The 199115-nt window shown below is 71.5% G+C and carries 175 protein-coding genes, 2 rRNA genes and 3 pseudogenes; 86 read left to right on the top strand and 94 right to left on the bottom strand.

All coding sequences use genetic code 11. The features are described 5' to 3' along the window. Positions 1–102: 102 nt before the first annotated feature. Entirely contained in the window at positions 103–1356 is a 1254-nt protein-coding gene (locus NYZ98_RS08005; protein ID WP_262841909.1) for an ROK family transcriptional regulator, read from the bottom strand. Positions 1357–1769: 413 nt separating this feature from the next. Between NYZ98_RS08005 and NYZ98_RS08000 the strand changes: the two genes are divergently transcribed. From NYZ98_RS08000 to NYZ98_RS07985, 4 genes are all read left to right on the top strand, one after another. Then, positions 1770–2909, top strand: coding sequence for an extracellular solute-binding protein (locus tag NYZ98_RS08000; protein WP_262841908.1), 1140 nt, complete (start codon positions 1770–1772; stop codon positions 2907–2909). Positions 2910–3001: 92 nt separating this feature from the next. Next, entirely contained in the window at positions 3002–3925 is a 924-nt protein-coding gene (locus NYZ98_RS07995) for a carbohydrate ABC transporter permease (protein ID WP_262841907.1), read from the top strand. Further along, positions 3922–4773 carry a carbohydrate ABC transporter permease gene (locus tag NYZ98_RS07990; RefSeq protein WP_262841906.1) on the top strand — a complete coding sequence of 284 codons (852 nt, stop codon included), beginning with the start codon at positions 3922–3924 and terminating at the stop codon, positions 4771–4773. Before NYZ98_RS07995 ends, NYZ98_RS07990 begins: the two co-directional genes overlap by 4 nt. A 45-nt stretch (positions 4774–4818) precedes the next feature. After that, positions 4819–6288 (top strand): glycoside hydrolase family 3 protein, encoded by a 1470-nt coding sequence (locus NYZ98_RS07985; protein ID WP_262841905.1) that lies wholly within the window; start codon positions 4819–4821, stop codon positions 6286–6288. 236 nt (positions 6289–6524) lie between these two features. On the opposite strand, the gene NYZ98_RS07980 is transcribed toward NYZ98_RS07985, so the two are convergent. Beyond that, positions 6525–7703, bottom strand: a complete 1179-nt coding sequence (locus NYZ98_RS07980; RefSeq protein ID WP_262841904.1) for an ROK family transcriptional regulator — start codon at positions 7701–7703, stop codon at positions 6525–6527. A gap of 197 nt (positions 7704–7900) precedes the next feature. Between NYZ98_RS07980 and NYZ98_RS07975 the strand changes: the two genes are divergently transcribed. Genes NYZ98_RS07975 through NYZ98_RS07965 form a run of 3 tightly spaced genes read left to right on the top strand, consistent with a single transcriptional unit; the run spans position 7901 to position 11173 of the window. Then, complete coding sequence (locus tag NYZ98_RS07975) at positions 7901–9907, top strand: endonuclease/exonuclease/phosphatase family protein (RefSeq protein ID WP_262841903.1); 2007 nt, start codon at positions 7901–7903, stop codon at positions 9905–9907. Positions 9908–9927: 20 nt separating this feature from the next. Then, complete coding sequence (locus tag NYZ98_RS07970) at positions 9928–10377, top strand: RrF2 family transcriptional regulator (RefSeq protein ID WP_262841902.1); 450 nt, start codon at positions 9928–9930, stop codon at positions 10375–10377. A 4-nt stretch (positions 10378–10381) separates the two neighbouring features. Beyond that, the gene (locus NYZ98_RS07965; RefSeq protein ID WP_262841901.1) at positions 10382–11173 is read left to right on the top strand and encodes a DNA-formamidopyrimidine glycosylase family protein; all 792 of its coding nucleotides are present in this window, start codon (positions 10382–10384) and stop codon (positions 11171–11173) included. A 95-nt stretch (positions 11174–11268) separates the two neighbouring features. On the opposite strand, the gene NYZ98_RS07960 is transcribed toward NYZ98_RS07965, so the two are convergent. The 6 genes from NYZ98_RS07960 to NYZ98_RS07935 all read right to left on the bottom strand — a co-directional run bounded on the left by NYZ98_RS07960 (position 11269) and on the right by NYZ98_RS07935 (position 17854). Further along, on the bottom strand, positions 11269–11634 hold the full coding sequence (locus NYZ98_RS07960) for a helix-turn-helix domain-containing protein (protein ID WP_262841900.1): 366 nt from the start codon (positions 11632–11634) through the stop codon (positions 11269–11271). A 253-nt stretch (positions 11635–11887) separates the two neighbouring features. Beyond that, complete coding sequence (locus tag NYZ98_RS07955; RefSeq protein ID WP_262841899.1) at positions 11888–12385, bottom strand: CinA family protein; 498 nt, start codon at positions 12383–12385, stop codon at positions 11888–11890. After that, the gene (pgsA, locus tag NYZ98_RS07950; protein WP_262841898.1) at positions 12382–12987 is read right to left on the bottom strand and encodes a CDP-diacylglycerol--glycerol-3-phosphate 3-phosphatidyltransferase; all 606 of its coding nucleotides are present in this window, start codon (positions 12985–12987) and stop codon (positions 12382–12384) included. The genes NYZ98_RS07955 and pgsA overlap by 4 nt, the downstream gene beginning before the upstream one ends. After that, complete coding sequence (gene rimO / locus NYZ98_RS07945) at positions 12984–14396, bottom strand: 30S ribosomal protein S12 methylthiotransferase RimO (RefSeq protein WP_262841897.1); 1413 nt, start codon at positions 14394–14396, stop codon at positions 12984–12986. The genes pgsA and rimO overlap by 4 nt, the downstream gene beginning before the upstream one ends. Before the next feature lie 78 nt (positions 14397–14474). Next, positions 14475–15218: a helix-turn-helix domain-containing protein gene (locus NYZ98_RS07940; RefSeq protein ID WP_262841896.1), complete on the bottom strand. Its 744-nt coding sequence runs from the start codon at positions 15216–15218 to the stop codon at positions 14475–14477. Positions 15219–15319: 101 nt separating this feature from the next. Beyond that, positions 15320–17854 (bottom strand): FtsK/SpoIIIE family DNA translocase, encoded by a 2535-nt coding sequence (locus NYZ98_RS07935; protein WP_262841895.1) that lies wholly within the window; start codon positions 17852–17854, stop codon positions 15320–15322. A 207-nt stretch (positions 17855–18061) separates the two neighbouring features. Between NYZ98_RS07935 and NYZ98_RS07930 the strand changes: the two genes are divergently transcribed. Then, positions 18062–19558: a sodium:solute symporter family protein gene (locus tag NYZ98_RS07930; protein WP_262841894.1), complete on the top strand. Its 1497-nt coding sequence runs from the start codon at positions 18062–18064 to the stop codon at positions 19556–19558. Positions 19559–19634: 76 nt separating this feature from the next. Here the strand turns inward: NYZ98_RS07930 and NYZ98_RS07925 are convergent, their stop codons facing one another. Further along, on the bottom strand, positions 19635–19820 hold the full coding sequence (locus tag NYZ98_RS07925) for a tautomerase family protein (protein WP_262841893.1): 186 nt from the start codon (positions 19818–19820) through the stop codon (positions 19635–19637). A gap of 83 nt (positions 19821–19903) precedes the next feature. Here NYZ98_RS07925 and NYZ98_RS07920 point away from each other — a divergent pair, with 83 nt between their 5' ends. Beyond that, a complete protein-coding gene (locus NYZ98_RS07920) occupies positions 19904–20851 on the top strand; it encodes a sugar kinase (RefSeq protein ID WP_262841920.1) in 948 nt (315 codons plus the stop codon). A 76-nt stretch (positions 20852–20927) separates the two neighbouring features. Here the strand turns inward: NYZ98_RS07920 and NYZ98_RS07915 are convergent, their stop codons facing one another. The 9 genes from NYZ98_RS07915 to NYZ98_RS07875 form a co-directional block, all read right to left on the bottom strand. Next, on the bottom strand, positions 20928–21689 hold the full coding sequence (locus NYZ98_RS07915) for an IclR family transcriptional regulator (RefSeq protein WP_262841892.1): 762 nt from the start codon (positions 21687–21689) through the stop codon (positions 20928–20930). Between the two features lie 106 nt (positions 21690–21795). Then, entirely contained in the window at positions 21796–22542 is a 747-nt protein-coding gene (locus NYZ98_RS07910; RefSeq protein WP_262841891.1) for an SDR family oxidoreductase, read from the bottom strand. Continuing rightward, positions 22542–23357, bottom strand: coding sequence for a 5-dehydro-4-deoxy-D-glucuronate isomerase (gene kduI, locus NYZ98_RS07905; RefSeq protein ID WP_262841890.1), 816 nt, complete (start codon positions 23355–23357; stop codon positions 22542–22544). The genes NYZ98_RS07910 and kduI overlap by 1 nt, the downstream gene beginning before the upstream one ends. Positions 23358–23457: 100 nt before the next feature. Further along, positions 23458–24240: an IclR family transcriptional regulator gene (locus NYZ98_RS07900; protein ID WP_262841889.1), complete on the bottom strand. Its 783-nt coding sequence runs from the start codon at positions 24238–24240 to the stop codon at positions 23458–23460. 44 nt (positions 24241–24284) lie between these two features. Then, the gene (locus NYZ98_RS07895; protein ID WP_262841888.1) at positions 24285–25052 is read right to left on the bottom strand and encodes an NAD-dependent epimerase/dehydratase family protein; all 768 of its coding nucleotides are present in this window, start codon (positions 25050–25052) and stop codon (positions 24285–24287) included. After that, positions 25046–26197, bottom strand: a complete 1152-nt coding sequence (locus NYZ98_RS07890; protein ID WP_262841887.1) for an enolase C-terminal domain-like protein — start codon at positions 26195–26197, stop codon at positions 25046–25048. Before NYZ98_RS07890 ends, NYZ98_RS07895 begins: the two co-directional genes overlap by 7 nt. 105 nt (positions 26198–26302) lie before the next feature. Then, positions 26303–27619, bottom strand: coding sequence for an ABC transporter substrate-binding protein (locus NYZ98_RS07885; protein WP_262841886.1), 1317 nt, complete (start codon positions 27617–27619; stop codon positions 26303–26305). Positions 27620–27645: 26 nt separating this feature from the next. Then, the gene (locus NYZ98_RS07880) at positions 27646–28524 is read right to left on the bottom strand and encodes a carbohydrate ABC transporter permease (protein ID WP_262841885.1); all 879 of its coding nucleotides are present in this window, start codon (positions 28522–28524) and stop codon (positions 27646–27648) included. A gap of 11 nt (positions 28525–28535) precedes the next feature. After that, positions 28536–29438: a carbohydrate ABC transporter permease gene (locus tag NYZ98_RS07875; protein ID WP_262841884.1), complete on the bottom strand. Its 903-nt coding sequence runs from the start codon at positions 29436–29438 to the stop codon at positions 28536–28538. 244 nt (positions 29439–29682) lie between these two features. Here NYZ98_RS07875 and NYZ98_RS07870 point away from each other — a divergent pair, with 244 nt between their 5' ends. Together NYZ98_RS07870 and NYZ98_RS07865 are read left to right on the top strand one after the other, a co-directional pair. Then, entirely contained in the window at positions 29683–30618 is a 936-nt protein-coding gene (locus tag NYZ98_RS07870) for a 5-dehydro-4-deoxyglucarate dehydratase (protein ID WP_262841883.1), read from the top strand. A gap of 14 nt (positions 30619–30632) precedes the next feature. After that, positions 30633–31952 carry a pectate lyase family protein gene (locus tag NYZ98_RS07865; RefSeq protein ID WP_262841882.1) on the top strand — a complete coding sequence of 440 codons (1320 nt, stop codon included), beginning with the start codon at positions 30633–30635 and terminating at the stop codon, positions 31950–31952. 60 nt (positions 31953–32012) lie between these two features. On the opposite strand, the gene NYZ98_RS07860 is transcribed toward NYZ98_RS07865, so the two are convergent. From NYZ98_RS07860 to dapA, 3 genes are all read right to left on the bottom strand, one after another. Then, positions 32013–32543, bottom strand: coding sequence for a DUF402 domain-containing protein (locus NYZ98_RS07860; protein WP_262841881.1), 531 nt, complete (start codon positions 32541–32543; stop codon positions 32013–32015). A gap of 79 nt (positions 32544–32622) precedes the next feature. After that, positions 32623–34308 carry a ribonuclease J gene (locus NYZ98_RS07855; protein WP_262841880.1) on the bottom strand — a complete coding sequence of 562 codons (1686 nt, stop codon included), beginning with the start codon at positions 34306–34308 and terminating at the stop codon, positions 32623–32625. 227 nt (positions 34309–34535) lie between these two features. Then, positions 34536–35450: a 4-hydroxy-tetrahydrodipicolinate synthase gene (gene dapA / locus NYZ98_RS07850; RefSeq protein ID WP_262841879.1), complete on the bottom strand. Its 915-nt coding sequence runs from the start codon at positions 35448–35450 to the stop codon at positions 34536–34538. 480 nt (positions 35451–35930) lie between these two features. On the opposite strand from dapA, the gene NYZ98_RS07845 reads away from it, so the two are divergent. Continuing rightward, complete coding sequence (locus NYZ98_RS07845; protein WP_262841878.1) at positions 35931–36671, top strand: GntR family transcriptional regulator; 741 nt, start codon at positions 35931–35933, stop codon at positions 36669–36671. Between the two features lie 15 nt (positions 36672–36686). Here NYZ98_RS07845 and NYZ98_RS07840 read toward each other — a convergent pair whose 3' ends face one another. Beyond that, entirely contained in the window at positions 36687–37556 is an 870-nt protein-coding gene (locus NYZ98_RS07840; protein WP_262841877.1) for a DMT family transporter, read from the bottom strand. 76 nt (positions 37557–37632) lie between these two features. Here NYZ98_RS07840 and NYZ98_RS07835 point away from each other — a divergent pair, with 76 nt between their 5' ends. The 4 genes from NYZ98_RS07835 (at position 37633) to NYZ98_RS07820 (ending at position 41383) form a co-directional block, all read left to right on the top strand. Further along, on the top strand, positions 37633–39045 hold the full coding sequence (locus NYZ98_RS07835; RefSeq protein WP_262841876.1) for an aminotransferase-like domain-containing protein: 1413 nt from the start codon (positions 37633–37635) through the stop codon (positions 39043–39045). Between the two features lie 58 nt (positions 39046–39103). Then, a complete protein-coding gene (locus NYZ98_RS07830) occupies positions 39104–39640 on the top strand; it encodes a CGNR zinc finger domain-containing protein (protein WP_262841875.1) in 537 nt (178 codons plus the stop codon). Positions 39641–39716: 76 nt separating this feature from the next. Beyond that, complete coding sequence (locus tag NYZ98_RS07825) at positions 39717–40301, top strand: GNAT family N-acetyltransferase (protein WP_262841874.1); 585 nt, start codon at positions 39717–39719, stop codon at positions 40299–40301. Positions 40302–40510: 209 nt separating this feature from the next. Further along, entirely contained in the window at positions 40511–41383 is an 873-nt protein-coding gene (locus NYZ98_RS07820) for a 1,4-dihydroxy-2-naphthoate polyprenyltransferase (RefSeq protein ID WP_262841873.1), read from the top strand. Between the two features lie 96 nt (positions 41384–41479). On the opposite strand, the gene dapB is transcribed toward NYZ98_RS07820, so the two are convergent. The 14 genes from dapB to rimP all read right to left on the bottom strand — a co-directional run bounded on the left by dapB (position 41480) and on the right by rimP (position 57516). Beyond that, complete coding sequence (gene dapB, locus NYZ98_RS07815; protein WP_262841872.1) at positions 41480–42217, bottom strand: 4-hydroxy-tetrahydrodipicolinate reductase; 738 nt, start codon at positions 42215–42217, stop codon at positions 41480–41482. A 66-nt stretch (positions 42218–42283) separates the two neighbouring features. Continuing rightward, on the bottom strand, positions 42284–43594 hold the full coding sequence (locus tag NYZ98_RS07810) for a M16 family metallopeptidase (protein ID WP_262841871.1): 1311 nt from the start codon (positions 43592–43594) through the stop codon (positions 42284–42286). Next, on the bottom strand, positions 43591–45921 hold the full coding sequence (locus tag NYZ98_RS07805; protein WP_262841870.1) for a polyribonucleotide nucleotidyltransferase: 2331 nt from the start codon (positions 45919–45921) through the stop codon (positions 43591–43593). The genes NYZ98_RS07810 and NYZ98_RS07805 overlap by 4 nt, the downstream gene beginning before the upstream one ends. Positions 45922–46340: 419 nt before the next feature. After that, positions 46341–46610 (bottom strand): 30S ribosomal protein S15, encoded by a 270-nt coding sequence (gene rpsO, locus NYZ98_RS07800; RefSeq protein WP_262841869.1) that lies wholly within the window; start codon positions 46608–46610, stop codon positions 46341–46343. A gap of 197 nt (positions 46611–46807) precedes the next feature. Beyond that, positions 46808–47803 (bottom strand): bifunctional riboflavin kinase/FAD synthetase, encoded by a 996-nt coding sequence (locus NYZ98_RS07795; protein WP_380706291.1) that lies wholly within the window; start codon positions 47801–47803, stop codon positions 46808–46810. Positions 47804–48032: 229 nt separating this feature from the next. Next, the gene (locus NYZ98_RS07790; RefSeq protein ID WP_262841868.1) at positions 48033–49202 is read right to left on the bottom strand and encodes a pyridoxal-phosphate dependent enzyme; all 1170 of its coding nucleotides are present in this window, start codon (positions 49200–49202) and stop codon (positions 48033–48035) included. Between the two features lie 26 nt (positions 49203–49228). Next, a complete protein-coding gene (gene truB / locus NYZ98_RS07785) occupies positions 49229–50101 on the bottom strand; it encodes a tRNA pseudouridine(55) synthase TruB (RefSeq protein WP_262841918.1) in 873 nt (290 codons plus the stop codon). 139 nt (positions 50102–50240) lie between these two features. Beyond that, positions 50241–51266: a DHH family phosphoesterase gene (locus NYZ98_RS07780; protein WP_262841867.1), complete on the bottom strand. Its 1026-nt coding sequence runs from the start codon at positions 51264–51266 to the stop codon at positions 50241–50243. Then, positions 51266–51763 (bottom strand): 30S ribosome-binding factor RbfA, encoded by a 498-nt coding sequence (rbfA, locus tag NYZ98_RS07775; protein WP_262841917.1) that lies wholly within the window; start codon positions 51761–51763, stop codon positions 51266–51268. Before rbfA ends, NYZ98_RS07780 begins: the two co-directional genes overlap by 1 nt. A 67-nt stretch (positions 51764–51830) precedes the next feature. Further along, positions 51831–52130, bottom strand: coding sequence for a DUF503 domain-containing protein (locus tag NYZ98_RS07770; protein ID WP_262841866.1), 300 nt, complete (start codon positions 52128–52130; stop codon positions 51831–51833). Between the two features lie 91 nt (positions 52131–52221). Continuing rightward, entirely contained in the window at positions 52222–55512 is a 3291-nt protein-coding gene (infB, locus tag NYZ98_RS07765; protein WP_262841865.1) for a translation initiation factor IF-2, read from the bottom strand. Between the two features lie 151 nt (positions 55513–55663). Beyond that, a complete protein-coding gene (locus tag NYZ98_RS07760; RefSeq protein ID WP_262841864.1) occupies positions 55664–55957 on the bottom strand; it encodes a YlxR family protein in 294 nt (97 codons plus the stop codon). Then, entirely contained in the window at positions 55941–56954 is a 1014-nt protein-coding gene (gene nusA, locus NYZ98_RS07755) for a transcription termination factor NusA (RefSeq protein WP_262841863.1), read from the bottom strand. Before nusA ends, NYZ98_RS07760 begins: the two co-directional genes overlap by 17 nt. Positions 56955–56964: 10 nt before the next feature. Further along, positions 56965–57516, bottom strand: a complete 552-nt coding sequence (rimP, locus tag NYZ98_RS07750) for a ribosome maturation factor RimP (RefSeq protein WP_262841862.1) — start codon at positions 57514–57516, stop codon at positions 56965–56967. 185 nt (positions 57517–57701) lie between these two features. On the opposite strand from rimP, the gene NYZ98_RS07745 reads away from it, so the two are divergent. The 3 genes from NYZ98_RS07745 to NYZ98_RS07735 all read left to right on the top strand — a co-directional run bounded on the left by NYZ98_RS07745 (position 57702) and on the right by NYZ98_RS07735 (position 58955). After that, positions 57702–58205, top strand: coding sequence for a twin-arginine translocation signal domain-containing protein (locus NYZ98_RS07745; protein ID WP_262841861.1), 504 nt, complete (start codon positions 57702–57704; stop codon positions 58203–58205). Further along, positions 58202–58678: a ferritin-like domain-containing protein gene (locus NYZ98_RS07740; RefSeq protein WP_262841860.1), complete on the top strand. Its 477-nt coding sequence runs from the start codon at positions 58202–58204 to the stop codon at positions 58676–58678. Before NYZ98_RS07745 ends, NYZ98_RS07740 begins: the two co-directional genes overlap by 4 nt. A 79-nt stretch (positions 58679–58757) precedes the next feature. Further along, positions 58758–58955: a DUF4236 domain-containing protein gene (locus NYZ98_RS07735; protein WP_262841859.1), complete on the top strand. Its 198-nt coding sequence runs from the start codon at positions 58758–58760 to the stop codon at positions 58953–58955. Between the two features lie 188 nt (positions 58956–59143). Here NYZ98_RS07735 and NYZ98_RS07730 read toward each other — a convergent pair whose 3' ends face one another. Beyond that, positions 59144–60907, bottom strand: coding sequence for a proline--tRNA ligase (locus NYZ98_RS07730; RefSeq protein ID WP_262841858.1), 1764 nt, complete (start codon positions 60905–60907; stop codon positions 59144–59146). Positions 60908–61060: 153 nt separating this feature from the next. On the opposite strand from NYZ98_RS07730, the gene NYZ98_RS07725 reads away from it, so the two are divergent. The 6 genes from NYZ98_RS07725 to NYZ98_RS07700 all read left to right on the top strand — a co-directional run bounded on the left by NYZ98_RS07725 (position 61061) and on the right by NYZ98_RS07700 (position 69291). Further along, on the top strand, positions 61061–62056 hold the full coding sequence (locus tag NYZ98_RS07725) for an acyl-CoA dehydrogenase family protein (protein ID WP_262841857.1): 996 nt from the start codon (positions 61061–61063) through the stop codon (positions 62054–62056). Positions 62057–62179: 123 nt separating this feature from the next. Beyond that, complete coding sequence (locus tag NYZ98_RS07720; RefSeq protein ID WP_262841856.1) at positions 62180–63247, top strand: LLM class flavin-dependent oxidoreductase; 1068 nt, start codon at positions 62180–62182, stop codon at positions 63245–63247. After that, positions 63244–64323, top strand: a complete 1080-nt coding sequence (locus NYZ98_RS07715) for a hypothetical protein (RefSeq protein WP_262841855.1) — start codon at positions 63244–63246, stop codon at positions 64321–64323. Before NYZ98_RS07720 ends, NYZ98_RS07715 begins: the two co-directional genes overlap by 4 nt. Positions 64324–64383: 60 nt before the next feature. Next, positions 64384–66120 carry an AMP-binding protein gene (locus tag NYZ98_RS07710; RefSeq protein WP_262841854.1) on the top strand — a complete coding sequence of 579 codons (1737 nt, stop codon included), beginning with the start codon at positions 64384–64386 and terminating at the stop codon, positions 66118–66120. 121 nt (positions 66121–66241) lie between these two features. Further along, the gene (locus tag NYZ98_RS07705; RefSeq protein ID WP_262841853.1) at positions 66242–67558 is read left to right on the top strand and encodes an FAD-dependent oxidoreductase; all 1317 of its coding nucleotides are present in this window, start codon (positions 66242–66244) and stop codon (positions 67556–67558) included. Beyond that, the gene (locus tag NYZ98_RS07700; protein ID WP_262841852.1) at positions 67555–69291 is read left to right on the top strand and encodes a pyruvate dehydrogenase; all 1737 of its coding nucleotides are present in this window, start codon (positions 67555–67557) and stop codon (positions 69289–69291) included. Before NYZ98_RS07705 ends, NYZ98_RS07700 begins: the two co-directional genes overlap by 4 nt. Here the strand turns inward: NYZ98_RS07700 and NYZ98_RS07695 are convergent. The 4 genes from NYZ98_RS07695 to NYZ98_RS07680 form a co-directional block, all read right to left on the bottom strand. After that, positions 69288–70475, bottom strand: coding sequence for a DUF6986 family protein (locus NYZ98_RS07695; RefSeq protein ID WP_262841851.1), 1188 nt, complete (start codon positions 70473–70475; stop codon positions 69288–69290). The two genes, NYZ98_RS07700 and NYZ98_RS07695, sit on opposite strands and share 4 nt — an antisense overlap. Position 70476: 1 nt before the next feature. Further along, positions 70477–71157 (bottom strand): copper homeostasis protein CutC, encoded by a 681-nt coding sequence (locus NYZ98_RS07690; protein WP_262841850.1) that lies wholly within the window; start codon positions 71155–71157, stop codon positions 70477–70479. Between the two features lie 132 nt (positions 71158–71289). Beyond that, positions 71290–71892: a GNAT family N-acetyltransferase gene (locus NYZ98_RS07685; protein ID WP_262841849.1), complete on the bottom strand. Its 603-nt coding sequence runs from the start codon at positions 71890–71892 to the stop codon at positions 71290–71292. Positions 71893–72086: 194 nt separating this feature from the next. After that, positions 72087–72836: a GntR family transcriptional regulator gene (locus NYZ98_RS07680; RefSeq protein WP_262841848.1), complete on the bottom strand. Its 750-nt coding sequence runs from the start codon at positions 72834–72836 to the stop codon at positions 72087–72089. A 149-nt stretch (positions 72837–72985) separates the two neighbouring features. On the opposite strand from NYZ98_RS07680, the gene NYZ98_RS07675 reads away from it, so the two are divergent. Continuing rightward, positions 72986–73327 carry a hypothetical protein gene (locus NYZ98_RS07675; RefSeq protein ID WP_262841847.1) on the top strand — a complete coding sequence of 114 codons (342 nt, stop codon included), beginning with the start codon at positions 72986–72988 and terminating at the stop codon, positions 73325–73327. A gap of 200 nt (positions 73328–73527) precedes the next feature. Here NYZ98_RS07675 and NYZ98_RS07670 read toward each other — a convergent pair whose 3' ends face one another. Beyond that, positions 73528–73914, bottom strand: a complete 387-nt coding sequence (locus NYZ98_RS07670; protein WP_262841846.1) for a Zn-ribbon domain-containing OB-fold protein — start codon at positions 73912–73914, stop codon at positions 73528–73530. A 1-nt stretch (position 73915) separates the two neighbouring features. Next, a complete protein-coding gene (locus NYZ98_RS07665; protein ID WP_262841845.1) occupies positions 73916–75076 on the bottom strand; it encodes a thiolase C-terminal domain-containing protein in 1161 nt (386 codons plus the stop codon). A 361-nt stretch (positions 75077–75437) separates the two neighbouring features. Between NYZ98_RS07665 and NYZ98_RS07660 the strand changes: the two genes are divergently transcribed. From NYZ98_RS07660 to NYZ98_RS07630, 7 genes are all read left to right on the top strand, one after another. Further along, the gene (locus NYZ98_RS07660) at positions 75438–76139 is read left to right on the top strand and encodes a flavin reductase family protein (protein ID WP_380706289.1); all 702 of its coding nucleotides are present in this window, start codon (positions 75438–75440) and stop codon (positions 76137–76139) included. Between the two features lie 16 nt (positions 76140–76155). Then, on the top strand, positions 76156–77346 hold the full coding sequence (locus NYZ98_RS07655; RefSeq protein WP_262841844.1) for an acyl-CoA dehydrogenase family protein: 1191 nt from the start codon (positions 76156–76158) through the stop codon (positions 77344–77346). Next, positions 77343–78116 (top strand): SDR family oxidoreductase, encoded by a 774-nt coding sequence (locus NYZ98_RS07650; protein WP_262841843.1) that lies wholly within the window; start codon positions 77343–77345, stop codon positions 78114–78116. Before NYZ98_RS07655 ends, NYZ98_RS07650 begins: the two co-directional genes overlap by 4 nt. A gap of 81 nt (positions 78117–78197) precedes the next feature. Next, a complete protein-coding gene (locus NYZ98_RS07645; protein ID WP_262841842.1) occupies positions 78198–78956 on the top strand; it encodes an SDR family oxidoreductase in 759 nt (252 codons plus the stop codon). Between the two features lie 96 nt (positions 78957–79052). Further along, positions 79053–81590: a M14 family zinc carboxypeptidase gene (locus NYZ98_RS07640; RefSeq protein ID WP_262841841.1), complete on the top strand. Its 2538-nt coding sequence runs from the start codon at positions 79053–79055 to the stop codon at positions 81588–81590. Between the two features lie 149 nt (positions 81591–81739). After that, positions 81740–81973, top strand: a complete 234-nt coding sequence (locus tag NYZ98_RS07635; RefSeq protein ID WP_262841840.1) for a hypothetical protein — start codon at positions 81740–81742, stop codon at positions 81971–81973. Beyond that, complete coding sequence (locus NYZ98_RS07630) at positions 81970–82368, top strand: type II toxin-antitoxin system VapC family toxin (RefSeq protein WP_262841839.1); 399 nt, start codon at positions 81970–81972, stop codon at positions 82366–82368. Before NYZ98_RS07635 ends, NYZ98_RS07630 begins: the two co-directional genes overlap by 4 nt. Positions 82369–82428: 60 nt before the next feature. On the opposite strand, the gene NYZ98_RS07625 is transcribed toward NYZ98_RS07630, so the two are convergent. Next, on the bottom strand, positions 82429–83259 hold the full coding sequence (locus tag NYZ98_RS07625; RefSeq protein WP_262841838.1) for an ATP-grasp domain-containing protein: 831 nt from the start codon (positions 83257–83259) through the stop codon (positions 82429–82431). A gap of 227 nt (positions 83260–83486) precedes the next feature. Here NYZ98_RS07625 and NYZ98_RS07620 point away from each other — a divergent pair, with 227 nt between their 5' ends. After that, positions 83487–83861 (top strand): hypothetical protein, encoded by a 375-nt coding sequence (locus tag NYZ98_RS07620; RefSeq protein WP_262841837.1) that lies wholly within the window; start codon positions 83487–83489, stop codon positions 83859–83861. A gap of 40 nt (positions 83862–83901) precedes the next feature. On the opposite strand, the gene NYZ98_RS07615 is transcribed toward NYZ98_RS07620, so the two are convergent. Together NYZ98_RS07615 and NYZ98_RS07610 are read right to left on the bottom strand one after the other, a co-directional pair. Continuing rightward, positions 83902–84810, bottom strand: a complete 909-nt coding sequence (locus NYZ98_RS07615) for an SDR family oxidoreductase (protein ID WP_262841836.1) — start codon at positions 84808–84810, stop codon at positions 83902–83904. 64 nt (positions 84811–84874) lie between these two features. Beyond that, complete coding sequence (locus NYZ98_RS07610; protein WP_262841915.1) at positions 84875–85636, bottom strand: SDR family oxidoreductase; 762 nt, start codon at positions 85634–85636, stop codon at positions 84875–84877. Between the two features lie 76 nt (positions 85637–85712). Here NYZ98_RS07610 and NYZ98_RS07605 point away from each other — a divergent pair, with 76 nt between their 5' ends. Genes NYZ98_RS07605 through NYZ98_RS07590 form a run of 4 tightly spaced genes read left to right on the top strand, consistent with a single transcriptional unit; the run spans position 85713 to position 89243 of the window. Then, positions 85713–86492, top strand: a complete 780-nt coding sequence (locus tag NYZ98_RS07605) for an enoyl-CoA hydratase family protein (RefSeq protein WP_262841835.1) — start codon at positions 85713–85715, stop codon at positions 86490–86492. Positions 86493–86503: 11 nt separating this feature from the next. Beyond that, on the top strand, positions 86504–87352 hold the full coding sequence (locus tag NYZ98_RS07600) for a CoA transferase subunit A (protein WP_262841914.1): 849 nt from the start codon (positions 86504–86506) through the stop codon (positions 87350–87352). Then, positions 87349–88179: a CoA-transferase subunit beta gene (locus NYZ98_RS07595; protein ID WP_262841834.1), complete on the top strand. Its 831-nt coding sequence runs from the start codon at positions 87349–87351 to the stop codon at positions 88177–88179. Before NYZ98_RS07600 ends, NYZ98_RS07595 begins: the two co-directional genes overlap by 4 nt. Beyond that, the gene (locus NYZ98_RS07590) at positions 88176–89243 is read left to right on the top strand and encodes an NAD(P)H-dependent flavin oxidoreductase (protein WP_262841833.1); all 1068 of its coding nucleotides are present in this window, start codon (positions 88176–88178) and stop codon (positions 89241–89243) included. The genes NYZ98_RS07595 and NYZ98_RS07590 overlap by 4 nt, the downstream gene beginning before the upstream one ends. A gap of 18 nt (positions 89244–89261) precedes the next feature. Here the strand turns inward: NYZ98_RS07590 and NYZ98_RS07585 are convergent, their stop codons facing one another. The 3 genes from NYZ98_RS07585 to NYZ98_RS07575 form a co-directional block, all read right to left on the bottom strand. After that, positions 89262–89960 carry a pentapeptide repeat-containing protein gene (locus NYZ98_RS07585; RefSeq protein ID WP_262841832.1) on the bottom strand — a complete coding sequence of 233 codons (699 nt, stop codon included), beginning with the start codon at positions 89958–89960 and terminating at the stop codon, positions 89262–89264. Between the two features lie 64 nt (positions 89961–90024). Further along, entirely contained in the window at positions 90025–91584 is a 1560-nt protein-coding gene (locus tag NYZ98_RS07580; protein WP_262841831.1) for a glycoside hydrolase family 3 protein, read from the bottom strand. A 335-nt stretch (positions 91585–91919) separates the two neighbouring features. Beyond that, on the bottom strand, positions 91920–93071 hold the full coding sequence (locus NYZ98_RS07575; RefSeq protein ID WP_262841830.1) for an acetyl-CoA C-acetyltransferase: 1152 nt from the start codon (positions 93069–93071) through the stop codon (positions 91920–91922). A gap of 164 nt (positions 93072–93235) precedes the next feature. On the opposite strand from NYZ98_RS07575, the gene NYZ98_RS07570 reads away from it, so the two are divergent. Both NYZ98_RS07570 and NYZ98_RS07565 read left to right on the top strand, forming a co-directional pair. Beyond that, positions 93236–93967 (top strand): TetR/AcrR family transcriptional regulator, encoded by a 732-nt coding sequence (locus NYZ98_RS07570; protein WP_262841829.1) that lies wholly within the window; start codon positions 93236–93238, stop codon positions 93965–93967. Then, on the top strand, positions 93964–94647 hold the full coding sequence (locus NYZ98_RS07565) for a DNA alkylation repair protein (RefSeq protein ID WP_262841828.1): 684 nt from the start codon (positions 93964–93966) through the stop codon (positions 94645–94647). Before NYZ98_RS07570 ends, NYZ98_RS07565 begins: the two co-directional genes overlap by 4 nt. 32 nt (positions 94648–94679) lie before the next feature. Here the strand turns inward: NYZ98_RS07565 and NYZ98_RS07560 are convergent, their stop codons facing one another. Next, positions 94680–95774 carry a thiolase C-terminal domain-containing protein gene (locus NYZ98_RS07560; RefSeq protein ID WP_262841827.1) on the bottom strand — a complete coding sequence of 365 codons (1095 nt, stop codon included), beginning with the start codon at positions 95772–95774 and terminating at the stop codon, positions 94680–94682. 483 nt (positions 95775–96257) lie between these two features. On the opposite strand from NYZ98_RS07560, the gene NYZ98_RS07555 reads away from it, so the two are divergent. Next, positions 96258–97076, top strand: coding sequence for an SAM-dependent methyltransferase (locus NYZ98_RS07555; protein ID WP_262841826.1), 819 nt, complete (start codon positions 96258–96260; stop codon positions 97074–97076). A 76-nt stretch (positions 97077–97152) separates the two neighbouring features. Then, positions 97153–97788, top strand: a complete 636-nt coding sequence (locus NYZ98_RS07550; RefSeq protein WP_262841825.1) for a MerR family transcriptional regulator — start codon at positions 97153–97155, stop codon at positions 97786–97788. Here the strand turns inward: NYZ98_RS07550 and NYZ98_RS07545 are convergent. Beyond that, entirely contained in the window at positions 97736–99061 is a 1326-nt protein-coding gene (locus tag NYZ98_RS07545) for an amidohydrolase family protein (RefSeq protein ID WP_262841824.1), read from the bottom strand. The genes NYZ98_RS07550 and NYZ98_RS07545 overlap by 53 nt on opposite strands. Positions 99062–99122: 61 nt before the next feature. Here NYZ98_RS07545 and NYZ98_RS07540 point away from each other — a divergent pair, with 61 nt between their 5' ends. From NYZ98_RS07540 to NYZ98_RS07530, 3 genes are all read left to right on the top strand, one after another. After that, positions 99123–99647 carry a MarR family winged helix-turn-helix transcriptional regulator gene (locus NYZ98_RS07540; protein ID WP_262841823.1) on the top strand — a complete coding sequence of 175 codons (525 nt, stop codon included), beginning with the start codon at positions 99123–99125 and terminating at the stop codon, positions 99645–99647. A 131-nt stretch (positions 99648–99778) separates the two neighbouring features. Further along, positions 99779–100864, top strand: coding sequence for an LLM class flavin-dependent oxidoreductase (locus NYZ98_RS07535; protein ID WP_262841822.1), 1086 nt, complete (start codon positions 99779–99781; stop codon positions 100862–100864). Continuing rightward, positions 100861–102357, top strand: a complete 1497-nt coding sequence (locus tag NYZ98_RS07530) for an AMP-binding protein (protein WP_262841821.1) — start codon at positions 100861–100863, stop codon at positions 102355–102357. Before NYZ98_RS07535 ends, NYZ98_RS07530 begins: the two co-directional genes overlap by 4 nt. An 18-nt stretch (positions 102358–102375) precedes the next feature. Here NYZ98_RS07530 and NYZ98_RS07525 read toward each other — a convergent pair whose 3' ends face one another. Continuing rightward, complete coding sequence (locus NYZ98_RS07525; protein ID WP_262841820.1) at positions 102376–103296, bottom strand: cyclase family protein; 921 nt, start codon at positions 103294–103296, stop codon at positions 102376–102378. 31 nt (positions 103297–103327) lie between these two features. On the opposite strand from NYZ98_RS07525, the gene NYZ98_RS07520 reads away from it, so the two are divergent. Next, entirely contained in the window at positions 103328–104596 is a 1269-nt protein-coding gene (locus NYZ98_RS07520) for a serine hydrolase domain-containing protein (protein ID WP_262841819.1), read from the top strand. A 92-nt stretch (positions 104597–104688) separates the two neighbouring features. Here the strand turns inward: NYZ98_RS07520 and NYZ98_RS07515 are convergent, their stop codons facing one another. Next, positions 104689–105531: an SDR family NAD(P)-dependent oxidoreductase gene (locus NYZ98_RS07515; RefSeq protein WP_262841913.1), complete on the bottom strand. Its 843-nt coding sequence runs from the start codon at positions 105529–105531 to the stop codon at positions 104689–104691. Between the two features lie 195 nt (positions 105532–105726). Here NYZ98_RS07515 and NYZ98_RS07510 point away from each other — a divergent pair, with 195 nt between their 5' ends. Next, a complete protein-coding gene (locus NYZ98_RS07510; protein ID WP_262841818.1) occupies positions 105727–106683 on the top strand; it encodes a cyclase family protein in 957 nt (318 codons plus the stop codon). A gap of 651 nt (positions 106684–107334) precedes the next feature. Here NYZ98_RS07510 and NYZ98_RS07505 read toward each other — a convergent pair. The 3 genes from NYZ98_RS07505 to NYZ98_RS07495 form a co-directional block, all read right to left on the bottom strand. Further along, positions 107335–108300: a methyltransferase domain-containing protein gene (locus tag NYZ98_RS07505; RefSeq protein WP_262841817.1), complete on the bottom strand. Its 966-nt coding sequence runs from the start codon at positions 108298–108300 to the stop codon at positions 107335–107337. Between the two features lie 503 nt (positions 108301–108803). Further along, positions 108804–109211, bottom strand: coding sequence for an ATP-binding protein (locus NYZ98_RS07500; RefSeq protein ID WP_323802293.1), 408 nt, complete (start codon positions 109209–109211; stop codon positions 108804–108806). Then, a complete protein-coding gene (locus tag NYZ98_RS07495; RefSeq protein ID WP_262841815.1) occupies positions 109208–109363 on the bottom strand; it encodes a hypothetical protein in 156 nt (51 codons plus the stop codon). The genes NYZ98_RS07500 and NYZ98_RS07495 overlap by 4 nt, the downstream gene beginning before the upstream one ends. Positions 109364–109603: 240 nt before the next feature. On the opposite strand from NYZ98_RS07495, the gene NYZ98_RS07490 reads away from it, so the two are divergent. Together NYZ98_RS07490 and NYZ98_RS07485 are read left to right on the top strand one after the other, a co-directional pair. Continuing rightward, positions 109604–110431, top strand: coding sequence for a helix-turn-helix domain-containing protein (locus NYZ98_RS07490; RefSeq protein ID WP_262841814.1), 828 nt, complete (start codon positions 109604–109606; stop codon positions 110429–110431). Then, positions 110413–110637 carry a DUF397 domain-containing protein gene (locus NYZ98_RS07485; RefSeq protein WP_262841813.1) on the top strand — a complete coding sequence of 75 codons (225 nt, stop codon included), beginning with the start codon at positions 110413–110415 and terminating at the stop codon, positions 110635–110637. The genes NYZ98_RS07490 and NYZ98_RS07485 overlap by 19 nt, the downstream gene beginning before the upstream one ends. Positions 110638–111143: 506 nt before the next feature. Here NYZ98_RS07485 and NYZ98_RS07480 read toward each other — a convergent pair. After that, a complete protein-coding gene (locus NYZ98_RS07480) occupies positions 111144–111767 on the bottom strand; it encodes an isochorismatase family cysteine hydrolase (protein WP_262841812.1) in 624 nt (207 codons plus the stop codon). 186 nt (positions 111768–111953) lie between these two features. On the opposite strand from NYZ98_RS07480, the gene NYZ98_RS07475 reads away from it, so the two are divergent. From NYZ98_RS07475 to NYZ98_RS07450, 6 genes are all read left to right on the top strand, one after another. Beyond that, positions 111954–114347, top strand: coding sequence for a serine/threonine protein kinase (locus tag NYZ98_RS07475; RefSeq protein ID WP_262841811.1), 2394 nt, complete (start codon positions 111954–111956; stop codon positions 114345–114347). Between the two features lie 81 nt (positions 114348–114428). Further along, the gene (locus NYZ98_RS07470; RefSeq protein ID WP_262841810.1) at positions 114429–114794 is read left to right on the top strand and encodes a Zn-ribbon domain-containing OB-fold protein; all 366 of its coding nucleotides are present in this window, start codon (positions 114429–114431) and stop codon (positions 114792–114794) included. Beyond that, positions 114791–115144 carry a VOC family protein gene (locus tag NYZ98_RS07465; RefSeq protein ID WP_262841809.1) on the top strand — a complete coding sequence of 118 codons (354 nt, stop codon included), beginning with the start codon at positions 114791–114793 and terminating at the stop codon, positions 115142–115144. The genes NYZ98_RS07470 and NYZ98_RS07465 overlap by 4 nt, the downstream gene beginning before the upstream one ends. A gap of 35 nt (positions 115145–115179) precedes the next feature. Beyond that, positions 115180–116769, top strand: coding sequence for a class I adenylate-forming enzyme family protein (locus tag NYZ98_RS07460; RefSeq protein ID WP_262841808.1), 1590 nt, complete (start codon positions 115180–115182; stop codon positions 116767–116769). Next, positions 116766–118913, top strand: a complete 2148-nt coding sequence (locus tag NYZ98_RS07455) for an acetate--CoA ligase family protein (RefSeq protein WP_262841807.1) — start codon at positions 116766–116768, stop codon at positions 118911–118913. The genes NYZ98_RS07460 and NYZ98_RS07455 overlap by 4 nt, the downstream gene beginning before the upstream one ends. A gap of 61 nt (positions 118914–118974) precedes the next feature. After that, a complete protein-coding gene (locus NYZ98_RS07450) occupies positions 118975–119724 on the top strand; it encodes a glucose 1-dehydrogenase (protein WP_262841806.1) in 750 nt (249 codons plus the stop codon). Here NYZ98_RS07450 and NYZ98_RS07445 read toward each other — a convergent pair. Beyond that, positions 119718–120137, bottom strand: coding sequence for an ATP-binding protein (locus NYZ98_RS07445; RefSeq protein WP_262841805.1), 420 nt, complete (start codon positions 120135–120137; stop codon positions 119718–119720). The two genes, NYZ98_RS07450 and NYZ98_RS07445, sit on opposite strands and share 7 nt — an antisense overlap. Before the next feature lie 303 nt (positions 120138–120440). On the opposite strand from NYZ98_RS07445, the gene NYZ98_RS07440 reads away from it, so the two are divergent. Beyond that, positions 120441–122036: a hypothetical protein gene (locus NYZ98_RS07440; RefSeq protein WP_262841804.1), complete on the top strand. Its 1596-nt coding sequence runs from the start codon at positions 120441–120443 to the stop codon at positions 122034–122036. Here the strand turns inward: NYZ98_RS07440 and mptB are convergent. After that, positions 122026–123483 (bottom strand): polyprenol phosphomannose-dependent alpha 1,6 mannosyltransferase MptB, encoded by a 1458-nt coding sequence (mptB, locus tag NYZ98_RS07435; protein ID WP_262841803.1) that lies wholly within the window; start codon positions 123481–123483, stop codon positions 122026–122028. The two genes, NYZ98_RS07440 and mptB, sit on opposite strands and share 11 nt — an antisense overlap. Before the next feature lie 438 nt (positions 123484–123921). Further along, the gene (locus NYZ98_RS07430; protein ID WP_262841802.1) at positions 123922–125730 is read right to left on the bottom strand and encodes a phosphatidylglycerol lysyltransferase domain-containing protein; all 1809 of its coding nucleotides are present in this window, start codon (positions 125728–125730) and stop codon (positions 123922–123924) included. Positions 125731–126058: 328 nt separating this feature from the next. Here NYZ98_RS07430 and NYZ98_RS07425 point away from each other — a divergent pair, with 328 nt between their 5' ends. Then, positions 126059–127075 (top strand): alpha/beta hydrolase, encoded by a 1017-nt coding sequence (locus tag NYZ98_RS07425; RefSeq protein ID WP_262841801.1) that lies wholly within the window; start codon positions 126059–126061, stop codon positions 127073–127075. A 34-nt stretch (positions 127076–127109) separates the two neighbouring features. Here the strand turns inward: NYZ98_RS07425 and NYZ98_RS07420 are convergent, their stop codons facing one another. Continuing rightward, positions 127110–127769 (bottom strand): PaaI family thioesterase, encoded by a 660-nt coding sequence (locus NYZ98_RS07420; protein WP_262841800.1) that lies wholly within the window; start codon positions 127767–127769, stop codon positions 127110–127112. A gap of 282 nt (positions 127770–128051) precedes the next feature. Here NYZ98_RS07420 and NYZ98_RS07415 point away from each other — a divergent pair. Continuing rightward, positions 128052–128420, top strand: a pseudogene (locus tag NYZ98_RS07415) (CHAP domain-containing protein); the annotation flags it as partial. A 410-nt stretch (positions 128421–128830) separates the two neighbouring features. On the opposite strand, the gene NYZ98_RS07410 reads toward NYZ98_RS07415, so the two are convergent. The 8 genes and pseudogenes from NYZ98_RS07410 to NYZ98_RS07380 form a co-directional block, all read right to left on the bottom strand. Further along, the gene (locus tag NYZ98_RS07410; protein ID WP_262841799.1) at positions 128831–129688 is read right to left on the bottom strand and encodes a TIGR03619 family F420-dependent LLM class oxidoreductase; all 858 of its coding nucleotides are present in this window, start codon (positions 129686–129688) and stop codon (positions 128831–128833) included. Further along, complete coding sequence (locus tag NYZ98_RS07405) at positions 129685–130695, bottom strand: acyl-CoA dehydrogenase family protein (protein WP_262841798.1); 1011 nt, start codon at positions 130693–130695, stop codon at positions 129685–129687. Before NYZ98_RS07405 ends, NYZ98_RS07410 begins: the two co-directional genes overlap by 4 nt. Continuing rightward, complete coding sequence (locus NYZ98_RS07400) at positions 130692–131837, bottom strand: acyl-CoA dehydrogenase family protein (protein ID WP_262841797.1); 1146 nt, start codon at positions 131835–131837, stop codon at positions 130692–130694. Before NYZ98_RS07400 ends, NYZ98_RS07405 begins: the two co-directional genes overlap by 4 nt. Before the next feature lie 89 nt (positions 131838–131926). After that, positions 131927–132496, bottom strand: coding sequence for a TetR/AcrR family transcriptional regulator (locus tag NYZ98_RS07395; protein ID WP_262841796.1), 570 nt, complete (start codon positions 132494–132496; stop codon positions 131927–131929). A 64-nt stretch (positions 132497–132560) separates the two neighbouring features. Further along, entirely contained in the window at positions 132561–132671 is a 111-nt protein-coding gene (locus NYZ98_RS41495) for an ABC transporter ATP-binding protein C-terminal domain-containing protein (RefSeq protein ID WP_407696419.1), read from the bottom strand. A gap of 105 nt (positions 132672–132776) precedes the next feature. After that, positions 132777–133301 (bottom strand): annotated as a pseudogene (locus NYZ98_RS07390) (ATP-binding cassette domain-containing protein); the annotation flags it as partial. Next, positions 133298–136129 carry an ABC transporter permease subunit gene (locus NYZ98_RS07385; RefSeq protein ID WP_262841794.1) on the bottom strand — a complete coding sequence of 944 codons (2832 nt, stop codon included), beginning with the start codon at positions 136127–136129 and terminating at the stop codon, positions 133298–133300. The gene NYZ98_RS07385 and the pseudogene NYZ98_RS07390, both read right to left, overlap by 4 nt. 105 nt (positions 136130–136234) lie before the next feature. Next, positions 136235–137482, bottom strand: coding sequence for an ABC transporter substrate-binding protein (locus NYZ98_RS07380; protein ID WP_262841793.1), 1248 nt, complete (start codon positions 137480–137482; stop codon positions 136235–136237). A 217-nt stretch (positions 137483–137699) separates the two neighbouring features. On the opposite strand from NYZ98_RS07380, the gene NYZ98_RS07375 reads away from it, so the two are divergent. Both NYZ98_RS07375 and NYZ98_RS07370 read left to right on the top strand, forming a co-directional pair. After that, positions 137700–138803, top strand: a complete 1104-nt coding sequence (locus tag NYZ98_RS07375) for an alcohol dehydrogenase catalytic domain-containing protein (RefSeq protein ID WP_262841792.1) — start codon at positions 137700–137702, stop codon at positions 138801–138803. Positions 138804–139130: 327 nt separating this feature from the next. Further along, the gene (locus NYZ98_RS07370) at positions 139131–139787 is read left to right on the top strand and encodes a hypothetical protein (protein WP_262841791.1); all 657 of its coding nucleotides are present in this window, start codon (positions 139131–139133) and stop codon (positions 139785–139787) included. A gap of 15 nt (positions 139788–139802) precedes the next feature. Here NYZ98_RS07370 and NYZ98_RS07365 read toward each other — a convergent pair whose 3' ends face one another. Next, positions 139803–140714, bottom strand: a complete 912-nt coding sequence (locus NYZ98_RS07365) for an amidohydrolase family protein (RefSeq protein WP_316249539.1) — start codon at positions 140712–140714, stop codon at positions 139803–139805. Positions 140715–140750: 36 nt separating this feature from the next. Further along, positions 140751–141668, bottom strand: coding sequence for a PaaX family transcriptional regulator (locus NYZ98_RS07360; RefSeq protein WP_262841790.1), 918 nt, complete (start codon positions 141666–141668; stop codon positions 140751–140753). A gap of 146 nt (positions 141669–141814) precedes the next feature. Between NYZ98_RS07360 and NYZ98_RS07355 the strand changes: the two genes are divergently transcribed. From NYZ98_RS07355 to NYZ98_RS07335, 5 genes are read left to right on the top strand one after another with little or no spacing between them, the layout of a single operon-like run. Further along, positions 141815–143011: an ABC transporter substrate-binding protein gene (locus NYZ98_RS07355; protein ID WP_262841789.1), complete on the top strand. Its 1197-nt coding sequence runs from the start codon at positions 141815–141817 to the stop codon at positions 143009–143011. 13 nt (positions 143012–143024) lie between these two features. Then, the gene (locus tag NYZ98_RS07350) at positions 143025–143780 is read left to right on the top strand and encodes an ABC transporter ATP-binding protein (protein WP_262841788.1); all 756 of its coding nucleotides are present in this window, start codon (positions 143025–143027) and stop codon (positions 143778–143780) included. Next, the gene (locus NYZ98_RS07345) at positions 143777–144526 is read left to right on the top strand and encodes an ABC transporter ATP-binding protein (protein WP_262841787.1); all 750 of its coding nucleotides are present in this window, start codon (positions 143777–143779) and stop codon (positions 144524–144526) included. The genes NYZ98_RS07350 and NYZ98_RS07345 overlap by 4 nt, the downstream gene beginning before the upstream one ends. A gap of 22 nt (positions 144527–144548) precedes the next feature. Beyond that, the gene (locus NYZ98_RS07340; RefSeq protein WP_262841786.1) at positions 144549–145409 is read left to right on the top strand and encodes a branched-chain amino acid ABC transporter permease; all 861 of its coding nucleotides are present in this window, start codon (positions 144549–144551) and stop codon (positions 145407–145409) included. A 46-nt stretch (positions 145410–145455) separates the two neighbouring features. Then, positions 145456–146472, top strand: a complete 1017-nt coding sequence (locus NYZ98_RS07335) for a branched-chain amino acid ABC transporter permease (RefSeq protein WP_262841785.1) — start codon at positions 145456–145458, stop codon at positions 146470–146472. Between the two features lie 17 nt (positions 146473–146489). Here the strand turns inward: NYZ98_RS07335 and NYZ98_RS07330 are convergent, their stop codons facing one another. Beyond that, the gene (locus NYZ98_RS07330) at positions 146490–148748 is read right to left on the bottom strand and encodes an MMPL family transporter (RefSeq protein ID WP_262841784.1); all 2259 of its coding nucleotides are present in this window, start codon (positions 148746–148748) and stop codon (positions 146490–146492) included. Positions 148749–148883: 135 nt separating this feature from the next. On the opposite strand from NYZ98_RS07330, the gene NYZ98_RS07325 reads away from it, so the two are divergent. Further along, positions 148884–149615, top strand: coding sequence for a TetR/AcrR family transcriptional regulator (locus NYZ98_RS07325; protein WP_262841783.1), 732 nt, complete (start codon positions 148884–148886; stop codon positions 149613–149615). Further along, entirely contained in the window at positions 149612–152392 is a 2781-nt protein-coding gene (locus tag NYZ98_RS07320) for a LuxR C-terminal-related transcriptional regulator (RefSeq protein WP_262841782.1), read from the top strand. Before NYZ98_RS07325 ends, NYZ98_RS07320 begins: the two co-directional genes overlap by 4 nt. A gap of 148 nt (positions 152393–152540) precedes the next feature. Here the strand turns inward: NYZ98_RS07320 and NYZ98_RS07315 are convergent, their stop codons facing one another. Together NYZ98_RS07315 and NYZ98_RS41490 are read right to left on the bottom strand one after the other, a co-directional pair. Then, on the bottom strand, positions 152541–153089 hold the full coding sequence (locus NYZ98_RS07315) for a transposase (protein WP_262841781.1): 549 nt from the start codon (positions 153087–153089) through the stop codon (positions 152541–152543). Continuing rightward, positions 153044–153262 (bottom strand): helix-turn-helix domain-containing protein, encoded by a 219-nt coding sequence (locus NYZ98_RS41490; protein ID WP_456115247.1) that lies wholly within the window; start codon positions 153260–153262, stop codon positions 153044–153046. The genes NYZ98_RS07315 and NYZ98_RS41490 overlap by 46 nt, the downstream gene beginning before the upstream one ends. A gap of 856 nt (positions 153263–154118) precedes the next feature. Here NYZ98_RS41490 and NYZ98_RS07310 point away from each other — a divergent pair. The 4 genes and pseudogenes from NYZ98_RS07310 to NYZ98_RS07290 all read left to right on the top strand — a co-directional run bounded on the left by NYZ98_RS07310 (position 154119) and on the right by NYZ98_RS07290 (position 157276). Continuing rightward, complete coding sequence (locus NYZ98_RS07310) at positions 154119–155366, top strand: hypothetical protein (RefSeq protein ID WP_262841780.1); 1248 nt, start codon at positions 154119–154121, stop codon at positions 155364–155366. A gap of 339 nt (positions 155367–155705) precedes the next feature. Next, a pseudogene (locus NYZ98_RS41485) lies at positions 155706–156679 on the top strand (helix-turn-helix domain-containing protein). Further along, positions 156645–156848, top strand: coding sequence for a DUF397 domain-containing protein (locus tag NYZ98_RS07295; RefSeq protein ID WP_262841777.1), 204 nt, complete (start codon positions 156645–156647; stop codon positions 156846–156848). Before NYZ98_RS41485 ends, NYZ98_RS07295 begins: the two are co-directional and overlap by 35 nt. 224 nt (positions 156849–157072) lie before the next feature. Then, complete coding sequence (locus NYZ98_RS07290) at positions 157073–157276, top strand: DUF397 domain-containing protein (RefSeq protein ID WP_262841776.1); 204 nt, start codon at positions 157073–157075, stop codon at positions 157274–157276. A gap of 701 nt (positions 157277–157977) precedes the next feature. Here the strand turns inward: NYZ98_RS07290 and NYZ98_RS07285 are convergent. Next, positions 157978–158823, bottom strand: coding sequence for a polysaccharide deacetylase family protein (locus NYZ98_RS07285; RefSeq protein ID WP_262841775.1), 846 nt, complete (start codon positions 158821–158823; stop codon positions 157978–157980). A gap of 355 nt (positions 158824–159178) precedes the next feature. Beyond that, positions 159179–159760, bottom strand: a complete 582-nt coding sequence (locus tag NYZ98_RS07280; protein WP_262841774.1) for a TetR/AcrR family transcriptional regulator — start codon at positions 159758–159760, stop codon at positions 159179–159181. A 91-nt stretch (positions 159761–159851) separates the two neighbouring features. On the opposite strand from NYZ98_RS07280, the gene NYZ98_RS07275 reads away from it, so the two are divergent. The 4 genes from NYZ98_RS07275 to NYZ98_RS07260 all read left to right on the top strand — a co-directional run bounded on the left by NYZ98_RS07275 (position 159852) and on the right by NYZ98_RS07260 (position 164210). Beyond that, positions 159852–160865, top strand: coding sequence for an aldo/keto reductase (locus tag NYZ98_RS07275; RefSeq protein ID WP_262841773.1), 1014 nt, complete (start codon positions 159852–159854; stop codon positions 160863–160865). Positions 160866–161167: 302 nt separating this feature from the next. Then, a complete protein-coding gene (locus NYZ98_RS07270; protein ID WP_262841772.1) occupies positions 161168–161635 on the top strand; it encodes a MarR family winged helix-turn-helix transcriptional regulator in 468 nt (155 codons plus the stop codon). Positions 161636–161637: 2 nt separating this feature from the next. After that, positions 161638–162075 carry a hypothetical protein gene (locus NYZ98_RS07265; protein WP_262841771.1) on the top strand — a complete coding sequence of 146 codons (438 nt, stop codon included), beginning with the start codon at positions 161638–161640 and terminating at the stop codon, positions 162073–162075. 626 nt (positions 162076–162701) lie between these two features. Beyond that, positions 162702–164210 (top strand): alkyl sulfatase dimerization domain-containing protein, encoded by a 1509-nt coding sequence (locus tag NYZ98_RS07260; RefSeq protein ID WP_262841770.1) that lies wholly within the window; start codon positions 162702–162704, stop codon positions 164208–164210. On the opposite strand, the gene NYZ98_RS07255 is transcribed toward NYZ98_RS07260, so the two are convergent. Then, positions 164192–165019, bottom strand: coding sequence for an LLM class F420-dependent oxidoreductase (locus tag NYZ98_RS07255; protein ID WP_262841769.1), 828 nt, complete (start codon positions 165017–165019; stop codon positions 164192–164194). The two genes, NYZ98_RS07260 and NYZ98_RS07255, sit on opposite strands and share 19 nt — an antisense overlap. A gap of 107 nt (positions 165020–165126) precedes the next feature. Here NYZ98_RS07255 and NYZ98_RS07250 point away from each other — a divergent pair, with 107 nt between their 5' ends. Genes NYZ98_RS07250 through NYZ98_RS07240 form a run of 3 tightly spaced genes read left to right on the top strand, consistent with a single transcriptional unit; the run spans position 165127 to position 168105 of the window. Beyond that, positions 165127–165951 carry an alpha/beta fold hydrolase gene (locus NYZ98_RS07250; RefSeq protein WP_262841768.1) on the top strand — a complete coding sequence of 275 codons (825 nt, stop codon included), beginning with the start codon at positions 165127–165129 and terminating at the stop codon, positions 165949–165951. A 12-nt stretch (positions 165952–165963) separates the two neighbouring features. Further along, entirely contained in the window at positions 165964–167211 is a 1248-nt protein-coding gene (locus tag NYZ98_RS07245) for an LLM class flavin-dependent oxidoreductase (RefSeq protein ID WP_262841767.1), read from the top strand. Positions 167212–167220: 9 nt separating this feature from the next. Then, positions 167221–168105, top strand: coding sequence for a TIGR03619 family F420-dependent LLM class oxidoreductase (locus tag NYZ98_RS07240; protein WP_262841766.1), 885 nt, complete (start codon positions 167221–167223; stop codon positions 168103–168105). A gap of 45 nt (positions 168106–168150) precedes the next feature. On the opposite strand, the gene NYZ98_RS07235 is transcribed toward NYZ98_RS07240, so the two are convergent. The 7 genes from NYZ98_RS07235 to dxr form a co-directional block, all read right to left on the bottom strand. Next, positions 168151–168546 carry a DUF3037 domain-containing protein gene (locus tag NYZ98_RS07235; protein WP_262841765.1) on the bottom strand — a complete coding sequence of 132 codons (396 nt, stop codon included), beginning with the start codon at positions 168544–168546 and terminating at the stop codon, positions 168151–168153. Then, on the bottom strand, positions 168543–169295 hold the full coding sequence (locus tag NYZ98_RS07230; RefSeq protein WP_262841764.1) for a HipA family kinase: 753 nt from the start codon (positions 169293–169295) through the stop codon (positions 168543–168545). The genes NYZ98_RS07235 and NYZ98_RS07230 overlap by 4 nt, the downstream gene beginning before the upstream one ends. 171 nt (positions 169296–169466) lie before the next feature. Then, positions 169467–170309: a GNAT family N-acetyltransferase gene (locus NYZ98_RS07225; protein ID WP_262841911.1), complete on the bottom strand. Its 843-nt coding sequence runs from the start codon at positions 170307–170309 to the stop codon at positions 169467–169469. A 47-nt stretch (positions 170310–170356) separates the two neighbouring features. Continuing rightward, positions 170357–171937 (bottom strand): alpha/beta hydrolase, encoded by a 1581-nt coding sequence (locus tag NYZ98_RS07220; RefSeq protein WP_262841763.1) that lies wholly within the window; start codon positions 171935–171937, stop codon positions 170357–170359. 131 nt (positions 171938–172068) lie between these two features. After that, entirely contained in the window at positions 172069–173178 is a 1110-nt protein-coding gene (locus NYZ98_RS07215; RefSeq protein WP_262841762.1) for a PP2C family protein-serine/threonine phosphatase, read from the bottom strand. Between the two features lie 163 nt (positions 173179–173341). Then, entirely contained in the window at positions 173342–174511 is a 1170-nt protein-coding gene (ispG, locus tag NYZ98_RS07210) for a flavodoxin-dependent (E)-4-hydroxy-3-methylbut-2-enyl-diphosphate synthase (RefSeq protein ID WP_262841761.1), read from the bottom strand. Positions 174512–174631: 120 nt separating this feature from the next. After that, entirely contained in the window at positions 174632–175822 is a 1191-nt protein-coding gene (gene dxr, locus NYZ98_RS07205; protein ID WP_262841910.1) for a 1-deoxy-D-xylulose-5-phosphate reductoisomerase, read from the bottom strand. A 473-nt stretch (positions 175823–176295) separates the two neighbouring features. On the opposite strand from dxr, the gene NYZ98_RS07200 reads away from it, so the two are divergent. Both NYZ98_RS07200 and NYZ98_RS07195 read left to right on the top strand, forming a co-directional pair. Further along, positions 176296–177402, top strand: a complete 1107-nt coding sequence (locus tag NYZ98_RS07200; protein WP_262841760.1) for a trypsin-like serine peptidase — start codon at positions 176296–176298, stop codon at positions 177400–177402. A 51-nt stretch (positions 177403–177453) separates the two neighbouring features. Then, positions 177454–178488, top strand: coding sequence for a trypsin-like serine peptidase (locus NYZ98_RS07195; RefSeq protein WP_262841759.1), 1035 nt, complete (start codon positions 177454–177456; stop codon positions 178486–178488). Positions 178489–178564: 76 nt separating this feature from the next. Here NYZ98_RS07195 and NYZ98_RS07190 read toward each other — a convergent pair whose 3' ends face one another. Beyond that, on the bottom strand, positions 178565–179992 hold the full coding sequence (locus NYZ98_RS07190; protein WP_262841758.1) for an aldehyde dehydrogenase family protein: 1428 nt from the start codon (positions 179990–179992) through the stop codon (positions 178565–178567). Positions 179993–180221: 229 nt separating this feature from the next. Between NYZ98_RS07190 and NYZ98_RS07185 the strand changes: the two genes are divergently transcribed. Beyond that, positions 180222–180866, top strand: coding sequence for a TetR/AcrR family transcriptional regulator (locus NYZ98_RS07185; RefSeq protein ID WP_262841757.1), 645 nt, complete (start codon positions 180222–180224; stop codon positions 180864–180866). Here NYZ98_RS07185 and NYZ98_RS07180 read toward each other — a convergent pair. Next, entirely contained in the window at positions 180863–182338 is a 1476-nt protein-coding gene (locus NYZ98_RS07180) for a PucR family transcriptional regulator (protein ID WP_262841756.1), read from the bottom strand. The two genes, NYZ98_RS07185 and NYZ98_RS07180, sit on opposite strands and share 4 nt — an antisense overlap. Before the next feature lie 109 nt (positions 182339–182447). Between NYZ98_RS07180 and gabT the strand changes: the two genes are divergently transcribed. Together gabT and NYZ98_RS07170 are read left to right on the top strand one after the other, a co-directional pair. Next, positions 182448–183839 carry a 4-aminobutyrate--2-oxoglutarate transaminase gene (gene gabT, locus NYZ98_RS07175; protein ID WP_262841755.1) on the top strand — a complete coding sequence of 464 codons (1392 nt, stop codon included), beginning with the start codon at positions 182448–182450 and terminating at the stop codon, positions 183837–183839. 168 nt (positions 183840–184007) lie between these two features. Next, the gene (locus NYZ98_RS07170; protein WP_262841754.1) at positions 184008–184256 is read left to right on the top strand and encodes a hypothetical protein; all 249 of its coding nucleotides are present in this window, start codon (positions 184008–184010) and stop codon (positions 184254–184256) included. A gap of 59 nt (positions 184257–184315) precedes the next feature. On the opposite strand, the gene NYZ98_RS07165 is transcribed toward NYZ98_RS07170, so the two are convergent. The 6 genes from NYZ98_RS07165 to NYZ98_RS07140 all read right to left on the bottom strand — a co-directional run bounded on the left by NYZ98_RS07165 (position 184316) and on the right by NYZ98_RS07140 (position 194359). Beyond that, entirely contained in the window at positions 184316–185557 is a 1242-nt protein-coding gene (locus tag NYZ98_RS07165) for a saccharopine dehydrogenase family protein (protein WP_262841753.1), read from the bottom strand. Between the two features lie 262 nt (positions 185558–185819). Then, a complete protein-coding gene (locus NYZ98_RS07160) occupies positions 185820–187064 on the bottom strand; it encodes an extracellular solute-binding protein (RefSeq protein WP_262841752.1) in 1245 nt (414 codons plus the stop codon). A 221-nt stretch (positions 187065–187285) separates the two neighbouring features. Continuing rightward, on the bottom strand, positions 187286–188686 hold the full coding sequence (locus tag NYZ98_RS07155) for a hypothetical protein (protein WP_262841751.1): 1401 nt from the start codon (positions 188684–188686) through the stop codon (positions 187286–187288). Positions 188687–189860: 1174 nt separating this feature from the next. Continuing rightward, positions 189861–191387 carry a CoA-acylating methylmalonate-semialdehyde dehydrogenase gene (locus NYZ98_RS07150; protein WP_262841750.1) on the bottom strand — a complete coding sequence of 509 codons (1527 nt, stop codon included), beginning with the start codon at positions 191385–191387 and terminating at the stop codon, positions 189861–189863. Next, positions 191384–192682 carry an aspartate aminotransferase family protein gene (locus tag NYZ98_RS07145; RefSeq protein ID WP_262841749.1) on the bottom strand — a complete coding sequence of 433 codons (1299 nt, stop codon included), beginning with the start codon at positions 192680–192682 and terminating at the stop codon, positions 191384–191386. Before NYZ98_RS07145 ends, NYZ98_RS07150 begins: the two co-directional genes overlap by 4 nt. Positions 192683–192838: 156 nt before the next feature. Beyond that, positions 192839–194359 (bottom strand): MFS transporter, encoded by a 1521-nt coding sequence (locus tag NYZ98_RS07140; protein ID WP_262841748.1) that lies wholly within the window; start codon positions 194357–194359, stop codon positions 192839–192841. Positions 194360–194431: 72 nt separating this feature from the next. Here NYZ98_RS07140 and NYZ98_RS07135 point away from each other — a divergent pair, with 72 nt between their 5' ends. The 3 genes from NYZ98_RS07135 to NYZ98_RS07125 all read left to right on the top strand — a co-directional run bounded on the left by NYZ98_RS07135 (position 194432) and on the right by NYZ98_RS07125 (position 198539). Beyond that, a complete protein-coding gene (locus NYZ98_RS07135; protein WP_262841747.1) occupies positions 194432–195160 on the top strand; it encodes a TetR/AcrR family transcriptional regulator in 729 nt (242 codons plus the stop codon). 65 nt (positions 195161–195225) lie between these two features. Beyond that, entirely contained in the window at positions 195226–196836 is a 1611-nt protein-coding gene (locus NYZ98_RS07130; protein WP_262841746.1) for a PucR family transcriptional regulator, read from the top strand. Between the two features lie 224 nt (positions 196837–197060). Then, positions 197061–198539: a phosphodiester glycosidase family protein gene (locus NYZ98_RS07125; protein WP_262841745.1), complete on the top strand. Its 1479-nt coding sequence runs from the start codon at positions 197061–197063 to the stop codon at positions 198537–198539. Between the two features lie 137 nt (positions 198540–198676). On the opposite strand, the gene rrf is transcribed toward NYZ98_RS07125, so the two are convergent. Continuing rightward, a 5S ribosomal RNA gene (rrf, locus tag NYZ98_RS07120) occupies positions 198677–198793 on the bottom strand. A gap of 89 nt (positions 198794–198882) precedes the next feature. Continuing rightward, a 23S ribosomal RNA gene (locus NYZ98_RS07115) occupies positions 198883–199115 on the bottom strand; the annotation flags it as partial.

Below are 199115 nucleotides of genomic sequence, written 5' to 3'. Positions count from 1 at the left end.
GGGGTGGGTTGCGGGGGTCGGGGGTGATGGGGGTGGAGAAGGTACCGGCTGTGGGTGGGTCAGTGGTGGGGGGGCTGGTGCGGGGTTGGTTTTTGGTGGGGGTCAGGGGTCGACGGTGGTGGAGAAGACTTCTTCGCGGGCCGGGTGGAGGGCGGCCATTATGGCGCCTCGGAGTACCGGGTTTCCCTGGACCTGGGTGACGGTCACTCTGGGGCGGCTCGGGCAGATGCGGGCGACGGCCTCCTCGACCTTGGCGGCGAGCACGAGCCCGCCGGCCCGGCCCACGTCCCCGCTCAACACGACGAGTCCTGGGTCGATCACCACCGTCACCGCGGCCACCCCGATGGCCAAGCGGCGGGCGACCTCGTCGAGGAAATCGTCCCGCCCCTCGGCCACCGCCATCCGCACGAGATCCGCGGGGGAAAGAGGAGCGTTCGGCGGAGCGGGCAGGAGGGGGGCCGCAGGGGAAAGCGGGTCCGGGGAGGCGGAGGTGAGGGAGGTTGGGGGAGGGGGGAGGAGGGCGTGGGTGGTGGCCAGGGTTGTCAGGGCGGCGGTGCCTACCAGGCGTTGGAAGGAGCCGGACTGGGGTTCGGTGACGTCGACGGGTAGTGGTTCGCCGGGCACAGGTAGCCACCCGATCTCGCCCGCGGCGCCCGTGAACCCCCGGTGCAGCCGCGACCCGAGCATGACGCCGAGCCCCTGCCCCACCCCCGCCCACACCAGGACGAAGTCGTCGACTCCCTGCGCGGCCCCGTAGGCGTGCTCGGCCAGCGCCGCCAGGTTCACGTCGTTCTCTATCGTCACCGAGGACCCGAGGGTGGCCCTGAGGTCGGCGAGGACTCCGGCGTGCCATGACGGCAGGTCGAAGGAGAACCGGACGTCTCCGGTGCCGGGGTCGACCACTCCCCTGGTCCCGATGACCAGAGCGCGCAGCCGCGACATGCTCACGTCGGCGGCGTCACAGGCCCGCCGTACCGCGTTGTGCACGGTTTTCACGGGTTCGCCCGTTTCGCAGGGGTCGACGGTCACCTGGGCGATGAGGGTCCCGGTGATGTCGGCCACGCCCGCGGTGACGCTGTCGGGCAGGACCTCGAGCCCGGCGACGTAGGCGCTGGACGGCACCACGGCGTACAGCGCGGCGTTGGGCCCCCGGCCGCCCGGCCGCTCCCCCGAGACCTCCACCAGGCCGCGTTCCTCCAGCCGGGCCAGGAGCTGGCCGGAGGTGACCTTGGACAGGCCCGTGTGCTCCCCCAGTTCGGCTCGGGTCAGCGGCCCTTCGGAGAGCAGGAGTTCCAGGGCCGCGCGGTCGTTGAGCCGGCGCAGCAGCCGCGGAGTCCCGGGGTGGCGTCTGGGCATCGGATTGGGTCCCTCTCTCGTCACGATCCGCTAACGGGCGTTTCTTTTAAGAAAGTTTCTTGTTAGTTTAACGGCAGTCACCCCGCAGGCAAGAGATCAGCGCCTCGGGATGTCCAGCGCAGAGCACGAGGATGGCGCCTTCGCCAGGTGCACGGCCCTTGACATGCACCTTCCGACGAGCGCGAGCCGACGTGAAGCCGGGAAGGGAGAACCCGAACGTGAAGATCGGAAAGATCGCTGCCGCGACGGCCACGACCGCCGCTCTTGCCATTGGCGTTTCCGCGTGCGGAGGCGGCGAGCCGGCCAAGACCGAGGCGCCTCAGGCGTCCGCCGCCGCATCGGGACCGAAGTTCGCAGGTCAGACGCTGACCGTATGGCGGCTTGGCGCACCGAACGACGTGCAGACCAAATATATGGACGACCTGGACGCCAAGTTCAAGGAGCAGACCGGAGCCGACGTCAAGCTCCAGTGGATCCCCTGGCCGGACGCCCAGAAGAAGTGGACCGCCGCGCTGGCCGGCGGCGAGGGCCCGGACGTGACCGAGTTCGGCAACGACCAGGTCGCCGCCTGGGTCGCGCAGGACGCCCTCACCGACATCACCGAGGTGGTCAAGGCCAGCCCCGACTTCCAGCAGATCCCGCAGAACCTGTGGGGTTACGAGACCATCGACAGCAAGGTCTACGCCGCGCCGTGGGGCGGCGGCACGCGCGCCGTCCTCTACCGCAAGGACTGGTTCGACCAGCTCGGCATCGAGGCGCCCAAGACCTGGGAAGAGCTCGTGGCCGCCGGCAAGAAGATCGTCGCCAAGAAGGGCAAGGACGTCGACGGCTTCGCCTTCAACGGCGGCTCCGACGCCAACATGTCCCTTTCGCCGTTCGTGTGGTCGGCGGGCGGTGACTTCGCCTCGTTCGAGGGCGGCAAGTGGACCGGCAAGCTGACCGACCCGGCCTTCAAGGAGGGCTTCCAGTTCTACACCGACCTGGTGGCCAAGGACGGCGTGTCGGGCAAGGCGCGGCTGAGCCAGAACTCGGTCGACATCAGCCAGCGCTTCGCCGCCGGCAAGGTCGGCATGTACGTGACCGGCGGCTGGGACATCGCCACGATCAAGGAGCAGAGCAAGGGCAAGGTCGGCGAGGACAAGATGGCCTTCTTCTCCCTGCCCAACAAGGAGGGCAGCGGCCCGGCGCCGGCGTTCCAGGGTGGCAACGACATCGCCATCTGGAAGGACAGCAAGAACCCCGAGCTGTCCGCCGAGTACCTCAAGCTGGCCGCCGGCAAGGAGTTCGGCACCCGCTACGCCAAGGAGGGCGGCCTGCTCCCGCTGTACCCCGAGGCGCTGGCCGCGTTCGCGAGTGACCCGGTCCAGGCGCCGTTCGCCGAGACCTTCAAGGTCGCGAAGGGCTTCCCCGCCAGCCCGAACTGGGCCGAGGCCAACGACACCAAGGCCGTGCTGCAGAACGCGGCCCGCTCGGTCATCGAGGGCAAGAAGGACGTCGACACGGCCCTCGCCGACGCCAACAAGGAGCTCGAGACCATCCTGAACCAGCAGTGACGATGGCGCAGACCTCGACGGTCGCCCGGGGCGGAGGCCAGTCCTCCGCCCCGGCGCGGCGCCGGTCCCATCGTCCGCCGCGAAGGTCCGGGATGCCCGCGTGGCTCATCCCGTACACGATGCTCCTGCCGGGGCTTCTGGTGATCGCGGTCCTGCTGCTCTACCCGCTGTACCAGATGGTCGACATGTCCTTCCACAAGGTGGGACTGCGGCAGATCCGGCCGAATCCCCAGCCGGCCGAGTTCCTCGGACTGGACAACTACACCCAGGCCCTGCAGAGCGACCTGTTCTGGATCTCGCTCCGCAACACGGTGACGTTCGCCGTGATCACCGTGGCGCTGACCCTCGTCACGGGCACGCTGGTGGGCCTGCTGATGCACAAGCTCGGCAAGAAGATGTCGACCTTCGTCATCGTCGGCATCATGGCCGCGTGGGCCACCCCGCCCACCGCCACGGCCATCATCTGGAAGTGGATGTTCGACCCCGACGCGGGCGTGGTGAACTGGCTGCTGAACCTGCTTCCGGACGGGCTCTCCACGCTGGTGTTCGGGCGGGCGGACTGGTCGGGGCAGCCCTGGCTCAACGACTCCTCGACGATCTACCTGGTCCTGATCGTGGCGGTGGTCTGGGCGTCGTTCCCGTTCATCGCGGTGTCGGTGCTGGCGGGGCTCAAGAGCATCCCGTCGGAGCTGTACGAGGCGGCCACGGTCGACGGGTCGTCCCCGGTGATGACCTTCAGAAAGATCACCTTCCCGCTGCTGAAGCCGGTGTTCTCCGTCCTGCTGGTGCTGTCCATCATCTGGGACTTCAAGGTCTTCACCCAGCTCTACGTGCTCGCGGGCGGCACCACCAACCGCGACGCCTTCAACCTGTCGCTCTGGGCGTACACCGAGGCGTTCAGCGCGCCGCCCAAGATGGGCTTCGGCGCCGCCATCGCGGTGATCCTCACTGTGATCATGCTGCTGATCACCGCCGTGTACGTACGGCAGATCGTGCGAACGGAGGACGTCCGATGAGGCCGCTGACCGCCACCCGGCTGAAGAAGTCCGGGCTGAACGCGGCCGGCGTGCTGGTCGTCCTGTTCTCGGTGTTCCCCGTCTACTGGATGGTCGCGACGGCGTTCAAGCCCAACGACGAGATCTTCACGACGCGGTTCATCCCCTTCCCGCTTGCGCCCACCATGGACCACGTGCAACGGGTCCTCACCAAGGGCGTGGCCGGGCACTCCGTGTGGCAGTACCTGCTGAACAGCGCGATCGTCGCGGTCGGCACCGTGCTGATCGGCTCGGTCTTCGCGCTGCTCGCGGCCACCGCCGTGTCGCGCTTCCGGTTCCGGTTCCGCACGAGCTTCCTGATCCTGCTGCTGATCGTGCAGATGGTGCCCGCCGAGGCGCTGCTGATCCCGCTCTTCCTGATGGTCAAGCGGCTCGGGCTGTACGACCAGCTCCTCGGCCTGATCGTCGTCAACGTGGGGTTCACCCTGCCGTTCGCGATCTGGATGCTGCGGACCTTCGTGGCCGCCGTCCCCAAGGAGCTGGAAGAGGCCGCCGCCATCGACGGCGCCAGCCGGTTCGTCACCTTCTGGAAGGTCCTGTTCCCTCTGGTGGCGCCGGGGCTGGTGGCGACCAGCATCTTCTCGTTCATCACCGCATGGAACGAGTTCGTCTTCGCGCTGACACTGATCAACGACCAGGGCAAGTACACGATGCCCGTGGCGTTGCAGTTCTTCACCGGACAGCGGTCCACGGACTGGGGCGGCATCATGGCCGCCTCCACGCTGATGACCATCCCGGTCATCGCGTTCTTCCTGCTGGTGCAGCGACGCATGGTGTCGGGCCTGGTGGCGGGCGCCGTGAAAGGCTGAAAACCCCAGCCTTCCCAACTTTGAGCTAAGGAGTCGAGTACATCCATGTCTGAGATCTCCGTGGGCGAGTTCTCCGTGGGCGACCGCGACCGGGGGCTGTACCGTCTCGCGGCGGGCACCCTGCTCGCCGCCTTCCCCGGCACGACCGCTCCCGACTGGATCCTCCGCCACCTGGCGGACGGCCTGGGCGGAGTCACGCTCTTCGGCTTCAACGTCGCCGGAGCCGAGCAGCTCTCGGCCCTCACCGGGCGGCTACGGGACGCGGGCGACCCGGTCATCAGCCTGGACGAGGAGGGCGGGGACGTCACCCGGCTCGCCTACCACGTCGGCAGCCCGTACCCGGGCAACGCGGCGCTCGGCGCCGTGGACGACATCGAGCTGACCCGCAGGGTCTACCGCTCCATCGGCGACGACCTGGCCCGGTGTGGGGTCAACCTCGACATGGCGCCCGACGCGGACGTCAACACCGCCGACGACAACCCCGTGATCGGCACCCGGTCGTTCGGCTCCGACGCGGCCCTGGTGGCCCGGCACACCGTGGCGGCCGTCGCGGGGCTGCAGGAGACCGGGGTGGCCGCGTGCGTCAAGCACTTCCCGGGGCACGGCGCCACCCGGCAGGACTCCCACCTGGAGATCCCCGTCGTCGACGTGTCCCGCGAGGTGCTGTGGGAACGAGAGCTGCTGCCCTTCCGCGCCGCGATCGAGGCGGGCACCCGATCGATCATGACCGCGCACGTCCGGGTCCCGTTCCTGACGGGTACGGCCCCGGCCACGCTGTCGGCGCCGGCGCTGACCGAGCTGCTCAGGGGTGAGCTCGGGTACGACGGCGTGGTGATCTCCGACGCGCTCGACATGCACGCGATCGTCGAGAGCGTGGGGCTGGGCGGGGGCGCCGTGCTCTCGCTCGCGGCCGGTTCCGACCTGCTGTGCCTCGGGCCGCTGCCGACGCGGGAGCAGATCCAGGAGATCATGACCGAGATCGTGGCGGCGGTCCGGGACGGGCGGCTGCCGCTCGCGCGCCTTGAGGAGGCCGCCGAGCGCGTCGCCCGGCTGCGCGGCTGGTTCGGTACGCCGCACGGGGAGGCCAGGGACGGGAACGTGATCGGCCTCACCGCGGCCCGGCGGGCGGTCAGCCTGTCCGGTACGGCGACGCCGCTGGTGAACCCGCTCGTCGTCGAGGTCGACACCCCGCCGACGATCGCGGTCGGCGACGTGCCCTGGGGGTTCGCCCCGTGGCTGCCGGACGCGGAGATCGCCAGGATCAAGCCGGACACCGCCGACGCGGCGGGGCTGCTGGAGCGCGCGCGGGGCCGGTCGCTGGTCATCGTGGTCAAGGACGCCCACCGCCACCTCGCCAGCCAGGACATCGTGTCCGCCCTGCTGGCCGGGCGTCCCGACGCGACCGTCATCGAGATGGGCCTCCCCATCTGGCGCCCCTCCGCGGGCGCCTACATCGCGACCTACGGCGCCGCCCGCGCCAACGCCCAAGCCGCCGCCGAGCTCCTCACCGCCTAACCGGCCCCCCGCCGCACATAGCGCCGGGTACCGCCGCCCCACGACCCGCCGACGCGGCGCCGGGAAAAGCGGCAGTGTGGGCGGAGGGTGGCCATGGGCGGCCCCCGCCCCCGCCCCTGGCAGCAGGCGGCGGAGGGGTGCCATTCGCTTGAGGGCAGGGGCTTGGCGGGAATCTCCGGCGATCGGCCGGTCACCCGCCGCAGGTGGCGGGGGACCGCAGGGGTGCCGGGGGTTGGTCAGGTGGTGAAGATTTCTTCGCGGGCTTGGTCCAGGGCGGCGAGGATGGCGCCGCGGAGGACGGGGCGGCCCTTGACCTCGCTGACCACCACTTCGGGGCGGATCGGGCAGATGCGGGCCACGGCCTCTTCGACGCGGTGGGTCAGGGCGGCGCCGCCCGCCCGGCCGACCTCGCCGTTGAGCACGACGAGGGTCGGGTCAAGGACCACGCACACCGAGGCGACGCCGAGCGCGAGACGGTGGGCCAGTTCGTCCAGGAACGCCGAGCCCGCCTCGCCGCTCTGGACGGCGGCGCGCACGGCGTCGGCCGCGGTCTCGCCGGCGAACCCGTACGGCTCGGCCAGCTCGGCCACGGCCTCGGCGCTGATGAGGGACTGCAGGCCGCCCGCCAGCGACGGCAGCCGTCCAGGGACGGCCTTGACGTCGGCGGCCAGCGGGACGCCGGGCACCGGCAGGTAGCCGATCTCGCCGGCGCTGCCCGAACGGCCGCGATGGAGCCGGCCGCCGAGCACGACGGCGAGGCCGACGCCGCGTTCCACCCACAGCAGGACGAAGTCATCGACGCCCCTGGCCGCGCCCTCGGAGCGTTCGGCGATGGCGGCGAGGTTGACGTCGTTCTCGATGGTGACGGGCCGCCGCAGGTCGTGGGCCAGGGACTGGTGGCTGCCCTCGTGCCATCCGGGCAGGTCGAAGGAGAACTTGACGTCGCCGCTGCGCGGGTCGACCACGCCGGGCGTGCCGATCACGATGCCCTTGAGGCGGGACAGGGCGACCTTGCCCGAGCGGCAGGCCTTCACGACGGCGTTGTGCACCAGCGCGACGGGGTCGTTGTGGCCATTGGTGGAAACCGTCACCTCTGCCACGATTTCCCCGTTGATATCCGCGATGGCGGTCGTGACGGAATCAGGCCCCACGTCCAGGCCCGCCACATAGGCCGAGGAGGGAATCACCCCGTAAAGCGCCGCATTGGGCCCCCGGTTCCCCGCCTGTTCTCCGACCACCTCGACCAGCCCGCGCTCTTCGAGCCGGGAGAGCGTCTGGGACGCGGTGACCTTGGACAGGCCGGTCATGTCACCGATCTGTCCCCTGGTCAGCGGGCCCGAGGCCAGCAACAGCTCCAGCGCGGCCCGGTCGTTGATCTCCCGTAGCAACCTGGGCACGCCAGGACGTCGCTCCATTGCATGCTTTCTTGTCGTCGGTCCCCGTTGGGTTTATCACAAACGCACTACGCGGTGTGACGCAACCATTCATCATTAAAGCTTCCTGCCAGTTTACCGGCTTCCCCGCCGGGTATCGTCGGGTTTCTTCCCCGCGGGTCTTGCCTTCCCCTCCGATTGACACGAGGATCGCTCATGTCTTTGCCGAGGAGATGCACATGGGCGAGCCCGCCGTACGACCCCCGGACAGCGCCGAGCGGCCCCCGCCCCGGCCGATGCCCGGTCCCCTGACCCGCCACCGGCTCGCCGTGCTCGCGCTCGCCGCCGGCGTCCTGCTGCTCACCGACGTGCTGCGGGTGTTCCTGCCGTCGCTCATCACGCTCTTCGGCCGCGCGGGCGACACCCCGCCCGAGCGGATGGGGCTGTACGCGGCCCTGTGGTTCGTCCTGCCGTTCGCGGCCGTCCCCCTGACCCGCCCGCGCGGCCCCCGGCCCGTCGTGCTCGTGAGCGCGGTCCTGCTGGTGGCGGACCGTCTGGCGCTCCAGGCCACCGACGGCGGCGCCCTCCAGCTCTATGTCGCGAGCGCGGGCGTCTCTGTAAGCCTGGTCTTCCTGTACGGCTGCGCGCTGACGACGCCGCGCAGGGCGGTGCCCGCCGGGATGGCCGCCGGGCTCGCGGCCTCGGCGATCGTCCACCTGCTGCTCGACCAGGTCGACCTGGTCTGGCGGGACGGCCCGCTCCCCTGGCTCGCCGCCGCGGCCGTCTGCGCCGCCTTCCTGTGGGCCGTACGGCGCACGAGCCCCCCAGGCGAGCCCGTGCCCGGTGACGTCGCCCCGGCGGGCCTGTGGTTCGTCTTCGGCCCCACCCTGGTCCTGCACGGCATGTACCTGGAGACGGTCGGCCTGGCGGAGGTCTCCCGGGCGGGCGAGCGCGGCTCCTCGGAGACCGTCGTGCGGGTGGTGCTGGCGGTCGTCAGCCAGCTCGTCCTGGTGTCGTTCGCCACCACGCCGGTCGGCAACAAGTGGGTCCCCATCGCCGGCTTCCCGGTGTCGGCGATCCTGATGATCGCGACGTCCTCGTGGACGCCCTCGCCGCTGGTGGCCCTCACGCTGGGAGGCTGCCTGGCCGTGGCCGGACGGCGGCCCGCCTCCTCCCCGGTGCGGAGCGGCCTCGCGCTGCTCGGCGGGGCGCTGGTCTTCCTGGTCGCCGTGTTCGTCTACTACGCCGCCTACGACATCGACCTCGGGTTCCCCAACGCCGTCGTCCCGGTCCTGATGGCCGCGCTGGTCACCGTGGTCGCGGTCCGGGCGGCGGCCGGGGCCGGGCCGATGCTCCTCACCTCCCCGTTCCGCCCCGGCAGGCCCCTGGCGTTCGCGGCGGTGGTGCTGGTGGCCGCCGGCGCCGCGGCCTGGCGTCCCCTCCCGGACGTGCGGGCCACCTCCGGGAACGAGTTCACGCTCGTCGCGTACAACATCCGGATGGGGTTCGGCCTGAAGGGCACCCTGGACCTGGACCGGATCGCCGCGTGGGCCAGAAGCGAGCGTCCCGATGTGGTGCTGCTGAGCGAGGTCGACCGGGGCTGGCTGCTGAACGGCGGCCACGACGGGCTGGCGCGCATCGCCAAGGGGCTCGGCATGCGCTACCGCTTCGCCCCCGCCGCCGACCCCCTGTGGGGCGACGCGATCCTCACCAACCTCCCGATCAGGCAGATCGCCTCGCACCCGCTGGGCGGGCATGACTATCCGACCGGCGCCCAGGCCCAGGCGGTCGTGCTCGAGGTGGGCGGCACCGAGGTGGGGATCGTCGGCACCCACCTGCAGGCGCCTCCCGGCCAGGCGCCCGAGGTCGCCGCCATAGCCAGGGACCTGGCCGCGGGCGCCGGCGCCGAGCGCGCGGGCACCGGCGTCCCGGGCGCCCGCGCGCCGGTGGCCGGGGCCCCGACGACCGGGACGCCGGCCTTGGGCGCGCCCCGGCCGGTGCTGCTCGCGGGGGATCTCAACACCCGGCCCGGCGACCCGGAAATGCGCGTCCTCGCTGCGGCGGGCCTGTCCGACCCCCTGACGGCGTGGGGAAATCCGCCGACCTCCCCGGCGGACGCGCCGGTCGAGCGGATCGATCACGTGCTGGTGAGCCGGGGTCTGACGGTCGTCGGCGCGCACGTGCCCAGGGTCGGTTTCTCAGATCATCTGCCTGTTGTGGTGAGGTTGCGCGTAACCAAGGTTTAGCAGGCGGGATAATCGAGAACATGCGTCTTTCCGCCCGTGTCGACTACGCCCTCCGAGCCGCCGCCGAGCTCGCCGCCTCGGGCAGCGGCCCCACCACGGTGGGCGAGCTCGCCAAGGAACAGGAAATGCCCCCCAAGTACCTGGAGAACATCCTGCTCCAGATGCGCCGGGCGGGCCTGGTCCGCGGCCAGCGGGGCCCCGAGGGCGGCTACGTCCTCGCCCGGCCGGCGACCGAGATCTCCCTCGCGGACGTGATCCGCGCCGTGGACGGCCCGCTGGCCAACGTCCGGGGCGAACGCCCCGAGCACGTCGGCTACCGGGGGGCCGCCCGCGCCCTCCAGCAGGTGTGGATCGCCCTGCGCGCCAGCGAGCGCGCGATCCTGGAAGAGGTGACGCTGGACCAGATCGCCGCCGACGCCCTGCCCGACAGGGTGATGGAGCTCGTCGCCGACCCGGCGGCCTGGGACTGACCGCGTGCCCGAGGGCGACGCGGTCTACCGCGCGGCCGCGAGGCTGAGGGGCGCCCTCGACGGGCAGGTGCTCACCCGGTCGGACTTCCGGGTCCCCAAGTACGCCACCCTGGACCTGACCGGCCGCGCGGTCCTCACCACCGTGTCGCGCGGGAAACACCTGCTGACCAGGGTCGACGGCGGGGTGACGATCCACACGCACCTGCGCATGGACGGGAGCTGGCGGGTCGGCGCCGCGGGCGCGCCCCCCAGGCGGGGCGACATCGTGCGCCTGCTCCTGGCCAACGAACGGTGGCAGGCGGCCGGGATCAGGCTCGGCATGCTCGACGTGGTGGAGACCGGCCGGGAGGACACGCTCGTGGGCCATCTGGGGCCCGACCTGCTCGCCCCGGACTGGGACGCCGGGCAGGAGGCGCTGGCGGCGGCGAACATCGCGCGGGACCCGGACGTGACGATCGCGGAGGCGCTGCTCGATCAGCGCAACGTCGCGGGAATGGGCACGATATGGCGGGCCGAGACGCTGTTCCTGGCGGGGGTGTCGCCGTTCAGGCGCGCCGGCGAGGTGGAGGATCTTCCGAAGATGATGTCACTGGCCCACCGTCTGCTGGACGCCGGCAAGCAGAGGCCCGGCGGTCCGGTCACCACGGGGGACCAGCGCCCGGGAAGACGGCTCTGGGCGTACGGCCGGGCCGGACGGCCCTGTCTGCGCTGCGGCAACGAGATGATCGGCGCTGAGCTCGGGGCGCGGCCATACGAAAGGGTGGTCTTCTACTGCCCCGCCTGCCAGCCCCGCTAGCGGGGCCGTCACCGGACAGCGTGCGATACACAGACCGGCACGAGAGGACTCGTGGCGGTCCGCCAGCTCAGGACGAAAAACCCGGCAACCGCGACCTATGCGGCGACCATGTCCTTGACTTCGGGGAATCCATCGAACTCGGGGCCCGAGATCGTGCTCGACACGGTCTCGGCAATGGGCAGTCGCTCGTGCTCGGGCGCATCGGCCAGCACGGGCGCGTGTTGCAGCTCAGCCAGCGCGAACTGGTCGGAGACCTCACGGAGCACCTGCGAGAGCGGCACGCCCAAGGCACCGCAGATCGAGGCGAGCAGCTCCGAAGAGGCTTCCTTCTGGCCACGCTCAACCTCTGACAGATAGCCAAGGGAGACACGTGCCAAGGTGGACACCTCACGCAGGGTGCGAGCCTGCCGCACCCGCAGCCGCCGCAGCACGTCACCGAGCAGCTGACGCAGCAGGACCATCTGTCGCTCCCTCCCGGGCGCAGGCGCCTTCACAACGCTCCGCGCGGTCGGTTCGTATCGCCCGTTTTTCGAATGCCCTTCGTACATGCTCCTCGCCGTCATCATTGGTTCGCTCGGCCCCTTTGCCGGGCGCACGCCGGACCTGCTCCTCACCGATGGGTCACGAACCTCGCTCACAGCTCCACCGTACCTGCATCGACCAATGGGGCGGCAGACCGTGGGGAGCATGTTCGCTGGTGACGTAACGCGGTAATCATCCTGTATGTTCCCCCATTTGCGCCTCCAGCACACCTCTCAGGAGATCCAAACCCTCCCGGACGGTACTTTTGCGAATCTCTTCCCGCGAGCCCGGCAGAAGCACGTCACGGCGCCGCAGGAGGCCGTCAGGACCGCTGACGGCGATATGGACCGTGCCGACCGCCTTGCCGTCCTGCTCGTCCGGACCGGCCACACCCGTCACTGCCAGGCCGAACGTGGCGCCGGCCAGCAAGCGGACGCCGGAGGCCATGGCGGCGGCCACATCCGGGTGGACCGCGCCCTCCCGGGCGAGCAGCTCCGCGGGGACGCCGAGAAGGCTGGATTTCAGGTCGGTGGCGTACACGATGACCCCACCCCTGAATCCTGCGGAGGCACCACTAGGGGTCGTGAGCGTGGCGCCGATCAGCCCGCCCGTGAGCGACTCGGCCACCGCGACCGTCGCCCCCTCGCGAACCAGGAGGGACAGCACGCCGGCGGCGAGCGCCGCGCTCATCCGCCGCGCGCCTTCTGGGCGACCTTGCGCAGCCGGACGGCGCGGGTGACGTAGTCGAGGCCGGTGAGGACGGTGACGGCCAGGGCCAGCCCCATGGCGACCCACCTGAGCACGTCGGGCATGCCGGGCATGATGTACAGGGCGATCGCCACGATCTGCAGGACGGTCTTGACCTTGCCGCCGTAGCTGGCGGGGATGATGCCGTGGCGGATGACCGCGAACCGCAGGGCGGTGACGCCGACCTCCCTGACCAGGATGGCGACCGTGATCCACCACGGCAGCTCGTCGAGCACCGACAGGGTGACCAGGGCGGCGCCGATCAGGACCTTGTCCGCGAGCGGGTCGGCGATCTTGCCGAAGTCGGTGATCAGGCCGTACCGCCGGGCCAGCCAGCCGTCGAGCTGGTCGGTCAGCGAGGCGAGCAGGAAGACCAGGAGCGCCGTGTACCGCCAGCCGGTGCCCTCGACGAACAGGCACGCGACGAAGAACGGGACGACCACCAGCCGGAGGACGGTCAGCACGTTGGCGATGTTCCACGGGCTGACGCGACGCGCGACCGAATCCACCAGCGATTCGGTGCCGGTCTCCGGCGGGTTGGTCATGGCCCGGCCTTGATGCGGGCGATCAGGTCGACCCCCTCGGCGTCGACGACCGTGGCCCGCACGATCTGCCCGGGGACCAGCCCGATGCCCTGGACGGTGACCGAGCCGTCGACCTCGGGGCCCTGGTGGGCGGCGCGGCCCTCGTAGCCGCCGTCGCCGAGGTCCTCCTCGACGAGCACCTCGATCTCGGTGCCGATGCGTTCCTCGGCGCGCTGGGTGGTCAGCTCCTCGGCCAGCTCGGTCAGCGCGGCCACCCGCTCGTCGATGGTGTCCTGGTCGAGCTTGCCGCCGAACCCGGCGGCCTCGGTGCCGTCCTCGTCGGAGTAGCCGAACACGCCGACGACGTCCAGGCGCGCCTCGTCGAGGAACCCCACCAGCTCGGCGAACTCGGCCTCGGTCTCCCCCGGGAAACCGACGATGAAGTTGGAGCGCACACCGGCCTCCGGGGCGCGGTCGCGGACCGCCGCCAGCAGGTCGAGGAAGCGCCTGGGGTCGCCGAACCGGCGCATCCGGCGCAGCACCGGCCCGCTGGCGTGCTGGAAGGACAGGTCGAAGTAGGGCGCGACGCCTTCGGTGCCGGCGATGACGTCGATCAGCCCGGGGCGCAGCTCGGCCGGCTGGAGGTAGCTGACGCGGACCCGCTCGATGCCGTCGGTGGCGGCGAGCTCGGGCAGGACCTTCTCCAGGGCGCGCAGGTCGCCCAGGTCCTTGCCGTAGGAGGTGGAGTTCTCGCTGACCAGGACGAGCTCCTTGACGCCCTGGCCGGCCAGCCAGGCCGCCTCGGCGAGCAGCTCCTCGGGGCGGCGCGAGACGTACGCGCCGCGGAAGGCGGGGATGGCGCAGAACGTGCACCGGCGGTCGCAGCCGGAGGCCAGTTTCAGCGAGGCCACCGGCCCGCCGGACAGGCGCTTGCGCAGCGTGCGCGGCCCGCTCGCCGGGGCCAGGCCGTCCGGCAGCTCGCCGTGGCCCGGGATGTGGGCGTGGCCCGCGCCGGTGGAACGCTCGACCGGGCTGATGGGCAGCAGGGTGCGCCGGTCGCGCGGGCTGTGCGGCTTGAGGGCGCGGCCGTCGAGTACGTCGTCGAGGCGCGCGCCGATGTCGGTGTAGTCGTCGAAGGAGATGACGGCGGAGGCCTCGGGGAGCGCCTCGGCGAGCTCCTTGCCGTAGCGCTCGGCCATGCAGCCGGCGGCGACGACCTTGGCCCCGGAATCGGACGCGGCGAGCAGCGTGTCGATCGAGTCCTTCTTCGCCGAGTCGATGAAGCCACAGGTGTTGACGACGACGACGTCAGGGTTGTCGTCGTCGAGCCGCCACCCTGCGGCCTCCATGCGCGCGGCGAGCTCCTCGGAGTCGACTTCGTTGCGCGCGCAGCCCAGCGTGATCAGCGATGCGGTTCGGCGGGAAGACATGATGGCTCTACGGTATCGGGAGTTGGCCACCGCCCGGCGCACTCCCCCCTACTTGTGTTCCGCCCAGTGGGCGGGTGATCACCGGGAGCGCGGCGCCTCGGGCTTGAAGGACCGGCGGACGAGCTGCCCGGACTTCCCCGGCGGGCCGAGGTGCCTGCCGTTGACCCACAGGTCGACGCCGCCGGCGTTGCCGAAGGTGACCCGCATCTCCTTGTGCCCCTTCCAGGTGGAGGTGCGGCCGGCGGGCATCGTGCCGCGGAACACCCGCTTGCCCTTGGCGTCGGTGATGTCGACCCACGACGGCCGGTTCGCCTTCACCTGGAGCGTCACCAGGTCGCTCGCCGGTTTGGCCGCCTTGGGGTGGGTGGACGGCTTGGCCGTGACCGGGCTCTTGGGCGAAGGCACCGCCTTGGCGTCGTTGCCGGTGGCGATGGTCTCACCGGACCCGCTCATCACCCGGGTCACCCCGAAGACCGCAACGATGGCGAGGGCGATCGCCATGGCCGTGGACCAGTTGGGGCTCCGGCGTTCGCGGAGCTTGATCGTGCTCTCCGCCTGGAAGACGGCCGCGGCGCGCACCGGCAGGGGCACTCCCCCGTGTTCCTCGTCGTACTGGTGCACGATGACGCCCGGGTCGAGCCCGAGCGTCTTGGCGATGTTCCGGACGTGGCCCCTGGCGTAGAAGTCACCCCCGCAGTGTGAGAAGTCGTCCCGTTCTATGGCGTAGATGACTGTTTCCCTGATGCGCGTGCGGCCGCTCAGTTGGGCGACCGTCATGCCCGCCGCGTTCCGTGCCGCGGCCAGCGTCACTCCAGTGCTCATACGTCCCCCTCGCCGTGCACCTGCCGCTACGCGTCCGTATATCCGACGATGCGTAGTCATTCACATTCAACCAGTTACCGAGGGGATCGGTGGCGGAGGGGTCACTCTCCGCGCAAGTCGGCGAGCAGGCCGGGCAGTTCATCGGGTTTCACCATCACCTCGCGCGCCTTGGAGCCCTCGCTCGGGCCGACCACGCTCCTGCTCTCCAGCAGGTCCATCAGCCGGCCGGCCTTGGCGAATCCGACGCGCAGCTTGCGCTGGAGCATCGAGGTGGAGCCGAACTGGGTGGTGACGATCAGCTCGGCCGCCTGGACGAGCAGGTCGAGGTCGTCGCCGATGTCCTCGTCGATCTCGCGCTTGACCGCCGTCACCGAGACGTCGTCGCGGTACTCCACCTGCATCTGGGCCTTGCAGTGGGCGACGACCTCGTTGATCTCCTTCTCCGACAGGAAGGCGTTCTGCAGGCGCATCGGCTTGCTGGCGCCCATCGGCAGGAACAGGGCGTCGCCCTGGCCGACGAGCTTCTCGGCGCCTGGCTGGTCCAGGATGACCCGGGAGTCGGCGAGCGAGGAGGTGGCGAACGCGAGCCGCGAGGGCACGTTGGCCTTGATGAGCCCGGTCACGACGTCCACCGAGGGCCGCTGGGTGGCGATGACCAGGTGGATGCCGGCGGCGCGGGCGAGCTGGGTGATGCGGACGATGGAGTCCTCGACGTCGCGCGGGGCGACCATCATCAGGTCGGCGAGCTCGTCGATGATCACCAGCAGGTAGGGGTAGGGCTGGTAGACCCGCTCGCTCCCGGGCGGCGGCACGAGCTTGCCCGCGCGCACCGCCTTGTTGAACTCGTCGACGTGCCGGAACCCGCTCGCCGCCAGGTCGTCGTAGCGGCGGTCCATCTCGCCGACCACCCATTCGAGGGCCTCGGCGGCCTTCTTCGGGTTGGTGATGATCGGCGTGATCAGGTGGGGGATGCCCTCGTAGGTGTTGAGCTCGACCCGCTTGGGGTCCACGAGCACCATGCGCACCTCGTCGGGGGTGGCGCGCATCAGGATCGAGGAGATCAGGCCGTTGACGCACACCGACTTGCCGGCGCCGGTGGCGCCCGCGATGAGCAGGTGGGGCATCTTGGCGAGGTTGGCCACTATCGTGCGGCCCTCGACGTCCTTGCCGAGGCCGACGATCATCGGGTGGTGGTCGGCCTGGGCCACCTGCGAGCGGAGCACGTCGCCGAGGCTGACCAGGTCCTTGTCGGCGTTCGGGATCTCGACCCCGATCGCGGACTTGCCGGGGATCGGGGACAGGATGCGCACGTCGGCGGACTTGACGGCGTAGGCGATGTTCTTGGTGAGGGCGGTGACCTTCTCGACCTTGACCGCCGGGCCCAGCTCGATCTCGTAGCGGGTGACCGTGGGGCCCCGGGTGAACCCGATCACCTGGGCGTCGATGGTGAACTGCTCCAGGACGCTGCTGAGCGCGTTGACGACGGTGGTGTTCGCCTTGGTCTGCGGCTTGGGCGGGGTGCCCTGCCGCAGCACCTGGAGGTCCGGCAGGACGTAGGGGCCGCCCTGCGGGGACAGCACGAGCTGCTCGACCTTGCGCGGCGCCGGCGAGGGGTGGGGCGGCTCGGAGACGGCCGGGAGCACCGGCGCCTCCTCCTCGTCGACCAGGCCGGGAACGATCTCCGGGGAGTGGTCGGCGAGCTTGGCGGGGACGTCGACCAGCGGGGTGTCGTAGGGCTTGACGTGCTCGACGATCTCCGGGTCGCCGTCCTTGCCGCCGGACCCGGTGCGCGACCTGCGGGGACGCCGCGCGCGCTCCTTGGGGGCGGCGTCCCCGCCGGCGCCGGCCTTGGTGAAGAGCATGTGCTGGATCTCCGCGAGCCGCTCGGGCACGCGGTGCACCGGCGTGGCGGTGATGACCAGCGCGCCGAACCCCGAGAGCAGCAGGAGCAGCGGGATGGTGATGAACGCGGGCAGGATGCTGGACGGCGGCGCCGACACGATGAACCCGATCATGCCGCCGGCCGCCGAGACCTTGTCCATGCCGTCGGTCGAGCCGGGGCCCGAGGGGTACGGCGTGGCGTGCGCGACGTGGATGATGCCGAGCAGCCCGGCCAGCAGGGCGGTCCAGCCGATCATCATGCGGCCGGTGTCGGCGTTCTGGTCGGGATGGCGCAGCAGGCGCCAGGCGATCAGCGCGAGCAGGATGGGCACCGACCAGGCCAGGGAGCCGAGGGTGCCGCGCAGGACGGCGTCGACCACGGTCGCGACCGCCCCGCGGGTGGTGCGCCAGGTCATCGCGGCCAGGACGATCGCCGCGCCCAGCACGGCCAGGCCGAGGCCGTCGCGCCGGTGGGCGGGGTCGAGCTCGCGCGCCTGCTGCCCGAAGGCGCGCGCGGCGGTGCCGATGCCGTTCGCGAACAGCAGCCACACGCCGATGAACAGCTTGCCGATCGCCAGGAAGACCCAGCTGATCGGGTCCGGGGGCGTGGACGCCTGCCGGCGCGCGGGCGGTCGGGCCCCGGCGCGCGCCCCCGAGGCCCGCGTGCCGGCCGGCCGCTTGGCAGGGGACGTACGCGAGGACGTGGACCGCTTCGCCGACCCCTTTGGGGTGCTTTTCGACGTACGGGTGGCCATGGTACCGAGGGTACGCATGAGGCGGCCCCGACGCTCGCAGACGCGCCGGGCCCGGCATCGCCGATGGTTCCGGCGTTCCCGCGCGCACGGGGGGCGGTGGCCGATCACCGCGGCCGTTCGCCGATGTGAACCGGATTGTGTTCTATGTATTGACATCGCGTTTCATGTAATGGAATCTCCATCCAAAAGACGTTGGAAGGAGGAGCGATGTCCGCACTCGACTGGTCCGTGCTGGGCGCCTACTTCGTGGTGATGATCGCCATCGGGGTGTGGTCGAAGAACCGCATCAAGACCGTCATCGACTACTTCACCGCCGGTGGCCGGATCCCCTGGTGGCTCTCGGGGATCTCCCACCACATGTCGGGCTACAGCGCGGTCATGTTCGTCGCGTTCGCGGCCGTCGCCTATGACTACGGGCTCACGGTGTACGTCTGGTGGGCGATGACGATCGGCATCGGCGTCGGCATCGGGGCCTTCGTGTTCGCCGCCCGGTGGAACCGGCTCAGGTCCAAGCACGGCGTGGTCTCGCCGCTGGAGTACCTCACCCGGCGGTACAACCTGCCCACCCAGCAGGTGATGGCCTACAGCGGCGCGCTGCTGAAGGTCGTCGACATCGCGGCCAAGTGGGTGGCCATCTCGGTGCTGCTCAAGGGCTTCGCCGGCATCCCCATCCAGTACGGCATCGCGATCACCGGCGCGGTCACCGTGATCTACGTGACCGTCGGCGGGCTGTGGGCCGACGTGCTCACCGACTTCGGGCAGTTCGTGATCCAGGCCGTCGCCGGGGTCGTCATGTTCGTGGCCGTGCTCGGGCAGCTCGGCGGCATCTCGGCGCTGTGGACCATGTGGGGCAAGCTTCCCCCCGGGCACGGCGACCCCCTGACCGGGCCCTACACCACGACGTACTTCTTCGCGTTCCTGCTGATCAAGACGTTCGAGTACAACGGCGGCATGTGGAACCTCGCTCAGCGCTACATGGGGGCGCAGTCCGGCTCGCAGGCCAAGCGCGCCGCGCTGCTGTCCAGCGCCCTGTGGCTGCTGTGGCCGCTGGTCCTGTTCATCCCGATGTTCGCCGCCCCGCTGATCGTGCCGGGCCTGACGAACTCCGACCAGTCCTACGTGGCGCTGGCGCAGGAGCTGCTGCCCGGCGGCCTCATCGGCCTGGTGCTCGCGGGGTTCTTCTCGCACACGATGGCGATGGTCTCCTCCGACGCCAACGTGATCTCCGCGGTCATCACCCGCGACATCCTGCCGGTGTTCGTGCGGCAGGTCAGGACCATGACGGCCCAGGGCGCGCTCCGGCTGGCCCGGATCACGACGTTCCTGTTCGTGGTCACCAGCATGACGATCGCGATCGCCACCCAGGGCCAGGGCGTGGTGCTGAAGATCGTCGTGGACGTGGTGGCGGCCACGATGGGGCCGATCTCGATCCCGCTGATGCTCGGGCTGCTCCCGTGGTTCAAGCGCAGCGGGCCGACGGCCGCCATCGTGTCGTGGGCCGCCGGCCTCGGCGTCTGGGCGGTGATCAAGTGGGTGATCGCCTCGGCGAACACGACGCTGGTCGTCGCGGCGCCACTGGTGACCTCACTGGTCCTCTACGTCGTCATCGGCCTCCTGCGGCCGGAGAACACCCCCGACCGCGACGAGCTGGTCGACTCCCTCGGCAGCGACCCCGCCGAGGAGCGGGCCACGGTCACCGCCTAGTCGCCGCGCGCGAAGCTCGCTTGAATGGGATGGGAAAGGTGACCACCTTCCCCATCCCATTTGGCGGCTCACATCGCTACTTGTCTGACTCCAGGGTCCCGCCGTTGGCGACGTCGGACTTCTCGATCTCCCAGAAGACGATGCGCACGGCCTCCTGGCGCGCCTTGAGTATCCCGACGGCGGCCTCGGTCACGGCGGCCACGAAGTCACGGCGCTGGTCCAGGGTGCGCCCCGACAGCAGTTCCACGGTGATGTTCGGCATGATGTCCTCCAGGTTCGCGTTTGTTGCATCACATGAAATCAAATTCCACTACATGAACCAAGAAGGAGCCCGTCGTGGACGTGATGGTGATCGGTGAGCCGCTGGTCGAGTTCTCGGCGTCCGCTCCCCTGACCGATGCGGACATCTTTCACCTGTCCTTCTCCGGCGACGCGCTGAACGCGGCGGTGGCGGCGGCCGCGACCGGCGCGCACGTGGCGCTGGTCACGCTGGTGGGCGAGGACGAGTTCGGCGAGCGGCTGATCCGCTTCGCGGCGGCCCACGGCGTCGACACCCGCTGGATGCTGCGGGGCACCGGCTCGACCGGCGCGTACGCCGTCGGCGCCGACCCGAGCGGCGAGCGGGCCTTCGGCTACATGCGGGCGTGCAGCGCGGCCTCCAGGATGGGTCCCTCCGACGTCGCCTCCGCTCCCCTGGCCGAGACCTCGGTCCTGCTGGTCAGCGGCGTCACCGCGGCCCTGTCGGACTCCTGCGCGCACGCCGTGCGCCACGCGGCCGAGACCGTGCACGCGGCCGGGGGGAAGGTGGTCTACGACCCGAACTTCCGCTCCCGCCTCACCACGCCGAAGGCGGCGGCCCGGGTGCTCGCGGACGTCGCCCCGCACGCGGCCCTGGTCACCCCCTCGTGCCCCGGCGACAGCCTCCCGCTCCTCGGCACCGGCGAGCCCGGCGAGACCGTACAGGCCTGCCTGGGGCTCGGCGCGCGGGCCGTGGCCGTGACCCTCGGCCCCGAGGGCGTGCTGCTCGGGGAGGCCGGGGACGCGCCGCCGTCACGGGTCCCCGCCGTCCCCGCGCGGTCGATCGTGGACCAGACCGGCGCCGGCGACGCGTTCGCGGGCACGGTCGCGGCCCGGCTCGCGGCGGGAGACCCGCTCCGCGAGGCCGTACGGGCCGGTACGGCCGCCGCGGCCGTCAGCCTGGAGGGTCAGGGGGGCACCGGGCGGGTCGCCACCCCTGAGGACATCCGGCGGCTGCTGGACGACCTCTCGGGGACCGCCGGCCTCGCCCCCTGACCCCGGCCGGGACGCCGGAGCGGACGGAAGCCGGCCGTCGGGTCCGTGCGCCGGACGGGCCGGGCGGACGCGGAGGTCAGCGGGCGACGGCGGCGGGGGCGCCGAGGGCCGTCGAGACGTCCCGGGCCGCCGAGACGACCACCGGGGCCAGGTCCTGCAGCGCCCCGGGCTCCATGTCCATGGCGAGCGAGGAGATGGAGATGCCGCCCAGCACCCCGCCGGTGTGGTCGAACACCGCCGCGCCGACGCAGCGGATGCCGGGCTCGTTCTCCTCGTCGTCCATGGCGTAGCCGAGCGCCCGCACCTTGCCGAGGTGGGCCAGCAGGTCGTCCACGCCGGTCAGGGTCGCCGGCGTGAGGCGCGTGAGGCCCGTGCGCGCGGCGATGAGCCTGACCTCGTCGTCGCCCAGCTCGGCCAGGATCGCCTTGCCGATGGCCGTGCTGTGCAGGCGCAGGCTCATGCCGACCCTGGAGGGCATCTGGTAGGGCCTGCGGCCTTCGAGCTTGTCGACGTACACCGCCTCGTCGCCGCTGCGGATGCCGAAGTGGGTGGTGTAGCCGGTGCGCTCGTGCAGCGCCCGCAGGGCGGCGGACGCCTGCCGCGAGGGGTCGAAACGGCTCATCACCCGGCCCGCGAGCGTGAGGATGCGCGGCCCCGGCTCGTAGCCGCCGGCGCCGTCGGCACGGGCGAACCCCCACTCGACGAGCGACTGGAGGATGCGGTGAACGGTCGACTTGGAGACGCCGGTCGCGGCGGCGATGTCGGTCACGCGGTGGTGCTCGGCGATCGCCTCGAGCACCGCCAGCGCCTTGTCGATGGAGCTGCCTTCCCTGACCACGTCCCGAGCCTACTAACAGGCATCCCGTAGTAAGGTCCGCGCGGCCCGCCCGTACGAGCCCCTCACCGCGCGGCCCCCCGGCCGGCCGCCGCTCGTACGGGCCCCCTCACCGCGCGAGCCAGCCGCCGTCCACGGCCAGCAGGTGGCCGTTGACGTAGTCGGAGGCGTGCGAGGCGAGGAAGACGGACGCGCCGACCAGGTCCTCGGGCGTGCCCCAGCGCCCGGCCGGGATCCTGGCCCTGATCGCGGGCTCGCGGTCGGGGTCGTCCCGGAGCGGGCCGGTGTTGCCGGTGATGATGTACCCCGGGGCGATGGCGTTGACCTGCACGCCGCCCGCCGCCCATTCGCAGGCCAGCGTGCGGGTCAGCCCCGCGACGGCGTGCTTGGCCGCGGTGTACCCGGCCACGTTGACCCCGCCCTGGAAGGACAGCATGGACGCCACCATGATGATCTTCCCCGAGCCCCGGCCCAGCATGGAACGGCCCGCGGCCTGGCTGAGCAGGAAGACCGCGTCGAGGTTGACGTCCAGGACTGCCCGCCAGTCGGCGTAGCTCTGCCCGGCGGCGGGCGACCTGCGGATGATCCCCGCGTTGTTGACCAGGATGTCCACGCGGTGGCGCGCCAGGAGCTCCTCGGCGGCGCCGGGCAGCCGGGCGAGGTCGGACAGGTCCAGGATCCACCGCCAGGCCTCCCTGCCGGTCTTGCGGACCTCGGCCTCCACCTCGCCGAGGTCGTCGCGGTGGCCGTGCAGCACCACGTCGGCGCCGGCCCTGGCGAGCCCGACCGCGATGGCGCGGCCGATGCCGGTGCGGGTGCCGGTGACCAGCGCCGTCCTGCCCTCCAGCGAGAACATCACCGCATCGCGCCGATCGCGACCTGCTCCATGTCGTCGTACGCCTGGTTCTCGCCGCCCATCGCCCAGACGAAGGCGTAGTTGCTGGTGCCGAAGCCGCAGTGGACCGACCAGGGGGGCGAGATAACGGCCTGCCGGTCGGCGACGACCAGGTTGCGCGTCTCGGTGGGCTCGCCCATGAGGTGGATCACCCGCGCGTCCTCGGGGAGGCCGAAGTACAGATAGACCTCGGTACGCCGCTCGTGGGTGTGGCACGGCATGGTGTTCCACATGCTGCCCGGCTCCAGCACGGTCACGCCGAGGACGAGCTGGCAGCTCTGGATGCCCTTGGCGTGGATGTACTTGTTGATCGTGCGGTCGTTGGACCCCTCCTGCGACCCGAGCCGCACCGGCTCGGCGTCCGCGAGGCCGGCCTGCACCGTCGGGTGCTCGGTGTGGGCGGGCGTGGACACCAGGTAGAAGGCGCCGCCGGCGAAGGTCACCTCGCGCGCCCCCCTGCCGACGTACAGGCACTCCCTGGCGCCCACCTCGTACGCCTCGCCGTCCACGGTGACCGTCCCGGGGCCCTCGCCCACGTTGACCACGCCGAGCTCGCGGCGTTCGAGGAAGTGGCCGGACCTGAGCTGGTCCGGGCACGGCAGGCCGAGCGGCCGTTCCCCGGCGACCGCACCCCCGATCACGATGCGGTCCTCGTGGGAGTACACGAGGCGGACCTCCCCGGGTACGAAGAGGTCCTCGGCCAGGAAGCGGGCCCTGAGCCTGTCGGTCGTCATCCCGGGCACCTGGTCGGGCGCGGTCGCGTGCCGTACCTCCACCGCTCCTCCTATTCCGTTACATAGAATGGCATATTGCTATATAGAACAGTGCGGGGCGTGCGAGGTCAAGCGCGGTGGGTCGTGGCGCCGGGCGGCGGCCTCAGTACGTGCGGCGCACGCCGCGGGCCGCCACCTCGATGCGGTCGCGCGCCTCCAGCAGGCAGGCCGCGATCTCCTTGTCCCGGCCCGCCGTCAGCCGGGGGATCGGCACCGAGACGCTGACCGCGTCGCGGGGCGGATAGGCGATGTCGAGCGCGACGCCGAAGCAGCGCAGGCCCTCGGTGTTCTCCTCGCGGTCCACCGAATACCCCCGTTTGCGGATCCGGCGCAGGTCGGCGATGAGCTGGCCCTGGTCCACGATGGTGTTCTTGGTGAGCCGGGGCAGCTCGGCGGGCAGCAGCCGCGACACCTCGGCGTCGTCGCGCGAGGCGAGGATCGCCTTGCCGAGCGAGGTGGTGCTGGCCGGCAGGCGGCGGCCCACCCGGGTGAACGGCCGCAGGTAGTGGCGCGAGGCCCGGGTGGCGAGGTACACGACGTCGAAATGGTCGAGCCGGGCGAGGTGCACGGTCTCGCCGGTGACCTCGGCGAGCCAGTCGAGCGCGTCGTGCGCGATCTGCACGACCGGGTCGCCGTCGATGTAGGTCGCGCCGACCAGCAGGGCGCGCATCCCGATGCGGTAGAGCGTGCCGGTGACGTCGGTCTCGATCCAGCCGAGACCCACCAGCGTGCGCAGCAGGGCGTGCAGGCTGCTCTTGGGGTAGCCGAGCTTGCCCTGCAGGTCGGAGAGGCTGTGCAGGCCCGGGTACTGGGCCAGGAAGTCGAGCAGCTCCACGGTGCGCACGGCGGACTTGACGTGCGGCATGGCGGCTCCCTGCTCCGTCATCTGCGTCCTTCCTGCCGCGCCTTACCTGCGTCCATTCTCGCCGGTCACAACTCCACTACGCGACCACCCGCGTACGCGTACTCGGGATCGGCCGGATCCAGCTCCGGCATCCCCTCCGCGTAGGCCTCGGCATCGTCTCGTGGCTCGTACCCGAGCGCGAGCCCGGCGGCCGGGTCCCACCAGCTCCGCGTGTTGGCCGAGACGCCCCAGACCGCCGCGTACGTCAGGTCCGGCGAGGTCAGGCACGCGTGCGTCAGGCGCACCATGTCCCCGTGGCTGATCCACGTGGACAGCTCGCGGGGGGATTTGGGACGGTCCCTGAAGCTGCCGATGCGCAGCGAGGCCACGCGCATGCCGTACCTGTCGGAGTAGAAGCGGCCGAGCGCCTCGCCGTAGGCCTTGGAGACGCCGTAGTGCGAGTCGGGCGCCACGGGCGTGCCGGCGGGGGCGGACTCCTGGCGCGGCGTGAAGCCGGCCGCGTGGTTGCTGCTCGCGTAGACGACCCGTTCCACCCCGGCCAGCCTGGCGGCCTCGAAGACGCGGTAGGTCCCCTCGATGTTGGCCGTGAGCAGCCGCTCGAAGCTCGCGGACGTCGAGGGGATGCCCGCGAGGTGGACCACGGCCGTCACGCCGTCCATGGCGCCCTCCAGCGCCTTGGCGTCCGTGACGTCGCAGACGACCACCTCGTGGCCGGCCCGGTCGATCGCGACCTTGTCGAGGAGCCGGAGCGTGTGACCGTACTCGGGAAGGCCGTCGGCCAGGCAGGCGCCGATGCGTCCCGCCGCGCCGGTGACCAGAATGTTTTTCACCATGTCGCAACCGTATGGGCGGCGATGTGGTCCACGTCAAGATCGTCCCCGAGTCCCGGACGCATCGGGAGTGCGACATTTCCGGATTCATCGATTGGATCGACGATCGAGCGGAGATGCGGTGGAGGGGTGTCGTAGTCGGAGTGCGGGTGCAGCAGGCCGCGCTCGTACCACTCCCCGCACAGCGTGGCCCCGATGACCGCCAGCGCCCCCGAGCCGTTGCCGTGGATCTCGCAGCCCATCCCGAACGACTCGGCCGTGTGCACGGCCTTCAGGGCCGGGATGAGGCCGCCCGAGCCGACGACCCCGACGCGCAGGATGTCGCACGCCCCTGCCGCCACCCACTCGGCCCGCGCCATGTGCTTGCCCCAGGAGGTCTCCGGGCCGAGGATCGGCGTCGCGAGCTGGTCGGCCAGCCACCGGTACGACTGGACCGAGGCCTCCTCCATCGGCTCCTCGTACCAGGCGAAGCCCAGCTCGTCGAGCGCGCGCCCGAGCCTGAGCGCGTCGGTGCGGCTGTACCAGTGGTTGCTGTCCAGCATCAGCGCCACGTCCGGGCCGACCGCATCGCGGACGACGGCGCACGCCTTGATGTCCAGGTCGACGCCGTGCGGCATCGGCGGCATCCAGGTGTGCAGTTTGATGCCCCGGTACCCCCGGGCGACCAGCTCCTTGGCGAAGTCGGCGTAGTCGGAGAACGACGCCAGCCCGCCGGGGATGTCGTCGCCGCACATGGTGCTGGCGTAGGCGGGGATGACCGAGCGGGCGCCGCCGAGCAGCCGCCACACGGGCAGGCCGAGCTTGCGGCCCGCCAGGTCCCACAGCGCCTGGTCGACGGTGCTGAGCAGGCGGTCGGTCAGGTGGCCGTGCGCGCCGCGCTGGCGGCGGGCGAGCGCGTGCCACAGCCGCTCGCGGTCCAGGCCCTCCTGCCCGGTCAGCACCGGGCGCACGTGCGCCTTGATCATGCTCTCCCTGAGGGTCTCCGGCTGGCCCAGGCAGCGGCCCGTGGCGCCGTCGGCGTCGGTGACCTCCAGCAGCGCCTCCTTGACCTCGCGGGGCGGCCCCGGATGCCGGTGCCCGTGCCCGTCCACCACGGACCTGATGACGGTCGTGAACACCGTGACGGTGACCCGGTCGATGACGGCCATGAAGGTCCCTCCTGGAACCGCTGGGTGACTGGAACCGCTGGTTGACTGGAACCCGGAGCCGGCGCCCACGGTCAGGTGCTGCGCGCCGGCTCCGGGGCGTGACGGCTAGGAGTGGGACTGCTTCCACTCCGCCTGGGCTTCGGTGAGCTTCTGCGCCATCGTGTCCAGGAACTCCTGCGGCTTCATCTGGCCGAGCAGGACCTTCTGGAACAGCGGCTCGGTGTCGGCCTTGGTGATCGAGGAGTACTGCGGCAGGTAGTACGGCGGGGAGACCACGACGGTGGCCGGGTCGGCGAGCACCTCGACCGCGCTCTTGAGGTACGGCCGCTCGCTCACCCAGGAGTCGGCCTGGGCGTCCTTGTTGGCCGGGATCTGGCCGGCCTGCTGGTTCCAGTAGCTGTTGCTCTCCTTGGAGACCAGGAAGTCCACGAACTTCCAGGCCGCGTCCTTGTTCTTGCTGTTCTTGAACACCGAGAAGCCGTCGACCGGGTTGGCCACGACGGTGCGCTTGCCCGACTGCCCGACGGGCAGCGGGTAGGCGTCGACCTTGTCGGCGCCGAACGCCTTGACGTGGTCGTTGTAGGAGCCGAGGTTGTGGTGCATCATCGCGACCTTGCCGCTGGTGAACTGGGCCACCATCTTCGGGAAGTCGTTGGTGACGTCCGCCTCGGGGGTGTCCTTCTTGAACAGCGCCGCGATCTTGGTGACGAGTTCGACGTTCTTGGGGTCGTTGACGGTGCTCTTGCCCGCGCTGTCGAAGAACTCGGTGACGCCGGAGTAGGCGTAGGCCTCGGCCAGGAGCTGGAAGATCGACCCCGCGCCGCCGCGGATGGTCCAGCCGTACTGGTCGGGGGCCTTGGTCAGTTTGTCGGCGGCGGCGAAGAACTCGTCCCAGGTCTTCGGCGCCTCGACCCCGGCGGCCGACAGCTTGTCCTTCTGGTACCAGATGACGTCCAGGTTGGAGGTCGCCGGCACCACGTACAGCTTGCCGTCGGGCGCGGTCTGCTTGACCGAGGCCAGCATGCTGTCGAGGAGCTTGCCGTTCGCCGGGCTCTTGGCCAGCCAGTCGTCGGCCGGTTCGAGCGCCTGCTGGCCGGTCAGGTTGGCGAGGTAACTGGCGCTCACGCCGCCGACGTCGGGCGTCTCGCCGCCCGCGATCGCGGTGTCGTACTTCTGCTGGACCGAGGCGATCGGGATGCCGACGTACTCGACGTGGATCGTCGGGTTGGCCTTCTCGAACCGCTTGATCAGCTCCTGGTAGATCGGCGTGCGGACGCCGCCGTTGTTGTCCCAGAAGGTGATGGTCGTCTTGTCCGATCCCCCGCCCCCTGAGCCGGAGTCGCCGGATCCGCAGGCCGTCGCGGTGACGGAGAGGGCGAGGACGGCGACCGCGGCCGTGCAGACCTTCGTGATGCTTCTCATGTGTGATGTCCTCCAGGCGGGGGGTGCTATCCCTTGACGGCACCGGCGCTGATGCCGTGCACGAGATAGCGCTGAATCACTGCGAAAACGCAGACGACGGGTATCGCCGCTACGACGCCACCCGCCGCCAGGGCCCCGAAGTCGGCGCTGTACTCCCCGATCGTGTAACTGAGGCCGACGGGGATCGTGAAGTTGTCCTGCCGGCTGATGAACATCAGCGCGAACAGGAAGTTGTTCCAGGTGTGGATGAAGGCGAACGAGCCGACGGCGATGAGGCCGGGGCGGAGCTGCGGCAGCACGACCGCGAAGAACGCCCGCATCCGTGTGCAGCCGTCCACCATCGCGGCCTCCTCCACCTGGAAGGGGACCGCGGCCACGAAGCCGCTCATCAAGATGATCGACAGCGGCAGGTTGAAGACCGTGTCGGCGACCACCAGGCTCCACAGGGAGTTGATGAGCCCGAGGCCCTTGAAGATGGTGAAGAGCGGGATCAGCATCATGGCGCCCGGGATGAACTGCGTGCACAGCAGGGCGACCATGAAGGCCGTGCGGCCACGGAAACGGAACCGCGCCAGCGCGTACCCGCCCATGAGGGCGATCACCGTCGTGGAGAACAGCGCCAGGACGCCCACGATCACGCTGTTCTTGAAGAAGACGGCGTACCCGATGTCATTCCACACCGTGTCGAAGTGCTCGAAGGTGATCGGCCACGGGATCGGCGTGGTCGAGCCCGCGGGCCGGAGCGCGAAGACGATCATCCAGTAGAACGGGATCAGCGTGAAGGCGAGGTAGAGCGCCAGCGGGACGTACAGCCGCAGCACCCTGCCCGGGTCCTTCTTGCGCGAGCCGGGCGCGGCGCCGATCCGCGCGTGGGCGGGGGTACGCGCGATGACCTGGGTTGCCATGGATCCGTCCCTCATCCCTTGTGGTCCGCGCCGAACCGGCTCAGCCGGAGGTAGAGGAGCGAGCAGAACAGCAGGATCACGAACCCGGCCGTGGTGAGCGCCGAGCCGTACCCGAAGTCCTTGGAGTCGATCGCGCGCTGGGCCACGTACAGCGGCAGCGTGGTGGTGATCTGGGCCGGGCCGCCGCCGGTCAGCGTGTAGATCAGGTCGACGTTGTTGAACTCCCAGACCGAGCGGAGCAGCGTGGCGAGCACGATGGCGTCCCGCAGGTGGGGCAGGGTGACGTGGCGGAACCGGCGCGTGCGGCCCGCGCCGTCGACGGCCGCCGCCTCGTACAACTCGCCGGGGATGCCCTGCAGGCCGGCGAGCAGCAGGATGGCGAAGAACGGCACTCCGCGCCACAGCTCGGTGACGACCAGGGCGCCGAAGACGGTGTCGGGGTTGCCGAGCACGGCGGCCTCGGGGGCGCCGAGGTAGCGCACGATGCCGGTCGTCGGGTTGTAGAGCAGGATCCAGATGCCCGTGGTCAGCACTCCGGAGACCGCCCACGGCGAGAAGACCATGGACCGGGCGAGCCCCCGGCCGATGAAACTTTCATTCACTATGAGCGCCAGCGCGAGGCCGAGGACGAGCTGCAGCCCGGTCTCGACGACCACCCATTTCACGGTGAAACCCAGGCTGGACCAGAACAGCGGGTCGTGGAACAACATCTCACGGAAGTTGTCCAGGCCGGCGAACCCGTTGGCCCACGGTTTGGTCAGATTGTGGTTCCTCAGGCTGTAGTAGAGGACGCTGCCGATGGGGTACACGAGGAACACGGCGATCAGCAGGACCGTCGGGGAGATCAGCATGTACGGCGCCCAGCGCAGGGCCCGGGGGCGTCCCCTCGCCGTGGGTGTGCTGGCCAATGCCACCTGGCACTCCGTTCGGTCGGGCAACGTGTCACATTCTTGAACCACGTTCACACTTGTGGACGCGCCGTCAACGTAGGAACCGACCGAGGCCACTGTCAACCCTTCGCCAGGTAACCAAAGCATTTCGAATGTGGGGCAGCCACGTTTCCCCCGCTCCCTTGACTGGCGGGGCGTGTCGGTCTTAGGTTCCATGTGTTCATATACGTGAATACAGTTCCTGAGTGTGTACGCAAGAGAGGACCGCATGACTGCGCTGGTGGATCGGCTCGACGGGCTGCTGTTCTTTCCCGTCACACCGTGCGACGACCGGGAGCGGCTCAACCTCGACGCCTTCCGCCGGCACGTACGCGACGGTCTCGCGGCGGGATGCGGCGCGGTGTTCGCGTGCTGCGGGACGGGCGAGTTCCCGTCCCTGGGCCTGGACGACTACGCGGCCTGCGTCGCCGCCGCCGTCGAGGAGGCCGCGGGACGGGTGCCCGTCATCGCCGGCACGGGATACGGGCTCGCCCTGGCCTCGCGGTTCTCCGCCGCCGCCGAGCGGGCAGGGGCCGACGGCCTGCTCGCCCTGCCGCCCTACCTCATCCAGGCCGACCAGCAGGGCCTGCGCCGCCACTACGAGGAGCTGGCCGCCACCGCCGGGCTGCCCGTCATCCTCTACCAGCGCGACAACGCGATCTTCGAGCCGGACACCGTCGTGGCGCTGGCCCGCCACCCTCGGATCGTCGGCCTCAAGGACGGGTACGGCGACCTGGACCTGCTCCAGCGGACGATCAGCGCGGTCCGGTCGGCCGGCGAGGACCTGCTGTACTTCAACGGGCTGCCCACGGCGGAGATGTCCGCGCTCCCCTACCGGGGCCTCGGGATCACCCGCTACTCCTCGGCCGTCTTCTGCTTCCTGCCCACCGTGGCCATGGCGTTCCACCGGGCCCTGCTGGGCGGCGACGACGCCACCGTGAACCGGCTGGTCGACGAGTTCTACCGGCCGCTGGTCGAGCTGCGCCGCCAGGGCGCCGGGTACGCCGTGTCGCTGGTCAAGGCCGGCGTGCGGCTGCGCGGCCTCGACGTGGGCCCCGTGCGCGCCCCGCTCGGCGAGCCGGCTCCCGAGCACGTCAAGCGGCTCACCGAGCTGATCGAGCACGCCCTCGGGGTCGTCGAGGATTTACCCCCCACACTCCCCTGACCTGGAGGAATCCCGTGAGAACACCCTTGAGAGCGGCGGCCGTCCTCACTTCTGCCGCGTGCGCCGCGGCCCTGGTGTGCGTCCCGCCCGCGACGGCATCGGCGGGCGGGGACGTCCCGCTGGGACGGCGCACCCTGCCCGCCGGCGACGGGTGGGCCTCGGCCACGACCGGCACCACCGGCGGCTCCGCGGCCGACGCGGCGCACGTCTTCACCGTCCGCGACCGCTCGGGCCTGCTCGCGGCCCTGAACGGCGGCGACGCCACCCCCAAGATCATCTACGTCAAGGGGGCCGTCGACGGGAACACCGGCGACACCGGCGCACCCCTGACCTGCGCCGACTACGCCGTGAACGGGTACACGCTGCCGGCCTACCTCGCGGCCTACGACCCGGCGGTGTGGGGGCGGGACGCCGAGCCGTCCGGCCCGCTGGAGGACGCCCGCGCCGCCTCGGCCGCCCGCCAGACCGCGCGCATCAAGCCGAAGGTCGGCTCCAACACCACCATCGTCGGCCTCGGCCACGCGACGATCAAGGGTCTCAACCTGCACGTCGACAAGGCCGACAACGTCATCATCAGGAACATCACCTTCCAGGACGCCTACGACTGCTTCCCGCAGTGGGACCCCACCGACGGCGACGAGGGCAACTGGAACTCCCTGTACGACAACATCTCGGTCACCGGCTCCACGCACGTGTGGGCCGACCACAACAGTTTCGACGACGGCACCAACCCCGACACGGCGCAACCGCTGTACTTCGGGCGGCCCTACCAGGTGCACGACGGCGAGCTGGACATCACCAACGGGTCGGACCTGGCCACCGTCTCGTGGAACCGGTTCGCCGACCACGACAAGACCATGCTCATCGGCTCCACCAACAACCCGGCCACCGACACCGGCAAGCTGAACGTGACCGTGCACCACAACGTGTTCGACACGATCCTGCAGCGGGCGCCGCGCGTGCGGTTCGGCCAGGTGCATGTCTACAACAACTACTACGACATCCCCTCGGGCGCCGGGTACGTCTACAGCCTCGGCGTCGGCGTGCAGTCGAAGATCTACGCCGAGAACGACTACTACCGGCTCGGCGCGGGCGTCACCGCCGACCAGATCATCTACAACTGGGGCGGCACCGCGATCCACACCGCCGGCACGCTGGTGACCGCCGGCGGCAGGACCCGCCCGGTGGACATGCTTGCGGCGCACAACGCCACCCACGACCCCGACCTGTCGGGTGACGTCGGCTGGACGCCCACCCTGCACACGAAGGTGGACCCGGCCATCCTGGTGCCCGTGAAGGTGCCGCTGCTCGCGGGCGCGGGCCGCCTGCACTGACCGGCACCCCACGTGAACCCGGCCCCGGGCCGCCGCGCCGCCGGCGGCGGCCCGGGGCCGTCACACGACGTGCGTCATCCAGGTCCGGTGAACCCCGGAGAACGGCGCGGCGCGGGCGCGGACGGCGGCCATCAGCCAGCCGGCCGACCGCTCCGCCTGCTCGACCACGTCCTGCGGGTAGGAGTAGCGGACGCGGTGCTCGGCGAACTCGTCCTCGTCGTCGAGCAGCACCCGACCGTCCCGCATGCGGATCACGTCCAGGTCGAGGTCGACCATGGTGACCCCGCCGTCACCCCACCGGGGGACGGTCGTGATGTCGCAGTAGATCTCCAGCTTGCTGGGCCGCCCGTTGAACGAGGCGGTCCACCAGGCGTCGCGGGGGAACAGCATGACGAACGGGTGACGCCACACGACCGGCGGCTCGCTCCCCCTGCGGGCGCTGGACCGGGCACGGCAACCGGTCCAGACGCCGTGCTCGTCCTCCCCCAGCAGGCTCGCCCCGTGGTGCCAGTGGAGCGAACCGTCGAACTTGGTGTAGACGACGTCGATCGTCGCGCCGGTGACGCCGCCCGCGGGGGCCTCGGCGTTCACCGGCGCTCGGCTCGTCTGAATGGCATACGGCTCCTCGTGCCCGGCCGAAGTGCTCCGGCACGTGAGAACCTATGCCCACTCAGACCTCCACCACCACCGGAATAATCATGGGACGGCGGCGGTAGGTGTCGCTGACCCAGCGGCCCACGATGCGGCGCGTGAGGCGGCGCATCTGCTGGAGATCGGCCACCCCGTCGGCCCCGGCCTCCTGCAGCGCCTTCTCGATGAGCGGCAGCACCGCGTCGAACGCCTCGATCTCGATGCCCGACCCGCGCGCGTACACCTCGGGGCCGGCGCTCACCTTGCCGGTCGTGGAGTCGACCACCACGACGACGGAGATGAAGCCCTCGTCGCCGAGGATGCGCCGGTCCTTCAGCGCGACGTCGGTGACCGCGCCGACCGAGGAACCGTCGACGTAGACGTACCCGCACGGCACCGCGCCGACGATCCTGGCCCGGCCGTCGACCAGGTCCACCACCACGCCGTCCTCGGCGATGACGATGTGGTCGTCGGGCACGCCGGTCAGCGCCGCGAGCTTGGCGTGCGCGCGCATGTGGCGCCACTCGCCGTGCACCGGCATGAAGTTGGACGGCTTGGTGAGGTTCAGCACGTACAGCAGCTCGCCCGCGGCCGCGTGGCCGGAGACGTGCACGAGCGCGTTGCCCTTGTGGATCACGCGGGCGCCCCAGCGGGTGAGCCCGTTGATGACCTTGTTGACCGCCGTCTCGTTCCCGGGCACCAGCGAGGACGCCAGCAGCACCGTGTCGCCGTCGGCGACCCGGATCGGGTGGTCGCGGTTGGCCATGCGCGACAGCGCGGCCATGGGCTCGCCCTGCGACCCCGTGCAGATCAGCACGACGTCCTCCGGCGGCCACTCCTCGATCTCCCGCGAGTCGACCAGGATCCCCGGGGGGACCCGCAGGTAGCCGAGCTCGCGCGCGACGCCCATGTTGCGGACCATCGACCGGCCGATGAGCGCGACCTTGCGGCCGTTCTCCTCGGCGGCGTCGAAGATCTGCTGCACGCGGTGCACGTGCGAGGCGAAACAGGCGACGATGATCCGCTTGGTCGCGCTGCGGAACACGTCGTCGATCACCGGGCTGATGGTGCGCTCGCTCGGCACGAAGCCGGGCACCTCGGAGTTCGTCGAGTCCGACATCAGCAGGTCGACGCCCTCGGAGCCGAGCCTGGCGAACCCGCCGAGGTCGGTCAGGCGGCCGTCGAGCGGCAACTGGTCCATCTTGAAGTCGCCGGTGTGCAGCACGATGCCCGCGGGCGTCCTGATCGCGACGGCCAGCGCGTCCGGGATGGAGTGGTTGACCGCGAAGAACTCGCACTCGAACGGCCCGAACCGCTGCCGCTGCCCCTCGGCCACCTCCACCTTGACCGGCTGGATGCGGTGTTCGGTGAGCTTGCTCTCGATCAGCCCCAGCGTCAGCCGGGACCCCACGAGCGGGATGTTGGACCGCTCGCGCAACAGGTAGGGCACGGCGCCGATGTGGTCCTCGTGCGCGTGGGTCAGCACGACCGCCTCGATGTCGTCGAGACGGTCTCTGATGTAGTCGAAGTCGGGCAGGATCAGGTCCACGCCGGGCTGGTCGGGCTCGGGGAACAGGACTCCGCAGTCGACGACCAGCAGGCGGCCGTCGAACTCGAAGACCGCCATGTTCCTGCCGATTTCACCGAGGCCGCCCAGGGCGACGATGCGCAGGCCGTTCTCCGGCAGTGCCGGAGGAAGACCGAGCTCGGGATGCGGATGGCTCATGCTCTACCCCCGTGTACGCCGGCCCGGCGCCCACGCACGGCTCCCTCGCCGAGCCGTGCGGCGCGTCGCGGGCCGAGATCGCTTCGTCTCTCTCTCAAACTCTTTGTTCCTCCCCGCCGCGTTCAGCCGCGGCGACTCATTCCGATCGTTCTCCGCCGTTCACGCCATGCGTGCGGCGGGCAGGCCAGATAATCTCCGCGCCCCGCCGAGCGGCGGCGCGCGGTACGTCAGTCGGACAACTTCACGCCGCCGGCGACGAGGTCCTCCCTCAGGACCGCGACCTGGTCGCGGGTGGCGTCCACCAGGGGAAGGCGCACGGGGCCCGCCGGCCGGCCGAGGAGGCCGAGGGCCGCCTTGGCCATGATCGCACCCTGAGCGCGGGTCATGATGCCGGTCACGACGGGCAGCAGGCGGCGGTGCACGGCGCGCGCGCCCTCGACGTGGCCGGACTGGAACAGATGGATCATGGTGGCGAGCTCGGCGCCCGCGGCGTGGCCCACCACGCTCACGAAGCCGGCGGCGCCGACCGACAGCCACGGCAGGTTCAGCGCGTCGTCCCCTGAGTAGTAGACCAGGTCGGTCGCGGCCATCACCTGGGAGCCGGCGAACAGGTCGCCCTTGGCGTCCTTCACCGCGACCACGCGCGGGTGGGAGGCGAGGCGCAGCAGGGTCTCGGTCGCGATGGGCACGCCCGAGCGCGAGGGGATGTCGTACAGCATCACCGGGAGGCCGGTCGCGTCGGCCACGGTGGTGAAGTGGCGGTACAGGCCCTCCTGCGGAGGTTTGTTGTAGTACGGCGTCACCAGCAGCAGGCCGTGCGCGCCCGCGCGCTCGGCGGCCTGGGCGAGCTCGACGGAATGGCGGGTGTCGTTGGTGCCCGCTCCGGCCACGATGGTGGCCCGGTCGCCGACCGCCTCGACCACGGCCCGCAGGACCTGGTCCTTCTCCGCGTCGGAGGTGGTGGGGGACTCGCCCGTCGTACCGCCCACGATGAGGCCGTCGTTGCGCTGCTCGTCCACGAGGTAGCCGGCCAGGCGCCGGGCACCGTCGATGTCGACGGCACCGTCGGCCGTGAACGGCGTGACCATCGCGGTCAGCATGCGACCGAAGGGCGCGTCGGAGGTTCCTGTTGGCGATGCCATAGACCGAACGGTACCCGGATCCGTGAAGGCGGTGGGACCCCGCCACCCCGGTTCGCTACGCGAGAAGCCCCGATCGGGGCCTGTACCGGTTCCGCCGGTGATGATCTGACATGGATAGAGGCCGCCGATATGTGCTCGGGGGTACACACATCGACGACCTCTACCCGTGCAATCGGCGCGGCTTACGGGGGCGTTACACGCTTCTTAGGAGAATTTTCCGATCGGCTCCGCGTGCCCGGCGGCCGGACCCCCATGGCGGGGAGGACGCCGGGAAACGCCCGGTTTGCAGCGGCGCTCCCCCGCAGGTGGAGGGGTCGGCGTCCGGGACGCACGGGAAGCCCTCACACCGCCCGGCACGCGCCGTGGTCACAGAATCACATTTGGTAAAGTTGGGACTCCAAGTCGTCGTCATTACTCCCAGTTGTCTCCCGATTACGGCAAGATAGGGAAACGATCTCGAACGCCCCGAGGGATGGACGGATGACTGGTAACGACCCGGTGTACCTCCGAGTGGTCGAAGAGCTGCGGGCCCAGATAGTCGACGGCACCCTGCCGCCGGGCGCGCCCATCCCGTCCCGCGCCCAGCTCACCCAGCGCTTCCGCGTCGGCGAGACCGCCGCCAGGCACGCGCTGAGGGTGCTCGCCGCCGAGGGCCTGATCATCGGCAAGGTCGGCTCCGGGCACTACGTGCGCGAGAAGTCCGTGCTCTACCCCCTGCAGCGCTGCCGCTACGTCGACCACGACGCCCCCTTCGCCGCCGACATGCAGGCCGGCGGCCACCGCGCCACCTGGGACTGGCGGAGCGAGACGATCAAGGCGATGCGCGACGTCGCCCGCCGGCTGCGCCTGGAGGAGGGCGACCCGGTGACCCGCACGCGCTACGTCTTCCGCACCGAGGGCAAGCCGATGCAGCTCGCCACCTCCTACGAGCCCGCCGACCTCGGCCGTGGGCAGTCCTTCCCCGAGGAGGGCACCAACGGCCGCAAGAGCCTCGTGGCCCGCATGTCCGCCGTCGGAATCAAGATCACCGACATCCGCGAGAGCGTGCACACCCGGGTGCCGCAGCCGACCGAGAGCGACCTGCTCGACCTGCCGACCGGGGTGCACATCCTGCACGTGGAGCGCACCCACTGGTCGGGCGACCGCCCGGTGGAGACCAGCGACATCGTGGTCCCCGGCGACCGCTTCCGCCTGGTCTACTCCGTCCCCCTCGGCGCCTGACCGCGCGGGCGGGGGTCAGGCGCGGGCGCGCTGGGTCGCGGCGACGCACACCAGCACGGCCAGCGCCCCGGCGAGCGTGGCGACCTCCAGCCGCTCGGCGAGCAGCAGCCAGGCCAGCAGCAGCGAGATCAGCGGCTGGAGGAGCTGGGTCTGCCCCGCGCGGGCGATGCCGCCCAGCGCCAGCCCGGCGTACCACGGGATGAAGCCGAGGAACATCGACACCACCGCGACATAGGCGAACCCGGCCACGGCCCCGGTCGTGGGGTGCATGGGCGTGACCACGGCCAGGGCCACCGTCACCGGCACCGACACGGGGGCGGCCACCACCAGCGCGTAGGAGATGACCCGCCACCCCGGCGTGTCCCGGGCGAGCCTGCCGCCCTCGGTGTAGCCCACGGCGGCGCAGAGCAGCGCGGCCAGCATCAGCAGGTCGGCGACGGCGAGCCGCCCGTCTCCCCTGCTCAGTGTGAAGACCGTGACCGAGACGGCCCCTGCGGCGCTCGCCACCCAGAACAGCGGCCGGGGGCGCTCTCCCGCCCGCAGGACGGCGCAGACCGCCGTGGCGGCCGGGAGCAGCCCGACGACGACGGCCGCGTGCGACACGCTCGCCCCCGCGTCCAGCGCCAGGCCGCTGAACAGCGGGAATCCGAACACCACCGAGAGCGCGATGACCACGTACGACCCGAGCAGGGAGCGGGGCGGCAGCAGGGGGACGCGGGCGAGCAGGAGGCACAGGCCCGCGATGAGCGCGGCGACCGCCGCCCGGCCGATGGCGACCATGTAGGGGTCGAAGCCGCGCAGGGCGAAGGCGGTGGCGGGCAGCGTGCCGGAGAAGGACAGCACCCCGAGGGCGGCCAGCAGCGTGCCCTTCAGCGGGGGGCTCATCGGGCGCCGCCCCGGGCCGGTCCCGGGGGTGGGGACCGCTACCGGCAGATGGGCAGTAGCGCTATTCTCAACTCTCATGAACGACGATAGCAGTATCGTCCGGGTCGCCGCTCTGCTCAGGGAGGAGACCGGCAGGCTCCGGCCCGGCGACCGCCTCCCCTCCAGCCGCGAGCTGATGAGGCGGCACGGCGTGAGCCCGGTCACCGTGTCCCGGGCGCTGGCCACCCTCGCCGCCGAGGGCAGGGTCGTCACCCGCCCCGGAAGCGGGGCCTTCGTCGCCGACACCCCCGCCCCCGGAGACACCCTCGACCTGTCCTGGCAGACCGTGTCCCTCGGCGACAGGTCGGTGGACGACTCGGCCGTCAGCGGGCTGCTCACCCCGCCGCCCGACGGGGTCATCCCCCTCACCGGCGGGTACCTCCACCCGGGCCTGCGGCCGTCCAGGGCCCTCACCGCCGCCGCCACCCGCGCCGTGCGCCGCCCGGACGCGTGGGCGCTCCCGCCCCTGAGCGGCGTCACCGAGCTGCGGCGCTGGTTCGCCACCGAGGTCGGCGGCGGCGTCACCCTGGCGGACGTCCTGATCGTCAGCGGCGGCCAGGCCGCCCTGACCCTCGCCTTCCGCGCCCTGGCGGGGCCGGGGGCGCCGATGCTGGTGGAGACCCCGACCTACCCCGGTGCGCTCGCGGCCGCCCGCGCCGCCGGCCTGCGCGCGGTGGCGGTGCCCGTGGACCGGGACGGGGTGCGGCCCGAGCTGCTGGCCGAGGCGTTCGCCGTCACGGGCGCGCGGGTGTTCTACTGCCAGCCGACCCTGCACAACCCGACCGGCGCCGTGCTCTCGCCCGGGCGCAGGGAGCAGGTCCTGGCCATCGCCAGGGCGGCGGGCGCCTTCGTGATCGAGGACGACTACGCGCGCTACCTCACCACCGGGCCCGTGCCGCCCTCGCTGATCACCCTGGACACCCATGGCACGGTCGTCCACATCAACTCGCTCAGCAAGATCACGGCGCCGAGCGTGCGGGTGGCGGCGGTGATCGCCCGGGGTCCCGCGGCGCGGCGGCTGCGCGCGGGGCAACTGGTGGAGTCGTTCTTCGTGGCCCGCCCGCTGCAGGAGACGGCGCTGGAGTTCCTCGGCTCGCCGGGCTGGCGGCGCCATGTGGCGTCGGTGGCGGCCGAGCTGAGGCTGCGGCGGGCGGCGCTGGCCGCCGCGCTGGCCCGCCACCTCCCGGCGGCGGAGGTGTGGCCGGTCCCCGAGGGCGGCGTGCACCTGTGGGCCCGCCTGCCGCGCGAGGTGGACGAGACCGCGCTGGTGGAGAGCGCCCAGCGCGCGGGGGCGCTGGTGAGCCCGGGGGCGATGTACCACCCCGCCGAGCAGCCGTCCCCGCACATCCGGATCACCCACATCGCGGCGGCACACGTCACCGAGCTGGGCGAGGGCGTCCGCCGCCTGGGCACGGCCCTGGACGCCCACCTCGCCGCACGCTCGTCCTAGCGGTCGCGCCCGGCGCCGATTCCGGTGGCAACCGCCAAATCCCCTACAGTGGTGTGCCATGGACGGGCCGGCGGAACTGCTCCGCGACTTCGTGAACACCTACGACGTCGAGGGCGACACCGACGAGCTGGCCTCCCCCGCCGAGCTCGCCGTCTGGCTGCGGGAACGCGGGCTGATCTCCGGGTCCGACCGGGCCGTGGACGACGACTGGGCCCTCGCCGTGCACCTCCGCGAAGGGCTGCGGACCGTCCTGCGCCATGGCCACGAGGCCGCTCCCGCCCCGGTCGCCGACCTGGACGCCGCGCTGGCGGCGCTGCCGGTGCGGGTCACCCTGGCGAGCGGCGCGCCCGAGGCCGAGCCGCTCGGCACCGGCGCGACCCGGGGGCTCGGGCTCCTGGTCAAGGCGATCATGGACGCGCGCGCCGGGGGCGGCTGGCACCGGCTCAAGGTCTGCGCGAGCGACACCTGCCAGTGGGCGTTCATCGACGCCTCCAAGAACCGCTCGCGGGCGTGGTGCTCGATGCGGGTCTGCGGGAACCGCACCAAGACCCGCGCCTACCGCGCCCGGCGCCAGGCGCCCGCCCCGGCCTCCTGACCACGGCGAGGGATCCGCGTCCTGCACGGCGGGCGAACCCCGATACGGTTGTGTCAAAGGAAAGGGGCCGCTCGACATGGCAGACGTGGGGGTACGCGCCGCGCGACGCGAGGACGTCCCGGCGGTGACGTCCACCCAGATCCGGGCCTGGCGCGTCGCCTACCGCGACGTCCTGCCCGAGGGGCAGCTCGACCAGATGACCGGCCCGTCGGCCGAGGAGATGTGGAGCCACCAGTGGGAGGAGGCCGTCGTGGCCCCGCCCACCCGGCGCCACCGCCTCCTGGTCGCCGTCGAGACCGAGGACGCCCTGGCCTCGCTGGCGAGCGGCCACGGCGAGCCGGGCGGCCAGCGCGTGGTCGGCATGGCCTCCCACGCCCCCGCCGAGGACCCCGACCTCGACCCCGACACCACCGCCGAGCTGCTCACCCTGCTGGTCGACCCCGACCACGTCCGCAGGGGACACGGCAGCCGCCTGCTGAACGCCACCGTGGACCACCTGCGCGAGGACGGCGTCGCCACCGTCGTCACGTGGGCCTTCGCGGACGACAAGCCGATGATCGGCTTCCTCACCTCCGCCGGCTGGGGCCCCGACGAGGCCGAGCGCGTCCTGGACATGGACCGCCCCGTCCGCATGATCCGGCTCACCACCGACATCAGCTGATCCGCCCCTCCGGGGCACGTGATCCCTGGGCCGGGCATTCCCGCCCGCTCGTCCGGGGCACCTGATCCGCCGGTTCGGGGCACCACCCGTGAGCCTGGGATCCGCCATGAAATACCCTGCGTAACGCGCACTTCCCAGGCCGCCCCGTGAAGGAGAACCCCCGCGAGGCAGGCCCGGGTCCGGATCGATGTGATCGAAGAGGGACTACGTTGGCGACACCCGCTCAGTGGCTCGCGGGAGCACGGCCCCGCACCCTTCCCGCGGCGGTGGTGCCCGTGGCCGTCGGCACGGGCCTGGCCTTCGCCTACGACGGCGCGGTCTGGTGGCGCGCCCTGCTGGCCCTGTTCGTCGCCCTGGTCCTCCAGGTGGGCGTGAACTACGCCAACGACTACAGCGACGGCGTGCGCGGCACCGACGAGGTACGCGTCGGCCCGCTCCGGCTGGTCGGCTCGCGGGTCGCCTCCCCCCGGTCGGTGCTGGCCGCCGCGCTCGGGTGCTTCCTGGCGGCCGCGGTCGCGGGCCTGGTCCTGGTGGTGGTCACCCGCGCGTGGTGGCTGCTGATCGTCGGGGCGCTCGCCATCGCCGCCGCGTGGTTCTACACCGGGGGCTCGCGCCCGTACGGCTACCGCGCCTTCGGCGAGATCTCGGTCTTCGTCTTCTTCGGCCTGGTGGCGGTCGCCGGCACCACCTACGTCCAGCTCGAGCGCCTGCCGTGGCCGGTCTGGGTGGCGGCCGTACCGGTCGGGCTGCTGGCCTGCGCGCTCCTGGTGGTGAACAACCTGCGCGACATCGCGACGGACGGCCCGCTGGGCAAGCGCACCCTCGCGGTCGTGCTCGGCGACACCCGCACCCGCCTGCTCTACAACGCGTGCCTGCTGCTGCCGTTCGCCGTCGCCCTGGTGCCGGCCTTCTCCGGGCGGCCGTTCGCCGCGCTGGCCCTGCTGGCGCTGCCGCTCGCGCTGGCCCCGGTCAGGGCGGTGCATGGCGGGCGGACCGGGCGCGCGCTGATCGCCACCCTGCAGCAGACGGGCCGGCTCCAGCTCGCCTTCGGCCTGCTGTTCACCATCGGCCTGGCGCTGTAGCGGCCTCCGCCGGGTCCAGGTCGCACGGAGGGCTCCCTGGATGCCCTCCCGCGCCCGTGTACGGCCGTTTCTCCCCGTCCGGGCCCTGTGACCGCCTTACAGGTCGAGCAGGGGCTCCAGGCCGACGGTGAGGCCGGGCAACTCGCGGACGCGGCGGACGCCGAGCAGGACGCCGGGCGTGAACGAGGAGCGGTTCATCGTGTCGTGGCGGATCGTCAGGATCTCCCCGTCGCCGCCGAGCAGGACCTCCTGGTGGGCGATCAGGCCCGACAGGCGCACCCCGTGGACCCGCACGCCGTCCACGTCCGCGCCCCGGGCGCCGGGCAGCTCGGAGCTGGTGGCGTCCGGCATGGCGGCCATCCCGGCCTTGCGCCGCGCCTCGGCGACCAGCTCGGCGGTGCGGCGGGCCGTCCCTGAGGGGGCGTCGGCCTTGTTGGGGTGGTGCAGCTCGACGATCTCGACCGACTCGAAGTAGCGCGCCGCCTGCTGGGCGAAGTGCATCATCAGCACGGCGGCGATGCCGAAGTTTGGGGCGATCAGGGCGTTGACCCCCGGGTTGGCGGCGAGCCAGCCCCGGACGGTCGCCAGCCGCCCCGCGTCGAAGCCGGTCGTGCCCACCACGGGGTGGACGCCGTGCTCCACGCACCACTTCAGGTTGTCCATGACCACGTCGGGGTGGGTGAAGTCGACCACCACCTCCGCGGCCGCCAGCGACTCGATGGGATCGCCGGCGTCGACGCCCGCCACCAGTTCCATGTCGTCGGCCGCCTGGACGGCCTTGCAGACCTCAACACCGACGCGCCCTCGGGCGCCGAGAACCCCAACCCTGATCACGACGCCCAAGCGTAGCGCGAAGGCGAGGCCCGGGCCCCGCCGAGGGGACCCGGGCCCGCCCTGCGGTCAGGCGACGAACGCGCTGAAGTCCTTGTCGCCGTACGGCCCGATGACGGCCAGCGTCATGGGCTGCGAAAGGATCTCCTGGGCGACGGCGTCGATCTCGTCGGGGGTGACGGCGTCGATGCGCGCGAGCACCTCGTCGACGGGCATCAGCGTGTCGTACACCAGTTCGCTCTTGCCGATGCGCGACATGCGCGAACCGGTGTCCTCAAGGCCCAGCACGAGCCCGCCGCGCATCTGGCCCTTGCCCCGGCCGATCTCCTCCTCGGAGATGCTCTCGGCGACGACCCTGGCGATCTCCTCGCGGCAGATCTTCAGGACGTCGTCGACCTTGGCGGGCAGGCACCCGACGTAGATGCCGAACTGGCCGGTGTCGGCGTACTGCGCCGTGTAGCTGTAGGCGGAGTACGCCAGGCCGCGCTTCTCCCGGATCTCCTGGAAGAGCCGGGACGACATGCCCCCGCCCAGGGCGGCGTTCAGCACGCCCAGGGCGAAGCGCCGGTCGTCGGTGCGCGAGAACGCGGTCGTGCCGAGGACCAGGTTGGCCTGCTCGGTCGGCCGGTCGACCACCCGCACCCCCGAGCGCGGCGACGCGCCGGGGCCCGACAGGCGCGGGAGGGCCGGCGCGGCGTCGCCGCCGAGCGCGCCCGCCCGCTGGTAGGCCGCCGCCACCAGCTCGACCACCCGTTCGTGGGTGACGTTCCCGCTCACCGAGATCACGGTGTGCGGGGGCTGGTAGTAGCTCTGGTAGTACTCCGCGATGCGCTCACGGGACAGCCTGTTGATCGACTCCACCGAGCCCAGGATGGGGCGCCCGATGGGGGTGTCGCCGTACAGCTCGGCGGAGAACTGCTCGTGCACGACGTCCGACGGGTCGTCGTCGTGCATGGCGATCTCTTCCAGGATCACGCCCCGCTCGGACTCGACGTCCTCGGCGGTGACCAGGGAAGAGGTCACCACGTCGGCCAGCACGTCGATGGCCAGCGGCAGGTCCTCGTCGAGGACCCGCGCGTAGTAGCAGGTGTACTCCTTGGCGGTGAAGGCGTTGATCTCGCCGCCGATGCCCTCGATCGCGGCGGAGATCTCCAGCGCGTCGCGGGTGGGAGTGCCCTTGAACAGAAGGTGTTCCAGGAAGTGGGTGGCCCCCGTGTGCTCGGAGGCCTCGTCACGCGACCCGATGCCGACCCACATGCCGACCGCGACTGATCGCACGGTCGGCATGGTCTCGGTGACCACCCGGAGCCCACCGGGAAGGACGGTGCGCTGCACGACCCCGGCACCGTCCTTGCCGGGGTGCAGAGTGGTGGTCGTCACGAGTTGCGGTCGTCCCGTCCGCCGCGGGTGCGCGAGCGGCGCGGCCGGTCGCCGTTGCGCTCGCCGCCGCGGTCGCCGCCACGCTCCTCGCGGGGCTCGGCCTCCGCGCGGGGCGCGTCGTCGTCGTCCGGGCCGTCGTCGGGCTTGACCGACGCGTCCTTCTCGATGACCTCGACGGGGACCAGGGACAGCTTGCCGCGCGAGTCGATCTCGGCGATCTCCACCTGGATCTTGTCGCCGACGTTCATGACGTCCTCGACGTTCTCGATGCGCTTGCCGCCGTGCAGCTTGCGGATCTGGGAGACGTGCAGCAGGCCGTCCTTGCCGGGCAGCAGGCTGACGAACGCGCCGAAGGCGGCGATCTTGACGACCGTGCCGAGGTAGCGCTCCCCGATCTCGGGCATGTGCGGGTTGGCGATCGCGTTGATCGTGGTCCGCGCGGCCTCGGCCGACGGGCCGTCGGTCGCGCCGATGTAGATCGTGCCGTCGTCCTCGATGGTGATCTCGGCGCCGGTGTCGTCCTGGATCTGGTTGATCATCTTGCCCTTGGGGCCGATGACCTCGCCGATCTTGTCGACCGGGACCTTGATCGTGATGATGCGCGGCGCGGTCGGGTTCATCTCCGCCGGGGAGTCGATCGCCTCCTGCATCACGTCGAGGATCGCCAGACGGGCGGCCTTGGCCTGCTTGAGCGCGCCGGCCAGGACCGTCGCCGGGATGCCGTCGAGCTTGGTGTCGAGCTGCAGGGCCGTGATGACGTCACGGGTGCCGGCGACCTTGAAGTCCATGTCGCCCATGGCGTCCTCGGCACCGAGGATGTCGGTCAGCGTGACGAACTGGCCGCCCTCGCCGATGAGGCCCATCGCGATGCCAGCGACCATCTCCTTGAGCGGGACACCCGCGTCGAGGAGCGCCATGGTCGAGGCGCAGACCGAGCCCATGCTCGTCGAGCCGTTGGACCCGAGCGCCTCCGACACCTGGCGGATGGCGTACGGGAACTCCTCGCGGGTCGGCAGCACCGGCAGGAGCGCCCGCTCGGCGAGCGCGCCGTGGCCGATCTCGCGGCGCTTGGGCGAGCCCACGCGGCCGGTCTCACCGGTGGAGTAGGGCGGGAAGTTGTAGTTGTGCATGTAGCGCTTGGTGCGCTCGGGGTTCAGCGTGTCGATCATCTGCTCCATGCGGAGCATGTTCAGCGTGGTGATGCCCATGATCTGGGTCTCGCCGCGCTCGAACAGGGCCGACCCGTGGACCCTCGGGACCACGTGGACCTCGGCGCTGAGCTGCCGGATGTCCTTGGTGCCTCGGCCGTCGATGCGGATGCCCTCGCTGATCACGCGCTCGCGCATCAGCTTCTTGGTGAGCGAGCGGAAGGCGGCGGAGATCTCCTTCTCGCGGCCCTCCAGGTCGGCGCCCAGCTTCTCCAGCGCCAGGGCCTTGACCCGGTCGAGCTCGACCTCGCGCTCCTTCTTGCCCGCGATCGTCAGCGCCGAGGCCAGCTCGCTCTTGACCGCGCCGCCGACCGCCTCGAAGACGTCCTCCTGGTAGTCCAGGAAGATCGGGAACGCGGCGGTCTCCTTGGCGGCGACCTGGGCGATCTTGTTCTGCGCCTCGACGAGCACCTTGATGAACGGCTTCGCCGCCTCAAGGCCCTCGGCCACGGTCTCCTCGGTCGGGGCGACCGCCCCGTCGGCGACGAGCTTGAGCGTGTCGCGGGTCGACTCGGCCTCGACCATCATGATCGCGACGTCGCCGTCCTCGAGGACCCGCCCGGCGACGACCATGTCGAAGGTCGCCCCCTCCAGCTCGGAGTGGGTCGGGAAGCCCACCCACTGGCCGTTGATCAGCGCGACGCGGACGCCGCCGATCGGGCCCGAGAAGGGCAGGCCGGCGAGCTGGGTCGACAGGCTCGCCGCGTTGATGGCCACCACGTCGTACAGGTGGTCGGGGTTGAGCGCCATGATCGTCGCCACGACCTGGATCTCGTTGCGCAGGCCCTTGACGAAGGACGGGCGCAGCGGGCGGTCGATCAGGCGGCAGGTGAGGATGGCGTCCTCGGACGGCCGTCCCTCACGGCGGAAGAACGAGCCGGGGATCCGGCCCGCGGCGTACATCCGCTCCTCCACGTCCACGGTGAGCGGGAAGAAGTCCAGGCTCTCCTTGGGATGCTTCGAAGCGGTGGTGGCGGACAGGATCATCGTCTCGTCGTCGAGGTAGACGACGGAGCTTCCCGCCGCCTGGCGCGCGAGCCTCCCGGTCTCGAACCGGATGGTACGCGTACCGAACGAGCCGTTGTCGATAACGGCTTCCGTGCTGTGGACACCCTCCACGGGGGACCTCCTTGGGTCGGTCGCCCGCGTCCGTGCTGTGGTCGCACTCGCTCAGGCACGCGCCGGCCGACCGGTATCGTCGCGGTCGGCTCGCTCGTGCCTTGCTCCGTTATGCCGGCTCCCCGTCATGTGCAGCGCCGGTCTTCGATCGAAGCACCCGGGCTGTACGGCGTTGGTCGCCGTCGACATCCGGAAGCCACTACCGAGGACCGGCCCGCAGGCGTTCACGGGAACGCGCGTTGTGCTGTGCTGTGCGGACGCGGGGCACTTTCTCGGCTGTTCAGTTGTGGTGGTACAAGGGCCAGTCTGCTGAAGCGATGGCGCGCCGCGCTACGACGCGCCGACCGGGTTCCTCCATACCAGGGAGGCCTTTGCCCTGATACGAGAGAGGGAGCGGCGCGATGCCGCTCCCCTCCACACTATCGGCGCAGGCCGAGCCGCTCGATGAGGGTTCGGTAGCGCGTGATGTCCTTGCTCATCAGGTACTTCAGGAGCCGCCGGCGGCGGCCGACCAGCAGCAGCAGCCCACGGCGGCTGTGGTGGTCGTGCTTGTGGGTCTTGAGGTGCTCGGTGAGCTCGCTGATGCGCTTGCTCAGCAGTGCGATCTGCACCTCGGGGGACCCGGTGTCACCGTCTCCGGTCCCGTACTCCCCGATGATCTGCTTCTTAGCGGCGGTGTCGAGCGACAAGGCTCTCCTTCGACTATCTACGGGCACACGCCAGATGATTGTTCACGAACGACCGTGTGTGCCTACAGTCGCCGTAACCGGTCGGCGGGCAGCGCGCAGCGCGCCGAAACCGAGCCGACACGTCAGGCTACCATCGCCGCGGACACCTCGGTGCCCGCCGCCTCCCGCGAGCCCTGGACGGCGCCCCCGTGGGCCGGTCAGCCGCCGGTCAGCCGCCGGGCCTCGTCCACGTCATGGCGCATCTGCAGGATCAGGGAGTCGATCGAGTCGAACTTCAGCGTGTCGCGCAGCCGCACGGCGAAATCGACGACGACATGGGCGCCGTAGAGGTCGAGATCATCCCGGTCCAGGGCGTAGGCCTCCACGGTGCGCTCGACGCCCTCGAAGGTCGGGTTGGTGCCGATGGAGATCGCCGCGGGCCACCGCTGCCCCTCGTAGGGCGAGGGGGACTGCGCGCACTCCAGCCAGCCGGCGTAGACGCCGTCGGCGGGGATGGCGGTGAACGGGGGCGATTCGACGTTGGCCGTGGGGAAGCCGAGCTCCCGGCCGCGCTGGTGGCCCCGGACGACCACGCCCTCCACGCGGTGCGGGCGGCCGAGCGCCGCCGCCGCCGCGCCGACGTCGCCCGAGGAGAGCCTCTCCCTGATCTGGCTGGAGGAGATCGCCTCCCCGTCGCTCACCAGGGGGACCCCCTCGGCCACGAAGTCGTACTTCTCGCCGAGCTGGCGCAGCGTCTCCAGATCGCCCGCGGCCTTGTGGCCGAACCGGAAGTTCTCCCCCACGACGACCCCGGCGGCGTGCAGCCGGTCGACCAGCACCGCCTGGACGAATTCGTCGGGGGTCATGTGCGAGAACTCCAGCGTGAACGGCAGCACGCACACGGCGTCCACGCCCAGCAGGCCCAGCAGGTCGGTGCGGTGGCGCGCCGTGGTCAGCCGGGAGGGATGGGTCCCCGGCCTGACCACCTCTTCCGGATGAGGGTCGAAAGTGATCACTACGGAGGGAAGGCCCAGCTCCGCCGCCATCGCGACGGCACGCTGGACCATGCGCTGATGGCCTTTGTGCACACCGTCGAAGACCCCGATCGTGATGACAGACCTGCCCCAGTCCGAGGGCACGTCGTCGAGTCCGTGCCAGCCCTGCACCTCGACCTCGTTCCTGTGCTGATGGTCGCGCTCACCCAAGCCTGCCATGCGAAGGGGATTTCTCCGCACGGGGACGAGGGTAGCCCAGCGGGACCGGGCGGCGGGCGACGACCCCGCCCGCCCGCGACCCGGCGCCACGCCGGTCCCCGGCGCCCGGGTACCCGCCGGACATGCGATTCCGCCGATCATCCCCACCCGGCCCCGCCCCGCTCCGCCGCGCCCCCGGCCCCACCCCTGCCCGTCCCCGATTCCCCCGCCGGACCCCCTGCCGTGCGGGTCACATGGACGCTTTGAGGCCCGAGCCGCAGAGGGGGGCGACGACGGTGCCCTCGGTGAGGGGCGAGCCGCAGGACCTGAGCCCGCGGACGGCGGCGTAGGCGACGGCGCCCGTGGGCTCGACCCACAGCCCCCGGGCGGCCAGGGCGGCGTGCGACAGCGCGATCTCCTTCTCCGAGACGGTGACGACCGCGCCGCCGGTCTCCCGGACGATCTCCAGGATGCGCGCGCCCCGCGCCGGCGCCGCGATGGCGATCCCCTCGGCCACCGTCCGCCCGGCCACCGTCCGCTCCCCCGGGCCTGGCGCCTCCGCGGTCCCGGCGGCGGACCACGCCTCGACGTCGGCCCGGCCGGAGGTGAACGCCTCGGCCACCGGGGCGCACAGCTCCGCCTGGACGGCCACGATGCGGGGCACGCGGTCGACCAGGCCCGCCGCGCGCAGCCCGGCGAACCCCAGGTAGGCGCCGATCACCAGCGTCCCGTTGCCCGCCGGGAGGACGAGCGCGTCCGGCGCGGTCCCGCCGAGCTGCTCGAACACCTCCAGCGCGTAGGTCTTGGTGCCCTCGTAGAAGAAGGGGTTGTAGACGTGGCTGGCGTAGAACGCGCCCGTCGCCTCCACCCGCTCCACGGCGGCCCTTGCCGTCTCCTCGCGGGGCCCCTCGACGACCGTCACCCGGGCGCCGTGCCCCCGGATCTGCGCCAGCTTCTTCTCGCTGACGCCGGACGGCACGAAGATCTCGGCCGCGACGCCCGCGCGGGCCGCGTACGCCGCCATCGCCGTCCCGGCGTTCCCGCTGCTGTCGGCGACCAGCCGGGGGGCCCCGATCAGGTCGGCGAGCGCCGCGAGCACGACCGCCCCCCGGTCCTTGAACGACCCCGTCGGCGACACGTACTCGACCTTGAACCACACCCCGTCGTCCCCGCCCGGCGACCCCGCGCCGCCGAGGGACGCCTCGACCAGCGGCGTCATCCCCTCCCCCAGGCTGAACCGCCGCCCCGGCACCGGAATGGCGTCCGCGTACCGCCACAGGGAGTGGTCGTCGCCTCGGGGACTCCACGCCAGCGGCACCGCCGCCAGATCGAGCACCCCTCCGCAGTCGCACCGCCACCGCCCCACCGACACCTCGTACGACCGTCCGCAGGCGCACGCGTATTCGGGAAGATCGACCATGGGGACCCCTCACGCCAGGGTGTGAACTAAGGGACGAAGACGGCGAGGGATCTGGTGGATCCGCCGTGTTCCTCGGCCAGGGCCAGGAGGGTGCCGTCGGGGGCGAAGACGCCGATGGGGCCGGGGCCGAGGCCCTGGGCGGGCAGCCGGCCGCCGTGGGCGACCAGGCCGGCGTCCCGTTCCGACACGTCCATGCGCGGGAAGGCCGACGCCACCGCCTCGGCGATGGGGAGGATCACGCAGTCCTCGGCGAGCTGCTCGATCGTGCGCGCCGCCGCCAGCTCGTAGGGGCCCACGCGGGTACGGCGCAGGCGGGTGAGGTGGCCGCCGGTGCCGAGGGCGGTGCCGAGATCGCGGGCCAGCGAGCGGATGTAGGTGCCGCTGGAGCAGGTCACCAACGCGTCCAGCTCGACCGCGTCGCCGTCGCGCCGGACGGCGGTGATCTCGAACGCGTGGACGGTCACCGGGCGGGCCTTGAGCTCGACCTCCTCGCCCGCCCTGGCCCGCTTGTACGCGCGCTCGCCGTTGACCTTGATGGCGCTGACCTGCGGGGGGATCTGCATGATCGGGCCGGTGAGCGCGGCCACCCCGGCGCGGACCGCGTCCTCGGCCACGTGGGCCGCCGAGGCCGTGGACAGGATCTCGCCCTCGGCGTCGTCGGTGCTGGTGGTCACGCCGAGGCGGATCGTGGCGTCGTAGCCCTTCTGGGTCAGCGCGAGGTGGCCGAGCAGGCGGGTGGCCTTCTCGACACCGATCACCAGCACTCCGGTGGCCATCGGGTCGAGGGTGCCGGCGTGGCCGACCTTGCGCGTGCCCGCGAGGCGGCGCATCTTGCCGACCACGTCGTGGGAGGTCCAGCCTGCGGGCTTGTCGACGATCACCAGCCCGCTCGGCGGCACCGGCCGCCGAGCCCTGGGCGCGCCTGCGGCGGGACCGGCGGGCGCGCCGGGAGGGGAGGGGTCGGGGGTCTCGCCGCCCGTGGTGGTCATCGGAGTTCCCTCGGAAAGGTCGTCGGCGCGTCCGCCGGAACGGGAAGGGTCAGGTGGAGGGCGCGAGGAGCGCGGCGAACCTCGCGATGGTCTCCTCGGGAGGGTCGTGCGAGGTGAAGCCCGCCGCCCGGACGTGGCCGCCGCCGCCCATGGCCGTGCAGGCGCGGCCGACGTCCACCCCGCCCTTGGAGCGCGTGGAGACCTGCCAGGCCCCCTCGTCGTCCTCCTTGAGCACCACGGCGACGTCCGGCTCGTCGATGCGGCGGATCACGTCGATGATCCCCTCGCACTCGTCGTACGGCAGGCGGTGCGCGGCGCGGTCGGCGCGCGGCACGAAGGTCCACACCATGCCGAGGCCGCCGGCGGCCCGCTCGTCCAGCGTGACCCGGTCGAGGGCGGCCCCAAGGACCTTGAGGTAGGCGAACGGGGAACGGTCCCACAGCTCGCGGGCGATCTCGTCGGTGCGCAGGCCGGTCGCGACCAGCCGGGCCGCCATCTCGTGGACGGCGGGCGTGGTCGAGGCGTGCCGGAACGACCCGGTGTCGGTGACCAGGCCGGTGTACAGGCAGGTGGCGATGTCGCGGTCGACCGGGAGCCCGAGCCGGTCCAGCAGCTCCTCCACCAGCACCGACGTCGAGGCGGCCGCCGCGTCGACCAGGCAGACGCTGCCGAACCCGGTATTGGAGGGGTGGTGGTCCACCACGATCAGCTCGCGGGCCTTACCGGCGTTGGGCGCCAGCAGGCCGAGACGGTCGACCGTGGGGACGTCGAAGCTGATCATCAGCTCCGGCTCCGCGGGGTAGCGCGCGGGCGCGACCAGCAGGTCCTGGCCGGGCAGGAACCGCAGCAGGCGCGGCACCGCGAACCGGCGGTCGCCGAAGGACGCCGTCACGCGCTTCCCCGCGCGGCGCAGGGCCAGGCCGAGGCCGAGCATCGAACCGAGCGCGTCACCGTCGGGGGCGACGTGGCAGACCAGCGCGACCTGCCCGGCGTCCTGGACCAGCTCGACGGCGCGCCGCCAGTCGGCCTCCCGCACGTGCGCGGGAGGCCGCCGGTCAGGCGTGGCGCCGGACATCACAGTGCGGAGCGGCCGGCGTGGTCGGACGGCCCGGCGCCGATCTCCCCGAGGTCGTCCTCGCCCTCCTGATCCTCGTCGCCCGGCTTGCGGTACGGGTCGGGCTCGCCGGCGTGGACCGCGCCCTCGGCCTTCTTGGCGATCTCCTCGTCACGGGCCTTGGCCTCGGCGAGCAGCACGTCGAGGTGCCGGGCGCTGTCGGGCAGCGGGTCGTGGTGGAAGGTCAGCGTCGGCGTGTGCCGCACGCCGGTCTGGCGTCCCACCTCCGAACGGATGACCCCCTTGGCGCTTTCCAGGGCGGCGGCGGTGTCGGCCCGCTCGGCCTCGGAACCGAACACGGTGTAGAAGACCGTCGCGTCCCGGAGGTCACCGGTGATCTTGGTATCGGTCACCGTCACGAAGCCGAGGCGTGGATCCTTGATCCGGCGCTCCAGCATCTCGGCGACGACCTGCTGAATGCGGTCCGCAAGCTTACGGGCGCGTGCTGCGTCCACGATCGCGCTCCCCCTCTTTACTGGCTTTACTCGCTTAACGGCCCACGGGAGGTGTGGCTTCCCGAGGGCACTAGTCCTCGTCCTCGTTGATGAGCCGCCGGCGGGCGGAGAGCACCTCGATTTCCGGGTGGAAGGCGATCAGCCGCTCGCAGGCCTCCAGCACCTCGCCGCAGTTGGCGGCCGTGGCGGACACCACGGCGACGCCCACCTCCGTGCGGCGGTGCAGGTCGAGATGGCCGGTCTCGGCCACCGCGACCGCCGGGTACCGGCGCCGCACCTCGGCGATGAGAGGACGCACCACAGAGCGCTTCTGCTTCAGCGAATGCACGTCGCCGAGCAGGATGTCCAACGTCAGAGCACCTATGTACATGGCTGTCGCCGCGATCGGCGGGCGAGGGACGACGGGGGGTGTCCGTGGGACGAACCCACGGACACCCGGCCTGTCATGCCTTCTCGCACCGTCAGGCGCGCGGCTTCTCCCGCATCTCGAACGTCTCGATGACGTCGTCGAGCTTGATGTCGTTGTACCCGACACCGATACCGCACTCGAAGCCCTCGCGGACCTCGGTCGCGTCGTCCTTGAAGCGGCGCAGCGACGAGACGGTGAGGTTGTCGGCCACGACGACACCGTCGCGGATGATACGGGCCTTGCTGTTGCGGGTGATCGTGCCCGAGCGGACCAGACAGCCCGCGACGTTCCCGATCTTCGGAACCTTGAAGACGTCCCGGACCTCCGCGGTACCGGTCTGCGCCTCCTCGAACTCCGGCTTCAGCATGCCCTTGAGGGCCGCCTCGATCTCCTCGATCGCCTGGTAGATGACCGAGTAGTAGCGGATGTCGACGCCCTCGCGCTCGGCCAGGTCGCGCGCCCGGACCTCGGGGCGCACGTTGAAGCCGATGATGACGGCGTTGTCGTCCGCGATGGCCAGGTTGACGTCGTACTCGGTGATGGCGCCGACGGCACGGTGGAGCACCCGGAGGCGCACCTCCTCGCCGACGTCGATCTTGAGCAGCGCGTCCTCCAGGGCCTCCACGGAACCGGAGACGTCACCCTTGATGATGAGCTTGAGCTCGTCGACCTTGCCCTTCTCCATGTCGCTGAAGAGCTCTTCGAGCGTGCGCCTGCGGCTGGACCTCGCCATGTCGGCGATGCGCTGCTTGGCCGCACGCTGCTGGGCGATCTGGCGGGCCATCCGGTCGTCGGTGACGACGATGAAGTTGTCACCGGCGCTCGGGACCGCGTCCAGGCCGAGCACCCGCACCGGACGCGACGGGTCGGCCTCGATGACCTGCTCGCCGCTGTCGTCCAGCATCGCCCGGACGCGGCCGAAGGCCTCGCCACAGACGATCGAGTCGCCGACCCGCAGGGTGCCGCGCTGCACGAGCACGGTCGCCACGGGGCCGCGGCCCTTGTCGAGGTGGGCCTCGATCGCGATGCCCTGGGCGTCCATCGTCGGGTTCGCCCGAAGGTCGAGCTCGGCGTCGGCCGTCAGCAGGATCGCCTCGAGCAGGTCGTCGATGCCGAGTCCCTGCTTGGCGGAGATGTCGACGAACATCGTCGAGCCGCCGTACTCCTCGGCCACCAGACCGTACTCGGTGAGCTGGGCCCGCACCTTCGTCGGGTCCGCGCCCTCCTTGTCGATCTTGTTGACCGCGACCACGATGGGCACGTCCGCCGCCTGGGCGTGGTTGAGCGCCTCGATGGTCTGAGGCTTCACGCCGTCGTCGGCGGCGACCACCAGCACGGCGATGTCGGTCGCCTGGGCACCACGGGCACGCATGGCGGTGAACGCCTCGTGGCCCGGGGTGTCGATGAAGGTGATCTTCCGGTCCTGCTCTTCGTGCACGGTCGCGACCTGGTAGGCACCGATGTGCTGGGTGATGCCACCGGCCTCGCGGGCGACCACGTTGGTGTTGCGGATCGCGTCGAGCAGCTTGGTCTTACCGTGGTCGACGTGACCCATGACGGTCACGACCGGCGGACGCGGCGCGAGGTCGGTCTCGTCGCCCTCGTCCTCGCCGAACTCGATGTCGAAGGCCTCGAGAAGCTCGCGGTCCTCCTCCTCCGGGCTGACGACCTGGATGGCGTAGTTGAGCTCGGCACCCAGGAGCTGCAGGGTCTCCTCGTTCACCGACTGCGTGGCGGTCACCATCTCGCCGAGGTGCAGCATGATCTGCACCAGCGACGCGGGGTTCGCACCGATCTTGTCGGCGAAGTCGGACAGCGAGGCTCCGCGCGGAAGGCGCAGGGTCTGCCCCGTCCCACGGGGTACCTGCACGCCGCCGATCGACGGGGCCTGCATGTTGTCGAACTCTTGACGCCTCTGGCGCTTGGACTTGCGGCCACGCGTCGGGCGGCCACCGGGCCGGCCGAAGGCGCCCGCCGTGCCACCGCGGCCACGACCGCCGCCGCCACCGGGACGACCGGCGAAACCGCCGCCGCCACCGGCACCCGCGCCGGCACCGCCGCCGGGACGGCCACCGGTGCCCGTGCGGGGACCGGCGAAACCGCCGCCACCGCCACCGGGACGACCCGCGCCGCCACCGCCGCCACCAGGACGGCCACCGCCGCCACCGCCGCCGGGACGACCGCCGCCGCCACCGGGACGACCGCCGCCACCGGCACCGCCACCGCCCTGACCAGGGCCGGACGGGCGCGACGGCATCATCATCGGGTTGGGACGTGGGCCACCGGGACGGGGGCCTCCCGCACCGGGACCGGAACGCGGACCCGCGGAACCGGGACCCGGACGCGGACCGGCCGCACCGGGAGGACCGGAACGGGCGCCCGGGGGACGCGGCATCGCGCCGTCGCGGGGACCGCCCTCGCGGCGCGGCTCACGCGGACCGGCGCCCTCACGGCGCGGCTCGCGGGGACCGGCACCGTCACGAGGGGCGCCCTCGCGAGTCGGAGGGGCACCGCCCTCACGACCCGGACGCGGCGGGCGCTGGCCCATGCCGCTCGCGTTGGAGGAGAAGGGGTTGTTGCCCGGGCGCGGGCCACGGGGACCCGGCTTCGGGCCTCCGGGACGAGGAGCGCCACCGGACGCCGGAGCGCCGGAACGCGGACCGGCGGGAGCACCACCGGGCGCGCCTCCGCCAGGGGCGGAGGAGGCCGCGGGACGCTGCGCCGGCGCGGGCCGGGGACCCGGCTTCGGGCCGGGGCCGGGCCGGGAGCCCGGTCCTCGGTCCTGCGCCGGACGGGCCGCGTCGGTGCGAGGAGCCTCGAAGCGGGGCGCCTCGGAACGCGGGACGTCGGGACGCGGCGTCACCGGGCGCGCGGCCTCGGGACGCGCGGCCTCGGCGCGCTCGGCCTCGACCGGCGCGACGGGCTCGGGACGCGCGGCCTCGGGACGCGGGGTCACCGGGCGCTCGGCCTCGGCCGGGGGCTGGTTGACATGGGGCATCGGAACGGGCGGACGCGGCGCGACGTTCGCGGGACCGGGCCGCGGTCCGGGCCTCGGGCCTGGGCCCGGCCTCGGAGCCGACTGACCTGGCGCGGACGCGCCGTTGCCGGCCGGGCTCTGCGCCGGCCGGGGTGACGCCTTCGACGGCGCCCTGGACGACCTGTCGCCGCCTCTGGAATCGGAGGACCCCTTGTTGAGTGCCTCCGTGAGCTTGCGGACGACCGGCGCTTCTATCGTTGAAGACGCCGATCGAACGAACTCGCCCATTTCTTGGAGCTTGGCCATCACGACCTTGCTCTCGACTCCGAACTCTTTGGCGAGTTCGTAGACTCGGACCTTCGCCACTGCACTCCCTAACTCGGCCCGGGAGGCTGTGCCGCCGGACCGTCGCTACCTGGACGTACTCATCGCCGCATGCTCATCAGGCGCTCATCGCTATCTGACCCGCCCATCGACTCGGCGTCCTACATGACAGTTGGTAACCATTCACCCGGTCCTACTCGACGTCAAGCCCCGCTAGAGAAGCCCGCAGACCCGCCATGTCGAGTGGTCCCGCGACACGAAACGAGCGCGGAAACACCCGGCGACGTTCGGCGAGCTCCAGGCAGCCCAGGGTCGGATGCACATACGCACCCCGGCCCTGCAGCCGTCCTCGCTGGTCGGGAACGATCTCGCCCTCGACCACCACCAGGCGGAGCAACTCGGACTTTACCGTGCGAACCCGGCAGCCCACGCATGTTCTCAGCGGGGCCGCCCGGCCACCGTTCTCAAGCTTACCTTGTGGAGGCATCGGCAGGACCGACCGCGTCCCCCGCCGCCGTCGCCTGGGTGTCGGGGCGGATGTCGATGCGCCATCCCGTGAGGCGGGCGGCGAGCCGGGCGTTCTGCCCCTCTTTGCCGATCGCCAGCGAAAGCTGGTAGTCGGGCACGGTCACCCGGGCCACGCGGCCTTCGAGGTCGACGACCTCGACGTGGGTGACCCGCGCCGGTGACAGGGCGTTGCCGACGAAGTCCGCCGGGTCCTCCGACCAGTCGATGATGTCGATCTTCTCGCCGTGCAGCTCGGTCATCACGTTGCGTACCCGCGAGCCCATCGGGCCGATGCAGGCGCCCTTGGCGTTGACCCCGCCCCGGCGCGAACGCACCGCGATCTTGGTGCGGTGGCCCGCCTCACGGGCGATGGCCGCGATGTCCACCGTGCCGTCGGCGATCTCGGGGACCTCCAGGGCGAACAGCTTCTTCACGAGGTTCGGATGGGTGCGGGACAGGGTGACCGACGGCCCCTTGTGCCCCTTCTTCACCTGGACGACGTAGCAACGCAGGCGCTCGCCGTGGACGTACTCCTCGCCGGGGACCTGCTCGTTGTGCGGGAGGATCGCCTCGATCTTGCCGAGGTCGACCAGCACCACCCGCGGATCCTTGCCCTGCTGGATGACGCCCGCGACCAGCTCGCCCTCACGGCTGGCGAACTCGCCGAAGTTGATCTCGTCCTCGGCGTCACGGAGCTGCTGGAGGATCACCTGCTTGGCGGTGGTCGCGGCGATGCGGCTGAAGTTGCCAGGGGTGTCGTCGTACTCCCTGACGACCTGGCCCTCCTCGTCGAGCTCCGAGGCGTAGATCATCACGTGCCCGGAGGCGCGGTCGAGCTCGGCGCGCGCCTTGGGCGCGGCCCCCTCGGTACGGAAGTACGCGATCAGCAGCGCGTCCTCGATCGCCTTGACGACCAGGTCGAAGGAGATGTCCTTCTCCCGTTCGAGGCTGCGCAGGACGCTCATGTCAATGTCCACAAGGCTCCCCCTAGCCCTCGTCGCCGTCGTCGGCGTGGTCTTCTATGTCATCTTCGTCGTCGCCGGTCCCGGCGGACTCATCGTCGAGCCCGTCGGTGCCGTCGAGACGGCGGAACTCCACCTGCACCCGGCCCTTGGCCAGCTCGGCCCACCCCAGCCTGCGGGCGGCGCCTTCGGCCTCCAGGCCGACGCCGGAGTCGTCCACGTCCAGGATGCGGCCCTCCACGGAGGTGCCGTCATTCAGGTCGGCCTTCACCAGCCGCCCCTTGGCGCGGCGCCAGTGGCGCGGCTCGGTCAGCGGGCGGTCCACCCCGGGCGAGGTGACCTCCAGGACGTACGGGCTGCCGCCCATCGCGTCGCTGTCGTCGAGCGCCTTCGACACCGCCTGGCTCACGTCGGCGACCTTGTCGAGGCTCACCCCGCGGTCGCCGTCCACGATGACGCGGAGGAGCCGGCGCTTGCCCGCCGGGGTGACGGTGACATCCTCGAGGTCGAGGCCCTCGGCGGCGGCGACGGGTTCGAGAAGCTTTATCAGGCGGTCACGTCGAGCGTCGGCGCCCATGTTGACCTCCCAGTTGAATTGTCAGCCATCTCGCGAGACGGCCGAAGGCGTACCTCGCCCAACGGTTCACCAGCCTATCGACACCGGGGCACGGAAAGAGCGCCACTCGGTTACCCACCCGGCGACGCGCCGTACGATGCTATGTGCCAAGCCAGGAAAAGCCGTCATTCACGGGAGGCAGCACCGTGCGTCAGCGTGCCCTGTCCCGGCGCGCGGTGCTGAAGGGCACCGCCGCCGGAGCGGTCGCCGCGGCCGTCGCCGGCTGCGCGCCGCCAGAAGCCGCGCCGGTCGACCCGGCCGCGCCGCCGGACCCCGAGACCGTGCTGCTCACCAAGGTCATCGCGGACAAGGAGCAGATCGTGGCGCTGTACCGGCAGGCCGCCCGCCCGGGCACCCGGCTGGCCACCACGCTCCAGCCCTTCCAGCACCGCCACGAGGCCCACCTGGTGGAGCTCAGGCGCCGCCTGCCACCGGCCCCGCCGCCCGCCTCGCCCTCCCCGTCGGTCTCCGCGGGCTCCCCGCCCGCCACCGCGCGCGTCTCGGTCGGACGGCTGCGCGAGCTGGAGCGCAGGAGCGCGGCCACCCGCCCCCGCCAGATCGGCGGCGCCTCCCCTCCCCTGGCCCAGCTCCTGGCGTGCATCGGCGCCTGCGAGGCCGCGCACGCGGCGGCCCTGGCGAGGACACCGTGATCGACACGCTCAAGGGGCTCAACAAGGCGCTCGACGCCGAGCACGCCGCCGTGTACGCCTACGGCGTCGTCGGCGCGCGCACCAGCGGGGACCGGCGGAGCACCGCGGTGGCCGGCTTCAACGCCCACCGCGCGCGGCGCGACCAGCTCCGCGAGCTGATCACGGCCAGGGGCGGCACCCCGTCGGAGTCCGGTGCGGCCTACGATCTGCCGTTCCCGGTGACGGCCGCGGGCGACGCGGTCCGGCTGGCCGCGCTCGTCGAGGACCGCGTCACCGCCGCCTATCTCGAACTGGCCGCCGTGGACGACGCGTCGCTGCGCAGGCTGGCCGCGCTCGCCATGCAGGAGTGCGCGGTCAGGGGGTACGGCTGGCGGCCGGTGATCGCCACGTTCCCCGGCTGGCCGGCCCGCGAGCCCGGCCCCTCTCCGTCGGCGGAACCGGGCACGTCACCGCCGGTTTCCCTGAGCCAGTAGGCGAATCCGCCCAAATGTCCACGTTTGCCGATGGTCTCGCGGGTAGTTGACCTTCCATCGGAAGACCACGGAGGAACAAATGGGCTGGAGTTACCGTAAGTCGGTCAAGATGGGGCCGTTCAGGCTCAACCTGTCGCGGAGCGGTGTCGGGCACAGCTACGGCGGACGTGGCTTCCGTGTCACCAAGACCGCGGACGGGCGGCGCACCATCACCGTGAACCTGCCTGGCGGCTTCCACTGGCGCAAGACGCTGGGCGGCAGCCGGGCGCGCGACTAGCCGCCGCCAGGACCAGAGACGCGTGCCGCACGGTCCCCGACCGGAACGGCACGTGACAGGGGGCCCGCCGCCCAAGGCCGAAGGGCGGCGAGCCCCCCTCACCATGCGCGGGCGGCCCGCCCTGACGGGCGGGCGGGCCCCTCGGAGCGCGACGGGGCCGGCGGACCCGCTCCCCGGCGGGCGCGGGGTCAGGCCGGGTGGCCCGGGCCGGGCTCGGAAGCGGCGGCGAGGACGCGGCGGGCGGTCTCGGCGATGGGGATCTCCTCCTTGACGCCGGTCCTGCGGTCGCGCAGCTCCACGACCCCCTGGGCCAGCCCCCGGCCGACGATCAGTATGGTCGGGACGCCCAGCAGCTCGGCGTCCTTGAACTTCACCCCCGGCGAGACCCCGGGGCGGTCGTCGACGAGCACGCGCAGGCCCTTGGCCTCCAGCTCCGCGGCGAGCCGCAGCGCCACCTCGACCTGGTTGTCCTTGCCGGTGCCCACGACGTGCACGTCGGCGGGCGCCACCTCGCGGGGCCAGACCAGGCCCAGCTCGTCGTGCTTCTGCTCGGCGAGCACGGCCACCGCGCGGGAGACGCCCACGCCGTACGAGCCCATGGTGATGCGGATGGGCTTGCCGTCGGGGCCGAGGGCGTCCAGGCCGGCGACGTCGGCGTACTTGCGGCCGAGCTGGAAGATGTGGCCGATCTCGATGCCCCGGTCGATGGTGAGCGGGTGGGCGCACCGGGGGCAGGTGTCCCCCGCGCGCACCTCGGCGGCCTCGATCGTGCCGTCGGGCTCGAAGTCGCGCCCGGCGACGACGTGCGCGGCGTGCTTGCCCGGCTCGTTGGCGCCGGTGACCCAGGACGAGCCCGTGACGACGCGGGGGTCGACCAGGTAGCGGATGCCCAGTTCCTTCAGGAGCTGGGGGCCGATGTAGCCGCGGACCAGGCCGGGATGCCGCGCGAAGTCGGCCGCCTCGAAGATCTCGGGGACGCCCGGGGAGAGCGCGGCCTCCAGGCGCTTGAAGTCGACCTCGCGGTCGCCGGGCAGGCCGACGACCAGCGTCTCGGGCTTGCCGGAGCCGGGGGTGGTGACCTTCACCACGATGTTCTTGAGCGTGCCCGCCGCCGTCACGCGCAGGTCGTACCGCTCGTTGACCAGCGTGACCAGCGAGTCGATGGTCGGGGTGTCGGGGGTGTCGAGCACCCGCGACGCGGGGTGCGCGGCGGTCTCGGCGGGGGGCGCGGGGGTGACCATGGCCTCGGCGTTGGCCGCGTATCCGCAGTTGTGGCAGGCCACGAAGGTGTCCTCGCCGGTGACGCAGGGCGCGAGGAACTCCTCGGAGGCCGAGCCGCCCATGGCGCCCGACATCGCGAACACGATCTTGTAGTCGATGCCGAGCCGGTCGAACAGCCGGATGTAGGTCTCGCGGTGCTGCTCGTAGGAGCGCTTGAGGCCGTCGTCGTCGAGGTCGAAGGAGTAGGAGTCCTTCATGATGAACTCGCGGCCCCGCAGGATGCCGGCCCGGGGGCGCGCCTCGTCGCGGTACTTCGTCTGGATTTGATAGAGGATTACCGGATAGTCCTTATAGGAGGAGTACTCCCCCTTGACCATGTCGGTGAACATCTCCTCGTGGGTGGGCCCGAGCAGGTAGTCGCCGCCCTTGCGGTCCTTGAGCCGGAAGAGCGTGTCGCCGTACTCGGTCCAGCGGCCCGTCGCCTCGTAGTAGTCGCGAGGGAGCAGCGCGGGGAAGAGCACCTCCTGGCCGCCCATGGCGTTCATCTCCTCGCGCACGACGCGGGCGACGTTCTCCATGACGATCTTGCCGAGGGGCAGCCACGAGTAGATGCCCGGGGCGACGCGGCGGACATAGCCGGCGCGGACGAGCAGCTTGTGGCTCGGCACTTCCGCGTCCGCCGGATCCTCACGCAGGGTGCGCAGGAACAGGGTGGACATACGCAGCAGCACGGCTACTCCTCGGTCGCGGGGATGACAGGAGTACAGGCTATCGACTCTCGCGTGGCCGTCGCCCGAATTAAGCCGGCCCCCACCGCCGCCCCACCCTTCCACCGGCGGCCCGGCCCGCCGGGAACCAAGCAATCGCTTGGTAATCTGAACGGCATGGACCTCACGGAGGAGCAGCGCGAGCTGCGCGACACCGTACGCGCCTTTTTGCGCGCCCCTCGCCCGCCCGGCGAGGACATGCAAGAGCGGTGGAGGAGGTTCGCCGCCGGGCTGGGCGTCGCCGGGCTCGCGATCCCCGAGGAGCACGGCGGCGCGGGCTGCGGCATGGCGGAGGTCGCGGTCGTCTGCGAGGAGATCGGCCGGGCCCTGTCGCCGCTCCCCTACCTGTCCACCGTCGTGCTGGCCGCCGAGGCGGTCAAGGCGTGCGGGAACGAGGAGGCCGCGCGCCGCCTGCTGCCCGCCATCGCCGGGGGCGAGGCCACCGCCACCGTCCTGCTGCCCGGTGACGCCCACCTGCGGCTGGAAAGCGGGCGCCTGCACGGCACGGCCCCGTACGCGCTGGACGGCGAGATCGTCCTGGCGTACGTGGACGGCCGCCTGGTCGAGGCGGTGCCGACGGCCCGCAGGGCGCTCACGACCCTGGACCCGACCCGGCCGCTCACCGAGCTGACCTTCGACGGGGCCCCCGTGCGCGACCTCGGGGACGCGGGGCCCGCGGCGCGGGTGCGCGACCTCGGCGTGGCCGGGCTCGCCGCCGAGCAGGCGGGCGGTGCCGCGCGCTGCCTCGACGCCTCGGTGGCGCACGCCCGCGCCCGCCACCAGTTCGGCCGCCCCATCGGGGCCTTCCAGGCGATCAAGCACAAGCTGGCCGACGTGCTGCTGCTGGTGGAGTCGGCGAGGTCCGCCGCGTACGCGGCCGCCCGCGCGAGCGGGGAGGAGCTTCCGGTGCGCGCCGCCATCGCCGGGTCGTACTGCACCGAGGCGTATCTCACGGCGGCGGGCGAGAACATCCAGGTCCACGGCGGCGTGGGCGTCACCTGGGAGCACGACGCCCACCTGCTGTTCAAGCGCGCCACCTCCGACGCCCAGCTCTTCGGTCCTCCCCAGGCCCACCGCGCCCGCCTGGCGGCCACGGTGTTCGCGACCCCCTAACCGCCGGCGTCCCCCTAGGCGGCGGGGGTGGCGCGCTGGACCGGCCCGGGGGCGGCTGGTAATCTCGCCAAGCGAGCGCTTGGTTAAGTAAATGTGGTCCGAGATGGTGGAACGGAGGCGCGGATGACGTCCCTACGGATCAGCCTGGGATACGAACTGGAGGTCCGCGGGCGCACCCGCGAAGTGGAACGCCGGACATTCGAGAACGTGATCGGCCAGGTCGTGCTCGGCGACCGCCTGGGATGCGACACCGCCTGGTTCGTGGAGCACCACTTCACCCGGGGCTTCTCCCATTCCTCGGCGCCGGACCTGGTCCTCGCCGCGATCTCCCAGCGGACCGAGCGCATCCACCTCGGCCTGGGCGTGGTCCTGCTGCCCTTCCAGTCGCCGATCCGCACCGCGGAGCGGGTCGCGACCCTGGACGTCCTCAGCAACGGGCGCGTCGAGTTCGGCACCGGCCGAGGCGCGTCGCCGCTGGAGTACCAGGCCTTCAAGCGGCCGTTCGAGCAGTCGCGCAAGCTGTGGGAGGAGTCCCTGGAGGCGGTCCTGGCGATCTGGAACGCCGACGGCGAGCCGATCACCCGGTCCACCGAGTTCTTCGAGATCCCCGACGTGGCGGTCTACCCCCGGCCCACCCAGGTCCCGCACCCCCCGGTCTGGGTCGCCTCGACCTCCCTGGAGGGGTACCTGGCGGCGGCCAAGCACGGGTACAACCTGCTCGGCATGACGATGCTCAAGGGCATCGACGACGTGGCGGCCGACATCGCCAGGTACAAGGAGTGCCTGGCCGACAACGGCTTCGACCCCGAGAGCCGCAGGATCGCGCTCATGATCCCCTGGCACGTCGCGCCGACGCGCGAGGAGGCCATCGCGACCGCCGCCGACCCGGTCCTGTGGTACATCCGGCGGCAGGTCAACCTCGTCACCCCGCCCGACTACTACGACGCGCGGCACGCCACCCACAGGGTCCTCGGCCAGCTCGCCGCCGGGATGCCGCCCGAGGAGGCGATGGCGACGCTGCGCGAGCACCTCATGGTGGTGGTCGACGACGTGGAGGGCTCGCGCAAGGCCGTCGCCAGGATCGCCGAGGCCGGCGCCACCGACCTGATCCTCCAGGCCCAGGTGGGCGGCCTGGCCGACGACCGCGTACGCGCCTCGATCGAACTGTTCATGGGGGAGGTCATGCGTTGAGCGCGACCCGCTGGCTGACCAGGGACGACCTGGGGACGGCCGCCCGCACCGCCACCGGCCTGCTGCAGGTCGCGCCCGACGCGTCGGGCGCCTGGCCGCTGGACGCCGGCGACAGGGCGGCGGCGCTGGACCTGACCGTCCAGGCCCTGGCCGCCTCCGGGGTCGGCGGGGACGACCGGGTCGTGGTGGCGCTGGCCGAGCCCGCCGGGGCGCTGTGGGCCCTCGCGGGCGCCGAGGCCGCCGCCGCGTCCGCCTCGGCCGGGCCGCGCGGCCGGATGCGGCTGCACCACGCCCTGCGCACGCTCGGGGCCACCACACTGGTGACCACGCCCACCGGGGCGATGGACTTCCTCGCCCGGCTACACCTGGAGTTCCTGCTCGATCCGCTCGACCTCGGGCTGCGGCACCTTGTGCTCGTCGGCGAGATCGCCTCCCGGCGCACGATGGCCCACCTGGCGGGCGAGTTCGAGGCCCGCGTGACGGAGGTCTACGTCAACCCCTTCAGCGGGGGCGCGCTGGCGTGGCGCGGCTCGCAGGACGCGTCGCTGACCCCGCTGACCGGCGGCGTCCTCGGCCTGGCCTCGCTGGACAAGGACTCGCCGTTCGAGGGGTCGGCGGGCCTGGCCGAGCTGGTGCTCACCCCGTCCGCCCACTCCGCCCTGGACGGCACCGTGGTCCGCACCGGGCACGTCGCCCAGGTGCCGGGCGGGCCGGGGGACGGCGTCCCCGCGCCGTCCCACACGGTCGGCGACCACGTCCTGGTCCGTGGCCTGTGGCTGTCGCTGCCCCGCGTCGAGAAGGCGCTGTCCAAGATCGACGGCGTGTCGGCCTGGGACCTCGCGGTCTCCCGCCAGGGGACGCTCGACGCCGCGACGCTGAAGGTCTCCTTCAACCGCGCGGGCCTGATCGGGAACCCGATGTGGCGGTCCAGGATCGAGCAGTCCCTGGCCGGTCTCACCCCGGTCAAACTGAAGGTCGAGGTCGACGGTGAGGTGGCCGAGACCGCACGTCCCGGCACGGTCACCGACGCCCGGGGCCACCACCTCGGCCGCGACCGCACCGCCATAGCCCACTGAGCGACACGCGGCCCCCTGGACGGCCGTTCCGGGGGGCCGGCGAAACCGGAGGCGCGAAGCATGGTTCCAGACGGCGGGAGCGCGGGCGGCGTGCCGGACTGGGGGACGATCCCCCGCATGCTGCGCGACCAGGCGGCGCGGCACCCCGGCGTCACGGTGATCGCCGACGGGGACACGCGGCTGACGCTCGCCGGGCTCCGCGACCGGGCCGCCCTGATCGCCAGGGGGCTCATGGCGCTCGGCGTCGAGCGCGGCGACCGGGTCGCCATCTGGGGGCTCAACGATGTGCACTGGGCGGCGGGCGCGTACGGCATCTGGGACGCGGGCGCGGTCATCGTGCCGCTCTCGTCGCGGTACAAGGGCATCGAGGCGGCCGAGGTGCTCCGGGCGACCGGCGCCCGCGTGCTGATCATGGGCGACAACCTGGACGGCGCTCCCCCCTTCGCCGAGGTGCTCGCCCTGGCCGCCGGTGCCCACGTCCCCGCGCCGCCCCACGGCAGGGCGTACGGCGGGCCGGACGACGGTGACGACGCGGACGGCGGGCGGCCGTACGCCGGGCTGCCCGAGCTGCGGCACGCCATCGTGCCCGAGGGTCTCCCCCATCCCGGCGCGCTCCAGCCGTCCGCCGTCCTGTCCGCCGCCGCGCGCGTGAGCGAGCGGGCCGCGGAGGAACGGGCGCTCGGCCTGCGGCCTGAGGACCTCTGCGAGATCATGTCCACCTCGGGCACCACCGGCACGCCGAAGGGCGTCATGCTGGACCACGGGCAGGTCGTGCGCGGCTACTGGGACTGGGCCGAGATCGTCACCCTCGCGGAGGGCGACCGCTACCCCGTCATCGCGCCGTTCGCGCACGGGTTCGGCCTGAACGCGGGCCTGGTCGCCGGGGTCATGCGGGGGGCCACCCTCATCCCCGTCAGGACGTTCACCCCCGGCGGGTTCCGCGAGCTCGTCCAGGAGGGACGGATCACCATCCTGGCCGGGGCCCCCACACTGTTCCACCGCCTGCTGGACGAGGTGGACCTCACCGGGCATTCGGTGCGCGTGGCGATCTGCGGCGCCGCCGCCGTGCCCGCCGAGCTGATCCACCGCCTGCTGCGCGAGGCCGGGCTGGAACGGGTGATCAACGCGTACGGCCTGATGGAGGGCACGGTCGTGTCCATGACCCGCGCGGGCGACCCGGTGGAGGTGATCGCCTCCTCGACCGGCAGGCCGGTGCCGGGGATCGAGGTCAGGGTCGTCGGCGACGACGGCCGCGACGTACCGGCCGGCGAGCGCGGCGAGATCCTCCAGCGCGGATACGGCGTGATGCGCGGCTACTGGGGCGAGCCGGACAAGACCGCGGAGGTGATCGAGGACGGCTGGCTGCACACCGGCGACATCGGCACCCTGGACGGCGACGGCAACCTCGCGGTGGTCGACCGCAAGAAGGAACTGTTCATCGTGAACGGCTTCAACGTCTCGCCGGCCGAGGTGGAGGGCCTGCTGCTGCACCGGCGGGACCTGGCGCAGGCCGCGGTCGTCGGCGTCCCCGACGAGCGCTCGGGCGAGGCGGGCCGCGCCTTCGTGGTGCCGCGGCCCGGTGCCGCGCCCGACCCCGCCGAGATCATCGGCTGGGCGCGGGGGAACATGTCGAACTACAAGGTCCCCCGGCGGGTGTTCGTCGTGGACGCCCTGCCCGTCAACGCGAACGGCAAGGTCGACAAGGCACGCCTGCGCGCCGAGGCCGCCGAGCGGGACCGGGGAAACGGAAGCTCACCGTCCAAGACGGGAGAGGACCCGCCGCCCGGGGCAGGATGAGGGGTGACGGAAGCGGGACCGCCCCGGCGCGCCCGGCGCGCGGGCCTGGCCGGAGGCTCCGCGTTCCGCGAGAATCGGCCGCATGACATCGTGGGGCGACGAGCCCCGCTAAGGAGGCCACATGTCGCTCCGCGTGGCGATCGTGGGATCGGGTCCCGCCGGGATCTACACGGCCGAGGCACTGACGAAGCAGGCGGGCGAGCCCGTCGAGATCGACGTGATCGACCGGCTGCCCACCCCGTACGGACTGGTCAGATACGGCGTGGCGCCGGACCACACCTCCATCAAGTCGATCGCGGGCTACCTGCGGCGGGTGCTTGAGCTGCCCTCGGTGCGGTTCCTCGGCGGTGTCGAGCTCGGCTCGGACATCTCGGCCGCCGACCTGGCCGCCGCCTACGACGCGGTGGTCTACTGCACGGGCGCGATGGTCGACCGGCGGCTCGGCATCCCGGGCGAGGACCTGCCAGGGAGCGTGGCCGCGACCGACTTCGTCAACTGGTACTGCGGCCACCCCGACATGCCGCCCGACGCGTTCGCCCTGGACAGCCCCGAGGTGGCGGTGATCGGCGTCGGCAACGTCGCGGTCGACGTGGTCAGGATCCTGGCCAAGACCGCCGACGAGCTGCGCACCACCGACGTGCCGCAGGAAGTGCTCGACCGGCTGGCCAAGAGCCAGGTGACCGGCATCCACATGATCGGCAGACGCGGCCCCGAGCACGCCAAGTTCACCCTCAAGGAGCTGCGGGAGCTCGGCGAGCTGCCGAACTGCGACGTCCTGGTCCGCCCGGAGGAGGCGGGGGACGCCGACGTGAGCGCGTTGTCGCGGCAGATCCGGGGCAACGTCGAGGTCCTGCGGTCCTGGTGCCGCAACACCCCCACGGGGCGCCCGCGGCGGCTGGACGTGCGGTTCTGGCTGCGCCCTGTGGAGATCCTCGGCACCTCGCGCGTCGAGGGGCTCCGGCTGGAGCGCACCCGGCTGGACGGCGGCCGGGTCGTCGGCACCGGCGAGTTCGAGACCGTCCCGGCCGGCATGGTGCTGCGCTCGGTGGGCTACCAGAGCGTCGCCCTGCCGGGCGTGCCGTTCGACGAGGCGACCATGACCGTGCCGAACGTCGCCGGGCGGGTGTCGGCCGGGCAGTACGTCGCCGGGTGGCTCAAACGCGGGCCGACCGGCGTCATCGGCACCAACAAGTCCGACGCCGCCGAGACCGTGCGCACCCTGCTCGCCGACCTGGCCGAGGGCCCGAGGCGCGGCGCGTCCGCGGCCGGGCTCACCGACCTGCTGGCGGCGCGGGGGGTGCGGCCGGTGACCTACGGCGACTGGCTCGCCATCGAGGGCGCGGAGGCGGCGCTCGCCGCCTCGCTCGGCCGGGGCGAGCACGTCAAGCTGGTCGGCCGCCCCGCGATGCTCTCGGCCTGCGGGCACCTCCCCTCATGAGCGGCACGGTCGCCGAGCAGTTCGTGGATGTGCTGCTGCAGGCGGGGGTGCGGCACGTCTACGGCGTCGTGGGCGACAGCCTCAACCCCGTCGTGGACGCCATCCGCAGGGCCGAGGGCATCGACTGGGTCCACGTGCGCAACGAGGAGGCGGGCGCGTTCGCCGCGGCGGCCGAGGCCCAGCTCACCGGCAGGCTCGCGGTGTGCGCGGGAAGCTGCGGCCCCGGCAACACCCACCTGCTCCAGGGCCTGTACGACGCCCACCGCACGGGCGCGCCCGTGCTCGCCCTGGCCTCGCACATCCCCTCGCCCGAGATCGGCACCGGCTTCTTCCAGGAGACCCACCCCGAGCGGGTGTTCGCAGACTGCAGCCACTACTGCGAGATGATCAGCGTCCCTGAGCAGATGCCCAGGGTGCTGCGCGTCGCCATGGGGTTCGCGCAGGGCAGGGGCGGGGTGTCGGTGGTCGTCCTGCCGGGCGACGTCGCCGCGATGCCGGCCACAAGGCCCACCGGCACCGGCGCGCCGGTCGTGGAGCACGGCGTCGTGAGCCCGCCGCCCTCGCAGGTCGCCGCGCTGGCCGGCGCGCTCAACGCCGCCAGGAAGGTCGCCCTGTTCTGCGGCGCCGGGTGCGAGAACGCCCACGACGAGGTGATGGCGCTGGCCGAGAGGCTCGGCGCCCCCGTCGGGCACAGCCTGCGCGGCAAGGAGTGGATCCAGTACGACAACCCCTACGACGTGGGCATGAGCGGCCTGCTCGGGTACGGCGCCTGCTTCGACGCGCTGCGCGAGGCCGACCTGGTCGTGCTGCTGGGCACCGACTTCCCCTACGACATGTTCCTGCCGCAGGAACGCACCGCGCAGGTCGACCACGACGCCACCAAGCTGGGCCGCCGCGTCCCCCTGGAGGTCGCCGTGCACGGCGACGTCGGCGAGACGCTGCGCGCCCTGCTGCCGGCGGTGGAGCCGAAGACCGACCGGGGTTTCCTCGACCGCATGCTCCGCGCGCACGCCCGCGGCCTCGAACGCGTCGTCGAGGCGTACACCAAGAACGTCGAGCGCCACATGCCGATCCACCCCGAGTACGCGACGGCCGTCCTGGACGAGCTGGCGGCCGGCGACGCGGTGTTCACCGTGGACACCGGCATGTGCAACGTGTGGGCCGCCCGCTACCTCACGCCGAACGGCCGCCGGCGGGTGATCGGCTCGTTCCTGCACGGCAGCATGGCCAACGCGCTGCCGCACGCCATCGGCGCCCAGTTCGCCTATCCGGGCCGCCAGGTAATCTCGATGTCGGGGGACGGCGGGCTGGGCATGCTGATGGGCGAACTGCTCACCGTCCGCCTGCACGACCTGCCCGTGAAGATCATCGTGTACGACAACTCGTCGCTCGGTATGGTCAAGCTGGAGATGCTGGTCGAGGGGTTCCCCGACTACCAGACCGACCACGCCTCGGTGGACTACGCGGCCATCGCGGCGGGGGCCGGGATCCCGTCGGTGCGCGTCGAGAAGCCCTCGGAGGTCCGCGACGCCCTCGCCCACGCCCTGGCCACCCCCGGGCCGTACCTGGTCGACCTGGTGACCGACCCGAACGTGCTGGCGGTGCCGCCGAAGATCACTCCCGCCCAGGTCAAGGGGTTCGCGCTCGCGGCGGGCAAGACCGTCGTCGGCGGCGGCGTCGGCAAGATGATCGAGATGGCCAGGGCGAACCTCCGCAACATCCCGCGCCCCTAGCCGGGGGTGGGCTCGCCGAGTGCGTCGCGGGCGCGGGCGAGGGCGGCGAGCAGGGTCTTGACGGTGGCGGGCTCGTCCATCACGCCGCCTCCCGCGTCCCGCCGCGCCTCCCAGGCGCGGACCCGCCCGGCGTGGGCGTCGCGATCGGCCAGGTGGAAGGCGTAGACGGCGGCGTACCGGCTGACGAGGTGCGAGGGGTGCATGTCCCAGCCCTGGTAGAACCCGTGGCGCAGCGAGTGGCGCGTCATCGCGGCGTGGGCGCGCCACAGCGCGTGCACGTCCTCGGTGGCGTCCGAGGCGGGCGAGGCGGCCAGGGAGCCGTCCGAGAGCTCCACGCCGGTGCCGGCCAGCGCCGTGCGCATGACCTCGCGGGCGTGGTCGCAGACCGGATGGTCAAGGCGCTGCTCGGCGGGCGGGAGACCGCAGGCGGCGGTGTAGTCGAAGACGCCGAAGTGCGCCGCCGCGAGCCGCCCGCCCAGCGAGGGCACCAGGTCGGGCGAGCGCAGCAGGAACATCACGGTCTGCGGCGCCTCCACCTGCATCTCGAAGCGCAGCGTCCCCCGCGCCAGCCCGAGGCCGTCCTCGAGGGAGGGGAGGAACGCGGTGAACTGCCGGAGATAGGCCTCCATCAGCACCTTGGGGAAGGTGATCGTGAAACCGTCCGGCAGCCCGCCCGCCCGGCCGGTGACGCCGGTGAGGAAGCCGTCCAGGGTCCGCAGGCTCCGCCCGGGGTCGCCGTCGGCGAACGACTTGACCCGCAGTCCCCAGCGTCTCGGCAGGGTGCCGTCGGCGCGCATCGCGGCGACGGCCTCGGCGGCGCGCTCGGCGTGGGCGTCCTCCTCGGCGCCGGGGCGCACGCCGTACCCGTCCTCGAAGTCGATCCTCAGGTCCTCGACGGGCTCGGCGGCCAGCTTGCGCGCGACCCGGCCGCGCACGTCGGCCGCGAGGCCGGCCGGCAGACCGAACACCTCCGCCGTCTCGGCGTCTCCCGGCAGGTGGCCCTCCAGGAGCCCCAGGGCCGTCTGTCCCCACGACGCCACGGTGTGGCGGTCGAAGCGGTCGGCGGGCACGTACACGGTGTGCACGGGCTGCCAGGCGGCCGCGGGGCCGGGGTAGCGCCCGGTCTGCTCGCGGTGGGCGGCGTCGAAGCCCGGGACGTGGTGGCCGCCGAGGGTGACCCGCACGTCAGATCGTGTCCACCAGGTCCCGCCACCGCCGGACCCGCTCGGGGTCGACCGGGTGGGACCACGACTGCCGCGCGGCGCTCCCGATGTGGAAGGCCCGGACGCCGTAGTCGAGCAGCGGGGGGAGGAGATGCGGCTTGAGGCCGCCGCCGGCCAGGATCAGAGGCGCGTCGCCCGCTTCGGCGCGCGAGCGTAATACGGGCAGCCCCGCCGCGATCCCGGACACCTCGCCCGAGGTGAGCACCGTGGCGAGGTTCGGCAGGAGGCGCACGGCGCGCCAGCCCGCCTGGACGTCGGCGGCGTTGTCCACGGCGCGGTGGAAGGTCCAGGGCAGGGGGGTGACCGCGTGGATGAGGGCTTCGGTGGCCGCGAGGTCGACCACGCCCTGGTCGTCGAGGAAGCCGAACACGAACCCGGCCGCGCCCGCCTCGGCCAGGACGCGCGCGCTCCGCTCCAGCCCTTCGAGCTCCTCGGGGGTCACGGTGAACCCCCCGTTCGCGCGAAGCATCACCATCTGGGGGAGCGCGGACTGCTTGGCGATCGCCGCGACGGTCTCCGCGGCGGGGGTCAGCCCGCCTGCGGACATGTCGGCCACGATCTCCAGGCGGTCCGCGCCGCCCTCTTCTGCGGCCACGGCGTCGCGCACGTCCAGCGCGATCACCTCGAGCAGCGATCCGGTCATGGGACCTGAGGTTATCGGACCCTCCTGTCCTGAGTTGGACCGCTACCACCCACAGGCCCTCACCTGTCCGGGGTTGGACGGCTAGAGCATGATCTCGCCAGGCATGTGACTACGTCCGATACCGCCCTGGTGTCACCGGGAATGCGCGTGCGACGGCTTGCGCCGGCGCGCACGCGGAACGGCCGGGGAGGCCGAGTCCACGGCACGCTGGAACAACGCGCCGGAAGCCCGGTGGGGAAGGTCCACCGTGCGGACGTGCCTGAACCCGAGCCTCTGGTAGTAGCCCTGGAGCCCGGGGTTGTCCTTGGAGCAGTCCAGGCGCAGCCACCGCAGTCCCGCCGCCGCCACGCGCAGGGTCGCCCAGTCGAGCAGCGTCTCGCCCAGCCCGCGCCCGGAGAAGGCCCGCTTGACGGCCAGCTTGTGCACGTACAGGCCGGTCTCGGGATGGTCGCCGCGCCGCCAGAACTCGGCGTCGGCGTGGCCGTCCAGGGCGAGAGTCGCCGCCGGGGAGTGCCCGTCGAGGCCCTCCTCGTCGTCCAGCACGTACAGGGTGCGCTCGGCGATCAGCGGCTCGATCCGCGCGGCCGGGAAGCCGCCGAGCGGCCACTGCCGGATGCCGCGGCCGTGCAGCCAGCCCGCGCTCTCCGCCAGGAGGGCCAGAACGCCGGGAAGGTCGTCGAACGTGGCGTTGCGGAGGGTGAGGGACCTGGCCTGGTCGAGGGTGTCGGGGTACATTGATCATCCTTTCGTCGCCGCCGGTAGCGCCTCGAACACGGAGCGTGCTCGATCGGGGGCGCGGGGCCTTATCAGTAAGGCCGGGGATGGCGGCGTTCGCCGCCCGCCGGCGGGCATCGTGGGCCGGAGTGGCGGCCCCGGCCCGCGCCGGAGGCGGGACGGCGCGCGGCGCGTCGGCGACGGCGCGCGCGAGATCAGCTCAGTTCGAGCTCGTACCTGATCAAGTGTTTGTCGGCGGGCAGAACCGACACGGCGACCCGGACCGGGGTGTCCTCACGGTCGTAACCAACTCGGACATATACGACAACAGGGGTACCAGGTTCGAGCTGCAGGCGGGACGATTCCTCAGGAGTCGGCATGCGAGCCGCTATGTCGTCCACAACGCGAACCTGCCGGTGGCCGAGCTCCTCCAGCACGCGGTTGGCCCCCCGCGTGATGTCCGCAGGGCGCGCGATCTCGGAGTCGCGCACGAGCGCGTGCGGAAAGTAGGAGTCGTTGGTGTTGTAGGGCTGGTCGTCCACGTAGCGGAGCCTGCGCCGCACCACCGCCACGGAGTGTTCGTCCAGTTCCAGCCGGGCCGCGATCTCCTCGGGCGGCTCGACGATCGAGACCTCGATCTCCTGGCCGGGCTTGCGCCCCTCCTTCGTGACGGCCTCGGCGAAGGCCTCTCTGCGCAGCACGCCCGGGGAGGCGGCCAGCTCGTCCTGCGGGCGCATGAGCAGGGCCCGGCGGTCGCGGACGAAGCTGCCCCGGCGGCGCATCCGGGTGATCAGCCCCTCGTTCTCCAGCTCGGCCAGCGCGAGCCGTACCGTGTTCCGGCTGACCTCATGGCTGTCCATGAGGTCCATTTCCGTGGGCAGCTGGGCACCCGGCCCGAGCTCGCCGGAATAGATCGCCCTGCGCAGCTCGCCGGCCACCTGCTGGTACAGCGTCGACCGTGCCAAATCTCACCTACGGTTGCGTCCTTTTGTACCTACGAATCTAGACGATCTCGATCTGACAGCAAACAACCCCTTGACCCAAGCGTCTCCACACCGCATTATCCAAACGTTGGTACAAATCCATCAAAGGGTCGGCGAGGGAGTGAGGGCCTGTGCTGGCGGTTCGAGCGGGCACGCCGTATCTGCCCTGGCACGATCCACGCGAGGCGACGCGTCTACTGCGTTACGCGTTGCATCGGGAGGGGTTCACCCACACCTACCAGAGCAGCGGAAACGGCATGTCCGTGCTCTCGGTGACCACCGAGCTGACCGTGTGGTGCAGAAAGGGCTCGTTCGTCTGGAACGAGGACGGCCTCACCGTCACCCACCCGGCCGCCGACCCCGTCGGCGCCGCCCAGCTCGTCACACGCCATCTGCGCAGGCCGGCCGGCGAAGAGCCGCGTGATTGGTCGGACCAGTCCACCGACCGGCCTCCTCAGGACTCCGCGCGGTAAACGACGGCCAGGACCCCAACCCTCGCCGGGGTCCTGGAAGTCGCGCCGGGGCGGAACGTGTCCTGGCGGGTCCCCCACGCCCGCCAGGACACGCTTTCGTTATGCACGGGTTCGGCGCATCGGTCAAGACCGGTCAGACCAGAACGGCATCAGTCAAGCCCGGTCAAATCGCCCGACGATCACGGCGCGAGGGCCACGACTCACGCCGGCTCCCAGTTGATCAGTGAGAGCCGCTCGTCCACATAGGTGTAGGACACCGTGACGGGCTGGTCCGCCACCGGCTCCGCGGGCCCGTGCCAGTTGCCGACCATCACGCACGCGGGGGCGTCGGTGAGGCGGACCATGACCACCGTGTACGGCGTGGGCGCGTCCGGCAGGAACGGCTGGTGGTTGACGATCCAGCTCACGACCCGCCCGGCCGGGGCGACCTCGCGCCAGTGCCACTCGCGTCCCCGGCAGCGGGCGCAGTACGCGCGGGCGGGAAAGCGCAGCGTGCCGCAGGTGCCGCAGGCCTGGACGACGAACTCGTGCCTGGCGGCGCGCTCCCACCACTCGGCGGAGTCCCGGTCGGGCACCGGCTTGATCATGTCAGCCCCTCCGCAGGATCAGCGCGGAGGTGGCGGGCAGGATGTAGCCGGGCTGAGCGGTGGACAGCGCCACCTCCGCGCCCGGCACCTGCCGGTCCCCCGCGTCGCCCCTGAGCTGCGACACCGCCTCGGCGATGTGGTTCACCCCGTGGACATAACCCTCCGAGAGGAACCCCCCGTGGGTGTTGACCGGCAGCGCTCCGCCGGGCGCCGTCGCCCCGGAGGCGACGAACGGGCCGCCCTCCCCCTTGGCGCAGAAGCCGTAGTCCTCCAACTGGACGATCACCGAGTAGGTGAAGCAGTCGTAGAGCTCGGCGACGTCGACGTCCTCCGGCCCTGCGCCGGCCATCGCGTACAGGCGGGGCGCCAGCTCGGCCGCGCTGGTGACGGTCGGGTCGGCGGGCTCGCGGCCGGACAGGAAGGAGTCGCCGCCGCCCCAGGCCGCCGCCGAGATCAGGACCGGCGGGCGGCGCAGGTCCCTGGCACGCTCGGCCGTGGTCACGACGACCGCGCAAGCGCCGTCGGTCTCCAGGCAGCAGTCCAGCAGGCGGAACGGCTCGGCGATCCAGCGGCTGGCCAGGTAGTCGTCCAAAGTGATGGGCGCGCGCATCAGGGCGCGGGGGTTCTTGACGGCGTTGGCCCGCTGGGTGACGGCCAGTTGCCCGAAATGCTCGGCCTTGGTGCCATATTTCAGCATGTGGGCGCGGGCGTACATCGCGTACTGCTGCGGCGGCGCGGTGTACCCGTACGGCGCCTGGTACTGCACCTCCGGGCTGACCGGCACCCCACGGCCCGTCCCGCCCATGCGGAACTCCGAGCGGGCGTTGACGGCGCGGTAGCAGACCACCGTCTCGGCCACGCCGGCCGCGACGGCGAGGGCCGCCTGGCCGATCACCGCGTGCGAGACGCTGCCGCCGCCGAACTGGTCGAGGTACCACGCGGGCGCGTCGATGCCGAGCGCCGGGCCGACCACCGACGGCGCGGCCGAGTCGCCGACGCGGTGGGTGGCGATGCCGTCCACGTCGTCGGGGGTGAGCCCCGCGTCGTCCAGGGCTGCGAGCACGGCCTCGCAGGCGAGGGTCAGGGTGCTGACCCAGGAGTTCCTGGAGAACGCGGTGTAGCCGACGCCGGCCACGGCCGTACGGTCACAGAACCCGCGCACGGCCACCTCCCGGGCCCGGCCGAAAGTCAACCAAGCGCTTGTACGGTTTCGAGGTTAGGCAGGGCCGATCGGCGGTGTCAATGATCTCCCTGCGTGGGATGAACTTGACGTGAACCCTGGTTGAGGTTGCAGGGTGGGTGACGCCACCCCTGGAAGGCGGAGGCGCGGGGGAACGATGGGGACCGACTGACATGCGCGAACGCGTGACCGCCTTGACATCCCGGCGGTCGCGCTCCTATCGTCCAAGCAAGCGCTTGGTAAAGTAAGGGATACGATGGAGGAGCCGCTCCCCCACTCGACCTCTCCCCATCGAGCACTTCCCGTGGCCCCCCAGGCGCCACCCAAGGAGGCGAGCACGACGATGAGCACCCACACGGCCCGGCTGGTCGCGCCGCACGGCGCCGCCGCGGTCCACGGGCACCCCTCCGCCGTGCACGACGGCTCCCCCGCCCCCGCGCCACCCCCGCCCCTGCCGCCCCTCCCGAGGAGCCGGACGGCCTTCCCCCCCGAGCGCACGTCCCCCCCGGGGCCCTCGGGCGCGGACGGGCGGATCGCCCCCGCGACGAGCGGCGCACGGCCCACGGCCGCCGACGGGCAGCACTTCCGCAGCGTTCTCGGCCGGTTCGCCACGGGCGTCGTCGCGATCACCGCGCTCGACCCGGTCACCGGCGAGCCGTGCGGCCTCGCGGCCAACTCGTTCACCTCGGTCTCCCTGGACCCGCCGCTGGTCGCCTTCTGCGTCGCGCACACCAGCACGAGCTGGCCGAGGCTGAAGTCGGCGGGCCGCCTCTGCGTGAACGTCCTGGCCGAGGACCACGAGCAGGTCAGCAGGCAGCTCGCGGCCAAGGGCGGGGACAAGTTCGCCGGGATCGCCTGGCACTTCTCCCCCGGCGGCAGCCCCGTCGTCGAGGGCGCGCTGGCGTGGATCGACTGCACGGTGGAGTCCGAGCTCGTCGCGGGGGACCACATCATCGTCGTGGCCCGCGTGCACGACCTGGACGTGCACGCCGACGAGGGGCCCCTGGTGTTCTACCGCGGCGGCTACGGCCGCTTCCACGCATGAGCGAGGCCCCCCGCGCATGAGCGACGGCTTTCGCCAGGAGGCGCGCGCCTGGCTGGAGGAGAACCTGACCGGCGAGTTCGCCGCCGCGCGCGGCCTCGGCGGGCCGGGACGGGAGCACGAGGGCCACGAGCTGCGGGTGGCCTGGGAGCGCCATCTCGGCGCCGCCGGGTGGACCTGCCTCGGCTGGCCCAAGGAGTACGGCGGCCGCGACGCGTCCCTGGACGAGCAGGTCATCTTCCACGAGGAGTACGCCAGAGCGGGCGCGCCGGCCCGGGTGGGGCACATCGGCGAGGGCCTGATCGGGCCGACGATCCTCGCGTTCGGCACCGAGGAGCAGAAGCGCCGCTTCCTGCCGCCCATCCGGTCCGGCGAGGAACTGTGGTGCCAGGGGTACTCAGAACCGGACGCCGGCTCCGACCTCGCGGGCGTGCGGACGCGGGGCGTGCTCACCGGCGGCGCGTGGGCCGTCACCGGGCAGAAGGTATGGACGTCGCTCGCGCACGTGGCCGACTGGTGCTTCGTGCTGGCCAGGACCGAACCCGGGTCCCAGCGGCACCGTGGCCTGTCCTACCTGCTGGTGCCCATGGACCAGCCAGGCGTCCAGGTCCGGCCGATCGTCCAGATGACCGGCACCAGCGAGTTCAACGAGGTCTTCTTCGACGGCGCCCGCACCGACGAGGCCAACATCCTCGGCGCGCCCGGCGAGGGCTGGCGGGTCGCCATGGCCACCCTCGGGTACGAGCGGGGCGCCTCGACGCTCGGCCAGCAGATCGGCTTCCGCCGCGAGCTGGAGTCGGTCATCGAGACCGCCCGCCGCACCGGCGCCGCCGAGGACCCGGTGCTGCGCGACCGTCTCGTACGGTCGTGGCTGGAGCTGGAGGTCATGCGGTTCAACGCGCTGCGCGTGATGACCTCCCTGTCGGCAGGGGAACCGGGGCCCGAGGTGTCCATCGCCAAGCTCTACTGGTCGGAGTGGCACCGCCGGCTGGGCGAGCTGGCGCAGGCCGTCCAGGGGAGGGCGGGCCTTCTGGCGGACGGCGCGCCGTACGACCTGAACGACCTGCAGCGGCTCTACCTGTTCAGCCGGGCCGACACCATCTACGCCGGCTCCAGCGAGATCCAGCGCGACATCATCGCCGAGCGCACCCTCGGCCTGCCCAAGGACCGCGCGCCCAGGGCCGCCGAGACGCACCGGGCCTCGCCGTGACGCCCGCCTACCCCGCCGCGCACGGGCTGCTGGACGGGAAGGTCACGCTGGTGACGGCCGCCGCCGGGGCGGGCATCGGGTACGCGACGGCCAGGCGCTGCGCCGAGGAGGGCGGCACGGTCGTCATCTCCGACCGGCACGAACGCCGGCTCGGCGAGGCGGCCGACGCGCTGACCGGCCTGACCGGCGTCCGCCCGCTCGCCGTGCCGTGCGACGTCACCTCGGAGGCCCAGGTGCTCGCCCTGTTCGACGCGGTCATGGACGCGCACGGGCGCATTGACGTCGTGGTCAACAACGCCGGCCTCGGCGGCACGGCGGACCTTATGGACATGACCGACGAGCAGTGGCACGTGGTCCTGGACGTCACCCTCAACGGCACCATGCGCTGCACCCGCGCGGCGCTGCGGCACATGGTCCCCCAGGGGCGTGGCGTGATCGTCAACAACGCCTCGGTCATCGGGTGGCGGGCGCAGCGCGGGCAGTCGCACTACGCGGCGGCCAAGGCGGGGGTGATGGCCCTGACCAGGTGCGCCGCGCTGGAGGCCGCCGAGCACGGGGTGCGGATCAACGCGGTGGCGCCGTCGCTGGCCATGCATCCCTTCCTGGCCAAGGTGACCAGTGACGACCTGCTCGCCGAGCTGACCGCCAAGGAGGCGTTCGGCCGGTCGGCCGAGCCGTGGGAGGTCGCCAACGTCATCGTCTTCCTGGCGAGCGACTACTCCTCCTACATGACCGGCGAGATCGTCTCGGTCTCCAGCCAGCACCCCTGACGACCAGCCCCGGCCGGCGTGACAGACCAACCGACCAGTCGGTATGGACGGCGCGTGAGCATGTGCGGCATCATCGGTGGCATGAGCCTGTTCTCGGTCGAAGGCAAGACGGTCGTCGTCACGGGCGGTTCCCGTGGCATCGGGAAGATGATCGCCACCGGGTTCGCCGCCGAGGGCGCGACCGTGTACATCTCCTCGCGCAAGGCCGCCGAGGTGGAGAAGACCGCCGCCGAGCTGGGCTGCGTCGCCGTGCCCGCCGACCTGTCCACCCCCGAGGGCATCGAGACGCTGGTGGCGGCCGTCACCGAACGCGAGGACCGGCTGGACGTCCTGGTGAACAACGCCGGCGCGACCTGGGGCGCGCCGCTCGCGGAGTACCCCGAGCACGCCTTCGACAAGCTGTGGGGCATCAACGTCAAGGGCGTCTTCTTCCTGACCCAGCGGTTCCTGCCGCTGCTGCGCGCCGCCGCCTCCGCCGAGGACCCCGCCCGGGTGATCAACATCGGGTCGGTCGACGGCATCCGCGTCCCCGACGTGGAGAACTACGCCTACTCGGCCGCCAAGGCCGGCGTGCACATGCTCACCCGGCACCTCGCGCACAAGCTCGCCGCCGAGTTCATCACGGTCAACGCCATCGCCCCCGGGCCGTTCGAGTCCAAGATGATGGCCTTCGCGCTGGACGACCCCCGGACGCGCGCGGCCATCGAGACGCACGTCCCGCTGGGCCGCATCGGCCGGCCCGACGACATGGCCGGGGCGGCGATCTACCTGTCGTCCCGCGCGGGCGCCTACCTCACCGGCGCCGTCATCCCCGTCGACGGCGGCATCTCCACGACCTGACCGCGACCGCGCCGGGGGGGTCCATGCGTCGCAGACATAACGCAGATGTAAAGAACCACTCTTGTCACAGGTAGGCACCGGTGACACGGTGATCACATGTTCAAGCGCTTCAAGGTCGTCGCGCCCGCCGTACTGGCGTTCGCGATAGCCGTCCCCGCCGGGGCCGCACAGGCCGACCCCGCCCCCAAGCAGACCTCCAGCACGTGTGATCCCACCCAGACCACACCCGTGTACCTCAACAAGGTCCCGACGCCCAAGAGCGTGCTCGGTTTCGACCTCGGCGAGCGCGAGGTCACCTCGGCCGAGTCCGACACCCTCCTCGGCGCCATCGACAAGGCCAGCGACCGTGTCGTCTCCGGCACCCTGGCCACGACCGCGCAGGGCCGCCCGCTGAAGTACGCGATCGTCGGCAGGCCCGCGAACGTCAGCCGGGGCGGCCTCGCCGCGACGGAGCTCGCCATCAAGGCGCTCCGCAGCCCGCTCACGCCCTCCGTGCTGGCCAAGGAGATCGCCAAGCACAGCACGACGATCCTGTGGGTCACCGGCAACGTGCACGGCAACGAGGAGAGCGGCGCCGACGCGGCGCTCAAGACGCTGTACGACCTGTCCGACCGCGACGACTGCGCGGCCAGGCGCATCCTCGACAACGCGACCGTGGTCGTCCTGCCGATCCAGAACCCCGACGGCCGCGAGGCCGACAACCGCCGCAACGCCTACGGCTTCGACATGAACCGGGACTGGTTCGCCCGGACCCAGCCGGAGACCGACGGCAAGCTCGAACTGCTCCGCAAGTACCCGCCGCAGCTCTACATCGACGCGCACGAGCAGGGCGGCACCGCGTACTTCTTCCCGCCGAACGCCGACCCGATCTACCACGAGATCGCCGAACCGGCCTACGACTGGATCAGCAACCTGTACGGCAAGGCGATGATCGACGAGTTCACCCGCCGCGGGCTGCCGTTCACCAACCGGGACGTGTACGACCTGTTCTACATGGGCTACGGGGACACGGTGCCGACGACCGGCTTCAACGCCGCCGGCATGACCTATGAGAAGGGCGGCGACTCCCCGATCTCGGCCCGCGCCTTCGAGCAGTACCTCACGCAGTGGGTGTCGCTGTCGGCCGCCGCCTCCCACAAGAACGACATCCTGACCACCTGGCACGGCATGTACGCCGACGCGTTCAAGCAGGGCCTGGCCGGCAAGCTGGAGCCCAACCAGGTGTACAACCCGGGCAACGAGGTCATCACGCAGGTGCCCGACCGCCCGGTGCGCCACTACTTCCTGCGGGCCGACGACCCGGCCAAGAAGGCGGCCGTCGAGTCCATCGTGCGCCGGCTGCAGCGCATGGACGTCCAGGTGTTCACGCTCGCCAAGGCGACCACGGTGCCGGACTTCAAGGAGTACGGCCGGGCGCCCGGCCGGGCCACGCTGCCCAAGGGCACGTACTGGATCCCCATGGCCCAGGGCCAGAAGCACTGGATCCAGGCCATGCTGAACGAGAACAGCTACACGCCGTTCCCCTACTTCTACGACGTGACCGCGTGGAGCCTGCCGCTGCTGGCCAACGTGTCCGGCGGGTCCTCGGGCAGCACCCTGCTGCCGCTCGCCATCCCCGCCAAGGCCGTCCCCGCCGTGGTGTCGCCCCCGGCGCCGGCCAGGAAGCCCAAGGTCGGCGTGCTGGAACTGTCGGCCACCTCGACCACCACCACCGAGTCGCTCGGCTGGCTGCGGCAGCGCCTCGACCGCGAGTGGAAGCTGCCCTACACCAAGCTCAGGCCGGCGGACGTGGCGGCGGGCAAGCTGGCGGGCATCGACGTCCTGCTGGCCCCCGCAGGGCCCGCCTCCTCGGCCAACACCCTGCTCGGGCAGCCCGGGCGTGACGCGCTCAAGGCGTGGGTCAACGGCGGCGGCCGGTACGTCGGCTGGAGCGGCGGCGCCCAGCTCGCGTCCCTCGCCGGGCTGAGCACGGCGACCTTCACCGCGCCGACGTCCGACGTGCCCGGCTCGCTGTTCCGGGTCGGCGTCGCCAAGGGCCCGCTGGCGGCCGGGGTCGGCTCCACGGCCTGGTCGTTCTACTCCTACGACCCGCTGATGCGGGCCTCTGACCCGTCGCAGGTCGTGGCGTCCTACCCGGCCGCCACCTCACCCGACTGGTTCGTCTCCGGGTTCGAGCTCGGCGCCGAGGAACTGGGCGGGACGGCCGCGGTACTGGACGAGCCCGTCGGGCAGGGCCACGCGGTGCTGTTCGCCTCGGAGCCGAACTTCCGCGCGTTCACCGACGGCACCACCCGGCTGATCACCAACGCCCTCACCGCCGACCTCCCCCACCCCCCGGCCCCCCGCCTCGCCGCCCCGAACACGACCGCCGGGCCGAACGCCCTGGTGACGGCCGTCACGGACCTGGACGCGCCCATCCGGATCACCGTCAACGCGGCCGACCGGGCCAAGGTCGCCTCGGCGCTCACCGGCTTCGGGGCCAAGTGGATCGAACAGGCCGGCCCGGACGGCGCCGTCCGCTTCGTGGTCGACAACCCCGGTGGCCTCGCCCTCGACGAACACCCCTGGGCCACCAAGCTCCCCGCCACCCTGCACACCGCCGGTGTGACCCCCCTCGCGGTGGTCCTCCCCTGACCCCACCCTGACCACCAACGGCTCGCGCCTCCCAATTCCCCAGAGGCGCGAGCCGTCTTCATGAGAGGATGTCGCCGAACGTCACACCACGAACACGGTAAGCGAACTCCCCCTTGAGTACCCTGCAAGCAACCGCATACCCTGATTCCATGACACTGGTAGAGATCCCAGACGTCCCGGAGAACACGGTGAACGCCCTCAAGGCCCGCGCGGCCGAACGAGGCCTCACCCTGTCGGAGTACCTCCGCGCCGAGCTGACCCATCTCGCCGGAACTTCCGCCAACGCGGAGGTCATCGCTCGCATGGCCAAGCGGAACCGCAAAGGCGGCCCCACTGTCGAGGAAACGGTCGACCAGATCCGCCGCGTGCGTGATGCGTCATGATCGTCGTCGACTCATCCTCAGTGGTCAACGCCCTCGTCGACGAGCCGGTCAACCTGGAACTCCTCGACCTCCTGGCGACTGAGGAGCTGCACGCGCCCACCCTGATCGACTTCGAGGTCATGAGCGCCCTGCGAGGGCACCTCCTCGGAAGGAAGCTGGAGCGCTCACGGATCGGCGACGCCCTGGACGACTTCACGGGCATCCATCTGGTCCGCTATCAGATGAGCAATCTGTTCGGCGACATACTGAAACTGTGCGAGAACTTCACCGCCTATGACGCCGCGTATGTGGTGCTGGCGCAAACTCTTGACGCTCCTCTGGTCACGAGCGACCTGAAGATGAAAGCGGCCGAGAAGACCGGCGTGGAGGTGCGGATCTACCGCAAAAGTGCATGACGCCTTGGTCCGCACCGTTCGCAGCGGCGCGGACCGGAGCTGTTCGAAATCGTCCAGTGTTCAGAGGAGGGCGAGGAGGGCGGTGGTGAGGCGGGTGGCGGTGCCGGGGGCGGCGGCGAGGTAGAGGTAGGGCTCGGTGAGTTCGAGTTCGATGAGGGCCGGGGTTCCGCCGGGGAGCCGTACGAGGTCGACGCGGGCGTACAGGAGCGGTTCGGGGATCATGCCCAGCACGCGCTCGGCGAGTTCGAACTGGTCGGGGGCGGGGTCGCGAAGCTCGGCCCGGACGTGGTTGGAGCGCGGGGGCGCGGTGCCGTCGGCCAGCATGGCGTCGCGGCGCAGGGCGTGGCTGAACTCGCCGCCGAAGTAGAGCAGGGACGTCTCCCCCTCGGCCTCGACCATGTCGAGGTAGGGCTGGACCATGGCGACCTTGCCCTCGGCGACAAGCTTCTTGGCGTGCAGCGCCGCCTCGGAGACGTCGGCGGTGCGGATCGCGCCACGGGCGCCGGCCGAGACGGTGGGCTTCACCACGTAGTCGTCCCACTGGGGAAGGCTGACCGCGTCGCCGGGACCGACCCAGTGTGTCGGCACGATGGGGATCCCGAGCTCCGCGAACTCGCGGAGATAGGTCTTGTCGGTGTTGCGCTCCAGCACGGCGGGCGGGTTCAGCAGCCTGGTCACGGCGGACGCCCTGCGCACCCAGCCGACGAACTCCTGGCGATGGTCGACGTAGTTCCACGGCGAACGCACCACGGCCGCGTCGAAGCCCGACCAGTCCGCGCCGGGATCGTCCCAGCGCACCGCCGACCCGTCGATGCCGGCCCGCTCCCACTCGGTCAGCAGGAGCTCCCGGTCATCGTCCGGACCGTCCCACGTGACATAGGCAATCTTCACGACATTCCCCCACAAGTCGACATGTCAGCACCGCAAGTATCGTACGGACATGTCCCGGCCCTCCCGGTGACGACTCCCCCTGGCCGACCCGGTGGCCGAACGTCGATCCGGGCATCGGGAAGAATTCGCCGCCCGTGCCGGTTACGTCAGCGAATGGGCGCTGAGCTGGGGGGATACGGGATGTACGGCCTGCTTCTGGGTACACCGAGAACAGGGAGGGGGCGGTCATGATGAAGAGCATGGCGGTCGTCGCGTTCGCCGTGATGGCCCTCTTCGGCACGATGGCGGCAGGCGGGCCGGTCGAACCGCCGACCCCGGCATCCCACGGCGCGCGGACGGTCAGCCAGGACCAGTTCCAGGTCCTGACCGACCAGTGCAAGTACGTCAAGGCGACGCGGGCACAGTCGGACTGCCGCGCGGCGGTCGAGCGGGACTACAAGATCGGCGAGGCCGACGCCACCCTCGACTGCCGGACGTACTCGGGGGTCTCGGTCTGCGGCGTGCTGAACCTGAGCGAGACCCAGAAGCGCTGCGCGGAGGACTCCGTCGCCCAGGGCCTGACCTACCGCCGCGCCGAGGTGGAGTGCTACGCCTTCTCCTGACGGCGGAGGCCGGGTTCCCGCGTGGTCACGCGCCGAGGGATCAGGTCGTGCCGTAGACGGGGTCGGGGGACGGGGCGTCGGCGAGGAGTTTGGCGATGGCCTCGCCGATCTCGCCGACCTTCCATCGGGAGCCCTTGTCGACCCCGCGCCCGTGGTGCCAGCCAGTGGCGATCGAGATCATGCCGCCCTCCACCTCGAACACCCTCCCGGTCACGCCGGAGGACTCGGCAGAGCCCAGCCAGACCACCAGGGGCGCCACGTTGGCGGGGTCCATCATGTCGAAGCCCGATTCGGGCCGTGCCATCATCGCGGCGAAGACCTCCTCGGTCATCCGCGTGCGCGCGGCCGGGGCGATGGCGTTGACGGTCACGCCGTAGCGGCCGAGTTCGGCGGCGGCCGTCTGGGTGAGGGCGACGATCCCGGCCTTGGCCGCCGCGTAGTTCGCCTGGCCGACGCTGCCGAGCAGCCCCGCGCCCGAGGAGGTGTTGACCACCCGCGCGTCCACGGGATCACCGGCCTTCGAGCGCTCCCGCCAGTACGCGGCGGCGTGCCGCAGCGGCAGGAAGTGGCCCTTGAGGTGGACGCGGACGACGTCGTCCCACTCCTGCTCGGTCATCGAGACGATCATGCGGTCCCGCACGAAGCCCGCGTTGTTGACCAGGACGTCCAGGCCGCCGAAGGCGCTGAGCGCGGTCTTCACCAGCCGGCCCGACCCGTCCCAGTCGGCGACGTCGTCGCAGTTGGCGACCGCCTGGCCGCCGGTGTCCCGGATCTCCTCCACGACGGCCTGCGCGGGCCCGCCGGAGCGTCCCGCCCCCGCCAGACCGGTGCCGAGGTCGTTGACCACGACCTTCGCGCCCTGCCGGGCGAACTCCAGCGCGTGCTCACGCCCGATGCCACGACCCGCCCCGGTCACCACGACGACCCGCCCCGCACAGATTCCGCTCATGCATCAATTCCTTTTTTCGCCGTGATTTAACCAAGATTCCCGTTTAGTCATGTTTTATGTCGAATCATTGGAGTTGTCGCCAAGCTGGGATCTCCCCGCCGCCGTGGACGTGGATCCGCGCGCCGGTCACGTAACCCGGGCAACCGAGCCACAGGCACACCTCCGCGACGTCCTGTGGCCTGGCCATCCGCCCGCTGGGGACCGTCGCGGCCACCCGCTCCGGCCCGGCGGCGTAGTGATCGGCGGCGCTCTCGGTCTCGGCGAGGCCGACCACCACCGTGTTGACCCGTACGAGCGGCGCCCACTCGGCGGCCAGGCACCCGGCCAGATGGTGCAGCCCCGCCTTGGCCGCGCCGTAGGCGGACGTACCGGGTGAGGGCCGGTCGCCGCTCACGCTGCCGATCATGATGACCGAGCCCGCGGTCCGGGACAGCAGGGGGTGGGCCCGCTGCGACACCAGCAGGGGGGCGGTCAGGTTGAGCTCGATGATCTTGGCGTGCAGGCGCGGCGAGGTGCCGGCGACCAGCGCGTACGGCGACCCGCCTGCGTTGTTGACCAGCACGTCGAGCCTGCCGTACGCCTCCTCGACCGAGCCGAGCAGCCGGTCGACCTCACCCGGGTCGCGCACGTCGGCCGCGAGGTGGCGCGCCTGGCGGAACGGCCCGGCCCCGCCCTCGGGCTCCTGGGGCGGCCTCTCGGGCGGCGTACGGGCGCAGACCACCACCTCGGCGCCCGCGCCGAGGAAGGCGGACGCGATGCCGGCCCCGATGCCCCTGCTGCCCCCGGTGACCAGGACCACCCTGCCGGAGTAGTCGTAGCCCACCATCCGCACCACCGCCCTGAAGTGACCTTCGTGCTACCGTACCAAGCAAGCGTTAGGTGCCCATAGTCGAAGGGGCGCGATGGGAATCACAGTTCGCGGCGGGCCGATCGCCGAGGTCGTGGTGGACGTCCCTCCGGTCAACGCGCTCCCCGTCCAGGGCTGGTTCGACCTGGCGAGCGCCGTCCTCACCGCCGGGCGCGACCCCGCGACCCGGGTCGTCGTGCTCCGCGCCGAGGGCAGGGGCTTCAACGCCGGGGTGGACATCAAGGAGATGCAGCGCACCGCCGGGTTCGAGGCCCTGGTCGGCGCCAACCGGGGCTGCTACGCCGCCTTCGCCGCCGTCTACGAGTGCGAGGTGCCGGTCCTCGCCGCCGTGCACGGCCACTGCCTGGGCGGCGGGATCGGCCTGGTCGGCAACGCCGACATCGTGGTGGCCAGCGAGGACGCCTACTTCGGGCTGCCCGAGGTCGACCGGGGCGCGCTCGGCGCCGCCACCCACCTGGCGCGGCTCGTACCGCAGCACCTCATGCGGGCCATGGTGTACACCTGCCGGAACGTCACCGCGGCCGAGCTGCACCACCACGGCTCGGTGCTGGAGGTCGTGCCCCGGGACAAGCTGAGGGACGCGGCGTTCGAGGTCGCCGGGCGCATCGCCGACAAGGACCCGTACGTCCTGCGCCGGGCCAAGGAGTCGCTCAACGGCATCGACCCGGTCGACGTCAGGCGCAGCTACCGCTTCGAGCAGGGCCTCACCTACGAGCTCAACCTGATGGGCGCGGGCGACCGCCACCGCGACGCCTTCGTCGGCCGCCCCCCGGAGATCGTCCCGACGACGGACAAGCCTGAGGAGGCCGGGTGAGGGACAAGACGATGTCGGTCGAGGAGATCGTCGGCTCGCTGGAGAGCGGCATGACGATCGGGATCGGCGGGTGGGGTTCCCGGCGCAAGCCGATGGCCCTGGTCCGGGCGATCTGCCGCTCCGCGCTGGAGGACCTGACGGTGGTGTCGTACGGTGGCGCGGACGTGGGCCTGCTGTGCGCGTACGGCAAGGTGAGCCACGTCGTCGCGCCGTTCGTCACCCTCGACTCGATCCCGCTGGAACCGCACTTCCGGATCGCCCGGCAGACCGGCGCCGTGCGGTTCACCGAGTACGACGAGGGCATGTTCATGTTCGGCCTGCTCGCGGCGGCCCACCGGCTGCCGTTCCTGCCGACCCGGGCGGGCCTCGGGTCGGACGTCATGCGCGTCAACCCCGGCCTGCGCACGGTCCGCTCGCCCTATGAGGACGGCGAGGAGCTCGTCGCGGTGCCCGCCCTGACCATGGACGTGGCGCTCCTGCACCTGAACCGCGCGGACCGGCGGGGCAACGCGCAGTACCTCGGGCCCGATCCCTACCTCGACGACCTGTACGCCAAGGCGGCCGGCCGGTGCTACGTGACCTGTGAGCGGGTGGTGGACACCGCCGGGCTGCTGAAGGAGGGGCCGGTGCAGTCCCTGCTGATCAGCAGGTCGATGGTCACCGGCGTCGCCGAGACCCCCGGGGGCGCGCACTTCACCACGTGCGAGCCGGACTACGGGCGCGACGAGGCGTTCCAGAGGATGTACGCGGGCGCGGCGGCGGATCCGGCGGCGTGGGCGGCGTTCCAGGAGCGCTTCCTGTCCGGCGACGAGGCCGCCTACCAGGACGCCGTCCGCCACGCCCGTGAGGAGTCCCCATGACCTCCGAGACGACCGGCTCCGCGATCGGCGCGGGAGGCCCGGGGCCGGGCGGCGTGGATGACGGTGGGCCGGCGACGCGGGCCGAGGTGTGCGTGGTGGCGTGCGCGGAGGCGTTCCGGGGCGACGGGGAGATCCTCGCGGCCGGGATCGGCGGGGCGATCACGGTCCTGGCCGCCCGCCTGGCCAGGCTGACGTTCGAACCCGACCTGATCACGCACGACGGGGTGTGCCTGCTCACCGGCGACGTGCCCGCGCTCGGCGAGGACCCTGAGGTGATCGAGGGCTGGCTGCCGTTCCGCGACCACCTGTGGCTGGTGCTCCAGGGGCGGCGGCACGTCATGCTCGGCGCCAGCCAGATCGACAAGCACGGCAACACCAACATCTCGTGCATCGGCGACTGGGCCCGCCCGAAGTCCCAGCTTCTCGGCGTGCGCGGCGCCCCGGGGAACACGGTGTGCGACCCGACCAGCTACTGGATCCCCCGGCACTCCCCCCGCGTCTTCGTCCCCCGCGTGGACATGGTCAGCGGCGTCGGGTACGACCGGGCGGCCGAGGCCGGGGCGAGCGCCACCCGCTTCCACGACCTGCGCCGGGTCGTGACGAACCTCGCCGTCCTCGACTTCGGCGCCCCGGGCGGGGCGATGCGGCTGGTCTCGGTCCATCCGGGGGTGACGGTGCGGGACGTGGTGGCGAGCACCGGCTTCGACCTGGCCCTGCCCGGCGGCGGCACCGTCCCCGAGACACGCTCACCGACCACCGAGGAACTCCGCCTCCTCCGCGAGACCCTCGACCCCGCCTCCCTCCGCACCCGCGAGGTCCCCGGGTGACTCCCCCCGGCGCGGACCAGACCCTGCCGACCGCGTTCACCGAGCTGGTCGGGTGCCGGTACCCGATCGTGCAGACCGGGATGGGGTACGTCGCGGGCGCGCGGCTGGCGGCGGCGACCTCCGGCGCGGGCGGCCTCGGGATCATCGCGGCCGCCACCATGTCGGTCGAGCGGATGACGGACGCCATCAGGTCGGTCAAGGAGCGGACGGCGGCGCCGTTCGGGGTCAACATCCGATCGGACGCCGACGACGCCGGTGAGCGGGTCGAGGTGATGATCCGCGAGGGCGTGCGCGTGGCCTCGTTCGCCCTCGCGCCGAAGAAGGAGCTGATCGCCCGGCTCAAGGACGCGGGTGTCGTCACGATGCCCTCGGTGGGGGCGCGCCGCCACGCGGAGAAGGTCGCCGCCTGGGGGGTGGACGCCGTGATCGTGCAGGGTGGTGAGGGCGGCGGGCACACCGGGCCGATCCCGACCACGCTCCTGCTCCCGCAGGTCGTCGACGCCGTGGACATCCCGGTCGTCGCGGCCGGCGGGTTCTTCGACGGGCGGGGGCTGGTCGCGGCGCTGGCGTACGGCGCGGCCGGGGTCGCCATGGGCACCCGCTTCCTGCTCACCTCGGACTCGACCGTGGGCGACGAGGTGAAGAAGCTGTACCTCGGGATGGCCGAGACGCTCGTGACGACCCGCGTGGACGGGGTGCCGCACCGGGTGCTGAGGACGCCGTTCGTCGACTCGCTCGAACGGTCGGGCCGGCTCACGGGGCTGGCCCGTGCGGTGGCGAACGGGGCGCGGTTCAAGAGGATCTCGGGCATGAGCTGGGCCGGGATGCTGCGGGAGGGCCGTCGCATGAGGCACGGGCGCGACCTCACCTGGGCGCAGGTGCTCCAGGCGGCCAACACGCCGATGCTGCTCAGGGCGGCGATGGTCGACGGGCGCGCCGATCTCGGGGTGATGGCGTCCGGCCAGGTCGTGAGCGTGATCGACGACCTGCCGACCTGCGCGGAACTGATCACCCGCATCATGACCGAGGCCCGCCACTCCCTCTCCCGCCTCCCCACCCCATGACCCACCGCTCGGTGAACGTCAGAGGACGGTGAGGCCTCGGGCGGTGAGGATGGCGGCGGCCTGGAACCGGTCGATCACGGCGCCTCGGAGGTGGCGGAGGGCGGTGTCGTCGAGCTCGCCGAGGTCGGTGCCGCGCAGGTCGGCCTGGGCGAACTTGGCGTCGACCAGGTGGGCCCTGATCAGGCGGCAGTCGGTCAGCACCGCCTTGGTGAAGTCGCAGGCGGCCAGGTTGGCCTCGTCGAACCGGACCCCGTCGATCGCCTGGCCGCGGAACCCGCAGCCGGACAGGTCGGCCATGGTGAGGTTGCTGCCGGACAGGGCGTACCCCGTGCCGCGGCAGCCGGAGAGCTTGGCGCCGATCATGCGGCAGCCGGTGAACGAGACGTCGGTGAGCAGCGCGTTGACGAAGTCGGCGCTGGACAGGTCGACACCGGTGAAGACCGCGTCGGTCAGCTCGGCGCCGCCGAAGCGGGCGCCGGTGCCGCCGCCACGGGTGAAGCGGGCGCCGTCGAGGTCGGCCCTGCGGAAGTCGGCCCGGTCGAGCACGCATCCCTCGAACACGGCCTCGACCAGGCTCGCCTCGGTCAGGTCGGCGCCGGTGAGGTCGCAGTCGCGAAAGACCAGGGGCCCCTTCTGGAGCAGATCCGTCAGCGCGACCCCGGAGAGGTCGACACCGTCGAACTCCCCCTGCTCGCTCACCAGCCGTGCGATGTCCATGCCCGCGATTCAACCAGCCGCCACCGACAGTCCCGCGACCGGTCGAGCCCGATCCGGGGGTGGGTCAGGGGCGGGGGGTGAGGAGGCCGGTGAGGATCTCCGCGGCGGCCTGGCCGCAGACGCGGGCGGCGCCGTGGGTGGCCATGTGGACGGCCCCGAAGTCCGTGCGGCCCGGCAGCCCCATCTCCACGACGACCAGATCAGGGCGGACGTCGGTCAGCCGCTCCAGTACCTCGGTCTGCCAGGGGTGGCGGTGCGCGTCGCGGACCACCACGACCAGCGGCCGGTCGGCCGCGGGGGCCAGGACGGCCTCGTCGAGCGTGGCGGCGGCGTTCTCCTGGTGGAGGCGGACGACCGTGGTCCCGGGCAGGAGCTTGCCCAGCGGCTCGCCCACCCCCCACGGCATGTCCTTGTCGATGGCGAGGTTCATGCGAGGCGCCAGTTCGGCCACGTGCGGGGCGGTGACCAGCGGCACCACGCCGCCGCCCGGCCACCTGGTGACCCTGACCGCGCGCCGGGCGGCGACCAGCCCCGCCACCGCGTGCTCGCCGGACGGCGCGGAGTCCCTGCCGGACGACGAGATGGCGGCGGTGGGGGGCCCGGCGACGGGGGTGGACGTTTTGGGCTTGGTGGTCCAGGTGGTCAGGTCGGTCACGCGGCGGGCGGCCTCGGCGAGGCGTTCTTCTGGGAGCAGCCCGGCGGTGACCGCGTCGGCGATGGCCTCGCGGATCGTCGCCACCACCTCGTCGCCCGAGTTCTCCCCGCCCACGCAGATCAGATCGGCGCCGGCGGCGACGGCCCGGGCGCTCGCGCCGCCGATGCCGAACCGTTCGGTCACGGCGGCCATCTCGATGGCGTCGGTGATGGTCACCCCGTCGAAGCCCAGTTCGTCCCTGAGCAGCCCGGTGAGGATGCGGCGGCTCAGCGTCGCGGGGAAGCCGGGGTCGTACGCGCCGACCAGCAGGTGGCCGGTCATGATCATGCGCACCCCCTCGGCGATGGCCGCGCGGAAGGGCCTCAGCTCCACGTCGTGCAGGTCCTCCAGCGACGCCGGGACGCCGGGCAGGCCGTGGTGGGAGTCGACCGCCGTGTCCCCGTGGCCGGGGAAGTGCTTGGCGCACGCGGCGACCCCCGCCGCCTGGAGTCCCCGCACCCAGGCGGCGGTGTGCCGCGCGACCAGCTCCGGGTCCGCGCCGAACGACCGCAGGCCGATGACCGGATTGTCGGGGTTGGAGTTCACGTCGGCGGAGGGGGCGAAGTCCACGTCGATGCCGGCGGCGACCAGGTCGGCGCCGAGCCCCCGGGCGATCAGCTCGGTGAGCGCTACGTCGTCCACCACGCCGAGCGCGTAGTTGCCCGGCCGGGAGCTCCCGGTGTGCGCCTCCAGCCGGGTGACGTCGCCGGTCTCCTCGTCCACGCCGATGACCGCGTCGGGTCGTTCGGCGCGCAGGGCGGCCGTCAGCTCGGCCACCTGCGAGGGGGTCCCGATGTTCCTGGAGAAGAGCACGACCCCGGCCAGGCCCTCGGCGAGGCGGCGGCGCAGCCAGTCGGGCGGGGTCCTGCCGTCGAAGCCGGGGAGGAGGACCGAATCGGCCAGACGCAGTAGCTCGGGGCTGCGCTTCATGCACTCTCCTCGCCTGGCGGCTCCTCGGCGGCGACGCCGGAGGCTCGCAGGACCGTACGGCTCGCGGCACTCCGGAGACGACTCGTACCCGGGCACCGTCTGGGACAATCCGACAATCTAATAGGAAACTTTCCTATTATCCATACCCCCGACCATGGGATCTCACCTCGGGGAACGCTCCCATGTCCTATGTCCCACGGTATCCCGGCCCCGCCCGCGACTCCCCGTCCCCCGGCGAACACGTCCCGGAGGCGGAGGCGACCAAGGATGCGAACGAGGACGCGAACGGCCCTCGCCGACCGCGGGACGGTACGGGGGAAAGTGGACGGTGTGGGTCAGAGGCGTTCGATGATGGTGACGTTCGCCTGGCCGCCGCCCTCGCACATGGTCTGCAGGCCGTAGCGGCCCCCGGTGCGTTCGAGTTCGTGCAGCAGGGACGTCATGAGCCGCGCCCCGGTCGCGCCGAGAGGGTGGCCGAGCGCGATGGCGCCGCCGTTGGGGTTGACCACCTCGGGGTCGGCGCCGGTCTCGCGCAGCCAGGCCAGCACGACCGAGGCGAACGCCTCGTTGATCTCCACGGCGTCGAAGTCCTCGATCTTCATCCCGGACTTCCCGAGGGCGTGCGCGGTCGCGGGGATCGGCGCGGACAGCATCATGATCGGGTCGGCGCCCCGCGCGGACATGTGGCGGATCCGGGCGCGCGGCGTCAGCTTGTGCGTACGCAGCGCCTCCTCGGAGGCGATCAGCAGCGCGGCGGCGCCGTCGGAGATCTGCGAGGAGAGCGCGGCGGTCAGCCGGCCGCCCTCGACCAGGGTCCGCAGGCCGGCCATCTTGGCGAGGGTGGTGTCGCGGCGGGGCCCCTCGTCGTCCAGCACCCCCTCAAGCGGGGCGATCTCGCGGACGAACCGGCCCTCGTCGATGGCGGCGAGCGCCCGCCGGTGGGACTCGAAGGCGAACTCCTCCATCGCGGCCCGCGAGACGTCCCACCTCTCGGCGATCATCTCGGCGCCGCTGAACTGGGACACCTCCCCCTTCCCGTACCGCGCCTCCCACCCCTTGGAGCCCGCGAACGGGTTCGCGAAGCCGAGTGCCTGTCCGGCCACCATGGCCTGGGAGATCGGCACCAGGCTCATGCTCTGCACGCCCCCGGCGACGACCAGATCGGCGTTCCCGCTCTGGACGGCCTGCGCGGCGAAGTGGACGGCCTGCTGGGAGGAGCCGCACTGCCGGTCCACGGTCACCCCCGGCACCTCCTCGGGCATCCCCGCGGCGAGCCAGCAGGTGCGGGCGATGTCCCCCGCCTGCGGCCCGACGGTGTCCACGCAGCCGAAGACGACGTCCTCCACCGCGCCAGGATCGATCCCGGTACGATCAACGAGCGCGCGGATGACGTGGGCGCCGAGGTCGGCGGGGTGGACGCGGGCCAGGCCGCCGTTCCGCCGCCCGACGGGGGTGCGCACGGCGCCGACGATGTACGCCTCGCTCATGGCAGGCCGCCTTCCGGTCGTCCCCAATGGTGCGCAAGCATTTACAAATCAGTCATCACCCAGGGTAGCAAGCGCTTGTTAGACAGGGGAACATGGGATGAGCAGGCGACTCACCGCAGGCGTTAGGTGAACAAGCGATTGCACGGAGGCCCATAATGGAGGGCGTGAACACGCGAAAGAACTCCGGCGGCGCGTCGGCGGTCGCGGGGGCGACCGGCGGAGCTCCCCCGCGGAGTGGCTCCGGCGCCGCCAAGCGCCAGGGCACGACCCGGCGGACGTCCTCTTCGGGCTCCGCCTCCGAGCGCCGCGACCACCTCGTGAAGCTCGCCGCCGAACTCTTCGCGCGCAAGGGTTTCCAGGCGACCACGGTACGGCAGATCGCCGACGAGGCGGGCATCCTTTCCGGAAGCCTTTACCACCACTTCGACTCCAAGGAGACGATCGTCGACGAGGTCCTGTCGACGTTCCTCACGGATCTGATCGGGCGCTACAAGACCGCCCTGGAGCAGGAGGGCGACCCACGCGCCGTCCTGTCCGAGATGGTGCGCATCGGCTTCAGCACCCTGGAGCCGCACCGCGCCGCCATCACCGTCATGCAGAACGACTGGAACTACCTGCGCTCGCTGCCGGGCGACCGGTTCGACTACCTCATCAGGGCCGAGGACGAGGTCGAGCGCATGTGGGTGGAGCAGATCAAGCGCGGCCAGGCCGAGGGCCTGTTCCGCGCCGACGTCGACCCCAAGCTCACCTACCGCATGATCCGTGACACCATCTGGGTCGCCGTGCGCTGGTTCCGTCCCGGTGGACGGCTCAACACCGCCGGTCTCGCCGAGCACTACGTCACCGTCCTGTTCGACGGTCTCGCCACAGGGGAACGGACCAGCCACAAAGCATGACCCCGCTCCACAAAGCCATCCGCATGGCGCTCACCGAGGCCGCCGACCCGGCCAAGGCACCGGCCATGCAGGCGTACATGAAGTCCACGATGCCCTTCCTCGGCGTCCAGGCCGTGCCCCGGCGGGCGGCGCTGCGGAGGGTCCTCGGCGAGCACCGCATCGAGAACGCGCCCGAGTGGCGCAGGACCGTGCTCGCGGTCTGGCGCGAGGCCGAGTACCGCGAGGAGCGGTACGCCGCGATGGAGCTGGCCGCCTTCCGGTTCTACAAGGGCTTCCAGACCCTCTACACCGTGCCGATGTACGAGGAGATGATCGTCAGCGGCGCCTGGTGGGACTACGTCGACGACCTGGCGATCAACCGCGTCGGGTCGCTGCTGCGCGCCTACCCCGACACGATGCGCCCGCTGATGCTCGAATGGGCCGGCGGCGAGGACCTGTGGCTGCGGCGCACCGCCATCCTGAGCCAGAACTCCTTCAAGGAGCGCACCGACGCGGGCCTGCTGTACGCCTGCATCGAGCCGAGCCTGGCCGACACCGACTTCTTCGCCCGTAAGGCGATCGGCTGGGCGCTGCGCGAGTACGCCAAGACCGACGCGCGCGAGGTCCTGCGCTATGTCAACCACAAGGGGCTGAACGGGCTCAGCCGCCGCGAGGCCCTGAAGAACCTGCCCGCCGACTGACGGCGCGGCGCGAACCCGGCCGACGGCGGATGTCATCCGCCCCGCCGCAGCAACGCCGCGCTTCCGTAGCTGCCGCCGAACCCCGTGACCAGCGCCGTCTCGTGCTCCCCGCCCCGCAGCTCGCGCACCGCCTGCGCCACGTTGTTCAGGCCGTGCACGTACCCCTCCGACAGCAGGCCGCCGTGCGGGTTGACCGACCGGTGGCCGCGCCCCAGCAGGTACGCGCCGAGGTCGCGGCGGGCGGCGAGGCCGAAGTCCTCCAGTTGCCGGGGCACCAGCCACGAGTAGGCGTCGTACAGGAGCGCCACGCCGACGTCGCGCGGCGACAGGCCCGAGGCCGCCCACAGCATGGGCGCGACGTAGGAGGAGAAGACGGCCGTCACGTCCGGCGCCCGGTCCATGGCCGAGCACCCGGGCCCGCCGCCCCGCACGACTGTGTGGATCCTCGGCGCCTCGGGCGCGAGCCGCGCGTCCCGCACCACCAGGGCGCAGGCGCCGTCGGTCTCCTGGCAGCAGTCCACGGTGCGCAGCGGCGTGCACACGTAGGGCCGGGCGAGGTAGTCGGCGAGCGGCAGCGCCTGCCTGCGCAGGGCGCGCGGGTTGGCGGTGGCGTTCTCCCTGGACTGGGCGACGACGGCGTGCAGGTGCTCCTCGGTGAGGCCGGTGTCGTGCAGGTAGCGCTGGGCGGCGAGGGCGAACATCGGGATGGGGCCCGCCATCCCGTACGGGATGGTGAAGCGCTCCTGCGGGCCGGTCGAGACGGTGTTCATGCGCGTGCCCGACCGCCCGTTGAGCGCCCGGTACACCAGGACGGTCCTGGCGAGCCCGCTTCCGATCAGCATCGCCGCGTCGCCGAGGATGGACGCCGCCTGGGTGCCGCCCCCGCTGATGTCGTTGTGCCAGCCGATCCGCTCCATGCGCAGGGCCCGCGCGACCTGCGTCACCGGCACGGAGTCGTTCATGTGGTAGCTGAGCACCGCGTCGACGTCGCCCGGGCCGACCTCGGCGTCGGCGAGCGCCGCGCGTGCGGCCTCGACGGCCAGTTCCAGGACGGTACGGCCGGAGCGCCTGGTCAGGGCGGTCATGCCGACGCCCGTGACGGCCGCCCGGCCGGCGAAGCCCTGCATGGCCGCCTCCGTCTCGGATCGGACCGGGTCGCGCGAACGGCCGCGGGGCCGGAAGGGGTGCCGCGGGGCCGGGGGGGGGGGGGGGCCCCCCCCCCCCGGGGGGGGGGGGGGGGGGGCGGGGGCCCCCCCCCCCCCCGGGGCGCCGGCGGGGGGGCCGGATGGGGTGCCGCGCGCGGGGGCGGGGCGCTAACCGCCCCGGCGCGCGGCGTCTGGGGGCGCGGCCGGGACACCGCCGGATGTTCGGCCGCCGCCCGTCACGCTAACGCCCGTATCTCACTTAGGCAAGCGCTTGCTCGGTACAACCGGACCACGCCCGTTCGTGTGACGGATCGAAACCAGATATGCCGAAAAGTCGTCACATGATCAACATTGTCGGCGTTCTCGTTTATATTCGGCCTAAGGCGTTCGGCACAGGGCTTAGGACCTCGCGTCCCGGGCCCAGGCCTCAGGTCCAGGGCTGCGGGTCACGAGACGAGGGTGCGGATGAGCGAGCAGGAGCAGGCCCCGCCGGGCATCGATCCCACGACACCGAGCGTCGCGCGGATGTACGACTACTTCCTCGGCGGAAAGGACAATTTCGCCGCCGACCGCGAGGCCGCCGAGAAGATCATGAAGGTGGTGCCGGACGTGCGGCACACCGCCCGCGAGAACCGCGCCTTCCTCGGCAGGGCCGTCCGGTTCCTCGCCGAGATGGGGATCCACCAGTTCATCGACATCGGCACCGGGCTCCCGACCAGCCAGAACGTCCACCAGGTCGCCCTCGCGGAGTCGCCGGGTGCGCGGGTCGTCTACGTGGACAACGATCCCATCGTGCTCGTCCACGCCCGGGCCCTGCTCGCCGACGACCCGAGGACCCTGGTCATCGAGGGCGACCTGCGCGACCCCAAGGCGATCATCGACAACCCCGCGGTCCAGGCGCACATCGACTTCGGCAGGCCGCTGGCGATCATCGTGTGCGCGATCCTGCACTTCATCGACGACGATGACGAGGCCGCGGGCATCGTCGCCCACCTGCGCTCGCTGCTCCCGCCCGGCGGGGCCCTGGTGCTCTCGCACGGCTTCAAGGGCGAGCTGAGCGAGGAGACGCTGGCGCGGGCCAAGGAGATCTACGCGCTGACCAAGGGCGCGCTCAAGGTGCGCGGCCGGGAGGAGATCGGCGCGTACTTCTCCGGGCTCGACCTGGTGGAGCCCGGCCTGGTCCACGTGGACTCCTGGCACCCCACCTGGGCGGCCGAGGAGGATCCGACGGCCCCGGGCGTCCTCGGCGCCGTCGGGCTCGTCCCGCCGGACGGCCCCGCCTGACGTCCCCTTCCCGGCCGGCCGGGCGGCCGGCCGGGCTGGATAGTGAGGGTATCCAGATCGGCAGTACCATCCTGGAATGCGGATATCCCAGCTCAGCGCCGCGTCGGGGGTGCCGATCCCCACGATCAAGTACTACCTGCGCGAGGGCCTGCTCCCCGCCGGTGAGCAGACGGCCGCGACCCGCGCGGAGTACGGCGAGCCGCACCTGCGGCGGTTGCGGCTCATCCGCGCGCTCCTGGAGGTCGGCCGGCTGCCCGTCGCCTCGATCGGCCAGATCATCGCGGCGGTCGAGGACGAGGACACCCCCGTCCACGAGATGCTGGGCACCGCCCACTACGCGCTGGCCTCCCCGGTCGACGCCGGCCCGGACGACCGGGAGCACCAGGCGGCCCTCACGCGGGTGGACGAGCTGATCGGCGACATGGGCTGGAGCATCGCCCCCGAGGCGCCCACCCGGGACGAGCTGGCGCAGGTGCTGGTGCGGCTCGACCAGCTCGGCATGCCGGCCGGGGACGACGGCCTGCGTCAGTACGCGGACCTGATGATGCGGCTGGTCTCGGAGCTGGAGATGCACAAGATCCCGTTCGACGGCCCGCGCGAGACCGCCGTCGAGTCCCTGGTGATCGGCACCGTCCTGTACGGCAGGGCCTTCGACGTGCTCAGGAGGCTGGCACAGGAGTCGGAGTCCGCCCGGATCCTGGGCGGCCGGTGACGCAGGCGGCCGACTCGGCCAGGGCGGCACGCAGGGACGGCAGGTCGTGGCGCAGGAGCCGGCCGCCGCGCTTGACGACCCGGCCCGCGACGATCACGGTGTCGACCGATCTGGTGTCCGCGGCGAGGACCACCGTGCCGATCGGGTCGTTCACGGGCGCCTGGCCGAGCCCGTCCACGCGGAGCAGCACGAGGTCGGCCTGCTTGCCCGGACGCAGTGACCCGGTGACCTCCGCCAGCCCCGCGACCTCGGCCCCCTCGATCGTGGCCATCCGCAGCACGTCCCGGGTGGTGAACCCCAGCCCGGCGCCGCCGGGACGCGCGCGTTCGAGCACGTACGCGGCCCGCATCAGGCTGAACATGTCGCCCGGCCCGCACGCGACGGTGTCGGCGCCGAGCCCGACCGGCATGCCGTCGGCACGCGCCCGGCCGGTCGCCGGGTACCCGATGCCGAGCTCGGCCTCGACGAGCGGGGACACCGAACCGGTGCCGCCGCCGTCCGCGATCCGCCGGAGGGCGTCGGCGGTGTAGTAATTCGGGTGCACGAACATGGTGCCGGGCCCGAGCAGGCCGTTGTCCTGGAGGAACGCCAGCCCCCGCTCGGCGCCCTCGGCACCGTGCCCGCCCATGTGCGCGGTGACGGGCACGTCGAGGTCGCGGGCGAGCCGCCATTCGCGCAGGGCCTGCTCCTCGCTGACGATCTCCGGGCCGAACGCGGCCACCGCCATCGACAGCAGGCCGCCGGCCCCGCCGAACAGCTCCTCGCGCACGCGGTGACCTTCGGCGGTGAGGCCGTCCGGCCCGCCGTCGCCGCCGTAGCAGTAGCCGAGGACGGCGCGGATCCCCGCGTTCCGCAGCGACTCGATGATCGCGTCGGTGTGAGCGGGCGTCAGGTTGATGTGCGACCAGTCGACCAGCGTCGTGATCCCCGCGTCGAGGCACTCCAGCGCGCCGGCCAGGTTGCCGGTGTACACGTCCTCCGGCCGGTAGCGCGGCGCGAACTCGCCGAGCACGCGGCCGAGGTACCCGCCGAAGCTGATGTCGGGGGCCGCCGCGCGCAGGCCGGCCTGCCAGGTGTGCCGGTGGGTGTCCACGAAACCGGGCATCACGATCATTCCGGTCGCGTCGATCACCTCCGCGCCCGCGACCTCGGGCAGGCCGGGTCCGGTGGCCGTGATGACCCCGTCCTCCACCAGGACGTCGCCGGGGCCGGCGGTGGCGGGGTCCGGCTCCATGTCGATCAGGAGCCCGTTTCGTACGAACAAGGATGTCATGGCGGGTAGCTTATGAAAAAGCTTTCGAGAAAGCAATCTCGACGGAGGGTAGCCTGGGTTCGTGCAGGATGATGGGCAGGACGCCCGCGACGAGGTGGACGCACTGGTCCCAGGGTGGGAGCGGTCCGAGCTGTCCCCGTCCCTGATCGCGACCCTGGAGCTCAGCAAGCGCGTCTCGCGCATCGACGGGCTGCTGCAACAGGCGACGCGCGCGGAACTGGCCGAGCTGGGGCTGACCTACGCCGAGTTCGACGTGCTCGCCGCGCTGAACCGCGTCGGCGAGCCCTACCGGCTGCGGCCCAGCGAGCTCACCCGCTCGCTCCTGCTCACCTCCGGCGGCACGAGCAACGTCCTGCAACGGCTGGTCAGGGCGGGTTACGTCGAGCGCGAGGCCAACACCGGGGACGGCCGCAGCCATTGGGTGCGCCTGACGCCGGAAGGGCTGGCCCTCACCGCGAAGGCCCTCGTGGGGTCAGGGCGGGCGCACACCAGGACCATGGCCGGCGTGCCGGACGAGGCCGTCCGCGAGGCCGCGGACGCCCTGCGGAAGATCCTCGCCATCATCGGCGGACGCCGGGCCCGCTAGGCCGCTCCCGCGACGCCCCGTTCTCCTGGTAGGCTGCCCAAGCGAGCGCTTGGTTCACCGACGGGTGGGCCGGGAGCACGGCACGGGCGCGACGACAGGGCATGTGGAGACGACCGCCAGGGGTACCGCCGATGAAGTTCTCGACCTTCCACCTCTTCCACCGGTTCGACGGCCAGAGCTTCAAGGACGTCTACGACTACCACCTGAGGCTCGCCGAACTGGCCGAGGAACTGGGCTTCGACGGGGTGCGGCTGGCCGAGCACCACTTCCGCGACTACGGCGTGGTGCCCAACCTGTTCACCATGCTCGCGCACCTGGCCGCGCGCACGACGCGCCTGCGCCTCGGCACGGGCATCGTGGTGCTGCCCCTGCACAACCCCGTGCACGTCGCCGAGGAGGCGGCCCAGGTGGACGTCCTGTCCGGCGGCCGGCTCGACCTCGGCATCGGGCGCGGCTACCAGAGCTTCGAGTTCGAGGGGTTCGGCGTCGACCTGGCCGAGGCGCGCGACCGGTTCAACGAGTCGCTGGAAATGATCATCGGCCTGTGGTCCAACGAGACCTACCAGCACGTGGGCAAGTTCTACCGGACCGGCGCCGAGGTGTCGCTGGTCCCCCGCCCGACACAGGCGCCGTACCCGCCGATCCACGTGGCCGCGGTGTCGCCCGAGACCGTCACCATGTACGCGGAGCGCGGCATGCCGATCCTCGCCGACCCCGCCGCGCCGTTCCACAAGATCGCCAAGGCGGCGGAGACGTGGCGCGGCACGGCCGCGGCCGCCGGGCACGACGTGGCGGCGGCCGAGCTGGTCGTGGCCCGCAGCGTGTACGTGGCCCCGACCGCCGAACGGGCCCGCGAGGCCCAGGCCAGGTTCGAGAAGATGTTCGACCGCGCCCGGATCTTCAACGAGAAGAGCGCGCCCATCGACTCCCGCACCGGCAGGGCCGCCCAGGGCTTCGAGTACTACCAGGACCGCTACCTCAAGGGCGGTTCGGTCAGCAACGAGTTCCGCTGGGAGCAGCTGGAGGTCATCGGGGACCCCGAGCGGGTGATCGGCCAGATCCGGATGCTGGAGGACTTCGGCTTCTCCAACCTCCTGTGCGACTTCGGCAGCACCCGGCCGATCCCCCTCGAGGAGATGGAGAACGTCATGCGCTTCTTCGCCGCCGAAGTGATGCCCGCCTTCCAGGACCGATCCCCCGCCCAGGAGGCGCGATGAGCACCGTCCACCGCCTCACCCTGGCGGACGTCCTCGCCGAGCACGCCCGCGCGCGCCCGCTGGTCACGGCGGTGGTCGACGGGGACGTGCGGCTCACCTACCCCGCGCTCGACGCGCGGGTGACCCGGCTGGCCGGCGCGCTCGCCGCCGAGGGGGTAGGCGAGGGGGACCGGGTCCTGTGGCTCGGGCAGAACTCCCACCGCGTCCTGGAACTGCTGCTCGCCGCCGCGCGGATCGGGGCGGTCCTCTGCCCCGCGAACTGGCGGCAGGCGCCCGACGAGCTGGCCTTCGTCCTGTCCGACCTCACCCCGAAGGTCGTCGTCTGGGAGCGGTCGGAGGCCGTCGAGGCCGTACGGCCCGAGGGGGCGCGGTGGCTGCTTTCCGGGGACGAGTACGAGCGCTTCCTGGCGGGCGGCGCGGCCCTGGAAACCGACTTCGGGGACGACGCGGCCCCGGTCCTCGCGCTGTACACCGCCGCCTTCGACGGGCGGCCGAACGCGGCGCTGCTCGGCCACGCGGCCCTGGTCGCGCACGCGGCGTCCCTGCTGCACGTGCGCCAGATGGAACCGGGCTTCACCTTCCTCACCAGCGGGCCGCTGTTCCACGTGGGCACGATGATGTTCTGCCTGGCCACGCTGCTGGCCGGCGGCACCAACGTCTTCACGCCCGCGTTCGACGCCGAGGAGGTCTGCCGGCTGGTCGACGCCGAGAAGTGCACGCAGGCGTTCCTGTTCGGCCCGATGATCGACGCCGTGGCCGCGGCCAACGCCGGGGGGAAGTACGACCTGAAGTCCCTGGAGTTCGTCTCCCACTCCCAGGAGTGGGACGACATGATCACGGTCTCGGACACCCCGTGGTGCCGGTCCAAGATGGGCGGGTACGGGCAGACCGAGGTGGGCGGCATGCTGACGTTCCTCGGCCTCGCCCCTGGCGCCGCCGGATTCGCCGGGCGGCCCTCGCCCCTGGTCCAGGTGCGCCTGCTGGACGCCTCCGGCGTCGAGGTGCCGCCGGGCGAGGTCGGCGAGATCTGCGCGCGCGGCAAATCGATCTTCTCCGGGTACTTCAACCGGCCCGAGCTGAACGAGTGGAAGTTCCGTGGCGGCTGGCACCACACCGGCGACCTCGGCCGCCGCGAGCCGGACGGCACGCTGACCTTCATCGGCCCGAGCCTGCGCATGATCAAGTCGGGCAACGAGAACGTCTACCCGGCCGAGGTGGAGCGCGCGCTGAAGTCCCACCCCGCCGTCGCCGACGCGGCCGTCATCGGCGTCCCGGACGAACGGTGGACGCAGGCGGTCAAGGCGATCGTCGTCCTCCGGCCCGGCTCTCAGGCGGACGCCGCGGAGCTGACCGGCCACGTGCGCGGCCTGCTGGCCTCCTACAAGAAGCCCAGGCACGTCGAGTTCGCCGACGCCATCCCCAAGAAGGGCTTCATCCCCGACTACGACGCCCTGGACGCCCATCACGGCGGCGGCGCGTACCCGGGCGGCTGACCGGCCGCCGGTCGGCGGTCAGAGGATCGCGAGCGGGTTGATGGGGCTGCCGGTGCCTCCCTCGATCTTCAGCGGGGCCGCGATGAAGACGAATTCCCGCCTCGTCCCGTCAAGGGCGCCCGCCAGGTCCTCCAGCCAGAGCATCTCGGCTAGGTGGATGCCGTGCCGCCACAGGAAGATCATGTGGAGGTCGTCGTCCAAGTCCTCGTCGGCGAGCTGGCGGGCGTTGAGCCCGCCGATCGCGGCGTTGTCGGAGGCCACCAGGGCGACGTCGCGGGAGGCGAGCCACCGCCCGCCGTCCCCGGACAATCCGGGCTGCCCCGACCAGTACTCCTCGGGCGACCTCTCCCACACCAGCGGCCACCCGGTGCGGACCACGGCCACGTCGCCGGGCCGCACGTCCGGGGCCATCTCCGAAAGGAGCTCACCGGTCACGCGGAACCCGACGGGCAGGTGGTCCAGGCCCAGGTGGCGGGGCACGTCGAAGAGCACGCCACGGGCCACCACGCCGCCCACCGTCTCGATGCCGCAGCGCGCCGCGCCGTACGAGCGGACCCGCGCGGCGGGATGCCCGTTGTACAGCGACTCCCCCGACCACATGTGGCACAGCGCGTCCATGTGCGTGGTGGTGCCGTGGTGGGTGACGATCAGCGCGTCGTCGGCCATGCGCAGCCCGGCGCCGATCGCCTTGGTCCCGGCCGCGTAGTCGCCGCCGTCGACCGACATGAAATGCTGTGGCAGCGGCCGGCCCCGGAGGTGGGGCACGGTCGTCGGAGCCGGAGACGAGGTGGCGCCTCTGATCGGCATCGACAGGCTGATCACCTGGCCGGTCGACGCCGTGGCGAGCGCGGCGAGCACGGCGGCGGGCGTCAGCAGGTTGAGGGTGCCCCGCTGGTCGTCTGGGCCGAACCGCCCCCAGTTGTTAGGCTCGGTAACCAAGCAAGCGCTTCCTTTCAAACGGAGGTCGGTAATGACCGCTCAGGGTGACTGCGATCCCCGGTTCGCCCGGGTACGCGAGGTCTTCGAGGGCAACTTCGCCCGTGGAGAGGAGCTGGGCGCGTCCTTCGCCGTCTACCTCGACGGTGAGCCCGTCGTGGACCTGTGGGACGGCGTGGCCGACCGGCACACCGGGCGCCCGTGGGTGCGCGACACCCCGGTCCTGTCGTACTCGTGCACCAAGGGGGTCACGGCCACCGCGCTCCACATGCTGGCCGAGCGCGGGCTGGTCGACGTGCGCGGGCCCGTGGCAGAGGTGTGGCCCGAGTTCGCCGCCCACGGCAAGGAGAAGATCACCGTCGAGCACCTCCTGACCCACCAGGCCGGGCTTCCGGTGATCGAGCGAGAGGTCCCGGTCGAGGAGTTCGAGGACCAGGCCGCCATCGCCGACCGGCTGGCCGGGCAGGCCCCGATCTGGGAGCCGGGCACCGCCCACGGGTACCACGCCCTCACGTACGGCTTCCTGGTCGGCGAGGTGATCAGGCGCGTCACGGGCGGCAGCGTGGGCGAGATGGTCGCGGCGGAGATCGCCGGGCCGCGCGGGCTCGACCTGTGGCTGGGCGCCCCGGACGACGTGACCGCGCGCGCCGGGCAGTTGTCCGCGAGCACGCGCACCACTACGTCCGCCGATGGGACCGGGACCGGCGAAGACGGCACCGCGTCCGACCCCGGCGCGGTGGATGCCGGCGGGGACGAAGGCGGGGCGAACAGGGCGCTCGACGCCGTGATGGGCGGCCGGGGGCCGGGCGACCCGCTCTACGAAATGGCCAAGGCCTCGCTCGACAAGGACAGCCTCATGAACCGGGCCATGGGCAACCCGAGCCCCGGCAAGCTCAAGGGCGGGGCGAACCACCCCGTGATCATGCGGGCGGGCTGGCCCGCGATGGGCCTCGTCACCACGGCACGCGGCCTGGCCGGTTTCTACCGGGACCTCGTCGCGGGCGACATCGTCAAGCCCGAGACGCTCGACGACGCCATCCGCAGGCGCGTCCAGGGGCCCGACCGGGTCATGTTCGTGGACAGCTCCTTCGGCCTCGGCTACATGCGGTCCGGGCTGACGTTCCTGACGCCGGCCAAGGGCGCCGACTCGGCCTTCGGCCACACCGGGCTCGGCGGGTCCATCGGCCTCGGGGACGTGCGGCACGGTCTCGCGATGGCCTACAACATGAACAAGATGGCCTCCGCCGCCGGCAGCCTCCGCGCCTTCCGCCTCGTCGAGGCCACCTACAACTCCCTCCCCTGACGGGCCGCCGCCGCACGCGTCGATCACGCGGGCCGGGCGTCCGAGACGGGGTATCGGCCGGGAGTGCGGGACCGGGTCCTGGATGGTCGTCCTCACTGCATCGTGATTCCGCCGCTGACGGACAGGGTCTGGCCGGTGATGTAGGCGGCGCGGTCGGTGCAGAGGTAGGCGACCAGGCCGGCGACGTCGGCCGGGGTGCCCAGGCGCCTCAGCGGGATGCCTTTCGCGATCCTCTCCACCAGGCCGGGTTTCTCCGCGTCGACCCGGCGGAGCATGGGGGTGTCGGTCGGGCCCGGGCAGACGACGTTGCTGGTCACGTTGCCGCGCGCCGCCTCCCTGGCCAGGGTTTTCGCCAGGCCGAACAGACCGGCCTTGGTGGCCGCGTAGGCGCCCTCGCCGCCGGACCCCGCCCTGGCGCCGTCCGAGGAGATGAAGACCAGCCTGCCCCAGGAGCGGGCCAGCATCCCGGGGAGCAGCAGGCGGGTGAGCAGCATCGGCGCGCGGAGGTTCACCGCCCACATCAGGTCCCACCCGGCGGGGTCACTGGTCACGAACGGCTCCACGATGGACACGCCCGCGTTGTGCACGACGATGTCCACCTCCCCGACCCGGGCACAGAACTCCTCGATCGACCCCGGATCGGCCAGGTCCACCCGCACGGCCACGGCCCCATCGGACCGGCTCGGCCCCCGCGCGGCAGAACCGTCCCCGGCGAGAGGTGAACGGGTCTCCTCAGCGAGGGGTGAGCCGATCCCGGAGACAGGCGCGGCGCTCTCGGAGAGGTGGGTGGCGAGTCTCTCGGCGGCGGCTTCGTCGATGTCGGCGACCACCACGCGGGCGCCGAGCGAGACCAGGTCGGCGCAGATGGCCGACCCGATGGCCCCGGCCCCGCCGGTCACGACAGCGGTACGCCCCCCGAGCCCCAGCCCTTCCATCACCCCACGAACCATACCGACCTAGCACTTGCTTGGCCACCGCTCGTACGGACGAGGATCGACGTGGGCCTTCGCCGGGGGTCGGATCGAGGTCGCCCAACCGTCTCCGGCCTGAGCGAGGTCATGTCGAAGGAGAGGGCGGGATACCCTGCCTGCGGTGTCTCGAACCACGTGACCGGAGGAGTCGATGCTGGGATGACGGCAGGGCGACCGATGCCCACGCAGGACGACGTGCTCGGGTACTTCGACACGCTGTCGAACTGGGGGCGGTGGGGCGACGACGACGAGCTCGGCACTCTGAACCACATCACCGACGACGTCCGGCTGACGGCCGCGCGGGCCGTGCGCCACGGCAGGAGCGTGTCGTGCGCGTGGGAGGTCGCCGTACCGGAGGACATGGAGCGGTCGACGACGACGTGCCCGTGCGCCGCCGACATGCCGGGTGCCGAGAACATGCCGGTGCCCGCATTCCACGCCGACCGGCGCTGGGGCTTTTCGTCCGAGCGGCTCGGCATCACGTTCCACGGCAACACCCTCACCCACCTCGACTCGCCGTGCCACATCTTCTGGGACGGCACGATGTACAACGGGCGGTCGCACTCACTGGTCGACCCCGCGACGGGATCGGCGTGGGCGGCCGTCACGGCGGCGGCGAACGGGATCATCACGCGTGGCGTCCTGCTGGACATCGCGAGGGCCCGCGACGTGCCGTGGCTGGAACCGGGGCAGGGTGTGTTCCCCGAGGACCTGGAGGAGGCCGAGCGTCGCCAGGGTGTGCGGGTGCGATCCGGCGACGCGGTACTCCTGCGGACCGGCTATGGCCGCGTCCGGCACGAGGCGGGTTATGCCGGCGGTTTCACGCAGGCCGGCTGGCACGCGTCCTGCCTGCCATGGCTGCGTGAACGGGAGGTCGCGATGATCGGCGCCGACACCCCCCAGGACGTTCAGCCGTCGGGGTACGACGACGTGCTGATGCCGGTCCACGCCGTGAGCCTCGTCGCGATGGGTCTGTGGCTGCTCGACAACTGCGACCTGGAGGCCTGCGCGGCGACGGCCGCCGAACTCGGCCAGTGGGACTTCCACCTCACGGTCGCACCGGTCCGCTTCGCCGGCACGTCCGGCAGCCCGGTCAACCCGATCGCCACATTCTGACCGCGATCAATCGGGGGGTGCGATGCCTTGAAGGACGCGATCGGCGGAAAGGTCCTCGCCTTCGGCTCGGGCGTTTTCCCATGGCCTACCGGCCCTGCCGACCCACTCCGACCCCGCACGCGGCTCCGCCGACCCACTCTGACCCCCGCACCACGACCTCCGCCACCCCCTTGACCTGCGCAGGCTCGTATCCCCCCGGCCGTATGCTCGTGAACTGGGCGCCGACGCGACGGGACGGGAGTACGGCGAACGCCTTATGCGGCGCCGAGCCCGGCGGAAATGGTCCTCGCCTTCGGCTCGGGCGTTTTCCCACGGCCTACCGGCCCTGCCGACCCACTCCACCCCCCGCCCACGGCCCTACCGATCGCCCCAACCTCGACTCCCGCACCACGACCTCCGCCACCCCCTTGACCTGCGCAGGCTCGTATCCCCCCGGCCGTATGCTCGTGAACTGGGCGCCGACGCGACGGGACAGGAGAACGGCGAATCCGGCGCCTCATGCGGCGCCGAGCCCGGGTACGACCGCGCCCACCCATCGGCGACCCGCGAGACGGCTCACACCCTCCAAATGATCGGAGAACTCGTCGGCAACACCCCGGGAACAGCGATCCGGATGTCGCCGCCCGGGTCTCTCACGGGGTGCCCGACCATCTATTCAGCCTGTTCAGCGTGCCTGTTAACAGCCGTGATCGAGTTGTCTGGAGAGTCCAGCCAAATGTGTTGGCCTCCGCGGGTGACCGTCATCCCGAACCGGTCTTTGGACGGCGCCCCCCAGGAGAGCCACCGCAGATAAGCGGCCGCCACCTCGTCCCACAGATTGCGCGGCCCCCGCTGCAGGACCGCCACGGCCTTGTAATCGGGCGCGTAGTGGACCTGAGCGTCAGACTCCTCCGACCACAGTGACAAATGGAATTCGCCGCCCTCCTGATCCGCATGTGCGCCGTACACATCCGGCAGCAGTCCGGCCACGGCGACAGCGGCCCCCGCCGGGGCCCGCACCACCCGACGCGGATCAAGGTAGGTCGAGGACTTCCGATAGTTTCCCTCAAGCTGAGGAAGCTCCCATCGCTGCGACCGAAGCAGCATGAACCCGACGCCACCGTGGAACCTTCCTACGGCGGTGCCATCTCCGACCACCGTGAGCAGGGTCAGGTAGCCGCCTTCCCACCGAGGCGTCCACGGGAGCACGATCACCCCGCCGGGACGGGTCTGTTCCACCCACGCATACGGCACCTCACATACGCCACAGGTGACGTGTACCCGGTCGTACGGCGCGACTTCGGCCCATCCCTCGGATCCGTTCCCGAGAATCAGCCGGGGGGCGTATCCGGCCCTTTTCAGGTTCTCGGAGGCTGCGGTGAACACGGCCTGATCGATTTCGACACTGGTCACGCTCTCGTCCCCGAGACGATGCGCCAGTAATCCGGCCGTCCAGCCGGTGCCCGTGCCGATCTCCAAGACCTCGTCGCCATCATAGGGATCGAGCAACCCCAAAGCCGCCGCCACGACGGCCGGCGCGGACGACGAAGAAGTGTAGTCACCCTTCCCCTCCGCTATCTCGGTCGCGCCGTCGTCGAGCTGCGTGACGATCGCCGCGTCGGAATACACGGCGTCCATCCACGCCTCAGGATCGGCCCCCCGGTCAATGAGATATCCAGGGCCGTCGGCACAATCACACCAAGCCCTGTCTGGAACGAACAAATGACGCGGTACAGCGTGAAACACGACCCGCCAACTCTCGGCCAGGTCCGTCATTTGATCAGCAAGGGCCGTGACCCGCTGATCAGCGCTCACTTCTTCCCCGGCTTCTCATGCTGGCCAGGCCGATCGGGGCGAGCTCCATCCGAGTTCGGTTTCGGCTTCTCCACCGGCTTGTCCGATGGCTTATCACCATCATGCTTGCCCAATGATCGATCTCCTTCCGGCCTGTGCTTTATGTTGGCTCAACTTACCGACGATCGTAAATCGACCAACAGAACCCGACAAGACTTTAAGAGATGTCCGCTCTGCCATCTGCGCAGACTCGGGCATAGAAATCATATTTTACTGGAAGAAAAACTCCCGGCGCCGATCCCAGCGGTGATCGGAAGAGAACAGGACTCCTAATGGCCCGAGAGTGATCATGATCGTGCGACCTCGAACCACACGACCCGCCCTGCTTGGTCTTCCGCCCATCCCCAAGCCGAGGACTGTTGCGCGACCAGCCACAGCCCACGGCCGCCCTCGCTCAGCGGATCCACCTGCTCGGGAATTTGCGGGATGCGATTCACCGAGCCCTCATCGATCACATCGACGCGCAAGGCATGACCGGTCTCGCTCAGCACCAGCTCTACCAGCCCACCCGCCCGACGTCCCGACTCCGAATGCTGAATCGCGTTCGCCACCAGCTCACTGACCAGTAACTCAACCCGATCAACATCCCAAGACGCCGCCACGTGCAGCAGCAGACGCACATACGCCCGAGCCACCCCGACCGACTCGGTTCTACCCGGGAGATGGACACTGCCGAGAAGCCCCAGGGTCTTCACTTCGCCGCCTCCTCGATGCGATCCACCACGTCGTTGGCCAGCGCCCGTACCCGGTGAGCCTTGCTCCGCCCCCAGGTGAAGTGAATGAACTGATGCTCTTGCGTGTACCGCGCCCGATTAGCGCCCATTTGTTTGTCGCTGTGCTCCTGCATGCGCACACACCTACGGCCCCTTTGGCATTTTGGCCCCAGGAGTGAGGTCAGTTTGTCCATTTACTGTCACTTCCACGCTGGGAACGGTTGCCTACTCTCCTAGATTGCCTACTAAGAGCTTGAGTGGCAGAAGAAATCTGTGGACAATCGCAGCACGAAAGGACCCAGCCATCGGGGCTGACTGTCAGCAGGTTGTAAGTGTCGTGTCAGTACGCAGGAAGGGACAAGCAGGGGTGAGGCATGGCGAACGATCTTGACCCGCGATTGACGCCGGTACGACGCTTCGGCAGGGAGTTGGCCCGTGTCCGCAAAGAAGCGGGACTCACGCAGGCCACGCTGGGGAAACGCCTTGGATGCTCGTCCTCTCTCGTCGCTCACATCGAAGTTGGAGATCGGACGCCAAAGTCTGACTTCGCCAGCCGCTGTGACGAGCTGTTTGATACCGGCGGCCTCTTTGCCCGCCTCTGCCGGAATCTCTCATCTCCCATGGGACCCGACTGGTATATCCGCTGGAGCGATGAAATCGAACCTCACGCGCGTGCGCTACGAAGTTGGGACCCACTCCTGATCCCTGGCCTGCTCCAGACCGAGGACTATGCGCGAGCCGTCTTCCGTGGTGGCCTTGCCACCTCGGACCGAGAGGTGGAGGACGGCGTCAGCGCTCGCATGCGACGCAAGATACTTCTAGATCGAGACAAGCCCCCCGCCCTATGGGTTCTTCTGGACGCCGGCGTGCTTCACCGCCTTGTCGGTAGTCCTGAGGTGATGAACCAACAGCTTGACTACCTGGCGACCATGGCTACCCGCCAGAACGTCAGAATTCAGGTCGTTCCCCAGGGCGTTCCCTGCACGGCAGGCTGGGCATCGGGCTTCATCATCGCCGAGTTGCCGGACGCTCCGACGGTAGTCTCCGTAGAGTCGGCAGGGCGGGGAGAAGTCTCGGCCGAGCACGATTTTGTTTCGATGGTCTGGGACCGATATGACAGGATACGAGCGGACGCATGCCCTTCCGGACCGTCGCTAGACATGATCAAGGAAGCACAGGGCCAATGGAAGCACCAGACCTGACCGGCGTGGATTTGTCACAGGCCACGTGGAAGAAGAGTTCCCGCAGTGCGGACAATGGCGGGAACTGTGTCGAAGTCGCATCGAATCTGCCTGGCGTCATCGGAGTCAGGGACAGCAAGAACCCGACCGGCCCGGCGCTTGTCTTGAGTCCCGGCGAATGGTCGACCTTTCTGTGCGGGGTCAAGCATGCCGAGTTCGACGCCTGAAGCATTCCTGACTCGACTGGGCAGACGGTTCCGCTGGCGCGCTCCTAGGGAACTCGCTTGCGACTCAGCGGTCACAAATGCGGTTCAAATCGCCTATTAGGCTTCGTCGTTCTTCGTCCCGTCGCGTCGGGCCGAGCAGCAGACCCCCGAAAGAGAAGCAGGGGCTCAGGTCCGGGGGCGGACGGGCCCGGGGTCGGCAGACCTGGTGGGCCCTTGGAGTGTCGGGGCATCGGCAGGGCCGCTAGGCCTGGGAAAACTGCCCGAGCCGAAGGCGAGGACCATTTCCGCTGGCACGGCGCCGTACGAGGCGCAGAATTCGCCGTACCCCGTCCCACCGCGTCGGCGCCCAGTACACAAGCACCCAGCCGGGAGGATACGAGCCGCGCGGGTCATGGAGTGGCGGAGGTCGAGGTGCGGGGGGTCGGAGGGGGTCGGCAGAGCCGCTAGGCCGTAGAAGAACGCCCGAGCCGAAGGCGAGGACCTTTTCCGCCGGGCGTCGCGCCGTCTCAGGGGGTCCAGGTGGTGGTGAGGGTTTTGGTGGTCAGGCGGGTGGCGAGGAGGCTGAGGGTGTGGGTGAGGACGGCGGTGGCGTAGTCGGCGGGGAAGCCGGCGACGGCGTCGGTGACGACGGCGACCCGGTAGCCGAGGTTGACCGCTTCCAGGGTCAGGCCGGGGATGCCGAGGTTGAGCGACACCCCCGTGGCCACGACGGTGGAGACGCCGAGGGAGCGCAGGAGCATGTCGAGGGACGTGCCGGTGAACGGCGAGAAGCCGTGGCCGCGCCGGGACTCCAGGTCGCCCGGGTCCCACAGTTCCGGGAGCACCTCCACCGCGCCCGTGCCCTCCAGCATGTGCGCGGGATCCTTGAGCAGGGCCGTGATGAACGGGCTGTTGGCCGCGTGGGTCCCGGCCCGGTCGGCCCGGAAGGCGGCCGTGCAGTGGACCACGGGCACCTTCGCCGCCCGCGCGGACGCCAGCAGCGCCTGGAGGTTGGGGACCACGGAGTTGCCCGCGCACGCCTCCACCAGGTCAGGAAATTTCGATAGATCTCCGACGACTCCGCGCTGCATCTCCATCACCAGCACGCCCGTCCGGCCCGGCGCCACCATCGATCCCACGTCCACCGGCACGTCGCACTCCTCCGAGCTAGCACTTGCTTGGTTGACTCCCGCAAGGCTAGCACCTTGTGGTATGCAGGACGGGCACCTACCGTAATCGAATCGTCACTGTTGACGATCTACCATTCCCGTGACAACCGGCGTATTGGGTGAGACCTTCGTATGGGGAGACGGGGAATCACCTCCGAGGGGAAAACGATGAGCGCCTGGTCCGTTCCGGGATACCGTGAAGAACGCGTGCTCGGCACCGGAGGCAGCGGCAGGGTCGTTCTCGCGACCTACAGCGGCACCGGCGCGCACGTCGCGATCAAGTATCTGAGCGACGAGCTCAGGGGGGACCCGCACTTCCTCTCCGCGTTCCGCGAAGAGGCCCACACGATGGTCGAGATCACCGACCCCAACATCGTGCGCTTCTACGAGTACGTCGAGAGCCCGCTCGGCGCCGCGATCGTCATGGAGCTGGTGGACGGCGTCGCGCTCCGCAAGATCCTGCACGAGCACGGCTCGACCAGCCCCGAGGCCGCGCTCGTCGTCCTCAAGGGCTCGCTTCTCGGCCTGTCGGCCGCGCACGCCGGCGGCATCGTCCACCGCGACTACAAGCCGGAGAACGTCCTCGTCCGGGCCGACGGGTTCAGCAAGCTCGCCGACTTCGGCATCGCCACCCCCGCAGGCCAGCCCGGTATGCCCGCCGGCACCCCGCCCTACATGGCGCCCGAGCAGTGGAACGGCGCCGCCGCCAGCCCCGCCAGCGACGTGTACGCCGCGACCTGCGTGTTCTTCGAGTGCCTGACCGGCCGCAAGCCGTACAGCGCCGACCACCCCGCCGCCCTCATGCGCCTGCACCAGACGGCGCCGATCCCGGCGGACGCCGTGCCGAGTTCGGTGCACGGCCTGGTGACCCGGGGGCTGGCCAAGAACCCCGCCGACCGCCCCCTGACGGCCCGCGCGTTCGTCGGCGAGCTGGAGGCCTCGGCCCACGCCGCGTACGGGCCGGAGTGGGAGGAGCGCGGGCGCCGCCACCTCGCCGAACTGGCCGCCCTTCTCCTGCTGCTGTTCCCCCTGGCCGAGCAGCCCCCGCAGGCCAGCACCAGCCTCGCGCAGACCGTCCTGCGCCGCCCGCTGCGCCATACCTCCCGGGTCCTGGTCGGGTCCGGCATCCTGGCGGTGGGCGTGGTGATCGCCGTGCTCGCGGCCAACCGCAGCGGCTCGCCCGTGCGGGACGTGGCCCTGACGACGTCTCCCAAGCCGACCGTCCAGGCGGCCGTCCAGCAGCCCACCGACGGGCCGACCAAGCCGCTGTCGAAGAAACCGGTGTCGCCCAGCCCCGAGCCGGAGGACGTCGTCTCGGCGGCGTCCGACCCGCCCGAGTCGACGCCGGTGATCCCTCCGAGCAGCGATCCGGTGACGAGCGCGAAGCCCACCCCGGCCCACACCCAGAAGGCCACCCCGACCCCCAAGGCGACCCCCACACCGACGCCGAAGCCCACCCCGACTCCGACTCCGACACCGACCCCCACCCCGACTCCTACGCCGCACGCCGTGCGTGACCTGAGCGTGGTCGGGTTCGACGGGCGCGTCGCCACGGTGCGGGTGCGCGCCTCGACCCCGCGCAACGTCACGCTCGCCGCGCGCTTCGCCGAGGGCCCGTCCCGGTCGAGGCTCACGCTCGGCGCGCCGAAGTCCTTCGTGCTGACGGGCTCCACCTCCTACACCCAGCCGATCGACGGCGGGTTCACCGCGCCCCCGTGCGGCGAGACCCTGTACCGCCAGGTGAGCGTCACGACCACGCCGCAGGCGTCGAGCCGCAGCGACGTCGTCGCGGTGAAGGGCGCCCCGTGCCCGCCGCCCTCGGTGGACGACGTGTCCCTGGAGTGGAACGGCCGCACCGCCGGGATCGTCGTGCGCACGAGCGGGCCGGGCGCGGTCCGCCTGGCCGGGGAGTTCACCCGCAGGGAGGGCGAGGGCACGGCCAAGGTCGTCGACCGGGCGAGCCGCACCCTGTCCGGTCAGACGCGCTACCCGCTCTCGTTGCGCGGCTCGCTCGGCGACGTCGACTGCGGCACGAGCGCGTGGTTCGGTGCGCGGGTGACCACCCAGCCGGGTGCCGCCAACGGGACCCAGTTCAAGGAGGTCCGGGTCACCGGGCCGAAGTGCCCGCCGCCGACGGTCTCGATCTCCTCGTGGAACGGCAGCACGCTCGTGGTCCGGGTGAAGAACGCGACGACCGACCCGGTCCGGCTCTCGGCCGCCTTCCAGCAGGCCGTCACCGTGGGCGAGCGCACGGTCAACCGCTCCTCCGCCCGCCGGGCGACCCTTTCGGGGGACAAGGTCTACGACCGCGTCTACACGGTGCGGTTCGCCACCCCCTCGTGCGGATACACCGACGTGCGGCAGGTCACGGTGACCGTCAGCTCCGCGCTCGGTTCGGACAGCGCCTCGCGGAGGACCGCCCGTAAGGGCCCGGCCTGCGCGGAGCCGACCCCGGAGCCGAGCGAGGAGCCCACCAAGGAGCCGACGAGGGAGCCGACCGAGGAGCCTCCGACGACGGAGCCCCCCGGCGACGGCGACAACGACGGCCCCATCGTCCGCTGACCGGCGGCCCCACCTCACCTGACCGGCGGCCCGGGTGTGAGGCCTTGTCGGTGAACCAAGCGTGCGCTAGCTTGGCTTGCGATGACCGGTGACACCGAGCCCTACTGGGATGCCTGCCGCCGCGGCGAGCTGGTCGTCCAGGCCTGCCCGGCCTGCGGGCGGCGGGTGCATCCGCCGGCCGCCGAGTGCCCGCACTGCGGGTCGGCCGGCCTCTCCTTCGCGCCCGTCTCCGGTGACGCGGTCGTCCACACCTTCACGGTCGTGCACCGGAGCTTCGTCCCGGAGTTCCAGGGACGCGAGCCGTACGTGCTGGCCTGGGTGGACCTGCCGGAGGGCGTCCGCGCCTTCGGGCAGGTCGTGGACTGCGCAATCGAGCGGGTGCGGGTGGGCATGCCGGTCCGGGTAACTTTCGATCAAGACGACCTACCCCAGTGGAGGCCAGCGTGAGCGCGCACGCCCAGAAGCTCGGCAACGTCCTGATCCCCGTCGACGACCTGGACAAGGCGGTGACCTTCTACTCCGAGGTACTCGGGCTGAAGGTGAAGTTCCGCGACGGCGACCGGTTCGCCGCGCTGGACGCGGGGGGTGTCACCATCGCGCTCGCCGCGCCCGAGGAACAGGTCGCGGGGGCGGCCACCGCCCCCTCCTACAAGGTCGGCGACGTCGCCGAGGCCGTACGCGACCTGACGGCCGCGGGGGCCGAGGTGGTGGTCCCCGCCGAGGCCGGCCCGCACGAGATCAGGGCCGTGCTCCGCGACCCCTCCGGCAACCTCTTCGTCCTCTATTCGGCCCTCTGACCCCCCTGTGTCACCTCTCTTGTGGAGGCCGTCCCATGGCTCGACCGCATGGCTCCCCCTACGGCAACTACGGCTACGCCGTCCTCACGGCGAACGCGCTGCGCACTCCTGAGCGCGTCGCGCTGACCTACTGCGGCGAGCAGAGTTTCACCTACGACCGGCTGAACCGCCTGGTCAACCAGCGCGCCCACGCCCTGCGCGCGGCCGGCGTCGAGGCGGGGCGGCGGGTCGCCGTCCTGCTCAACGAGACGCTGAAGGTCGCCGAGGTGTACCTCGCCCAGGCCAAGCTGGGCGTCCTGACCTCGGCGCTCAACCCCTACTGGCCGGTGGAGACGCTGCGGGCGGTGGTGGCGGCCTCCGAGTGCACGGCGTTCGTGTACGACTCGACGGTGGAGCAGGTGGTCGCCCGCATCCGGCCCGAGCTGCCCGGCGTCACCACCTGGATCAAGGTGGGCGGCCCCCCGGCCGACGGCGACGCCGTGGACCTCGACGCCCTGACCGCGGCCGCGGGCGAGGACGAGCCCGAGCTCGGCGGCTCCGATGACGACCCGCTGGCGCTCTACTACACCTCCGGGACGACCGGCCTGCCGAAGGCCGTCGTCCACACCCACGCGTCGTCGCTCGCCACCGCGCAGATCTGGCTGGACGTTCCGCGCGAGCCCGGCTCGGTGTTCGGCACCGGCGCGATCATCTGGGGCATCGGCTTCCCGGCCATCGTCGGGCCCGCCCTCTACACGGGCATGCGCCTGGTGCTGGAGCAGGACTGGGGTCCCGCGAACTTCCTGCGGGTGGTCCCCCGGGAGCGGGTCACGCACGTCTCGCAGATCCCGTCCTTCTACGCGGCCCTGCTCGGCACCGACGAGCACGCCGCCGCCGACCTGTCCACGCTCCGGGTGATCATGCTGGGCGGCGAGCCGCTGTCCGCCACGCTGCTGGCCCGCGTCAAAGAACGGCTGCCCGACGCGGGCGTCTACAGCTACTACGGGCAGACCGAGGCGCCGTACACGTGCTTCGGCCGGGTGGACGACGGCAGCACCCCGCTCGGCTCGTCCGGGCGGGCCAGGACGGGCTGCGCCGTGCGGATCACCGGCCCGGACGGCGCCCGCGTCGTCGGCAGGACCGGCGAGATCAACCTCGCGGGCCCGCACCGCATGGCCGGGTACGACAAGCTGCCGGAGAAGACCGCCGAGGCGCTGCGGGACGGCTGGTACGTCGGCGGCGACCTCGGCGTCGTGTCCGAGGACGGCACCCTGACCGTGCTGGGCCGCCGCGAGGACGCCATCCTCAAGGACGGCCGGTGGAGCCAGCCGTCCACCGTGGAGGACGCCGCCGCCGCCCTGGACGGGGTGGCCGAGGCGGGCGTGGCCGGGGTGCCCGCCCACGCCGAGGGGCAGGAGGCGTCGGAGCAGCGGATCCTGCTGGCCGTGGTCCCCCGGGCCGGGCACTCCCTGGACGCCGACAAGCTCGCTGCGGCGCTCGCCGAACGGCTGCCCGAGCACCAGCGGCCCGACCGCGTCGTTGTGGCCGAGGAGCTGCCGCACTCCCAGGACGCCTCGGGCGGTCCGGGCAAACTGCTGCGACGGGAGATCCGCGAGCGCTACCAGCACCTCGTGGACCAGGCGTGATCCCTGAGCACGAGGTCAAGGCCCGGCTGCGCGCCGCCGGCGTCGCCGTCCCCAGGGGCGTCACGGCCGCCGGGCCCGAGCGGGTCGCCGAGGCCGCCGCCGGGCTCGCTCCTCCGCTGGTGCTGAAGGCGTACGGGCCCGGCCTGGTGCACAAGTCGGACGCGGGGGCCGTACGGCTGGGCCTGGCGTCGGCGGCGGACGCGGCCGAGGCCGCCGCCGCGATGCGCGAGCGGCTGGCCGCGCTGGGCGTCGAGGCGGCCGGGTTCCTCGTCGAGGAGCAGGCCGCCCCGGGCGTCGAACTGATCGTCGGGCTGGTGCGCGACCCCGGGTTCGGGCCGGTGATCCTCGCCGGGCTCGGCGGGGTGTGGGCGGAGGTCATGCGGGACACCGCCGTGCGGGTCTGCCCGATCGACGAGGCCGGCGCGCGGGAGATGCTGGCGTCGCTGCGCGCCTTCCCGCTGCTGTCGGGGCACCGGGGCACCCCGGCCGTGGACCTGGACGCGCTGGCCGGGTTGCTGGTGCGGCTCGGAGGTCCCGGCGGGCTGTGGGAGGAACTGGACCTCGGCGAGTTCGAGCTGAACCCGGTGATCGCCTCCCCCGGCGGTGCCGTCGCGGTCGACGCGCGCCACCTCCCCGTCCCCCCGGGCACCGCCGTCCCGGACGGTCCGGAGCGGGCGGACACGGACTTCACCGCGCTTTTCGAGCCGAAGAAGGTCGCGGTCGTCGGCGCGTCCACCACCCGGCCGAACTTCGGCAACATGTTCCTGGAGTTCTACAAGCTCACCGGCGTCCCGGTGGTCGCGGTGCACCCCGAGGCCGAGGAGATCGCCGGGGTGCCCGCCGTGCCGACGCCGGGCGACGCGGGCGCCGACTACCTCCTGGTCGCCGTCCCCGCCGCCCGCTGCGCCGGCGTCGTGCGGCAGGCGGCGGGCGTCCCGTTCGTCCAGGTGATGAGCGGCGGGTTCGGCGAGCTGGACCACCCGGAGCTGGAACGCGAGCTCGCCGGCGCGGCCCGCGAGGCCGGGACGCGACTCCTCGGCCCCAACTGCTTGGGCGTGTACAGCCCGCGTGGCCGCCAGACGTTCGTCGGCGGCCGGCAGGGGCCGCCGGGCAGCGTCGCGCTGATCTCCCAGAGCGGCGGGCTTGCCGGTGAGGTCATCAAGGTGGGCGAGCGGCGCGGCCTGGCGTTCAGCCGAGTGGTCACCGTGGGCAACTCCGCCGACGTCACCGCGGCCGAACTGGTGCGCTGGCTCGCGGCCGACCCGGAGACCTCGGTGGCCGGGCTGTACCTGGAGGACCCGCGTGACGGGCGGGCGCTGTTCGAGGCGCTGATGGCGGTGCGCGGGCGGATGCCGGTGGCGTTGCTGGTCGGCGGCCGGAGCCTGCAGGGGCGGCGGGCCGCCGCCTCCCACACCGGCGGGCTCGCCGGTGACGGCCGCGTGTGGCAGGCGGTCGCCGACCAGTGCGGGGCCACGCTGGTGTCCAGCCAGGACGACCTGATCGGCGCGCTCGCGTACTTCCAGGCCCACGCCGCGCGGCCGGTGCCCGGCGGCCCGGGGGTGCTGGTCATCGGGCCGAGCGGCGGGGCGAGCGTCCTGGCCGCGGACGTCCTCGACGGCGCGGGGCTCGTCCTCGACCCGCTGCCCGAGCCGGTGCTCGGGGCGCTCTCCGCGCTCGGCGTCGGCATCGGGAGTTCCCTGGCGAACCCGCTGGAGATCCCGGTCGGCCCCCGGGCGTGGGCCGGCCTCGTGCGGGAGGCGATCACCGCGATCGTGTCGCGGCTGCCGTACCCGGACGTGATCGCCCACGTGAACACGCAGAGCTTCTTCACCTACGGCGACGCGGCCGAGCCCCTGTACGCCTACACGCGGCACCTCGCCGAGGCCCAGGCCCTGCTGCCGGGCACCCGCATCGCGCTCGTCACGCGCAACGGCGAGTGCGCGCCGCCGGGCGTCGAGGACGAGGTGCGGGCCATCGCGGCGGCGGCCGGGATCCCGGTGTACCGGTCGGTCGAGGGTGCGGCGGCGGCCGTGGCGGCGGGCAAACGCTTCGCCCGCGCCCGCGCGGACACCCCGCACGGCCAGGCCACGGGCACCCCGCACGGCCCCACGGGCACCCCGCACGGCCCGGTCACGGGTACCTGAACCTCCCGGTGCCCGGACCGCCGGCGCCGGACTCAGCACTTCAGAAACTCCGGAGGAACTCATGGGAATGCTCGACGGGAAGGTCGCCCTCGTCACCGGCGGCGCGCGGGGCATGGGCGCCTCCCATGTCCGGCTGTTCCTCCAGGAAGGCGCGCAGGTCGTCTTCGGCGACGTCCTGGAGGACGAGGGCAAGGCGCTGGCCGAGGAGACCGGCGCCGTGTTCGTCCGCCACGACGTGACCCGGCCGGAGGAGTGGGCCCACGCGGTCGCGGTCACCACCGAGACCTACGGCAAGCTGAACGTGCTGGTGAACAATGCCGGGATCATCAAGTTCCGCCGGATCGCCGACATGACCGTCGAGGAGTACGAGCGGGTCCTGGACGTGAACCTCAAGGGCACCTGGCTCGGCGTCAAGTCGGTGATCGAGCCCATGAAGGCCGCAGGGCGCGGGTCGATCGTCAACATCTCGTCGGTCGAGGGCTTCATCGGCGCCGAGGGGATGTCGGCGTACGCGGCCTCGAAGTTCGGCGTGCGCGGCGTGACCAAGGCGGCCGCGCGCGAGCTGGCCGGGATGAAGATCCGCGTCAACTCCGTGCACCCCGGGGCGATCAACACCGACATGGCACTGGACCCGGAGATCATGGCGGAGGTCGACGGCGAGGCGTTCATGCGGGCCATGGTGATCAAGCGGTTCGCCAAGCCGGTCGAGGTCTCGCACGTGGTGGCGTTCCTGGCCTCCGATCGCTCCAGCTACTGCACCGGCAGTGAGTTCACCGTCGACGGCGGCATGCTCACCGGCGCCGGTTACTGACCCCGCGCCCCCGGGACGGGCCGGCCGCAGGTGAACCAGATGGACTTGCCGGCTCCCCCCGGCGCGGGCTCGACGCCCCACCCGAGGGTGAGCGCGGTGACGATGCGCAGGCCGCGCCCGTGCTCGGTCTCGGCGCCGGTGGCGCGCATCCTCGGCCACCCCGCGCCGCCGTCGGCCACCGAACCGGTCAACAGCCCCTGGTCGGCGCGCAGGACGACGTGGATGGGGGGACCGCCGTGCAAAATGGCGTTCCCCAGCAACTCGGTGACGACGACCATCACGTCGTCGATCAGGTGGTGCATGTCCCACTCGGTGAGCGCCTCCCGGACCAGCGCACGGCACTTCGCCGTGACGCTCGGGTCGGCGGGCAGCTCCCAGCGGGCCTCACATGGGCAGGTCGGGACGCTGGTCATCACGTGATCTCCCTGGCCTTTCGCATAGGCGTGCCTCGGCCTCGTGGCGGCCCCGCGCCGGAACGGCGGGACCCAGGTGACAGGGGCCGGACCTTTACCTTCCGGTGGGCGGCGTCCGTGCCAACAGGCGCTTTGACGGGGTCCGTCTGTAGGCCCCGCCGCCGGATCCGCCGGTGAGGCGGGCGGGTGTGACAGAAACCGGCGGTCCGGCCGCCGATTCCTGGCAACCCTCCGTAGCGGCTTGATTGTTCTGGCTACTCTCGGTGTCGGCGATACGCATCCACGGGGGTCGGAGGGTACGCGATGCCACGTAAGCCACGCAGCCTCAAAGAAGAGATGGACCGCCTCACCGCCGAGCTTCGCGAGCGGGGGTCGACGTGGGCCGAGGTCGCGCAGGAGTACCAGAGGCGCTATCGGCTGAACGCCCGCCAGGCGTTCCGTGAGGCGCACCGCTACACGCAGGACCGGGTGGTGGACGAGTGGAAGGCGCTGTGGCCTTCCGAGCCGTTCAGCGTCCGCAAGCTCGGCTCGTGGGAGGCGTGGCCGACCGCGACGGGCAACGAGCCGCCGGTCGCCGGGCTCAACCGGCTGGCCCGTGTCTATGGGTGCCGGGCGTCCGACCTCATCGACGGCGAGGACCACACGCAGCGTGACCAGAACGCGACTGTCGCCCGCGGGCGGGATATCCCGCCCCCGTCCGCCGCCGTTAGCCTCACATTTAGCGACATTAAGGGCATCCTGCCCGTTCAGCCGCTCCCCGGGCCGATGTCTCCAGGAGAACTGCGTGATCGGGAGTTCGAGCAACTCGTCCACGCCTTGACGGATTGGGCAACGCAGATGAATCGACGTGACGTTCTCGCCCTGATCGGAGCGGCCGCCACCTCCGCCTACGCCTCACCGCAGCTCGACCGGCTGGACGCCGACGAGACGCAGCGCCTGAGCATGGCGGCGGCCGATCCGAGCCGGGTCGACGACGCGACGGTGGGCCACATCGCGGCGGTGCTCCAGCACTGCATGCGCCAGGAGGACGCGCTCGGCCCGCAGGCGACGGTCGACACGGTGCTGGCCCAGCACCGCCTCGTCGTCTCCCTGCTCTCCTCGGGGGTGCCCGAGCAGATGCGGTCGAAGTTACTGTCCCTGCTGGCCGACATCCGCCGGTGCAACGCGTGGATGCTGTTCAACCTGAACGACTTCCGCGGCGCCGACCACTACTACTCGCAGGCGCGGAACGCGGCCCACCAGGCCGACGACGACGCGATGTGCAGCATGGTGCTGGCCAACTGGAGCCAGCTCGCCACCTGGCGTGGCGATCCGCGCCTCGGTGTCGAGCACGCCCTCGGCGCCCTGGCGTGGGGCCAGCGGGCGGGCAGCAGGCTGCTGACGGCCTACGCCTGCGACGTCGGCGCCCGCGCCTACGCCGCCGTGGTGAAACGGTCGGCCAAGAGCGAGCGCCGCAAGGACCACACGCGCTGCTTCCGCTCGGTGGACCAGGCCCGCAAGGACCTGAACGAGGCCGACGCGGGCGACCCGGGCGCCCGGCTCGTCCCCTTCTACGGCGAGGGGCAGTACCTGTCGACCAAGACCGGCTGCCTGCTGGACACCGGCGACCCGGCCCGCGCGCTCCAGGTGGCCGCCACGGCGGCGGCCGGCATCGACCCCGCCTTCGTGCGGAACGTCGCCTACATCCGCCTGAAGACGGCGCAGGCCCACCTCCAGCTCCGTGACATCGAGGCGGCGTGCGAGGAACTCGGCGAGGCGGCGCGCCTGGCCGGGCAGAACACCTCGCCGCGCCTGGCCCGTTCGGTGGTGGAGACGCGTGAGAAGCTCAGTCCCTGGCACCGCACCCGCAGCGTGGCCGCGCTGGACGAGCGCCTGCACGCCGCCCGGCTCACCGCCTGAGAGGGCGGTGGGGAAAGGCGCGCGCGATGCTCAGCGCGACGACGCAGACGATGACGGCGTCGGCGGCCAGCGGGGCGACCCACGGGCGGTAGGTCTCGGCGATCCACTGCGTCAGCGCGGTGGGCGCCAGGACGCTCGCCGCCCCCGGCAGGTAGATGAGGCCGGTCACCACACCCCGCAGGACCAGCGGCCCGTCCAGGCGGCTCGCCGGCATGAGGGCCAGCAGGGGGAACAGCAGCGCGTCATACCAGGGGTGCTGCACGGGTGAGGTGAGCAGCCAGCACAGGCACCACGCCAGCGCCGGGCGCACGGCCGGCAGGTCGTCCGGTCCCGGCGGCAGGCCACGGCAGAGCAGCAGGCCGATGAGCAGGGCGGCGCCGAGCGCCAGCCGCCCCTCCAGCGCGGAGGGCCCGACGCCCAGGCCGAGCGCGTCGGTGATGACGCGCCACGGGTCGGCCAGCGAGTGGGAACCGATCTTGCCGGCCAGGTTCCCGAGCGCCTCGGGGCCCTGCGTCGCGTACATGGCGACCAGGGCGGCGAAGGTGCCCATGAGCATGGCCAGCAGGGGGGCGGCCGACCGGCGGGCCGCCCACACCAGGCCTGTCCCGGCCAGGATGAACGGCGCCTTGACGGCGGCCGCCGCGCCCAGCAGCGCGCCGGCCGCCAGGCCCGCGAGGACGCCGCGCCGGCGCAGGACGAGCAGGGCCGCGAGCAGCGGCACCACGCCGAGGCCGTCGACGTGCCCGCCGAGCACCATGTGCCACAGCATCAGCGGGTTGAGGCTCCACAGCAGGTGGACGCGGGCCCGCCTGCCGGGGTCCCGCCCGGCCAGCCGGTCGAGCGCGAGCGCCGCCAGCAGGAACGCCGCCCCGGCCATCAGCTTCAGAGCCAGGACGGTGGCCGCCATCGAACCGCCGCCGATCCGCGCGGCGGCCAGTTGCGCCCAGGTGGCCAGCGGCCCGTACACCGAGGGTGTGTTACGCCAGGCCAGGGGGGCCAGACGGCCCACCGGGTCCCGCAGTTCGTGCAGCCAGGCCGGGGCGGTCACGTACGGGTCCTGGCCGAGGGCGGCGATGCGGCCGTAGATCGCGTAGTTGAGCACGTCGGTGGAGCCGGCGGGCGGCACGAGCGCCAGGGCGAGCACGGCGGCAACCGTGCCGGTGAGCAGGACCGCCCGCGACGGGCGCCAGCCCCGGCGCAGCGCGTACAGCGCGGCGGCCACGCCGAGCCCGGCGGCGATGACGGCCGACCAGCAGAGCATGATCACCAGCGGGTCGGCCGGGCGGGCGTGGAAGGACCAGGGCGGGCCGCCGCCGCCGAGGTCCGGCACCGCGGCCGACGGGCCGAGGAGGGCGACGGCCAGCATGAGCGCGAGGGAGACGCCGATCGTGACGAGCCCCGCGCGCCCGGCGAGCCGCTCCCTCGGTCGGATGGTGGCGGGGTGCACGCGGACGACGACCTCACGATGAAAGCCGCCGGGGCAGCGATGGCTTGGTGTGCTATTAGCGAGATGCTTACCTTAAGTGAAGATCGACGGGGATGGTGTGCTCTTCGGCATGGTCCAGCGCGGTGCGGAGAAGCGATATCATCGGGATCGCCCTGATCCGACTCACCGGCCGTATCAGGCATTTCCGGCCGCCGTCATGAGGCGCTTCCTCAGCGCGCGGTTAACTCCGGTAAGCGCGCGGTTAAATCACCCGCACTTTCCCTCCTCCGGCGCGGCGGACGCTTTATCATCGACCGGAAAGCCCGTCAGCGTATCCGAATCGTTATAAAAACGGACTCGCCCGCCAAGGGAGTAAATTTCGGAATGCCGCCGGATTCCCGGCCGTTCACCGGCATGCCCGGATCATCACCGGCGGAATGGACGAACTTTCCAGTGATTTTACGGTGAAATCGGCAGCGGCCCGCTGGACGGCGCGGGATCCGGCGGGGTCGCCCCCGAGCCCGAACGGCTCTTCCGCCGGAAGGGCGGCCTCGGGATGCCGACCGTGAGGAACGCCTCGGCCTGGAGCGCCGAGATGCCGATGCGCGGCAGGTCGCGGGCCGTCGGGTACACCAGGAACCTCGGCTCCCAGAAGGGCCGGAACTTGGCGTTGAACTTGTACAGCGACTCGATCTGGAACCAGCGCGACAGGAACACCAGCAGCCCGCGCCAGGCCCGCAGCACCGGCCCCGCGCCGAGCCGCTCCCCCCGGGCGAGCGCCGAACGGAACATGGCGAAGTTCAGCGAGACCCTGGTCAGGCCCATGGCGGGCGCGGCCTGCAGCGCCTTGACGATCAACAGCTCGTTGAGCCCGGGGTCGGCGTCGCGGTCGCGGCGCATGAGGTCGAGCGAGATCCCGTTGGTGCCCCAGGGGACGAAGTGCAGGACCGCCCGGATGTCGCCGCCGGCCGAGGCACCGGCCTCGTCGGGCGCCTTGTGGGCGGTGACGACCACGCACTCGTCGTCGGCGGGGTCGCCGAAGCGGCCGAGCGCCATGGAGAATCCTCGCTCGGTCTCGGTGCCGCGCCAGGAATCTGCGGCGGTGCGGATCTGCTCCTTCTCCTCGGCGCTGAGGTCTCGCACCCGGCGGACCAGGCATTTGTACCCGGCGCGCTCGGTGCGGTTCACCATCTGGCGGACGTTGCGCATGGCGCGGCCCTCCAGGGTGAAGTCGGCGACCTCGACGATCGCCTCGTCGCCGATCTCCAGGGCCGAGAGCCCCGCCTCGCGGGTCCAGATCTCGCCCCCCGCCTCGCTGCACCCGATGACGGCGGGGACCCAGGCGTGCCGCGTGACCTCCTCCATGAAGCGCCTGATCGCGCCGGGCCAGGCCTCGATGTCGCCGATCGGGTCGCCGCTCGCCAGCATCACCCCGCCCACGACGCGGTAGGCGATCACGGCCTTGCCGGACGGGGAGAAGATCACGCTCTTGTCGCGCCGCAGCGCGAAGTAGCCCAGGGAGTCCAGCGCGCCGTGCCGGGCGAGCAGGCCGCGCACCCGTTCCTCGTCGTCGCCGCTGAGCGCGGAGACCGGGCGTTCCGGGCGGAGCGCGAGGTACAGCGTCGTGATCGCGGTGAGCGCGCCGAGCGCGGCGAGCGAGTAGTACACCAGGTCGGCGGTGCGGTCGAGAGAGTATTGGACCGGGCCTTCCATGCCGACCAGCCCGAGCAGCACGTGCTGGAGCCGGTCGAGCGTGGACGGCTCGCCGACGATGGTCGTCGGCTGCACGCTGACGATCAGCCAGCCGATGACGATGTCGAGGACGCCGAGCGCGAGGAAGTTCCACAGCGCGCGCCAGCGCGATCGGGGGTCGGACAGGGCGTGGAACTCACGGCGGTTGACCAGGAGGACGATGAACAACACCAGGCTGATGACGGCGGTGGCGGAGTGGCGCCAGCGCACGACCTCCACCAGGGCGCCCAGCGGCAGCAGCACGACCACCGCGCGCCAGGCCCGCACCTTCCTGCGGTGCAGCGCGTGGGCGAGCATGATCAGCAACACGCCGACGATCAGCGAGGCCGCCGCGGCGAGCGTGGTGACGGTGCCCGGCAGGACGCCCGCGATGGCGCTGACCCGGCTCCGCCGGAAATGCGGGACCACTCCCCTGACGATGTCGAGTATTCCGACGGCGAGCGCGGCGTATCCGGCCGCCGCCGGCACCCATGAGCGCGACGCCAGCACGCGCGTAAGGCGTGTTCGATCCCTCACGTAAGGACACACTAGAGCGTGGGGTCCGTGCGCCGGAGGTCTCCGAAGTGATACATCCCTACTCTGGCCTTATATCGAATGAGTAACTTTTGCCAGGCACCAGCCTAAAAGATGCTGGGAGTGGGACCAAGACCGGGGGAGCGTTATTTTGGGACTCACGACGACAAAGCTTGAGGTTCTGGTGAGCCTGCTCGCGCTGGCGGGCCTTGTCACGTCGGTCTGGTGGATATGGCCGAGGCTCAGCGCCCGCACATGGCCCGCCGTCGCGGGACGTGTGGGCGTTCTGGTGGGAAATCAGATTCTCACCCTTTCCGCCCTGGCGCTCCTTATGAACAACTATTTCGGGTTTTATGGAAGCTGGAGCGACCTTTTCGGGACGGACGTCGGCACCGCCGCCCCCATCGTCGCCGACGCCGACCCCGGCGGGACCGGCCCCGGCCTGCACCCGTCCTCGGGCGTGCAGATCATCAGCAGCGCGCACGTGCCGCTGATCACCACCAGGAAGGGCGGCTCCGGGGGGAAGCTGGAACAGGTCGTCATCTCCGGCGCGTCCTCGGGCCTGAGCTCGCCCGCGTACGTCTACCTGCCCCCGCAGTACTTCGAGAAGCGGTACGCCCACACGCGCTTCCCGGCCATCGTGGCGCTGACCGGCTATCCCGGCGACGCCCGCAACCTGGTCACCCGGATGAACATCCCGACGATCGCCGCCAAGGCGATCGACCGGGACGACATGGCGCCCACGATCCTGGTGCTCATGCGGCCCACCGTCGCGCCGCCCCGCGACACCGAGTGCATGGACGTGCCCGGCGGGCCGCAGGTGGAGACGTACTTCACCAAGGACCTGCGCGAGTCGATGGCGGGCGCGTTCCGTGTCGGGACCGAGGCGGCCAACTGGGGGGTCCTCGGCGGGTCCACCGGCGGCTTCTGCGCGCTGAAGATGAGCATGCGCCACCCCGAGGCGTTCTCCTCGGCGGTCTCCCTGTCGGGGTACTACCAGGCGCCGGTGGACGCCACGACCGGCGACCTGTTCGCCGGCGACGCCCGGCTGAAGAACGAGAACGACCTGATGTGGCGGCTGGCCAACCTGCCCCATCCGCCGATCTCGGTGCTGGTGACCAGCAGCAGGCAGGGCGAGTCCAACTACCGGACGACGCTGGCGTTCCTGGACGCGGTGAAGCCGCCGATGGAGGCGTCCTCGCTGATCCTGCCGAGCGGCGGGCACAACTTCAACACCTGGAACCGCGAGATCCCCGAGGCCCTGCCGTGGCTGGCGCAGCAGCTCCACATGCCGCTCGACGTGCCGCCCGCCGCCACGCCCAAGATCGTCCCGTCCCCGTCGTCCTGACCGGCGCTCGGTTCACAGGCGCCGGTGCGGGGGGTCAGGCGTTGACCGAGCCCTCCACGGGCCCGTCGCCGTTCAGCCACCGCGAGGGCGTGATGAACAGGCCGGTGGCCTCGACCAGGGTCGTGCCCTCCGGTGAGGCGATCGTGCCCTGCACCCACGTCTTGCGCCCCTCCGCGCGCGACACCGCCGAGCGGGCGACCAGCGGCTCGCCGTAGGGGACCGGCCGCCGGTACTTGATGGTCAGCGTGCCCGTGACGCCCGCACGGCCCGACACCGCGACGGCGTCCCCGAGCATGTGGTCGAGGATCATGGCGCTGACGCCGCCGTGCACCGAGGCGGGCGGGCCCTCGTGGACGGGCCGGAAGGCGATCTCGGCCCTGGAGCCCTCCTCGGCGGTCCTGTCCATGACGAGCGGGAGCGCGTGGGGGTTGCAGCCGCCGGTGACGGCGTTGCCAAGATTGCGGAAGCGGCCGTCGGGCCCTATCTCGTGCGGCAGCGGGGACGGGCGGCGCGCGGTCAGCAGGCGGTCGGTCAGCGCCCCCACCTCGGCGGTCACCGCCTTCAGCTCCTCCTCGCCCACGTCCGTCAGCACGACCGCGTCGACGAGGTCCCGCACCTGCTGGGCCAGTAAGGCGAGCGCCGTGAGACGGTTTTCGTCACCGGACTCCTGGGGCGTCACGAGATCGGGCATCATGCCCAGGAGTCTAGGGGAGGCCCCGAACGCCGTTCGAACCGCCCGTTACGTCAAGTTTTGGGCAAGAAATCCCATTCGAGGAATGGCCCTCCGGAAGCCCGTCCGGAACATGAACCCCCGTGGAACACGGGGTTTCCGGCGCGTGACACGTCCCGACAAGCCGGGTGAGGGTCAAGTCAGCACTCTTTTGACCTGCGCTTTTCCTGGCTAACGTCCTCCTCCACAGCCGTAACTGACGTGCCCCAGCGTTAGCAGCCACAAGTGGAAGGTCCCTCACTTCCTATGTCGCCAGAACTTCAGCAGATCATCGCTTTACTCAAGTCCCAGCTCGGCTACAGCGAGCAGGTGAACGGTTACACCAAGTTCGGCCACTGGTACGGCCGCACGGTCGAGTTCGACGCCGACTACTCGGCGCAGCCCTGGTGCGACATGTTCCTGTCCTGGGCGGCGCACGACCTCGGGTACGAGAAGTGGTTCGGCCAGTTCGCCTACACCGTCGACCACGCCAAGTGGTTCATCCACCACGACGCCTGGGGCACCACCCCCGAGCCGGGCGCGGTGGTCTTCTACGACTGGAGCGGCTCCGGCGCCGTCGACGAGATCGACCACGTCGGCATGGTGCTCTCGGTGGACGGCGACACGATCCACACCATCGAGGGGAACGTCGACGGCGAGCACGTCAGGGAGAAGGTCCGCGACCAGAGCGCCGTCGTCGGCTACGGCTACCCCGACAAGATCAAGGAGAAGATGGCCGACGTCCCCCTGGAGGCGAAGGGCGAGCCCTCCGTCCCCAACCGGGGCGTCGAGATCGGCGCCGCCCCCGCCGCGCCGGCCACCGACGCCCCCGCGATCAGCCTCACGGCGGCGGAGTCCCCCCTGCCGACCACCGCCACGATGAGCGTGCCCGCCGCCGGCGTCACCGCACTCGGACCCCAGCAGCCGATCGCGGGCGCCGGGACCGTGGCCATCCCCCTGCTGATCGCCGCGCTGGTCCTGATCGCGTACGTGAAGGTCCTGCGGACCTCGATCGTCCTGGCCCGCGTCGCCGCGCGTCCCGGCCGTCAGCGCCCCGCGTCCCGGCCGTCGAGGCCGTACCGGTCGGCGAAGCCGGTGAGCGCACGTACCGCGTCGCGGCCCCGGGCCCAGGGGCGGACGATCATACGGTCGACGCCGAGCGCCTCCCACGCCCCGGCCTCCTCAGGGGACTCCAGCGCGTAGGCGTGCGCGGTGACGGAGAACGGCTCGCGCGAGCCGTGCGCCTCGCGCAGCGCGGCGAGCCGGTCGAGCAGAGGCCGGACGGACTCCAGCGTGTGCGGCATGCTGATCCACCCGTCGCACAGGCGCGCCGCCCGGCGCAGCGCCGCCGGCGACTCCCCGCCGGCGAGGATGGGCAGCCGCTCCTGGACCGGCTTGGGCTCGAAGGCCACCTCGGGGAAGGAGAAGAACCGGCCGTCGTGCGCCACGGCGGGCTCCGACCACAGCCGCCTGGTCACCTCGATGGCCTCGTCCAGCCGGGGCCCGCGCGTCGCGAAGTCCTGGCCCGAGGCCGCCCACTCCCCCGGGTACCAGCCCGCGCCGACGCCGCAGATCGCCCGGCCGCCCGACACGACGTCGAGGGTGGCGAACGCACGGGCCGAGACGAACGGGTGCCGCAGGGCGTACAGGTGCACGGCCGTGCCGAGCCGAACCCGGGAGGTCAGGGCGGCCAGCCAGCACAGGTACGCGGGCGCGTCGAACAGCGGCGTCGTCGGTGAGATGCCCGGCCTGTCGGTGCCGGGGTAGATCGCGAGCGACAGGTCGGTGGTGAAGACCAGGTGCTCGGGCAGCCAGACGGACTCGAACCCCAGCTCGTCGGCGGCGACGGCCACGTCCTTCCACGCCGCCGGGTGCAGCAGCCCGAGGGGCACGCCGAACCTCACGGCCACCTCCGCAGCTCGGGGGTGCCGAGGATGGCCGACCTGAGCCGCGCGCGGTGCAGCCCGGTGTCCCCGTAGGCGGACGCGAGCGACCAGACGCGGGCCAGCCACAGCCGCAGGTCCAGCTCGTCGGTGTACCCGATGGCCCCGTGGACCTGGAGCGCGACCCGGGCCGCCCGGTCGGCCGCCTCGCCGGCGGCCGCCTTGGCCGCGCTGACGTCACGGTCGGCCGAGGGCAGGTCCCGGTCGATGGCGAACGCCGCCGCGTACACCAGGGGCGCGGCGAAGTCGACCCCGATGGCGACGTCGGCGAGCTGGTGCTTGACCGCCTGGAAGGTGCCGACGGCCGTGCCGAACTGCCTGCGCGTCCTCGCGTACTCCACCGTCGTCTCCAGCAGGTGCCTGGCCAGGCCGATGAGCTGCGCCGCGACCGCGACCGTCACCCCGCGCAGCGCGGCCGGTCCGGCGTGCGGCAGCCGGGTGCGGGGGGCGGGGTCGAAGGCGACCGCGAACAGCCTGCGCACCGGGTCGACGCCGGGCTGCGGCGTGAGGCGGACGGCGCCGGCGGGCACCGCGTACGGCTCGCCGTCCTCCTCCAGGATCAGCAGGTCGGCGAGGTCGGCGTCCGGGACGTAGACCTGGTCGCCGAGCCGCACGCTCACCCGGGTCGTACCGGCCGCGATCCCGCGCAGGGCCGAGGCCGCCGGGGCCGTACCGGCGGCGAGCAGGACCGGCGCGGCGGCGACGGTCTCGGCGACCGGCCCGGGGAGCGCCGCCCTGCCGGTCTCCTCGAAGGCCAGGATCGCGTCGGTCATCCCGAGCCCCAGCCCGTCGTGGCGTTCGGGGACGAGCATCGCGAACAGCCCGGCCTTGGCGAGCTGGGACCAGGCCGGGGTGCGGTCGCCGTCCCGGCCCGCGTCCCGTACGGCACGCGGGGGGCAGTGGGCCCGCAGCACGCTCCTGACGGTCGCGGCGAGCGCGAGCTGGTCGTCGTTGAAGGCGAAGTTCATCGCGGCAGCCCGAGGACGCGCTCGGCGATGATGTTGCGCTGGATCTCGTTGGTGCCCGCGTAGATCGGGCCCGCGAGGGAGAACAGGAAGCCGTCCAGCCACCGCCCGCCGTCCGCCGAGTCGGGGGCGCCGCCCGACAGCAGCCCGCGCTGGCCGAGCAGTTGCAGGGCCAGGGTGTGCATGCGCACGTCCAGCTCCGACCAGAAGACCTTCCCCATGCTGGACGCCGAGCCGATCTCCTCCCCGGCCGACAGCCTGCGGGCGATGCCGAAGGTGTGCAGCCGGTAGGCCTCGGCGTCGAGCCAGGCGCGCGCGACCTGGTCGGCCAGCACGGGATCGGTGCCAGGGCCGCGCGCCAGCCGCACCAGGCGGTCGGCGGTGGCGAGGAACCGGCCGGGGCTGCGGAGCGTGAGGCCACGCTCTGAGGAGGTGGTGGCCATGGCGATGCGCCAGCCCTCGCCGGGCGCGCCGAGTACCTGGTCGTCGGGGACGAAGACGCCGTCGAAGTACAGCTCGGCGAACCCGTGCTCGCCGTCGAGCTGGGCGATGGGCCGGACGGCGACGTCGGCGAGGGGGAACATGAAGTACGAGAGCCCCCGGTGCCGGGCGGAGCCGGGGTCGGAACGGAACAGCCCGAACCCCCAGTCCGCGTAGCTGGCGCGTGAGCTCCAGGTCTTCTGCCCGTACAGGCGCCAGCCTCCGTCGGCGCGTTCGGCGCGGGCCCGTAAGGAGGCGAGGTCGCTGCCGGCCTCGGGCTCGGACCACGCCTGCGCCCAGATGTCGTCGGCGCGGGCCATCCTGCCGAGGAAACGGTCCCGCTGGGCGGCGGTGCCGGCCGAGAACAGGGTGGGCGCGAGCAGGAAGATGCCGTTCTGGCCGACCCTGCCGGGCGCGCCCGCGGCCCAGTACTCCTCCTCGAAGATCAGCCACTCGACCAGGGAGGCGTCCCGCCCGCCGTACTCGCGGGGCCAGCTCACGACCGAGTACCGTTCCTCGGCGAGGAGGCGTTCCCATTCGCGGTGCGCCTCGAAGCCCTTGGCGGTGTCCATGGAGGGGAGGGGGGTCTCCGGCACGTGCGCCGCGAGCCATCCGCGCGCCTCGGCGCGGAACTCCTGCTCGGCCCGCGTGAAGTCGAGATCCACATGCCCTCCGTAGCTCGGCTTAACCAAACTAGCGCACGCTTGGTTCGCATGCCAGGGCGCGATGGCCACCGAGCCGCTCACGAGCGGCGCTACCGGACGTGGATGCCGTTCTCCAGGGTGCGGACGACGGCCGAGGCGACCTCGTGCCGGGACAGCAGCCCCTTGCCGGCCGCCTCGCAGCCGGTGTACACCAGCGCCCACAGCACCTGCTCGATCCAGGCGGGGACCGCCTCGGGGTCGAACACGCCCTCGGCCTGGCCGCGCCTGATGAGCTCGATCACCGGGCTCGCGGCGGGCTCAGGCGCGGCCTTGCGCCCCTCGAGGGTGCGCGGGTCGCCGAACAGGAACAGCAGCCGGTCGCCGGCGCCGACCAGCGCCGCGACCAGCCGTCGCATCGCCGCGAGCGGCGGCCCCTGGCCGGGCTCTGCGTCCTGGACCGACCGCTCCACGACCCGGAACGAGTCACCGATGACCGCCTCGACCAGTTCCTCGCGGTCGGCGAAGTAGCGGTGCAGCGTGCTGCGCCCGACGCCCGCGGCCCCGGCGATGTCGGCCAGCGTCGCCGTGCGGTCGCGGCCCAGCACCGAGACGGCCGCCTCCACGATGGCGCGGCGGGTCCGGCCACGGGTCCCGGACTCGGGTACGGCAGCGCTGGTCACGCCCGTAACGTATCCCAGAACAGGGCACCGGCGAACCTGGATGGCACAGCCGTGTGCCATCCGGCTAGCCCAGGTAGGCGGCGCGGACGGTGAGGTCGGCGCGGATCTCGGCCGGGGTGCCGGAGGCGATGACCCTGCCGAGGTCGAGGACGACCAGGCGGTCGCAGACGCCCATGACGAAGCTCATGTCATGCTCGACCAGCAGCACCGTCGTGTCCAGGCCGGCGATGATCTCCGCGAGGCGTGCGGTCTGCCCGGCGTCCAGGCCGGAGGTGGGCTCGTCGAGCAGGAGCAGGGACGGCCGGTCGGCCAGGGCGCGCGCCAGCTCGACCAGGCGGCGCCGCCCGACGGGCAGCGACGCCGCGTAGGCGTCGCGCAGCCCGGCCAGCCCGCACAGCTCCAGCACCTCCTCCACCCGTTCCCGCCGCCGTCGCTCCTGGGCGCGCCGGGCGGGCAGCCCGGCCAGGTCGGCCGGCAGGCCGCCGCCCCCGCCGCGCCACTCCATGGCCGCGAGCACATTGTCGGCCACGGTCAGGCGGCCGAACACCTGGGTGCGCTGGAACGTGCGCCGGATCCCGGCCCGTGCCCGCCGCACCGCCGAGACGGCGGTGACGTCACGGCCGTCGACGCGCACGGTGCCGCCGCCCGGCCGGCGCAGCCCGGAGACGACGTCGAACAGCGTCGTCTTGCCCGCGCCGTTCGGGCCGATGACCCCGCACACCTGCCCGGCGGGCACCTCGAACGACACCTCGCGCAGCGCCCTGACCCCGCCGAACGACACCGACACGCCCTCGACAGCGATCATGAGACCCCCAGGTAGGCGGCGGTGAGGCGATCCGGGTCGACCTCCGCGCGCGGGCCGGTCCAGGTGATGCGGCCGAGCCGCATGAACGCCACCCGGTCGGCGACGCGCAACGTCTCGGCCGCCTTCTCCTCGACCAGCAGCAGCGCCACCCCCCGGTCCCGCAGCTCGGCGAACAGCGCGAAGATCTGCTCGACGACGAGCGGGGCCAAGCCCAGCGACGGCTCGTCGGCGACCAGCACCCTCGGCGGGCGGACCAGGGCCGGGGCGATGGTCAGCAGTTGCTGCTCGCCGCCGGACAGTGCGCCGGCCGCGACCGTCCGGCGCGCCGCGAGCTGCGGCAGCCGGTCGTACACGGGGGCGGGGTCGGTGAGCCAGGTCCGCAGGTTCTCCTCCACGGTCAGCCCGGGGAACACGCCCCGGCCCTCGGGGGCCAGCAGCACGCCCTGCCTGGCCCTGCGGTGGGCGGGCCAGGCGGTGACGTCGACGCCGCCGAGGCGGACCCGCCCGGCCGTGACCGGCAGGTCGCCCGCGGCGACGGCGCAGGCCGTGGACTTGCCGGCGCCGTTGGCGCCCAGCAGCGCCACCACCTCCCCCGGCCACACGACCAGGTCCACCCCGCGCAGGACGGTCACCTCGCCGTACCCGGCCACGACGGACTCCAGCGCGAACACCGGCGCCTCCACGTGACCGGTCGCTTTCGGCGCGGGCGCATCGCCGGGACTCCGGACGGACGCGGGCACCTTGCCGGGACTCCGGACGGACGTGGGCGCATCGCTGGGACTCCGGACGGACGCGGGCGCCTCGCCGGGGCTCCGGACGGACGCGGGCGCCTCGCCGGGACTCCGCACGACCGTCGGCCGGGGCCGGGGCGCACGCTCGCCGGGGGGCTGCTCGCCGCCGGGCCGTTCGCCGCCGGGCGTGTGGCGCCGTGCCAGGGCGGCGCGGGCGCGGTGGCGGAGGTCGGCGAGCTGGGCGAGGACGCCGTCCGGGTGCTTGGCGAGGATCACGCCGCCCGTGCCGAAGAGGATCGCCCCCACATGCGCTGATATATCGAGACTCGACAGGATCTCCGGGACGGCCGCCGCCACGATCCCCGCGATCACCGCGCCGCCGATCCGGCGTACCCCCTGGAGCACCACCACCGCGAGCCAGACGAAGCCCGCGAAGGCGGGCAGGTCGGTAGCGGTGATCGAGCCCTTGAAGGTGGCGAACAGCACGCCGCCCAGCCCGGCGATCATCGACGCCAGCGCGAACAGCAGGATCTTCGTCCTCGGGGCCGAGATGCCGGAGGTGGTCGCGGCGGCGGGCGCGGACCGCACCGCGAGGATCGCCCGGCCGGACGCCGACCGTTCGAGGTTGCGGACCAGCAGCCCGATCACGCCGATGAGGGCCAGCAGCAGCACCACCCGCACGCGCGGGTCGGTGGTGTCGGCGAAGCCGAACCCGAGCGCGGGCAGCGGCCACCCGATCGTGCCGTTGCTGAACGCGTCGATCTGGAACAGCACCTGGTCCGCCAGCAGCGCGAGGGCCAGGGTGGCCAGGGTCAGCACGCGCCCGCCGAGCCGGAGGGCGGGCAGCGCGACCAGGACCCCGGCCGCCGTCGCCGCGAGCACCCCAGCCAAAATCGCCGCCACCAGCGGCAACCCCGAGGAGAACGCCCACCCGCAGGTCAGCGCGGCCATCGCCGCGAACGACGCCTGCGCCAGGTTGACCATCCCGCCGATCCCGGTGACCACGACGAACGAGCAGAAGATCAGCGCCAGGACCAGCCCCTGGGCGGCGATCCCGGCGTAGTAGCCGTCGGCCAGAAAGGTCCAGGCCAGCAGCGCGACCGTGGCCGCCACCCAGGGGGCGCGGCGACGCCACGCGGGCCGGGCGGCGAGATGGTCGGGTGGCGGGGCGTCCTCGGAGGCGGAGCCCGCCACCCGCTCCCGCGAGCGGTTCAGCAGCACGAGCCCCGCGAACAGCAGCAGCACGGGCACCGCCGTGCGCAGGCCGGTGACGTTCTCCGCGAAGTCGGCGTACCCGGCGACCAGGTTCTGCACCACGCCGAGCCCGAGTCCCGCCGCGAACGTCACCGGGATCGAGGTCAGCCGCCCGAACACCGCCGCGGTCGCCGACACGAACAGCATCACCGTGAACGCCGTCGCGTCCAGGCCCAGGGTCGGGACGGCGAGCACGCCGGCCAGCCCGGCCAGCGTGGAACCGAGCATCCAGGCCAGCGCCGAGGAGGCGTCCGCGTCGATGCCGCGCAGGGTGGCGAGCCGCCGCCGGTCCACCGAGGCCCGCATGCGCAGCCCGTACACGGTGTGCCGCAGGAACGCCCACAGCCCGGCGGCGGCGAGCGCGGCGAGGCAGAAGGTCATGATCTGGGCGGAGTCGAGCCCGACGCCGCCGATCTCGACGGTGACCGGCGGGTACGGCCCGAGGCCGCGCGGCAGGGCGGTGGCGTCGGCGGCGGCCAGCAGGCCGCCGGACAGCTCGATCACCCACAGGCCGAGGGCGGGCAGCGCGATCGTCAGGCCGATGGTGCCGACGATCTGGGCCGTCTCACCCGCCTGGGCCAGCCCGCGGAACATCGCCCTGTGCAGGGCGTACCCGAGCCCGGGGGCGAAGACCGCGACCGCCGCCACCGCCGCCGCCCAGGTGGGCCAGCCGAAGGCGGCGGTGAGCTCGTAGTAGACCAGGGCGGTCAGGAAGCCGACGGCCCCGTGGGCGAAGTTGAACACGCCGGTCGCCGCGTACGACAGGGTGAGGCCCGACGCCATCACCGCGAAGACGGCGCCGGTGACCAGGCCGCTGAGGACGTAGCCGAGAAGCTCCGACATGGGATCCCCCTGGTGGCGCGGAGAGCTTCCGGGACGGCCCGGTGGTGGACGGCACTGTGGCGGGCGGCACTGTGGCGGGCGGCACTGTAGTCGGCGGCACTGTGGTCACTTCAGTGGCACGTTGTCGAAGCACTTCATGTTCTCGGCCACCTGGAAGGCGCCGCCGACGAGCTTGACCAGGGCGCCGCAGCCGTTCGGCTCGGTGTGGTCCTTGGGGTACTCGATGCGGCCGAAACCGGGGTTCTCGTAGGTGAACCCGGAGTTGGCGGTCCGCAGGAAGCTCTCCCTGGTCAGGTCCTTTCCGGTCTTCTCGAGCACCTTCAGGAAGATGTCGGCCGACCAGTAGCCGATGGCCAGGTGCTGGGTGAGCGTGGTGCCGGGGGCGACCTTCTCGACGTCGGCCCTGAGCCGGGCCACCTCGGGCGCGGTGGACTCGAAGGGCTCGAACATCGGCGCCGCGACCACGCCCTCCAGCGCCTGCGCGGTGGCGGGGTCCTTGAGGATCGCCGCGTCGTAGCTGGTCGCGTCGGTCAGTATCCCCTTGTATCCGGCCTTCTTCAGCGCCGAGTACAGGCCGGTGTTGAACTTGGTGCCGGCGATGATGGACACCACGACGTCCGGCGCCGCGCCCCCGTCCGACCGCATGATCTTGTTCACGTACGGCAGCCAGTCGGGGGGCGGCGCGGCGGCGGGCAGGCCGGAGTTGACGCCGACCAGCTTGAAGCCGGCGGCCTGGAAGGACTGGGAGATCGTGGTGCCGCCGTACTTGCTGCCGCTGGAGTCGGTGGTCTGCACGTAGACGGTCTTGCCCTGGGCGCCGCCGGCCAGGTCGGCGAGCTGGTTGCCCCACCAGGTCTGCGAGCCGGCGCCGGGCTTGGGCGCCAGGCAGCCGTTGTAGCCGAAGCCGGTGGTGGTGCCGCACCACTGCGGGCCGGTCGCCCAGCCGAACCAGGGCACCTTGGCGCCCTCCAGGAAGACCGCGCCGCCGAAGTTGGGCGCGTGCACGGGCACGACGGCGAAGACCTGGTCCTTCTGGACGAGCTTCTTGGCGGCGGCGTCGCCCTTGGCCGCGTCCTGGTTGTCGTCCTCGGCGCCGACGAACTCGATGGTGCGGCCGTTGACGCCGCCCTCGGCGTTCGCGCGCTCGAAGCGGGCCCTGGCCCCGATCTCGGCGTCCTTGGTGGAGTATCCGCTGGCACTGGTCTTGGTGAGCACGCCGCCGACCTTGATCGTGGTGGCGGTGACGCCGTCAGAGCCCGCCGCGCCGGACGCGCCGCCGCCCGCCTTCTGCTCGGCCGCGCAGCCGACCAGCGCCGCGACCACCACCAGCCCCATGAGCGCCTGCCGTCGCATCTCACTCCTTCGCGCCGCGTACCCGCGCGGGCGGCCGGGCGATTTGGCCTAGCGCTCGCTTGGTTGCCCGCAGAGTAGGTTCACCTCGGGACACTGTCAATGGACGCGCGCCCGCCTGGCTTGCCCAAGCAACTGCTTGCTTTGATCCGGAGCCCTCGCTAGCGTTCTGGACGGACCCGTGGGAGATCCCGGGGAACGCAGGGACGGAGCCCGGCCGATGTTGATGCGCGCAGCCGTACTGACCGAGTTCAAGGCCGCCATGGAGGTCATGGAGGTCGAGATCGCCGACCCCGGCCCCGGCGAGGTACGCGTCAAGATCGCCGCCTCCGGCGTGTGCGGCTCCGACATCAAGGCCCTCGACGGCAAGAGCCCCGTCGTCCGGCGGACGCCCTTCGTCCTCGGCCACGAGAGCGCCGGGGTGGTGGAGAGCACCGGCGCCGGCGTGACCGCCGTCGCCCCGGGCGACCACGTGATCATCGGGATGAACGGGCCCTGCGGCCGGTGCCGCAACTGCGGCGCGGGCCGCTTCCACCTGTGCGGCGGCGCGGCGCGGATGGCCGCCATCATGGGCACGATGGGCGACGGCACCACCCGCGTGACCGTCGCGGGCACCCCCGCCCGGACGATGATCGGCATCGGCTCGTTCGCCGAGTACGCCGTGGTCGGCGAGGCCATGTGCGTCAAGATCGACAAGACCGCCCCGATGGACCTCATGTGCCTGCTCGCCTGCGCGGTCGTCACCGGCGTGGGCGCCGTCCTCAACGTCGCCGACGTGCGCCCCGGGTCCAGCGTCCTGGTGGTCGGCTGCGGCGGCGTCGGCCTCAACGTGATCCAGGGGGCCGTACTCGCCGGTGCCACGACGATCCTCGCGGCGGACGTCGCCGAGTCCAAGCTGCGGCTCGCCGAGCGGTTCGGCGCCACCCACGCGCTCACCCCGCGGGACCTGGCCGCGCAGGTCGGCGAGATCGTCCCCGGCGGCGCCGACTACGCCTTCGACGTGACCGGCGTGGCGGGCGTCCTCGGCACCGCGTTCGCGGCCACCCGCCCAGGCGGCACCACCGTCATGGTCGGCAGCCCGCCCGCCGGCAGCTCCCTGACGGTCGAGGCGTCCCTGCTGTTCGCCTCCCGCCGCCTGATGGGCACCCAGGGCGGCGACGCCGCCCCCCTGCGCGACCTGCCGATGCTGGCCGGACAGTACCTCCGCGGCCGCCTCGACCTCGCCGGCCTCGTCAGCGAACGCGTCCCCCTCGACCACATCAACAAAGCCATAGAACACGCCCGCCAGGGCACCGTCGCCCGCAGCGTCATCACCTTCGACTGACCCGTGGGCCGACGGGCCAGAACAGGTTGAGAGATGATGCCGGCTCGCCCGGCGACCCGGCATCGCGTCATCGGCGATAGTCCCGCGAGTCAACCGTTGGTTCACAGGGCATTACGCTGCGTACGCGAAGCCGAAGGCATTACGGTGCAGAGGCGAAGGCGTATTTCGTCCGGGCCTGAACGACCGCGAGGCATGTCTCGACGGTCCGCTCGACCCGGGAAAAGCCGTGCCCCGGGCGGCATGCGAAGCAGAGGCGGACCCGGGGCTTACGTGCTCAGTATACCCAAGGTAGCCGCCCGCCAACGGCCGATGTCGAAGGGATGCCGCATGGTCCCGGGACCACCCGAATGGTTCGGCCGGACATTCTCCACACCTCGGTTCGAGCCGTACTTACGGGCCTCGAGCGGGGACGCCACCAGCGCATGGCGCCTGTACCGCTGGAACATCGAGGTCTCGGAAGCCTTCTACGGCCCGCTGCACTGCCTGGAGATCGGTCTTCGGAACGCCGAGCACGACCGGCTCCGCTCACGGTACGGCCGGGCCGACTGGTGGACGGTGGCGCCGCTGCGGCAGCACGATTCATGCAAGATCACGAAGGCCCTGGAGGATCTGCGGCGCAAGGGTGTACGCGCGCCCAGCGCGGACGACGTGGTGGCCGCGACGACGTTCGGGCTCTGGGTGTCGCTTCTCAGCCGTGCGTACGACCGGCATTTCTGGGTCCCGACACTGCATCGTGCGTTTCCCCACTATTCGGGTGGGCGCGAGCCCCTGCGCGACAACCTTCAATCCATGGTGTTGCTCCGTAACCGGATCATGCACCATGAACCCATCCATCACCGGCATCTCTCCGCAGATCACGCCAAGATCCATCGGCTACTGGGCTATCTGCAACCACCGGTCTCGACGTGGCTGAAGGGGTTCGACCGCGTACCCGGCATCCTCGCCAGGCGACCGGTGAAGGCACGCGGTGACGAAAGCGCCTGACGGCCACAGTCCCCGTCAGGAGGTCAGGCCGAGGAGGCGGGCGGCGTTGTGTTTGAGGATTTTGGGGCGGACCTCGTCCTTGATGGGGAGTTTCTCGAAGTCGGCCAGCCAGCGGTCCGGTGAGATGAGGGGGTAGTCCGAGCCGAACAGGACCTTGTCCTTGAGCAGGGTGTTCGCGTACTGCACGAGCTGCGGCGGGAAGTACTTCGGGGACCAGCCGGACAGGTCGATGTGGACCAGGGGCTTGTGCGTGGCGACCGCCAGGGCCTCGTCCTGCCAGGGGAACGACGGGTGGGCCAGGATGATCGGCAGGCCCGGGAAGTCCACGGCGACGTCGTCCACGCGCATCGGGTTGGAGTACTTCAGCCGTACTCCCCCGCCGCCGGGCACCCCCGCGCCGAGACCGGTCTGGCCGGTATGGAACAGCGCCGGGACCTGGAGCTCCTCCAGCGCCTCGTACAGGCCGTACGCCATCCGGTCGTCGGGGTAGAACGCCTGAAGGTTGGGGTGGAACTTGAACCCCCGCACCCCGTACTCCTCGACCAGGCGGCGCGCCTGCCGCACAGCCGCCTTGCCCTTCCACGGGTCGACCCCGGCGAAGGGGATCAGCACGTCGGCGTTGTCCGCGCACGCTTGGGCGATCTCGTCGTTCGGCACGGGAGGGTGGCCGGTCGCGGTCTCGGCGTCGACGGTGAACACGACGGCGGCCATGTTCCGCTCACGGTAGTAGGCGGCCATCTCCGGGACGGTCGGCCGGCCGTGCCCCGCCAGCTTGAAGTACTCGTCGGCGCCACGCTTGAGCGGGCCGGAGAGCGACTCGCCGCCGTGTTCTGAGACCTCGGCGTGGGTGTGGACGTCGATCGCGACGAGGGACTCCACGTCCATCACCGGACGCCCCGGCGAGGGGCCCGATCCCTGATTCGGCATGGCGCTCCTTGACGGCCGGGATGATCTCGCCCCAACCTAGGCCAGAGTATGACGGCTGTCACCGTCCTGCCCGGCCGGGCCGGCCGTGTCGGGGACGGTGTCCATGAGCCGGGCGGCGATCGCGCGGGCCTCGTCCCGGAACCGTTCGTGCAGGGTGTGGCACACCCGCTGGGCCCGCCCGGCCGGCCAGCCGCGCGGCAGGTAGCGCACCGGGAGCCGGGGGTCGGTGCGGATGATCCGCAGCCATTCGGTGAGCATCACCAGGGAGCGCGCCAGGTGGTCGGGCGCCTCCGGCATCGGGTCGGCCCGGTCCCACCGGTCGAGGAAGTCGCGGTACCGCCCGCCGAGGCCGTCGAGGTCGTAGGCGTCCCTGATGACGCGCTCCATGTCGGTGGGCTCGCGGGGCTCGGCCGAGAACACCTTCACGTTGGCGTCGGGGCCGAGGTCCAGGTCGCGGACCACCGCCTCCACGTCCACCTCCGCCGGGGAGATCCACAGCCCGTTCTGCAGCGGCCCGAACCCCGCCCAGATCAGCCGCGACCGCAGCTCGTGGCGCTGCCGCTGCCAGGACTCCGGCAGCGAGAACCCGATGAGCGTCCACCGGTCGCCGGGGACGTCGTTGACGACGCCGGTGTGCCAGATGCGCCGCCGGCCGTCCTTGAGTATCTCCACCGTCCGCAGCGTGAGCCCGAAGTACACCCGGCGGCCGTGCCGCTGCCGCCGCAGCAGGCCCCGGGCGACCATGCGGCTCAGCGTCGACCGGGTCGCCTCCTCCGACACCCCCACCCGGGCGAACACCTCGATGAAGCTCCCGGAGAAGACGCAGAGCGGGTGTCCGTAAACGTGGTCGCCGAGGAAGGTGAACATCACCGACTGGGACCGCAGACCCGGTCCCGGGAGGCTTTCCTGAACCTGTGCCGCCACGCCGTCCCTCTCGTCGATGATGTTGGGCATTCTATTGACAGCCGTAAGTGACGTGCCTAAATTCAGGGCGATCGGGGATTTTGATCACGCCGTCATTCCCTGCGCGGTGGCCGTACCAGCGCCTGATGGAGGCATGCGCGGGCCTGTTGCCGCGACATGAGCTTCAGGAGGCACACGTGCGCAAGCTCGTCCCAGTGATCGCCTGTCTCACCCTGGCCGTGACCGCGTGCGGCGGTGGCGGAGGGTCCGGCGGAGACGGATCCACCGGCCCCGGCCCCATCAGGGTCGGCCTCATCATCTCCCTGACCGGCAACTACACCCCTCTCGGCAGCGAGGACAAGAAGGCCGTCGAGCTCGCCGTCGAACAGGTCAACGCCCAGGGCGGGCTGCTCGGACGCAAGGTGGAGCTCGTCCAGCGGGACGACAAGACCGCGCCCGACCAGGGGATCGTGGCCTTCAACCAGATCAAGGGCCAGATCGACGCGCTCATCGGCCCGGTGTTCTCCAACTCCGCGCTCGCCATCGAACCGCTCGCGCAGCGCGAGAAGATCCCCTACCTCTCGCTCGCGCCCGCCCAGGAGCAGGTGGAGCCGATCAAGTCGTACATCTTCGTCACCCCGGCGCTCACCAGCATGTACGCCGAGCGGTACCTGCAGTACATGCAGGCGGAGAAGATCACGAAGATCGCGGTCGCGCACGACACCAAGAGCGCCTACTCGGTGGCCGGCCACAAGGCGATGATCTCCCTGGCCACGAAGTACGGCGTGACCGTCGTCGCCGACGAGCCGTACGAGACCACGAACTCCGACTTCAGCGCGATCTTCACCCACGTCCGCGACAGCGACGCGCAGGCCCTGGTCTTCTGGGGCTCGGGCGCGCCCGGCGTCACGGCCGGCAAGCAGTACGCCGCGTCCGGGCTGAAGGTGCCGCTGTTCCTGACCGGGTCGCAGGCCAGCAAGCTGTGGCTGGAGCCGATGGGCGCCGCCGCCGAGGGCATGACGGTGCAGAGCGCGATCGGCGTCGTCGGCGACCAGCTCCCGGCCGGCAAGCAGAAGCAGGTCATCGACCAGATGGCCGTGCCGTTCCAGCAGAAGTACGGCTACCCGCCGCCGCAGTTCGCCCAGGACGGTTACAGCGCCGCCCTGCTGCTGTTCGAGGCGATCAGGAAGGCCGGCGGCAGCGGCAGGGACCAGGTGCGGCAGGCGCTGGAGACCATGGACCTGGTCACCCCCAACGGCCGGTTCCGCTACTCCGCGACCGACCACTCCGGGCTGAAGCCGGAGTACATCTCGATCAACACCGTGAAGGACGGGCGGTTCGTCGTGACGGACTGGGCCAAGAAGCAGCTCACCACGACCGTCTCCACCGAGTAGGACACCCTGCCACGTGCTCAGTGTTCAGGAGGTCTCGCGCTCGTTCGGGGGCGTCTACGCCGTCCGCGATGTCAGCCTCGACATCGCCGACGGCGAGGTCCGCGGCGTCATCGGGCCGAACGGCGCCGGGAAGTCGACGCTGTTCCACCTCATCACCGGCCACCTGGCCACCGACCGGGGCGCCATCTCCCTGCGGTCCGCGAACGTGGACCGCCTCCCGCCGCATCGGCGCGCGGCGCTCGGGATGTCGATCGTCTTCCAGGGCGCGCGGGTGTTCCGCGGCATGACGGTCAGGGAGAACGTCATGGTCGGCGCGCACAGCCGTACGCGCGCCGGGTTCGTGTCCGCCGCCCTGCGGCTCCCCCGGCACCGGCGTGACGAGCGGGAGATCGCGCGCCGCGCCGACGAGGCGCTCGCGCGGGTGGGCCTCACCGCGTGGGCCGACCGGCAGGCGGGCCTGCTGCCGCTCGGGCAGCAGCGGTCCATGCAGGTCGCCAGGGCCCTGTGCGCCGAACCGCGTCTGCTGCTGCTGGACGAGCCCGCGTCGGGGCTGCGGGCCGGCGAGCGCGAGGCGCTGGCGGTGCTCATCGAGGAGCTGCGGGCCGCCGGGCTGACCATCATGCTCATCGAGCACGACGTCGCCTTCGTCACCCGGCTGGCGGACCGGATCACCGTTCTCGACCTCGGCCGGGTCATCGCCGAGGGCACCCCCGGCGAGATCCGCGCCGACCCCCTCGTCGTGTCGGCCTACCTCGGGGAGCCGGAATGACCGGGCCACCCACGGACGGCGGCACCGAACCGGCCCAGGGCGGCGGCCCGGCCGAGGCCGCGCGGAGTGGCGGGACGATCGAGGTCGCCGGGCTCGTCGTCACCTACGGCTCGGCGACCGCGCTCGACCACGTCACGCTGTCGGTGCGGGCCGGGGAGATGGTCGCGCTGCTCGGGCCCAACGGGGCGGGCAAGTCGACCCTGGCGAACACGCTGTCCGGCATCGTCACCCCGGCGTCGGGCACCGCGCGCACCGGCGGCAGGCTGGCGCACATCCCCGAAGGGCGGCAGCTGTTCCCCGACCTCAGCGTGGAGGACAACCTCGTCCTCGGCGGCTGGCGGTCGCGCGCACGCGACCCGTCGTCGGTGTACGACCTCCTGCCCAGGCTGGCCGAACTGCGGCGCCGGCGGGCCGGGGTGCTGTCGGGGGGCGAGCAGCAGATGGTGGCCTTCGGGCGGGCGCTGATGTCGCGGCCCGACGTGCTGGTCGTGGACGAGCTGTCGCTCGGGCTCGCCCCCATGGTCACCCGCGACCTCGCCGCCCACCTGGTGGCGCTCAACCGGGAGCGCGGGCTGACCGTGCTGCTCATCGAGCAGAACGCCCGGCTGGCGTTCGGGGTGTGCGAGCGGGCGTACGTCCTGGAGGCGGGACGGGTGGTCGCGGAGGGGCCGTGCGCCGAGCTGGCCGCGAACCCCCAGGTCGCGCGCGCCTACCTCGGCGGCCCGATCGAGGAGGCCACGCCGTGACCCCGCGGCGAGGAGGTGGCGCGTGCGCGAGTTCCTGACCTATCTCGTCAACGGCCTCGCGGTCGGCTGCGGGTTCGCGCTGATCGCCAGCGGCCTGGTCGCCGTCCACCGCGTGACCGGCGTGGTGAACTTCGCCCAGGGCATGTTCGCCGTCGTGGCGGGGCTGAGCGCGTCCTGGCTGCTCGGCGTCGGCCTGCCGCACGGCGTGAGCGAGGTCGCCGCCGTCCTGATCGCCACGATGACCGGCCTGCTCACCGGCCTGATCGCGATCGGGAGGCGGGGCACCACGCCGCAGTCGTCCCTGATCGTCACCCTGGGCGCCGGCGTGCTGGCGTACGCGGTGGAGATCTTCGTCTGGGGGGACCAGCCGAGGTCCTTCCCCGGCCTGCCGGGGTCGCTCACCGTCGCCGGGGTCGGCGTCCAGCGGCAGCACCTGCTCGTCATCGCGGCCACCGCCGTCACCTTCGTCCTGCTCAGCGCGTTCTTCGGCCGCACCTACCTCGGCAAGGCGCTCAGCGCCTGCGCCTCCAACCCGTACGCGGCCCGGGTCGTCGGCATCGACGTCACCACGATGGGGCTGCTGGCCTTCGCCATCGGCGGCCTGCTCGGCGGGGTGGCCGGGGTGCTGGTCACCCCGCTGCGGCCCATCTCGTTCGACTCCGACGTCACGCTCATCGTCAACGGCTTCGCCGCCGCCGTCTTCGGCGCGCTCACCCGGCCGGTCCTCGCCCTGTCGGGCGCGCTGCTGCTCGGGGTCGCCGAGTCGCTGGCGGCGGGGTACGGGTACGCGGCCTACCAGACGGAGATCGCCCTCGGCCTGATGCTCGTCATCATGGTCGTCCAGTCCACCCGGCGCGCGACCGTCCTGGAGGAGAGCACATGACCCGCCTCCGGCCCACCCTCCGCACCGCCGTCCCGGAGGAAAGCACATGACCCGCCTGACGCCCGTCGCTCCGGTCAGGGAGGCGGCCGGGGCGCGGCCGGGGTCCCGGATACGGCGGGTGCTGCCCGGGGGCGTCGTCGCGGCCGTCACGCTGGCCCTGCCCGCGTTCCTGGACGACAGCGCACTGACGGTGTACATCTTCCTCGGCCTCGCCGCGATGGTGACGGTCGGCGTCTCGCTGCTCATGGGGTACGCCGGGCAGGTGTCGCTCGGCCAGGGCGCCTTCTACGCCGTGGGCGGCTACACGGCCGGGATCCTCGCCGTGCGCGGCGGCCCCCCGCTGGCCGGGCTGCTGGCCGCGCCGGTCGTCGCGGCGGCGTTCGCGGTGGTGGTCGGCGTCCCCCTGCTCCGCCTGCGCGGGCACCACCTGGCGTTCGCGACGATCGCCACCCAGCTGATCCTTCTGTCGCTGGCGGGCCAGCTGGAGTTCACCGGCGGGGACATCGGCCTCCAGGGCATCCCGAGGCTCGGCGCCGGGCCGTACGAGCTGGGCGACGCCTCCGGGTACGCGTACCTGACGTGGGCCGGGGTGGCGCTGGTCATGCTGGTGACGCGGAACGTCATCGTCTCCCGGCCCGGCCGCGCGCTGCGTGCCCTGGCCACCAGCGAGACGGCGGCGGCGTCCTCGGGGGTCCCGGTCGGCCGGTACAAGCTCGTGGTGTTCGCCCTGTCCGCCGCGTTCGCCGGGCTGGCCGGGGGGATCTACGCGTTCTACGTCGGGTACGTCGCCCCGAGCTCCTTCCCAGTGCTGCTGTCCATCGAGTACATCGTCATGGCCGTGGTCGGCGGGCTCGGCACCGTCTGGGGCGCGGTGGTGGGCGCCGCCGCGATCACCCTGCTCGTCCAGGGGCTGAACGTCATCGGGACGGCGCCGGGGATGCCGAGCTACGCGCCGAGCGTGCTGTCGTACGCGGTGTACGCGGTGGTGCTCATCGTGGTCGTCCTCTTCCTGCCCGGCGGCCTGCTCCCGGCCGTGACCGCCCGCCTCAGGCGCGAACGCTGAGACGGGCGGACGCGTGGTCAGGGGCGGCCCGAGGTCACCAGCCGCCGGCCGGGGTCCGGCGCGGGCGGCCGGACCTCGTCATCGTCGTCGGCGTGGTCGGCGATGGACAGGTTGGGCAGGATCTTGTCGAGCCACGGCGGGCACCACCAGTTGAGCCGGCCGAGCAGCGCCATCGTGGCCGGGACGAGCAGCCCCCGGATGATGGTGGCGTCCACGGCGACGGCGACCGCGAGGCCCACGCCGAACACCTTCACCAGCGGGTCGGGGTAGGCGACGAACGCGACGAACACCACCACCATGATCAGCGCGGCGGAGGTGATGACCCGGCCGGTCGCGCCCAGCCCCTCGGCGACCGCCCGCCGGTTGTCCCCCGACCGCAGGTACGCCTGGCGGACCGAGGTCAGCAGGAACACCTCGTAGTCCATGGACAGCCCGAACAGCACGGCGAACAGAATGAGCGGGACGTAGAAGTCGATCGGCACGGTGAAGAACAGCGTCGTCAGAGACGATCCGTCCATCGGCACGGGCGGGTCCATCCCGACCAGGCCGCTGCCGAGCCCGTAGGAGAACACGATCGACAGCGCGCCGAACGCGGCGCCGAGCGAGATGAGGTTCATCAGCGCCGCCTTGATCGCGACCACCGGCGCGCGGAAGGCGAGCAGCAGGAGCAGGGCGCTGAGCAGCACGACGACGGCGATGACGGCCGGGGTGCGCTCGGCGATGCGGTCGCCCACGTCCGCCGTGCCCGCGACCTCCCCGCCGACGTGCACCTGCGCGCCGGGGACCCGCAGGTCGCGTACGGCGTGCACGAGGTCGACGGCCCGGGGGTCGCTCGGGGCGTACTCGGGCACGACCTGGAACAGCACCGACATACCGGACGTGTTGACCTTCGCCGGGGCGACGTACGCGACGCCCGGAACGTAGGTCAGCCGGTCCTTCAGCTCCTTGACGGCCCGGGAGGGCGGTTCGCCGGTCCCGGCCTTCTCGTCCAGCTCGGCGACGACGATCAGCGGGCCGTTGACCCCCGGCCCGAACCCGGTCTGCATCAGCTCGTACGCCCGCCGGGCGGTCGACCCCTTGTCGGCGTACCCGTCGTCGACCGTGCCGAGCCGGAGCCCGAGGGCCGGGGCGGCGAGGGCGCCGAGCGCGAGCGCGGCCACCAGGAGCACCCGCCACGGGCGCCCGGCGACCCAGCGGCCGAGCCGGGTCCAGCCGCTCGGGGTGCCGTGCGCCCCGGTGCCGCGCGCGCCGGCGAACGGCAGGCGCAGCGCGTTGACGCGGTGGCCGAGGATGCCGAGCAGCGCGGGCACGAGCGTGAGGGAGGTCAGCACGGCGCACACCACCGAGATGCCGGTCGTCCAGCCGAGCGTGCGCAGCATCGGGAACCCGGCGAGCACCAGCGCGCTGAGCGCGATGACGACGGTGCCGCCCGCGAACAGGACGGCCCCGCCCGCGCCGGCCGTCGTCCGGCGCACGGCGTCGTGCACGGGGACGCCGTCGGCCAGGAGCTTGCGGTACCGCGACAGCAGGAACAGCGCGTAGTCGATGCCCACGCCGAGCCCGATCATGGACGCCATGACCGACGCGTCCTTGGGCACGTCGGTGAGATGACCCAGCAGGCCGATCACGGCGAGCCCGACGCCGATGCTGATCAGCGCGGTGAAGACGGGCACCAGCGCGGCGACGAGCGTCCCGAACGCGAACAGCAGCACCAGCAGCGCGCAGGCGACGCCGATGATCTCGCTGGGCCCGGTCTTGATGTCCTTGTCGGCGGGGGTCGCGTTGTCGGCGGGGACGGCCTCGATGCCGGCCCGCCGCGCGGGCTCCGCCGCCTCGGAGATCCGCTGGGAGGTCTCCGCTAGTTTGCCCGGATCCTGGCCGGAGAGGCGTACGGTTATGACGCCGATCACCAAGTTGGAGGAGATGCCGCCCACCCGGTACGGCGTGTCCACCTGCACGACGTGCGGAACCTGGCGCACCATGGCCAGGGCGTCCTCCACCGCGTGCTTGCGGCCGGCTTCGAGCAGCGACCCGTCCTTGGAGTAGAGGACGATCTGCACGGTGCCGCCGGAGCCGTAACCAGGGCCGAAGCCGTCGCGCATCAGGTCGTGCGCGCGCTGGGCGTCCGTGCCCGGAATGGAGACGTCACTGCTGACGGGACGCCCGAAGACCAGCGTTCCCGCCGTGAGCGCGCCCGCGAGAATGATCCACACCGCGAGCACGACGCGGCCGTGCCGCGCGCACCACCCACCCAGTCGACCCAGCCAGCTAGCCATTGGTGACCGTCCCAGACACTATTGAGGAATTGGAAACACTTCCGGAACATCCGTTCTGTACGCCCGTGCAGGACGCTCGTTAAGAGTGTAGGCGCGAATATCCTCAAACGCTCGACCGCGCTGAGAAGTGAGACGATGACCACATTCGACCAAGGCAACGACACCCGGAGCCGGATTCTCGCCGCCGCCCGGCAGCTCTTCGCCGAACGCGGATACGCCGGCACCTCCCTCGCCGACATCGCGAGCCAGGTCGGCCTCACCAAGACGGCCGTCGCCTACCACTTCCACCCGAAGGACAAACTGGCCGCGGAACTCATCGCCCCTGCGGCCGATGACCTCATCCGGTTGCTCGGCGGCGACTTCGGGACCGGCACCCGCGTGTTCGTCGAGCCGCTCGCGGACTTCATGGTGCGCCACCGCGCCGTGATCGGGCTCCTCATGGACGACATCGGCGGAGCCGACAGCGCGCCGCCGGGGTCCCCCGGGGAGACCATCCGGGCGTTCCGCGACGAGATCCACGCCAAGCTCGCCGGGCCCGCGCCCAGCGACGAGGACCGGATACGGGCGTGGGCGGTCATGGGCGCCCTGCAGCTCGCCGTGGTCAAGACCATGGCCCTACCGCAGGAGACCGTGTGGCGAATGCTCGTCGCCCTGGCCCTCGCGATCCACGACTCGGCCACGCCCTCCGAAACCCTGGCCCTACCCCCCGAATCAGGGCGTGCGCGGGACTCGGCGATACGCGAAGCGGGGCGCGCGCAAGATTCGGCGATACGCGAAAAGGGGCGGGCGCAAGATTCGGCCGCGCCCCGCGAACCGCGACGCGCCCAGGATCCGGCCGTGTTCCGCGAAACGGGGCGTGAAAGGTGAACCTCCCCCCTGACCGCCCCGACGGTGACACCCCGGCCCCCTCCGGCGGGTTACCCGGCGCCCCCCCGGCACAGAATCTCCCGCACCCCCCGGCCCTGCCCTCCCCTCCCCCCCCGAGCCCTCACCCCACCGAGGCCGCGGACCGATCCGATCCGCTCGCCGCGACGGACCGGCCGGGGTTGCTGCGCCGGTTCGAGTCCGCGCTCACGCGACCGCCCGTGACGCTGCTGGTGCACGGCGAAGCCGGGATCGGCAAGACGCACCTGCTGGCCGAGACCGAGGCCCTGGCCAGGTCGATGGGGTACCGCGTGCTGCACGGCCAGGCGCGGGACTTCGGCAGCGGCCTCGCGTTCGCCTCGCTCGCCGACGCGCTGGGCCCGCTGCACGCCGACCCGGCCGCGCGGGAACCCCTCAAGGAACTCCTGGACGCGATCGACCAGGCCGCCCTCGGGATCATGGGCGCCGCCCCCGCCGTACGCACGGCCAACCTGCTCGAAGGGCTGCCGGGCCGCACGTTCCTCGCCATCGACGACCTGCACCTGGCCGACGCCGACACGCTCGGCGTCCTTTCCTACCTCCCCCGCCGCGTACGGGGACTCGTCGTCGCCGGCACCGCGCGGCGGCTGCCCGCGATGGACGCCGACATGGTCGTCCGGCTCAGCCCGCTGTCGCTCGACGAGGTGACCGCCCTGGTGACCGGCCTGCTCGGCCGCACCCCGAGCGAGCCGATCCTGCGCCGCGTCCACGACGAGAGCCGGGGCAACCCCTGGTTCGTCCGCGAGGCGGTGCTCACCCTGGTGCAGGGCGGCGCCGTCCAGTCCGCCTACCCCGGCCCGCGCCGCGGCGCCATCCTCACCCGGCTGTTCCAGCGCGACAAAGGCGGACGTACCCTCGCCAGAGTTCTCGCCGCGCTGCGCCGCACCCGCCCCGCCGGCATGGCCGACCTCGAAGCGCTGGCCGAGGTCGCCGGGCTCGACGCCGGGGAGGCCGAGCGCGCGTTCGACGGCCTCGTCAGGGACGGCCTCGTCGTCGCGACCGGCGACGGCGCCTACGAGTTCGCCCACCCCCTGGTCGCCGAGGCCCTGTACGCCGACCTCGGGCCCGCCGAACGGCGCCGGGTCCACACCCGCATCGCCGAACTGCTCCAGCGGCAGGGCCTCAGCGGGACCCGCCGGGTCCTGGAATGGGCCACCCACCTCGCCGAAGGCGGCACGAGCGCCGAGGCGCTGCCCGCCATGCTCCGCGCCGCCGAGCTGACCCGCTGGACCGCGCCCCTGTCGGCCGGCCACTGGTACGGCAGGGCCGCCGAACTCGCCCCCGACGGGGAACGCGGCGTGCTGCTGTCCAGGCAGGCGCTGTCGTACTGGAAGGGCTCACGCCCGGTCGACGCGCTGAGCGCCGGGCAGGCGGCCCTCGCCGTCCTCACCCCGGGGCGCCGGCACACCCGCACCGCCCAGACGATGGTCAACGCCGCGCACTCCATGGGGCAGTACGAGGTCGCGGTGTCCATCGCCGCCGAGCAGCTCCCGGCCGCCGACGACCCGACCGCCCTGCTCGCCCAGCAGGCCGTGGTCAGCACCCAGCTCGGCCGCGACTCGGACGACATGGTGCGCGGCGCCTGGCAGGCGCTCCCCGACTGCCCGCCCGAAGACCTGGTGATCGCCCTCAGCGCCCTCGCCGGCGTCGCGATCATCAAGGGGCGATGGGAGGAGACCGAACGCGCTCTCGACACCCTGCTGTCGGCGTCGGCGGCCCTGCCACCCGCCGGGCGCCTCGCCGCGCTGGAGTCGTCGGCGCACATCCTGGCCAGCGGCGGCCTGCGCACCCGCACGCTCGACCTGCTCACCCAGGCCGAACAGATCTACCGGGGACTCGGCTGGCACAACATCGCCGGCCAGCACGTCCGCACCATGGCGGTCGTGCGCCGGCTCGGCGGCGAATGGGACCACGCCCTGCGCGACATCCGGTCCGACGCGGTCACGCTCACCGACGCCGGGTTGTGGGAGAACGTGGCGCTGCTGCGCAACATCGAGCTGGACATCCTGCTCGACCAGGGACGCTACTCCGAGGCCGAACCCCTGCTCGCCGACCCGCCGCCCAACTGCGTCCTCCAGCTCTCGCTGCGCGCCATGTTCAAGGCCAAGCGCGCGCTCGGCCTGGGCGACCGGGCGACGGCCACCCGCCTGCTGGACGAGGCCCTCGACGGCGGCCCGCCCGACGTGGTCCACCGCGTGCTGGCGCTCCGCGTCGCCATGCACAGCTTCGCCGGGGAGATGGACATGGCCAGGAAGGTGGCCGACGAACTATCCGAGATCGTGCGAACGGGCACGCCGAAGGCCCGCATCACCTCCGAACTCGCGACCGCGGGGGCCTTCCAGGACGCCGAGCGGGCCGAGGCGGTACTGGAATCCGCCAGGGCCGACGGCCTGAAGTTCGAGGAGGCCCGGGCCCGCCTCATCCTCGGCGCACTCGGCGACGGCGCCCAGCTCGTACGGGCGCACGGCATCTTCACCGACCTCGGCGCGGCACCCTGGCGCGAACGAGCGGCCCGCCACCTGAAAACCGCCGGCCTCGCCGCCGCCCCCGCGGCGGCGCTCACCCCGGTCGAACGACGCGTGATCGAACTGGTCGCGGGCGGCCTCTCCAACCCCCAGATCGCCGACGAACTGCATTACAGCCGCAAGACCGTCGAGGTCTACCTCACCCGCGTCTACGCCAAAACCGGCCTCCGCTCCCGCGTGGAACTAGCCCTCGCCTACGAACGCGGCGAAGTCTGACCCCTGCCAGCGGCGCGCGTTCAAGCCCACAAACTCGGTTCGCAAGGAGAGTCCCCCCACCCGGCACCCACTTGGGTGGTCAAGCAGTTGATGCCCACCCAAAAACACACCCCCCGACCGGAAGCACCTAAGCTCCGGCCTAGAGAGTTTAATGGCGGAGGTTACGGCGGGTTGGGGTCCAGCCCGGTCTTGGCGAGAAGCCGCTGATCAGCGCAGGCCGGTACTGCATGCGTTTCAGCCGGTTCTTGACCAGGTCAGCGAGTTGGTCAAGGGTTCGGGTGGTGAGGTTGGCCAGAGACTTCTTCATATGCGCCCAGACCGCCTCGACCGGGTTGAACTCCAGCGCATAAGGCGGCAGCTGGTAGACCCTCAGCCACGGGCGGGCGGCGATCAACTGCCTCATCCGCGCCGAGACCTGGGTGTTGAGGTTGTCCACCGCCACCACCACCGGTGCGCCGAGGTGCTGATGAGCGCCATCGAACAAGGCCGCATAGTCAGCGGAGCCGAAGCCTTTCGGCTCGCCCTTGCGGCCGCGATAAGTACGGGTGCGGTAGATCAGCCGGGGCCGCTGCCCGGGTTTGACCGCCACCAAGGCGGCGATGGAGACACGGCCGCCGCCTTTGGCCCCCCAGGTACGGCCTTTCGGCGATCTCAGGGTCTGGCCCGCCTCATCCTCGAAGCAGAGCCAAGCCCCCAACTCCGCGACGGTCCTTTAATGACCGGCCACTGCTCGGCCTTCCAGGCGGCAATGGCACTCTCATCACGTTCGGTCGCCCGCCGGGCCGGGGCCTGCCAGGACCAACCGGCCCAGCGCAGCAGATACCAGACCCCAGCCGGGGTATAGCTGAACCCGAACCGGAGCCGGATCACCTCAGCGATCCGGCCCAGCGTCCAGCACTGGTCCTACCACCCATAAGTGGCCGGCCCGGCTTCCAACTCCGCCCACGCTTTGCATCTCGGCGAGACCCGCCAGATGATCAATTGGTGTCCCCCGAAATACCGTCAACGTTGATTGAGGAACAACATGTCCTTGATCTTCAGATCCAGACTAAAGCCATATAAGAGACAAAAGGGCGAGCCTATGCGGAACTAGCGGACACGCTACACTGAGCCTCTTCATCCTTGGGCGACTCGGTATTCGGGTGGACAACTTGGCGGATTCCCAGACGGAGCGGCGGTTGTGCCCGCAGGTGTCCCTCAGCTGGGTGAATTTCGTCCCGGTAGATTTGGCGAGTCCCGGTGGATCAGTGATTGCTTGGACGAACCTGGGTGCCGGAGTGCTCTCCGACTTCAAAGGTGCAACCCTTACCGAGAATCTGGGCCTTCCTCTGTCTCATCGCACATGTCGAGCCGCAGGTCACAGGCGCCGATCGATGACATGATCCCTCAGACATCGAGCGATGCGATGAAATATAGACGCTGCAATCCGCGGACACAGCCGCCCCGCTCGTCTCAACCCCTTACGTATCGCACAGCGGGTCGGGGCGTGATCAAGTCACCTGATTTCTGGGACCGAACAGCCCGGTTGGCTCGGATAGCGGATTAGGCGGTGTCGAAACGTTGACTCATTGTGATCGATTCGGCTGTTGGCCGTCAGTAGTCGAGACGCATACGGTAGGTGGCGTCTCGGCGTCTATGGCACTATTAATTAAGACCGCTGTCAGGTGCCTGAACCATTGCACCTGCCATGCGTGCACGGGCCGCACCCCGTCGAACAGGAGTCTCGATGCGCCGCTTGTTGTCACACCCAGCAATTGCCGCGTCGGCCGCAGTGGTTTCCGCGCTCAGCGGAGTCGTCGGCGGTTTCCTCGCCAACCAATGGCACTGGGGTATAGCCGTCGGCGTCCTGTTATTGATTGCGATGTTCGCCGGGCTTGAGGGCTTGAAGGCGATTGGCGCCTCGCGGGCGCCATCGCCAGACCGGACGACCTCGGTCGGCCCAGACCAATCTCAATCCGGAACCACTGCGGCGGCAGGGACGCCGCTGGCCCCAGACGTAAGGGTGTCGACAACCAGGTCTGTCCGGATGAGTCACTCGGTCATCGGTGGCAATATCGGCAACGTCGATCTATCCAGGAGAACCCATGTCCACGTTGGGGGTCTTGCCGCCCTCATCTTGGCAGCGCTGATGTTGCTCGGCGCCGCTGGTGGCACCCTGACCCTTGCTGTCGGTCCGGGCGGTCGCCTGGCCGGCGACCAACCTCCGGACACCGGCCGCTATGCGGCGATCTTTGAGCAAACCTCTGGGCCGTCGTGGCTGGCGTTGCACGGGCTGACGCCTGATCGATTCCAGCAGAAGTTCGACGAATTGAAGGGGCAGGGTTTCCGGCTGGTCCAGTTCAGCGGCTACTCGCTGGGGAACGAGGAGCGTTTCGCGGCAATGTTTGAGCAGCAGAGTGGCCCGCCACAGCGCCCGGTGTACGGCCTGACCTCGGATCAGTACCAACAGAAGTTTGACGAACTGTCCAGCCAAGGATTCCGGCTGGTCCAGTTCAGCGGCTACTCGCTGGGGAGCCAGGAGCGTTTCGCGGCAATGTTTGAGCAGCAGAGTGGCCCGCCACAGCGCCCGGTGTACGGCCTGACCTCGGATCAGTACCAACAGAAGTTTGACGAACTGTCCAGCCAAGGATTCCGGCTGGTCCAGTTCAGCGGCTACTCGCTGGGGAGCCAGGAGCGTTTCGCGGCGATTTTCCAGCAGCAGGATGGTCCGCCCTGGCTGGCGTTCCACGGGCTGACGCCTGATCGGTTCCAGCAGAAATTCGACGAATTGAAGGGGCAGGGTTTCCGGCTCGTGGGGGTCAATGGCTACTCGCTGGGGAGCCAGGAGCGTTTCGCGGCAATGTTTGAGCAGCAGAGTGGCCCGCCGCAGCGCGCTGTGTACGGCCTGACCTCGGATCAGTACCAACAGAAGTTTGACGAACTGTCCAGCCAAGGATTCCGGCTGGTCCAGTTCAGCGGCTACTCCATCGGCTGAGGTGTTCGACAGCTAAGGAGCACACGGCGTCCTCCACGGGCCGATACCCCGGTGTCCTACGGTGAATGGCCACCCTGACACGTGTCGGCGGGCATGGACGACCATGCAACCCTTGCTCGCAAACAATAGGATCGAGTGCAGCTACGTCGGTCCGATCCCGCACCCGGGCCACGTAGTTTAGCGTTGAACGCGACAAATCGACGGCAGCGCGATAGAACAGCACAGAAGCTCCTGGTTGAGACGGGTCCGATTGTGGTGATCAACCCGCCTACCAGGAACTCTCTACGTCGTCAGGCGAATACCCGTTCCGCGACCACGCTGTGATCAGCAAACCGCCGTATGAGGATGAAAAACGTTCACAGAGCGCCTCCCCTGCGCCTTTCTCGCGGTTGTACCTTCTGCGCAGCGCTCGGGGGTAATCTGCTGCGTTGGTGCCGCTCCGGTGTATTCGAAGCAAATAGAACTGGCCGGAGGGCTCGCACCACCCAAGAAGTGGATCCTTACGAGTCCCCGCGCGCCCTCTTCGCCTTCGAGCTGCATCGCCACCGGCGGGCGGCGCAACTCACCCAGCGGGAACTCGGCGACCGCATCGGGTACTCCGACTCCATGGTCAACATGGTCGAGATGAACAGGCGCCCCCCGTCGAAGCAGTTCGCCGAACTATGCGACCGCGCCCTCGGCCTCGAAGGCGCCATGATCAGGCTGTACTCCGCCACCACCTGGAACAAGGCACCGGAATACCTCCGCCCATGGCTGGAGGAGGAAGACGACGCCGCCAGTCTCCGAACCTGGCAGCCGGTAGTCGTCCCCGGCTTGCTCCAAACGCCGGCTTACGCCCAGAAGGTCCTGGCAACCTGGCCGGGTATCACTGCAGAGGAGCTGGAGGAGCGCCTGACGAACCGTATGCAACGGCAGGCACTACTCCACCGCGAGAAGCCACCCACCCTCAACGTGATCATTGATGAGGACGTTATCCGCCACGTCATCGGGAGCATGCAGATCATGCGCGAGCAACTGATCTTTCTCCTTGAGGTCGCCGAGCACCTCAGGTGACGATTCAGCTTGTGCCTTACGAAGCGCGGCCGCACTGCGGTCTGATGGGTGGATTCATCATCGCCGAACGGAACGGGTACCCCTACGCCGACGCGCAACCTGTCGGACGCACCTTCGACGATCGCCAGTTGATCGCCGATCTCATCCTTCGGTATGACGCGATCAGGGCCGAAGCCGTACCGTTCAAACAGTCACTCCGACTCATAGAGGAAGCGGTGAACCAAATTGGCGAGCGACCTTCGGAGCGCACGGTGGCGTAAGAGCAGCTTCAGCGCCGATCAGGGGAATTGCATCGAAGTCACCCTGAGCGTGCCTGGCGTCATCGGAGTCAGAGACAGCAAAGATCCGTCCGGCGCGATCCTGGCGCTCGTACCTGATGAATGGTCTAAATTCCTAACCAGCATAAAATCCGGCAACTTCCCCACCTGACCCATCGATCCACTTCGATAGCCCCCTGCGAGCCCCGCCCCATAAGGGATCTCCCACGTCTACCAGCGAACTCGGCACCTTGTGAGGTGACCAATCGGTACGAACAGTGGAAACGACAATCACTGCTGACCGGTATCTCGGGATATCTTCGCCCTGTCAGGTTAGTCACGGATCCGCTACCGTCTCACACAGACATTCCAACTGTCGAGGGACGGTGAACCAAATTGGCGGATGACCTTTGGAGCGCACGGTGGCGTAAGAGCAGTTACAGTAGCGACTCGGGCCAGTGCGTCGAGGTCGCTACGGGCGTACCCGGCAGCATCGGAGTCAGGGACAGCAAAGATCCGCATAGTGCGAACCTGATGTTCCTACCGGGTGAATGGTCCAGGTTCCTGACCAGCATAAAGACCGGCGACATCCCTAGCTGACCTTACAGGCAGCAATAGGACCGCCCAATCTGAAGGCGATCCCAGGCTGGCCCAGCCCTACGCGTGTATCCACACTGACACCTTCGTATAGTGAACGACCCAGCGCGCATCCAAACCAAAACTGCGGTGGGAGAGGAATTTCCCCCACCCGGCACCCAATTGGGTGGTCAAGCACTTGATGCCCACCCAACAACAAACTCCCGGGACCGGGCAGCGCCTAACCCCCCGGACGGGCAGCGGCCAACCTGCAGGACCAGGCAGCGCCCTACCCCCGGACCGGAACTGCCCAACCCCAGGGACCAAGCATCGGCTAACCCGCAGGAACGGGCAGCGCCCAACCCCGGACGGGGAGCGGATAACCCGCGGGACCAGGCAGCGGCCATCGCTCGGACCGGAAGCGCTTAACCCCCCGGCTCAGCCGGGAAGTGGGCAGGGGCCGGCTAGCGATTGTTCGTGTTGCTCGTTCTCGCACCACCGCAGCGAGCCTGAACACCGATCGGGCTGAGCCGGTGATGAGGCGCCCGTCGGTCCGGGGGTGTGTTCTTGGGCGGGCATCAACTGCTTGACCACCCAACTGGGTGCCGGGTGGGGAAAATCCCGCGCTCACCGACGTTTGGCTTGGATGTGACAGGTCCAAGCTCCCCCAGAATCGATTCGCAGTGGACGATGGAGAGAGCCTCCAGGGGGCTGGGCTAGAGGAATTAAAGAGCCTGAGGAGTATCCAGAGCCGGCTGGCCTGGTGAGTGGGCTGAGGTTTGGGACCATCTTCGTTGGAGGGTTCGGTAGTCGGTCACGATGATGCGTTCTTGGTGGAGGATCTCGCGGGCTTGTGGGGACGTGAGAAAATCGTGGTCGGTTTGGCGGACGCGCCAGCCGGGGTCGATCGCCTGGGACTCGGAGTCGCCCAGGCCGGGGTGTACCGCCCATTCGGTCAGGCCGGGCGGCAGGGCGCGCAGTAGTTCGGCGTAGCGGGCCTGCTTGTCGCCGAGATCGAGGCGGAAGCTGTCCAGGAAGTCGTGGTCGACGACTGGAAGACCCCTTCGCCGTAGCTTCTGGCGTGCGGGTTCGAGCCAAGCCCGTACCGCCAGGCCGTACTCGTCGGCCAGGGCCACGGTCAGGTCGAAGACGTCCGCGCGTCCCCCGTCGGCCAGGCAGTGCCAGTCCAGGTGGGTGGGCGCCAGCCCGGCGCCGAGCACAACCTCTACCTGTGCCCGAAACTCCACCTCCACCTGGTCCAGACGGGCCTGGGCGAGCAGCTCGGGAACCTGAGCGGGCGTGAACAGCTCGCCATTCTCGTCCAGAAGGGACGGCACCTTCTCCTTCGCGGTCAGCGGCCCCCACCCATAGTGGGTCGTGTCGCAGAACAACGTGAGATGAATCCCGAACGGGATCTCCGGCCGTTCACGGAGCAGGTGCATCGCGTGCCGCGCCCATGGACACGGCACCATCAGACTGCACGAACTGGCGATCCCCTTCTCGATCGACTCGATGACCGCCGCGTTGATCGCGTGATACATCCCGAAGTCGTCGTTGTTGACGATGAGCACCCGAGCCCCGGAGGGAAACCCCAACCCCGCGGCCCCCGCACCACTCGGCTCCATCTCAAGTCCCCCTTCAGCACCTGTTCCGGCCGGCTGAGTCTTTCAGCGGAAGTCGGCGGCGTGTCCTTCGCCCATTGGGCGAAGGTGTGGGCGGGGTGACCGGTGATCACTTCGACGACCGTCGAGGTGGGGGCCGCGGCGCCGTTCCCCGGCCGTGACGAAAGACTTGATCGGTTGGCACTGTCGTCGCCTCTCGACTGAACTGGCGAGGCGGACCGGGGCTGAGCCGCGGTTCGCCAGGTTGCGGTGCTGTCGTCACTAGCCATCCTCTCTCACTTGTCCGAGGCCGGAACGGGTGCGCTCATGCCGGTGGCATGGGCGCCGTAGAGATCGCCGACGGTCGCAAGCCGTCGAACAGGACGGCGACCGCGCGGTCGAGGACCGGGCCGGAGTACTCGCCGGTTTCCGCCGCCATGCTTGCCCCCCGTAGCAGGGCGAGGATCTCGGGCATGCCCACGTCGGGACGTATGGCGCCTACGCGCTGAGCGCCGTGCAGGAGGTCCGCCAGCGCCTCGCGCATCTGTGTTCGCTGGTCTGTTTGCTCTGCCTTGATGTCAACTCCGGCCCCTTGCAACGCGTCGGTCAAAGCCTTCTTGCTTGCCGCGTCCGCGACGATCTGCGTGAAGAAGGTGAAGAACGCGGTCTGCGGCTCTGTGCCCGTTCGCAATCGGGCCGCCTCCTGCAGAAGCAGATCGACACGGGCCGAGACAAGGGCCGCGTACAGGGCCTCTTTGGTGGCGAAGTGCCGGTAGACGGTGCCGACACCGACTCCGGCTCGCCGGGCGATCTCGTCCATGCGGGCCGCCGGTCCTTGTTCGCCGAGCACCGCCTCGGCAGCCGCGAGCACCTTCGCCCGATTGCGTGCCGCATCAGAACGCATCATGCCGACCCCGTGGGGTCCAGCGCCGTTGACAAGAGGAATCCAGGTTCCGTATCTTCAAGCGGAATCACGATTCCGATTCTACGAGGGCGACATGGACTACACGACACTGGGCCGATCCGGCCTCCGCGTCTCCCGGGTATGCCTGGGCACGATGAACTTCGGCAGCGACCCGCAAGCCCCGACCCCGGAACCCGAAGCCCGGCGAATCATCGACGCGTTCCTCGACGCCGGTCACAACTTCATCGACACCGCCGACACCTACCGAGGTGGCACCAGCGAAGAAGTCGTGGGCCGAGCCATCGCGCACCGCCGAGCCGAGGTCGTCCTGGCCACCAAAGGGGCAGCACCGCAAGGCGACGGACCCAACAACCGAGGCCTGTCCCGCGCGCACCTGACACGCGCCCTGGAGGACAGCCTGCGCCGACTGGGCACCGACTACATCGACCTGTACCAGTGCCATGTCCCGGACCCGGACACCCCGGCCGAAGAAACCATGGCGGCGCTTGACGACTTCGTACGCTCCGGCAAAGTCCGTTACCTGGGCTGCTCGAACTTCACCGCCGCAGGCATCATCACCGCCCAATGGGCCGCGCAGCGCACCAGCGGCACGCCCTTCATCAGCCTGCAAGCCAACTACTCCCTGATCATGCGCGCCATAGAAGCTGAAATCATCCCCGCCTGCCGGCAATACGGGCTCGGCATCCTCGCCTACAGCCCACTCGGCAGTGGACTGCTCGCGGGACGATACCAGCGAGGTACCGCGCCGACCGAAGGATCGAGGCTCGCTCAGTGGGCTGCGATGCCCAGCCCAATGGCACGCGCGTTCGTCAGCGGCCTACTGGCCGAACAGCACTTCGACATCGCCGACGAAGTCGCAGCCGTCGCCGCCGAACTGAAAACGACCGCGCCGACCGTTGCGCTGGCCTGGCTCAGCGATCAACCCGCGATCACCTCAGTGATCGTCGGCCCACGCTCAACCGAGCAACTGGCCGCGAACCTCGCCAGCCTGGCGTTCAACCTTCCCGAACCCGTCTCGGCCCGCTTGAACGCCACCAGTCGATGCACCGTGACCCCTCCGGTCAACGGTCAGCACAACGCGGCCTGACCCCGCACCCCACCCAGGCACCTCATCACCTAAGCCTTGGGCCGGGGCCCTGAACCGCTACGCCCCAGCTCAGCGTCGCCGCACGGACGAAGAGGGCCCCCTGCTTCACCCCGAGGGGGCCCTTTTCGCCTTTTCCAGTGAGAACGCGCCACCTTCTCGCCACCGCGGCGGACAGGTTCGCCAGTCCGGCTGCGAACCGACACCTGTCGCTTCTACCCCTGGAACCTCCTGTCAGCGATCATGCGTGATAATTTCATTTCATGACGCAACGAAATGATCGCGTAGAATTGGCTCAAGCGGTCATGGAACTCATCGACCAGGGACACCGCCGGATCTCCCGGCGTCTCGACCTGACCAGGGTCCGGGTGCTGGGGACGGTGGCCGCCCGGGGGCCCGTCCGCCCGAGCGCGATCGCCGCCGAGATCGGCCTCACCGCGTCGGCGACCAGCCGCCACCTCTCCGCGCTGGAACGGGCGGGACAGGTCGCGGTGGAGCCCGATCCGACCGACTCCCGCACCTTCTTGGTACGGCAGACCGAAAGCGGCCGCGCCGAGATCGACACCACCATCCAGGCCGGGGCCGCCGTGTTCTCGAAGGTCATCGCCGACTGGCCGGACGAGGACGTGGCCACAGCGCGGGAGTTGATCACCCGCCTCAACGAGGCCTGGGCGCGGCACGGCGACACCGCCGCCGACGCGACCCCCTCCGGGACGGGCCCCCGGTGGCGCCGGGCACGCCGTCCGACGAACATCGAACAAGAGGAGAACTAGATATGGAGGCCACCGCCACTACTCGCGTTCCGCCGGTACCGGCACCCGTCCAACTGGCACGGGCCCTGCTCGCCGCCGTCGCGGTCAGCCACCTGGTGGTGCCCGTGGTGATGTGGGCACGTCAGGGAGAGTTACGGAACGAGATCGCTGCCCAGCACCCGGGGTTCGGCGCGGCCGAGGTCTCGCGGTCCGCCGACATCGCCGTGACTTCCGGAGCGGTGTTCCATGGCGTCCTGCTGGCGCTGTGCGCACTGCTGGTGTGGAAGCTGGCCACCGCACGACTGTGGACCCGCCGGTTGACCACGGCCTCCCAGGTGCTGTCCATCGTGTTCAGCGCTTTCTCCTGGACGTCCTCGCCGATGTTCCATGTCGTCATCCCGATCATCGGAGCCGCCCAGATCCTCCTCCTCGCCCTGCTCTGGGCACCCCGACCGGCATGAGATTTATTCACCGCGCAGTCCACAACCCACCGAGCCCTACCCTGACCCCCCGGCACCCACCCGCCACCTCCCGCCAAGCCCTACCACCAAGCTCCCCTGACGCTCCCAAGGCCCTGACGCTCGCCAAGGCGACCATCCTGCGCACCCGCCGACCTGAGCCCGGGGGTGAAGCGCTTCCTTCCGGTCCCGGGGTTGAACGCCCCCCGATCCCGAGGGCTGGGCGCTCCCCCGATCCCGGGGATTGGGCACTCCCCGGATCCCGGGATTGAGCGCTTCCCCGTCCCGAGGTTGGGGTGCTCAACCGATCCGGGAGTTGAGTGCTCCTGGTCCGGGGGTTGAGCGCCCCCCGATCCCGAGGTTGGGGTGCTCAACCAATCCGGGAGTTGGGTGCTCTCTCATATGGGGGTGTGTTTTTGGGTGGGCATCAACTGCTTGACCACCCAACCGGGTGCCGGGTGGGGGGAATCCCGTGCCCAACGAAGTATTTGAGCCTGAACGCGCGCTGGGTCGTCCATCCCTCTGAGCACCCTTGCGCGCGTCGTGCCAAGGTCGGCCACGGGTGAAGATCCGAGGTGTAGGGATCTCCCTACTGATGCCGCGGGGGCCGCAGGCGGCAGGCTTTGCGCATGACATCATCGATCCTTGACCACGCGGACAGTGTCTGGCGGGGGTCGGTGACCCCGCAGGAGGTGCCGCTGCGGGACCTGCGCTCGAGGGGGGTGCAGGAGGTGGCCGAAGGCGTGGCGATGTGGCCGGCCTTCGGAAACGTCTACGGTATCCGTGGCGATGGCGGCCTGGCTCTGTTCGACACCGGCAACCACGTGGACGCGTTGACGATGCACGCGGCCATGAGGGCCTGGTCGGCCGAGCCAGTCCGCTACGCCGTCTTCTCGCATGGGCACTTCGACCACGTGGCGGGCATGGATCCGTTCGACGCCGAGGACGGCCCGCGTCCGAGCGTCATCGCGCACGAGGCGGTCGCGGCGCGGTTCGCCCGGTACGCCAGGACCGCCGGGTACAACACGGTGATCAACCAGCGGCAGTTCGGCTTCACGCAGATGAACTGGCCGACGAACTACCGGCAGCCCGACCTGACGTACCGCGACCAGATGCACGTCTCGCTCGGTGACGTGACGTTCGACCTGCGGCACGCCCGGGGGGAGACCGACGACGCGACCTGGGCGTTCCTGCCGGAGCGCGGGGTGCTGCTGACCGGTGACCTGTTCATCTGGGTCACCCCGAACGCGGGGAACCCGCAGAAGGTCCAGCGGTATCCGGACGAGTGGGCGGTGGCGCTGCGGAAGATGGCGGCGCTGGACGCGGAGGTGCTGCTCCCGGGTCACGGCCTGCCCATCGTGGGCGCGGGGCGGGTGCGGCAGGCGCTGACCGACACGGCGGACTATCTGGACAGCCTGGTCGACCAGACGCTGGAGCTGATGAACGCCGGGGCCCGCCTCGACGAGATCATCCACATCGTGAGGCCGCCCGAGGCGCTTTCTGGGCTGCCCTACCTCCAGCCGTACTACGACGAGCCGGAGTTCGTCGTGCGCAACATCTGGCGGCTGTACGGCGGCTGGCACGACGGCAATCCCGCGCACCTCAAGCCGGCGCCGGACAACGTGCTCGCCGGGGCGCTCGCCGAGCTGGCCGGAGGCGCGGGCGCGCTCGCCGCGCGGGCCGCCAGGGCCGCCGCGCAGGGGGATCTCCGGCTGGCCTGCCAGCTCTCCGAGCTGGCGATGCAGGCGGATCCGGCCGACCACAAGGTGCACGAGGTCCGGGCGCGCGTGTACACGCTCCGGGTGCAGGAGGAGACGTCGGTGATGTCGCGCGGCGTGTACACCTGGGCGGCGGCGGAGTCCCGAAGCGTGACCACCGGCAAGGACCTGCTCGACGTCTACCACGAGATCACCGGCGGGCAGATGTGGTGGATCCCGTCCCGTCGCGAACCCACCGCCGACCCGTCCACCCCGGCCACCCCGAACGACCAGAGCGACCGGAACGACCGGAACGACCGGAACGACCGGAACGACCGGACCAGCCCGAACGACCGGAACGAAACGACCGGAGAGAACGAAGCGACCGGCCACGAGGACCACAGCGGCCCCGGCGCCGAGGGTCAGAGGAACGAGGAGTAGTCGTCGAGGATCGGCAGGATGGTGGCGGCGGGAGCGCTGGGCAGGCTGCACACGACCTCCTCGATGCCCAGCCCCGCGTAGTACTCGAGTTTCCCCGCGCTCGGCACCGTCCCGAACGGGATCACCTTGATCGCCGCCGGGTCCCGGCCGGCCTTCTCGCACGCCTCGCGCAGCGCGGGCAGCGCGTCCTTCACGCCCTTGCCGCCGATCGGGATCCACCCGTCGGCGTACTCGGCGACGTGGGCGAACAGCTTGGGTCCTGCCGCGCCGCCGATGAGGACGGGCGGACCGGCGACCGGCTTGGGCCACGACCAGGACGGCTCGAAGCTCACGTGCCGCCCCTGGAAGCCGGCGACGTCCCGGTTCCAGAGTTCCTTCATGGCCAGCACGTGCTCGCGGACGACGTCGCGGCGCGTGGCGTACGTGACGCCGTGGCTTTCCATCTCCTCGACGTTCCACCCGAATCCGACGCCGAGCACGAAGCGCCCGCCGGACAGGTGGTCGAGGGTGGCGATGGCCTTGGCGGTGACGATGGGGTCGCGCTGGGCGGCGAGCATGATGCCGGTGCCGACGGTGAGGCGTTCGGTGACGGCCGCCGCGTACGCGAGCGTCACCAGCGGGTCGAGGGTCCGCTTGTACTCTTCGGGGAGCACGTCCTGGCCCGCCGCGGGCGGAGTGCGGCGCGAGATGGGTATGTGGGTGTGCTCGGGCACGTACAGCGAGGTGAGGCCGCGCTCCTCGGCCGCGCGTGCGAGGTCGGCGACCGGCATGGCCTGGTCGGTGGTGAACATCGTGACGCCGAGCCGCATGACGCCGTCCTCTCCGTGACATCCCCGCGTGGTTAAACAAGCGATTGCTCGGTTAGCATTCCTAGGGTAGCTTGCCTGGCGGGAAGTCCTCATAGGAGGGGCGCTCAATGGCATTCGCCGATGTCGACGGCGTGCGACTGTTCTACACCGATGACACGGACGACGCCGGTGACGGCGCGCCCGGCTCGGTGCTGTTGCTGGTCCACGGATGGGGGTCCGACTCGCACGAGTGGTCCCACCACATCCCGGCGCTGCGCAAGAAGCACCGTGTCATCGCCGTCGACCTGCGGGGACATGGCCACTCCTCCTGCCGCGACACCGGCAACGTCCCGCGCCGGATGGCCGCCGACCTCGCCGAGCTGCTCGCCGGGCTCGGCACCGGGCCCGTGGTGGCCGTCGGCCACTCCATGGGCGGCCAGGTGGTCTCCCACCTGGCGGTCGAGCACCCCGGGACGGTGCGCGCGCTGGTGGCGGTCGACCCCGGGTACGGCTTCGGCGGGCCGGTCGCCGCGAACTTTCCCGCCATGGTCGCGGCCCTGCGCGGCGGGGACGCCAACGCCGTCGCCGTCGGCATCGACCAGTGGTCGTACACCCCGGCCACCCCGCCCTTGCTGCGGGAGTGGCACAGACGGCGCACCCTCGCCACGCCTCCCCACGTCCTGGTGGAGGCGTTCGAGGAGATGTTCGCGGTGCCGGGCGCCATCGGCGTGCGGCCCCACTCCGACGACTTCCTGGCGCGCAGGGACTGCCCGGTGCTCAGTTTCTGGTTCGACCCCGGGCAGGCCGCCTGGGAGTCGGGACTGTTCAAGGACCCCCGCTCGCGGACCGTGGTCTGGGAGGGCAGCGGTCACCGGCTGCACGAGGAACGTCCGGCGGAGTTCCTCCTCGTCGTCAACAAATGGCTGAAGGCGCTCGCCGGCGCTCGCGCGTGAGGAGAGGTCACCATGAAATTTTCCATAATGCTCAACCCGCAGATCCCCGGCTCCGGATACAGCCAGGAGGAGAACGCCAAGGCCAGGCGCCCGATCGGCCGCGACACCGAGTCCTACCAGAAACTGCTGCACGAGGTCCGCGAGATCGCCGTCCACGCCGACCAGCTCGGCTTCGACGCCCTGATGATGACCGAGCACCACTTCCACTCTGAGGGCTTCGAGTTCTCGGTCAACCCGCTGATGGTCCTCACCGACCTCGCGGCGCGCACCGAGCGCATCCTGCTGGCGCCCCTCGGCCTGGTGCTGCCCGCCTGGGACCCCATCCGGGCGGCGGAGGACGTCGCGCTGCTCGACCAGTTCTGCAAGGGACGCCTGCGGCTGGGCGTGGCGCGCGGGTACCAGAACCGGTGGCTGAACGTCCTCGGCCAGCGCTGGCACGCCTCGGCGGCCCGCTCGGACGGGTCGGCGGCCGACACGCGTAACTTCGACGTGTTCGGCGAGATCCTGCACATCATGAAGCTGGCGTGGACGCAGGAGACCCTCAGGTACAAGAGCGACATGCTCGACTACGAGGTCCCCTCCCCCTACTCGGGCATCGAGGGCTGGCCGGCCGTGGAGTGGACCAAGACGTTCGGCGCGCCGGGCGAGGTGTCCGAGGACGGCAAGATCCAGGCCGTCTCGGTGAGCCCGAGGCCGTATCAGGACCCCTACCCCGAGCTGTGGCAGCCGTTCACGGTCAGCGACCGCTCGGTGGTGCGGGCCGCGCAGGAGAACATCCTGCCGTGGATGTTCACCCCGAACCCCGACGAGCACGCCAAGAAGGCCAAGCTGTACCAGGAGGAGTCGGCCAAGTGCGGCCGGCCCTACAAGCTCGGCGAGCACACCGGCATCCTGAAGGTCGTCGGCATGGCCGACACCCGTGAGGAGGCCATCGCCACCTACGGCCCGATGCAGAAGGACTTCGCCGCGTTCTTCGGCCCCTTCGGCTACCTGGAGGTCCTGCGCAAGCAGGAGGACGACCGGCACCAGCCGATCTCCCCGGAGAAGGGCGACTACAAGCGTATGAACGAGGTCGAGCTGGCCCTGCTCGGGACGCCCGACGACGTCAAGCGCGGCATCCAGCGCATGCTCGACCGGATGCCCGACCTGGAGTGGTTCGGCATGTTCATGCAGGGCCAGCAGGGGGTGCTGCCGCTCGACACGGTCAAGCGCAACCTGGAGCTGTTCGCCACCAAGGTCATTCCCGAGTTCAGCGACTGAGGGGGACGGGTGCGTTTCTGGCTGGGTGCGTCGTTCTCCGACACCGACCAGTTCATCGAGCTGGCCAAGGCGTCGGAGCGGTGCGGCATGGACACTCTGACCCTGTCCGACCACATCTTCTTCGCCGACTACGAGTCGGCCTACCCGTACTCCCGTACCGGGGCGCCGCGCTGGACCGCCGCGACGCACTGGCCGGACGTCTGGGTCACCATCGGCGCGATGGCGGCCGTCACCGAACGCCTGCGGTTCGCGCCGAACGTGTACATCGCCCCTGCCCGCGACCTGTTCACCGTCGCCAAGCAGGTGTCCACCGCCGCCGTGCTCTCCCGCGACCGGGTCTCCTTCGGCGTGGGGGTCGGCTGGTGCAAGGACGAGTTCGTGCAGACCGGGCAGGACTTCCACACCCGGGGCAGGCGGCTGGACGAGATGATCCCGGTGCTGCGCGAGCTGTGGACGGGCGGCACGGTCGAGCATCACGGCGCGTTCTTCGACTTCGGCCCGCTGTCGATCGCCCCGGTCCCCGCGCGCCCGGTGCCGTTCTACGTCGGCGGCGACAGCGACGCCGCGCTGCGCCGGGCCGCCCGGCTCGGGGACGGGTGGATCGGCAACCGCGTCTACGCCGAGGAGCAGCTCGACCAGGTGATCGCCCGCCTGAACGGCTACCTGAAGGAGTACGGCAGGTCCGAGGGCGATCTGGAGATCGTCACCGCGCTCGCCGCCATGCCCGATGCGGTGACCTACCGCAGGCTCGCGGGCAAGGGCGTCACCGGCACGATGGCCGCCCCGTGGTGGCTCGCCACCCCCGAGGAGAAGGCCAGGCACGGGGAGGGCACCCTGGAACTCAAGATCGCGACGATGGAGCGCTTCGCGGAGGAGGTCATCGCGCGCATGTGACCGCCCGGCCGTGGGAAAGGGTCACCGCCCGGCCATCGGAGTGGGTCATCGCGCGGACGTGACCCGCCTGACCAGCCGCCCGAGCAGGGTCTCCAGCTCGGCGGCCGGGTCGGCGGCCAGTCCCGCGTGCACGGGCCCCGCCTGGACGACCGTGCTGCGCGGCGCCGTCAGCCAGCGGAACCGGGCGCCGAGCGGCTCGGCGCGCAGCGGCCCGGAGTCGTCGGAGCAGGCCCGCTCGTACCCGGCCAGGGCCAGCCGGACGCCCTCCAGGTCCACGCCGCCGTCGAGGGCGCGCAGCCGCGCCTCGTCCAGCTCGGTGCGGGCGCACAGGTAGCCGCGGGGCTGGGAGTAGACGATCACCCCGGCGTTCATCCGCTCGCCCCGGGCCACGCACGGCACGACGCGGATCACCGCGTACTCGTAGACGGCCGCCTCGGTCATCGCGTCACCGCCGGGAGCCAGGCGCGCGGGCCGTGGGCGCGGGCGAGCAGGTGGTCGACGTAGGCCCGACGCACGGCGGAGGCGTCCTCGAAGCCGGGCTCGCCGTCCAGCCACTCGCCGGGGACCAGGTCCACGACGGTGCGGAGCAGGTCTTCGGTGATCAGGGCGGGAAGCTCGGCGTCGGCCTCCTTGACGCGCGTCGCGAACGGCGCGAGGACGTGGTCGCGGGCGTCGAAGGCGCGCTGCGGGTCGGCGGTGCGCCAGTTGTGGTGGAACCACAGGGCGGCGCCGTGGTCGATCAGCCAGGTGTCGCCGTGCCAGACCAGCAGGTTGGGGTTGCGCCAGCTCCGGTCCACGTTGTGGACCAGGGCGTCGAACCAGAGCACCCGGGAGGCGAAACCGGCGTCGGGGGTCCACACCAGCGGGTCGAAGCCGAGGGCGCCGGGCAGGAAGTCGACGCCGAGGTTGAGGCCCTCGCTGGCGTTGAGCAGGTCCTGGATCTCCTGGTCGGGCTCCCTGGCGCCGATCTGCGGGTCGAGGTCGACCACGCGCAGGTCCGGGGTGCGCAGGCCGAGGCGGCGGGCCAGCTCGGCGCAGATGATCTCGGCGACCAGCACCCGCCGCCCCTGCCCCGCACCCCGAAATTTCACGACATATGTGCCTAGGTCATCGGCCTCGACGACGCCCGGCAACGACCCGCCCTCCCGGAGCGGGGTCACGTACCGCGTCGCGGTCACCTGTTCGAGCACTCGCCCAGGGTACCGACGCCGGCACCCGTCCCGGCCCGCCGGTCACCACGGCACAGGACCCGCCGGGCCCAGGAGCACGAACGGCCGGGTCACGACGGTGAGAACCCGGGTCACGACGGTAAGGAACCGGGTCACGACATCGAGAAACCGGCCGATGCGTGGTCCGGCCGGTCAGAACAGGACGGACATGAACGTGTCCACCTCTTTGAAGCCCACCCTGCGGTACGCCGCGCGCGCCGGCGCGTTGAAGTCGTTGACGTACAGCGTCACCGCGGGCGCGAAATGCCGCAGGGTCTGCTCCACGATGGCGGACATGCCCGTGACGGCGTGCCCCCGGCCGCGCAGCTCCGGGTGCACCCACACGCCCTGGATCTGGCACACCTGGGGGGTCACCGCTCCGACCTCCGCCTTGAAGACGACCCGGCCGTCCTCGATGCGGGCGAACGAGCGGCCGACCCGGATCAGCTCGGCCACCCGCGACCGGTACAGCGCGCCGCCGTCCCCGAGGTCGGGCGAGATGCCGACCTCCTCCGTGAACATCGCCACGCATGCGGGGAGCAGCGTGGCGAACTCATCGGGGCGGACGCGCCGCACCAAGGGGTCGGGCGGGACCGGCGAGGGCGACGAGATCGCCATGACCGGCTGGGCCCATCGGATGGCCCGCGCCGGGCCCCAGTAGGGCTCCAGCCGTTCCCACAGCTTCTCGACGGGGTCCACAGGGCCGACGATCGAGGAGCAGCGACGGCCCTGTTTGCGGGCACGGTCCGCGAAGGCCTGCACGGCCTCGGGCCCGGCGTTGACCGGTACCAGGTTGGCCCCGGCGTAGCACAATGAGGTCAGCCCGCCGCGCGGGCCGAATCCCCACATCTGTCCGCCGAGCCGGGCCGGGCTCAGCCCGACGGACCGGACCCGGGAAGCGACGAAGACGTTGGCGACGGGGTCCGCGTCGAGTACCGAGAGCACCTCTTCGCGGTCCTGATCGTCGAGCACGCGCGACGCCGATGTTCGCAGCATCACGGGCTTAGCCTACGCGACCGCCCCGATTTTGGAACGAACCGACCCTACTGGCCGTGAATCACCTTCGTGAGCCTCAGGTGCCCGCCACCGCCCGACGCCATCGGGAGAATCGGCCGGGGTTCGGGGGCCGCCGGGCACTTGGCGTCGGCGTGCCGCCCGGCCTGCCGTTCCGTGCCGCCGGGAAGGCTGCCGTTCCGCAGGTAGGCCGCGAGGTAGCGGTCGACGCAGAGGTTGCCCCCGAGCGACACCCCGTGGTTGCCGCCGCCCTCGACGAGCAGCCGCGAGCTCGGGAACCGGCCGCGCACCCGCAGCGCCCCGGGGTACGGCGTGGCCGCGTCCTGCCTGGACTGGATGAGCAGGAACGGCGGCACGTTGTCGACGTTACCCACGCGGATCGGCGTCCCCCCCTTGTCCGGCCAGAAGGCGCAGGGGGCGTTGTACCAGGCGTTGGCCCAGGCCATGAACGGCGCCTTGGCGTTCACCTTGACCGTGTCGGCGTACCACTTGGCCCAGTCGCGCGGCCACTCGGCGTCGCGGCACTGCACCCCGAGGTAGACCGCGTAGTTGTTCTCGGCCTCCGCGTCGTGATCCACGTGCTGGCGGTAGGCGGCCAGCAGGCCGTCGGCCCTGCCCTTCCTGGCGTACATGGCGAAGGCCCCGGCGAACTGCGGCCAGACGGCGTTGGTGTACCCGCCGACGGTGAAGATGTCGTCCAGCTCGCTCGGCCCGATCAGGCCGGCCGGGGCGGCGGCGAGGCGCGCCCGCATGGCGTACCAGGCGCCGGCGACATCGTGCTCGGTGCGGCCCAGGTGGTACACCGAGTCGTACCGGGCCACCCAGGACAGGAAGTCGCGGTGCCGCCGGTCGAAGGCGTAGTCCTGGGCGATGTTGGCGTCGTACCAGACCCCCTCGGGGTCGACCACGCTGTCCAGCACCAGCCGCTTCACCCGGTTGGGGAACAGCGTCGCGTACACCGACCCGAGGTAGGTCCCGTACGAGTACCCGAAGTAGCTGATCTTCGGCTCGCCGAGCGCCTCGCGGATCACGTCGATGTCGCGGGCGGAGTTCTCGGTGGTGAGGTGGGGCAGCAGCCACGACCAGCGCCGGCCGCACGCGTCGGCGTACTCCTTGGCCCGCGCGAGCAGGCCGGCCTCGGCGGCGTCGTTGGCCGGCACCTGGTCCGGCCGGGGGGCGGCGAAATGCTTCTTGGGGTCGACGCAGCTCAGCGCGGGCTCGCTCTTGCCCACCCCCCGGGGGTCGAACCCGATCACGTCGTACCGCGACGAGACGTCCTTGGGCAGGACGGTCGCGACGTACCGGGCCAGGGTCAGCCCCGACGCCCCGGGGCCGCCGGGGTTGACCAGGAGCACCCCCTGGCCGTGCGGGCCGTGGGAGGCCGCGCCCCGGACGCGGTTGAGCGCCAGGCCGATGGACGGCCCGGCCGGCCGGGCGGGGTCGAGCGGTGCCCGCACGATCGCGCACTCGACGTTGGGCGTCGTCTGCGCCCCCGGGCACGCGCCCCAGACCACGCCCTCACGGGGGACCGCGACCGCGCTGCCCGTCCCCCCTGTCAACCCGGTGATCAGCACCGTCGTACACGCGACTACCCCGAAGACCCGCTTCACGCGTCACTCCCTCTGCTCTCGTGGCAGAGGCGATGCTGTCGGATGCGGACGTGATGCGACCGCCGACCCGGCCCAATGTTTACCAATCCGTAGTCAATCGGTTGCGCCGGGTAGTGGGAAGCGCGGCGGGCTCAGTGGGCGAGGCGCTGGATCGCGACCATGGCGGCGTCGTCGCCGAGCCGGCCGCCGACGTGGGACAGCAGGTCGTCGCGCAGGAACCCGACGAGCGACTCCGGCCCCTCCCCCGTCCAGGACCCGATCCGCTCGGCCAGCGGGTAGAACCCGCCGCCGGGGCAGCGGGCCTCGATGACGCCGTCGGTGTAGAGCAGCAGGGTGTCGCCGACCTCGAAGCGGGAGACCTCGGCCTGGTAGACCGGTTCGGCCAGCTCGCCGAGCCCGAGCGGCGGCGAGGGGTGGACGGCCTCCAGGGACACCAGCCGGTGGTCGCGGATCAGCAGGGGCGGCGGGTGCCCGCAGTCGATCATCTCGACCACCGGATCGCCGTCCGGGATGTCCAGCACGACCGCCGTGATGAAGTTCTCGCCGGAGTCCTCGCACTCCTGGGCGTTCTCCTCCAGGTCGGCCCGCACGCTCTCGTCCAGATGGCACACGACGTCGGCCAGGGCCACGTGGCGGCGGGCGGCCTCGCGGAAGGCGCCGAGGAGCATCGCGGCGTCGCCCACCGAGGGCAGGCCCTTGCCCCGGACGTCGCCGATGACGATCCGCGCGCCCTTGGGCGTGCGGAGGGCGGCGTACAGGTCACCGCCGATCTGGGCCTCCTCCTCGGCGGCCAGGTAGGTGGAGGCGAGCCTGAGCGGGCCGAGGACCGACGGTATGGGCCGGAGCAGGGCACGCTGCGCGGTCTCCGACACCGATCGGACCTGGGTCAGTTGCTTCATGTGCCGGTCGCGGACGTAGGCGAACAGCACCAGGCAGGCCGAGACCACGACCAGGGCCGCCAGTTGCGTCTGCATCCCGCGCGAGCCCAGCAGGCCGTTCTGGGCGCCGAGCATCACCTCGTCGGCGATGGTGATGACGCTCACCACGGCGGTGAACCAGGGCCCGGCGAACGAGGCGGTGATCGCAGGCGCCGTGACCAGCAGGGGGCTGAGCTGGATCTCCTGCGGGGCCAGCAGGTCCGCGACGGTGATCACCGCGATCAGCGCGAGCGGCACCGCCACCAGTGCGTGACCCGGCCGCCACGTCCGGTGCGGATCGGACAGCCACCGCCGAACCGGCACCCTTCATGCATACACCCCCGCCCGAGCCCGCGCGACCAGCGACGCCCGCCACGCCAGGCCCGTGACCAGGCGAATGACCGGCTAGGGCGGGCACGGGCGCGGCTCGCGACGGGCACCGGGCCGGGGGCGGTCCCCCGGCGGGTGGGTCGGCCGGCGGGGTGGGTCAGCTGACGACGACCTGCGGGCCGGGGGCGTCCTCGTCGTCGAGGTCGACGTCCACGCCCATCTCCTCGGCCAGGCGCAGGGCCTCCTCGATCAGGGTCTCCACGATCTGGGACTCGGGGACGGTCTTGACGACCTTGCCCTTGACGAAGATCTGGCCCTTGCCGTTGCCCGAGGCGACGCCGAGATCGGCCTCGCGCGCCTCGCCGGGGCCGTTGACGACGCAGCCCATCACGGCGACCCGCAGGGGGACCTTCAGCCCGTCGAGGCCGGCGTGGACCTGCTCGGCCAGGGTGTACACGTCGACCTGGGCCCGGCCGCACGAGGGGCAGGACACGATCTCCAGCCCGCGCTCGCGCAGGTTGAGGGACTCCAGGATGCCGATGCCGACCTTGATCTCCTCGACCGGGGGCGCCGACAGCGAGACCCGGATCGTGTCGCCGATGCCCTCGGCCAGCAGGGCGCCGAACGCCACGGCCGACTTGATCGTGCCCTGGAACGTCGGGCCCGCCTCGGTGACGCCGAGGTGCAGGGGGTAGTCGCAGCGGGTCGCGAGCAGGCGGTAGGCCTGGATCATGACGACCGGGTCGTGGTGCTTGACGGAGATCTTGATGTCGCGGAAGCCGTGCTCCTCGAACAGCGAGCACTCCCACAGCGCCGACTCCACCAGCGCCTCGGGCGTCGCCTTGCCGTACTTGGCCAGCAGGCGCGGGTCCAGGGAGCCGGCGTTCACGCCGATGCGGATCGGGGTGCCGGTGTCGGCCGCGGCGCGGGCGATCTCGCCGACCTTGTCGTCGAACTTCTTGATGTTGCCGGGGTTGACCCGGACCGCCGCGCAGCCGGCCTCGATGGCGGCGAACACGTACTTGGGCTGGAAGTGGATGTCGGCGATCACCGGGATCTGCGACTTGCGGGCGATGATCGGCAGCGCGTCCGCGTCGTCCTGCGAGGGCACCGCGACGCGGACGATCTGGCAGCCAGACGCGGTCAGCTCGGCGATCTGCTGAAGGGTGGCGTTGATGTCCGACGTCAGGGTGGTGGTCATGGACTGGACCGAAACCGGCGCGTCACCACCTACCGGGACCGATCCGACCATGATCTGCCGCGACACCCGCCGCTCGGCGATCGGCTTGCTCCGTACCGAGGGAATCCCCAGTTCAACAGATGTCATATTTCCCAGCACCTTGGTGTTCGGCGACGCGCTCAGACCTCCCCAGTCTAGGTAACCCGCACGACCACCGAGTTACGGATACGGAGAAAGTCCTTGACCCTGGCGTGACTTCGGCGGCGGCTACCGGGGAGGCGCGGCGGCGGTCAGCTCGCGGGCCCGGGCGCGGGCCCAGGCGTCCGCGTCCAGGACCTCCGCCACCGACCCGGCCGGCGAGACGGAGTGCTCGCCGACGACGGCCGCGATGGTGTCGACGATCCCGGTGAACGGCAGCCGCCCGCCGAGGAATGCCTCCAGGCACACCTCGTTGGCGGCGTTGTACACCGCCGGGGCCGTGCCGCCCTGGGAGCCCACGTGCCGGGCCAGCGCCACGGACGGGAACGCCTCGTCGTCCAGGGGCTCGAAGGTCCAGGTGTGGGCGGTGGTCCAGTCGACGGCCCTGGCCGCGCCCGGCACGCGGGACGGCCAGCCGAGCGTGAGCGAGATCGGCAGCCGCATGTCGGGCGGGCTGGCCTGGGCGATGGTGGAGCCGTCGACGAACTCCACCATCGAGTGGATCATCGACTGCGGGTGGACGACCACGACGATCCGGTCGAAGGGGATGTCGAACAGCAGGTTGGCCTCGATGACCTCCAGGCCCTTGTTGACCAGCGTCGCCGAGTTGAGCGTGATCACCGGGCCCATGTCCCAGGTGGGGTGCCTGAGCGCCTGCTCGGGGGTGACCTCCGTCATGTCGGCGCGCGCCCGGCCGCGGAACGGCCCGCCGCTGGCGGTGACGATCAGCCGCCGCACGGCCGAGGGGTCGTACCCCGAGGGTCCCGCGGCCCACAGGCACTGCGCCAGCGCCGAGTGCTCGGAGTCCACCGGCAGGATCTGGCCGGGACGGGCCAGCCGCTTCACCAGCGGGCCGCCGATGATGAGCGACTCCTTGTTGGCGAGCGCCAGCACGCGGCCCGCCCGCAGCGCGGCCAGGGTGGAGGTGAGGCCGATCGCCCCGGTGATCCCGTTCAGGACGATGTCGCAGGGCCGGGCGGCGACCTCGGCGACCCCCTCGGGGCCCGCGAGGATCGGCACCGGGCCGATGGCGCGGCGCAGGGCGGGCACGGCGCGCTCGTCGGCGACGGCCACCACGTCGGGGCGGAACCGCTCGACCTGGGCGGCCAGCAGGTCGACCCGGCCGCCTCCGGCGACGAGCCCGGCGACCCGGAAGCGCCCCGGGTCGCGCTCGATGACGTCGAGGGCTTGGGTGCCCACCGAACCGGTCGAGCCGAGCACGACGATCGAGCGCCGCTCGTGCGGGCCGGGGAGCTCCATCGGGCCCGCCTGGGCGGCGGGGCCGGCCACGCCCGTGAGATCGGCCGGGTCCATGAGAGGGGTCTGCATGCCCCCATTATCCCGACGTCCCCCTCGGTCGCCGAAGGCCCCGTTCTTTGTCACCAGAGCGACAGGTGAGAAAGCAGCAGCTAAACGCCCGAATCCCGTCATACCCGTCTCGGTGAATAGCGAGAAATGCGGCATTAGACGGCACTAGCTTCCCGCGTCAGGACATGGCACCCGTTCCAGCGGGAGCCGGGCCCGAGCACACACCCACCGCGCCGGCGGGCGGGCACTCCCGCCCGCCGGCGCCCCACCCCGCGACCGCGACCCTTCAGCGTGGAGGACTGCACAGGCCCCCGCCCCGGGGGGGGGGGGGGCGGCCCCCCCCCCCCCCCGCGGGGGGGGGGGGCCCCCCCCCCCCGCCGCCCCACCACCCGGCGACCGCGACCATTCAGCGTGGAGGACCCCGCATGCACCGCACGGCACGACGCCTCATCCCCATCCTCGTGATATCGCCCATCGCCGCCGGGGGGATCCTGCTGACCGCCCCCACCGCCCAGGCCGCCCGCCCCGTCAGCCCCCGGCCCATCGTCCACGACGCGGCCGACACCAAGACCGAGCAGGGCGTCGTCAAGCGGTTCTGGACCCCCGCCAAGATGGAGGCCGCCAAACCGCTCGACCTCGTCAGGTCGCGCGCCGGCCGTACGACGACCGCGCCCGGCGGCGGCACGGCGGTCGCCCCCGGCGCCCGCTCGGTGAAGCGCGCCGACACCCCCGCGACCCCCGCCACGCCGACCCCGTCGCCCTCCGCCCCCGCCTCCGCCTCCGCCTCGCCGAGCCCGTCGGCCACGCCGTCCACGACGCCAGCGGCACCGGCGGCCCTCTCGTCCCGCTCCTCGGGCGCGGCCTGGACGGCGGGCGGCACGGTCGTGAAGACCGAGGGCCGCGTCTTCTTCACCTACCAGGGACGCAGCGCCTCCTGCTCGGGCACCGCGGTGACCAGCGCCAACAAGAGCGTCGTCATCACCGCCGGCCACTGCGTCAAGCTCGGCGGCGCCTTCCACACCAACTGGGTGTTCGTCCCCGGCTACGACAACGGCAGCCGCCCCTACGGGACCTGGATCGCCACCAACCTGCTCACCACGACGCAGTGGAACGCGACCGAGGACATGAACTACGACATGGCCGCGGCCGTCGTCGCCCCGCTGAACGGGCAGCTGCTCACCGACGTCGTGGGCGGCCAGGGCGTGGCGTTCAACCAGGCGCGCGGGCGGCAGATGTACGCCTTCGGGTACCCGGCCGCGAGCCCCTACAACGGCTCCAAGCTGATCTACTGCGCGGGCCGGGTGTTCGAGGACTACCTGGTCTCCACCGACCAGGGACTGAGCTGCGACATGACCGGCGGGTCCAGCGGCGGCGGCTGGTTCCAGAACTTCGATCAGCGCACCGGGGCGGGGACGCTGAACTCGGTGAACAGCTTCAAGTACAACTTCGCGCCGTACTGGATGTTCGGGCCGTACTTCGGCCCGGAGGCCCAGGCCGTCTACACCACGGCGCAGACCGAGGACGCCACCTGATTTACCGAAAGTAATCGCAAGATCACCCTAGGTGGTCCAAACTCGGGAGCCATGACCCCGATCCCCGCCCTGATCGCCGCCATCCCCCTCGCCGCCGGCCTGGTGGGCGCTCCGTCCGGGTCGCCGGACTCGTCCCCCGCGTCGGCCGGGGTGGTCCAGCACGTGGCCGCCCGAACCGGGGCCGAGCAGCACCGCGTGCTGGGCTACTGGACCCCCGAGCGGATGGCGGGGGCGCTGCCCGCCGGCCTGCTCGGTCCGGTCGAGACGGCCGGCCGGGCGGCCTCCGGCGCGCTGCCCCTGCGCGTGCTGTCCCCGCGCCCGCCCGCCCAGACCTCCTCCACGGCCAAGGCCGCGCCCAGGTCCCCGGTGGTCCCGGTGCAGGGCGCGGGCGCGCCGCGCGTGAGCACAAGCGGCGCGCGGTGGGCCGCGGGAGGCGCGGTGACCCGCACGACCGGCCGGGTGTTCCTCACCCTGGCGGGCGTCGACTACGTCTGCTCGGCGAGCGCCGTCAGCAGCCGCAACCTGGACGTGGTCGTCACCGCCGGCCACTGCGTCAAGGACGGCGCGGGCGCCTGGGCCGAGAACTGGGCGTTCGTGCCCGGGTACGAGCCGGGGCGCCGGCCCTACGGCACCTTCACCGCCAGGCGGATGTTCGTCCCCGAGCCCTGGTCGCGCAGCGCCGACGACAGCGACGACCTGGGCATGGTCGCGGTCAACCCCTCGGGCGGGCGCCATCTCGGCCAGGCGGTCGGCGGCCAGGAGATCGGGTTCGACCTGCCGAGGGGCCGGCGCGCCTACGGGTTCGGCTTCCCTGCCGACCCTCCCTACGACGGCCGCCGCCTGATCTACTGCTCGGGCGACCTCCACGGCGACCCGAACGGCCAGACCGGCGACCAGGGCATGCGCTGCGACCTCACGGCGGGGTCCAGCGGCGGGCCGTGGCTGAGCTCGTTCGACCCCGCGACCGGGCAGGGGGTGGTGACCTCGGTCAGCAGCTTCAAGTACAGCGACGACCCCGGCACGATGTACGGCCCGTACTTCGGCCGCCAGGCCCGGCGGGTCTTCGAGGCGGCTCAGCGGGCGTGACCCGGACGGCGGCCGAGAGCGGGTGCCCGGACGGCGCCCAGGGCGGCGGTGATCCCCGGGAGGTGACGCCCGGGGCCTACAGGGTCAGGCCGGTGAGGACCATCACCTTCTCGTAGGTGTAGTCCTCCATGGCCGAGCGCAGGCCCTCGCGGCCGGTGCCCGACTCCTTGACGCCGCCGTAGGGCATCTGGTCGGCGCGGTACGACGGCACGTCCCCGATGATCACCCCGCCGACCTCCAGCTCCTTGCCGGCCCGGAAGGCCAGGGCGAGGTCCCGGGTGAACACCCCGGCCTGCAGGCCGTACTTGGAGTCGTTGACGGCGGCGAACGCCTCGTCCACCGAGGCCACCGGCTGGACGACCAGCACCGGGCCGAAGACCTCCTCGCGCAGGACCTTGGCGTCGCGCGGCACGTCCGCGAGCACGGTCGGCGCCACGGTGGCCCCGTCCCGGCCGCCGCCCGTGAGCACCTTCGCGCCGGACGCGGCCGCCTCGGCCACCCACCGCTCGACCCGCTCGGCCGCCTCGGCCGACACCAGCGGGCCCACCTGCGTCTTGTCGTCGGCCGGGTCGCCGACGACCAGGCTCTCCACGGCGGCGACGAGCTTGGCGGTGAACGCCTCGGCCACGGGCGCCTCGACGATCACCCGCTGGACGGCGATGCAGCTCTGCCCGGCCTGGTAGTTGGAGAACAGCGCGATGCGGGTGGCCGCCCAGTCCAGGTCGGCGTCGGCGAGCACGACGGCCGCCGCGTTGCCGCCGAGCTCCAGCGTGACGTGCTTGCGCGGCACCTGGTCCTGGATGGCGTACCCGACGGGGCCGGAGCCGGTGAACGACACCACCGGAAGGCGCGGGTCGGCGACCAGCGCACCCGCCCGGTCGTTCGGCACCGGCAGCACCGAGAACATGCCCTCGGGCAGGCCGGTCTCGGCGAGGATCTCCCCGAGCAGCAGCGCCGTGAGCGGGGTGGCGGGCGCCGGCTTGACGATCACCGGAGCGCCGACCGCGATGGCCGGGGCGACCTTGTGCGCGACCAGGTTGAGCGGGAAGTTGAACGGCGTGATGGCCAGCACCGGCCCGTGGGGCTGGCGCGAGACGTAGGCGAGCCTGCCGGTGGCGGCGGCCTCGGTGTCGAGCCGCTGGGCGGTGCCGCTGAAGCGCCGGGTCTCCTCGGCGGCGAACCGGAAGGTGGCGACCGCGCGGCCGACCTCGCCGCGCGCCCAGAAGATCGGCTTGCCGTTCTCGGCGCTGATCAGCCGGGCGATCTCCTCGGCGCGCTCGGACAGGCGGCGCGAGACGTGGGCCAGGGCCGCGGCGCGCACGTGCAGCGGCAGGGCGGCGGCCTCCTTGCGCACCGCGTGCGCGGCGGCCACCGCCCGCTCGACCTGGGCGGGTGAGGGCACGGATGCGGTGCCGACGACGCGGCCGTCGTGCGGGTTGGTCACCGTGAGCTCTGCCTCGCCCGTGGCGGGCGAACCGGCGAGCCAGAAGGGGCTTACGTCCATGCTTCCGACCGTATGTCACAAGGTCGGCGGGGGGTGCCACTCCAGTACGGACAAGCGGCCGTCCCGACCGCTACGTTCCGCATAAGGAACTTATTTTCCCCGTTCTGTAACGGACATGCCGCAATCTCACGATGATTTCTGGTGCGTGTCGGTTTGAATGACTCCGCACGTGGTTAAGTCATCTTGCGGGTCCGCGCGGGACCCTTGGGGAGAAGGGTCTAGGTAGCTCATGGGTACGCCGGCGCCGCTCGGCCTCCAAGGGGCGTACGCATTGGGCAGCCAGACCTCACAGGACGAGCTGCGCGTCCGCCTCATCAACGTCGCGGGCGACCTTCTCCTGACGGACGGCGCGGACAGCCTGTCGATGCGTGGCGTCGCCGCCGAGGCGGGATGTTCCACCACGGTCGTCTACACCATGTTCGGCAACAAGGAGGGGCTCGCCGAGGCGCTCTACCTTGAGGGCTTCGAGCGCTTCCGGCGCCGGCTGGCGGCCGTCCCGCGCCATGCCGACCCGCTGGAGTACCTCACCTCACTCGGCCCGGCGTACCGCGAGGCGTGCCTGGCCGAACCCGGCTACTACAGCGTGATGTTCGAGAAGGCCATCCCCGGCTGGGAGCCGAGCGAGCGGGCCCGCACGCTGGCCAGGGCCGCGGTCAACATCCTCGACCGGGCGATCGCCGACTGCATCTCCGCCGGGTACCTGGTGCCCACCCAGCCGCGCAAGGTCGCCGACTGCCTGTGGGCCGCCGCGCAGGGCGCGGTCAGCCTGGAACGCGCGGGCCACCTGCGGGGCGACCACATCTACACCTCCGTCACCCTGGCGGCGATCAGCCGCTACCTGGTGCACAAGGACTCGGTCCCGATCCCCCTCTAGCCCCGGCCACCGGCCGATGGCCAGCCCCGCTGGCCGCCCGCCGACAGCGCGATCCACAGTTCGGCGCGGGCCGCCGGGTCGTCCAGGTCGCGCCCGAGCAGCTCGCCGACCCGGCGCATGCGGTAGCGCAAGGTGTGCCGGTGGACGCCGAGGCGCTGCGCCGCGGCGTCCCAGTGGCCGTTGCACGCCAGGTAGGCGCGCAGCGATTCCACCAGGTCGGCCCGCGAGCCGTACTCGCGCAGCGGGGCGAGCAGGGCCGTGGCGAACCCGGCCAGGGCGTCGGGGTCGACCAGGGAGAGCAGCCCCTGCCCGGCGAGGTCGGCATGGCGCATGACGGGGGCGGCCGAGGCCAGGGCGCGGCGCGCCTGTTCGAGCCCGGTGCCCAGCGCGGTCATGCCGACCGGCTCGCTCACCCCGACCCGGCCGCCGGCGGCGGCCAGCTCGATCAGGGGCCCGGCCGCGTCCCCGGCCGCCAGCACGACCACCAGCGGGCCCCAGGGGGCGGCGAACGCCGGCAGCGCGTCCAGCAGGGCCTCGGCGTCGGCGGGGTCGCAGGCCAGCACGACGAACGGCTCGTCGGGCAGCCCGCCGCCGACCATCTCGACGACCTCCTCGGCGGAGCCCCGGTCGCCGGCCAGCAGCAGGCGGAGCGCCGCCGCGCGCACGCGCCGCACGGCGGCCAGGCGCCCCCTGCCCTGTTCGAGAGAGAGGGTGAGCAGCGAGTTCGCGGTGTTGACGATGGTGTGCCCGACCGGCGTGAACGGCCGGTCCGAGCCGACCGCGAAGAACCCTCTCAGGTGCGGCCGCCCGCCGAGCGGCTGCACGATGACGTGCTCGTCCGGCCCTGACAGGGCCAGGCTCGCGGGCGCGCCGGGGGCCCGCAGCCGCCCGACCTCCCGCAGGGTCGTCTCCACCCCCCGCGCCGACCCCTCGCCGGCCGCGTGCAGCTCGGCGCCCGCCTCGTCCAGCAGCACGGCCCAGCCGTGGATCTCCCTGGCCAGCCGCTCGATCACCGCGCCCATGCCGCCGGTCTGGAGCGCGGCCCGGGTCAGCCGGCCCTGCGCGGCGAAGGCGCCGCTGAGCTCCTCGTACCGCTCGGCGGCCAGCAGCTCGCTGACGGCCTTGCCGATCGCGATGAACGGCGTCTCCCGGGGCACCTCGACCAGCGGCAGCCCGGCGCGGGCGGCGGCCTCGGTGAACTCCCGGGGCACGGTGTCGTGGCCCAGCCCGACGCCGAACCCGAGCCCGGCCACCCCCCGGGCGACAAGCCGGGATATGTACGGTTCGGCGTCCGCCGGGCCGAGGCGCATCCCGATGGTCAGCACCAGCTCGTCGCCCTCCAGGAAGGGGGTGGGGTCGGCCAGCTCGCTGACCGCGACCCAGCGCACGGGGCGGTCCAGGGCCGCCTCTCCCGCGCGTACCTTCAGGCGCAGCGGCACCAGTGCCGCCACCCGCCGCAAGGTCGGAGCCATCCAGCCCCCAGGAACCATCGGTACTTGTACAACTTGGACAAGCAGAATGGCCATATTGTGCCATGTCGCCAAGTAAGCAGGCGGGCAAGGTGGCCGTACCGTCACAAGCATGAGCATCGAGCGTGACGTAAACGACCAGCCGTACGCGTCCCCGCCCATCGCCCACGGCGGCCCCTCGCTCCCCCAGGAGCGCCGCCTGGTGACCGAGGTGCCCGGTCCGAGGTCACGTGAGCTGCTCGCGCGCAAGCGGGCCGCAGTGCCGCAGGGCATCGGCACCACCCTGCCGGTCTTCGTGACGCACGCGGGCGGCGGCGTGGTGGTGGACGCCGACGGCAACTCGCTGATCGACTTCGGCTCCGGCATCGCGGTGACCAGCGTCGGCAACGCGGCACCGCGCGTGGTGGAGCGGGTGCGGAAGCAGGTGGCCGACTTCACGCACACCTGCTTCATGGTCACGCCGTACGAGTCGTACGTCGAGGTCTGCGAGAAGCTCAACCGGCTCACCCCGGGCGACCACGAGAAGCGCTCGTTCCTGGTCAACTCGGGCGCCGAGGCCGTGGAGAACGCCGTGAAGGTGGCCCGGCACGCGACCGGCCGCCAGGCCGTCGTGGTGTTCGACCACGGGTACCACGGCCGCACGCTGCTGACCATGACGCTCACGGCCAAGAACATGCCCTACAAGCACCGGTTCGGCCCGTACGCCCCTGAGGTGTACCGGATGCCGATGGCCTACCCGTTCCGGTGGCCCACCGGGCCGGAGAACTGCGCCGAGGAGGCCGCGGCGCAGACCATCGACATGATCAACAAGCAGATCGGCGCGGAGAACGTCGCCGCCATCGTGATCGAGCCGATCCAGGGCGAGGGCGGCTTCATCGAGCCGGCCCGTGGCTTCCTCCCCGCCCTGGCGGAGTACGCCCGGGGCGCCGGGATCGTGTTCATCGCCGACGAGGTGCAGACCGGGTTCGCCCGCACCGGCCACCTGTTCGCCTGCGAGGACGAGGGCGTCGTGCCCGACATCATCTGCACGGCCAAGGGCATCGCCGGCGGCCTGCCGCTGGCGGCCGTCACCGGCAGGGCCGAGCTCCTCGACGCCGTCCACATCGGCGGCCTCGGCGGCACCTACGGCGGCAACCCGCTCGCGTGCGAGGCGGCGCTGGCCGTGCTCGACACCATCGAGGCCGAAGGTCTCGTCGAGCGGGCCAGGGAGATCGGCGGCGTCATGCTGCCCCGGCTGCGCGCGCTGGCCGAGCGGTTCGACATGATCGGCGACGTGCGGGGACGCGGCGCCATGATCGCGATCGAGCTCGTGGTCCCCGGCACCAACGAGCCGGACGCGGACGTGACCGGCGAGATCGTCAGGCGCTGCCACGCGGAGGGCCTGGTCGTGCTCACCGCCGGCACCTACGGCAACGTCCTGCGGTTCCTCCCGCCGCTCTCCATCCCCGGCAACCTGCTCGACGAGGGCCTGACCATCCTGGAGAAGGTCATGTCGTCCCTATAGGAAGCCCGCGAAAGGGGCATCCGGCTTGCTGCCGGGTGTCCCTTTTGTTGTTGAAAGACCTGCGCGATGCCCGGGATTTAACCCGTCCTTGACATCCCTCTAGTCGATCACTGACGGTAATGGAGCTATAACGGTTCGGGTACAAGCCACTCGATCAACGGGAGCGTGATGAGCTGGGATCCGACCGGAGCCGCACGGCTCAACCTGACGTTCGACCCAGAAGATCTCACCGGCCCGCAGCGCGATGGGGACGCCTGCGTGGTCTGCAGCAAGAAATGGCCTCGGCCTCGGGTCCGTGTCGGCAGGCTTCCGGACGACGCGCCGGTGATGGCCTGCGAGGAGTGCGCCGAAGCGCTGCTCCCCGCGACCCCCGCGCCGCGGAACAAGAGCTCTGAGAGCAGGGCCGCGTTCCCCTGACCCGGGCGCCGCTCCAGATCAAGGTCACATCCGCACCCACCCGCGTCGTGGCTCGCCGGTCACTGCTCGCGCATCCCCCACGGCGACCCGTACTCGTTCAGCAGGTCGAGGAACGGGACCGGGTCGAACGCCTCGGGGCCGAGCACTCCCTCGCCCTTCCAGGCGCCGCGCGCGACCAGCTCCAGCGCCACGACGGGGTGGACGGCGGTCTGCCAGAGCACGGCCTGGCAGCCGTACTCCCGCATGGACCACTCGTTGTCGACCACGTGGTACAGGTACACCTCGCGCGGGCGGCCGTCCTTGCCGGTGCCCCTGACCCAGGTGCCGGCGCAGGTCTTGCCGCGCATCCGGTCCCCGAGGGTCGCCGGGTCGGGCAGGCACGCCGCCACGACGTCGCGCGGCGCCACCTCGGCGCCCTTGACGTTCACCGGCCGGGTGGAGTCCAGGCCGAGCTTGTGCAGCGTCCTGAGCACGCCGATGAACTCCTCGCCGAGACCGTACTTGAACGTCACCCGCCGCGCGTCCACCCAGCGCGGGACCAGCAGGACCTCCTCGTGCTCGACGTTCACGCACTCGACCGGGCCGATGCCCTCGGGGAAGTCGAAGACCTCCGGCTCGCTGAACGGCGCGGTCGTGTGCCAGCCGCCGTCCTCCCAGACGACCGGCGGGTTCAGGCATTCCTCGATGGTCGTCCAGATCGAGAAGGTGGGCGCGAAGCCCTCCTCGCCGTCGGGGCCCTCGATGACCAGGTTCGCCCCGTCCCGTACGCCGATCTCGTCGATGCTCCGGAACAGGTGGTCGGCGGCGTACCTGGCGAACACGTCGGCCAGGCCGGGCTCGACGCCCATGCCGACCAGCGCGAGCCTGCGCCCGGCCTCCCACTCGGGCGCCAGCGCGAACTGCTCGTCGCCGAGCTTGACGCCGGTCAGCTCGTACGGCCGCGAGGGGTGCGGGCTGGACAGCGACATCGCCATGTCCAGATAGTGCGCGCCGGCGTTCAGCGCGGCGCGGAACAGGGGCATGTCGAACCGGGGGTCCACGGCGTTGAACAGCACGTCGCAGGCGTGCTCCCTCAGCGCCGCCTCCACGGCGTCCTGGTCGGAGGCGTCCAGGCCGATGGCGCTGAACCGCGCGTCGGGACGCGGGCCGTCCGGCCCGGGAACCGTCCGCCTGGCGACCACCGCCTCGGCTCGCGAGCGGTCGTAGTCGGCGACGACGATGTGGTCGAAGAAGTCACGTCGGGCGGCGATGGGGACCACGGCGGAACCGACGCCACCGGCGCCCGCCAGCAGGATGCGCATGCCCGCGACGTTACCAATTGACTGGTCGACCATTCAACGGACCCCCGGCGGAACCGGATCGGGCCCGCGCCGGCGGAGCTTCGCGAGGCGGGTACGCGGCCGGTCAGGGGCTCGGCCGTACGTCCGGCCCGGGGGCCGGGGTGGAGCGCGAAGAGGCGCTCCGGAGTCGGGGGGAGCATCCGGAGCGCCCCTGGCAGACGGCGCCCAGCGGGGGGACGGGCGCTGCCTGCGGCCTTCTCACGTCAGGTAAAGACCACCCCGGTCAGCGCACGAGCTGCTGCCATCTGGTGGCCCACTCGGCATAGTCAGTGCATTCCCCATGCCGGCCACCGCAATCCTTCGACGGTCTAACGGCAAAGCTGATCTTTTTCAGCCATTTATCGTCTTTGACCCGATACGCGGCGCAGACCCGTGCGGCGGCCCCGCCGCACGCGGCCGGGTTGGCGGGCGCGAGCCCGTTCCACGCCGCCGCCTGCCGTTGCGTGCCGGCCGAGGCGGTCCAGGCGAGCCACTTGTACGCGCAGTTCGGGGCGGTGGCCTGCGCCGAGACCATCCAGGAGTCCACCCAGCCGGTCGTCGGCTCGTCGGGCACGGCCTTCACCGGGCGGCCGGCCCGGCGCAGGATGTCGAGCTGGTAGGGCAGCGCCCGCCCCAGCCGCACCGTCGACCCGGCCAGCCCCTGAAGGGCCTCGATCGGCTCCCTCCAGTAGACGCGCTCACCCTGCCGTTCGGTGAGCAGCGCCATCGCGGCGTCGAGCTGGGCCGGGGTCAGCTCGAACGGGTCCTTCACCCCGAGCTTCGGGCGCCGCCCCTTCAGTGCGAGGGCGGCGTCGGCGATCGACATGGGGCTGTTCCGCACCGTGACGGGGCCGCGATCGGAGTAGATCGCGTCCCCCTTGGCCGGGCGCGCCCCGCCGGAGTCGTAGAGCGTGACGTACGACCCCCACAGGAACGGGACGCCGTACACCTTGCCGCCGGCCGTGACCGAGCGCTGGGTGCGCAGCCATCGCGGGATCGCGTCGTAGCCGGAGATGAGCGAGGTGGTGAGCGGGACGACCTTGCGCTCGTCGATCAGCCTGCCCGTGACCTCCGGGGGCGCCGCGACCACGTCGAAGGCGGTCTGGGCGAGCAGCTTGTCCATCTGGTCGCCCGACTGGGGGAAGCGGAGGTTCACCCGGCAGCCCGTGCTCTGCTCGAACGGTTTGACCCAGTTGACGTCCGGGTCGCTCCCGCCGTACTCGGCGTAGCCGCGGAACGTCAGCACGGTCAGCATGCCCTCGCCGGGCCCTGGAGTGCCGCGCGAGGACTTCGGGACGGGGGTCGGGGTGCTCGTGGGAGTGCTGGACGGGGACGGCGTCGCGGTCGCGGCCGGCGGCGTCGGGCTGGGTGCCGCCGCGACCTGGGCGGCGTCGCTCCCCGGGGACGCGGGAGCGGGCCCCGCGCACGCGGCGAGCGCCACCGGGAGGGCCATCGCCGCGAGGCCGGTCCGGAGTCGCCCCGTACTCACCATGCCGGCCCCCGCCTCCCGCCTTCGTCGGTCTCACCGGGAGCCTATCGGGCCCGGCGCACCGGCGACCTGGCATGCCGGGCGGCCCGCGTGGAAGCGCCGAAGGGGCGCGGGCCCTGTCATCCGGCCCGCGCCCCTGTGGTCATCTCACTCGCCGCGCCGCCTACCTCATCCGGTGCAGGAGGGGTAGACGGAGTACACGCCGTAGACGAGCGGGTACGTCAGGCCCGTCGCGGCCGCGCACGGGCTGGTCGACGGAGTACCGGCCGCCTGACCGCTGCCCGTCCCTCCAGAGGGACCGGGAGGGCCCTGCGGTCCGGGCGGACCCTGCGGTCCGGGAGGTCCTGCCGGACCCTCGGGACCGGGCACGCCACTTCCAGGCGCACCCTGCGGACCGGCCGGACCCTGCGGACCGGGAGCACCGTCGACACCGGGAGCACCCGGAGCGCCGGGAGCGCCGTCAATGCCGGGAGCACCCGGAAGGCCGGGAGCACCCGGGGCACCGTCCACTCCAGGCAGACCCGCCGGACCCGCCGGACCCTGCGGACCAGGAGCACCATCGACGCCGGGAGCACCCGGAATGCCAGGAGCGCCGTCAATGCCCGGAGCCCCAGGAAGGCCAGGAGCGCCGTCGACTCCAGGCGCACCTTGCGGACCGGCCGGACCCTGCGGACCGGGAGCACCGTCGATGCCCGGAGCACCCGGAGTGCCGGGAGCGCCGTCAATGCCGGGAGCGCCAGGAAGGCCGGGAGCACCCGGGGCACCGTCCACTCCAGGCGGACCCTGCGGGCCGACCGGACCAGGAGCGCCATCGACGCCGGGAGCGCCAGGAAGGCCCGGAGCACCCGGGGCACCGTCCACTCCAGGCGGACCCTGCGGGCCGACCGGACCAGGAGCACCGTCAACGCCGGGAGCACCAGGAAGGCCAGGAGCACCCGGAGCACCGTCGACTCCGGGCAGACCCGCCGGACCCGCCGGACCCTGCGGACCAGGAGCGCCGTCAACGCCCGGAGCACCGGGAAGGCCAGGAGTTCCAGGAGCGCCATCGACTCCAGGCAGACCTGCCGGACCCTGCGGGCCGACCGGACCAGGAGCACCGTCAACGCCGGGAGCGCCAGGAAGGCCGGGAGTACCCGGAGCGCCATCGACTCCAGGCGGACCCTGCGGGCCGACCGGACCAGGAGCGCCATCGATACCGGGAGCGCCAGGAAGGCCGGGAGTACCCGGAGCGCCATCGACTCCGGGCAGACCCGCCGGACCCGCCGGACCCTGCGGACCAGGAGCGCCGTCAACGCCCGGAGCACCAGGAAGGCCAGGAGCACCCGGAGCACCGTCCACTCCAGGCGGACCCTGCGGGCCGACGGGACCAGGAGCGCCGTCAACGCCAGGGGCACCAGGGGCACCGTCCACTCCAGGCGGACCTTGCGGGCCGGCCGGGCCGGGAGCGCCGTCAATGCCGGGAGCACCCGGAGCGCCGTCGACTCCGGGCGGGCCTGCGGGACCTGCGGGGCCTGCCGGACCCGCGGGGCCTGCCGGACCTCCCGCGGGACCCGCCGGACCGACCGGACCGACCGGACCGACCGGGCCCACCGGGCCGGGAGCACCGTTGATGCCGGGAGCACCCGGGGCGCCGTCAACGCCGGGAGCACCCGGAGCGCCGTCGATCCCAGGCAGTCCAACCGGACCCATCGGACCCATCGGGCCGACGGGACCAGGCGCGCCAGTGGCGCCGGCGGGGCCGACCGGGCCGGGCATGCCGGGAGCACCGTCGATGCCAGGCGCGCCGTCGATGCCGGGAGCACCGTCGATCCCGGGAGCACCGGGGGCGCCGGGGGCGCCGGGCAGGCCGGTCGCACCCACTGGGCCCCGTGGGCCCGCCGGGCCTGCCGGACCCGCGGGCCCGGGCGGACCGGCGGGACCCGGCGGCACCTTGCAAAGCCATTGGGGAACGTGCAGCCAGGTGCACAGCGGGATCGCCCCGTTGGCGACCGGGCCGGCCGGGACCGCGCTGCCGGTGCCCTGGCCGACCGGGACCGGGACGGGGATGGGCAGAGGGCGCGGGCGGGGCCAGCTGATCCACTGCAGGGTCCCGACCGGCACCACCGGCGGCGGGCACACAACGGTGGGAACGCAGTCATCGGGAGCGGCGGAACGCCTCGAAGAAGAGGTGTGAGAAAGGACGCCGGAAGGCGTCCTTTGTATCATGCCGCTCGTTGAATTGCCGATACCCGCCCGGCCGGGCGGCGAGGCGGTTCTTGCCTCGGCGCCTGCCGGAGCAGGCGAATAGACGAGAACAGCCCCGGCGAGCGCGCCGCCCACCAGGGTCCGTTTCATAAAAGTAGCCACTCTTCATTCTCTCCCCGAGGATCTCATGAAGTCACCTGGCGGCGAAACTCTTTGACATGCCGATGATCTCTGGATACTTCCTTTCCCCATCTGATCATCGTGCCTGCCCGGCGTCGTGGAAACCTTTGCCCGGCGCTCCCGCGACCACCATTGAACCCCGGTTATAACTGCATCTGAAGCACCTTGTCGGTAATAGCGGGATAACCGGCTCACGCGGCGCAATGATGACAGTCCATGCTGGTAGGCCGTCTGAAGTGGCGAACCGCCCGAACCGACCGGCCCGTCCGCACGACCATCGACGGCGCCGCCGGAAATCACGTCGGCGGCGCGCACGAGGTACGGAAAGCCGCGGATACCGAAGGCGGCGATATAGTGAAATGCCAACAAAAGAAACGGCCCGGCGGAGAGAGTGATTCTCTCCGCCGGGCCTGGACGGCCACGGACGTACCGCTACCCGTTAGTGGGGAAACCGAGGTTGACACCGCCGTGGCTCGGATCCAGCCACCGCGAGGTGACCACCTTTCCGCGCGTGTAGAAATGGACGCCCTCGGCGCCGTGAACGTGGGTGTCACCGAAGAGTGAGGACTTCCAGCCACCGAAACTGTAGAACGCCATGGGCACGGGGATCGGCACGTTGATCCCCACCATTCCGACCTCCACCTCGTTCTGGAAGCGCCGCGCGGCGCCGCCGTCGTTGGTGAAGATGGCGGTGCCGTTGCCGTACTCGACGTCGTTGATGATCTTCAGGCCCTCGTCGTACGAGGAAACCCTGACCACCGACAGCACCGGGCCGAAGATCTCGTCCCTGTGCACGGCCGAGCCGGGCCTGACCTGGTCGATCACGGTGGGCCCGAGCCAGAACCCCGGCGTCCGCGCGGCGGTCGTGCCGCCCTTGACCGGGGTCTCCCTGCCGTCCACCACCAGCTTGGCGCCCTCGGCGACCGCCGTGTCGAGGTAGGAGACCACCTTGTCGCGGTGTACCCCCGTGACGAGCGGTCCCATCTGGGCGTCCGGGTCGTCACCGTGGCCGACGGTGAGCCCGCCCACCCGCTGAACGATCTTGTCGACCAGCTCGTCGCCGATCGGGTCGACGGCGAGCACGACCGAGATGGCCATGCACCGCTCCCCCGCCGAGCCGAAACCGGCGTTCACCGCCGCGTCGGCCACCAGGTCGAGGTCGGCGTCCGGCAGCACGAGCATGTGGTTCTTGGCCCCGCCGAGCGCCTGCACCCGCTTGCCGTGCCGGGTGCCCGTCTCGTACACGTGCCGGGCGATCGGGGTCGAGCCGACGAACGAGACGGCCCGCACGTCGGGGTGCTCAAGCAGCCGGTCGACGGCGACCTTGTCCCCCTGGACGACGTTGAAGACCCCGTCGGGCAGGCCCGCGCGCTTCCACAGGGCTGCCATCAGCAGCGACGCCGACGGATCCCGCTCGGAGGGCTTCAGGACGAAGGTGTCGCCACAGGCGATCGCGACGGGGTACATCCACATCGGGACCATCGCCGGGAAGTTGAACGGGGTGATGCCCGCCACCACCCCGAGCGGCTGGCGGATCGAGAACGAGTCCACGTTCGTCGACACGTTCTCCGAGAAGCCGCCCTTGAGAAGGTGCGGGATGCCGCAGGCGAACTCCACGACCTCCAGCCCGCGCGCGACCTCACCCAGCGCGTCGGAGTGCACCTTGCCGTGCTCGGCGCTGATCAGCGCCGCCAGCTCGTCGCGGTGGGCGTACATCAGCTCGCGGAAGCGGAACAGCACCTGCGCCCGCTTCACCAGGGAGGCGTCACGCCACGCGGGGAACGCGGCGAGCGCCGCGGCCACCGCCGCGTCGACGTCCTCGGGCCCGGCCAGGTCGACGTGCCCCGCGACCTGCCCGGTCGCCGGGTTGAAGATCTCCGCCTGCCGTCCGGACCGGCCCGCCGCCTCGGCGCCTCCGATCCAGTGCGTCACCCGCCTCGCCGGTTCGGCCCGCGTCATCTGCCCGCCTCCTCGTTGATCGTCCCGAGCGCGGTGAGGATGATGCCGAGCCCCTCCCGCGCCTCCTCGTCGGTGAGCGTGAGCGGTGGGGCCATACGCAGCACGTTCCCGTAGATGCCGCCCTTGCCGGCCAGCAGGCCGAGCTTCTTGGTCTCGGCCATGAAGCGGGCGGCCAGCTCCGGCGCCGGAGCACCCGTGGCGGGGTCGACCAGCTCCACGGCGAACATCAGGCCCTTGCCCCGCACGTCGCCCACGACGGGCAGGCGGCCCATGGCCTCCCGCAGCCCGCCGATGAGGATCGCGCCGGTGACCGCTGCACGGGACTGCAGGTCGTGGTCGAGCACGTAGTCCAGCGTCGCGTTGGCGGCGGCCATCGAGACCGGGTTGCCGCCGAAGGTCGCGAGCCCGAGGGCGTGCGGTGCGTCCATCAGGTCGCCCCGCGCCACCACGCCGCCGACGGCGAACCCGTTGCCGAGCCCCTTGGCGAACGTCATCATGTCCGGCGTCATCTGGTGGTTCTGGATGCCGAAGAAGGCCGAGCCCGTGCGGCCCCAGCCGGTCTGCACCTCGTCGGAGATGAACAGGATGCCCTCCTCGTCGAGGACCTCCTTGTACGCGCGGAACAGCCCGTCGGGCGCCATGGTGAACCCGCCGACGCCCTGGATCGGCTCGGCGATCAGCGCGGCGACGTCGTTGGACACCGCCGTGACGAGCACGTGGCGCAGGTCCTCGACGCAGACCTTGATGTAGTCCGCGTCCGACAGGCCGCTGAACTGCGGCAGGTGCCGGTCGGCGCCGTGCAGGAAGTGCACGTTGAACGGCGACAGCGAGTTGTTCTTCCAGCTCCGGTTGCTGGTGACCGACAGCGTGCCGAAGCCCCGGCCGTGGTAGCTCTGCCGCATGGCCAGCACCTGGTCGGACCGGCGCGCGTAGGTGGCCAGCAGCAGGGCCGTCTCGTTGGCCTCGGTGCCGGAGTTGGTGAAGAAGACCTTGGCGTTCTCGATGCCCGACAGCCTGGCGATCTTCTCGGCGAGCTCGACCTGGGCACGGAGCAGGTAGAGGGTGCTGGTGTGCACGATCCCGGTCGCGAGCTGCCGCTCGACCGCCTCGCGGACCTCGGGGACGTCGTACCCGATCATGTTGGTCAGGATGCCCGCGAAGAAGTCGAGGTAGGTGTGGCCCTCGGCGTCGACGACGCGGTTGCCCTTGCCTCGCACGATCTCGATGGGCTCGTCGTAGTAGAGGGACAACCAGCTTGGCATGACCGCACGATGGCGCGGCAGGAGGTCGGACATAGTCCGATTATGTCCGTTTATCGCCATGACTCCCAGCTCCAAGGTGTCGGCGTACCGGGCGTTCACCTTACATGCTGCCAGTTGCCAGGCTCGGACATCCTGTGGACATCATGTCCTTACCTGCCCGCCGCGCCGGGCGCCCGTCCGTCGTGCGGCTCAGGAGATCGGTTCGGGCTGCGGGTCCCGAACCGGGATCACGCGCGGGCACAGCACCGTGAAGGCCAGCGCGGCCGAGGCGACCGTGAACGCGACGCCGACCCACGAGCCGAAGGACATCGCCGACACGAACGCGTCCTTGGCCGTCCGCACGAGCCCCGGTTCGCCGAGCGCGAGCGCGCCGCCGATGGAGTCCCTGGCCGCGGCCGGCGCGGACTCGGGCATGCTGGCGGTGTAGACCCCGGCCAGCACGCTGCCGAGCACGGCCACGCTCAGCGCCATGCCGACCTGCTGGACGGTGTCGTTGAGCGCCGAGCCGACGCCCGCGTGCGCCGGCGGGATGGCGCCCATCAGCGTCGCGTACGCCGCCGGCCCGGCCAGGCCGCCGCCGACGCCCATGATGAGCAGGCCGGTGATCAGCATGCCGTACCCGTCGGACGGCCCGATGAGCGCCAGCACCAGGAATCCGCCCGACATGACGAGCAGCCCCAGCGCGATCAGCACCCGGTTGCTGACGCGCTGACCGAGCCCGGCGCCGACCCCGTTGAAGACCGCGGCGGCCACGGCGTACGGCAGGAGCGCCAGGCCCGCCTTCATCGGCCCGTACCCGAGGACGAACTGGAGGTACTGGGTGAGCATCAGCAGCAGCGCGCCGGTGCCGAACGACATCAGCACGATCGAGAACGACGCGCCGCTGAAGTTGCGGTCGCCGAACAGGGACAGGGGCAGCATCGGGTGGTCGCTCCGCCGCTCCCAGACCACGAAGATCCCGAGCGCCACGAGCGCCACGGCCGCCGCCACCAGGGCCTGCGACGAGGTCCACCCATCGCGCGGCGCCGCGATGACGACGTACACCAGCGCGGTCATGCCCACCGTGGACATCAGCGCGCCGAAGGGGTCGGTACGGCGGGCGGGGGCGCGGGACTCGGGCATCAGCAGGACCGCGGCCACCACGGCGACGACCGCGATCGGCACGTTCAGCAGGAACACCGACCCCCACCAGTAGTGCTCCAGCAGGAAACCGCCCAGCGTCGGCCCGGCGATCACGCCGACCATCGCGACCGCGCTCCACGCCGCGAAGGCCTTGCGGCGCTCGGACTCGTCGAAGACGGTGATCAGGATCGACAGGGTGCTCGGCATCAGGAACGACCCGCCGACGCCCATCAGCGCGCGGGCGCCGATGAGCTGCCACGGCTCCTGGGCGAGCATCGCCACCACCGAGGCCCCGCCGAACACGACGAGCCCCACGATCAGGAAGCGGCGGCGCCCGTACCGGTCGGACAGGCTCCCGGCGGTCAGCAGCAGGCCGGCGAACACCAGGATGTAGGCGTCGATGATCCACTGGATGTCCGCAGGAGTGGCGCCCAGATCACGGATCAGCGAGGGGATCGCGAGGTTCAGTACCGTGTTGTCCACGACCAGCACCAGCAGGCTCACGCAGAGCACGCCGAGGATCCACCAGCGCCGGGGATCCTTCGCCGGGGCCTCGCCCGGCTCTTCTCGTACAGCGTTCGAGTTCACTCGCACAGTGTACGAGGATCATTGAACAGCGTGCGAGAGATTTATCCTTGAGCGAACGAAGGAGTACGCGCCGTGTCGAGCAAGTCCCCGTTCACCTCGGTCTGGTCGCGCCGACCGTCGCCCAAGAACACGCGCGAGCAACCGGTGCTCAGCCGCGCGCAGATCGTCCACGCCGCGATGGAGCTGCTCGACGCCGAAGGGCTGGACGCGCTCAGCATGCGCAAGCTCGGCGCCAGGCTCGGATCCGGGGCGACCAGCATCTACTGGTACGTGACCAATAAGGAGGAACTGCTGGAGCTCGTGCTCGACGAGGTCTACGGCGAGCTGTCGGTCCCCGACCCCGCCGAGACCGGCTGGCGGGACGCCGCCGCGGTGTTCGCGTACGGCCTGCGCCAGGCGATGGTCACCCACCCGTGGTCGATCACGCTCATCGGGACGCTGCCCAGCCTGGGACCGAACGCGATGGCCGCCTCGGACCGGCTGATGAAGGCCTTCGAGATCGCCGGCTTCACCGGCATCGCCCTCGACTACGCCGCCGCCGCCGTCATCTCCTACACGCTGGGCGCCACCACCCCCGAGGTGAGCTGGCTCAACCTGCTCAGCCGGTCGGGCGTGAACGCCGACGAGTGGGTGAAGGCGATGCGCCCCCAAGTGGACGTCGCCGCGGCCGACTACCCGGGCCTGCGCGCCCACTACGCCGGCTACGCGAACCTCGACCCGGCCGCCACCATGCACATCAGCTTCGACTTCGGCCTGGTGGCGCTGCTGGACGGCCTGGAGGCCCGCCTCCGCCAGCCCTGACGGTCGGACAGTATGTCAGGGAGTGGGAGGACCGTAATACATCGTGATCGGCTAGGCTCGGAGCCGTGCTACCGACCCTGGCCGACGTCCTCGCCTTGGACACCGTCCGCCGAGGGAACCCGCGCGTGGTCGCGGGCGCCGACCGGCTCGACACCCGCGTCCGGTGGGTGCACGTCGGCGAGGTCAGCGACATCGCCCACCTGCTGCGCGGCGGCGAGCTCATCCTCACCACCGGCGTCGCCCTGCCCGACGACCCCGGCAAGCTGGCCGACTACATCGCCGACCTGGTGGCCGTGGGCGCCTCCGGGCTGATCGTCGAGCTGGGCCGCAGGTTCGTCGGCGAGCTGCCGCGCGCGGTCGTCGAGTCGGCCGAGGCCCACGGCCTCCCGCTGGTCACTCTCGCCCGCGAGACGCCGTTCGTGCAGATCACCGAGTCGGTGCACGCCCGCATCATCGACATCCAGCTCGAGGAGCTCCGCGCCTCCGAGCACCTCCACGAGGTGTTCACCGAACTGTCGGTGGAGGGCGCCCCGCCAACCGAGGTGCTGCGCCAGGTGTCCCGGCTGTCGGCCCGCCCCGCGCTCCTGGAGAACCTCGCCCACCAGGTGCTCGCCTGCGAGCCCGGCGGACGCGACACGGGCATGCTGCTGGCGAACTGGGAGGCCAGGTCCCGCGCGGTGGCCCCGGCGGAGCGCACGGCCTACGACCTCACGTCCGGCTGGCTGATGACCGTCGTCGGCGCGCGCGGCCACGACTGGGGGCGGCTGATCCTGTTCTGCGACACGGCGCCCGGGCCGCGCGACATCGTCCTGGCCGAGCGGGCCGCGACGACGCTCGCCCTGGGCCGGCTGCTGGAACGCCACCAGGAAAGCCTGGAGCGCCAGGCACACGGCACCATCATCAACGGCATCCTGACCCACACCTACGCCGACCCCGAGGAGGTCGCGGCCCGTTCCCGGGCCGTCGGGGTCCCGCTCACCGGCCGGAAGCTCATGAGCGTCGTGCTCCGGCTCACCGACCCGGCCGAGACGGTGCTCAACCTGCAGGCCCGGCTCGGCGAGCTGGCCGAGGCGACCGCGGCGGCCTGCCGCGACGCCAAGCTGCCCGCCCTGGTCGGCGCCCTGGACCAGAACCGCGTCGGGGTCCTGCTCCCCCTGCCGCCGCGCGTCCCCGCCGAAGCCGCGCTCACCGCCCTGTCCGAACGGCTCACCACGGCCTTCCCCACCCCCTTCGTCCTGGCCGCCGGCTCCGTCGTCGAGTCCGTCAGGGACGTGCGGCGCAGCTTCCTCGAAGCCGAGCAGGTCGCCGAGGCCGCCGCGCGCCAGCCCGACCGGCGCCCCTTCTACCGGCTGCCCGACCTGCGGCTGCGCGGGCTGCTCCACCTCCTGCGCGACGACGCGCGCCTGCAGACGTTCGCCGAACGCGAGCTGAGCCCGCTGCTCGCCCACGACGCCCACCGCGGCGGCGACCTGACCGGCATCCTGCGTATCTACCTGGACGCCGGACGCAACAAGGCGGTCGCCGCCCAGCGCGCCCACCTGTCACGGCCCGCGTTCTACGACCGGCTCCGCCGCCTGGAACGCGTCCTGGAGACCGACCTCGACGACGTCGAGTCCTGCCTTTCGCTCCACGTCGCCCTGCTCGCGCTGGAATCGTTCCGCAAGGAGACCCGGTGAGCTTGACGACGTCGCGACCCCTCGGGCACGTGACCACGGCATCGTAATCGGCACCGCCGCGAAATAGAGGCCTGAAGTGCGCGTATTACGCGAAGGCGGCGTGTTTCCAAGGTGACAGGACGGCGGGTTACATTCTCGTAGACGTTGGCGTGTTTACGGGCGCTTTGCCGGTCATTACCAACAACATGGTGCATCAAGGATGAGATCACCCACGGGAGCCCTTGATGCCACGTCGACTCACTGCCGGCCTTGCCGTGCTGTCCCTTCTCGCGACCGTCGCGCCCGCGTCGGCGTACGCCGAGACGGCGACCAGACCGGCTCGTACCGAGCTGCCGACGACCGGCTTCCCCCTGGGCGAACCCGGTGCAGTCACCCAGAAGAAGAAAGCGGTCACGGCGGGAATCGACCTGTTCACCGTGCTGCACGGGAAGCCGGCCGACGGGTACACAGTGTCGCTTCTCATGAAGGGCAAGGACTTCGGTTCCCAGTCCGACGCGGAGGCCGTGGCGGAGACGGCGCGGAACGCCGGTTTCGAGGTGGGGGTTCAGCAGTTCACCCGTCCCGGCGTGGCCGACTATCCGGAAGGCGTCGCTTACACCGTGCGACTGGGCCTGTGGACCCTGAAACAGCGCAAAGAGGCAGAAAAGGTAGTAAAGCAACTCAAAGACGCCAATATCAAGGCGAAGGTGGATTTCCTGGGTGACGACGGGTTGCAGACCACCGGCCCCTGGGACATGCGGGTGCTCACCGTCGACCCCCGGGCCTTCGGCGGGTCGTACCACGCCAGCCTCGGCACCTCCGTCGCCAAGCGCGAGACCCCCTCGTCCATGGCCAAGCGCGCCGGCGCCATCGCCGCGGTCAACGGCGGGTTCTTCAACATCCACACCGACAAGAACCTCCGGGGCGAACCGGTGGGCATCTCCGTGGTCGACGGGCGCCTGCTGAGCGAGGCCCTCGTGGGCCGCAGCGCCCTGATCCTCAAGCGCGACACCGCCCGCATCACCGAGGTCAAGAGCACCGTCACGGCGTCCTCCGCCGACGGGGAGCGGACCACGATCAACGGCGTCAACCGGGTCGCCGCCTCGGACGAGCTCGTCCTCTACACCGACGAGTTCGGCGCCAAGACCCCCGCCGACGAGGGAGCCGAAGCCGTCCTGGACGACAAGGGCCAGGTGCTGGAGCTCCGCCCGGCGGGCGGCAAGATCGCACGCGGCACCCGCGTCCTGCACGGGACCGGCATCATGTCCGACTGGGTGTGGTCGCACGCCTGGGAGACCTGGAAGCTGAAGATCACCACGAAGGTGACGGACCTGCGCAACGGCAAGGGCATCCCCCTCACCCCGGAGACCAGCATCATCGGCGGCGGGGTCGGCCTGGTCCGCGACGGCCACCCGCGCATCATCGCGCAGGCGGACGGGCAGGCGAACGTCAACATGATCCTCCGGCGGCACCCGCGCACGATGGCCGGCGTCACCAAGTCGGGCAAGCTCATCCTCGTCACCGTCGACGGCCGCAAGCCCGGCGTCACCGTGGGGGCCTCCATGGTCGAGGCCGCACAGCTCATGCTCTGGCTCGGCGCCCGGCAGGCCATCAACCTGGACGGCGGCGGCTCCAGCGCCATGGTCGTCAAGGGCAAGGTCGTCAACCACCCCTCCGACGGCGTCGAGCGTGGCGTAGGCGACGCCCTCCTCATCCTCCCCTGACCCCGCCCACCCCCTGCCCGCCTCCCGTGAACGCGAAAAGGCCACCCACATCGTGGATGGCCCGATAAACGCAGGAAGGGCCGCCCACACTGTGGACGGCCCTTACCTACGAACAGCAAACACATATATCAAGTTTTGTCCGGCGGCGTCCTACTCTCCCACACCGTCCCCGGTGCAGTACCATCGGCGCTGGAAGGCTTAACTTCCGGGTTCGGAATGTAACCGGGTGTTTCCCTTCCGCCATGACCGCCGTAACCCCATGAAACACACAACCACAGGCGAAAACCCCTGGTTGCTGTCTCTGAGTCACATAGTGGACGCGAGCAAGAAAAAAGATTGCTTTGTGGTCAAGTCCTCGGCCTATTAGTACCGGTCAGCTCCACACCTTACGATGCTTCCACCTCCGGCCTATCAACCCAGTGATCTACTGGGAGCCTTACCCCCTCGCAGGGTGGGAGACCTCATCTCAAGGCAGGCTTCCCGCTTAGATGCTTTCAGCGGTTATCCCTCCCGAACGTAGCCAACCAGCCGTGCTCTTGGCAGAACAACTGGCACACCAGAGGTTCGTCCGTCCCG

The organism is Sphaerisporangium corydalis (genome assembly GCF_025506355.1).
Classification (GTDB): domain Bacteria; phylum Actinomycetota; class Actinomycetes; order Streptosporangiales; family Streptosporangiaceae; genus Sphaerisporangium; species Sphaerisporangium corydalis.
The sequence above is the reverse complement of the archived record's forward strand: the minus strand, read 5'-3'. Positions and strand labels throughout refer to the sequence as shown.

Excerpts from the sequence above, each read along its gene's own strand:
- NYZ98_RS08005 (WP_262841909.1), bottom strand. The coding sequence starts at position 1,356 with ATGCCCAGACGCCACCCCGGGACTCCGCGGCTGCTGCGCCGGCTCAAC.
- NYZ98_RS08000 (WP_262841908.1), top strand. The coding sequence starts at position 1,770 with ATGGACGACCTGGACGCCAAGTTCAAGGAGCAGACCGGAGCCGACGTC.
- NYZ98_RS07995 (WP_262841907.1), top strand. The coding sequence starts at position 3,002 with ATGCCCGCGTGGCTCATCCCGTACACGATGCTCCTGCCGGGGCTTCTG.
- NYZ98_RS07990 (WP_262841906.1), top strand. The coding sequence starts at position 3,922 with ATGAGGCCGCTGACCGCCACCCGGCTGAAGAAGTCCGGGCTGAACGCG.
- NYZ98_RS07985 (WP_262841905.1), top strand. The coding sequence starts at position 4,819 with ATGTCTGAGATCTCCGTGGGCGAGTTCTCCGTGGGCGACCGCGACCGG.
- NYZ98_RS07980 (WP_262841904.1), bottom strand. The coding sequence starts at position 7,703 with ATGGAGCGACGTCCTGGCGTGCCCAGGTTGCTACGGGAGATCAACGAC.
- NYZ98_RS07975 (WP_262841903.1), top strand. The coding sequence starts at position 7,901 with ATGGGCGAGCCCGCCGTACGACCCCCGGACAGCGCCGAGCGGCCCCCG.
- NYZ98_RS07970 (WP_262841902.1), top strand. The coding sequence starts at position 9,928 with ATGCGTCTTTCCGCCCGTGTCGACTACGCCCTCCGAGCCGCCGCCGAG.
- NYZ98_RS07960 (WP_262841900.1), bottom strand. The coding sequence starts at position 11,634 with ATGGTCCTGCTGCGTCAGCTGCTCGGTGACGTGCTGCGGCGGCTGCGG.
- NYZ98_RS07955 (WP_262841899.1), bottom strand. The coding sequence starts at position 12,385 with ATGAGCGCGGCGCTCGCCGCCGGCGTGCTGTCCCTCCTGGTTCGCGAG.
- pgsA (WP_262841898.1), bottom strand. The coding sequence starts at position 12,987 with ATGACCAACCCGCCGGAGACCGGCACCGAATCGCTGGTGGATTCGGTC.
- rimO (WP_262841897.1), bottom strand. The coding sequence starts at position 14,396 with ATGTCTTCCCGCCGAACCGCATCGCTGATCACGCTGGGCTGCGCGCGC.
- NYZ98_RS07940 (WP_262841896.1), bottom strand. The coding sequence starts at position 15,218 with ATGAGCACTGGAGTGACGCTGGCCGCGGCACGGAACGCGGCGGGCATG.
- NYZ98_RS07935 (WP_262841895.1), bottom strand. The coding sequence starts at position 17,854 with ATGGCCACCCGTACGTCGAAAAGCACCCCAAAGGGGTCGGCGAAGCGG.
- NYZ98_RS07930 (WP_262841894.1), top strand. The coding sequence starts at position 18,062 with ATGTCCGCACTCGACTGGTCCGTGCTGGGCGCCTACTTCGTGGTGATG.
- NYZ98_RS07925 (WP_262841893.1), bottom strand. The coding sequence starts at position 19,820 with ATGCCGAACATCACCGTGGAACTGCTGTCGGGGCGCACCCTGGACCAG.
- NYZ98_RS07920 (WP_262841920.1), top strand. The coding sequence starts at position 19,904 with ATGGTGATCGGTGAGCCGCTGGTCGAGTTCTCGGCGTCCGCTCCCCTG.
- NYZ98_RS07910 (WP_262841891.1), bottom strand. The coding sequence starts at position 22,542 with ATGTTCTCGCTGGAGGGCAGGACGGCGCTGGTCACCGGCACCCGCACC.
- NYZ98_RS07900 (WP_262841889.1), bottom strand. The coding sequence starts at position 24,240 with ATGACGGAGCAGGGAGCCGCCATGCCGCACGTCAAGTCCGCCGTGCGC.
- NYZ98_RS07895 (WP_262841888.1), bottom strand. The coding sequence starts at position 25,052 with ATGGTGAAAAACATTCTGGTCACCGGCGCGGCGGGACGCATCGGCGCC.
- NYZ98_RS07890 (WP_262841887.1), bottom strand. The coding sequence starts at position 26,197 with ATGGCCGTCATCGACCGGGTCACCGTCACGGTGTTCACGACCGTCATC.
- NYZ98_RS07885 (WP_262841886.1), bottom strand. The coding sequence starts at position 27,619 with ATGAGAAGCATCACGAAGGTCTGCACGGCCGCGGTCGCCGTCCTCGCC.
- NYZ98_RS07880 (WP_262841885.1), bottom strand. The coding sequence starts at position 28,524 with ATGGCAACCCAGGTCATCGCGCGTACCCCCGCCCACGCGCGGATCGGC.
- NYZ98_RS07870 (WP_262841883.1), top strand. The coding sequence starts at position 29,683 with ATGACTGCGCTGGTGGATCGGCTCGACGGGCTGCTGTTCTTTCCCGTC.
- NYZ98_RS07855 (WP_262841880.1), bottom strand. The coding sequence starts at position 34,308 with ATGAGCCATCCGCATCCCGAGCTCGGTCTTCCTCCGGCACTGCCGGAG.
- dapA (WP_262841879.1), bottom strand. The coding sequence starts at position 35,450 with ATGGCATCGCCAACAGGAACCTCCGACGCGCCCTTCGGTCGCATGCTG.
- NYZ98_RS07845 (WP_262841878.1), top strand. The coding sequence starts at position 35,931 with ATGACTGGTAACGACCCGGTGTACCTCCGAGTGGTCGAAGAGCTGCGG.
- NYZ98_RS07840 (WP_262841877.1), bottom strand. The coding sequence starts at position 37,556 with ATGAGCCCCCCGCTGAAGGGCACGCTGCTGGCCGCCCTCGGGGTGCTG.
- NYZ98_RS07835 (WP_262841876.1), top strand. The coding sequence starts at position 37,633 with ATGAACGACGATAGCAGTATCGTCCGGGTCGCCGCTCTGCTCAGGGAG.
- NYZ98_RS07830 (WP_262841875.1), top strand. The coding sequence starts at position 39,104 with ATGGACGGGCCGGCGGAACTGCTCCGCGACTTCGTGAACACCTACGAC.
- NYZ98_RS07825 (WP_262841874.1), top strand. The coding sequence starts at position 39,717 with ATGGCAGACGTGGGGGTACGCGCCGCGCGACGCGAGGACGTCCCGGCG.
- NYZ98_RS07795 (WP_380706291.1), bottom strand. The coding sequence starts at position 47,803 with ATGGCAGGCTTGGGTGAGCGCGACCATCAGCACAGGAACGAGGTCGAG.
- NYZ98_RS07790 (WP_262841868.1), bottom strand. The coding sequence starts at position 49,202 with ATGGTCGATCTTCCCGAATACGCGTGCGCCTGCGGACGGTCGTACGAG.
- NYZ98_RS07780 (WP_262841867.1), bottom strand. The coding sequence starts at position 51,266 with ATGTCCGGCGCCACGCCTGACCGGCGGCCTCCCGCGCACGTGCGGGAG.
- NYZ98_RS07770 (WP_262841866.1), bottom strand. The coding sequence starts at position 52,130 with ATGTACATAGGTGCTCTGACGTTGGACATCCTGCTCGGCGACGTGCAT.
- NYZ98_RS07760 (WP_262841864.1), bottom strand. The coding sequence starts at position 55,957 with ATGCCTCCACAAGGTAAGCTTGAGAACGGTGGCCGGGCGGCCCCGCTG.
- rimP (WP_262841862.1), bottom strand. The coding sequence starts at position 57,516 with ATGGGCGCCGACGCTCGACGTGACCGCCTGATAAAGCTTCTCGAACCC.
- NYZ98_RS07735 (WP_262841859.1), top strand. The coding sequence starts at position 58,758 with ATGGGCTGGAGTTACCGTAAGTCGGTCAAGATGGGGCCGTTCAGGCTC.
- NYZ98_RS07725 (WP_262841857.1), top strand. The coding sequence starts at position 61,061 with ATGGACCTCACGGAGGAGCAGCGCGAGCTGCGCGACACCGTACGCGCC.
- NYZ98_RS07720 (WP_262841856.1), top strand. The coding sequence starts at position 62,180 with ATGACGTCCCTACGGATCAGCCTGGGATACGAACTGGAGGTCCGCGGG.
- NYZ98_RS07710 (WP_262841854.1), top strand. The coding sequence starts at position 64,384 with ATGGTTCCAGACGGCGGGAGCGCGGGCGGCGTGCCGGACTGGGGGACG.
- NYZ98_RS07705 (WP_262841853.1), top strand. The coding sequence starts at position 66,242 with ATGTCGCTCCGCGTGGCGATCGTGGGATCGGGTCCCGCCGGGATCTAC.
- NYZ98_RS07700 (WP_262841852.1), top strand. The coding sequence starts at position 67,555 with ATGAGCGGCACGGTCGCCGAGCAGTTCGTGGATGTGCTGCTGCAGGCG.
- NYZ98_RS07690 (WP_262841850.1), bottom strand. The coding sequence starts at position 71,157 with ATGACCGGATCGCTGCTCGAGGTGATCGCGCTGGACGTGCGCGACGCC.
- NYZ98_RS07685 (WP_262841849.1), bottom strand. The coding sequence starts at position 71,892 with ATGTACCCCGACACCCTCGACCAGGCCAGGTCCCTCACCCTCCGCAAC.
- NYZ98_RS07670 (WP_262841846.1), bottom strand. The coding sequence starts at position 73,914 with ATGATCAAGCCGGTGCCCGACCGGGACTCCGCCGAGTGGTGGGAGCGC.
- NYZ98_RS07660 (WP_380706289.1), top strand. The coding sequence starts at position 75,438 with ATGAGCACCCACACGGCCCGGCTGGTCGCGCCGCACGGCGCCGCCGCG.
- NYZ98_RS07655 (WP_262841844.1), top strand. The coding sequence starts at position 76,156 with ATGAGCGACGGCTTTCGCCAGGAGGCGCGCGCCTGGCTGGAGGAGAAC.
- NYZ98_RS07645 (WP_262841842.1), top strand. The coding sequence starts at position 78,198 with ATGAGCCTGTTCTCGGTCGAAGGCAAGACGGTCGTCGTCACGGGCGGT.
- NYZ98_RS07640 (WP_262841841.1), top strand. The coding sequence starts at position 79,053 with ATGTTCAAGCGCTTCAAGGTCGTCGCGCCCGCCGTACTGGCGTTCGCG.
- NYZ98_RS07635 (WP_262841840.1), top strand. The coding sequence starts at position 81,740 with ATGACACTGGTAGAGATCCCAGACGTCCCGGAGAACACGGTGAACGCC.
- NYZ98_RS07630 (WP_262841839.1), top strand. The coding sequence starts at position 81,970 with ATGATCGTCGTCGACTCATCCTCAGTGGTCAACGCCCTCGTCGACGAG.
- NYZ98_RS07620 (WP_262841837.1), top strand. The coding sequence starts at position 83,487 with ATGATGAAGAGCATGGCGGTCGTCGCGTTCGCCGTGATGGCCCTCTTC.
- NYZ98_RS07615 (WP_262841836.1), bottom strand. The coding sequence starts at position 84,810 with ATGAGCGGAATCTGTGCGGGGCGGGTCGTCGTGGTGACCGGGGCGGGT.
- NYZ98_RS07610 (WP_262841915.1), bottom strand. The coding sequence starts at position 85,636 with ATGGTGGGCTACGACTACTCCGGCAGGGTGGTCCTGGTCACCGGGGGC.
- NYZ98_RS07605 (WP_262841835.1), top strand. The coding sequence starts at position 85,713 with ATGGGAATCACAGTTCGCGGCGGGCCGATCGCCGAGGTCGTGGTGGAC.
- NYZ98_RS07600 (WP_262841914.1), top strand. The coding sequence starts at position 86,504 with ATGTCGGTCGAGGAGATCGTCGGCTCGCTGGAGAGCGGCATGACGATC.
- NYZ98_RS07595 (WP_262841834.1), top strand. The coding sequence starts at position 87,349 with ATGACCTCCGAGACGACCGGCTCCGCGATCGGCGCGGGAGGCCCGGGG.
- NYZ98_RS07585 (WP_262841832.1), bottom strand. The coding sequence starts at position 89,960 with ATGGACATCGCACGGCTGGTGAGCGAGCAGGGGGAGTTCGACGGTGTC.
- NYZ98_RS07580 (WP_262841831.1), bottom strand. The coding sequence starts at position 91,584 with ATGAAGCGCAGCCCCGAGCTACTGCGTCTGGCCGATTCGGTCCTCCTC.
- NYZ98_RS07575 (WP_262841830.1), bottom strand. The coding sequence starts at position 93,071 with ATGAGCGAGGCGTACATCGTCGGCGCCGTGCGCACCCCCGTCGGGCGG.
- NYZ98_RS07565 (WP_262841828.1), top strand. The coding sequence starts at position 93,964 with ATGACCCCGCTCCACAAAGCCATCCGCATGGCGCTCACCGAGGCCGCC.
- NYZ98_RS07560 (WP_262841827.1), bottom strand. The coding sequence starts at position 95,774 with ATGCAGGGCTTCGCCGGCCGGGCGGCCGTCACGGGCGTCGGCATGACC.
- NYZ98_RS07555 (WP_262841826.1), top strand. The coding sequence starts at position 96,258 with ATGAGCGAGCAGGAGCAGGCCCCGCCGGGCATCGATCCCACGACACCG.
- NYZ98_RS07550 (WP_262841825.1), top strand. The coding sequence starts at position 97,153 with ATGCGGATATCCCAGCTCAGCGCCGCGTCGGGGGTGCCGATCCCCACG.
- NYZ98_RS07545 (WP_262841824.1), bottom strand. The coding sequence starts at position 99,061 with ATGACATCCTTGTTCGTACGAAACGGGCTCCTGATCGACATGGAGCCG.
- NYZ98_RS07535 (WP_262841822.1), top strand. The coding sequence starts at position 99,779 with ATGAAGTTCTCGACCTTCCACCTCTTCCACCGGTTCGACGGCCAGAGC.
- NYZ98_RS07530 (WP_262841821.1), top strand. The coding sequence starts at position 100,861 with ATGAGCACCGTCCACCGCCTCACCCTGGCGGACGTCCTCGCCGAGCAC.
- NYZ98_RS07520 (WP_262841819.1), top strand. The coding sequence starts at position 103,328 with ATGACCGCTCAGGGTGACTGCGATCCCCGGTTCGCCCGGGTACGCGAG.
- NYZ98_RS07515 (WP_262841913.1), bottom strand. The coding sequence starts at position 105,531 with ATGGAAGGGCTGGGGCTCGGGGGGCGTACCGCTGTCGTGACCGGCGGG.
- NYZ98_RS07510 (WP_262841818.1), top strand. The coding sequence starts at position 105,727 with ATGACGGCAGGGCGACCGATGCCCACGCAGGACGACGTGCTCGGGTAC.
- NYZ98_RS07505 (WP_262841817.1), bottom strand. The coding sequence starts at position 108,300 with ATGGACGCCGTGTATTCCGACGCGGCGATCGTCACGCAGCTCGACGAC.
- NYZ98_RS07495 (WP_262841815.1), bottom strand. The coding sequence starts at position 109,363 with ATGCAGGAGCACAGCGACAAACAAATGGGCGCTAATCGGGCGCGGTAC.
- NYZ98_RS07490 (WP_262841814.1), top strand. The coding sequence starts at position 109,604 with ATGGCGAACGATCTTGACCCGCGATTGACGCCGGTACGACGCTTCGGC.
- NYZ98_RS07485 (WP_262841813.1), top strand. The coding sequence starts at position 110,413 with ATGGAAGCACCAGACCTGACCGGCGTGGATTTGTCACAGGCCACGTGG.
- NYZ98_RS07475 (WP_262841811.1), top strand. The coding sequence starts at position 111,954 with ATGAGCGCCTGGTCCGTTCCGGGATACCGTGAAGAACGCGTGCTCGGC.
- NYZ98_RS07470 (WP_262841810.1), top strand. The coding sequence starts at position 114,429 with ATGACCGGTGACACCGAGCCCTACTGGGATGCCTGCCGCCGCGGCGAG.
- NYZ98_RS07460 (WP_262841808.1), top strand. The coding sequence starts at position 115,180 with ATGGCTCGACCGCATGGCTCCCCCTACGGCAACTACGGCTACGCCGTC.
- NYZ98_RS07450 (WP_262841806.1), top strand. The coding sequence starts at position 118,975 with ATGGGAATGCTCGACGGGAAGGTCGCCCTCGTCACCGGCGGCGCGCGG.
- NYZ98_RS07445 (WP_262841805.1), bottom strand. The coding sequence starts at position 120,137 with ATGACCAGCGTCCCGACCTGCCCATGTGAGGCCCGCTGGGAGCTGCCC.
- NYZ98_RS07440 (WP_262841804.1), top strand. The coding sequence starts at position 120,441 with ATGCCACGTAAGCCACGCAGCCTCAAAGAAGAGATGGACCGCCTCACC.
- NYZ98_RS07425 (WP_262841801.1), top strand. The coding sequence starts at position 126,059 with ATGAACAACTATTTCGGGTTTTATGGAAGCTGGAGCGACCTTTTCGGG.
- NYZ98_RS07420 (WP_262841800.1), bottom strand. The coding sequence starts at position 127,769 with ATGATGCCCGATCTCGTGACGCCCCAGGAGTCCGGTGACGAAAACCGT.
- NYZ98_RS07405 (WP_262841798.1), bottom strand. The coding sequence starts at position 130,695 with ATGAACTTCGCCTTCAACGACGACCAGCTCGCGCTCGCCGCGACCGTC.
- NYZ98_RS41495 (WP_407696419.1), bottom strand. The coding sequence starts at position 132,671 with ATGGGCGTCTGCGACCGCCTGGTCGTCCTCGACCTCGGCAGGGTCATC.
- NYZ98_RS07385 (WP_262841794.1), bottom strand. The coding sequence starts at position 136,129 with ATGTCGGAGCTTCTCGGCTACGTCCTCAGCGGCCTGGTCACCGGCGCC.
- NYZ98_RS07380 (WP_262841793.1), bottom strand. The coding sequence starts at position 137,482 with ATGCGACGGCAGGCGCTCATGGGGCTGGTGGTGGTCGCGGCGCTGGTC.
- NYZ98_RS07375 (WP_262841792.1), top strand. The coding sequence starts at position 137,700 with ATGTTGATGCGCGCAGCCGTACTGACCGAGTTCAAGGCCGCCATGGAG.
- NYZ98_RS07370 (WP_262841791.1), top strand. The coding sequence starts at position 139,131 with ATGGTCCCGGGACCACCCGAATGGTTCGGCCGGACATTCTCCACACCT.
- NYZ98_RS07365 (WP_316249539.1), bottom strand. The coding sequence starts at position 140,714 with ATGCCGAATCAGGGATCGGGCCCCTCGCCGGGGCGTCCGGTGATGGAC.
- NYZ98_RS07360 (WP_262841790.1), bottom strand. The coding sequence starts at position 141,668 with ATGCCCAACATCATCGACGAGAGGGACGGCGTGGCGGCACAGGTTCAG.
- NYZ98_RS07345 (WP_262841787.1), top strand. The coding sequence starts at position 143,777 with ATGACCGGGCCACCCACGGACGGCGGCACCGAACCGGCCCAGGGCGGC.
- NYZ98_RS07335 (WP_262841785.1), top strand. The coding sequence starts at position 145,456 with ATGACCCGCCTGACGCCCGTCGCTCCGGTCAGGGAGGCGGCCGGGGCG.
- NYZ98_RS07330 (WP_262841784.1), bottom strand. The coding sequence starts at position 148,748 with ATGGCTAGCTGGCTGGGTCGACTGGGTGGGTGGTGCGCGCGGCACGGC.
- NYZ98_RS07325 (WP_262841783.1), top strand. The coding sequence starts at position 148,884 with ATGACCACATTCGACCAAGGCAACGACACCCGGAGCCGGATTCTCGCC.
- NYZ98_RS07310 (WP_262841780.1), top strand. The coding sequence starts at position 154,119 with ATGCGCCGCTTGTTGTCACACCCAGCAATTGCCGCGTCGGCCGCAGTG.
- NYZ98_RS07280 (WP_262841774.1), bottom strand. The coding sequence starts at position 159,760 with ATGATGCGTTCTGATGCGGCACGCAATCGGGCGAAGGTGCTCGCGGCT.
- NYZ98_RS07275 (WP_262841773.1), top strand. The coding sequence starts at position 159,852 with ATGGACTACACGACACTGGGCCGATCCGGCCTCCGCGTCTCCCGGGTA.
- NYZ98_RS07270 (WP_262841772.1), top strand. The coding sequence starts at position 161,168 with ATGGAACTCATCGACCAGGGACACCGCCGGATCTCCCGGCGTCTCGAC.
- NYZ98_RS07265 (WP_262841771.1), top strand. The coding sequence starts at position 161,638 with ATGGAGGCCACCGCCACTACTCGCGTTCCGCCGGTACCGGCACCCGTC.
- NYZ98_RS07260 (WP_262841770.1), top strand. The coding sequence starts at position 162,702 with ATGACATCATCGATCCTTGACCACGCGGACAGTGTCTGGCGGGGGTCG.
- NYZ98_RS07255 (WP_262841769.1), bottom strand. The coding sequence starts at position 165,019 with ATGCGGCTCGGCGTCACGATGTTCACCACCGACCAGGCCATGCCGGTC.
- NYZ98_RS07250 (WP_262841768.1), top strand. The coding sequence starts at position 165,127 with ATGGCATTCGCCGATGTCGACGGCGTGCGACTGTTCTACACCGATGAC.
- NYZ98_RS07245 (WP_262841767.1), top strand. The coding sequence starts at position 165,964 with ATGAAATTTTCCATAATGCTCAACCCGCAGATCCCCGGCTCCGGATAC.
- NYZ98_RS07235 (WP_262841765.1), bottom strand. The coding sequence starts at position 168,546 with ATGACCGAGGCGGCCGTCTACGAGTACGCGGTGATCCGCGTCGTGCCG.
- NYZ98_RS07225 (WP_262841911.1), bottom strand. The coding sequence starts at position 170,309 with ATGCTGCGAACATCGGCGTCGCGCGTGCTCGACGATCAGGACCGCGAA.
- ispG (WP_262841761.1), bottom strand. The coding sequence starts at position 174,511 with ATGACATCTGTTGAACTGGGGATTCCCTCGGTACGGAGCAAGCCGATC.
- dxr (WP_262841910.1), bottom strand. The coding sequence starts at position 175,822 with ATGGAGCTCCCCGGCCCGCACGAGCGGCGCTCGATCGTCGTGCTCGGC.
- NYZ98_RS07200 (WP_262841760.1), top strand. The coding sequence starts at position 176,296 with ATGCACCGCACGGCACGACGCCTCATCCCCATCCTCGTGATATCGCCC.
- NYZ98_RS07195 (WP_262841759.1), top strand. The coding sequence starts at position 177,454 with ATGACCCCGATCCCCGCCCTGATCGCCGCCATCCCCCTCGCCGCCGGC.
- NYZ98_RS07190 (WP_262841758.1), bottom strand. The coding sequence starts at position 179,992 with ATGGACGTAAGCCCCTTCTGGCTCGCCGGTTCGCCCGCCACGGGCGAG.
- NYZ98_RS07185 (WP_262841757.1), top strand. The coding sequence starts at position 180,222 with ATGGGTACGCCGGCGCCGCTCGGCCTCCAAGGGGCGTACGCATTGGGC.
- NYZ98_RS07180 (WP_262841756.1), bottom strand. The coding sequence starts at position 182,338 with ATGGCTCCGACCTTGCGGCGGGTGGCGGCACTGGTGCCGCTGCGCCTG.
- gabT (WP_262841755.1), top strand. The coding sequence starts at position 182,448 with ATGAGCATCGAGCGTGACGTAAACGACCAGCCGTACGCGTCCCCGCCC.
- NYZ98_RS07170 (WP_262841754.1), top strand. The coding sequence starts at position 184,008 with ATGAGCTGGGATCCGACCGGAGCCGCACGGCTCAACCTGACGTTCGAC.
- NYZ98_RS07165 (WP_262841753.1), bottom strand. The coding sequence starts at position 185,557 with ATGCGCATCCTGCTGGCGGGCGCCGGTGGCGTCGGTTCCGCCGTGGTC.
- NYZ98_RS07150 (WP_262841750.1), bottom strand. The coding sequence starts at position 191,387 with ATGACGCGGGCCGAACCGGCGAGGCGGGTGACGCACTGGATCGGAGGC.
- NYZ98_RS07145 (WP_262841749.1), bottom strand. The coding sequence starts at position 192,682 with ATGTCCGACCTCCTGCCGCGCCATCGTGCGGTCATGCCAAGCTGGTTG.
- NYZ98_RS07125 (WP_262841745.1), top strand. The coding sequence starts at position 197,061 with ATGCCACGTCGACTCACTGCCGGCCTTGCCGTGCTGTCCCTTCTCGCG.